Raw genomic sequence first — 222774 nt, forward strand, 5'->3', positions numbered from 1 at the left:
TTCGTGAATGCGTGGCACAAAGTGATGAGCCTCGACCGCTTCGACCGCGAGTGAACTGAGCGCGACTCCGGGCCGGACTGCTTTTTTTTCGTCTTCTCGACTTTTTCTTTCGAGTCGCTGCGCTCATCCACGTATCGGTGGTAGAACGAATGCCGCCTCCCGGATTTGAACCGGGGACAGCTCGATCTTCAGTCGAGTGCTCTCCCAGTCTGAGCTAAGGCGGCCCGTCTCGACGGATGCCGACCGAACGAAAAAGGATTTCGAAAGCCCGGTCAGTGAACGAAGAGGTCGGCCACGTCGAATTCGGTCCCACACTCGGTGCAGACGTAGCCGAGTCCGTCCTGGGTCCGCACGTGACCGCCGCATTCGGGACAGTTCGAGCCGGATATCATCGTCTTTCGCTTTGCGATGACGGGTCAAACCCCTTTCGCCGGTCGGACACGCCCCAAACGGGTTTTGCGCTCCAGTCACAACGGAGGCCATGACGACTGGCCAGCTGCTGGCGGCGCTTTTCGGGTTTGCGGTGCTGGTGTTCACGGCGGGGTTCGTCGTCGTCTTCCTTCTCAGTTGACCGACGAAGTCGCAGAATCCAGTGGGCTCGGGCGGATTCGAACCACCGACCTCGGCCTTGTAAAGGCCGCGTCATAACCACCTAGACCACGAGCCCCGTCGGAGGGACCACCGCGTGTCGAATAACCTTTTCTCTCCGACGGAACGTTTAGGCTCCCGCTCGTCCATGCTCCCCTGTGAACCGTGGCCGAGTTCTCAACGTCCTGCTTGCGCTGGCCGTCGTCGCGCTGGTGCTGACGACGGCCGTCGCCACCGGCGTCGTGCCGCCGCCAGCGACGCTGTTCGACACCGGCGAGTACGACCGTGCCGAGGTCACGGTCACGAACAACTGCTCACAGGTACTGGGAACGGTTGAAGTTCGCATCGCCGACAGCCGCCAGCAGAAGGTCGTCGGGCTCTCCGAAACCCCCGCCCTCCAGAACGGCTCCGGAATGCTCTTTCCCTACGACGAATCGGGAGAACACACCTACGTGATGCGCGGGATGGACTACCCGCTCGACATCGTGTTCGTCGGTGCCGACGGGCGCATCAACGCCATCGAGAGCGCCCCCACACCCGGCCCGAACGAGGACGGCAACGACATCCGGCGCACGGGGACCGGCAAGTACGTCCTCGAAGTCCCCCGTGGGTGGATGGAGCGCCACGGCATCCACGTCGGCCATCGGGTCGCCATCGATCGCTCGGGGTGAGCGGTCGCGAACGGCCCGATTCGGCCGTATGCGGTACTTTCACATGGTGAGGAAGCCTTTTAGGTGCGTACCCGTTTTATTCGTTCAATGAGTATTTCTCTTGAAGATGAAGACCCTTTCGAGGATCAACGGGAAGGGACCGACAACGCCATGCGGCGACTGTTTGCCGAATACGGCCGCGAGAACGCCTTCTCCTTTACCGTCGGCACGCTGACGAGTCTGGTCGCGCGGATGCTCGACTTGCTTCCTCCATTGCTGCTCGGCATCGCCATCGACTCCATCTTCCGGAGCGACAGTCCGTTCAATCTCGGACTCGTCCCCGCGGCGTGGATCCCCGAGACGACGATGGGGCAGTTCTGGCTGGTCATCGGACTTATCTGTGTATCGTTTTTCGGCGGGGCGATCTTCCACTACGGCCGTAACTGGGGCTGGAACGCCTTCTCGCAAAACGTCCAGCACCAGGTCCGCACCGACACCTACGACAAGATGCAGCGCCTGAACATGGACTTCTTCGCCGACAAGCAAACCGGCGAAATGATGTCGGTGCTCTCGAACGACGTCAACAGGCTCGAACAGTTTCTGAACGGCGGGATGAACTCGCTGTTTCGCCTCGGGGCGATGGTCGTCGGCATCGCCACTGTCATGCTGCTCACCAACTGGCAACTCGCGCTCATCGCGCTGATTCCCGTTCCTCTCGTCGGGGCCTTCACCTACTGGTTCGTCAAGATCATCCAGCCGAAATACGCCGAGGTGCGCTCGTCGGTCGGCGAGATGAACTCCCGACTGGAGAACAACCTCGGGGGGATTCAGGTCATCAAATCGACCAACACCGAGGACTACGAATCCGGCCGCGTTGACGACGTCTCGCAGGCCTACTACGACGCCCAGTGGGGCGCAATCAGAGTCCGTATCAAGTTCTTCCCGACTCTGCAGGTCATCTCGGGCATCGGTTTCGTCGCCACGTTCCTCGTCGGCGGTCTCTGGGTGCTCAACGGCCCACCCGGTCCGTTCACGAGCAGCCTCTCCGTGGGGCTGTTCACCACGTTCATCCTCTATACACAGCGATTCATCTGGCCGATGGCGCAGTTCGGACAGATCATCAACATGTACCAGCGCGCCCGTGCCTCCGCCGAGCGCATCTTCGGGCTGATGGACGAGCCGAGCCGGCTCGCACAGGACCCCGACGCCGAGGCCCTCTCCGTTTCTGCGGGGCGCGTCGAGTACGACGACGTGAACTTCGGCTACGACGACGAGCACACGGTCAAGGACGTCTCCTTCGACGTGCCGGGCGGGGAGACGGTCGCGCTCGTCGGTCCCACTGGAGCGGGGAAATCGACAGTATTGAAGCTCCTGCTCCGGATGTACGACGTCGACGACGGCGAGATCCGTATCGACGGCCAGGCCATCGGTGACGTGACGCTGTCGAGCCTGCGCCAGTCCATCGGCTACGTGAGTCAGGATTCATACCTGTTCTACGGCACCGTCAAGGAGAACATCGCCTACGGCACGTTCGATGCGACCGACGAGGAGATCGTCGAGGCGGCCAAGGCCGCCGAAGCCCACGAGTTCATTCGAAACCTCCCCGAGGGCTACGACACGATGGCCGGTGAGCGCGGTGTCAAGCTTTCAGGAGGGCAGCGCCAGCGCATCACCATCGCGCGGGCCATCCTCAAAGACCCCGCGATCCTCGTGCTTGACGAGGCGACTTCCGACGTGGACACCGAGACCGAGATGCTCATCCAGCGTAGCCTCGACCGGCTGACCGAAGAGCGCACCACCTTCTCCATCGCCCACCGGCTCTCGACGATCAAGGACGCAGACCAGATCGTCGTGCTCGAAGACGGTCGAGTGAAAGAACACGGCACCCACGACGAACTGCTCGAACTGGGTGACCTGTACGCGAACCTCTGGGCCGTCCAGGCCGGCGAGATCGACGAACTCCCCGAGGAGTTCATCGAGCGCGCGACTCAGCGACAGGCCCAGACCGAAGCCGGAACGAGCGACTAGAGCGACTGTTCGTCGTCGCTGTCGGGTTCGGTCGAGGTCCCCCTATCGGAGTAGCCCTCGCGGCCGACCGCCTCGTCGCCGACGGTGTTCAAGATCATCGTTTCGAGTTCCTCCGCGTCCTGGTAGGTCTGGCCCTCTTCCTGAAGCGGTGCGAGCACCTCTTCGAGCGTCGCGCTACCGTCGGGAAGCCCGAGTTCGGCGTCGCCGTGCTCGGCGACGAGCGTGTCGTGGTCGATGGGGTAGTCGAACGATTCCATTCGGTCGCCGAAATCGCCGAACTCGACGCCGTGCTGTCGCGTCTCGTCTCCGTTAGCCATGCGTCAGCCTGCGCGGAGCACGCCCAAATCAGTTGTGCCTGCTTTAAGCCGCCATCACTCCACATCGGAGTATGCATCTCACCGAGGCGACGTGGACCGACGCCGACGACCTCGATACGGACCTCGCACTCCTTCCCGTGGGCAGCACCGAACAGCACGGCCCGCACGCCCCGCTCGGCACCGACCACCTCACTGCCGGAGCGGTCGCGGCGAGCGCGGCCGAGGTCCGTGAGGAAAACGGACGAGAAATCGTGGTTGCGCCCGCAATCCCCGTGGGTATCGCCGAGGAACACCGCGGGTTTTCGGGAACGCTCTGGGTCTCGCCGGATATCTTTCGGGGGTACGTCCGCGACGTACTCACGAGCCTCGCGTCGCATGGTTGGAACAGGATCGTGCTCGTCAACGGGCATGGGGGTAACGTCGGCGCGCTGCGGGAGGTCTGTGCGGACGTAACCCGCCACGAGGATGCATACACTGTGCCGTTCACGTGGTTCGACGCCATCGGTGCAACAGGGATGGGCCACGGGGGGCCGGTCGAGACCGCCCTCCTCAGGGCCATCGATCCGGACCTTGTCCGTGACGACCGCATCGAGGAAGCCAGAGCGGGCGCGAGCGACGGCTGGGGCGAGTGGGTGTCGGGGACGAACCTCGCGTTCGACTCGGCGGAGTTCACCGATAGCGGCGCGGTGGGCGACCCGAGCGAGGGCACCGAAGAGCGCGGTGAAGAGTTGCTGGAGCAAGCGACGGCGGCGCTCGTGACGCTCCTCGACGCCGTCGAAGAGCGCGACCTTTCCTGATTCCGTACACCGACTACTCGGCGGCTTCCTCGCTCCCGTCGGCCGCATCGGCGCTCGCTCCGGCCTCGTCGTTCTCCTCGCTTTCTCCCGCCGCGTGGAGATCGTCGAGCGCCCCGCGGAGTTCGGGGACCGTGCTCGCAAGCTCGCTGGCGTGCTCGTGGGCCGCCTCGACGTCGCCCATCACCTCTTCGAGCGCCGCGATGCGTGCGCCGAACTCGTCGTCGTCCGCAAAGACGTCGGCGCGCTCGCCCATCATGTACGATTTCTTCGCGTCGCGGAGATGGCCGGCCGCGTCGCCGGTGTCGAGCGCCGAGCGCAGCGAATTGAGGACGCCGAGCGTGTTCTCGGCCTCGACGGTCCAGATGGTTTCGCCGTCGGGCAGCGCCCCTTCGGCCGCATCGAGGTGTTCGTCCACGTCGGCCCGGATGTCGTCTGCGGCCTCGTCGAAGAGGTCGTCCTCGTCGAACGTCGCTTGGCTCATGGCTGGTATTGTGCCGCACGGGGTTTAAAAGCGCGCCCGAAAGCGAAAGTGAAAACCGCCGAAACGGTCGCGCGAGCAGTGAATGGGACCGTCAGGCGGCCGGGCGACCGTCCGTCGCGGACGAGTCGTCCCTCGTCTCGCGCACACGACGGCGACGCTCGGGAACGAGGTCGAGTGATTCGTCGGTGTCGCCGAGGACGAACAGCGCGTAGTAGCGGAAGTACGTCAGGACCGGGACCTGCACGAGCGCGGTGAGAACGATCGCCAGAGCGGCGAAGACGAGCGCGCCGACGGCCAACAGCGCGATGGCGACGGGCGAAAGGCTTGCCATCCCGCCGCCGGCGACGACGGTCAGCGCGCCGAGTGCCCCGAAGGGGATGGCGAGTCCGACGAGCGCGAGCGCCGTGAGGACCCCGACGGCCACACCGACCGCGATGCTGAGAATCAGTTCGAGCACGACGTACGCGAGGTACTCCTTCCACTGGCCGCGCAGCGTCGGCCAGAGCCGCCGCCACGCCGACAGCACACCACGGTCCTCGAGGAGCATTATCGGGACGGCGAACACCGTCGTGAAGCCGTAGGCGAGCGCGGCCACGAGGGCGACCAGCAGGGCGAACGGAACGAGCAACGCGAGCGCGATGGCCGCGCCGCCGATTCTCGTGTCCGGACCGACGAAGACGACCGCGACCGCGGCAACCGGGACCGCCACGAGTGCGGCCGTCAGCAGCCAGAGACCGACGCGGAAGCCGAGCAGTCTGAGACCCTTCTGCCAGTACCGTCCAAAATGTCGTCTGATGCTGACCGTCTCCTCGCGCAGCGCGGCGACGAGGACGAACTCCATCACCGATCCGATCGCGGCGAACGCGAGCGCGAGAACGAGGACGAGCGCCACGAGTCCGAGAACCACCGGCAGGAACTGCCCGATAGCCGCGCCGTCGGCCGGTCCGGTGACGGGACTCGTGATTGGCCCGACGTCGGGACCGATAGGCTGGTTCACCGGGGCGTCGAACTCGAACCCGCCCTGAAAGCCCGATCCGAGGCTCGCGCCGCCAACGAAGAAGACGACCAGCGCGAGTTTGAGCCATCGACGGAGCGAGAACGGGAAGAGAAACGCCCGCGTCGCCTCGTATGCATCACCGATGTTCTCGACCGCGTAAAGTGACATACTATTAATGGGTATGAAGAGTATATCAGCCTACCGCTGCTACTAACTGATAGCTGATATTTATCGCCTCAGCGAAATCCTCATTTCACGTCGCCAGGATAAACAAGACGAAATGGAAGAGCAACGAGCAGTCGCGGCGTTCGTTGAAGAGTACGAACTGAACGGCGAGCCGGCGTTTCGAATTCTCGATCTAGCTGCCGAAGTCGGTGAAATCGCCGCGGATGCTACCGACTCAACCGATTACGGTGCGAAACCGGACGAACTCGACGTCGAAACGGACGAGATCGGCGACGCCCTGTTTTCGCTGCTCGCGGTTGCCGACGCACTTGATGTCGATGCTGGCGATGCTCTCGACGAAGCGCTCGAAAAATACGAGGCACGAATCACGGAAACGGGAAGTGCTGGGTCCGGTAGCTAACGCACTCTCACCCTTTCTCGACCGACTCGACTTCCATCAGCGGGTAACCGTCGTCCATCGCCATCCGTGCGGTGACGGTGCGCCCTTCGCGCACGACGACGATTTTCACGGTCATGAATCGGCCGGTGAGTTCGGTGTAGTCGCCGTCGGCGGCCGCGGCGAGCGCGTCGTCGTCCATCTCGACGGTGACGGACTCGCAGTGGGGTTGATTCTCGATAGCCGCTTCCATCGCATGGGCCAGACTGTCCGCGCTGTCGGGGCTGACTGGCGTGCCGGCGAACTGGTGGTACAGCGAGCCGAACTTGATACCCACCTCGAAACACGCGATTTCGGCCCCCGTTGGCTCTGTATCATTGCTCTTGGAATCACTCATGAGCACGATTTTGGAGTGGTCGAACAAATGCGCTGGCAATCGAGCAGGTACAGCTGTTCGCCGATGAAATTCGACTCATGATGTACTATCTCGGTGACGACGGCTGACTCAAACGAGAGACCGCAACCACCCCGCCCACGCACCTCTCCAACCGATTCGCTCCGCTCACTCCGTTCGCGTCGCTCATCCCTCGCGCGAGTCACGCGCTCCGCGCGTTCCCGCGCGCCACCGCGTTCGATTTGGGGTGGTGCTTCGAGGAACGAGGGCGACGGACGACAGCGGGCCTGTCGCGGTCTCTCACGGAATCCATTTAGGTGCGGATGGTCCAGTTCCCCTATGGATTACGAAGCCAGCCTTGACCGGGCGATGGACTCGGTTCCCGACCTCGACACGGGCGATTCGCGCCTCGACGTCCCCGATGCACAGGCCCAGAAGGACGGCGCGTTCACCCGCTTGACCAATCTCGGCAGCGTCGCCGACGCGCTCTCGCGCGACCCCGAGCACCTCCACCGGGTCATCCAGCGCGAACTCGGCACCAACGGCCAGTTCACTGGCGACCGCGCGCGCTACAACGGCTCGTTTTCGGGGTCGGACTTCGACGCGGCCATCGACAGTTACAGCGAGGAGTTCGTCATCTGCTCGGAGTGCGGACTCCCGGATACCCGACTGGAGATGGAGGGACGAACCCAGATGCTGCGCTGTGAGGCCTGTGGCGCGTTCCGCCCCGTCGAGAAGAACACCGGCTCCCAAGAGACCAAACAGCGCCCCGACGTCGAGGAGGGCCGCACCTACGAGGTGAAGATCACGGGCACGGGTCGCAAGGGCGACGGCGTGGCCGAGCAGGGCAAGTACACCATTTTCGTGCCCGGCGCACAGGAGGGCGACGTCGTGAACATCTACATCGAGAACATCAGCGGGACGCTGGCGTTCGCCCGACTGGCCTAAGAAAACCGCACGGTACTTACCGATCCCTTCCCGATTTCCACTCGAATGGCGGGGAGGCCACAGGAGCCGACGGTACTACTCACCGGCGCGTCCGGGCGCGTCGGTCGCGCGATCGTTGGCCGGCTCGGCGATGCCTACGACTGGCGACTGGTCGACCGCGAACCGCCGACCCCCGACTCAGAGCATATCTATCTCGTCGCGGACATCACCGACGAGGAGGCGATGGTCGAGGCGATGGCCGACGTCGACGTCGTGGTCCATCTCGCCGGCGACCCCCGGCCCGAAGCGCCGTGGGACAGCGTGCTCGAAAACAACATCGACGGCACCCACTCCGTGCTCGAAGCGGCCGCGAGCGCCGGCGTCGAGAAGTTCGTCTTCGCCTCCTCGAACCACGCCGTCGGTGGGTACGAGACCGACGAGCGAACGCCTGACCTCTACCGCTCGAACGACGACTTCCGCCTCGACGGCAGCGAACTCCCGCGTCCGAGCAACCTCTACGGCGTGAGCAAGGCCGCCGCCGAGACCCTCTGTCGGTACTATCACGACGAGTACGGGATGAGCGTCGTCTGTCTTCGTATCGGCAACCTCACGAAAAATCACCCGCCCGAAGGCTACGAGCGCGGACAGGCGATGTGGCTCTCCTACCGGGACTGTGCGCACCTCTTCGAGCGCGCCATCGAGGCCGAGTACGACTACGAGATCGTCTACGGCATCTCGGACAACGACCGGAAATACTACTCGCTGGAGCGCGCCCGCGAGGTGCTCGGCTACAACCCGCAGGACAACTCCGCAGAGTACTAGACCGCGAAATCAACTGGGTGTGACGGCGTTACTCGGCACACGGCGGGAAGCCGACCGGCTGGAGGAACAGCCGCTTGCTATCGGGAGCCAGTTCGTCCCAGTCGACGCGCCCTCGTTCGACGATGTGCTCGGGATCGAGCGCCGAATCACTGAGCACGGTGTAGGCGGTGAGTTCCGGGAGACGGAGTTCCGGTCCTGCGTGGGCCTCCTCGGTGCCGGCGTCCTCGGCGGGAGCGGCACAGAGGTCGGGCAGCGGCTCGGCCGCGGGACCGCTCACCTCGCCGACGACGATGCGCATGACCATCCCGAAATATTCGTGGGGCGCACAGTTCATCTCGTAGACGCCCGGTTTCTCGAAGGTGTACAGCCAGTAGCCGCCCGCCGGCAGCATCGGCCCCGAAAACGGCGGCACCAGTTGTGGGACCCGTCGTTGGAACCCGAACTGTGGGTGATAGGCCACCACGTTGTGATGGGGCGTCGCCATCGTGAACTTCACCGTCTCGCCCGGTTCGACGAACAGGCCAGTGGGTTCGAAGTAGAACTCCGGAATCGGGACGTCCTCGTGCGGGCGAATCAGTGCCTGCACTTCGTGGTCGGGTTCGACGGGCGGGGCGACCCGCGCCGTCTGCGAGGAAAAGCCATAGACGGGGTGGACCTCGTGACCCGAGATGAGCGGGTTGTCGAGGGCGAGGCGTTCGGCCGGAATCGGCCCGTCCCCGCCGCCCCCATCGTTGCCGTGTGCGCGGCCGAGGCCGCTGAACGCCGCGATGCCAGCACCCATCCCGAGTGCCCGGAGGACGCCGCGCCTGCCGAGGGCGTGTTCGGTGTCGGTTCCGCCGCCGACCGCTTTGGTGGTTGTGGACATAATCCAAGGGAACGATTGCCATTATAGATATTAACTGTTTCTACGAACGGACTTCTCGGTACGTCTACCCAGCCAAAAGTGGATGCCGTGAGGGAATCAAGACGCCTCGAACAGTCCGTCGACGTCGCGCTCGCGCGCTGCTCGCCGGTCGGTGTGTTCGGCGAGGCGCTGGTGGACGATAGCGCGATTCCCGCCGCGCGCGAAGTCCATCACGAGCGTGACGAACGGACTCGTCTCTCGGTCGGCGTCGAGGTCGGCGCGGGCGTATTCGACCGCGCGCTCGACCATCGCTTCGTCGTACTCGCCCGTTTCGGCGAACACCGCGGCGGCGACTGCGCTCGCGTCGAAATCGAGGTCGGCGAGTCCGAGCGCGCGCCCCTCGTGGGTGAGTCGAGGAGGTGGTGCGCGCTCGATGCGCTCGGGGTCCGCTCGGAGCGCGGCGAGAGACGTTCGCACCGAAGCGATGTCGACGCCGCGATAGGGGGAAGGAAGCGGTGTGAGGTACTCGCGGGCGCTCTCGGCAAGACCAGTAGCGCCGACCCAGTTGCGATTCTGTGCGTGGTGGACCGCCGCGGTGAACTGGATAAGTCCGTGGAGGAATCGTTCGTCGTTGCCCGCGAGGTCGAGCCAGCGCTCTTCCCATGCGTCGTGGGCGGCGTGGTAGTTGCCGGCGTTGTAGATGGCGATGCCGGCACGGAGATGTGCTCTCATGGGGGTCCGATTCGACGGCCGGGCGACTCAGGCGATGTCCTCGCGGTCGGCGAGGTGGTCTTCGAGCAGCGCGACGTTGCGCTTGTTCGCCTTCCAGACGGCGTCGACGAGCGTGCCGAGCACCGGCACGCCCCCGGCGATTGTATCGAGGGCGACGTTCAGCATCATCTTGAGTGTCGTCTTGGGAGGGACACTGAGCCGGGCGGCCTCGGCGACGATGTACAGCGACAGCACCGCGCCGGCGGCGTCGCCCGAGACCGGGGCGATGCTGAGCAGTGGATCGAGACCGACGCGGTAGTTGATGATGGGGATCTCGACTGCCTCGTCGAGCAGTCGTGCCATCCTTCTGGTTCGCTTGAGGGCCGCCTGCTCGCGGCGCGTCAGCGACTCCATGTCGAGGTCGTCGGTCATACTTGAGGGGTGGGTCCCTGTACGGATAGGTGCGTTGCAAGCCATTGCGGGCGACCCCGGCAGAGGGTGATCGGGGGAACGGCTATGGGCCGGCGGACGGGACTGGAAGCATGGCCCGCGAACACTTCGAGGACGTCGAGGTCGGCGAGACACGAACGTTCGGCGAGCGCGAAGTAACACGCGAGGAGATCCTGGAGTTCGCCGAGCGCTACGACCCACAGCCGTTCCACACTGACGAGACGGCCGCCGCCGACTCCCTTTTCGGGGGACTCATCGCCAGCGGCTGGCACACCGCCGCGATGACGATGGAACTGCTCGTCACGAACGTCTTCACCGACTTGGCGGCCACGGGCGCACTCGGCGTCGACGAACTGCGCTGGCCCAGTCCCGTGCGTCCCGGCGACACCCTGACCGTGCACACCGAAGTCATCGACACCGAGCCGTGGAACGAGGAGTTGGGGCTCGTGAGGAGTCGGACCACGACGCTCGTCGACGGGGACGAGGTCATGTCGATGGTCGGGCTGGTACTCTACGAGCGCCGCGAGCGCTAGGAGCCGAGGACGAACAGTCCGACGCCGGCGAGGACGAACCCACCCGGTACCGCGAGCACGGTCGTCGGAATCGAGCAGATGCTCGCGCCGCCGTCGCGGCTGTAGACGACCGCTCCATCCGCGAGTTCGACGAACTGTACCTGACTCAGTCCACCGATCGCTTCGCCCGTCCGCGTACACGTCGCGGCCGGTTCGAGCACGGCCACGGCGGCGATGGCGACGACACCGAGCGCGACGACGACGATGCCGATTCCGGTTTTGGCGTCCATACATCGACACTGCATGGCACGGAAATAAATACCACGGGCCACGGTGGTTGCGAGCGCCGGATGAACACTGATAAGCGCCGCCGTCGAAACGTCTGCATGACCGACCACGACCGCGAATACACGCTCACCGTTCGTCCGAACGCCACCCTTCACGTCGCGTACAGCACCGACGGGGGCCGGCTGGAGGGTGCCTTCCTCGCCGTCGAGTACGGCCGCGAGGGGCTGGACGGTGAGGAAGGTTCGGCGGAGGGCATCGAGTGGCGCGGCTACGAGGTCGCGCTCGCCCGCGACGGCGAGAACGTCCTCGGTAGCGACATCGAACGAGCACTCGACCGCGGCGTCGACCGCGTGCTCGACGGCGAGCAGTCGCTGGTCGATAGGGACCGACTCCAGCGCGCCGCGAGCGTGGCGGGCGACTACGGTCATCGGGCGAAAGCGGGCCTACACAAGCTCCGGGAACGACGTTCCGGCGAGGGAATGGACGTCGAGACGCCTGAGACGGTACAGGTACCCGGACCGGGCGGTGCGACCATCGACGTCTCGCTGTCGGCGACCGAGGCGGCGTTCGATCTCTACGAGGACGACGGCGCAAACTGGCGCTGGCGACTCGTCGGCGACGACGGCGACACGCTCGCGGTCAGCCCTGCGGGTTACGACTCGCGCGAAGCGGCCGAAGAGACCATCACCCACCTCAAGGCGAACGTGCTCGGCGCGGACATCGAGACCTGATTTTCCTTCAACCGGGTTCGGGCGCGCGTAGTGCCAGCACGACTCCCACGACGGCGACGCCGCCGGCGACGAGGAAGGCCGGAGCGTAGCCCGCACTGTCGATGATCGCGCCGCCGGCGATGGGGGCGGCGAACGCGCCGAACAGTCCGATGCTCGTCAGCAGCGAGACGGCCGTGGTCCGCACGGTCGGGGGAACGATCTCGGCGATATAGGAAAAGAGCAGGCCGGTGACGAGCTGGATGGCGAAGCCGACGACGACCAGCGCCGCGACGACGAGTTCGAGCCGCGAGACGAGCGCGAAGGCGACGACGGCGGGCGTGGCGACGGCGAACGACGCGACCGCGACGGGGCGGCGTTTCCCGTCGAAGAGCCGTTCGGAGACCGCGCCGCTGGCCGAGCGGGCGACGGCTCCGATGGTCGGAAAGAGTGCGGTGAGCAGGCCGCTGGCCGCTAGCGAGATGCCGAACCCGTCGACGAGGTAGCTCGGCAGCCACGTGTTGACGAACAGGTAGAGCGAGTAGGCGAGAAAGCAGAGCACACAGACCGTCCAGACGCCGCTGTCGGTGAACAGGTCGAGCAGTCCCGTGCGGTCGGGCGCGTCCGTCTCGACGCCGGGGACGTGCTCTCGGGTCGCGAGCAGGAACACGACGACGCCGGCGACGCCGATGGCGGCGTAGGTGGGAAGGATCGCGGGCCAGCCGGCGACGCTCTCGACGAGCGGGCTGCCGAACTGACCGAGCGCGAAGCCAACGGGGGCGCTCGCGGTGAACACGCCGACGGCGGTCGCCCGGTACTCGGGCGCGACGGCGCTGCCGACGCTGTTCGCGCCGGCGTTCCAGAAGATGACGTAGGAGAGACCCCCGAGCACGCGCGAGGCGAGCAGCCAGAGAAAGGCCCCCGCGGTGGCCGCATACCAGCCCCAGACGCCGGCGACGACGAGCGCGAGCGTGCCGAAGACGACCGCTCGGCGCACCGAAAACCGGTCGAGCGCGATGCCGACGGGAACGCTGGTGACGACCGCCGTCGCGTACATGACGCTGACGAGCCAACCCGCCGCGCTCGCGCCGAGACCGAGCGACTCCTGGATGACCGGGAGCACGCTCGCCGGAGCGATCTCGTAGGCCGCGGCGGCCATCGAGAGCAGGAAAAAGCCGACGAGTAGCCCTGCGGTCTCGCGTCGGGTCCCGCTGTTCGTGTTCGCTTCGTCGTTCACGGGTTCTGTGCTCGATTCTCGGGGCTGTGTCAAACCGTTTGCCGTTTCACGTGGGACGGAAATCGGGGAGGCGACGCGGTGTGGAACCGCTCTGCTTGCCGTTTGTGCGCTGTCAAAGTCCTGGCGGAGTCCTGCGCGAACGCAGTGAGCCGCAGGGCACGCCAAGACGCGAACGAAATGAGTGAGCGTCCTGGCGGAGATTTGAACTCCGGTCACCGGCTCCGCAGGCCAGTAGGATAGTCCACTACCCAACCAGGACTCACTCTCCGATAGCCGCCATCCAGTTAAACCCGTTACGATTCCGGCCCCGCAGCGAGAGCCACTCCCGCGGGCCACAAGAGCCATAGTTCCGCCGGTCGGGGTGGTGATATGAAACGTCGCACGCTGCTCACGGCGGCCGCGCTCGCACTCACCGGCTGTCTCGGCGGTTCCGGCGACGAGGCGAGCACGGACGGGACGGCCACGCCGGCCGAACCCACCGGCGAACCGAGCGCGACGCGCGGGGCGACGACCACGGCGGCCACACGGACGTCGACGGCCCGCACGGAACCGCGACCGGGGACCGAACCGAAACCGACGGGAACGGCCGCACCGACCGCCACGGAGCGCACGGACCGTGGGACCGAGACGACCGCCGGGACCGACACGACTGGGGTTGCGGGCGTCACGAGCCAGTCGTTCTCCGTCGAGAGCACGTCCGCCTCGCCGGGCAACGAGGCGAGCGTGCGCTTCGCCGATGGTGGCTCGCGCGTCGTCGTCACGGGCACCATCACCGGCTCTGACGGCTGTCAGACGGCGGTGCTCGATGGGATCACGATGACCGACTCCGGGCTGGAAGCGACCGTCGCCACCGAGACCGATGCGGACGCGGGCGCGGCCTGCTCGCAGGCGCTCGTCGGTATCGAGTACCGCCTCTCCATGACGCTCGAAACGCCACCGGAATCGGTGACGGTGGTCCATCGTGATGCGTCCGGTCGGACGGCGGTCACGACCGCCGAGCGCGGCGGCTGAAGTCTATCTACGGGTGTGCGACCACGATCAGAAATCGCGGAAAACCGACCGATGGCGGACGACTGCTCGGCGACGACAACGCTTAAGCGGACTCCGCGTGTGAATTCGGTCAATGGGTGCGATAGCGGACATCTACGCGGACCTCGATGCCGAGGTCCCCGAGACGGAGTTCCGCGAGGCCGTCGAGCAGAAAGTCGAGGAGATGGGCGGTCTCGCCGACGAGGAGACCGCCGCGATGCTCATCGCCCACGAACTCTCGGACGGCGAGATCGAGGGCGTCGCGGACGTCGAGGCGGGCATGGAGGAGGCGAAGTTCGCCGCGAAAGTCACCAGCATCGGCGAACTTCGGACCTTCGAGCGCGACGGCGAGGACGAGGACGGGAAGGTGGTCAACGTCGAGGTGGCTGACGAAACAGGAAGGGTTCGAGTCGCCTTCTGGGACGAGCGCGCCGAGGGAGCCGTCGAGGAACTCGAAGTCGGCGACGTGCTCAAGATCGCCGGTCGCCCGCGCGAGGGGTACAACGGTATCGAGGTCAGCGCCGACCGGGCCGAACCGGCTGACGTCGACATCGAGGTGGACCTCGACGGCGCGGACACCATCGAAGCGCTCACGCTCGGCGAGTCAGACGTCACGCTCACAGGGATGGTCCTCGACACCGATACCATCAGGACCTTCGAGCGCGACGACGGCTCGGAAGGGAAGGTGGCGAACCTCACGCTCGGCGACGAAACCGGACGAGTGCGGGTGACGCTCTGGGACGACCAAACGGAGCGCGTTGAGGAACTCGATCCGGACACGACCGTCGAACTCGTCGACGGCTACGTGCGCGAGCGCGACGGCGACCTCGAAGTCCACCTGAGCGCGCGCAGCACGCTCGAAGCGGTCGACGCCGACGTCGAGTACGTCCCCGAGACGACGCCCATCGAAAATCTAGCAATCGATACGACGACCGACATCGGCGGCGTCGTCCGCTCGGCGGACCCGAAGCGCACCTTCGACCGCGACGACGGCTCGGAGGGACAGGTCAGGAACGTCCGCCTGCAGGACGACACGGGCGACATCCGCGTGGCGCTCTGGGGCGAGAAAGCCGATCGGGAGATCGCCCCCGGCGACGAGATCCAGTTCACGGACGTCGAGATCCAAGACGGCTGGCGCGACGACCTCGAAGCCTCCGCGGGTTGGCGCGCGAGCGTGTTCGCCATCGACGGCGGAGCCACGACGACGGACGGAAGCGACGGCGATTCGGCGGAGGGATTGGCTGCGTTCGCCGGCGACGGAGCCACGGACGAAACCGACGACACGAACGCCGAATCCGACGCCGAAAGCGGGGCGGACGCGGCGGCCGGGACCGACACCGAGGCGGCGAGCGGGGGGTCGACGGAGTTCACCGGGACGGTCGTCCAGGCCGGCGACCCGGTCGTGCTCGACAACGGCAGCGAGACGATGCGCGTCGAGACGAGTATGGATGTTCATCTCGGCCAGGAACTCACCGCTCGCGGGCCGGTCTCCGAGGGACGACTCGACGCCGAGGACCTGTTCTGACCCGAGGGTACGGAAACGCTTAAGAGCGAAACAGACCCCCGTATGGCCATGAGTGTCGAGCTCCCGTTCGCCCCGGTCGACGCCATCATCCGGCGGCACGCGGGCTCGTTGCGCGTGAGTAGCGAGGCGACCGAGGAACTCGCACGCCGGATCCAACAGCGTGGCGCACGGCTCGCCAGCGAGGCCGCGACGCGGGCGACCGACGAGGACCGGAAGACGCTGCGCGTCGCGGATTTCGACGGCAGTCGATCACCGGACCCGGAGCTTCCGGTCGCGCCCGTCGACCGCATCGCTAGGCTCGACATCGACGAGCGCTATCGCGTCTCGATGGACGCCCGGGTCGCGCTCGCGGGCATCCTCGAACGGTATGCGGGGCACGTCGCGGCGGCCGCGGCTGTCCTCGCCCGTCATGCCGGTCGGCGGACGATCACGCTCGCGGACGTCGAGACCTACTTCGAACTCGAACCGTACTACGAGGAGGCGTCGTGACTCGAATCGACGGTCGCGTGAGTGTCGTGGGGGCGTTCGGATGAGGTTCGGCTATTCGAGCGACTGTCTCGATCACGACCCCGGCCCGCGCCATCCCGAGAGCCCCGACCGCCTGCGCGCCATCCGTCAGGCCCTCTCCCATCGCCACGGCGTCGAGTACGTCGAGGCCGACGCGGTCACCGCCGAACAGGCTCGTACCGTCCACGACGACGACTACATCGAGGAGATCCGCGAGTTCTGTGCCGACGGCGGCGGCCAGTGGGACCCCGACACGGTGGCCGTCGAGGCCACGTGGAACGCGGCGCTCAAAAGCGCCGGACAGGCCGTCTGGAGCGCCCACGAAGCGCTCGACGGTGCCGGCGGACGCGGGACGCCCTTTGCCATCGGACGACCGCCCGGCCACCACGCGGTCGCCGACGACGCGATGGGCTTTTGCTTTCTCAACAACGCCGCCATCGCCGCTCAGTCCGCGCTTGACGCGGGTGCCGAACGGGTCGCTATTCTCGACTGGGACGTCCACCACGGCAACGGCACCCAGGACATCTTCGCCGAGCGCGGCGACGTGTTCTACTGTTCGATCCACGAGCGCGGGCTGTATCCGGGTACCGGCGAGGCGAGCGAGACCGGCACGGGCGACGGCGAGGGGACGACGGCGAACCTGGCTTTCCCGGCCGGCGGCGACGACGCGGCCTATCTCGCGGCCGTCGACGACGCCTTCGCGCCGCTGCTCGCCGACTTCGACCCCGATCTCCTGTTGGTGAGCGCGGGTTTCGACGCCCACGAACACGACCCCATCTCGCGCATGAAAGTCTCGACGGAGGGGTACGGCGTGCTGACCGCCCGCGTTCGCGCGCTCGCCGGGCGCTGCGGGGCGGGACTCGGGTTCGTCCTCGAAGGCGGCTACGGTCTCGAAACCCTCTCGGAGAGCATCAAGAAAGTGAACGAAGTCTTCGACGGCTACGACCCCGTCGAACCCAACGGCGGGGTTGACGACCGGATGCGGTCGGTCATCGACGACGTGCGGACGGCTCATGGTCTCGACGGAACGTAATCAACAGCATCGACAACAACAGCAGCCACCGAGGAGTACGCTGATCGGGACTTCGACGGTCGTTTCGAACTGGTCGGCGAGCGATTCGACATCGACGTTACAGCAGTTTTGCCCTGCCATCGCGTTCGAACGAACGCGCTTCGATCGCTTAAAAAGTTCAGTTTCTCGATGAAAACGAGGTTTCCGAATGAACCGGGCGCGAGGATTCAGGTGTCGGCGTCACGGAGGGATGGTATGGACGAACCCCAGCCCGAACGCGCCGTCGCCGAGTCGTCGGAGCGCGCCGAAGAACCGACGGAGTGGCTGGCCGTCTGGCACGGTCTCCACCGGGCGCTGAGCGGAAAGTGGGCGATGCACGTCCTTCGTCTGCTCTTCGACGGACCGCGAGGATTCAACGAGATGCGCCGCGAACTCGACGGACCGACGGCCAAGACGCTCTCCGAGCGTCTGACCGAACTCCGCTGTCACGGTCTCGTCGAGCGTCACGTCGAGGCGACGTCGCCGCCCATGACGCGGTACGAACTCACCCCTGCCGGACGGCGGTTCGTCGCGGTGCTTCGGGAACTGGAGACGGCAGTCGATCTCGTCGAATGTGGCTGCGATACATCCTGTGAGATAGTCACTGTGGACGCCGAACGAACGGCGGCCGTCACCGAGGAGTGCTGATCACTCGTCGGACGCCGAGAACGCTCGATGCGCATCAGTGACGAATCGAGGCAGAAACAGCGTGATCACGGACTGGGTGCGAAGTAGTCGGCGAGTTCGTCGCCGAACTCCTCGGTGAGCGCGGCCACCTCGTCGGCCGTGAGGACCGAGTACCCGTCTTCGAGTGCGCGCTCGACGTCGACGCCGAGTGCCACGCCGTCGAGACCGTCGTCGAGGAGTGCGTATGCGGTGCGGAACGCGCGGTCGCGCTCGACGACGTAGCGCTCGCCGTCGACGAACGGTCCGTAGCAATCGGCGTTTTCGTAGGTCTCGTAGAAGCGCTCGGCGTGCTCGCGCGTGCTCACCGGCGGCCCGACGTGGCGCTCGACCCTTGGAAGATCGGCGACGGCGAGTTCGTAGAACAGCACGCCCGTCTCCCGGGCGAACGCCCGCGAGCGAAGCACCTCGAAACCGTGCTCGTCGAGGGCGGTGCGAACACCCGTGAGCGACTTTTCGAGTTGGGGGTAGAGCTGGTCGTCGACGATGGCCGGTGCGTCGAAGCGGACGGCGACCGGCGTCGTGGCGCGGCGGTCGATCTCCCGGCGCACGTCCGCGGCCGACAGCGGTGTCGGCGCGTCGCTCTCGAAGTGGTCCTCAGCGGGGTCGGCGAGCAATCGGCGTGCGTGATGCTGGAAGCGCGCAAGGCTCGTGGGCGAGAGCACCGCCGCGACGTTGCGCTCGGGATCGGTGGGGTCGACCATCACGAGCGGGTCGTCGAACGTTCGGCTGCCGTGTCTCTCCGGGTCGAAGCGAACGGGTGGCTGCCAGTCGGCGGCCGCCCCGACGAGACTTCGAAAGTCACCGTGTTCGAGGGTCAGGAGTTCGGTGAGGTAGCCCGAAAAGCCCCTCGTCCGGAGGTCGCTGCCGTAGACGTCGATGGCCGAGAGAAAGCGTTTCGTGAGTCTGACCTCCGTCACGAGCGCGTCGTCGAGCCGGGTTTCGAGATAGCGGGTGTGGAAGGGCGTGCGATCGACCGCCGAGCGGATGGCGGTCGCGCTCGAAACGCGATAGCAGGGCACGATATCGACGCCGAATCCGTCGAACTCGCCAGTGACGTAGGGGTGTTCGGCGTACTCTTCGTGGCCGTCGGGAAGCACGGCGTGGCCGACGGCGAGACCGTGGCGTTCGAGGTTCTCGCGCGGGAGGTCCGGGGGAAATCGTACGAACAGGTCGATGTCGCGGTCGCCGGGCAGCCACGTGCCGCGGGCAGTCGAGCCGACGTGACGGGTGTCGGCCTCGGCGGAGAGGTCCTCGATGGCCGCTGTGGCGCGCTCGCGGAGGCTGGCGGTCGCGGCGTCGAGGCGGGTACGTTCCGCCGCGGTGGGCGTCACGCGCTCACGGACCTCCGCGAGGAGCGTATCGAGGGCGTCGGTCATGTCGGCTCTCCCGCGTCGCCGGGCGAAAGCGTGTCGGTCGAAAACGAAACGGCTATGAACGAACTGCCACTCCGTCGAGATAGAGCCGCCGTAGCTCAGTTGGTAGAGCACCTGGTTGTTACCCAGGTTGTCCCAGGTTCGAGCCCTGGCGGCGGCGTCGAATTTCTACGAATTTCCTGATCCGTGAGGAATCGTCTCACGACGGGTGCATCACCCGATCCTCGCCAACAGACGCACTTTTATGCCATCACCGACGACTGTGCCCGTGGTCGGGCCCTTAGCTCAGTGGTGAGAGCGCTCGGCTCATAACCGAGTGGTCGTTGGTTCGAATCCGACAGGGCCCATCTCCCGTCTTCCGCCGCGATTCGTGACTCGATAGCCATGAGCGGTTCACAAACGAGTTCCAGTATCCGTTTCAAAAAAAAAAACGAGTTATTCAGTTCCGTCGCGTTGCGAGTAGTGCGACCGCAAGCAGCGCAACGACCGCGACCGCGAGACCGAAGCCGGGACCGGACGAACTGCTGTCGCCGCTCCCGTTCTCGCCGCCGCTCCCGTTGCCGCTGGCAGCCGCCGTCTGGCCGTCACCGCCGGCCTCGGTGGCTGCTGCGTCGGTCGCCTCGCCACTGCTTTCGGTAGCAGCGTCGGTCCCCCCGCCGGTTCCGGCGCTGTCGGTCGAGACCTGTGCGATGTCGACGATGCGCCGACCGTCCTGCGTGAGCGGCGGGTCCTGCTGCCCGTCCGAGGAGACGAAGTCGAACTCGTCGTTACCGTTGCTGTCGGCGTGGACGACCGCCGTCAGCGACTTCGAGTCGTTGAGCGGTTCGTCGAGTTGGATGCGGATGTTGTCCGACGTGCCAGCGCTGAGCGGGTAGGAGGTGCCGATGATCTGATCCGTCTCGTTGCCCGAGCGGGTGCTGTCGTAGATGGCGACGAATCCCGCCTGGGGGAGCGTCGCGGACTGGACGACGACGCTCTCGCCGCTGCCGTTCTGGTCGTCGAACGTGACGCCCGTGCTGCCCGTTGCGGTGGCTCCATCACCGGTGCTCGTTTCGCTGCCGGCGTCGGTCGTCCCGGTCGGCGATTGCTGTGCGTGGTGGGAATCGGTGGCGGCGAGTGCGCCGCCCATGCCGGCACCCACGACCAGCAGCGCCGAGACGAGGGCGACGGCGACTGAACTCCGTTGCATTGCTGAATCGGCCTACAAATCCACGCAACATAAAAGTAGAGATATGCGTTCGCGGGCCGCACGTTTATTCCGTCGGCCACGTAGGGTGGGTATGAGCGACCTCAGCCTCGATTCGGCCCAACTGGAGCGCTACTCCCGACACATCATCATGGACGGGGTCGGTCCCGCGGGCCAGCGGTCGCTGCTCGACGCGCGCGTGCTCGTCGTCGGCGCGGGCGGTCTCGGCGCGCCGGCCATCCAGTATCTCGCCGCCGCCGGCGTCGGTCGGCTGGGAATCGTCGACGACGACGTGGTCGAACGTTCTAATCTCCAGCGACAGGTCGTCCACGGGGATAGTGACGTCGGCGCGAAGAAAGTCGACAGCGCCGCCGAATTCGTCGCCCAACTGAACCCCGACGTGACGACCGAAACGTACGATCAACGACTGACCCCCGAAAACGCCACGGCGCTCGTTGCCGAGTACGACTTCGTCGTCGACGGCTCGGACAACTTCCGCACGCGCTACCTCGTCAACGACGCCTGCACGCTCGCCGGGGTTCCCTTCTCGCATGGGGCCATCTACCGTTTCGAGGGACAGGTAACGACCTTCGACGGGAACTCACCGTGCTACCGCTGTCTGTTCCCCGAGGCTCCCCCCGAGGGAACGGTCCCCGACTGTGCGACGACGGGCGTGCTCGGCGTGCTCCCCGGTGTCGTCGGCTCGATACAGGCGACCGAAACGGTAAAATATCTCATGGGTGTCGGCGAGAGTCTAACCGGTCGGCTACTCTCCTACGATGCACTCGCCATGAGCTTCGAGGAACTCCCCATCAAACCGAACCCCGACTGCCCGATCTGTGGCGAGGATGGTATCGGATCGATGGACGACGTCGAGTACGCCGGTTCGTGTGCGGTCGCCGATTAGAGCTTCGCTGTCAGCGCCGACAGCGAGCGGGCGGCGTCAGTTGGTGGCCGCTCGAAGGCGTCGGGATGAATCACGCCAGCGAGATGTTCGAGCGAGTCGACCAGCCGGGTTCCGGGGCGGTTGACGTACTGGTGGCCGTCGATGGCGTACGCCCGGCCCTCCTGCACGGCAGTCAGCTCGTCCCAACCCGGTCGGGCGGTCAGGTCGGCGAGGTTCTCCGTAGTCTGGTCGAGGTCGAACCCACAGGGCGCGACGACCAGTATCTCGGGGTCGTACTCGCGAATCGCTTCCCATTCGACCGGACGCGAGGCCGCGCCGTGGTCGGCGATTCCATAGGAACCGCCGGCCATCTCCACCATCTCGGGGATCCAGTGGCCGGCGACCATCACGGGACTGGTCCAGTCGAGCACCGCCACGCGCGGGCGCTCGTCGGCCGTTTTAGCCGTTCGCTCGACCGCCCGGACGCGCGCTTCAAGGTCGGCGACGAGTGCCGCCGCCCGTTCTTCGGTTCCCGTCGCCGTGCCGATGCGATGGATGTCCTCGAACACGTCCTCGATGGAGTGGGGGTCGGTCGTGAGCACCTCGCAGTCGAGACCCAACTCGTCAACCGCCTTGCGGACGGCCACCGCATCGACCGCACAGACCTCACAGATGCCCTGCGAGACCACGAGGTCGGGGTCGAGGCGCGCGAGCGTGTCGAGTTCGATGGCGTAGACCCCGCCGGAGTCCTCGGCGTCGAGCACCTGCTCGTCGATCTCCCCGCTCGACGCCGTTGGATCGACCCGCGAGCGGTTGACGGCAGGTTTGTCGGCCACCCACGATGGATAGTCACACTCGTGGGAGACACCGACCGGTTCGATGTCGAGCGCGGCGACGATCTCGGTCGCCGACGGAAGCAGGGAAACGACGCGCATAGCGGTGGGAGGCGGGCGACGACCATAGCCCTTCGTGAACGGTTTCACCGCGCGAAACCAGTGGTCGGTATGGAATCGACGACGAGTGGGACCTTCCGGGTGCTCGAAAGCCCGCGCGACCCGGCGGAGCTACTGCTGCTCGATACGAGCACACAGGACCCGACCTACGTCACGACCGCGGGCTACGAGGATGACCTCGGGCGCGAAGTCAGTAACATCGAGCCGGGCAATCGCATTGCTGCGCGCCTCTCGTGGACGGACGGGATGCCGCGCTTCGTTGAAATCGAGGTCGAAACCCGGACCACGATCGCGTTCGCCGACGACGCGACCGGCATTTTCGAGGTGGCGCAGGAGACGTGGCAGGAAGCCGAACGCGAGGGGCAGGCGATGAACTCGCGGACCACGCGAAACACCGACAACGAGGCGAACGGGGTGGTCTACACGTTCGCCAAACAGGCGGGCCAGCGCGATCTCTACGAGGAGTTTCAGGACGGAATTACCCCTTTGGAACCGCTCATCGACCGGCTGGCCGAGAGTGCGGAGCCTCCTTTCGCGGTGTTCGTCCTCCGACCACGCGAGGAGCCGTTCGTCCTCGTGGCGCTCGCCACGGAGCGGGACGGCCAGTTCGCCACGACGATGCGCGAGACCTACGAGGGCCTCTGACGGACCGTTTATACGATGGGGCGCACAAACGCCGGCAGAATGCTCGACGAGGCAGACCGCAAGGACCTGGAGAACGTTCGGCTGCGACTGCGCGTGCTGAGCGGCATGCACAAACTCGACGCCATCGAGAACGCCGACGACCTCTCCGAGCGCGACGCGGGCGAAGCCGAGGGCAAGAGCGTCGCCTACGGAAAGGCCGCCGACCACATCGCGGCGCTGCTCGACGGCGAATACGGACAGGAAAGCGTCACCGAACTCGTCGCCGACCTTCCAGAAGAGTGGAGCATGAACCTGCTGCGGTATGCCGCCTACAGCGAGCGCACCGACGACTAGTCGGAGGTGACGGCGACTTCGCCCTCTGGCTGCTCGGTCTCGGCACTGACTGCCTCGCGGGCCTCGCGCTCCTCTTCTTCTTTCTTGTTCTTGATCTTCTTCATCCGGAAGATCTCCTCGCGCTCCTGCTCTTCGAGTTTCTGCTCGATGTACTCCTGTGACTCCTTGAGTTCGGGCAGGAGCTTGAATTCGAGCGCGTTGACCCGCCGTTTCGTCGTCTCGATCTCGTTCAACATCTTCTTCATCGCCGTCTCGACTTCGGCGGCGAGGACGATGGAGTCGATGAGGTCCTCGTAGGCGTCGGCGGCCTCGTCGATGTGGGCGCTCGTCCCCAAAATACCGTAGCCGCGCTCGTCGAGACCCTTCTTCACCTTCGAGGACTCGATCTGGGGCACGACCACGCCCATGATGTTCTTCGACTGGATGGTGATTTCGGGGTGCTCTTTGAGCGCCGCCGCTGCACCGCGCACCGCGAGGTCGCCCTCCATCGCGCGCGCCATGTCGATGGTCTCCTGAGCCTGCTCGTAGTCCTCACCGAGGCCCGAACGGACGTCTTGAGCCTGATCGAGGATGTCCATGAACTCCATGATGAGACCGTCGCGTTTCTGCTCCAAGGTGTCGTGGCCGCGCTCGGAGAGGTCGATGCGGTCCTCGATGGCCATCAGCTCCTTGCGCGTGGGTTTGACGTCGTTTGCCATTGGAAGAATTACTCGACCGAGGTCCTTAAGCTTCGGCCTCGGACTCGACTGCGCTCTCGTCCTCTTCGCTCGTCGATTCCTCGTCCGCCTCGCCAGTGTCCTCGCGGTAGTACTGCTCGATGAGGTCCTCGTCGATGCGGTTGAGCGACGACTTCGGCAGCGTCGAGAGTAGATCCCAGCCGATGTCGAGGGTCTCCTCGATGTCGCGGTTGTTGTCGTAGCCCTGATCGACGAACTCGCTCTCGAACCGGTCGGCCAGATCGAGATAGCGGTTGTCCTGTTCGGACAGCGCCTCGCGACCGACGATGTTCACCAGATCGCGCAGGTCTTCACCCTCCGCGTACGCCGCGTAGAGCTGGTCGGAGACGTCGCCGTGATCTTCCCGAGTGAGGCCCTCGCCGATACCGTCGTCCATGAGTCGAGAGAGGCTCGGCAGGACGTTGACCGGCGGCTGGATGCCCTGCGAGTTGAGATTCCGGTCCATCATGATCTGCCCCTCGGTAATATATCCTGTGAGGTCGGGAATCGGGTGCGTGTCGTCGTCGCCGGGCATCGTCAGGATCGGGATCTGCGTGACCGACCCCTCGCGGCCCTTGATGCGGCCCGCACGCTCGTAGAGCTGGGCGAGGTCGGTGTACATGTAGCCCGGATAGCCACGCCGACCGGGCACCTCCTCGCGGGCGGCACCGATCTGGCGCAGCGCCTCGCAGTAGTTCGTCATGTCCGTCAGAATGACGAGCACGTGATAGCCCTTCTCGAAGGCGAGGTATTCGGCCGTGGTGAGCGCGAGCCGTGGCGTGATCTGACGCTCGACGGCGGGGTCGTCGGCGAGGTTCGAGAAGACGACCGAGCGTTCGAGCGCGCCCGTGCGCTCGAAGTCAGCGAGGAACTCGTTGGACTCCTCGGCGGTGATACCCATCGCACAGAACACCACGGCGAACTCCGCGTCGTCCTCGTCGCCGTCGGTGTCCGTGTCGGTGTCGTCGCCAGCCTCGTCTTCGATCTCCTCTGGCACCGTCGCTTGGCGGGCGATCTGGAGCGCGAGGTCGTTGTGTGGCAGGCCGGATGCCGAGAAGATGGGGAGCTTCTGGCCTCGAACGAGAGTATTCATCCCGTCGATGGCCGACACGCCGGTCTGAATGAACTCCTCGGGGTACTCTCTTGCGGTGGGATTGATGGCCGAGCCGATGATGTCCTCTCGCTCCTCGGGGACGATCTCGGGACCGTCGTCGATGGGACGACCCGAGCCGTCCAACACTCTGCCGAGGAGGTCCTCGGTGACGGGCATCTTCATCGTCTCGCCGAGGAACCGAACGGAGGCGTCACGATTGATGCTGCCGGTGCCCTCGAAGACCTGGATCGAAGCGAACTCCTCGCTCGATTCGAGCACCTGTCCGCGTTTCTGTTCGCCGTCCGGTAGCTCGATCTCGACGATCTCGTCGTAGCCCACCGGCTCGTCGATCTCGACGAACACGAGTGGCCCACTGATCTCCTCGATGGTTTGGTATTCTTTCATCTGTGGTAGTCTCAGTATTTCTCCCGGAGCTGGCTCTCGATGCTCGACTCGATGTCGTCGATGAACTCCTCGTACTCTTCGGTCGTGCCGATGCGGTTCAGCCGCGGTGCGGCGTCGATGGCCGTGATCTCCTCGACAGGTACCCCAGCGTCGAGCGCCGCGAACGCCTCGTCGTTGTAGGTCCTGATCGCCTGCATGATGAGGTAGGTCTTCTCCGGCGCGGAGTAGGCGTCGGTGTCGTCGAGCGCGTTCTGCTGGAGGAACGCCTCGCGCAGGTAGCGCGCGATGTCCAACGTGAGGCGCTGGTCGTCCGGCAGCGCGTCTTCACCGACTAGCTGGACGATTTCTTGGAGCTCCGACTCCTCGTCGAGCGTGTCGATGGCCCACTGGCGCACCTCGGGCCAGTCCTCGGCGACGTTCTCGACGAACCACGGGTCGAGCTGGTCGCGGTAGAGCGAGTACGACTCGTTCCAGTCGATCGCCGGGAAGTGCCGGCGCTCGGCGAGATCCGCGTCGAGCGCCCAGAACGTCTTTACGATGCGCAGCGTGTTCTGGGTGACGGGTTCGGAGAAGTCGCCGCCCGGCGGGGAAACCGCGCCGACCGCCGAGATCGATCCTTCGGTCCCGTTGATGTTCTGGAAGTAGCCCGCGCGCTCGTAGAACTCCGAGAGGCGCGCCGCGAGGTAGGCCGGATACCCCTCCTCGCCGGGCATCTCTTCCAGGCGCGAACTGATCTCGCGCATCGCCTCGGCCCATCTCGACGTCGAGTCGGCCATCAGCGCCACGTCGTAGCCCATGTCGCGGTAGTATTCGGCGATCGTGATGCCCGTGTAGACACACGATTCGCGCGCCGCGACCGGCATGTTGGAGGTATTGGCGATGAGACACGTCCGAGACATGAGCGGCTTGCCCGTGTTCGGGTCTTCGAGGTCCGGGAAGTCGTCGATGACCTCCGTCATCTCGTTGCCGCGTTCGCCACAGCCGATGTAGATGACGATGTCTGCGTCGGCGAACTTCGCGAGGCTCTGCTGAGTGACGGTCTTCCCCGAACCGAACGGCCCCGGAATCGCGGCCGTCCCGCCCTTGGCGAGCGGGAACAGGCCATCCTGAATCCGCTGTCCGGTGATCAGCGGCGTGGTCGGCGTCTCCTTGTCGACCGTGGGGCGGGCCTCGCGCACCGGCCACTCCTGGTGCATCGTGACCTCCTCGCCCGAATCGAGTTCGACGACCGTCTCCTCGACGGTGAACGAACCTTCCTCAATTTCGACCACTTCGCCACCGTCGTAGTCCGGCGGCACGAGCACTTTGTGCTCGATGCTCTCGGTCTCCGGTACTGTTCCGACGACGTCACCGGCTTCGAGGTCGTCGCCCTCCTCGACTGTCGGCGTGAACTCCCACGTCTCGTCCATGTCGATGCCCGGTGCGTCGACACCACGGTCGAGGAACGCGCCCATCCGGTCTTCGAGCACGTCGAGCGGGCGCTGAACCCCGTCGTAGATCGAGTACAACATCCCGGGACCCAGATCGACCGAGAGGGGTTCGCCGGTGTTCGTGACGGGTTCGCCCGGCGCGATGTTCGAGGTCTCCTCGTAGACCTGGATCGTGGTTCGGTTGCCCTCGATCTCGATGACCTCGCCCATCAGCCCCTCCTCGCCGACGTAGACCACGTCGTTCATCCGAGCGCCGAGGTCCGTCGCCACCACCACGGGACCGCTCACGCTCGCAATCGTGCCGTCCTCGTTCGCCTGTGTATCGGTTGCCTGACTCATAAATTAGTTCTCGTCCATCAAGTCGATGCCGATGGCGCGTTTGATCTGCCCGCGCAGTCCGCCGCTGCCGGCCCCCTCGCCGCCGAGAGTCACCAGCGTGGGCTCGATACTCGTCTCGGCGTCCTGTCTGACACCCCGCGAGAGGTGTTCCATATCGTCGTCGGCCATCACGACGATGCCGATCTCCTCGTCATCGAAGACGCGCTCGACGGCCGCGTCGAGTTCGTCTTCTTTCTCGTCGTCGGGAACGTTCTCGAAGGCTCTGACGCCCGCGAGCCGAAAGCCCGTCGTGAACTCCGGGCTGCCGACGACGGCGATCTCCTGACTCATGGGCTGATACTGTGAACGCCACCCGTTTCGACCTGTCGGTTCATACCATCACCAGCTCCTCCTCGATGGTCTCGGGGTCCAGTCTGGCCTCCTTGCCGCGCGCGATGGCGCGAACGTTGTCGACCTCACGCATCTTCGCCAGCACGTAGGCGAACACCGGACAGACCGAGAGGGGATAGCGATTCGAGAGGCTCCGCGAGTATTCGAGCAGCGCGGCGTCGAGCGCGCGCTCGACACCCCGCAGACTCTCGGCCGATTCGAGTTCGCTCAGCGCCGCATCCAGGTCGTCACCGTAGGGACTCTCGCGCAGGCGCGCAACGAGTTCGTCGGTGTTCGAGACCAGTCCGCGGATCTCGTCTTCCTCGAACAGCCGTCCACCCGCGATGTAGTATTCGGCGGGGTCGACGTCCGCACCGCTGCGCGAGAGCCGCAGCGCGTTCTCGACGTTGCGGAAGTCGATCTCTGCTTCGAGGAAGTCGATGTACAGCTGTGTGGGGCGGTTCGGCTCCGCGGGAAGTCCCTCGATGAGCGCCTCGTAGAAGGCACGGTCGGTGGCGTTTTCGAGGGGCACGAGCACCGCTTGCTCCTCGTAATCACCGTAGGCTGCCGCGAGCGGCTCCCCGAAGAGCGTGTCCGCGAGGATGTCGACGACCGCCTCGATCGACTCCGCGCCGAGCAGGCGATCGATGCGCGCGTCCGAGAACTCGCCGGCGCGGATGAGGTCGGTCTCGACCGCCTCGCGCTCGGCGTCGGAGTACAGTCCTCGGATGACGGTCTTGATGTTCCACGCGTCGAACTGGCGGAGATAGCGCGCGATGTAGTCGTACAGCGGTCCCTCGGCGAACCGGAGCAGGTCGTCGAAGTGGTTCGCGAGGTTGCGGTGGAGGGCGTTCTCGATGAGGTCCACACCGGAGTACCGCGCACCGAGGGCGTTCATCGCCTCCTCGTACTCCGATTCCTCCATGAACCGGGCGATCTCGCCCGGCCCCATTCGGATCAACTTGCGATAATCGTCCTCGTCGAACAACTTCGCCCGGCGCGAACGGACGCGCGCGGTGACGTACTCGTAGTTCGAACTCGATGCGTTCGTTCGCGTGCTCATTGGTCGAACAGTCGGTCACTGACCGCTTTCAACTCCTCGTCCCAGACCGCATCGAACACCGAGTCGAAGGTGTTGTTCACCCGCACGCGCGAGGCCTCGTTCTCGGCGACGATGCCGCCGAGACACTCGACCGAACCGGCGTGGGAAAAGTCCTCGTAGTCGTCGAGGATCGACTCGATGAGGTCGGCGTCGTCGGCGCGGCCATACACCTCGATCGAACCGCCGTCGAACTCCCGCGCGGCATCGTCGAGCAGTTCGCGAGTCAGCGCCTCGCGCCGGTCGCCGGAGATGTCCGCCACCGCCGACTCGGCGCGCTCGCGGACCGCGGCGAGGCTGTCGCGGCGCGCTTCGAGGCGCTTTTGCTTTGCTTCGAGTTTCGCACTGGAGAGCTTCTGCTCGCGCTCCTGTTCGATGCGCGTTTCGAGGTCGCGCTCGCGCTCGGCGAGGATGTCGTCGGCGTCGGCTTGCGCCTCGGCGCGGATCTCCTCGACGCGCTCGTCGGTCTCGCGCTCGATGCGCTCGGCGCGCTCTCGGGCGTCGTCTTTGATGTCTTCGGCGACCGTATCGAGACTCATTGGTTGGAAGGCGTTACTGCAAGAACAGCGTGACCAGCGTGAGGAGCACGATCGTCTCCGGCAGCACTGTCATGACGAGTGCGATACCGAACGAGATCGAGTCCTCGGCGAGCGCGCCGATCGCGGCCGCACCGATACCGCGCTCGGCGTAGCCCGCGCCGAAGCCGGCCAGCCCGACTCCGAGCGCCGCCAGCCCGGTCCCGGTGATCGCCGGGCCGCCACCTTGTTGAAGCAGTACCATCGCGTCGATGAACGCAGCCGTGAGTTCGAGTCCTATCATGGGTTTTCCGTTGCGTGTTCGCTTGCTTCCGAACAGTGCCTACTCCCGCTACTGGATTCATAAAGCTTCCCAAAAAATTCCAGCAACCGTGGATGGACAGCCTCATAAGGCCACACAGCGCACATCGAAGGATGGAGTGACACCCCGCGAAACGGGGAGGGAGTTCAGTTCTCGCCGGTGTGCTTTCGTTCGCGGCCGAAGGGCGTGTAGCGCTCGCCGCCGCCCTCGTAGAACTTGTTCAGGAACTCGACGTATTCGAGGCGGATGGCCTGCAGGCCGGCGCTGGTGATACCGAGTGCGAGCACGACCACGTGCCCGAAGACGAGCACTAGAACCCCACCGATGACGCCGCCGATGCCCATGTGGACTAGCCCGGGGAACATCAGTTCGGCGTTGGGACCGACCGTCGCCACGTAGTCCGGGCCGTGGTCGATGAGGAAGTGGAACTCCTGTGCGCCCGCGGGGCCCTCGCTGTAGGCCCCGAAAAAGAGCAGGTTGACGACGAAGGCCATCCCGGCCTTCGCCAGCAACACCGCCGCCAGACGGGTATAGGAGAGCACGTTTACGAGTACCTGCAGGCTTTCGAGCGCGCCCGAGACGATGCCCGGCAGCACGCCGAAGTGGCCCACCTCGCTGACGATGAACATGAGCACGCCGAGCAGGAATCCACCCACCAGCCCCACGAGACCGACCGTCGCCGAGAAGCCGGTGAAACCGAGCGCGAACGGTTCGCCGTTGAACACCGTAAAGAGGAACTCGGGCTTGGCGCTGGCGGCCGATTCGCTGAAGATCCAGATCCAGATGCCGAGCATGCGGATGAGCCACGACCCCGGTTCGAGCACCGCGGTGCGCAGACCGTCCTTCTGGAACTCCTCGACGAAGCCAATGATGTAGGCGACGGTCATGTGGAGCAGGCCGACGAGCAGGCTCACGACGAGCCAGAGCTGTGCCCACTCGATGCCGGCCGGCGACAGGCCCTTCTCGATCGGCGGGTGGCCACCCCAGACGACCTCGCCAAGCACGTGCAGGCCGAAGATCTCGCCGTAGAGAACCCCAAAGAGCATCGTGAACCCGCCCGCCCAGAGCGCGATCGCACCGAGGCTGCGGACGGCGTCGCTGTCGAAGCGTGTGTAGACGAGAAAGCCGATGGCGGTGTAGAGGATGCCGTATCCCAGATCACCGATCATGAACCCGAAGAAGGCCGGGAAGGTGAGGAACAGTACGACCGACGGGTCGAGTTCGGAGTACTTCGGTCGGTCGATGAGGTTGACGAGCATCTCGAACGGTCTCACCGGGTCGGGGTTCTCCTGGACGACCGGCGGCTCGCTGCCGGACATCGGCCGGTCCGCCTCGGTGCCGCCGTCGGTTTCGACCGCGACCCCGCCGTCGGCGGCCGTCTCCGGTTCGCCCCGCCCGCCCTCGTCGGCGTCGGTCGGTTCGCGGTCGACGAGGCGGCCGTCGCTGTCGTAGGATGCGCGTTCGAGTTCCTCGACCTCGCAGTGTTCGCCGACACTCGTTTCGAGTGCCTCGGCGAGGTCGACGAACTTCTCGGTGGGGATCCAGCCCTCGGCGACGAAGGCGTTCTGCGTGGTCGCAAACGAGAGCGGTGCCTCGCGCTTTTCGACCTCGATGGCGAGTTGCTCTTCGGCCGCCAACAGGAAGTCGGCGTGCTCTTCGCGGAGCGCGTCGATGTCGTCCTCGACGCTCTCGATCTCCCCGTCGAGGTCGGCGCGGCGCGCTTCGAGTTGTGAGACGTACTCCGTCGGTGCACCCTCGCCGTCGGGCACCTCGATGGCCGCGAACTCCGCGCCGACGAGCACGTCTTCGAGCACGTCCTGTTCGCCCTCGGCCGGCTCGGCGAACACCGCGATGGCGTCGCCCTCGGCGAACAGTTCGTAGCGGGCGACGTCGTCGGCGGCGTCGAGCGCGTCGCGGACGGCGCTCTCGTCGCCCTCGCCGACGCGCGTTTCGAGGTTCTCGTAGCCGGTGAGGAGGTCGAGGTCGATGCCGAGCGCCTCGATGGGGGCCATCGCGCCGATGCGCTCGTCGACCGTGCGACGCTCCTCGCGGAACTCCTCGCGGCGGTCGTCGAGCGTGTTGACCTCTCCACGGATCGATTCGAGCCGATCGTCGACGTCGACCGATCCTACCTGTGCCTCGCGGTCGGGATCCACGTCGAGGATCGACTGGAGCGAGCGGACCGTGACGAGGCGTTCGGCGGCCCCGTCAGCGCCGGCGATCGGGTCGCCGGGGTCGAATCCCTCCCACTCGCCGTCGTAGTCGGTCACGTGAACCAGTCGGAGATCGTGGATCGTCTCGATGACGTCGTCGAGCACGCGGTTCGCGCCGGTGACCGACACCCGGCTCATCCGTTCGGGCCTAAGCATGAACTCTCTCGACGAAGCGCTCGACGACGTACTCGACGGTTTCGTCGCGGCGCTCTCTGGCCTGTGCTTCGAGTTGCTCGCGTTCGTCCTCGCCCGCGGCGAGGATCTCCTCGCGCTCTCGTTCGATCTCCGCGCGGGCCTCCTCGAAGCGCTCCTGTTCGAGTTCGTCGGCCTCCGCGCGGGCCTGTTCGCGGATCTCTTCGGCCTCCTCGCGGGCCTCGGCGATGCGCTCTTCGCGCTCGGCTTTGGCCCGTTCGAGAATCTCTTCGGCCTCCCGCTCGGCACCCTGGATTCGGTCGAGGACCTCTGGTCTCGCCATTCTTCCGCGAGGGTTGTGTGAGCGGCTATTTGGTAGTTGCGAATGTCTCCGGTCATTGTGGTCCTGCTGTGCTGGTGCTGTGGGGCTATGCTGGTGCTTGTACTGACCGTGGCGCGTGCTCGTGCTCGTGTGCGAACGAAGTCTTGAGCATCGAGCGCGCACCGGCCCGAGGGATGAGCGACGCGAACGAAGTGAGCGGAGCGAATCGGTTGGGGAGGAATGTGGCTGTCGCGGGGCGGTGGTGGGCTGACAGGTATTGAACCGCGAGTGAATGAAATGAGCGAGCGGAAGTTTTTGGTCCAGATTTTTGCGAGGAGTGGTGGCCGACCGCAGGAAGGCCACCCGACGAGTAAAAAGGTGGGAGTTTATCCTACGGGCGGTCGGAGTGGGGGGCAATGGGTGTCCTCGAAAACAAGGCGCGGGCGCGAGTGTTCTACAAGTACCTCTCGAAAGTCTACGACGAGATCAACCCCTTCGTCTGGAACGAGACGATGCGGGCCGAGGCGCTCTCGCTGTTCGACATCGGCGAGGATGACCGCGTGCTCGATGTGGGCTGTGGCACAGGATTCGGGACCGAGGGCTTGCTCGAACACACCGAGCGCGTGCACGGCATCGACCAGAGCGCCCACCAGCTCGAACAGGCCTACGCGAAGTTCGGTAGGAGCGGTCCCGTCAAGTTCTACCGCGGCGACGCCGAGCGGTTGCCCTTCGCCGACGATGTCTTCGATGCGGTCTGGTCGTCCGGCTCCATCGAGTACTGGCCCGACCCCGTGGCGACGCTGCGGGAGTTTCGCCGAGTGGTGAAGCCGGGCGGCAACGTGCTGGTCGTGGGTCCCGACGCGCCGAAATCCACCCTCTTCGGCCGGCTCGCCGACGCGATAATGCTGTTCTACGACGAAGCGGAGGCCGACCGGATGTTCGACGCGGCGGACCTCGACGTGGTCGAACACCGCATCCAGCAGGCCAAGCCCGGCAGTCCACGAGCCATCACGACGCTCGCGCGCGCTCCCGAATAACTAACTGGCTACGCCCGCGCCGTCGATACTGGCTCTCCTTCGGCGTAGATCTTCACGGTTACGCGTGAGCCGGCGCTCGGCTGTGGCGAGTTCGTCGTGCTGGCGATGGTTAGCGAGGCCGTTTCACCGGCCGTCCAGCGGTCGTCGCTTTTCGCGTTGAACGGACCGCTGGGTGGGCCTCTGAAACCCGCTACCCCCGTTGCGGGAACGTCCGGCTGCTTTTCGAGTGGTTCGCCATCGATGGAGATTCTCACCGTGAGTTCGCCCACGTCGAGGGGGTCACCGCTGTGATGTGTGAGGTTGATCTCGTTCCCGGTGCGCTCGGCGGTGATGGCGGCCTCCGGCGCGTTTCCCCCATTATCGACACCGATGGCGAACGCACCGACCACCGCGGCGAGCACCACGGTGACGGCGACGAGCAGGACGACGCCGACCACCGGGGAGACTGCGCGGCGGGACACACAGCGGGTGGCCCTCTCTTGCTATTTCAACGTTCGTCTGTCGGGCGGGTGGTGCGTGTCGTCCGGTTCGTGGTCGGCGAGAACCCCGTCTCGATGCCGACGCGTCCTTCGTCCGTTTGTGCGACGACGGTGGCGGACTCGTGTGGGGCGACCGTCCAGAGGCGGCCGTCCGTGCCGGTGCGTCCGACGGTGCGGTTGGCGACGGTGATGCGTCCATCGACCGGTTCACCCGCACGGTTCGTGAGCGCGAGTTCGAGCGGGCCAGTAGGGTAGGTGCGGTTGACGGTCAAGCGGAGGTTGCCGGCGGTTTCGTGTAACGGCTCGGCCGTGGGCGTCCCCGAGAGACGCTTTCGTTGCTGTTCGGCGAACACCTCGCCCGAGCGGCGGTCGAGATGGGTCGTCAGTCGGCCGTGGCCGTAAAACAGCGTGAAGCGATAGATGCCCGCCCGGCGGTCGCCGCTCGAATCGGTCGTTGCCGAGTTATTCCACGTCCACGGATACCGCTCGGCCACGCGGTCGAGCGCGGCGGTGATGTCGGTCAGCTTGCCCGCCGCGGTGTCGTTGCGCTCGGTCGGCAGGTACGCCTCGCGGTAGTAACGCCCCTCGTCGACCGTCGCCAACACGACGCCCTCATCGGTGGTCTCGACGTACAGTTCGAGCGTTTCGAGCCGTTCGTCGGGGGCCGTGCCGACGCCCTCGAGGTCGGGCGCCGTCGATGCGTCGAGCGGGATCGTGTTCTCCCCGCGCAGCGTCGCGGCGATGCGACCCCGCACCGGACCACGCAGCGTACCGAGTTCGACGCGGCGGTTGCGCGCCCAACTCGTCGCTGGCTGGTCGTCGATGGTCGAGCCGGGAATCGCGCGTGCGCGCTCGGTCACGCGGTCGGCGGCCGCACCGAGCCGTCCGGCCGCCGTGTCGATCCGTGCGAGTTCGACGACGAACTCCCGTCCCGCGATCGTCCCGTTGTTGTACTCTCCCACGGCGGTCGCCTGACGCCGCTGCAGGCCGTCGATGCGGCCCTCGATGCGGGTGGCGCTCCGCCGAAGCATGGCACGGCGCGTGGCCGTCGAGTCGATCGTGGCGAAGCGCTCGTCGAGGACGAGCTGGCGGTGTTGGCCCTCCAGACGACGAGTATCGAGCGCGAGCGCGCCGGAGACGTCGAGGGTCGCCCGTCGGTAGGAAGCTGTCTCGAGCGCGTCCGGCCCGACCGTCAGATACTCGCTCGTGTTCGTCGCCGGCGTCGCCGGCCGGGCGTGCTGGCGGTCGCCGACTCCCGGAACCGCGACGGCCCCTCCGGCGAGCAGACAACAGCACAGTACCACGGCGAGCGCACGACGCATTGACGAGAGAGAACGAACGGGCGCTATTAAAACCATGCCGCCAGCGGATGGCGAACAGGTCAAGGATGAAAACTGTTTTCGCGTCGGACCGAAGACAGACCGTATGCGCTTTCGGGCGGTGCTCGTCGTTCTCATCCTCGTGGCCGTCGTCGCCACACCGGTGGTTGGGCAGGTCACACCGGACCCAGCGCGGCTCACGCCGGCGGTACGGGCGGAGACCGGTCAGCCGAGCAGTGTGACCAACACGACCATCGCCATCCACCCGCAGCCGAACGGCGACGCACGAGTTCGCGTGTCGGCGGCGTTCGTCCTCGACGATGCGAACGATTCGTCGGCGTTCCGGGCGCTCGGTCGGGAGTTCGAGGAGGGCAACGCCGGCTTCTCGGTCGGTGCGTTCCGGCAGGCAGCCAACGAGTCGAGCGTCGTCACCGGTCGGTCGATGAACGTGACGAACGTGACGCGAAACGCGACGATCGTCGGCGAGAACGCGAGCGGAGCCGACACCGGACGCCTCACCCTCGGGTTCAAGTGGACGAACTTCGCCCGAACGAACGGCGACCGGCTGGTCGTCGGCGACGCGTTCAACACCACCCGCGGGACGTGGCTGCCGGGTCTGACGGCGAATCAGACCCTGGTCCTCGAATCGCCGTCGGGATACACCGTCACCCGCTCGCCGGTCGGCTTCACCAACGGTACGCTCGCGTGGGAGGGACCGACGACGTTCGAACCGGGGTCGCCGACGGTCGTCTTCACCGACCGGGACGGCCCGAATCCGACCCCCGACACCGGCGGCGGGCCGCTGGCGTCGCTCCCGCCGCTCGCGCTCGGGGTCGCCGCCGTCGCGCTCACCGCCGTCGTCGGGGCCTACGCGCTCGCCCGACGCGACGGAGATGAGGCGGGAACCGACGGGCGACCCGTCGATGAGCCGACGAACGAACCCTCGTCCCTGGCCTCGGAGCCGTCACCGACGGAGACGGAACTGCTCTCGGACGAGGAGCGTGTCGAGCAGCTGCTCGAAGGTAACGGCGGTCGAATGAAACAGGCCGCCATCGTGAGCGAGACCGGCTGGTCGAACGCGAAGGTCTCCCAGTTGCTCTCGGCGATGGCCGACGAGGGCCGCGTCGAGAAGCTCCGCATCGGGCGCGAGAACCTCATCAGTCTTCCCGGCGATGGAGACGGCGACTAGCGCCCTTTCGGAACCGTTAACATCCGCGCGATGAGTGGGTTTTTCATGAAGGTCCTCATCGCGGTGGCGGAGGTGGCAGAAGTCGAGGACGACTTCGAGATCGATGGGTTGGCCATCGACGACCGCTATCTGAACTACGATCTCAACGAGTGGGACGACTACGCCGTCGAGGCGGGCGTCCAGATTCAAGAAGCCGGCGACGACGTGGAGGTCGTCTCCGTCACCATCGGACCCGAACGCGCCGACGAGACGATCCGGATGGCGCTCGCCAAGGGCGTCGACCGTTCAATCCGGGTCTGGGACGACGAGTTAGAGAGCGTCGACTACCTCGACAGCGAGACCAAAGCCGACGTGCTCGCGGCGGTCGTCGAGGAAGAACAGCCGGACCTCGTGCTCACGGGCGTCCAGTCCGACGATACGGCGTTCGGCGCGACCGGCGTGAGCCTCGCCGACGAGATCGGCTTCGAGTGGGCCGCCGTCGTCAACCATCTGGAGTACGAACCGGGAAGCGAGACCGCATCGGTCCACCGCGAACTCGAAGGCGGCGTCGAGGAACTCACTGACGTCGAACTCCCTGCCGTGCTCACCATCCAGACGGGCATCAACGAGCCACGCTATGCCAGCCTGCGGGGGATCCGACAGGCCCAGTCCAAGGAGATCGCGCCCAAGACGCTCGACGAGTTGGGTCTCGACGCGAGCGTGACCGAGAGCGCGGTGACGCTCACCCAGCTCTACGAACCGGAGACCGAAAGCGACGCCACGCTGTTCGAGGGTGGTCCCGACGAGGAGGCCAGCCAACTCGCCGACCTCCTGCGGGACAAGGGGGTGGTCGAGGGATGACGGTGCTCGCCATCGCCGAACACCGCCGCGGCGACCTCCGCGACGCGAGTTTCGAACTGATCACCGCGGGCCGTGACCTCGCCGATTCGATCGGTGGCGACCTCCACGTCGCCGTCATCGGCGGCGAGGTCGGGGCGTTCGCCGACGAACTCGATCGGGAGGGCGTCGACGCGATCCACACGGTCGCGGAGGGCGAGGAGTTCAACCACGACGTCTACACGCAAGCTGTCGAGGCGCTCTACGACGAGGTCGCGCCCGACGTCCTCCTCATGCCGAACACGGTCAACGGCCTCGACTACGCGCCAGCCGTCGCCAACGGTCTGTCGCTGCCGCTCGTGACCGACGCCATCGACGTCGACTACGGCGATACCCTCGACGTCACCCGCGAGATGTACGGCTCGAAGGTCGAGACGGTCGTGGAAGTCGACGCCGACCGGGTGGCCATCAGTATCCGACCCGGTGAGTGGCCGCCCGCCGAGGGGACGGGCGACGCCGACGTGCGGGAGTTCGACGTCGACATCGACGAGTCGGCCGTGCGCTCGACGGTAACGGGCTTTCAGGAAGTCGGCGGCGGCGATGTCGACATCACCGACGCCGAGGTCCTGGTGAGCGTCGGCCGCGGCATCGAAGAAGAAGAGAACATCGCGCTGGTCGAGGAGTTGGCCGACACGCTCGGCGCGACGCTGTCGTCGTCGCGGCCGATCGTCGACAACGGCTGGCTGCCGAAGAACCGACAGGTCGGCCAGTCAGGGAAGGTCGTCACGCCCGAAGTGTACATCGCCATCGGGATCTCGGGCGCTGTCCAGCACGTCGCCGGGATGAAAGGCGCGGAGACCATCGTCGCCATCAACACCGATTCGAGCGCACCGATCTACGATCTCGCCGACTACGGCATCGTCGACGACCTCTTCGAGGTGGTCCCCGCGCTCATCGAGGCGTTCGGCGGCGACCCGCCCGACGTCTGAAAACGCCGCTCCCGGGCGTTTCTGGCCGCGCTATCCGCCCTGCATCCGCACGAACCGCACGCCGCCGTGGGTTTCCCTGTCGAATCCGCCATCGGCCCGCCGGCGAGCGCGGACGAGCGTCTGGCGGCCATCACCGATGGGGGCGACGATTGCCCCGCCGGGACGGACCTGTTCGACGATCGCCTCGGGGATTTCGGCCGCTGCACACGTGAGATAGGCCCCGTCGTAGGGGGCGTGTGCGGCCCAGCCGTCGTGGCCGTCGCCGACGCGGATGGCGACGTCGTAGCCCAGTTTCGAGAGGCGCTCGCGGGCGCTCGCGGCGAGCGATTCGTGATACTCGACGCTTCTCACTTCGCCCGCGATCGCGGCCGTGACGGCGGCGTGATAGCCACAGCCGGTCCCGATTTCGAGGATCGAATCCGCAGTACTGGGCGCGAGCAGGTCGGTCATCATCGCCACCATGTGCGGTGCGCTGATGGTCTGGTTTTCGCCGATCGGCAGCGGGCGGTCGTCGTAGGCGTTTTTCGAGCGACTCTCGGGCACGAACTCGTGGCGTGGAACGGCCAAGAGCGCCTCGCGCGTCGCATCGCGCTCGATGCGACCCTGTTCGTCGAGGCGGGCGACGAGCCGCTCGCGCGCTACCTCGTGGTCCATCACCAGACCGACCACGCCGAACTCGACTCGTCGTCGGCGTAGACACGGTTGACGTCCTTGGCGAAGGCCATGTCGCCCTCGTGGTCGAGGCGGTCGAACCCGTAGCCCTCGGCGTCCGCGCGGAGGTGGATGCCCTTCACAGTGAAATTCTCGTCGGCGAGGTCCTCTCGCTCCCCGACGGTGAACTCGTAGTCACCCGGCACGCGGAGTTCGATGCCGCGCGTCTCGTCGCCCCCTCCAGAAGGATTGAGCGTCACGTCGACGGCGACGTTGCCGACGACGCGCGTCCAGACGGTTTCGATGTCCTCGACGGTGGCCTCGTCGGTGCGTCCGCCCTGGACTTCGAGGCTCGTGATGCGCACGGTCAAGAGCGCCTCGGGCGTATCGAGGACGAACTCCTCGCCGACCGCGAGTCGCTCCTCGCGAGGGATCTCGGTCGTCGTCGAGAACGATTCGCCGTCCTGCGAGACGATGACGTCGCGCTGTTCGGTGTCGGGTGATTCGAGGCGCGTCTTGTGGACGTGGCCACACTCGCCACAGCGGACGGTCGCCTGGCCGCCGGATTTCAGCAGTTCGTGGACAACGGGTGTGTCGGGTGAACACGCCGGGCAGGTAGTGCCGACGCGCTCGGTGGCTTCGCTCATGGATGGTCTATCGCCCCAACGAATAAAAGCCCGTGGCGTTCGCTACGCCCCGTTCGCTTCCGGAAGTGCTAGTTCCTCCCCGTCGGCATACACCGTTGGGTCGCGGAGGATGCCGTCGAGATGGAGCGGTGCTTGCGTGTCGCCGCCGATGCCGTGGTCGTCGCCGATGGCGATGTGCACTGTGCCAGCAGCCTTCTCGTCCAGCAGCACCGACCCCACTAGTTGAGAGATGGCAGCGTTCGTCCCGATGCCGAGTTCGGCGAGATTGTAGGCGTCGTCGCCGACTTCCTCCGCGCCGCGCTCGACCTGTTTGCGGATTCTTTCGTCCTCGATGTCGGTCACGAACCCGCCCTCGACGGTGAACTCGATGGGCGTATCGACCAATCCGTGGGGCATCATCGTGCCATCGACGACGTAGGTCCCGTTCGCGTTCTCGGGGCTGACGAACACCTCCCCGGCAGGGAGATTCGACATCGCGCCCGCCTCGTGGACGATGCCCGTGTCGGCGAGCCACTCGTGTTCGCCCGGCTCGAACGTGATGTCCGTCCCCGCGGGCGAGGTTACGCGAACCTCGCTGGCGTCGGCGACCGCATCGAGTACCGTCTCACAGCTCTGCTCGATGGCACGGTAGTCGGTATCGAGGCCGGTGGTGAACACCGATTCGGTGATGCCGGGCAGGGTTGCCACGCGCGCGCCGGCCTCGTTGGCTCCCGAGCGGGCGCGCGTGTGACTCAAACTCTTGGTGGTGGGACAGAACACGACGTCCGCCCCGCGCATGGCCGCGGCGACGGGTGCCGGCGGTTCGGTGCCGTGCTGGTCCCCCGGCGGGTACTGCAGCAAAACCACCTCGTCGGTCACCGCACGCGCGGCGTCGTACAGCGCGCGCCCGATGGGAAGGCGCTCGTCGTCGGTGACCACGGCGCAGGATTCCTCGGCCCCGAGCGCGAGACACTGATTGATTGCCGTTTCGGCGGCGCTGTCGAGCGTCGCGTCGGTCGATTGGCTCATGCGTCATCGATGAGGTAGCGGTGTGTGAGGCTTTCGGCCAGTTCCGACCGTCGTCGAGCCGCCGTGGTCGATTTCACCCGGAAAACGGGCGACAGTAGAAACGATTATCCCGGTCGGTCGAGGAGTTCGAGACATGCTCAGCGTCGGCGTCAACGGCTACGGCACCATCGGCAAGCGCGTCGCGGACGCGGTCGTCGCCCAGCCGGACATGGAACTCGTGGGCGTAGCGAAGACACGACCGAACTTCGAGGCCGAACGCGCCGTCGAAAAGGGTTATCCGCTCTACGCCGCCATCGAGGAGCGCGCCGGAAAGTTCGAGGAAGCCGGCATCGACCTCGCGGGACTGGTCGAGGAACTCGTCGAGGCGGCGGACGTGATGGTCGACGCCACGCCCTCGGGTATCGGCGCGGAGAACAAGTCCCTCTACGACGAGTACGACACGCCTGCGCTCTACCAGGGCGGCGAGGATGCCGATCTGGTGGACACGAGCTTCAACGCCCGCTCGAACTTCGCCGACGCCGTGGGGACCGACCACGTGCGCGTCGTCTCGTGCAACACCACAGGGTTATCGCGGCTGGTCGCCCCGCTCGAAGAGGAATACGGCATCGAAAAGGTGCGCGCGACGCTCGTCCGGCGCGGTGGCGACCCCGCACAGAGTTCGCGGGGGCCCATCAACGACATCCTGCCCGACCCGCGCACGCTGCCCTCCCACCACGGTCCCGACGTCCAGACCATCTTCCCGGACCTCGCTATCGATACCTTAGGACTCAAGGTGCCCGCGACGCTGATGCACACCCACTCGATCAACGTCACGCTGACTGGGGACGCCACCGCCGACGACGTACGGGAGTTGCTCGAAAGCCAGTCGAGAACGTTCGTAATTTCTGAGGGGATGGGCATCGACGGCGCAGGGAAGCTGAAGGAGTTCGCGCTCGATGCCGGCCGACCAAGGGGCGACCTCTGGGAGAACTGTATCTGGGGCGAGTCGGTTTCGGTCGAGGGCGACGACCTCTATCTCTTTCAGGCCATCCACCAGGAATCCGACGTCGTGCCCGAGAACGTCGACGCGGTCCGTGCGGTGGCGGGCACGGCCGACGCCGACGAGAGCATCCGAACCACGAACGACGCGCTCGACATGGGTCTCTGAGCGGGCCTGTCGAACCCCCTGCTACACTTTCGCCGGCGAGGGCCGCGGCGAGGTTCGCATCGATCGATATCGAAGTCGGATGAGTGCGCCAACCGCGCTGACGCGAACCCTTTTGTCCCGTGCGCGCCTACCGATAGCCATGCAACCGGGCGACCGCGACGACCGCGACCCCTTCGACGACATCTTCAGCGAGATCGAGCGGATGATGGACGGTATGATGGGTGGCAACGTCGACGTTCGAACCGACACCGTGGGCACCGACGCCCACGTCGACGTCCAGGAGGACGGCGACCTCGTGCGCGTCATCGCCGACCTGCCGGGCGTCCCGAAGGAAGCCATCGACCTCACCTGCGACGGCCGGCGCGTCACCATCGAGGCCGCGAGCGACCGTCACGAGTTCGACGAGCGCGTCTCGCTGCCGGTTCGCGTCGACGAACGGTCGGCGAACGCCACCTACAACAACGGTATCCTGGAAGTCACCTTCGAGCGCGCCGACACCTCCGCCGACATCGATCTCTAACACGTACCTTTTTACTTCGGGGGTTCGCGCACTCGCTTCGCTCGTACGCTCAACCCCTCGCAAAAATCTACGCTAAAAACCTCCCGCTCACTCGCGCTCCGCGCTCGTTCACGGCGAACCGCGCTCGCTGCACTCGCGCGGACAGGACTGCTCCCCGCGACCGCCACGCACAGCACCGCCGAAGCCCTCAATCGCTCGTTTCACTCGCTTTTTCGCCCTTCATCCACCAGGACCACACCGCTGCTAGCCGGTGCACCGCTACCCGTGGGTGTACCCGCGGTCGGGGAGTGTCTCACCGTCGAGGGTGACGCCCGACTCGACGACCGTTCCGATGCGCGCGATGGCCACGGGCGACTCCTCACGAACCGCTTCGAGGGTGGTCTCGGGAACGGTGAACAGCAACTCGAAGTCCTCGCCGAAGAACACGCCCAGCTCGCGGCTCTCCTCTGGGTCGGCGGCGATCGCCTCGACCGACCCGTCGACGGGTAGCGATCCACTGACACACATTCCGCAGCCGCTCGCCTCGGCCAACTGGTGTAGCGAACGCGCGAGACCGTCGCTTACGTCCATCATCGCACCTGCGTGGGGGCCGATTGCCCGCCCGGCCGCGATTCGAGGGTCGAACCGAAATAGTTCGTTCGCGCGCGCGATGTCGCCCGCCTCGAACAACTCCAGCGCTGCCGCGCTCCGCCCGAGCGTGCCGGTCACACAGACGGCCTCGCCCACCTGCGCCCCCGACCGAAGTACTGGACCGTCGGCTCGCCCGAGCACCGTCGTCGCCGTGGTGAACTCGTCGTGTGTGTCGAGGTCGCCGCCGACGTACTCCGCATCGACCGATTCGCAGACGTCGCTCGCACCCGCGACGAACGCCGTCAATTCGTGTTCGTCGAGTTCGGGGGCGGCGTAGACCGCGACCGCCGCACGGGCCGCCCCGCCCATCGCCGCCACGTCCGACAGCGAGGCCGCGACCGCCCGCCAGCCCGCGGTGTATCGGGTGGTGCCCGCCGGAAAGTCGGTCGTCGCGTGGAGCATGTCGGTCGTGAGCAGCCACTCGTCGAGGACCGCACAGTCGTCGCCCGCCCCCGTGACGCGCCCCGAGAGCAGTTCGAGCGCCGCCCGTTCGTCCATGCCCCTCTCACAAAGCGGCGGGGCAAAACCCGTCCGGTTCGTCCGAGTGCGTGCCGTGAGCGGGTTTCGGAGGGTTCATGCCACGGTCGGTCCTTCGGCGAATATGATACGCGGCGGCAACCTCAGAGCGACGCTCGTCGGTTTCGCGGGCGCGCTCTTCGCGCTCGCCGTCCTCTCGTGGCTCGTCGGCATCGAGGAGATCCTCGACGCGCTGTCGATGGCCAACCCGCCCGTCGTGCTCGTCGTGATCGGGGTCGCGGCCTGCTGGCTCACGGCGTGGGGCCTCTCGCTGCGCACGGTACTGGGCGTGCTCGGTGCGCCCATCACGATACCGGCGGCCGTGCTCGTCTTCGCGGGCGCGACCTTCGCCAACAACGTCACGCCGTTCGGGCAGGCCGGCGGCGAACCGGTGAGCGCGCTGCTGGTCTCGCGGGCCTCCGACAGCGAGTACGAAACAGGACTCGCGGCCATCGCCAGCGTCGACGCGCTGAACTTCGTCCCCTCCATCGTGCTCGCGCTCATCGGACTCGGCTACTTCGCCACCACCATCACCTTCGGCGAGAACCTCGAACTCGTCTCGTTCGTGGTCGTCGGCTTCGCGGTCGCCGTGGTGCTCGCGGTCTACTTCGGCTGGACGAACCGCTATCGCGTCGAGCGGGCCGCCGTCGACGTGCTGACGCCGCTCGCCAGACGGATCGGCGCGGTCGTGCCGCGACTCTCCCCGCCGACCCACGAGTCGCTCGAACGCCGCATCGAGGGCTTCTTCACGGCCGTCGAGCGCGTCGGCACCAATCCCCGAGAACTGCTGCTCGCGCTCGGTTTCTCGGCGGCCGGCTGGGTCGGTCTCGCGACCTCTCTCTGGCTCTCGCTCTTTGCGCTCGGCTACACCGTCCCGGCGGCGGTCGTGCTCGTGGCCATTCCGGCGGGGGCGATGGCCGGCGTCACGCCCCTTCCCGGTGGTCTGGGTGGCGTCGAACTAGTCCTCGGCGCGCTCGTCACCGCGACCTCGGGCGTGCCGCTGGCGACCGTGACCGCCGCCGTCCTCATCCACCGCGGCGCGACCTACGTACTGCCCACCGTCGTCGGCGGCGGCACGGCGGCCGTGCTTGCCGACCGCTGACCGGACGACTCCCGCCGGTCACCACCGAACCCGACGGTGGCGGCTCCCGATACGAGTGGACAACGACGCGCTTAAACCGCGCGCCGAGCGTTTTGGGAGTATGGCAACGCTCTACGACGTTCCGGCGAACGCGCTCATCGAGGCCGTCGCCGCGGAACTTCCCGCAGCAGTCGAACGGCCCGAGTGGGCGAGATACGTGAAGACCGGCACGGGCCGCGAACTCCCGCCCGAACAGGACGACTTCTGGCAGACCCGCGCCGCGAGCCTCCTGCGGCGTGTGGCCATCGACGGCGAGATCGGCGTCGACCGGCTCACGACCGCGTACGGTGGCTCGAAGGGTGGCTCGAACAGATATCAGGTCGCCCCGCCGAAATCCACCGAGGGGAGCGGCAAGATCATCCGTACCGCGCTCCAGCAGCTCGAAGAGGAAGGACTGGTCGAGACCGCCGAGGGCGAGGGTCGCCGCATCACGCCCGAGGGCCGGAGCCTGCTCGACGAGACCGCCGGCGAGGTGCTCGCCGACCTCGACCGCCCGGACCTCGAACGCTACGCCTGATTCGGTTCTTTTCGCGGCGCTCAGCGCTCGCGCACCACGACGAACTCCGCGAGGTCGCGGAGGTAGTCGGCCGCTTGCTCGTCGGCCACGGCGACCGAATCGAGTGCCGACAGCGCCGCGTCGGCCGTCCGCCGGGCGCGCTCGGTGCCTTCGTCGGGTTCGAGGTCGGTGATCTCGACCAGCGACGGGCGCTCCATCGCGCTGTCCTGTCCGGTGGGCTTGCCGAGTTCGTCGGCGTCGGCGGTCGCGTCGAGCACGTCGTCGCGTATCTGAAAGGCGACTCCGACGCCCTCGGCGTACTCGCCGAACGCCTCCACAGTGTGGTCGTCGGCCTCGGCCGCCACCGCCCCCAGTTCCGCCGCTGCTCGAAAGAGCGCGCCCGTCTTCCGGCGTGCGAGGTCCATGTACTCGTCTTCGGTGGTGGGATGGGCGACGAGTTCCGTGGCTTCGCCTTCACCGAGTTCGACCAGCGCCTCCGCGACGACCTCCATCGCGCGCTCGTCGGTCGCGAACAGCGCGAACGCCTCGCCGAGCAATCCATCCGACGTGATGAGCGCCGGGCCGTACCCGAAGGATGCCCACGCGCTGTCGGTACCCCGGCGGACGGGTGAGTCGTCGATGATGTCGTCGACCACCAGCGAAGCGGTGTGAACGAGTTCGATGCCGACGGCGAAATCGACCGCGCTCTCGGGGTCGCCGCCGGCGGCCTCGCAGGCCAACATCGTGACCGTCGGGCGGACGCGCTTGCCGCCCGAGAGCGCGGCGTGGGCGATCCGTGCGCCGAGCGTGTCGGGTTCGACCACCTCACAGACCGCTTCGAGGCGCTCTTCGACCAGCGCCCGCCGGCGTTCGAGATCGTCCATCGTGCACCCTTCGGGTGGCATCTGAAAGTAGGTGACGGTTACCCGTTTTCGGCGTTCGTGCGGGCCGAGGCGCTCGAAGCCCGTGCCTTTCTCAGGACTTTTGTAGCTCAGACGCCAACTAACGTCAATGATTACCGATGCATCGACCGGTTCCGAGAGCGAGTGGTGTCACGAGGCGCTCGACGGCACCTCCCGAACGTTCGCCATCACCGTCGACCTGCTTGACGAACCGATGGCGACACAGATCTGTGTGAGCTACCTGCTCTGCCGGGTCGCCGACACTATCGAGGACGCCGGCCACATCCCGCCGGAAACACAGAGCACGCTGCTTCGCACCTACGACCGCGCGCTCGACCCCGACGACGACCTCGATATCGCGGCGTTCGAGCGAGCCGTCGACCCGTGGCTCCCCGACGAGGGCGGCGAGGACTGGCGCGTGGTCGCTAACGCCTCCCGCGTGGTCCGCGCGTTCGAGGCGCTCGCACCCGACGCGCGCGCGGCGGTGCTCGACCCCATCCGCGAACTCGTCTCTGGGATGGCGCTGTTCGTCGAGCGCCACGCCGACACCGATGGCCTTCGTATCGAGACGGTCGAGGAACTCGAAGAGTACTGCTGGTACGCCGCCGGCACGGTCGGCACGCTCGTGACGAACCTGCTCGCCCGCGACGCCGCGCCCGAACGGGTCCGCGAACTCCGCGAACACGACCGTGCCTTCTCGCTGCTGCTCCAACTGGTGAACGTCGCCAAAGACGTCAGCGACGACTACCGCGAGGAGAACAACGTCTACCTCCCCGCGACGTGGCTCCGCGAGGCGGGTGTCGACCCCGAGAGAGTCTGTGATTCGGACAACACGGCGGCGGTCGCGGGCGTCATCCGACGGGTCGCCGGGCGGGCACGAAACTACGCCGGCGACGCCCGCCGGTATCTCGACGCCGCACCCGAAACGAACGGCAACACGCTCGCGGCGTGGGCGGTACCCTACCTGCTCGCGCTCGGCACGCTGCGCGAACTCGACGCGAACGCCGAGGACGTGCTTCGGGAGGGTGGGGTGAAGATCTCGCGCGCGGAGGTGCTCGCCGTCGTCAGCCGGTTCGCGGGCGACGAGCGACCCTCGCTCGAAGCGCTGGGAACGACCATCGCCAGCCAGCCGTATCACGCAGCGAGTAAGCCCTGAACGGCCGGGGACGCGAACACGACTGCAGGCACGTGATTCAAGGCGGCGCGAAGCGAGAATGCAGGTATGGAGCCTGCGGCGGTGCGCGAGGACATGGTCGACGGTCTCGAACACGAGAGCAAGGGCGTCGTCGAGAGCGGCGCGCTCAGCGTGGCGATGCGGAACGTGCCGCGCCACGAGTTCCTCGCCGAGGAGCGTGCGGCCTACGCCGACCGGACCACCGAACACGCGAACACGCGCGTGCTCGCGCCGAGCACCGTGGCACGCCTGTTCGAGGCACTCGCGCCCGCGCCTGGCGACAGCGTGCTCGTCGTCGGCGCTGGCGTCGGCTACACGGCCGCGGTGGCCGCCGAGATCACGGGGCAGGAGCACGTCCACGCGGTCGATATCGCCCGGCGTCTCGTAGTCGATGCACGGACGAACCTCGCGCGGGCGGGCTACGGCGGCGTGCTCGTCGACAGGCGCGACGGGGCACACGGCCTTCCGGAGTACGCACCGTTCGACCGGGTGCTCCTCGAAGCCGCCGTGGTGCGACCGCCGCACGCGCTCGTCGAGCAGCTCGCCCCTGGCGGACGGCTCGTCGCGCCCGTGGGGAACCACGAGCAGTCGCTCGTCGCCGTCGACGAAGGGGGCGGGCGCGAGCGGTTCGGCCCGGTGCGGTTCGCGCCGCTACTCGTCGAGGGCGAACAGTCCGATGCCGTCGAGCGCAACAGGACCGTACGGGAAGACCGCGAGCGCACACGAGCGAGCGCTCAGCGGCGCAACGGCTGGGAACACGACTGGATCGACTGGGATTCCACGTAGCCGCTCGCCGGCAACGAGGCCCGTGGCGGCCGTTACCGTGTCATGACACCGACTACCATTCGCGCACACTCCCCGGTCTCAACGCCGCCAGAGGAATTCTTACAAAGAAAACGAAAGTGCATTTATCTCGATTCGAGACGAAATGCTGTCTATGGAAACTGAAAAATACGTAAGTGTAACTAACTGGCCAGAAGCGGTATTTTACAAATGCCTAATGACCAGACGATGCCACGCGACGGAGTACGCAACGATAGCGATAGCACAGAGGAGAGTTTCGCACCGAGCCGACGATCGTACCTGAAGGCCGCCGGCGCGGCCGCCGTGTCGGTACCGCTGCTCTCCGGGGAGGGGGCGGCGGCGACCGAGCGCCACGGGATCAGCTTCGACAACGTCGTGGATATGGTCGAGGCCGGCGCGGACCCGAACGGCAACGAGGCGTGTGACGGCGCGCTCCAGTCGGCCGCGGGCAGCAACACACTACTCAAGTTCCCGTCGGGAACGTACAAATTCACCGAGAAGAACGTCATTAGCGGCGGGAACGTCGGTATTCTCGGCGAGGGCGACGTCACCTTCACCGTTCCCAGCGACTTCGACGACAAGCTGCTGGCCATCAACGGTGGAACGGGCGCACTGGTCGAGAACATCACCATCGACCAGAGCGGCGCGACCCCGAACATCCAGGTCGCCCCCGACGACGGACTCGAAGTTCACGACGTCACCATCACCGGCCAGAGCCTCGAATCGAGCGACAGCGCCGAGGACGCGTTCACGCCGATGGTGCGTTCCTCCGGTGGCGAGGGGACGGTCTCGAACCTCGTCGCGCACAACGAGGGCCGGATGGGTGCCTACGCCCGCACCGGTGTCTGGATCGGCCAGGAACACGCAGGGACCGTCACGCTGCGTAACTGCAACGTCGAGGGATTCTCGAACAACGGCGTCTACGCCAGCCGCACCCCCGGCGTAGTGAAGGTCGAGGGCGGCACCTACAAGAACAACGACCTCTCGCAGGTCCGCATCGGTAGCTCGGGCAGCTACGTCGACGGCGCGACCATCGAGACCGACGTCTCCGACAGCCGCTCGCCGAACCCCGAGGACATGCTCAACGGCTCGGGCATCCGCCTCGAAAGCGACCGCGGCGGCTCCGGTGCCGTCGTCCGCAACTGTGACATCCGCGTCGGTCCGAACGTCAACGCCGACGGCGGGATCCAGATATTCGGCAACTACGGCGAGTTCACCATCGAAGACACGCGCGTCGAGTACAACCCGCAGGGCTACTCGATCCGCGCGAAGTCGGGCGGTTCCGGTGGCGCCACGCTCCGAAACGTGAGCGTCACCGGCGACGCGACCGACTGGGTCGGCGTCCTCATCGAGGACCGTCCCGGAACGACCGTCGAAGGCTGCTGCATCCAGCAGACCGGCAGTGGCCGGACGGGTCTCGCGCTCGACAACTGTGACGGCAGCACGGTCACGAACTGCACCATCAACGCGAGCGCACAGGCGGTCCGCATCAACGGCGGCGGCGTGAGCGTCAGCGGGATCGAAAAGAGCGGCACCTGCCCCGCCCCGAGCCTCGGTTCGTCGAGCTACAGTGGCTCGTCCGATGACTCGTCGACGGACGAATCGTCGTCGGACGACACTGAGAGCTCGTCGGACGATTCCGACGACTCGTCGGAGGACTCGTCGAGTGATTCCTCGGACGAGGAATCGACCGAATCGAGTGACAGTTCTAGCGACGAGTCCGATTCGTCGGACGATTCCGACGACTCGTCGGAGGACTCGTCGAGTGATTCCTCGGAAGACGATTCGAGCGACTCCTCGAAGGACGACGGTGCAGGCTCCGACGAGGAACTGAGCGGCGACATCGATGAGTCCGAGGTTCCCGAACCCTCCGACAGCGCGAACTTCGTCGTCACCGACACCGACTCGTCGGGCGGACGCATCCCCTACGAGGTCCAGACGAGCGGCGACATCGAGAAGGCCGGAACCGGCGACGCGACACAGGACTCGAACGACGAGATCTCCGGCAAGACCGCCTCGGGCGGCGTCAACGAGTGGCGTGACGCCTACGAGTACGAGGGCGAGATCGTCGCACTCGAAATCGAGGACCGCGCGACCATCAAGCTCGACGGCGACGAGAAGACCATCACCGTGATGGGCGACGACGACAGCGGTACCGACTACTCGCTCGAAGTCACCGGCACGCTCGAACACGCCGACGACTCGACCGATCCGATCGCCGACGACGGCAGCTCGGTCTCGGGCGGCGTCGGCAGCTTCCGCGACGAGTACACGTACACCGGCAGCCTGCTGCAGGCGTCGATCGAGGACTCGGTCTCGATCACCACCGACCCCGAGACGCTCGAGGGGTAACGACACTCCGCGGGGTCGTCCCGTTCTTGCGCGCTATCGATTCGAGGCATTCGAGCGGTCGCCCTCCGTTGGTCGACCACCACGTCGCCCTGAAAAGCACTCCTTCTCCGCTGGCGCTACGGACGTACGACGCTATCGGCCGTGATTCGACCCATCGACGAGTAGAGAGTCACATCTTGTAGCCGAGGTCTTCGAGCCGGTCGGCCACCACGTCGCTGTCCATGTTCATGTCCGCCGGCTCCGTTTCGTCGCCGCGCTCGGGTTCGTGCTCGGGTTCCTCGGCGACGACCTCCCGGCGCGAGCCGTTGGTGTGGGTGAGCCACGGCACCGAGAGCAGTTCGTCGGTGTAGATGCCCGGCGGGTGGCCGTACTCGCGGAAGGGAATCGGGAACGATCGCTCGCCGATCATCTGGCCGTGATCGGCAGTGACGACCGTCTTGCCGCCGAGCGTTTCGAGGAGGTCCTCGACGTGCGGGAGCACCGCATCGAGGTTCTCGACGAACGCGCGCCGGAGCGCCGTATCGGAGAGATCGAGTCTCCCGCTATTGACGGCGTCCCACGCTCGCAGGTCGTTGAGTTCGGGGTGTTCGCGGCCGGTCGGGCCGATGGCCGGGAAGTGTGGCTGGAGGAAGTGGACGAACAGGCGCTTGTCGGGGTACTCCTCGGCGGCGCGTTTCGCGTGCTCGGCGGCCGTCTCGGGACGGACCGTGTTGAACTCGTCGTCCCAGCCGTCGCGCCAAACGTTGATTTCGGCGTGGAAGGTCGCGTCGACGTCGCCACGGTTACGATTCCAGTAGAGCATCGGCGTCGCGGCCACGTACACCGTGTCGTGCATCTCGCGGCCGTCGAAGTTGGCCTTGAAGAACTCGCTGGTCATCGACCCGCGCGAGCGCCGGCGTTCGAGGGTCCCGGGCAGATCCGACCGCGCCGCGAAGGCGTCATACCGGCAGGCATCGAGGATGAGGAGGTTGTCCCAGTCGGCCGCCATGACGTCGACGCCGTCCGGGTTGTACGTCCGGCGGTGGAGCCGGGTGTGGTAGAGTCGATTCAGTTCGCGGACGAAGAGTTTCGGTTCGGCGAGTGCGCGCCGCAGCTGCCGCAGATCGTACATTGTGTGGTCCGTCCGTTCGAGAACACATAAACCACCGGTATTCGCCGCTCGCGTCGGTCTGCGATTCGGTCCTGCCTGCTTCTCGCTGACGAGTTAGCGTCGACAGAAAGCGCCCGAGGCGGGATTTGAACCCGCGTCATCACCGTGACAGGGTGATATGATGGGCCACTACACCACCCGGGCAACACTCCCTCGTATTCCGGATACACCCTTAAGGGTTTTCAAACGCTGCCGACTCCGGGGCCCAAAACGCTATATCCCGTGGCCGCCTCGATGTGGGTGAGCGCGAAAGCACCGGCCGCGTCGCCGACGAACGCGAACGGTTCGTCGGCAGCAACGCTTAAGTTTCCCCGTCGAATAGGATCTGTAGTCTCTCGTGATAGCAACTTCTCCCCCGGATAGGTACACATGGTAGAGGTCAGCCAGCACACGCTCGTTCCCGAGCACACGCTCGTCGAGGACGACGACGAAATCGACGCGCTGCTCGCGGAGTACGACATCAGTCGCACCGACCTCCCGAAGATAAAGCGTACGGACCCGGCGCTGCCCGACGAGGCGGCAACCGGCGACGTCGTCCGCATCGAACGGGACTCACGAACGACCGACCGCGCGGTGGTCTACCGACTCGTCATCGAATAATGAACAGGGAAACAAGACGCTCGATATCGAGGGAGTACTTCTCCCGTGAACGGCTCGCAGAACACCACTTCAGTTCGTTCAACGCCTTTCTCAACGGCGGCATGCAGCAGGTCGTCGACGAGAAGGAGACCATCGACACGGACATCGGCGACAAAGAAGGCGAGGAGCCGGTCTTCGTCGAACTCGGCGATGTGCGGGTGGTCACACCCCGCGTCCGCGAGGCCGACGGGAGCGAAGAACGGCTCAACCCCCAGGAGGCACGACTCAGGAACATCACGTACGCCGCGCCCGTCTTCATGGAGATGGCGGTCGTCGTCGGCGGCGAGGAAGAAGAAGAGCGCGTCGTCGATACCACGGAAACCCAGATCGGGCGCATGCCGATCATGGTCGGCTCGGACAAGTGTAACATCGCCGACGCCTCCGACGAAGAGCTCATCGAACTCGGCGAGGACCCCGCCGACCCCGGTGGCTACTTCATCGTGAACGGCTCCGAGCGCGTGCTGATGACCAGCGAGGACCTCGCACCCAACAAGATTCTCGCTGAGTACGACTCGAAGTACGGCGACGAGATCCAGGTCGCCAAGACGTTCAGCCAGCGCCGTGGCTACCGCGCGCTGGTGCTCTGTGAGCGCAATCGTGAGGGGCTGCTCGAAGTGTCCTTCCCGAGCGTCTCGGGATCGATCGACTTCGTGACTCTTGTGCGCGCGCTCGGTCTCGAATCCGACGAGGAGATCGTTCACCGGGTCTCGGATGACCCCGAAGTCGTGAAGTTCATGCTCGAAAACCTCGAAACGGCGGAGGTCCAGACCGAGGAAGCGGCCATCGAGACCCTCGGCGAGCGCGTCGCCTCGGGCCAGGGCAAGAACTACCAGTTGAAGCGGGCGAACTACGTCATCGATCGATACCTCCTGCCCCATCTCCATGAGGAGGGCGTCGACGACGAGGACGTGCGCATCAACAAGGCCTTCTACCTCTGTCGGATGGCCGAAGCCTGCTTCGAACTCGCTCTCGACAGGCGAGAAGCCGACGACAAGGACCACTACGCGAACAAGCGCCTCAAAGTGTCGGGCGACCTGATGACCGACCTGTTCCGCACGGCGCTGAACAAACTCGCGCGCGACGTGAAATACCAGCTCGAACGGGCGAACATGCGCAATCGGCAGTTGTCGGTCAACACGGTCGTTCGTTCCGACGTGCTGACCGAGCGGCTCGAACATCCGATCGCGACCGGCAACTGGGTCGGTGGCCGTTCTGGAGTGTCGCAGCTCGTGGACCGGACCGACTACATGGGCGTGCTCTCGCACCTCCGACGGCTGCGTAGCCCGCTCTCGCGGAGCCAGCCACACTTCGAAGCGCGGGACCTGCACGCCACCCAGTGGGGGCGCATCTGTCCCTCCGAGACGCCGGAAGGGCCGAACTGTGGGCTCGTGAAGAACTTCGCGCAGGCGATGGAGCTGTCGCAGGACGTCGAGGACGAACGGGAACTCAAACGCGAACTGTCGTCGATGGGGGTCGAGGGGATTCCCGGCATCGAGGGCGTCACACCGAGCGCAGATTGATATGAGCAGCCAAAGCCACGCACGCGACGCGAAAGTCTACGTCAATGGTAGTTTGGTCGGCACGCACGCCGACCCCGAACAGCTCGCCACCCAAGTCCGCGAGGCGCGCCGGCGCGGCGACGTCGCGGGAACGGTGAACGTCTCGGTCAAGGACGGTACCAACGAGATAATCATCAACGCCGACGCGGGACGGGCGCGCAGACCGCTCATCATCGTCGAGAACGGCGAGCCGCTCATCACCGAATCGGAGGTCGAGTCGCTCGTCGACGGGGAGACCGAGTTCGAGGACCTCGTCGAGCGGGGGTACATCGAGTTCATCGACGCCGAGGAGGAAGAGGACATCCTCGTGGGTGTCGACGAAGAGGACCTCACGGACAATCACACCCACCTCGAAATCGATCCCCAACTCATCTTCGGCATCGGTGCGGGGATGATCCCGTACCCAGAGCACAACGCCTCGCCCCGGATCACGATGGGTGCGGGGATGATCAAGCAGTCGCTCGGGTTGCCTTCGGCGAACTACCGCATCCGCCCGGACACGCGCCAGCATCTACTGCACTACCCGCAGCTGTCGATGGTCAAGACCCAGACCACCGAACAGATCGGCTACGACGACCGGCCGGCCGCCCAGAACTTCGTCGTTGCCGTCATGAGCTACGAGGGGTTCAACATCGAGGACGCGCTCGTGCTCAACGAGGGGTCGGTCGACCGCGCGCTCGCGCGCTCACACTTCTTCCGCACCTACGAGGGCGAGGAGCGTCGGTATCCGGGCGGACAGGAGGATAGGTTTGAAATCCCCGACGACGATGTGCGCGGTGCACATGGCGAGGAGGCCTACAGCCATCTCGACGAGGATGGACTCGTAAACCCCGAAACACAGGTCGGCGAGAGCGCCGTGTTGCTCGGGAAGACCAGCCCTCCACGATTCCTCGAAGAGCCCAACGACATGGGCGGACTCTCCCCACAGAAGCGCCGCGAGACGAGTGTCACGATGCGCTCGGGCGAGTCGGGCATCGTGGACACGGTGACGCTGATGCAGGGCGAGGACGGCTCGAAGCTCTCGAAGGTCTCGGTCCGGGACCAGCGGATTCCCGAACTCGGCGACAAGTTCGCCTCCCGGCACGGTCAGAAGGGCGTGGTGGGCCACATTGCGCCCCAAGAGGACATGCCATTCACCGAGGAGGGCGTCGTGCCCGACCTCGTCATCAACCCGCACGCACTGCCCTCGCGGATGACCGTCGGTCACGTTCTGGAGATGCTCGGCGGCAAGGTCGGTTCCTTGGAGGGCCGCCGGGTCGACGGGACGGCCTTCACCGGCGAGGACGAAGAGGAACTCCGCTCGTCGCTCGAAGAGCACGGCTTCGATTCGAGCGGCAAGGAGATCATGTACTCGGGCGTCACGGGCGAGAAGATCGACGCGGAGATCTTCATGGGGACCATTTTCTATCAGAAACTCTATCACATGGTCTCGAACAAGATCCACGCCCGTTCCCGGGGACCGGTGCAGGTCCTCACTCGTCAGCCCACCGAAGGGCGCGCCCGCGAGGGTGGCCTGCGGGTCGGCGAGATGGAACGGGATGTTTTAATCGGGCACGGTGCGGCGATGGCGCTCAAAGAGCGCCTGCTCGACGAATCGGATCGAGAGTTCATCTACGTCTGCGGGAACTGCGGGATGAGCGCGGTCGAGAACGTCGAGCAACGCCGGGTGTACTGTCCAAACTGCGGCGAGGAGACCGACATCCACGAGATCGAGATGAGCTACGCCTTCAAGCTCCTGCTCGACGAGATGAAAGCTCTGGGCATCGCCCCGCGGCTCGAACTGCTGGATGCGGTCTAGCTGTACTACCACTACTACCAACAACACATGAGCACCAACGCAACCCCCAAAGAGATCGGCGCGATCGACTTCGGGCTGATGAACCCGGAGGAGTACCGCGACATGAGCGCGACGAAGATCATCACCGCCGACACCTACGACGACGACGGCTACCCCATCGACATGGGGCTGATGGACCCGCGTCTGGGTGTGATCGACCCCGGACTGGAGTGCAAGACCTGCGGCCAACACTCGGGGTCGTGTAATGGCCACTTCGGCCACATCGAACTCGCCGCGCCCGTCATCCACGTCGGCTTCACAAAGCTCATCCGGCGGCTCCTGCGAGGGACCTGTCGCGAGTGTTCGCATCTGCTGCTCGACGAGCACGAGCGCGACGAGTTCGCCGAGCGCCTCCAGCGGGCGCGCGATCTCGACAACGACGTCAACGACGTGACGAAGGCTGCCATCCGGCAGGCCAGAAAGACCGACCGCTGTCCGTTCTGTGGCGCAGAGCAGTACGACGTCCAACACGAGAAGCCGACGACCTACTACGAGGTCCAGGACGTGCTCGCCGCCGAGTATCCCCAGCTCATCGCCGAGGCGATGCAGCCCGACGAGGAGGAAGACCGGCCGGCGACCTCGCCACAGGAACTCGCCGACACGACCGACATCGAGCTGTCGCGGATCAACGAGATTCTGGGTGGGGAGTTCCGCCCGCGCGAGGAGAGCCGGAAGGCCATCGAACGCGCGCTCGATGTGGATCTCTCCGAGGAGGACCTCAACAAACTGATGCCGAGCGATATTCGGGATTGGTTCGAGGACATCCCCGACGAGGACGTCGAGGTACTGGGCATCAACTCGGAGCGCTCGCGGCCGGAATGGATGATTCTGACTGTGCTTCCGGTGCCGCCGGTGACGGCACGACCCTCCATCACGCTGGACAACGGTCAGCGGAGCGAGGACGACCTGACGCACAAACTGGTCGACATCATCCGCATCAACCAGCGGTTCATGGAGAACCGTGAGGCGGGTGCCCCGCAGTTGATCATCGAGGACCTCTGGGAACTGCTCCAGTACCACGTGACGACCTTTATGGACAACGAGATATCGGGCACGCCGCCGGCGCGTCACCGCTCCGGCCGGCCTCTCAAAACGCTCTCCCAGCGGCTGAAGGGCAAGGAGGGCCGGTTCCGTGGGAGCCTCTCGGGCAAGCGCGTGAACTTCTCGGCCCGCACAGTGATCTCGCCGGACCCCACTCTGAGTCTGAACGAGGTCGGCGTTCCCGAACGGGTCGCAAGCGAGATGACCCAGACGATGAACGTCAACGAGCAGAACCTCGAAGAGGCGCGCCAGTACGTCCGGAACGGTGCCGAGACGCACCCGGGCGCGAACCGCGTCATCCGGCCCGACGGGAAGGTGATGAAGATCCTCGACCAGGCCAAAGACGAGCTCGCCGAGCGCATCGAGCCGGGCTGGCAGGTCCAGCGCCATCTCTCCGATGGGGACATCGTGATCTTCAACCGCCAGCCGTCGCTCCACCGAATGAGTATCATGGCCCACGAGGTGGTCGTGATGCCGTACAAGACGTTCCGGCTCAACACCGTGGTCTGTCCGCCCTATAATGCTGACTTCGACGGCGACGAGATGAACATGCACGCCCTCCAGAACGAGGAGGCGCGTGCGGAGGCGCGGGTCCTGATGCGGGTCCAAGAGCAGATCCTGAGCCCCCGGTTCGGCGAGAACATCATCGGCGCGATCCAGGACCACGTTTCGGGTACCTATCTCCTGACTCACGACGACTCCACGACGGGCGGCATCCCGCGGTTCAACGAGACGCAGGCGCTCGACTTGCTGCGTGCGACGGGCGTCGATACGTTGCCCGAGGACGACGGCGAGGACGAGCAGGGGAGACCGTACTGGAGCGGTCGGACCATCTTTTCCGAACTGCTGCCGAGTGCGCTGACCCTCGAATTCACGAGTTCGACCGGCGACACGGTCGTCATCGAGGACGGCGAACTCGTCGAGGGCACGGTCGACGAAGACGCCGTCGGGGCGTTCGGCGGCGAGATCGTCGACACCATCGTCAAGCAGTACGGTGAGACGCGCGCTCGCGTGTTCATCAACGAGGTCGCCTCGCTGGCGATGCGCGCGATCATGCACTTCGGTTTCTCCATCGGCATCGACGACGAGTCGATCCCCGACGCCGCCGAGGCACAGATCGGCGAGAGTATGGACAACGCTTACGAGCGCGTCGAGGAACTCATCGCCACCTACGAGAACGGCGACCTCGAAAGCCTGCCCGGCAGAACCGTCGACGAGACCCTCGAAATGAAGATCATGCAGACGCTCGGGAAGGCCCGCGACGCGGCGGGCGACATCGCCGACGAGCACTTCGACGAGGACAACCCGGCGGTCATCATGGCCGAGTCGGGCGCGCGTGGCTCGATGCTCAATCTCACGCAGATGGCCGCCTGTGTGGGTCAGCAGGCCGTTCGTGGTGAACGCATCAACCGTGGCTACGAGGACCGCACGCTGAGTCACTACGAGCCGAACGACCTCTCGGCGGAGGCTCACGGTTTCGTCGAGGACTCCTACCGGAGCGGGCTCACTCCTAGAGAATTCTTCTTCCACGCGATGGGTGGCCGCGAGGGGCTGGTCGATACCGCAGTGCGAACCTCGAAGTCGGGCTATCTCCAGCGCCGACTCATCAACGCGCTCTCCGAACTCGAAACGCAGTACGACGGCACAGTCAGAGACACCTCGGACAACATCGTCCAGTTCGAGTTCGGCGAGGACAACACGAGTCCGGTGAAGGTCTCGTCGAGCGACGACAACGAGATCGACGTCGATGCGATCGCCGACAGCGTGCTCGCCGCGGAGTTCGAGGACGACGGCGCGTCGTTCGTCGACCGGGCAACGAACCTTTCGGAGAGCGCCGACGACCGCATGGACCGCGACCAGCCGAGTGCGCCCATCGACGTTCCGGAGGTGGGCGATGACTGAGATCGATAGTGAAATAGAGAGCACCGTCGAGGCGACCGACCTCCCGAAGCGACTCAAAGAGGAGGTCTACGAGAGCATCGAGGCGCGCGACGTCACCGACGAGCAGGCGGTCTCGATCGCCGAAGCCGTCGAATCGCGCTATCTCGACACGCGCGTCGAGCCGCTCGATCCCGTCGGTACCGTCTCCGCACAGTCGATCGGCGAGCCGGGAACGCAGATGACGATGAACACGTTCCACTACGCGGGTGTCGCCGAGATCGACGTCACGCAGGGGCTGCCCAGGCTCATCGAACTCGTCGACGCCCGGAAGACGCCCGATACGCCGATGATGACGGTGTATCTCGACGACGAGTACGCAGACGAACGGGAGATGGCTCACGAGGTCGTTTGGAACATCGAATCGACGCGCATCCTGGCGCTCGGCGACGTCTCGACGAACGTCGCGGACATGCTCGTGCAGGTGAACCTGAACGAGCAGACCCTCGACGAGCGGATGCTGTCGGCCGAGACGGTCGCCGAGATCATCGAGGACTCGCTGGGCGTGGAAGTCACGCAATCGGGGACCACCGTCGAGTTCGGTCCCGAACAGCCGAGTTACCGAAGATTACTCCAGTTGGTCGAGGAACTCCGCGAGATCGTCTTCAAAGGTCTCGAAGAGGTCTCGCGGGTCGTCATCAGGAAGGAAGAACTCGAAAACGGCGAGGAGTTCATCCTCTACACCGAGGGGTCGGCCTTCGGCGACGTCCTCGACATCGAGGGCGTCGACGCCTCGCGGACGACCTGCAACAACATCCACGAAGTGTATCGGAACCTGGGTGTGGAGGCCGCCCGCGAGACCATCATCGACGAGACGATGAACACCCTCGAAGAGCAGGGACTGGGCGACGTGAACATCAGACATCTGATGCTTGTGGCGGACATCATGACCGCCGAGGGGACCATCGAGTCCATCGGTCGCCACGGCATTTCGGGCAACAAGGATTCGGTGCTCGCGCGCGCGGCCTTCGAGGTCACCGTCAATCACCTGCTCGACGCCGCGGTCCACGGCGAGGTCGACGACCTCAACGGCGTGACCGAGAACGTCATCGTCGGCAAACCCATCAAACTCGGCACCGGTGACGTGAACCTGCGGATGGGCGGTGCGACCACCGACGACTCCGGTCGCGCGGACTGAGCGCGTTTCGACTGCGAACACCTCACTCATCATGCGTGTCACGCTTTCGGATACCGCACTCCGCCACATCGCCCTGTTCGAGGATGTGACGGGTGCGAACGCCGTCGACTGTCTCGTCGGCGACGGGCGCGTCTGCTTTCTGGTGGCCGCCGGCGAGATGGGCGACGCCATCGGTCCCGACGGGACGACCGTCGCACAGGTCGAAGAGCGACTCGACAAGCGCGTTTCGCTCGTCGAGCACGCCGACACGCCCGAGTTGTTCGTCGCCAACGCCCTCGCACCCGCGGTGGTGCACAACGTGACCATCAGCGAGAACGCTTCGACCGTGGCCTACGCCGAGGTCGATCGGGCCGACACCGGCGTCGCCATCGGACGAAACGGGGAGACCATCGAGACCGCTCGCCGGCTGGCGGAGCGTCATTTCGACATCGACGACATCGAACTGGCCTGAATCGAACGGTCTCGATCTTCGTTTGAAACCTGCTGTCGGCGTCGTGTTCGATGCTACCGCAACGCTGCGAAAGCCGACGACAATGAGAAACCGCCACCGTACTGCACGGCCCACATTCCTCCCCAACCGATTCGCTCACTTGCTGCGCTCGTTCGCTCGTCCCTCGCGCGTTCTCCGGCCTGCGGCCGGATTCATCGCGCACCACCACCGTTGTGACGAACGACAGACGTGATTCGGAAGGCGTCCATTCTCAGAGCAGCCCGAAACGGGAGGCATAAGTATGCCCATCGGATAAACAGGGCATATGGCCAACGGCAAGTACGCAGCGCGGAAACTCAAAAAGGACCGCCAGAACCATCGGTGGTCCGACTCGAAGTACGCCCGTCGCGCCCGCGGGCTGAAGGAGAAGACCGACGCGCTCGAAGGCGCGCCACAGGGCCGGGGCATCGTCCTCGAAAAAGTGGGCATCGAAGCCAAACAGCCCAACTCGGCGATCCGCAAGTGCGTCCGGGTCCAGCTCATCAAGAACGGCAAGCAGGTCACCGCCTTCTGTCCCGGTGACGGCGCGATCTCGTTCATCGACGAGCACGACGAGGTCACCATCGCCGGCATCGGCGGCGCGAAGGGTCGTGCGATGGGCGACCTCTCGGCGGTGAACTACAAGGTCGAGAAGGTCAACGGTGTGTCGCTCATCGAATTGGTCAGAGGGAACGCGGAGAAACCCGTCCGATGAGCGAATCGGAAGCTCCCGAACCCGACCAGCCCGCCGGCGGCGAGGAAGCCACCGGTGCGAAGCTGTTCGAGCGCTGGGACGTGACCGGGATCGAGTACGCCGACCCATCCACCGAGCGCTACATCACCGTCACTCCGGTCGAGCACACGATGGGTCGCCACGCGGGCAAGCAGTTCCAGAAGAGCGAGGTCTCCATCGTCGAGCGGCTCATCAACCGGCTGATGCAGACCGACGAGAACACGGGCAAGAAACAGCAGGCCACGCGCATCGTCCGCAACGCCTTCGACCTCGTCGCCGAGCGCACCGACGAGAACCCGGTGCAGGTGCTCGTCACCGCCGTCGAGAACGCCGCCCCGCGCGAGGAGACCGTCCGGCTGAAGTACGGCGGGATTTCGGTCCCGCAGGCCGTCGACGTGGCTCCTCAGCGCCGGGTCGACCAAGCGCTGATGTTCCTCGCCAAGGGCACCCACGCTGCCTCGTTCAAGTCGCCCACGGACGCCCACGAGGCGCTCGCCGACCAGCTCACGGGTGCGGCGAACTACGACGTCCAGACGTACGCCATCAACCAGAAAGAGGAAAAAGAGCGCGTCGCGGCCGCCGCGCGCTGACCGTTCGGACTCTTCGTTTTCGTTTTATTCCGTTCCATCGCGCTCGACGGCCTCCGAATCAGCAGTGACGACTATTATATAAATCGCCGTGTATAGCGGGGGGAACAGTCACAGGCATGGGTACAGTTGGTACGGGTGTCATGGACGGTGTCGTAGCGCGGGGCGTCGACGCGACGCAGGGACCACCACGCGGACGTCTCGTCGGGGTCGGCGTGCGTGGCGAGCCACCGATGGCGGTGGCGGATCGAGGTCGACACCGTTCGGACGAGCGCACTCGACGGTACACGACAGGAATGATACACAATGTACGATAAGAAAGTCTTGGCGAAGGGGACGGCGGTCTCGTTCGGCGTCGTCGCGCTCGTGGCGATGCTCATCGTGAGCAGCGGTATGGCCTTTGCCGCACCGCTCAGCGGCATCGGTGGGTTCACCATCAACGCCGACGAACTCCGGGGCGACGACCTGTACCTCTATCCGGGCGTGAGCGACACGAGCGAGCGCGAGGGCATCCCGGTGGCGACCGCGGAGTTCTCCGCGGTCGAGATCGACGGTCTCGAACTCACGAAGTCCTTCGAGGACATCCCGGCCATCGGCGGCAACGCGCGGGTCGTGATCACGAGCACGGATACGGTGACGGCCGACTCGCTACTAGTGAAACAGAGCAAGCTCACGGCCGACAGTTCGACGTTCAACGGGCTGCTGATCGACGAGGAGAACGCCGATCGGCCGAGCGACCAGTTCAAGCAGGTCGCTCCCTCGACGGCCGAGCAGCGCACCGAGGGTGTCGACGCGGGCCAGCCGCCGAAGACCCTCGACCTCTCGAACGCCTCGAACCCGGGCATCGTCCTGCAGAACGCGTCGATTCAGGCCCACTACCAGGCCGTGAACGAGATCTCGATTCCGGGCATCACGCTCGCCACCGAGTACGACGCCAACGGTGACGGCGACTACACCGACGACGGCGACGTCACGTTGAGCTAACGACGGTCGATACGTTTTTCCACCACGACACACAGAATGGTCGAAATGACACGCTCCGGGTCGTCGGGCGACGGGACGGTTGGCAAGCGACGCGCCCGATTCGATCGCTGGCGCAGCGGCCGGCCGTTCGCCGGCGGCGCGCTGTTGGTGCTGGCCTCGCTCGTTATCGCGTGGATCCCCATCAACATCGCGCCCGACACCATCCTGATCGGCGAGACGCTCTCGCCCATCGGGCTGTTGTTCGCCGCGCTGGTCTTTCTGTGTGGCATCTTCGCGCTCACGCGACCCGGCAACGCGGACATCTTCGGGATCTTCGGCGTGCTGTTCTCGATATTCTCGCTGTACGGCGCGCTGGGCGGGCTCGGAATCGGCCTCGTGCTCGGCATCATTGGCGGCGTCCTCTGTTATGCGTGGCGCGACGAGGACGACGGCGAGGGTGGCTCGGGCGGCCGCGAAACAACCGAGAGCGACTTCGATTTCGCCAGCGAGGACGATTCCGAAGAGGACGACTCGGGCGGGCTGTTCGGCACGCGCTCGCGCGCACAGCGTACGGTGAGCGTCGACGGAGGCGATGCAGGCGAACGAACCGCGTCGGTCGCTCTCTTGCTCGTTTCGGTGGTGGTCCTCAGCGTGTTCGCCCATCCGCTGATGGCCGCAGCGGCCCGCGACTTTCCCGAACAGGAGAGCATCGACGGGACCGTCGTCGTCGCCGAGGAGTTCTCGGGCAGCGGGTTCAACCACGAGAACGTCACGACCGACAGCTCGAACCGTGAGAGCGTCCCGGCGGGTCAGTTCTCGTTCGAGAGCGACGTGAACATAGAGGGGATGACGGTGTACAAGAACTTCCGTGGCGGCCCGGATGGGGCCTCGCATCTCACCATCAAGGGGTCGTCGGCGTCGGCTCCCGATGGTCTGTCACTGACGGCCTCGGAGGCGTACTTCGGCCGGCTGGGTATCGGCAAGGACCCGGTGGTCATCCCGGCGGCGCGAAAGAAGTGGTCGACGTGTCCCGGCGAGGATTTCCTGTTCTCGGTCGGTGATCTCGGACCGCTGCCCGGCCCGCCCATCGATTCGAGCAAGGTGGTGACGAACACGCATCAACTGTCCGCATCGACGATCACCATCGAGGACCTCGAACTCACGATGCAGGGCGGGACGAAGTCGACGAGCGTCTCGGGAACGCCCGAGTGTACCAAGAACCCGGTCGAACCGGTGCTCGACCTGTTCACCGCAAACGCGCTCGCGCTGCTGACCGACGAGGGTGTCGTCAGCCCGAACGTGACGACAAACAACGTCACGGTCGGCGAGTTCGCGGCCCCCGCCACGGTCGAACGCAACGAGACCTACGACGTGAACGCGACCGTGACGAACGCGGGCTACATCGAGGACGAGACGACCGTCACGTACCGCCGCGCCGGCGAGACGCTGGCCCGGCAGAACGTCACGCTCGATCCCGACAACGAGACGACCGTCTCGTTCGAGGACCTCGGTACGGAGGACCTGAGCGCGGGCGAGTACGAACACGCCATCACGGCCGGCGAGAACGACGCCACCGGCACGCTCACGATAACCGAATCGAACACCACGGCCAACGCGACGAACACCACGGCCAACGCGACGACCGCGTCCACCAACGCGACGAACGCCACCGGTCCGACGAACGCCTCGACCGACGCGACGAACGCCTCCGCCAACACCACGAACGAATCGGCCGACGGGGCCGATACGAACGAGACGGACACGCCGACCGCCGACGCCACCGAGACGACGTCGACGGGCGAGCAGACGACCACGGCATCGGCCGAAACGGCGGCCGAGGCGTCGTCCGACGAAACCGCGTCGGCGACCACGACGGCTGCAACCCCGTCGCCGACGGCGACCGAATCGCCGAGCACGACCACGGAAACCGCTACCGCCGAAGCGTCGGGGGCCGAGACCACGACGACTTCCGAACCGACGACCACGACCGCTCCGCAGACCACCACGAACGGTTCGTCGCTCCTCGGAACCGTGGTGAGCGCCGTTTCGGGTCGAGAATGAGCACCGAACGACTGGGGCTGTCGGTCCATCGGGCACGGTTCGGCGAGTGGCGGGCATCGCGACCGTTTCTTGGCGGTGCGTTGCTGGCGCTCGGCGGCGTCATCGTCGCACTCGTGCTGATATTCTCCGCGGGCATCACGTTCGCACGGGCCAACCCGTCGGCGCTCGCGCTCGTCGCGGCCGTGTCGACCTTTCTCTGTGGCGTCTTCGCGCTCTCCCGGCCCACGCTTTCGGGAGTGCTCGGCGTCGCCGGCGTCGTCTCGGTTGTCGTCTCGCTGGTCGGCACGCCGTTCGGGGCCGTCCTCGGCGTGGTGTGCTCGATTCTCGGCGGCAACCTCTGCTATGCGTGGCAACCCGGAACGGATGGCTAGTACCGTTCGACAGCGAAATCACATCTGCCGCGGTTCGAAAAGCCGGGATAGGAATCGAATCAGCTCGTGCAACGGTGTTCGGTCGTTCGTCCGACAGTATAAATCCTCACGCCCCAGAGCACGACCGATGCCAGCGCCGGGTACGTCCCGTCCTCGGTCGCCTGTCCGTCGGGTGGAGCGATGAGCGACGATGACGACGGCTTCGTTTTCGGCGACGACGATGACGGATCGCTGTTCGGCTCGGTGGATAGCCTCGAACGTGGTTCCGAGCGGCGTTTCGGGACGGACGACTCCGATTCCGCCGCTGCCGGCCGGTCAGTCTTCGAGGGAACCACTGCAATGGTCGCGGCGGTCGTGGTGGTCGTCGTACTGGTCGCCGTCGGGACGGTGGCTTATCCGCTCGTACTGGACGCGCTCGATACCGGCGGAGCGACCGACGGGCGTGCGCCGAGCGACGGCGATTCGGCCGGCGTTTCGACGCCGGCGACGCCGACCGAACCGCCGGTGACGAAGATCGTGATGACTGTCACCGAGTCGGCGGCCGCTCCAGAATCCGGCCAGGCGACGACTTCGGGGACGACGCGGTCAGAGCGAACGGCGAGTTCGAATGCCGAACCCACTCCTACCGAACGACCGACCGCCTCGGCCGAGGAGTTCCCGGCCGGCGAATCGGCCGACGGGACCGACACGGCCGATGGCGCGTAGCGCGTCGGTCGTCAGTCGGCGGCGTAGCCGGTTCGAAGGACGTACTCGCGGGTCGCGTCGACGAGTGCTTTCCGGTACTGGCTCTCGTCGGGATCGGCGACGAGTTCCCGAAAGCGGTGTTTGAACGCCGCGAGGTCGGTTCCCGGAGCGTCGTCGGCGGCGGCGTGGGCGAGGTCGTAGAGGCGGTGGTCGCTCCCGATGCAGTCGTGGCGTTCGAGAAGGGCGAGCGCGAAGGCCGCGTTGACGGCCGTGATTTCGGGGTCCGACGCGGGCGTCAGCCGCGTCCAGCGCGGTGGGTCCACCGGCCTGTCGGCGAGCGCGCCGGCGAGGCTCGATTCGAGAAAGGCGATCAGTCTCGTCGCCGGTCCGACCCGCAGCGTGATGTCGTCGGCGTAGATGTCCTTCATGTGGTTCGCTATCTGATGACAGTGAACGAGTTGCCGGCGCTCGACCGAGTGACCCGCGAGCGCGAGCGAGAGCGCCTCCTCGGTCGACTGGATGTGTGAGGGATGGGATTGCTCGTACCGGCGCATGTGTGAATACTCGTGCAGCGCGAGCGAACGCGCCATCGCGCTGGTCGCGGCCTGTCGGGAGATGTTCAGCACGTGGCGGTCGTCGTAGTGGGCGCTCCACGTCCGCGAGTCGGGATCCGTGCGGACGTGGACGTGAACCGGGAGCGCGAGGTCGTGTTCGGTCTCGAAGAGGTCCCGTGCCCCGAGGAACGGTTCGGTCGGGCCGGGCGAATGCACGCGAACATCCATGTGTTCGTTTAACAGGGGCGGGAGGGTATGATTCTTGTGCCGGCACGACTCCGGTCGACGACTGGTCCGTGTCGCTGCTGTCCGCTCCGGCGAAACAGCACCCTTTTGACCCTCCTTCCGGTACGAATTGCCATAATGGGCCGACGTAAGAAGATCGTTCAGGAATGCGAGCGGCTGATGGACAATCCGGAGAACATCCGGAACATCGCCATCGCCGCACATATCGACCACGGCAAGACCACCCTCACCGACAACCTGCTCGCGGGCGCGGGCATGATCTCCTCGGACCTCGCCGGCGAGCAGTTGGCGATGGACACCGAAGAGGACGAGCAGGAACGCGGTATCACCATCGACGCGGCGAACGTCTCGATGACCCACGAGTATCAGGACACCAACCACCTCATCAACCTCATCGACACGCCGGGTCACGTGGACTTCGGTGGCGACGTCACGCGGGCGATGCGGGCGGTCGACGGCGCGCTGGTGGTCGTCGATGCGGTCGAGGGGACGATGCCCCAGACCGAGACCGTGGTACGGCAGGCGCTGCGAGAAGGTGTCAAACCTGCGCTGTTCATCAACAAGGTCGATCGCCTGATCAACGAACTCCAAGAGGGGCCCGAGGAGATGCAGGAGCGCCTGCAAACCGTGATCGGCGACGTCAACGAACTCATCCGCGGGATGGCCGAGGACAAGTACGAAAACGAGGGTTGGAAGGTCTCCGTACAGGACGGCACTGTGGCCTTCGGGTCGGCGCTCTACAACTGGGCGACCAGCCTGCCCCAGATGCAGGAGACGGGCATCGACTTCGCCGACATCATCGAGTACAACCGGAACGACAACATCGACGAACTCCGCGAGCACTCGCCGCTCTCGAACGTCGTCCTCGACATGGTCGCCGAACACTTCCCGAACCCCGTCAAGGCCCAGCCCGAGCGGGTGCCCACCGTCTGGCGTGGCGACGACACCACCGAACTCGCCGAGGGGATGCGCCTCGTCGACGACGAGGGTGATGTCGTCTTCATGGTGACCGACATCGGTATCGATCCCCACGCCGGCGAGATCGCCACCGGACGCCTGTTTTCCGGGACTCTCGAACGCGGACAGGACCTCTACGTCTCGGGGACTGCGGGGCAAAACCGCATCCAGTCGGTGGGTATCTTCATGGGTGGCGAGCGCGAGGAGGTCGAGCGCGTTCCCGCGGGGAACATCGCCGCCGTCACCGGGCTTCGGGACGCGATCGCCGGTTCCACAGTGTCGTCGGTCGAGATGACGCCGTTCGAGTCCATCGAGCACATCTCCGAACCGGTCATCACGAAATCCGTCGAGGCACAGAACATGGACGACCTGCCGAAGCTCATCAAGACCCTCCAGCAGGTCTCGAAAGAAGACCCCACGATTCGAGTGGAGATCAACGAGGACACCGGCGAGCACCTGATCTCGGGACAGGGCGAACTCCACCTCGAAGTCATCACCCAGCGCATCGAGCGCAATCAGGGCATCCCCGTGACGACTGGTGAACCGATCGTCGTCTTCCGCGAGGCCGTCCAGGAACCCTCCGAGACGGTCGAAGGCCAGTCGCCGAACCGTCACAACCGCTTTTACCTGACCGTTGAACCGCTCCCGGAGGACGTCGTCGAGACGCTCAAACGCGGCGAAGCGTCGATGGACATGCCCGAAACCGAACGCCGCGAGGCGCTTCAGGAAGCCGGCATGGACAAGGACACCTCCCAGAACGTCGAGACTATCCACGGCACCAACATCCTCATCGACGACACGAAGGGCATCCAGCACCTCAACGAGACGATGGAACTCGTCGTCGAGGGCTGGGAAGAGGCGCTCGACGACGGTCCCCTCGCCGCCGAACCCGTTCAGGGGACCATCATCCGTCTCGAAGACGCCCGCCTGCACGAGGACGCCATCCACCGCGGTCCGGCGCAGGTCATCCCGGCGGTCCGACAGGCCGTCCACGGCGCGCTCATCGACGGCCGTATCTCGATGCTCGAACCGATCCAGAACGTGCGTATCGACGTTCCCTCCGAACACATGGGTCCCGCTTCCGGCGAGATCCAGGGCCGCCGTGGCCGCGTCGACGACATGTATCAAGAGGGCGATCTGATGGTCGTCGAGGGCGTCGCGCCGGTCGACGAGATGATCGGCTTTGCTTCCGACATCCGCTCGGCCACCGAGGGCCGTGCCTCGTGGAACACCGAGAACGCCGGCTTCCAGGTGATGGCCGACAACCTCCAGCCCGACACGATCATGGAGATCCGCGAGCGCAAGGGCATGAAGCTCGAACTGCCCGCGAGCGTCGATTACTTCTAAAACCTCCACTTTTTTACTCGTCGGGTGCGCTCGCTTTGCTCGCGCACCACTCCTCGCAAAAACCTGGACTAAAAACTTCCGCTCGCAAACCACGCGAGCGGTGAACCGCGCTCACTTCGCTCGCGCGGACAATTCCTACCACAACCCGCACAGCACCGCAGAAGCCCTCACTCCCGATGGTCGTTCGCCCTTCATCCGCCAGGTTCCGCAAACCACTCACCACCGCCGCTACCGCGGCCGCACCGCAGCCGCGGTGGCGACTCAAAACGGCAGATAGCGGTCGTAGAGATCGTCTATCTGGTGGTTGATGTCGTCGCCGTCCTGTGACCCCCACGGGTTGCGCGAGAAGTAGTACATGCTGGCGAGGATCACGCCGATGGTGACGGCGAACCGCGGCACGGCGGCGCTGAGGACGAACGCCGAGAGACCGGCTATCAGCCCGGAAACGAGGACGTCCACGATCTGGTGGGCGACGGACATGCGGTCGGTAGCGCCGGCACGGGCCTAAACGGTTCGGACGCGAGCGAAATGTGGGTGTTTATCACCGCCGCTGTGTGACCCTTGGGCATGTATCGAGCAGAGGGGCGAACGGAGGTGGGTCGATGAGCGACCCATCGGCGTCGCTCTCGACCTATACTGTTCGACTCGAACTCGTCGACGAACCCGGCGAGTTGCTCCGCGCGCTCGACCCGATCGCCGACAACGGCGGCAACCTCCTCTCGATCTTCCACGAGCGCGGCTCGCTCACTCCCAGAGGCCACATCCCCGTCGAGGTCGATCTGGAGGCGACGCCCGAGCGCTTCGAAACCATCGTCGCGGCCCTGCGCGAGGCGGGCGTGAACGTCATCCGGGCCGGCGCGGAGCGCTACGGCGAGGAACTCACGGTCATCCTCGTCGGCGATCTCGTCGAGACCGACCTCTCGGATACCCTCTCGCGCGTCGAGTGTGCGAGTGCCTCCGTGGCCGACGTCGCGCTCTCGGCACCCGATGGGACCGACGAGCCGTCGAGCGCGCGACTCCGACTGGCGACCGAGACCGGCCAGCGCGAGCGCGCGCTCGACACCGTTCGGACGGTTGCCGACGAGAAGGACCTCCACCTCGTCGAACCGCTGGCGGGAGGTGACCGATGAACCTCGCCGTCGTCGGTTGCGGTGCGGTCGGGCGCGCGGTCTGTGAACTCGCCGGAAGCTACGGCCATCGCGTGACCGCGCTCGCCGACTCGACGAGCGCGGTCGTGGCTGCGGATGACATCGACGTCGAGGCTGCTCTCGACCGGAAATCAGAGGATGGAACCGTCGGCTCGGGCGACCCAGACGAGGTACTCGCCAGCGACTACGACGTGCTCGTCGAGGCCACGCCGACGACGCTCGGCGACGCCGAACCCGGTTTCAGTCACGTGAAACGCGCGCTCGCCCGCGACGCCCACGTCGTGCTGGCGAACAAGGGCCCGGTCGCCGAGCGCTACGGCGACCTTCGTGCCGCAGAGCGCGATAGTGCTGGTACTGTGCTGTTCGAGGCGACCGTCGGCGGGGCGATTCCGGTGCTCTCGACGGTCGCCGACCTCGGTGCCGAGGACGTGACGGCGGTCCGTGGCGTTCTGAACGGGACGGCGAACTTCATCCTCTCGCGGATGAGCGCCGAGGGCCTCGATTACGAGCACGTGCTCGCTGAGGCGCAGGATTTGGGAGTCGCCGAAGCCGACCCGGCCTTCGACGTCGAGGGCACCGACGCCGCGCTCAAGTGCGTCATCCTCGCGAACGTGCTCGGCGACGGCGACGTGACTCTCGCCGACGCGCAGGTCGAGGGGATCACCCGACTCACGCCGAGCGCGCTCGACTTGGCGAGTGAGGACGGTCGCACGGTGCGCCTCGTCGGCGAAGTCACCGACGGTGACCCTCCGACTGTGCGCGTCGGCCCGCGACTCGTCCCCGAGCACGGCACGCTCGCGGTGACGGGCACCCAGAACATCGTCCAGTTGGAGACGCGCCACGCCGGGCAGTTGAACCTCAGCGGGCGCGGTGCGGGTGGGCGGGCGACGGCGTCGGCGGTGCTCGCGGACGTCGGTCGACTCTCCTGAGCCGAGGCCGAAACCGTCGGCATTCGGGTCGAATCGGCCGTGTTCGCCCGATTCGCTGCGTGCAGTATCGTAATCGTTTTAACCGAAACCACAGTAACCATCCGACATAGCGCCACTGCGCGTGAGACACCAATGGCAGACAAACCACACCAGAACTTGGCCGTCATCGGCCACGTCGACCACGGAAAGAGCACGCTCGTCGGACGACTCCTCTACGAGACGGGGAACGTTCCCGAGCACGTCATCGAACAGCACAAAGAGGAAGCCGAAGAACAGGGCAAGGGTGGCTTCGAGTTCGCCTACGTGATGGACAACCTCGCCGAGGAGCGAGAGCGCGGTGTCACCATCGACATCGCCCACCAAGAGTTCGACACGGACGAATACTACTTCACCATCGTCGACACCCCTGGTCACCGCGACTTCGTGAAGAACATGATCACGGGCGCGAGCCAGGCCGACAACGCCGTGCTCGTCGTCGCCGCCGACGACGGCGTCCAGCCCCAGACACAGGAGCACGTCTTCCTCGCTCGAACCCTCGGGATCAACGAACTCATCGTCGCGGTCAACAAGATGGACCTGGTCGACTACCAGGAGAGCCGCTACGAGGAGGCCGTCGAGGAGGTCAAGGGTCTGCTCGGGCAGGTCAACTTCGACACTGACGACGCGAGCTTCATCCCCGTCTCGGCGTTCGAGGGCGACAACATCGCCGAGGAAAGCGAGAACACCGACTGGTACGACGAGGAAACGGTACTGGAGGCACTCAACGACCTCCCCGAGCCGCAACCGCCGACGGACGCCCCTCTGCGACTGCCGATTCAGGACGTCTACACCATCTCGGGCATCGGTACTGTGCCGGTCGGCCGTGTCGAAACCGGCGTTCTCGCGACCGGCGACAACGTCTCCTTCCAGCCCAGCGACGTGGGCGGCGAGGTCAAGACCGTCGAGATGCACCACGAGGAGGTTCCCCAGGCCGAACCGGGCGACAACGTCGGCTTCAACGTCCGCGGCATCGGCAAGGACGACATCCGCCGCGGTGACGTCTGTGGACCGGCCGACGACCCGCCGACGGTCGCCGAGACCTTCCAGGCACAGGTCGTCGTGATGCAGCACCCGAGCGTCATCACGTCGGGTTACACACCGGTGTTCCACGCCCACACGACGCAGGTCGCCTGCACGATCGAGTCGATCGACTCGAAGATCGACCCGGCCAGCGGCGAGGTCGACGAGGAGAACCCCGACTTCATCCAGTCGGGTGACGCTGCCGTCGTCACCGTGCGCCCGCAGAAACCGCTCAGCATCGAGCCGTCGAGCGAGATCCCCGAACTCGGGAGCTTCGCCATCCGCGACATGGGTCAGACCATCGCTGCCGGCAAAGTGCTCTCGGTCGACGAAGCATAATGCAGCAAGCGCGCGTCCGCCTCGCCGGCACCAGCCCCGAGGACTTGGACGACATCTGCGACGATGTCCGCGAGATCGCCACCAAGACCGGTGTCAATCTCAGCGGGCCGATCCCGCTGCCGACGAAGGAACTCGAAGTTCCGTCCCGAAAATCGCCCGACGGCGAGGGGACCGCGACGTGGGAGCACTGGGAGATGCGCGTCCACAAGCGGCTCATCGACCTCGACGCCGACGAGCGCGCGCTCCGCCAGCTCATGCGCATCCAGGTGCCAAACGACGTCAGTATCGAGATCGTCCTCGAAGACTGAGCGGCTCGATTTTCACCCCTAACGCTTTCAATCGTGAGCGACGAGTCGGTGTATGGGTCGTCTCGCCGGTAGCCCGACCGTCCAGACGCTTGCGGTGATGGCGGTCGTCTTTCTCGCCCAGCAGGTGGTCGGACTGGTCGGCGCGATGGGGTTTTTCTTCGTGCTCGGGCCAAGCGTGCCGCTCCGGCCGTGGGCGCTCGTGACGAGCGTTTACGCGCACGGTAGCCTCGCCCACCTTTTGGGGAACGCTACGATGCTCGTCCTCGTGGGGTTGATCGTCGAATCGTTTACCTCGAACGTTCGCTATCACGCCTTCTTCGTTGCGACCGGTGTGCTCGCCGGGCTTGCTCAGGTCACGCTGGTGCCGGGAAGCCGGGTGCTCGGCGCGAGCGGTGCGATCTTCGCCTTTCTGGGCTATCTCGTCGCCGCCAACCCGGTGTCGAGTTCGATGCTCGACGGGCTTCGACTGAGCCGGCGCGCCCAGTTGGCGATATTCGCCGTGCTCGCGGTCGCGGTCACGGCGTTGACTGGTGCGCCGGGCGTGGCGCTCGTGGCACACTTCACCGGGTTCTTGCTGGGATTGCTCGCCGGTCGTCTCGGCGTCTTAGCGACCGGACGGCGGCGCGGACAAACACAACATACAAGCGGGCCGCCCGGGTAGAGTCAATGTGGGCTCGTAGATCAGTGGCAGATCGTCTCCTTCGCAAGGAGAAGGCCTCGGGTTCGAATCCCGACGAGTCCATCCTACTTTTTGTGCGGCTTCGCTCGTCTTCGACTCGCTCAGCCGAGCAAAAACGTAGTGAAAAACCGCACCGCTCGCCCGCCGCCACTCCAAACCGCGAAAAATAATATTCCGGACGACACAGTATCGATATGGTGTCTGCAGAGCTGGTATTTCTCGCAGCGACGGCGGTCCAAATCGTCTTCACGCTGCCCGTGCTCTTCGACAGAGGATCGACCGTGCCGCGCGAGACAAGCGTGCCGACGGCGTTCGTCTGGTTCGTCTACGCGGCCACCTACGTCACGATCTCGTTCCCGTTGGCGGCGGTTGCGAGCGCGCTCGGCGGTGCGCTGTGGGTGGTCGTCGCCCTCTTTCGTGGTCGCCCGTCGAAACAGGACCTCGACTACGCCATCGACGATCTGTTTTCGGAATGAGCCGGTCGAGAGACCGTCGGGGATTTAGGCCGCTTCGACCTATCGACCCCATGCCGCGTCCGAAATCCTCCTTCGATCGCCTGCGCCCCTTCCAGTTCCGCCAGCCGGACGAGGTGCTCGACCCCGACACGATGTACACGGTGTACGAGATCGCCCGCCTCCTCCAGGGACTCGACCCCGACACCGAACTCGACGTCGAGACCGAGTCCATTTTGCTCGACTGGGCGATTCCGTGGCTGGTGAAGAACTCCGATGCGCTCTGTTTCGGCGACCCCGCAAGCGACGACGAACCCGGTCACTACGGGCTGCTCGACTGAGCGATCACCGACGCGACGGCTGCTCGCCGTACGATTCGGCGAGCACGTCGAGCGCGTCGTGGCGTTCGGTCGTGTGCGGGGCGGTCAGCGGCGAGACGCTGACGCGACCCTCGAAGACTGCCCGGCGGTCGCTTCCCTCTGGATCGGGGATCTCGCCGTCGGCCATGCGCCCCCAGATGCGGTCTCTGAGCGTGAGTCCCTCCTCGCCAGCCACGGCGGTCATCTCGTAGACTTTGGAGGGATGGGTGATCTCCATACCGGCGCGTTCGTCCCCGTTGACCTCCGGAACCGGTGCGTTGACGTTCAGGTAATCCGCTTGCTCGAAGATGCCGTCGCCGAGCGCGTTCCCGACGAGGTGGGTCGTCGCGCGGACGGCCTCGTCGTACTCGCCTTCGCGGGCGGCGTACTCCCGGAAGTCGACGTCGCCACCCGGGATGTAGAGCGAGACGGCGATCGCCGGCACGTCGAAGAAGGTCGCCTCGACGGCGGCGCTGATGGTGCCCGAGCGCCCGAGAACGTATTCGCCGAGGTTCGCGCCCTGATTGCAGCCAGAGACCACGAGGTCGACGTCCTCACAGAGCGAGCCGAGACCTGCAACCACGCAGTCGGCGGGCGTGCCCCGGACGGCGTGGCCGCGGTCGTGCTCCTCGACGACGACGCGGCTGGAGAGCGTGCGCCCGACGGCGCTCTGGTCCTCGGCGGGTGCGACGACCGTGACCTCGTGGTCGGCGAGCGCATCGGCGAGCACCCCGATTCCCGTGCTCTCGATGCCGTCGTCGTTCGTCAGCAGGATGTGCATACCACGTGTGCGGTGGGCGCTCGCAAAAGCACACCGCTAAGGGCCATCGGCGGGCGAGTCGGGCGAAAGCCTCAGACGGGAATTCGGTCGACGACCGTCTCGTCGTCGACGACGAGATTGTACGATCCCTCGTCGTCGTTCCAGAGCACGAGCACGTTCTCGAATTCGAGGAGTGCGCCGTAGTCGGCGTCCGAAAGCGCCCGATTGAGCGCCGTCTCGCGGGTGAGCACCGCGTAGTGGTCGACCGCCTCGCTGCCGTCGCTGATCTTGAAGAGGGGATTACCATCCGACAGCGAGTGACTGAGTTTCGCGGCGATGCAGTCGACGCGACTGGAGACGTGGCGCTCGCTCTCGGCCATCTTCGCCACCCGGTTCGGGTCGGGTGTGAACTCGATGCGCCGTTTTCCGTCCGTGCGAAGAACCGAGTACGAATACTGGACGTCGACGTTGACGAATGCACTCCCCTCATCGGCGGCCGCGGCGAGGCGGCGCTGGAAGGGCGGCACGTCGAGGTCGCCCTGCACGTCGAACGACCAGCCCCTGTCGGTCGGGACGTGGCCGGGCCAGAGGCGGACGGTCGGTGCGTACGCCGTCGCCGGGCCATCGTCACAGAGCGCGCGCTCGATCTTCCGAAGACCGATCGACGTCTCGCGGTCGGCTGGCGCGACGGCGACGAGCGAGCCGTCGGGCGCAAGCACATCGAGATAGCGCTCCGTGACCCCGACCGGGTCGTCGAGTTCGCTCAGCACGTTCGCCAGCATCACGAGGTCGTATTCGCCGTCGAAACCGAACGCCTCGGCGCTCGTGCGATGAACGGTCGGATGGAAATTCTTTCCAGTAGTATCGAGCAGCGCTTCAAGCACGTCCGCGGCGTCGCTCGGTTCGACCGCATGATACTCACAGAGCGCCTCGTCGGGGAGGAAGTCGGCGAGACCGAGCGCCGGTCCGCCGACGCCAGCGCCCACGTCGAGCACCCGGAGGTGATGGTCGAGCAGGCCGTCACGCGCGAGGTCGGCGAGAACATACTGGATGGTCGCGTAGTAATCGGGAAGGTGGTAGATGGCGTAGGCGAGCGCCGTCTCGCGGTCGTAGTGTACCGACTCGCCGGCGAAATACGATTCCTTGACTTCTCGAATCCGCTCGCGGAGGCGCTCGCCCGACTCGCCCGTCGGCCAGCCGGCCCCGTACTCGTCGACGAGCAGGTCTTCGAGCGCTCTGGCGTGCGGTTCGGGCAGTACTGCGACGCCAGCGAAATCGGTTGTGATTGGCTCCCCGGAGGCGGGCACGAAGGTGCCGTCGTCGCGTTCGACGAGCGCGAGCTCGGGGGCCGACTCGCGGAGCACCTCGCGGACGACGGCGGGATGAGGACGACCGGAAACGTACTCGTGGATCTCCTCGGGATCGATGGGTCGCACCTCTCGGAGGTAGTTCGCGTTCGCGCGGACCGCCGCGCGCTGGTCGTCGTTCATCGCTTCTCGCGCGCCTCACGGTACAGCTCCTCGATTCCTGCCCCGTCGGCATCGGCGATGCGTGCGGCGGCCTCGGCGACCGCCCCCGCACCGTCGAAGCGCTCTTGAATCTCGCCGTAGACTGCCGGCGACCCCGAGAGGACCTGCCCAGCGAGTTCGTCGAGCGGGCCGGAAATCGGGGTGTGAAACTCCTCACGGACGTCTTCGGCGGCGAGCGCGTAGGCGAGCACGGCCGCGTGCGCGCCGGCCTGGACCGTCTCCATCGCCCGATCGTGCTCTGCGGCGCTGGTCTCGAAGAGCGTGTTTTCGGCGGCGAGCGCCGCTCGGATTTCGTCGGTCGCCGGGCCGGCGGCGTCGGCGACCACCGCGATGCGGCCGGGGGCGTTTTCGGGCGCGAAGAGCGGGTGGAGGCTCAGTCGCTCGCGGTCGGGGGCGTGGGTTCCCATTGCAGCGAGCGGTTCGGCCATGCTCCCGGTGACGTCGACCACGGCGCGCTCGGCCCGCGGCGCGTGCTCGGCGATGGCGTCTTCGGCGGCGGACATCGGCACGGCGAAACAGACGGTATCGAACCGCTCGTCGGTATCGAGCGCCGTCGATTTCGCGTCGAGCCGTTCGGCGACCGCCGCGGCTTGCTCGGGGTCGGTGTCGGTGACGGCGATTTCGGTCGTTCCGGCGAGCGCGCGGGCGAACCACTCGCCCATCGTGCCAGCGCCGACGACGAGAAGAGTCATTGAGTGTGTGTTTCGGCGGCGGGCAAAAGCCCCTTCGAGTGGTCCCGACTACTCGACGCGGAGGCGTTTCGGGTAGTCGGTGAGGTTCTCGTAGCCATCCTCCGTGACGAGCACGAAGTCCTCGACGCGCACGCCGCCGACGTCCGGATGGTAGAGACCGGGTTCGATGGTGATGACGTTGCCCGCTTCGAGTTCGCCACCCTCGAAACTCAGGCTCGGCATCTCGTGGACCGCGAGCCCGACGCCGTGACCGGTTCCGTGGATGAAACCCGTCTCGGTCTCGGGGTCGTCCTTGAGTGTCGGCTCGCCGGCATCCTCGTAGACGTCACAGACCGCGTCGTGGACCGCCTCGCCCGTCGCGCCCGGCTCCACCACGTCGAGCGCCGCCTCCAGCGCCTCCTCCGAGAGGTCGTACCACTGCTCCACTCTCTCGCTCGGCTCACCCTTGACGAACGTCCGCGTCATGTCGGCGTGATACCCTGTACTAGTGCTCTGCGGAAAGATGTCGACGATGATAGGTTCGTCGGCGGGGAGGGGACCGCTGCCGTCGTTGTGCGGGTCGGCGGCGTCGGCACCGCCGGCGACGATGGTCTCGCCGGAGGTGTAGCCGTGCTGGAGCAGCGTCGTCTCGACGGCGGTCTTGACGCGCTCGGACGTGAACGGCTCGCCGTCGGTGACGAGCCGGCCGTCCTCGATGTCGGCCCCGTGGATGGCGTTCTCGGCGGCGACCATCGCGCGCTCGTTGACCCGTTGGGCTTCCCGCATCTTCTCGATTTCCTCGTCGGTCTTGACCGCACGGATGTCGACGAGGACGCCGTCTTCCTCGGCGGTCACGTCGACATCCTGCTCGCGGAGTCCGTCGGCGGTCCCGACCGGGAACCGCTCCGGGACGAGCAGCGAGTCGACGTCGTGGTCGTCGAGAAAGCGTCCGAGCATCTCGGTACCTGCCTCGCGCCCGCCGGCGTCGTCAGCGTAGTCGGCGTGCCGAGAGACGGTCGCGGCGCGGCTCTCGGTCTTCGCGCGGCCGTATTCGAGCGCCGACACCAGAAGGTGGGTGTCGCCGTCGTAGAGCGTGACGAAGGGGTCGGGTGCGACGAACCCGGAAAGGTAGCGCTGGTCGGGGTCGTCGGAATCGGCATCGAGTAGATAGCCGTCGGCATCGTACTCGGCGAGTTCCGCGTCGAGCGCGGCGAGGTCCGGATCCATGGCGAAATTTCGACGGTGGCGACCAAAACGATGGCGTCTCGCGGTCGGGAGCGTTATGAGGCCGCCACCGCAGCCCTCCGTATGGATTTCCTCCCTATCGGCGACTACGGCGTCGTCGGCAACCTCGAAACCTGTGCGCTCGTCGGACGCGACGGGACGGTCGACTGGTGGTGTCTCCCCCACGTCGAGTCGTCGAGCGTCTTCGCCGGCATCCTCGACCCGGACGTGGGCGGGCAGTTCACGATTCAGCCCACCGGCGAGTTCGAGAGTGATCAGGAGTACATTGAGCGGACGAACGTGCTCGAAACGGCTTTCACGACCGAATCGGGCACGGCGACTGTCACCGACTTCATGCCGGTCGTCGGCGAGCAACAGACCCTCGACATCGCCGAGAATACCCTCTATCGGCGCGTCGAGTGCGAATCGGGGTCCGTGGAGATCGAGACGACCTTCGCGCCACGCTTCGACTACGCACGCGCCGAGACGACCGTCGAGACGGTCGATGGCGGCGTTCTCGCACACGGCAACGGCGAGGAGCTGTTCTGTCAGAGTGAGGCCACATTCGACATCGAGGACGGGACGGCGACCGGAACGGCCGATCTCGACGAGGGCGACGTTGTCTGGATCATCTGTCAGTACGGCGAGCGCGAGCGCCTTGACCGCAGGGAAGCAGAGGCGATGCGAGAGGCAACCGTCGAGTTCTGGAAGGGTTGGGTCCATCACTGTACGGATTCGGAGCGCTGTCTGTTCTACGGGCCGTGGCACGACCTCGTGATTCGCGCGGAACTCGTACTCAAGATGTTGATGCGCCGCGAGACCAGCGCCATCGCCGCCGCGCCGACGACCTCGCTGCCCGAGGAAATCGGTGGCGAGCGCAACTGGGACTATCGGTTCAACTGGATTCGGGATGCGGCGTTCACCGTGCAGGCGCTCCACGAACTCGGCCACGCCGCGGAGGTCGAGGACTTCTTCGAGGAGTGTCTCGACCGCATCGTCGATGGCGAGTCGGGCCGCGTCGAACAGCCCTTCTACGGGGTCGACGGCGAGGATCTCCCCGACGAGGAGGAACTCGACCACCTCGCCGGCTATCGCCACTCCTCGCCGGTGCGCATCGGCAACGCGGCTGGCGACCAGCGCCAGCTCGACGTCTACGGCGAACTCGTCTTGGCGATTCACGAGACCACCCAGTACGGCGAGACCCTGACCGAGGAGAACTGGGACGTACTCAGGGACGTCATCGACCACGTTTGCGAGGTCTGGGACGAACCGGGCTACGGCATCTGGGAGGACCGGGCCGACCCGAAACAGTTCGTCTACTCGAAGGTGATGTGCTGGGCCGCCATCGACCGGGCGCTGACGATGGCCGCGGCGACCGACTACGAGGCCCCGACCGACGAGTGGGAATCCGTCCGCGGCGACATCGAGGAGCGCGTACTCGACGAGGGCTTCGACGAGGAGATGAACAGCTTCACGCGTTCGTTCGAGACCGACAACGTCGACGCCTCGCTGCTTCGCCTCCCTGTCGTCGGCTTCCTCGAACCGGACGACGACCGCATCGTGGGCACCATCGAGGCGGTCCAAGATCACCTCGCAACCGAGGACGGGCTTGTCTATCGCTACGACACCGACGACGGACTCGACGGCGAGGAGAACCCGTTCGTCCTCTGCTCGTTCTGGTTGGTGGATGCGCTCGCGCTTGCCGGTCGCCGCGAGGAGGCCCGTAACCTCTACGAGGACGTGCTCGAACACGCGACTTCGCTCGGTCTGTTCGCCGAGCAGATCGACGAGGAGACCGGCGAGCAGCGAGGCAATTTCCCGCAGGCGTTCAGCCATCTCGGCCTCATCAACAGCGCCATCTACGTCAGCGAGGGCGCAGACCCCCGGACTCCGACCCCCATCGGCGTCGATGCGCCCGACAGCACCAGCTGAGGCGAGCATTCGAAGCCGGATAGCTGGTGTTTCCCTGGCGGTTGCCGTGGCGCGCGCTCGCGCTCGTGTGTGAGGAACGGCGAGCACTGAGCGCGAACACCGTGCGAATCGGCTGGGGAGGTATGTGGGCGGTGCGGTACTGAAGAAGAATCGTCCGCGCGAACGGAGTGAGCGCGGTTCACTGCGAACGAGCGTGCAGCGCGAATGAGCAGGAGTTTTTAGTCCAGGTTTTTGCGAGGAGTGGTGCACGCTCCGCGCGCACCCGACGAGTAAAAAAGTGGGAGTCCGGCAGTCTGATAGCCCCACCGTCCGAGAGGCGGGTATGAACGCCGACATCGGGGCTTCGCGCGTGAGCGGCACGGTCCGAGCACCGCCGTCGAAGAGCTACACCCATCGGGCGATCCTGGCGGCGGGCTACGGTGACGGCACCACGCGGATCGAGCGGCCGCTCGTCTCCGCCGACACGCGTGCGACGGCGCGGGCTGTCGCAGCGTTCGGCGGGCGTGTCGAGGGCCTCGCGGACGACAGCGAGCGCGTCGAGATCGAGGGATTCGGCCGTCCTCACACACCGGGAGACGTCGTCGACTGTGCCAACAGCGGAACGACGATGCGCCTCGTCACGGCGACGGCGGCGCTCGCCGAGGGGTTGACGGTGCTCACCGGCGACGGATCGCTGCGCTCGCGCCCGCACGGGCCGCTGCTCGCTGCGATCGAGGGTCTGGGCGGACGCGCCGAGAGCACGCGTGCGAACGGGCAGGCCCCGCTCGTGATCGGCGGACCGGTGGACGGGGGGCGGGTTTCGATGCCCGGCGACGTCTCCTCGCAGTTCGTGACCGCGCTCTTGATGGCCGGCGCGCGCTCGGAAGATGGAATCGAGATCGACCTCGAAACCGAACTGAAATCCGCGCCGTACGTCGACATCACTCGGGAGTTGCTCGCCGATTTCGGCGTCGAGACCGAGGTTAAGGAGAGTGGTTTCGCGGTCGGGGGTGGGCAAGCCTACGATGCGGACGGCCAGTATCGCGTGCCGGGCGATTTCTCCTCAATGTCGTATCTGCTCGCCGCGGGCGCGCTCGCGGCCGACGGCGAACTCTCCGTGGAGGGTGCGCGGCCGAGTGCGCAGGGCGACAGTGCCATCGTCGGAATCCTCGAACGGATGGGCGCGGACATCGCGTGGAACCGTGAGGACGGTACGATCTCGATCGCGCGCACGGGTTTGCAAGGTATCGAGATCGACGTCGGCGACACGCCCGACCTCCTGCCGACGCTCGCCGTTCTCGGGGCCGCGGCCACCGGCGAGACGCGGCTCGTGAACGCCGAGCACGTGCGCTACAAGGAGACCGACCGCGTGAGCGCGATGGCCGACGAACTCGAAGCGATGGGCGCGAGCGTCACCGAACGGGAGGATTCACTCACGATACACGGCGACCGGTCGAGTCTCCGGGGCGCACGCATCGACGGTTGGGGTGACCACCGCATCGTGATGGCGCTCGCGGTCGCCGGACTGATCGCCGAGGGGACGACCACCATCGTCGGCGCGGAACACGTCGACGTCTCCTTTCCGGGATTTTTCGACGTGCTCGACGAGGCCGGTGCCGACGTGAGCCTCGACTGACCCACGGGCGTTGCGGCGATTGCAACCTTCAAATCCGTGCGTCCCGACGACCGTCCATGAACGGCAACGAGTTCGGCCGGCTCTTCCGGATCACGACCTTCGGCGAGAGCCACGGCGAGGCGATGGGTGTCACGGTCTCGGGCTGTCCCGCGGGACTCGAACTCGACGAAACGGACATCCAGCACGACCTCGACCGACGAAAACCCGGCCAGTCACGGATCACGACCAGTCGCGGCGAACCGGATAGTGTGGCCATCAAAAGCGGCACGCAGGACGGGTTCACTACTGGGACGCCGATCGGGATGGTCATCCAGAACAAGGACGCGCGTTCGGGCAAGTACGAGCCGTTCATCACCGCCCCCCGCCCATCGCATGGGGACTTCACCTACTCGGCGAAGTTCGGCACCAGAAACTGGGGCGGCGGCGGGCGCTCGTCGGCCCGCGAGACCGCAAACTGGGTCGCCGCCGGCGCGATAGCGAAGAAGATACTCCGAAGCGAGGACGTCGAAATCCGTGCTCACGTCAACCAGATCGGCGACATCGAGGCTCCAGACGTGAGTTTTGAGGCAATGGGCGAACACGTCGAAGAGAACGAAGTCCGGTGTGCCCATCCTGCAACCGCCGAGAAGATGCGCGAGAGGATCGACGAGTATCAAGAAGCGGGTGACTCCATCGGCGGTGCCATCGAGTTCGAGATTCAGGGTGCGCCCCGCGGGCTGGGTGCGCCCCGGTTCGACTCGGTGCCGGCGCGACTCGGGCAGGCCATGCTGAGTGTGCCCGCCGCGACCGGCTTCGAGTTCGGTTTGGGGAAAGAAGCCCGGCGCTATCGCGGTAGCGAGCGCAACGAGGACTGGAAATTCGAGGAAAGCGAGGCCCAACGGGCCTCGGAAACGTCGAGCAGGGAGCAAAGCGACCCGCGAGACAGAGGCGACCCGATTCCCGTCGGCAACGACCACGGCGGCCTCCAAGGGGGAATCACGACCGGGCAGCCGATCCGCGGCGAGGTCACTCTCCACGCACCGACCTCGATCCCGCAAAAACAGACCACCGTCGACTGGGAGACCGGCGAGGAGAAGGAGGCACAGGTCATCGGCCGTCACGACCCCGTGCTCCCGCCGCGCGGCGTGCCCGTCGTCGAGGCGATGGCCGCGCTCACGATGGTCGACTTTCTCCTTCTGGGTGGGTGCGTCAACCCCGACCGGATGGACGGGCAGGTCGGCGAGTACGACACCTATTACCACCCGTCGAGTCCCGAAAACGACCCCGACGCGCCGACGAGTGCGGAACCGACCGAGGACTGACGGCCGCCCGCCTGCGTCTCTTGTTCACATGTTAATGTGGGCCTTTATCACGTCGTCCCGTGAGGGACGGGTATGACGCGCAACGCACTGATGTCGGCCATCGGTCTGCTGGCGCTCGGGGCGCTCGTGGCCACGATACTCGGAACGTATCGGATCCTCTCGTACATCGCCGCCCTCCTCATCGTCGGCGTCGTCGCCAGTTCGTCCATCGAGCGTGGGGAGAGCGAGTTCGACATCGCCCCCTACGGCGGGTTGGTGGCGCTACTGGGAGGGACTTTCTTCGTCGGCCTGACGGCCATCTGGTTGCTCTGGACGCCCGGCCAGACGGAGTACACCTACCTGTTCGGGATCCCGAAGGCGACGCTCGCCTATCTCCTCTTCATCTGGCTCGTTCCCCTCCTGGGAGCCATCCTCTACTCGCTTCGCTTCCCGGCCATCGGGGGCGACGACATCGTCGACGGCATCATGCAGCGGGCGCGCTCGGCACAGGAGGGACGACGACTCCCGCTCGTGCCCCAGCGAACCCAGCGGGAGGGTGACGACTGAATGATTCCCCTGCAAGCGATCCCGGTCGCCGACGACCCGTTCGTGCTCCTCTTTGGCTCGATCTATCTGCTCATCGTCCTCGCCATCGGTGCGTGGGGCTACATGCGCACGAGTTCGACGAAGGACTTCCTCATCACCGGGAAGTCGATCGGCACGTGGGTGCTCGCGCTGACGGCCTTTTCGGTGATCCAGTCGGGCTTCGGTTTCGTCGGCGGCCCGGAACTCATCTACGCCTACGGGACGACCTCCTTCTGGATCTTCCTCACTGCCCCGCTGGGGTTCGTCGTCACGTGGGTCGTCCTCGCAAAGCGAATGCGGGTTCTCGCCGACATCCGCGACGTGCTCACGCTCGCCGACGGGATGTACGTCCGCTACGAGAGCGCGTGGGTTCGTGGGCTGACGGCGGTCGCGGTGGTCATCGGCGTCATCGCCTATCTCGCTACCAATCTCGCCGCGCTCCAGTACGTGATGCGCGCCATCTTCGGAATCCCCGTGATCTTCGGGCTGTTCGGCGGTGCGCTCATCCTCCTGCTGTACAGCATGCTCGGCGGGATGATCGCTGGCGTCTGGACGGATTTCGTGCAGGCCATCACGATGATCGTCGGTGCGGTCATCGTCTTCTTCTTCGCCATCTCCTTCGGCGGCGGCATCGCCAACATCTCCAGCAACCTCGCCAGCGCCGACCCCGCGCTCGTCTCTCCGTTCGGTACTCTGGGGGTCGAGACGGCGCTCGCCGCCCCCATCCTCGGCGGACTCGGCTGGTGGATCATGTTCTCCATCGGGGCGGCCGGCCAGCCACACCTCATCACGAAGTTCTACATGAGTCGCAACCTCAAAATCCTCCGCTGGGGCGCGCCCATCGCCGCCATCTCGTACGCGGTATCGAGCCTGCTCGCGCTCTCGACGGGACTCTCGCTGCGGTCGATGGTCGAGGCCGGTGAAGTGTCCGCCCCGTCGAGCGCCTCGATCGCCGGGCCGGTGTTCGTCCTCGAATATACTCCGGGGGTGGTCGCCGGGCTGATCCTCGCCGCGCTGCTGGCGGCCATCATGTCCACCAGCGATTCGTTCCTCAATATCGGCGCGGCCGCCATCTCGCGGGACATCCCGCGCGCGTTCGGGCGGACCATCGACGACGACCGCACCGAACTCCGGGTCACGCAGGCCGCGCTCGCGGGGCTGACGGTGCTGTCCACGCTCGTGGTCTTCTTCTCCGACGAACTGGTCGGCATTTTGGGCACCATCGGCTGGGGCTTTTTCGCCGCCGCCATCTTCCCCATCGCCGCGCTCGGCATGAACTGGAAGGGCGCGACCAAGGAGGGAGCCATCGCCGCAGTGGTCGTCGGGATGGGCATCAACATCGTCTTCAGCGCCGTCCCGCGTATCGCCGAGACCGCCGGGGCCGCGTTCGGCGGCGCGCTCAGCGGCTTCTACGGCGGCCTCTTCGGCGGGCTTCCCGTCGGAGCCACGGCGCTGCTGGCGGCCATCGTCGCGTTCGTCGGCGTCTCGCTCGTGACTCAGTCGAACGCGCGCGTGCCCGAGGACATCGCCGCCCTCATGGACCGATGACCGAGGACCCCACCGACCCCATCACGGCGCGGTTCACCGAGTGGTTTCGCAAGCGGCCCACGTCGCTCGAATTCTGGGAACTGGCCGTCGGCGAGCATAGTTTGGGATGCTGTTTCGCCGGCGAATCGTTCAGTTCGTTGCTGCTGCGGGCGGACATGGGCGAATCGACCCGAGATGCGCTCGACGACTGTGCGACGATCGACGAGTGCGTCGCGCTCGACGACCGAAATTTCACCGTGCCGCTGTCGTCGGTGACGGCGCTTCGACTGCGCGAGGGAACCAGAACCCGACGCGCGCAGTTGACCGTCGCGTGGAATGAGGGGGCCACGGGCGACACGTCGTGGACCCTCTCAAACACCGCCCGTGGAGCACCACAGACCGACCTCGTTCGCACGCTCGCCGACCGCAATGGGCTGGCCGATGCGGACGTCGGCATCGACTCGCCCCGACTCGCCTTCCTCTGAGACGAACGGTTTTGAATACCCTCGACCAACAGAAGCTATGACATGGACACTCATGCTCGATGACGAAAGCTACGAAACCGCTCGCGAGCGCTTCGCGTGGGATTTTCCGGACGACTACAACCTCGCGACGGATCTCGTGGGAAAACACGACTCCAAGGACCCGGCGCTGTATCAAGCATACCCGGACGGTCGCCGTGAGACGTACACGTTTGGCGACCTCGACGCGCTCTCGGATAGGCTGGCGAACGGGCTTGCCGAGCGCGGCATCGAACGCGGGGACCGAGTGGCGGTCGTGCTGCCACAGCGTCCCGCAAACCTGCTCACGCATCTGGCGTGCTGGAAACTCGGCGCGATCTCGCTCCCTCTCTCCGTGCTGTTCGGGACCGATTCCCTGCGTTACCGTCTCGACGACAGCGGCGCGCGGGTCGTCGTCACCGACCCCGCCGTCACCGAAACGGCGCTGGCGGTGGCCCCCGACTGTGATTCGCTCGAACACGTCGTCGAGGCGACGCCAGGTGGGGTCGAGGAAGCAGACGAATCGACCGACGGCGCGCTCGCGTTCGTCGACCTGCTCGGGGATGAAGGATTCCCCGTCGCCGCCACCGATGCCGACACGCCGGCGGTCATCCTCTACACGAGCGGTTCGACCGGCCCGCCGAAGGGCGTGCTTCATTCTCATGGGGTCTGGGTCGGCCACTGTCCGGCGTTTTCGATGTACTTCGAGGGGGACCTCGACGGGGTCTACTGGACGCCCGCCGACTGGGCGTGGATCGGTGCGCTCGGCGACCTCGTTTTCCCGGCGCTGCACTACGGCCAGCCGGTACTCGGCTATCCGATGGAAGGGTTCGACCCCGAGAAAGCGTTCTCGCTGATGGCCGAGTTCGACGTCACGGGGGCGTTCGTCCCGCCGACGGCGATTCGCATGCTGATGGGCGTCGACAACCCCTCGAACTACGACCTCGCGCTCGAAGCGGTCTGTTCGGGTGGCGAACCCCTCACTCCCGAAATCATCGAGTGGGCCGACACGGAACTCGCGGGCGTCGTGGTCAACGAACTCTACGGCCAGACGGAGGCGAACCTGCTCGTGACCAACAGACAAGAGTGGTTTCCGGCCCGAGCGGGCAGCATGGGGAAACCGGTCCCGGGCCACGAGGTGGCCGTCGTCGACCCCGCGACCGGCGAGAAACGCCCGACCGGCGAGGTGGGTGAAATCGCCGTCGAGCGCGACGGCGACCCCGTAGTGTTCCGCGAATACTGGAACGAACCCGAAAAGACCGCCGCGGCCACGGTCGGTGACTGGCATTTGACAGGGGACCTCGGGAGCAAGGACGAAGAGGGCTACCTCTGGTTCAAATCGCGCGACGACGACGTCATCATCACGAGCGGCTACCGCGTCGGACCGGGCGAGGTCGAGCGGGCGATTCTCGACCACGAGGGTGTCGAGCAGGTCGGTGTCGTCGGCGTGCCCGACGAGACCCGCGGCGAGCGCATCAAGGCGTTCGTCCAACCCGTGGGAGATGGCTCGGACACGCTACGCGAGGAGATTCGAGACCTCGTGCGCGAACGACTGGCGAAATACGAGTATCCCAGAGAGATCGAGTTCGTCGATAGCCTCCCACAGACCACTACCGGGAAAATACAGCGCCGGAAGCTCCGCGAGCGGGACAACGAGTAGACTACCAGTAGGGATTCGAGAGCCATCGCCGCGACCGTGCACCGATGGCACTCATCGCCACGACGACGAGGGCCACCAGCGCCAGTACGGCCGCTGTCGCCAGTACGGTGACCGCGGTCGGTGCGAGGACGTTCAGCGCGAGCACGGCGAGGCTCCCGATGCCCGCGACGAAGGCGAGACCGACGACGAGCGTGGCGAACGGCTGTGAAAGCCGCATTCAGGCACTCCGTGGTCGGTGGCCGTGGTCGCTGCCCATGCGGGCGGAGGTGACGAGGTGCATCTTCGTGGGACGGTCGACATCGCCGGCGTGCATAAGTAGCGTGGTCGGACGCGCGAGCCACGGCGTTCAAGAGCACCGCCCACCGAGTGCGGCCATGACAACAGTCGCCGTCCTCTGCAATGGGCCACACGAGGGCGTGCTGGCCGATCTCGCGGCGTCGACGCCGCTCGCCGGGAGCGAGACCGCCGACCTCTACGCCGCGATGTGTGCCGACGTGTTCCGCGCGGTCGAGACGAGCGCGAGCGACCTGCTCGTCAACTACCGCCCGAACGAGTCGGACGACGCCGAAGCGAACCTTCGCGCGCTCGCCGAAGCAGCCCTCGAACACCCCGACGCGGTGCGCTACGAGAAGCAGGTCGGCTCGACGCCCGCCGCCCGCGTCGGCAACACGATGACTCACCTGCTCGAAAGCGAGGAGGCGAGTTCAGCGATGGTCGTCGAACCAACCGCGCCGTTCCTCACCCGGGGTGACATCGACGGGCTGGCGATGAAGCTCCGCCGGAGCGACGTCGTGCTCGGACCCGCCTCGGAAGGCCGAGTCTATGCCGCCGGCTTCTCATCACCCATCGATTTCACCGATGCCTACACGCCGCCGGCAGTCGAGACGCTCACCGCCCGCGCGAACGACGCCGGTCTCGACGTCGATTACGGCCCGACGATTTCGATTATCGAGACCCACGCGGACCTCGTCGGGGCGCTCTCACTCGTCCGCGCGCGCCGCCGGGCCGGCCGCGACGTACCTCGCCACACCGCCGCGTGTTTCGACGAATTCGGGTTGGCACTCGTCGAAGAGGACGGCGACCTCGACGTGTCGAGAGCGGACACCGACAGCCCTTAGACGCCTGCCGGGGTAGTCGTGGCTGCGGTGGGGTGGCAGAGTGGACGATTGCGCCTGTCTTGAAAACAGGTGGCCTATGGCCTCATGGGTTCGAATCCCATCCCCACCGCGTTTTCGGTGAACGCACACGACTGGCGTAGCGAGGAGTGCCGTGACCGAAAAATGCGACCCGCTGGATTCGAATCAGGGAGTGGAGCGAACACGGTGAGCGAAACGACTGTGGTTCGAATCCTCCCCTGTATTTGCCCGTGACCACGCACGACGAGCAGCAACGCTTTTGCGGCGACCGACCAGTTCTGAACCATGGCCGACTGGCCCCACGACCCCGACGGCGAGGAGGGAAGCGAAGGGATGCGCAAGTACGGACAGGCAGTCATCGCCAAGAAAGTCGACGAGGAGGGAGACTTCCCGCTCGACGTGTCTGCGTTCGTCGACGAGCACGGCGACGACCCGATTCGCCTGAATCACGAACGGGTCGTGAGCCTCGACGAAATCTTCGCTGGCGTCGAGAACGACGAGATCGCCGACATCCAGTCGATGCACCGGCAGGTCGGCGCGGCGATGCGCGAGAACGGTCTCTGGGAGTACGACACCAACGCCGAGGGTCCCGGTAGCGAGGCCTGATTCATCGGTCGGCGCGGACGAAAGCACCTAAGCGCCGTCGGCTGGATGGACGTGCATGACCGGCGGTACCGACTCCACGCGCCCGTCCGCCGGCCTGTTCTCGCTGCGGCAGGTCCTCGCTATCGGCTGGGTGACGCTCACCACGGTCGTCTTTTTCAATGTCCTGATCAAGCTCGTCGATCGCCAGTTGTTCGGCACGAACACTCGGATCCCGAAGTTCTGGCCGCTCAGCAAGTTCACCCTCCGCATCGAGCGACTCCCCATGCCGGAGGCCCCGCTGCTCGCTGCCATGGCGCTCGCGGTCTTCGTCGTGGCGACCGTCTACCTGCTCCGCACCGACCGCACCTCCGTCGTTCCGGTCGTCATCGCCGGCGTCGCTCTCCTCGTGCTCACGACGCTCACCCACGGCGTCGGACCGGGCCTGCTCAGGCCGCTCTCGGCACCCGGGAGCTACGAGCGAGCGGCCATCGGCATCGCCGATCCCGGGGGGTACTACGAGGCCGCCGTCACGGTGACCGACCCCGTCCGGTTCCTCGAAACGTTCGAACAGCGTCAGCTGAGTCTGCCGCTGCACGCACGCACCCACCCGCCGGGCGCGGTGTTCACTTTCTATCTCTTCGAGGTACTGCTTCCCTCCTCGCTCGCCGTCTCGCTCGCCGTCGGGGGTCTCTCGCTCGCGCTCGCGGCGGTCCTTCTCTTCGGCGTGCTCGAAACGTACTATCCCCGGGATGTCGCTCAGTTCACGACGTTTCTGTTCGTGCTTTTGCCCGCGATTCAGATCTACGCGCTGACGACGCTCGACATCGTGATCACGGTCGTGATGCTCGGGGCGATCTACTGCTTCACGCGCGAATCGCAACTCGTCGCGGCACTCGGTACGCTCGCCTGCGTGTTCGTCGCTTCGACACAGACGTTCGTCTTCGTCTTCATCGTTCCTGTGCTCGCCGCGCTCGCGGCCATCCGCCCCGCGAAACGCCGTCCGCTCGTGGTCGTCCTCGTCGGGCTGGTCGGTGCGTACGTCCTGCTCGCGGTCGTCTTCGGCTTCGACTATCTGGATTCGTTCGCCATCGCCTCCCAGCAGCAAAACCCCGAAGGCTTTCTCCTCTTCGCCGAGCCGCTGCGCTATCTCTACACGCGCATCGAGGACGTCGCCGAGATCGTCCTCTTTTTCACGCCGTATCTGGGCCTGCTCGCGTTCGCCGGCGCGCGTGTTCTCTGGCGAAGCGCACGCGGCCTCAGCACACACGACCGCGAGCCGCTCGTGCTGTTCGGCGCTGCGGTCGTCTCCATTCTGGGCCTGTTCGCCGGCGGCGTCTATCACACCGGCGAGACCGCTCGCGGCGCGCTCTTCGTCTATCCGTTTTTGCTGATTCCGGTCGCCGCCGCGCTCCGGGCCGCCGACGCTACCGCGCGTCGGAAGGCGTTGCTGGCGGCAGCGGTGTTCGGGCAGGCATTGTTGATGCAACTCGTCGGCGATTACTGGTGGTAAGACCCATCTTTTGCTGCACTCAGTCGCGCTACGTGCTCCTTCGCTGGCAAAATCTGGACCAAAAGCCGTCGTCACCTCCTTTGGAGGTTCCTCGGCCCGCTCGCTCACTCACTCCGTTCGCTCGCGGTTCGATAACTACCCGCTACCACACCGCGACAGCCACACACCTCCCCAACCGATTCGCTATCGCTCACACACGAGCGCGAGCGCGCGCCAACAGCAGGTAGTATGTCATGGCTTGACCACCGCAGCCCGGACCAATATCAGGCTTCGGTACTCGAACCCGTCAGGAGCTTGTGCGCGCTGAACACGACGAATCCGAGCACGGCGGCGTACCAGAGCGTGCCGACGCGGATGACCATCGTCGCGCCCACTGCAATGGGTTCGGTGATACCGAACGTCAGGAGGACGCCGGCCATGCTCGCCTCCGCCGCGCCCAGTCCTCCAGGAAGCATGCTCACCGCGCCGACGACCGACCCGAGCGCGAAGACGAACACGCCCACGAGGAGGGAGGTCTCGACACCGAACCCTCGGAGGGTAAGCCAGAGCGCGACGCCCTCGAGACCCCACGCAACGACCCCGAGGAGTGTGGCCACCGAAAGGGGGCGGAGCCGGAAGAGTCGGTAGGTGCTCTCGTAGAGCGTTTCGAGCGCCTCTGCATACTCACCGATTATGGGAACTGATTCGGCCCACGCGAGCAGGCGCAGACAGCCCGCCCGCCACTGGAGCAGCCCGATCCCGAGCGCGAAGACGACGGCGACCCCGACGAGAACCGCGGGCGAGCGCCCGTAGGCCACCACGCCGAGCGCGGCCAGTAGCGACAGCGAGAGCAGGTCGGTGATGCGTTCGGCTCCAACCACGGAGGTCGTCCGGCTCGCTGGCACACCCGCCTCGTCGCGCAGCAGCCACGCCTTCCAGACCTCGCCCGCCTTGCCGGGCGTGACGACCATCATCAGACCGCTGAAGAAGACCGTGAGGCTCGTCTTCAGGGGAACACGAATATCGAGTTCGCGCAGGTAGAACTCCCACTTGGCGAAGCGAAAGCCGTAGCCCACGGTCGTGAGCGCGATGACCGCGCCGAACGCCCACAGCTCGAAGCGCGCAAACGCCTCGATGACCTGCCCGGCGTCGGCGAGGACGAACAGCGCCGCGAACACTACCACTGTCAACACCGCCGTCACCCAGACGCCGTGCTCACTCACCAGCCGCCGGATGCGCCCCGTCCGGCCGTCGGACGCCTCTGCCTGCTCGCCGTCGCGGTACTCGCTCATCGTAGCTCCCCGAGTGCTCGCCGGGCCTGCTGGACCTTTGTGGCGACGTGCCCCGAGAGATAGCGCCCGCGCCCGCGCGGCGTCGTCGTCCGTTCACGAATAGCGTCTCGAAGCGACCCTTCGAACTCCGTCGCCGCGCGCCCGACCTCCATCGGAAAATGTGCGTCGCTTCCTCCTGTAATGGCCAGTCCGTGATGGGCGGCGAACGCACGCGCCTGCCGGTTGAACAGCGGGCGTACACACCGGGAGTTCGTCGCCTCGATGCCGTCGACCGCCGCCGCGAGTTCGGGAAAGTTCCGGTCGTAGAACTGCCGCATCGTGTCGAACGGATGGGAGAGCACCGCAATTCCCCCTTGGTCGTGGATGTCGTCGATCACGGTGAGGGGGTCCGTCTTCGGCGGGGCCTCCTCGACGTCGATACCGAGCAGGTGACCTTGCGTGGTCGTCACCTCGACGCCCGAGACCACGTCCAACTCGGGAGGCGCGTGCTCGCGGACGCGCGCGACGTTGTCGAGCGTGTCGTGGTCGGTCACGACGATACCATCTAGCCCGGTGTTCGCCGCGGCCGCAGCGACTTTCTTCGGGGGAGTGGCAGAACACGGCGAAGCGTCGGTGTGCACCTGCAAATCGTAGCGCATCAGCCGAACACCCCGACCACCCACGCGCGCGGGCGGCCGTAGAGGACGACGACCGCGATGAGTCCCCAAAAGAGGAAGTTGACGAGGAGCTGTCGGTCCACCAGCAGCGCGCCGGGCGACGCACCACCTTTCGTGGTGTAGACGAGGTGGTGATAGCGAAAGACGCCGAAGAAGGCGAAGGGCAGCGTGAGCATCATCGCTAGTTTCGCGCCCGTGAACGTGTAGATGGAGTAGGACATCAGCAGCGTCGAGATGACGACCCCCAACAGCTGGTCGAGCGTCTCGGGGGTATACTCGGCGAGCGTCGCACGTGTCTCGCCGGGCACCTCGCTTGCGGCGAACTCGTGGCGGCGCTTGCCGAGCGCCAGCAGGAGGGCCGCGAGGAACGTACAGACGACGAGCCACGGGCTGAGCGCGACGCCGATGGCGACCACGCCCGCCACCGCCCGCAGCACGAACCCGATGGCGATGAGCAGCACGTCGACCAGCACGACGTCCTTGAGATACAGCGAGTACGCCGCGTTCTGGACGAGATAGGTGGCGATGACCGCCACAAATAGCGGGCCGAGCGCGTACGAGAGCGCGAAGCCCGAGACGAGCAGTCCGATGGCGAACGCGCCCGCTGCCTGCACGCTCACCTGCCCACTGGCGATGGGGCGATTGCGTTTTTCGGGATGTTTGCGGTCCTCCTCGACGTCGCTGATGTCGTTGAAGATGTATGTCGCGCCGGCGACCGCACAGAACGCCGCCACGGCGATGGAGACTCGACCCCACGCCATCGGGTCGAACAGCTGTTTCGAGAAGACGATGGCGATGAGGATCACGCCCTGTTTGTACCACTGCCACGGACGGATCTCGTAGGCGAGACCGGCGGCCGTGCGCACGAACCCGGCCTGCTGTGTCTGCGCCTCACCCATTACTCGTCATCGCGGGCCGCGAAGCATAAACCTGACCGATTGATACGCACCGTTCCGGACGGTTTCAGGCGTGAGAATCACTCACGGGCGGTCGTATCGTATCGGTAGATAGTTGAAACGCCCCCCTCTACGACGAGCCAATGCAAGCACACGCACACGACGACGAACGACTCACCGAACCCGGCTCGCTGCTCGTCACCGGTGGCACGGGCTTTCTGGGCCTGCACACCTGCGAGTACTTCAAAGAGCGCGGCTGGGACGTGACCGCGTTCGACCTCAAGCCGTTCAAACCCGAAGACGAGATCGAGGGCGTCGACTTCGTCGAGGGCGACGTGCGCGACGAGGAGGCGGTGAGCGCGGCCATCGCGGAGTCAGGGGCCGACGCCATCGTCCACACCGCCGCCGCGCTCCCGCTTTGGGACGACCAGCGCATCCGCGAGACCACCATCGACGGCACGCGCAACGTGCTCTGGGCCGCCAAGGACTCCGATGTGGAGCGCGTCGTCTACGTCTCCTCGACGGCCGTCTACGGCACGCACGACACTCATCCCATCACCGAGGAATCGCCGCTCGACGGCGTGGGAGCCTACGGCGAGGCGAAGATCGAAGCCGAGAAAATCTGTGACGACTTCCGTCGGATGGGCCTCTGTGTGCCCATTCTGCGCCCGAAGACGTTCATCGGGCCGAAGCGCCTCGGCGTCTTTCAGGTACTCTTCGACTGGATCGAATCCGGCGCGAACGTCCCGATGGTCGGCTGGGGCAACAACCAGTACCAGCTGATGCACGTCTACGACCTCGTGCGCGCGATGGAGTTCATGTTCGCAGAGGACGAAGACGACGTGAACACCACGTTCAATGTCGGAGCCGAGGAGTTCGGCACGATGAAGGAGGACTTCCAGGCACCGATCGATTATGCAGGGACCGGCAAGCGCACCGTCGGAACGCCCACGCCGCTGACGGTCACCGCGCTGCGTGTGCTCGAAAAACTCAATCTCTCGCCGCTGTACCCGTGGGTCTACGAGACCGCCCACGAGGACTCCTACGTGTCCGTCGAGAAACTGAAATCGCTCGGCTGGGACCCCAAGTACTCGAACAAGGAGGCGCTCGTCGAGACCTACGAGTGGTATCTCGAAAACTACGACGAACCCGAAAGCGAGGGCACAGGACTCGACCACCGCGTCGCGTGGGATCAAGGTGCACTCGCGCTCGTCAAGGGCGTCTTCAAGCTCATCTGAGCGCCGTCGGTCGCCGTAGACAACCAAAGCGCGGATACCGCGCCGCCGCCAACCCTCACCAACCGTGACGAACACGCAGATAACGCTCGTGCAGATCGACAACTACGGCCCGTGGACGGTCACCCCGGAGCCACGGCGCGAGGTCGACCTCCAGACCCTCCAGTCGCGGCTGTACGCCGACCTCTCACAACTGTTCGGCAACCGCGACGGCTACGTCTTCTTCTCGCGGTTCGACAACATGGTCGCCGTCACGAACGGCATCGACACCGATACTCACGCGATGGTTCAGGAGTCGGTCGGCAATCGCTATCCGGTGACGGTGAGCCTCTCGGTCGGTACGGCCCCAGCGCCCACGGAGGCCATCGAGACCGCGAGCGAACAGTTACAGGCCGCCGGCAGCGCACAGGCCAGTGACAGGCGCGAAATCCTGCGCGGCGAGCCGATCGCCGAGTCGAAACGGACCGACGAGGACGTCCAGATCGCCCACTTCGACGTCAACGACGCCACGGGGAAGTACACCGACAGGCTGAACGAGTTCGATACGTTCATCAACATCGAACAGAGCTACGCCGAGTTGATGCGCTACCTGCGCGAGACGCATGACTCGCTGTCCTTCTTCGTCGGCGGCGACAACATCATTGCCGTCTGTCCGATGCTCGACGGGGACGCCTACCACGACGCCATCACCCACGTCAGCGAGGCGGTCGGCGTCGAACTCAAGGTCGGCGTGGGACGAGCGGGCGACGCCCAGTCGGCGGGAATGGCGGCGAAACACGCCCTCGAAACCTGCCGGTACGACGGCCGTGACGTCGTTTTCGGGGAGCAGTAAGCGGGCAGCGGTCTTAACCCTACTGGAGGTAGTTTTTAGCCCGTGCGAGCGGAACGGATGGGTATGAGTAGTGCTGTCACTGTTCGTGAGGTGATGACCCGCGAGTTCCTCGGCGTGAGCGAGGGCGACGACCTGCTGGAGACGGTCGAACTGTTGCTCGACGAGGACGCCGACTGTGCGGTCGTACTTCGTGGACGCGACCCGGTCGGATCGCTGAACGAACGCGACGCCCTCTCGGTGCTCGTCGGTGAGACCGTCCCGAACACGGCGACCGTCGGGGACGTGATGAGCGATGGCGTGGTGCGCATCGCTTCCGACGCCTCGCTCGCGGCGGCCGCGGGGGCGATGGCCCGCGAGGACGCCGACTGGCTGCTCGCCGTCGCGGACGAACCCGTGGGGGTCGTCTCGGCGTACGACATCGTCGCCGCATCGACGATAGCGCCCACGACCGACGACGGGGCGTTTCCGAAGGTCACGGCCGATTCGACGGCCTACGACACGCAGGGTATCTGCGAGACCTGTGGAACGCTCGCGCGTGACCTCGTGAACGTGAACGGACAGTTAGTCTGTGCGAACTGCCGAGAGGCCTGAAAACCGAGTGTGGAGGGCGTGACTAGGGACAAGACTTATGTCCTCATCTGCGAACAATACTGTTGACATGGCACGCAATCGCAAGCGACGTGAGTTCCTCGTCGGCGTCGGAGCGGCCGGCATCGCCGGTCTCGCCGGCTGTATCGGCGGTGGTGGCGACAACGAAAGCGGTGGTGGCGGCGGCAGCGGTGGTGGGGGCGGTGGCACCGGCACCGAGGGCGGGAGCGGCGGCGGTGGCGGCAACGGCGGTGGTAGTGGGGGCAGCGGTGGTGGAGGTGGCGGTGGCGACCGCGCCATCAAAGTCGGCGTGCTCCAACCGACGACCGGCGACCTCGCATCGGTCGGCAAGCCGATCCAGCAGGCCGCGCTGTTGCCGGCCAAGCAGCTACAGAACGCCGATATCCCGTTCACGATCGAGACACAGACCGAGGACACCCAGACGGACTCACAGGCCGGCATCAGCGCCGCCCAAGCGCTCGTCGACGCGGGCTTTCCCGCCATCACCGGTGCGGCGTCCTCGGAGACGACGATCCAAGTGGCCAAGAACGTCACCATCCCGAATCAGGTCGTGCTGACCTCGCCGGCGAGCACCTCGCCGGACATCACGAACCTCCAGGACAACGGCTACGTCTATCGGACGCCGCCGAGCGACGCCCTCCAGGGGAAGGTGCTCGCACAGGTCGCCAGCCAGCGCGTCGACGCCTCGGCGGTGTCGGTGATGTACGTCAACAACTCCTATGGGCAGGCGCTCGCCGACAGTTTCGTCCAGGCCTTTGGTGGGGAGGTGCCCGCACAGGTCTCCTTCGAGAAGGCCCAGTCATCCTACACCTCGAAGCTTCAGGAGGCGATGTCGTCGAGTCCCGATGGCCTGCTGGTCATCGGCTACCCCGAGAGCGGCAACCAGCTGTTCCGGGACTTCTACTCGAACTACAGCCGCGACACCACGATCATGGTGACTGACGGACTGCGCGATCCGGCGCTGCCGGGCAATGTCGGCCAATCGATGACGAACGTCGTCGGGACGGCACCCATCGCCGCCGGGCCGGCCCAACAGTTCTTCACGAAATCGTTCACGGACGAATACGGCGGCGAACCCGGTGTGTTCACCTCACAGGCCTACGACGCGACCGCGGTCCAGATCCTCGCCAACGCCGCCGCCGGCGAGAACAAGGGCTCGGCGGTCCAAGAGAACATGGACAAAGTCGCCAACCCCGGCGGGACGACGGTCACGCCCAAAAACCTCGCCGAGGGCATCAAAATGGCCGCCAACGGCGACGACATCAACTACCAAGGCGCGTCAAGCAGCGTCAACTTCGACGAGAACGGCGACATGAAGTCGGTCGGCTACGAGATCTTCAGCTATACCGAAAGCGGCGACATCGAACAGCAAGACACCGTTGAGTTCGAGGCCGACGGCGGCAGCGGTGGCGGTGGCGGCGGAAACAACAGTAGTGCGGGCACGACGAGCGCGTAATCACCCAGTCTTTTTCAGCCGCCGAGGAACTCTCGGCGGACCTCTTCGTCGCCGAGCAACGCCTCGCCAGTGTCAGTGAAGCGGTTCTGGCCCTGGACGAGCACGTAACCACGGTCACAGCGTTCGAGCGCCTCCATCGCGTTCTGTTCGACCATCAGGATGGCCGTGCCGGCGTCGTTGATGGCGTCGATGCGGTCGAACATCTCGTCGACGAGATCCGGCGCGAGACCCGCCGAGGGTTCGTCGAGCAACAGCAGTTCGGGGTCGAGCATCAGCGCCCGACCCATCGCCAGCATCTGGCGCTGTCCGCCCGACAGCGTGCCCGCGCGCTGTGACTGGCGCTCGTCGAGGATGGGAAAGCGCTCGAAGACGCTTTCGAGACGGTCCTCGGGCACCGAATCGAGGATGTACGCCCCCATCTCCAGGTTCTCGCGCACCGAGAGGCCGGCGAAGACGTTCTCGTTTTGGGGCACGTAGCTCACACCCCGGTGGATGACCTCCTCCGGGGCGAGTCCACTGATGTCCTCGCCGTCGAAGGCGATAGCCCCATCCATGTAGGTCGCCAGCCCGAAGACGGCCTTCATCACCGTCGATTTGCCCGCGCCGTTCGGCCCGACGATGGTGACGTACTCCCCGGCTCCGACCGCGAGATCCACTGCGGAGAGGATCTGCAGGTCGCCGTAGCCCGCATCGAGGTCCGCGACCGAGAGCAACCCCTCGGCGGTCGTCTCCTCGGGGCTAGCGTCGTCGGTGACCGCGCGGTCGTCACTCATACGTTCGCCCCGAGGTAGGCGTCGATGACCTGCTCGTTTTCGCGGATCGCAGCGGGCGTGTCGTCGGCGAGGACTCGACCCTGATGCATGACGATGACGCGCTCGCAGTTTTCCATGATGACGTCCATATCGTGTTCGACCAACAGGAAGGTGTAGCCCTGCTCGCGGAGTTGGTGCACCCGTTCGAGGAGTTTGCGTTCGAGCGTGGGATTCACCCCGGCGAGCGGCTCGTCCAGCAAGACGACTTCGGGGTCGGTCAAGAGCGCTCGCGCCATCTCCAGGAGTTTGCGCTGGCCACCCGAGAGGTTGCCCGCGCGCTCCTCGGCGAGGTGGTCGATCTCGAAGAATTCGAGCGTCTCCCACGCCCGCTCGCACAGTTCGCGCTCCTGTGTCTCGACCGAGCGGCGCGCGCCCGGCAGCACCGACCGCCAGAGTGACTCGCCCTGCTGGCCTTTGGGCGCGAGCATCATGTTCTCGATCACCGTCATGTCCTGTAGCTCGCGGGCGATCTGGAACGTGCGAACGAGTCCGCGACCCGCTATCTCGTGCGGGCGCAGACCCGTAATCTCCTCGTTGTAGAGATGCACCGAGCCACCCGTGGGGCGATGCACACCGGTGATGCAGTTGAACGTGGTCGATTTGCCCGCGCCGTTCGGGCCGATCAATCCCGTCAGCGAGCCTTCCTCGATGGCGAAACTGGCCCCATCGACCGCCGTCAGCCCGCCGAACTCCATCCGGAGGTCGTTGACGCGCAGCGGCCGGCCGGCCGGCGTCTCGCGAGCGGCGCGCTCGACGTCGGATTCGTCGTCCGGGTCGACCTCGGGGATGTTCTCAGGGCTCTCACCCCCGATAGCCGCGCGCGTGTCGGGCGCGTCGGTGCTCTCACTCATCCGTCGCCTCCCGATCGCCGGCCCGGCCATCGCGTGCGAGCGAGACGGCCGCGGCGGTCTCCGTGCGGTGGCCGAGCAGCCCCTCGGGCCGGTTCTGGACGAGATAGACCAACACCACCCCGACGAGCACGAACCGGAGGCTGGCGATGTCGGCGAGCGTGTAGGCGAGCAGCGGGCCGAAATCGAGCGATCCGAGCGCGGCGAGAGCATCTGTGATGGTGTTCGGCGCGCTGCCGAGGTCTACGGTCTGTTGGACGAGTCGCCGGACGAACGTCGGTCCCTCGAAGAGCAGTCCCGCAAAGAGCGCGCCACCGATGACGCTGCCGGTGTTCGACCCCGAGCCGCCGATGATGAGCGCGATGAAGATGTAGAAGGTGATGATCGGCAAGAACAGGGCAGGATTGACCAGCGCCTGACTGCCCTGCCAGAGGATCCCTCCTAAGCCCATCAGTGCACAGCCGAGCATGAACGTCTTAATTTTGAAACGATTCGTGTTCTTCCCCAGCGAACTCGCCACGAGTTCGTCTTCGCGAATGGCCTTGAGGACTCTGCCGAACGGCGAGTTACCGACGCGCGTGAGCAGGAGGTAGAAGAGGCCGACGAAGACCACGAGCACGATCGTGTAGGTCCAGTCGACGACGACCGGCTCGCCGAGTCCCAGAGTGCCGAAAAAGCCGAAGACGCCCTCGCCGAGGGCTGTCTTGCCGGCGGCGGGACTCGATGGAGTAGTGTAATACAGCGCCATCACGGGGTTGGTCGGCGTCTGGATGCCCTGCGAGGCACCGGTGCCCATCTCCAGACCGCCGATCGAGAAGGTCTGGAAGGTGGTGGAGTTGTACGTCAGTCGGATGATCTCGGAGAGGCCGAGCGTGACGATGGCCAGATAATCGGCCTTGAGCCGGAGTGCGGGCAGCGCCGCGAGCGCGCCGACCAGTGCCGAGGCGACCATCCCGCCGATGACGCCCGCCCAGAGCGGGAGACCGAGTCCGGGCACACCGCCGGCGGCGGGGCTGACGGGCGCGGTGAGCATCGCCATCGTGTAGACACCGACGGCCATGAACCCCGCGACGCCGATGTTGAGCAGACCCGCGTAGCCCCACTGGAGATTCAGAGCGAGCGCGAGCAGCGCGTAGACGGCCGCGAAGAAGGTGACGCGCTGGAGAGTACTCGCAAGCCCCGCGATATCGAGTCCGAGCGCCATGCCCAACACCGTGAAGCCGACGTACAGCCCGAACAGCACGCCGAGGATCAGGACGGCGTCGTTGTCGGGCAGGCGGGCCGCGAACCGCTCGGTGGCGCTACTCATCGGCCAGCAACCCCCCTAGTTTCCACGGCCGGCCACGGGACACGTGACGGGCGTTCATGCGGTCGTCACCCCGCCGAACAGCCCCGACGGCTTGACCAAGAGCATGAAGATCATCACGAGGAAGGCCGCGACGGTGGTGAAATCGGAGGGGATCCAGACCAATGAGACAGTGCTCGCGAGCCCGATGAGCAACCCGCCGAACATCGCGCCGTAGACCGAACCGATCCCACCGAGGATGACCGCCGCGAAGATGAGGAGGAGGAGCACCCAGCCGAAGTCGAAGGCGATAGTCCCCGTTTCGAGCGTGATGAGATAGCCCGCCGCGCCGGTGAGGCCGCCGCCGATGACCCACGTGGCGCGGACGACGCGTTCTGTGGGGATGCCGGTGACGCGCGCGAGGTCGCGGTTGTCGGCCATCGCGCGCATCGCCGTCCCGAGTTTCGTGTACTGGAGGACGACGTGGACCCCGATCAGGAGTCCGATCGCACAGACCGCGAGCGTCGCCTCGTGGGCGTTGATCTGGATGCCGACGCCCGGAACGGTGACGCTTGGAAGCGACCCGCCGGTGATTCCCGGCCTGCTCGTGCCGAAGACGAACGCGATGAGGTAGCGGAGCGCGAGCGCGACGCCGACGCTGGCGATGAGCAACGAGATGCCATCCTGGTCGCGCATCGGCCGATAGACGATGCGGTCGACGAGCAAGGTGAGAAGGATCGTGAAGACTACCGCGACGACGAGACCTACGACGACCGCCAGCGGCGTCGAGACGACGCTCACGCCGACCGTGCCGGCATCCGCGTTTCCGCTGACGCCGAGCAGGAGGAGGTCGCCCACCGAGAGCGTCCCGAAGCCCGCGATGACGTAGGTGGTCGCCCAGCCGGCGAACGCCCCACTGGAGATGTAATCGCCGTGTGCGAAGTTCGCGAAGCCGAGAATGGCGTAGGTCATCGAGAGACCTACCCCCGCGAGCCCGATTACGAGGCCGAGGATGAGGCCGTCCTTGAGGAAGATGGCCAGACTGAGCACCGACAGCGATCCCTCTACTATCTTCGAGACCAGATCGACCGCCAGCAGGGCGCAGACCACCACGACGAGAAGCGTGAGGGGTTGTTCGGCGACGAGACTCCGGCCACGAGAGTAGGTTTCAGCAATACCCATGATATGAGTCCACATGAATCGGTGGGGGAGACGATAATAAGTGTTGCTCCCCTCGTCGGCCGAATCGGGACCCGCGGAGGGAAAGGGATTTGCCGGCGGCCGGAGGAGTGCGGGCAATGATACGAACCCTCGACGACCTCGACTGCGAGGGCGTCGCCGTCGGGGTGCGCATCGACATAAACAGCCCCCTTTCGGAATCGGGATTGGCCGACGACGCCCGCCTGCGCGCCCACGTCGAGACGCTCTCGGAACTGCTCGAACGCGGCGGGCGCGTGGCGCTACTCGCCCATCAGGGCCGTCCCGGCGACGACGACTTCTCGACGCTTTCGGCCCACGCCGACCGCCTCGACGAACTCCTCTCCGCTCCCGTCGACTACTGCGACGCCACCTTCTCGACGGCTGCCAGAGAGCGTGTCGCGGAACTCGCGGCTGGCGAGGCCGTGCTGCTCGAAAACACCCGCTTCTACGCCGAGGAGTACATGGAGTTCGACCCCGAGCGCGCGGCCGACACCCATCTCGTCCGTGGTCTCGAACCCGCACTCGACGTCTACGTCAACGACGCCTTCGCCGCCGCCCATCGCTCACAGCCCTCGCTCGTCGGCTTTCCACAGCGACTGCCGGGCTACGCCGGCCGGGTGATGGAGCGCGAACTCGACGTCTTGGGAGCTATCGAAGACACGCCCCGGCCCCGCGTCTACCTGCTAGGGGGTGCGAAGGTCGGTGACTCGATCGGCGTCGCGCGCAGCGTCATCGAACGCGACCTCGCCGACGTGGTGTTGACGGCGGGACTGGTTGGGAACGTCTGTCTGCTCGCGAGCGGCGCGGAACTGGGCACTGCGAGCGCCGAGTTCGTCTACGACCAGGGCTACTGGGACGAGATCGACCGCGCTGGCGAACTGCTCGATACAGCCGACGAACTCCGCGTTCCGAAGGACGTCGCCATCGAACGCGACGGCGAGCGCCACGAGATCCCGGTGAGTGACCTGCCCCAGGAGACCGAATCGCCGGCGATGGACGTCGGGAGCGAGACCATCGAGAGCTACGCCGACGTCATCGACTCCGCCGGCACGGTCATCCTGAACGGGCCAGCGGGTGTCTTCGAAGAGGAGATCTTCGCCCGCGGGACACACGACCTCTACTCGACGGCCAGCGAGGCCGCATACAGCATCGTCGGTGGCGGCGACACGGCGGCGGCGATACGTCAGTTGGAAATCGAGGGGTTCGACCACGTCAGCACGGGCGGTGGCGCGTCGCTCGCGCTGCTCGCCGGCGACTCGCTTCCGGCGGTCGAAGCCCTCGGCGAGTGACCATCGAAGCACCCGACACCGCGGTCGCGGGTGCGGTCGCGGACCTCTGGGTGGAACTGGCGCACGAACAGCGTGCGTTCGGCTCGCATCTCCGTGCCGACGCCAACCGGGCGACCATCCGCGAGGCGATCGTCCGCGACATCATCGCCGGCGGGCTGCTGGTCGCCCGCGAGAACAGTGAGATAGTGGGGTTCGTCATGTTCGGACCCGAATCCGAGCGCTTCGAACAGGACGTCTCCCGGGGTGTGGTTCGCAACATCGTCGTTCGGCCCGAACACCGCAACGCCGGCATCGGCGCGGACCTGCTCGCGGCCGCCGAGGCGGAACTCGCCGCAGCGGGCTTCGACGTCGTCTCGCTGTCGGCGCTCTTCGAGAACCGGGCGGCGCGGCGCTTTTATGCTCGACAGGGCTACGAGCCACACCGCATCGACCTCGAAAAGCGACTCGAAAGCGACACCGACAAACCCGAGCACGGGTAAGCGAACCTGCGCCAGGGGAGCTTGGGTGGTGCAAGCACTCGATTTGTAATCGAGAATTCGTGGGTTCAAATCCCACCCCTGGCTCTGTTCGGTCGACGGGACGACGATGTTCCGAAGTCGGGACCATAACCGGCGATGGCTGCAAGACTGTTGTACCTTCCCACCGTTGTGACGACGATGACGACCATCTCGACCGGCGACCCCACACCAGTGACCGTCGTGAGCGGCGCGCTCGGTGCGGGCAAGACGACGCTGCTCAATCGCCTGCTCGCCGATCCTGGCGACCGCGAAATCGCGGTCATCGTCAACGATATGGGCAAGGTCAACGTCGACGCTGACCTCCTCGCCCGGTCTTCTGGCGACGACCCGAACATCGTCGACCTCTCGAACGGCTGTATCTGCTGTCGTCTCCAGGATGACCTCCTCACCGAGGCCGCGCGACTCGCCGAGACGCGCACGTTCGACGCCCTGGTGGTCGAATCGTCGGGCATCAGCGAACCGGTGCCGGTCGCGCGGACGTTCCTCGAAGGCTCTAGCGAAAGCGACGTCGACCCGACCGACCACTACCGTCTCGACACGATGGTGACGGTGCTCGATTCGTATGGATTCTGGAAGGAATTCGATGCCGGTGCGTCGCTCCCTGCGGGGGCCGAATCCGACACCGATCGCCCGCTCGCGGACGTTCTGGTGAAGGGCATCGAGTTCTGCGACGTTCTCCTCTGCAACAAATGCGACATGGTCCCCGACGAGCGACTCGACGAGATCGAGGCGGCGCTCCGCACGCTCCAATCCCGAGCCGAGATCGTCCGCACGACGCGCGCCGACATCGATCCCGAACTCGTGCTCGATACGGAGAAGTTCGATTTCGACGCGGTGACGCGTTCGGCCGGCTGGAAACGGGCGCTCGCGGACGAGGGCCACGATCACGACCGACCGGCGGCCGCCGCACACGGCGTCTCGTCGTTCGTCTATACTTCGGAACACCCCTTCCATCCCGAACGGCTCGATGAATGGCTCGACTCGTGGACCGTGTCGGTGATCCGGGCGAAAGGCGTCTTCCGACTCGCCGGGCGCGAGGACGTGATGGGGCTGAATCGGGCCGGGCCGTCGGTGCAGGCCGGACCCATCGGACGGTGGGGCGAGGAGGACGACCGCCGAACCCGACTCGTGTTCATCGGCACCGACATGGACGAAGAAAACATCACTACCTGTCTCGACAACTGTCTGCTCACCGACGACGAATCGAACACCACGTTCGACGACCCGTTCCCGACGGCCTGAGCTACGGCGACACCTGCTCGCGGAGGTCGTCCCACGACTCGTGAAAGCCGTAGTTCGATTCCGCGGCCTCCTCTTTCCGGACGACCTCCTGGTAGGTGTCGTCGTATTCGAGGAGCTTCCCCCAGCCGTCCATGTTGTAGCTACAGTAGATGCACATGGCTGTCGTTACCACGAGTAGCCAACCGCGACGCATAACGTTTGTGCGACCACGGATACCGCGAGCGGTTGCTGGACGTCACCGTCTCGTGAAGGCCAAAAAATCGGTGGGTCGGTTGGCGAGCCGCTAGGGTTCGAGCAGGACCTTCGTGACGCCTTCCTCGCGGTTGTCGAAGCGCTCGTACATCTCGGGAGCCTCGTCGAGACCCACACGGTGGGACACTAGGAAGCTCGGGTCGGCGCGGCCCTCGATGATGAGGTCGCGCAGCTGGCGGTTGTACGATTTGACGTCACACTGGCCAGTACCCAATTTCTGGCCCTTCTCGAACAGCAGGCCGAAGTCGATGCCCAGTCGCCCTTCGGCGGACATCTCGTCGGGTGCGCCGGGGTCGTCCGGGACGTAGAGTCCGACGATGCCGAGCTGGCCGGTCGGGCGAACAGTGCGAATGAGGTTGTTGAGCACGTTCGCGGGGTTCTCGCGGGCCGGATCGTAGGCGTCGTCGGCCTCCTTGTCCGGGTCGATCGCCTGGTAGCCGACCGCATCCACGCCCTTGTCGACGCCGCCCCCATGAATGTCCTTGATCTGCTCGACAGGATTGCCCTCCTCGAAGTTGATGGGCGTGGCGTCGCAGTACTCGCGCGCGAGATCGAGTCGACTCGGCACACGATCGACGGAGTAGATCTCGGATGCGCCCTGGATCTTCGCGCTGTAGGCAGCCATCAGCCCCACTGGTCCCGCGCCGTAGATGGCGACCGACTCGCCGGGCTGGAGGTCGGCCAGCCGCGTGCCGTGCCACCCGGTCGGGAAGATGTCGGCCAGCAGCGCGAACGAGTCCTCGTTGCTGCCGCCCTCGGGGAGTTTGAGCGCGTTGAAGTCCGCGTACGGTACACGGAGCTTCTCGGCCTGCCCGCCTTTGTAGGGTCCCATCGCGACATAGCCGTAGGCCCCGCCGGCGAAGCCGGGATTGACGTTGGTACAGAACCCTGTCTTGTTGTTCTCGCAGTTCTCACAGAACCCACAGGCGACGTTGAACGGAAGGACGATGCGGTCGCCCTCTTCGAGCGTGCTGACGCCCTCGCCGACCTCCTCGACGATGCCCATGTTCTCGTGGCCGAAGACGATACCCTCCTCGGCGGCCGTCCGCCCCTCGTACATGTGGAGGTCCGACCCACAGATGCACGACGTCGTGATGTCGATCACCACGTCGTTCGGGTGTTCGATTTCGGGTTCGTCGACGTCCTCGACCGCCACTTCGTGTTCGCCCTGATAGACGACTGCTCTCATTGACATTGTGTTGCCCCGAATCGAATACAGTCGAGAACCTCTTAGTCATTTTTCATCATATATGATAGTTTCCGCGAGCGCCGCCGAACCCAAAGGTTCCTTCGGTAGCGGGGCCATAGCGGGTTCGTGAGCGAGAGCAACCGACAGTTCGTGCTGGCGAAACGCCCCGAGGGCAAACCCGACCGCGACACCTTCGAACTCGAAGAAGTCGAGCGACCGGAGCCGAAGCATGGGGAGGTGCTCGTCCGCACGCTCTCCCTCTCCGTGGACCCGTACATGCGCGGACGGATGCGTGACCGCGAGTCCTACGCCGACCCGTGGGACGTGGGCGAGCCGATGGCGGGCCACGTCGTCGGCGAAGTCGTCGACTCCGAACACGAAAACTGGCAAGCGGGCGAGTTCGTCTTCGGAAACGGCTACTGGAGCGAGTACGCCGCTCTCGACGGCGACGATCTCACAGCCATCGAACCGAGCGAGAACGCTCCGCTCGAATCGTATCTCGGCGTGTTGGGGATGCCCGGCCGCACCGCCTACTTCGGCACGCGCGAGGTGCTCGAACCGACGCCGGGCGACACGGTCGTCGTCTCGGGCGCGGCGGGCGCGGTCGGCTCGACGGTGGGCCAACTGGCGTCCTTCGCCGGTGCGCGCGTCGTCGGCTTCGCGGGAAGCGACGAGAAGATCGCATATCTCGAAGACGAGTTGGGCTTCGACGCCGGCATCAACTACAAGGAGACCGACGACTATCGAAAAGCGCTCGACGAGGCGGCCCCCGAGGGTGTCGATGGCTACTTCGATAACGTGGGCGGTCCCATCTCGGATGCTGTCTTCACCCGGCTCAACGTCGACGCACGGGTCGCGGTCTGTGGCCAGATCGCCACCTACAACGACGAGGACGTCTCGACCGGGCCCCGAAAACTCCCGCTGCTCATCGCCTCGCGCGCCCGCGTCGAGGGACTGCTCGTCGGTGATTACGTGGCGCGTTTCGAGCAGGCCAACGCACGCCTCCATGAGTGGGTGGAAGAGGGCGACCTCGCCCACCGCGAGACCGTGGTCGAGGGCTTCGAGAACGCACCCGACGCCTTCCTCGGTCTGTTCGATGGTGACAACATCGGCAAGCAGGTCGTGAAGGTCGCCGAGCCGAGCGAGTAGCCCGCCTGCTTTCGTCCGCAAACGACGGGCCTACCCCGGTCGGTCGCCAACCTCGGGTGATGGTATCCGCTGACGGCACGATCATGCCGGCCGACGACGTTCCTTCTGACACGACGGCGCTGTTCACGATCCGCGAGCGCAATGATGGAACGACCCACGAGGCCGTCCTCATCGACACCGACGACGGCATCGAGGCGTGGCTGAACCACTGTATGCATTTCACGCACATCGGTCTCGACAAGGGATCGGGAGCCGAATACCGGGATGGTGAAATCGTCTGTACGAACCATGGCGCGATGTTCGCAGCCGACACCGGCTACTGCACCTTCGGGCCGTGCGAGGGTGCGCGCCTCGATGCGGTCTCCATCGCGGTCGAGAACGGCTCCGTGAAACTCGCTGACGAGCGCTACGAGTTTGTCGCCACCGGGCCAAAGGACGACGAAACGGATCTCACCTCGACATCGAACGTCGAGTTCTGAGCGCTCGTCTTCCTGGGTGTTTAGAGGCTATCGGTCGCGCGCGACCGTCTCGTTCGGGTTCGTTTGCGTGTCCGCCGAAAGCACGATGCCCGGATAGAGCGTGGTGTGGATGCCCGTCTTCGCCCCGTCGCCGACGACGACGCCGTACTTCCGCCTGCCTGTGGAGACGCGCTCACCCTTCACGGTTTGATTCACCGGTTCGTCGTCGTGGCGGAGGTTGGCGACGGTCGTCCCGGCCCCGAAGTTCACGTTCCTCCCCAGAACGCTGTCGCCGACGTACGAGAGGTGGGGAACGTGCGTCCCGGCCATGACGACACTGTTTTTGATTTCGACGCCGTTGCCGACTCGCACCTCTTCGCCGAGCAGGGTCGCCCCGCGGACGTAGGCGTTCGGGCCGACGTGTGCGCCCGACCGGATCAGAACGGGGCCTTCGACGACCACGCCCGGTTCGACGTGTGCGCCCTCCTCGACCACGACCGGTCCCCGAAGTTCGGCGCGCTCTGCGACCTCGCCCTCCACACGCCCGTCGAGGTCGGCGAGTTTCCACTCGTTGGCCTCCAGGAGTTCCCACGGCCGGCCGACGCCCATCCAGCGGTCGAGTTCCGTGTAGGAGACGTCGTACTCGGCGAACACTCGATCGAGCACGTCCGTGAGTTCGTACTCGCCGCGCTCGCTCTGCTCGACGTCGAGCCACTCGCGGGCTTCGCCCGGCAGGACGCAGGCCCCGGCGCTCACGAGGTTCGTTTCGGGGTCGTCTGGCTTTTCGGTGACCCCTACCACTCGCTCGCCGTCAGTGTCGAGCACGCCGTAGTTGGAGGGATTGTCGGCGCGATAAGCGGTGATGCCCGGTGCGCTCTCGAACAGTTCCTCGATGCTCGCCGGGTCGTAGAGGTCGTCGCCGTAGAGCACGGCGAAGTCGTCGTCGAGGTGGTCGTGCGCAGCGCGAACGGCGTGAGCCGTCCCCAACTGTTCGTCCTGCGTGGCGTATTTGACTGAAACACCGCGATACTCCTCGCCGAAATACTCGCGAACGGCGTCGGCCTCGTAGCCGACGACGAAAATCAGTTCGTCCGTGCCGGCCGCGATGGCCGCATCCGCAGTGTGGGCACAGAGCGGGCGGTCCGCCACGGGCAACATCGGTTTGGGGGTGTGGGCGGTCAGCGGGCGCATCCGTGTGCCTTCGCCGGCCGCGAGGAGCACTGTCTGCATACCGGGCCGACTCGCCGGCGTGAAATAGGCCTACCGTTCGCGCCCCGGACTACCACCGCGTGAGCGCGGCCGTTCCATGAGAATGCGAGAGCACACCGAGGAAGGTTCCGACACCGCTGAAGGCGGCGAGCGCGCCGACGAAGAAGACCCACTGCATGCCCACCTGTGCCATCAACACGCCGCCGAGCAGCGGCGCGGCGATGGAACCGGGCCGCCAGACGAGTTCACGGATGCCGAAACTGCTCGCCACGCCGCCGTCGTCGGTGCCCTCGTCGGCGAACAACGCCATGCTCGCGGGTTCACGGATGCTGTCGGCGATTCCCAACAGCCCGTTCAGTATCACCAGCGGCACGAACGCCGGCGAGAGTTGTCCGAGGAACGGTATCGCCGACGGAATCGAGAGAAATTCACCGATTGTCGGCGCGAACGGCACGGCGAGCGCCACCATCCCATAAAACCCGCCACCGGCGAAGACGAACAGCGCCCGACCGAAGCGGTCCGAGAGCTGGCCGGTGTAGGGCTGACAGACCATGTTGGTGAACTTCTCGGCGGTGATGACCACGGCGACGGCGACGGCCCCGTAGGCAAGTCCGCCGCGGGCGGCCGCAACACCAGCGTAGATGGGCACCCACGTCCGCACGAGCGTGACGGCGACGGCGTACTGCGCCCGGAAGCTCGATACCGTCAGCAGCCGGCGGTTGAGCGCCAGATCGGTGAACGGAACGCCCCCGACGGTGGTTCCGTCGGGCGAAACGAACAGCCAGACGAAGAGTGTGGCGAGCGCGAGCAGGCCGGCGACGACGGCGAACACCGCGCCGAAGCCGGCAGTCGAATAGAGCGCGCCAGCGCCGAGGCTGCCGACGATGCCGGCGGCGAAGCGCGCGGCGTTGGCCTTCCCGATGTGGTTCGCGCGCGTGCCCTGCGCGGCGAGTTCGCCGACCAGCGAGAGGGACATCAGGCTCGTCGCCGTGACAGTAATGCCCTGTGCGGCGCGGGCGAGGACGAATCCCATACTCGACGCGACGAAGGTGAAAGCGACGTACACCGCGAGACCGATCGCACAGCCGACCAGCAGGACGCCACGCTTGTCGTAGCGGTCGCCGGCCCACGCCAGCGGCACGACCGCGGCGGTCTGGGCGAGGGTGAACGCCGTCGTGAACAGGCCGATAACCAGTCCGGAGGGGTCGTAGAGGTCGATATACTCCGGGAGGAGAGTGATGAGCGTGATGAAGCCGAAGCCGCCCGCAAAGCGGGTGAGATACAGCGAGTAGAACTGGCGGTCCTGTCGGTCCACCCCCGAACGGGGTGGTGAGGCATGAAGCCGGTTTCGATACGACCATCATTTCGACGACCGACAAGCGTTTTTCGCCGGCTCTCCTCCACTACTCTGTGACCGAACTGCGGGGACCGCTCGTCGAGGTGGGCGAGACGACGTCGGTGAGTACCCAGTACGGCGAGCGTGACCTCGCGGAACTCACGCTCAGGCCGGACGACGGACGGGCCGCCCCCGTGACGCTCACGCTGTGGGGCAAGTGGACCGAAACAGTAGACTACGCCAAAGCGGGCATGGAACTGCTCGCCGTCGGCGTCGAAAAAGAGGAGTATCGGGGCGAGATCCAGTATTCGACGACCGGCGATTCCAGGATCGTCGTCGAACCCGACTACCTCGTGAACGTCACCGACGTGCGCTCGTGGGTCCAGTGCCCCCGGATGCACTACCTCAACACGCTCTCGGGCGTCCCCCTGAACTATCCCGTGGTCAAGGGAACGATCGTCCACGAGGTGTTTTCGGACCTGCTCCGCGGCGGCGATGTCGAGGTGGCGATCGACGAGCGCGTCGCCGAGGCGGGTCTCGACCTCGGACTCCTCGAACGCGACGCCGACGAGGTTAGGGAAGACGTCGCCGACCACGCCCGCGCCATCGACGGCTGGCTCCGGCAGGGAACCCTCGACGGTGGGGACGAGTGGCGCTCGGAGCGAACGCTGATTTCCGAACGCTACGGACTGAAAGGCCGAGCCGACGCCGTGCGCCGCGGCTCTCCGGTGGAACTCAAAACGGGCAAGAACACGAATAGCGAACCACGGTTTCAGGACAAGGTGCAAGTCGCCTGTTATGCACTCCTGCTCGACGAGATGGGCGAGCCACCCGACACCGGGACGCTGATCTACACGAAAAACGCCGCCCTCGACAGAAACGAAACGGATGGTGACCTCTCGCCGGCGAAGGACTTCTCGCTCTCGGACGGACTGATCGGGTACGTCCTCAGACAGCGCAACGAACTCGCCGCGATGGGCGTCGAGAGAACCGTGCCGACGGGCTACGAGGCCAACGCGACCTGCAACTACTGTTTCGAACAGGACACCTGCATGGTGGTTTCGGGCCGGCTCGATCAGGAATCGAAAGCCGGGCAGATCGGCGACCCGCTCCCCGCCGAGGAGCGCGACTATTTCGAGCGATTTTACCGCGCTATCGAGGACGAGCGCCGGGCGGTCCACCGCGAGTACGCGAAACTCTGGACCCAGAGCGCCGACGAACGCGCCGCCGCCGACCGGGCACTCGTCGACCTCGAGCCAGTGGGAGAGAACGAGGCCGATGGGAAGTGGGAACTCCGCGCGCGCTGTGACGATCCCGTCTCGAAGATCCGCGAGGGCGACGTGGTGCTCGCGAGCGACGGTCATCCCGTGCGGGGGACCGCCGAGATGGCTCGCGTGATCGAAATGGGTGAGGAAATCGTCGTCACGACCGATGAACCGGTTGAACTCCGCCGGCTCGACGTCTATCCCTCCGAGATGGGCGTCGACGGGATGCTCACGGCGCTGCACGACGCGGTGCTCGCCGGTGACCCCACCCAGAAGGACGTACTCTTCGGCCGCCGTGAGCCGGAGTTTCGCGACGTCGACGAGGTGTTCATCAACAACAACTCCGCCCAGGATCGGGCCGTGCGCATGGCGGTCGGGGCCGACGACTGCGCGCTGATCCACGGGCCGCCCGGCACCGGCAAGACCTACACGATTGCCCGGGCGATCCGGGCGCTGGTCGATCGCGGCGAGCGCGTGCTCCTCTCGGCGTTCACCAATCGTGCGGTCGACAACGCGCTCGAAGCGCTCGAAGCACAGGGATTCACGGATTTCGTCCGCGTCGGCACCGAGCACGGCGTGCGCGAGGACATGCGGGACTATCGACTCGAAACACGCGGCGACCCCGACGAACGGGCGCGCGAACTCCGCGAGGCTCCAGTCGTGGCGGCGACGACGGCGAGTTGTGGCTCGCGCGTGCTGCGCGCGGCCGACTTCGACGTGGCGCTCGTCGACGAGGCTGGCCAACTCACCGAACCGGCGACGCTCGCCGCGCTCGCGCGCGCAGAGCGGTTCGTCCTGGTCGGCGACCACCAGCAGCTCCCGCCGGTGGTGCAGTCGGCCGACACCGCGAAAGCGAGCGAGGCGAGTTCCGAGAGCACAGCCACGGCGCGCTCGGACGGCGGGCAGGCCGAGGCTCGGGAATCGACCGAGCCATCGCCCGGACGGGACGTGGCGGACCTCTCGCGGTCGCTGTTCGAACGGCTGGTCGACGAGCGGCCGGACGCGTCGGTGTTGCTCGACACCCAGTACCGGATGGCCCAGCGGATCCAGGCCTACTCCTCGCAGGAGTTCTACGGCGGCGCGCTCCGGCCGGCCAGCCCGGACATCGCCGCCCAGCACGTCACCGACCTTCCGGCCGTGGGTGCCGACGCGCTCCCCGAACCCCTCAGGCAACGGGTCGCGTTCGTCGATCCCGATGGCCAAGCGCAAGGCAATACGAACCTGGCTGAAGTCGAGGCTGTCGCGGACCTCGTCGAAAACTCCGTCGCGGCGGGCGTTCCACGCGAGGACATTGGGGTCATCGCCCCGTTCAGGGCGCAGGCAGCGGCCATCCGCCGGGCGGTGCCCAACGTCGCCGTCGACACCGTCGACCGCTTCCAGGGGTCGGCCAAGGAGGTCATCATCGTCTCGTTCGTCGCCACCGGGAATTTGGATTCGCCAATCTTCGAGGACCACCGGCGAGTGAACGTCGCGCTCACGCGCGCGAAGAAGGCGCTCGTGCTCGTCGGCGACGAGCGCGCACTCGCCTCGGACGAGCGCTACGCCCGGATGGTCGAGTGGGCGAAATAGGACTATTGCGTCCGCTCGACGGCCGTTCCCCCGGAGCCGACCGCGACGACTGCCTCACTACCGATGGCGATTCCCCGTAGATCGGCGTCCGTGGGTGCGTCGACCGCTTTCCATCCTCCATCCGTGCGCTCGTACACCGCCCCGCCGCCACCGGCCGCGAACCCCGCTCCGTCGACGAGTGCGAGCGCCGCGAGCGCGCCGTCGCTCGGTTGGAGTCGCGTCCACACCGCGCCGTCGTAACGAAACAGCGAGCCGTCGTCGGCCGTGACCACTACCATCGAGTCGCTCGCAGCAACGTCGGTGAAGGCGGCGTTGGCGTCCTCGATACCGATTTCCTCGTAGCTCTCGCCGCCGTTCGTGGTTTCGTAGACCGACTGGTTGGTGTCACAGAGGTGGCCGCGGTCGCCGTCGACGAACGCGATCGAGGAAATGCTCGACCCGCTGCCGGGCTTCTCGATCTCGTCCCACGAGACCGTGCCGTCCTCGTAGGTCCCTCGGAGGAGTTCCCCGGAGCCGTTGACGAGATGCACCCGTTCGTCGCCGCTGTCGCCCGTCACGGCGACGTCCTCCCACGTGCTGGTCTGGTCTCTCGGTGCGGAGTGGTCGGTGAGTTTACCGTCCGTATAGCGCCCGAGCACGCCGCTGTCGCCGGCGAACCAGATGGCTTCACCGTCGTCGGTCGCGTCCACGCCACGCAGCGTGTTCGCATTCGCCGTCGGCCCGTCTTCGAGCGCTATCTTCCACATTCCACTGCCGCGGGCGAGCACGACGCCGTTCTCGCCGACCGCGTACGCACCGTTTCCGGTGGAAACCACATCGAGAAGCGGTTCTTCGGTCGGCGTGTCGGCCTCATCCCAGCTTGGCTCGCCGGTGGGGTCGGTATCGGTTTCGTCGCCACCGCTGGCATCGGTGTCGCGTCGCGTGTCAGATTCGATCTCGTCGATGGTGGCTGCCGTACCCATACCACCGGATTCCACGTCCGTGGTATCGGATCCCGTTGCAGCGGCGTCGGTCGCGGAAGCGCCGTTGTCGGTCGAATCGGCGTCACTGGGACGGCCGGTCTCGCGTTTGCTTTCCTCGCCCCGCTCCGATGGGACTTCGTCGATCCCCACGGCGGTGTCGTCGGGTTCGGCGGTTCGGCTTCCGCGGTTCTCGACGGTGGACTCGGGTTCCGTCTCGTCCTCGTCGATCCCGGTACGGCTGGAACCCCCTCCGAAATCACGGTTGGCGGTCGAATCGTCGCGGCCGACGGCTCCGCTGCCACCCGATTCGTATCCAGTAGTGTCGGCGGTGTCGTCCCCGACGACCGAGGGGACGTTCTCGCCCTCTCCGGTGAGATACAGGAATATCGGCGGGAGGATGTAGACCGCGATCGCCAGCAGGATGAACCACCGATTGCCGGTGAAACTGGCCCACAGTCCGAAGGCGGTGAGCGCCGCCGCACTCGCCGCGTGAACGCCCGAGCGCGCGTACTGGCGGTAGTATGCGAAAAAGCCGCGAGACCCACCGTTCGTGGACGATTCTGCCATCGCCACACGGTGGGCCGGTGACACCCATTAGCCTTCGGCTTGAGAGTGAAACGCCCGGCGAGCAACGCTTTTGGGCCGCGCCGCCGCCCATCAACCATGCGCGTGACTTTCCTCGGAACCGGTGCGGCGATGCCGAGCGGCCGGCGTGCCCAGAGCGGGCTCCTGCTCGAAAGCGCGGCAGACACTGCCGCGGAATCAGCGAGCGGGCAGTCCGCCCGCGAGCAAGCCGATGGCGACAGTCTCCTCGTCGACTGCGGCAGCGGCGTGCTCAACGCACTCGCGCGCACCGACGTGGGCTACGAGGGCGTTTCGACAGTCCTCCTGAGCCATCACCATCTCGACCACGTGGCCGACCTCCTTCCCTTGATGAAGGCCCGGTGGCTTGCCGGCGCGGAGCATCTGGAGATCGTCGGCCCGCAGGGAACCAAGGCCCTGCTTGACGGCCTGCTCGACGTCCACGAGTACATGGACGGCCGCATCGACCTGCGGGTGCGCGAGATCGGCGAAGAGTCGTTTGCGGTCGCCGGGTTCGATGTCGAAGGAAAGGAAACCCGCCACTCGATGGACTGTCTTGCCTATCGGTTCGCACACGACGACGGACCGGCGTTCACCTTCAGCGCCGACAGCGAGGCCTTCGAAGGGCTGGCGACCTTCGCCGACGGTTCAGCCGTACTGGCCCACGACTGTTCGTTTCCCGACGAGGTCGACGTCTCGAACCACCCGACACCGAGCCAACTGGGCGAAACGCTCGCCGAATCCGGTGTCGAAATCGGGCGGGTCTATCTCACTCATCTCTACCCTCACACCGAGGGCCGCCACGAGGAGATGCTCGAATCCATTGGCGAGCACTACGCGGGGGACGTCCGGTTTGCGCGCGACGGACTGACGGTCGAAATCGAGTAGCTCGCGGCTACTCCAGTCGATATCGAAGGAGCGCCGCGACCCCACCGAGCGAGTTCAACTGGTCGCCCGGTGCGAACTCGCTCGAAAAAACAGTAACAGAGCCGCCCTGCTGTTCGACGCGCTCGATGATTTCGTTTACGTCGACGCCCCACTCGCCGTCGCCGGCGCGTTCGGCGCGCAGGCGCTCGTCGAGTATCAGCAACTCCTCTACGGCCCCGAACTCGGTGGCCTCGGCGACTTCTTCGATGCCATAGGTAGCCTCCGCGCCCTGTGCGATGCGGGCCGTGAGGTCGTCGATTTTCTCTGCTTCCTCGGCGATACGGGTCTCGGCCTGGACCTCCTCGACCGCACCGCGTTTGAGGACCTCGTGAACGCCGCGGTCACCGATGGCGCTCGTGTCGACGGTGGCTCCGAGTTTTTCGAGCACGTCGGGTGCGTTCCGCTCGATGTACTTCCTGGCGTCCTCTTTCGTGAACCCCGGCCCGGCCAAGAGGATGGCATCGACGTCGAGATGCGAGAGCGCGCTCGCGAGCTCGGCGAAGAGTTCGGAACGCTCGCGGGCGTACTCGCCCTTGCCGGTGGGACCAGTGAATGAAGCGTACTCCTCGGCTCCGTACTGGGCAACGGTGTGGATGGATGCCGCACCTTCTTCGACGGTGGCGATGGCCACGTCGGCGTTCTCGGTCGCCTCGACGGCTTCTTCTATTCGTTCGCGCTGGTCGGGTTGCCAGATCTTCTCGATGTCGACCTCCTCTCGCTCCTCGACGTTGAGGGTGTGGTGGTGGCCGACTTGGTCCTCGCGCGAGGCCGATTCGATGGTGCCCGACACGCGGAGGCGGTTGGCGAACTTGTGGAACTCGCTGTCTTCGACCGAGAGCGTCACCGACATCGGCTCGCGCTCGCCGCCCGTATCGCGCATGCGGTCGTCGTCGCGCTGGATGCGCCGGCTGGTCTCGCCCGAGACGAGGTCGCCCGGTTCGAGCACGTAGGAGAGATGCCAGAGATCGTCGAGACTCTCGGGGACGAGCGTCCAGCGCTCGCGCTCGCCGTCGAGGCGCGTGCGGCCGTTGATGTGCATACTCGGACTGCGTGGTCCGGGAGTAAGTGCGCTGTCGTTGTGGCCTACTCGATCACTCGGCTCCCGCCGGGCGGCAGGAACTCCGCGATGAGGTCCGGACTCGCCACCTTCCGGACGAACGAAGTGTCCCGAAAGTGCTCGCGGAACTCGCGGTAGAGCCGCTTGGCCGCATCGTTTTGGGCGTACTGACCGGGTTCTACAGTTATCGCCGTCTCGGTGCGGTCGGTGATGGCCGCGGGCGGCCCGCCGATGACTCGCGTCTCCGGTTCGCAGGTGATTCCCACGGCGACGCCGACAGGCGTATCCCGGAAGTAGGTGCGGTCGCCGCGGATGGCGAACCCGCCCTTTTCGAGGTACTCGCCGCTCTCGGGCGTCTTCGAGACCTGGTCGGGGTCGGCCATGTAGGCGTCGCCGGCGAAGCGCCCGCTCTTCCAGACGGTCGAGTACGAGACGGCGAACTGAGCGGCTTCCTCCAGACTACGGTCGGGAATATCCACCTCGCGGGTCGGCTCGCTCGGTCCCGTGGCTTTGAGCACCGTGACCGGCCCGCCCTGCACCTGCGTGTGGAAGAAGCGGTCGCCACGGTCGAGATACTTCTTCACGAGGTCCTCGTTCTGGTCGGCGTTGCGCCCGCCGAGCACGAGAAAGCCGTCGGTCGTGTGGAACCATCTGAACCGCTCGTACCACTGCTCGTTTTTGCGAACGGGAATCGACCGCCGCGAGAGCCAGTCGATGTCCTCGCTCTCCTCGTCGGAATCGTCCTCGACATCGCCGGCCTCCCACTGTTCGCGCCGGCGTTCGATTTCTTCCAACTCGGCACGGGTCTCGGCGACGGCCTCCTCCGCGCCTTCCTTCTTTTCGACGACGCGCTTTGCCTCCCGATACAGCCGGTCGGCGTTCTGCTCGACACCCTCCTGCGGGTCGAGTTCCACGTCGCGGTCGTCGATTTCCATCGTGACGGTGCCCTCGCTCGGCTCGACGCCCGTGACGGCCTCGGCGGCCGGGATGCCGCGCTCGCTGCCCTCGGCGAACCGTTCGTCGATGGCCTCCCAGCCGATGCCCTCCGCGCGGGCGTTCCGCACCGTCGAAAGGACCTCGTCGACGAGTTCGTAGTTCGCGTACAGCGACTCGGCCTTCGCGCGCTCGCGGTCGGACTGTGCGTCGAAGTCCTCGATGGCACCCTCCTGCTGGTCGATGATGCGCTTTTGGCGTTCGATATCGTCCTCGAAATCCGGCCGGTCGCGCCCGCCGCTCTCCTCGTCCTCGGTGGTGTCGAGTTCGACGAAGTACGCATCGAGCGCCGCGGTGAACGAGTCGAATTCTTCACTGTCCAGTCCGGCGCGCTCTTCGAGCGCAAATGGGGTGACGTCGACCGGTTCGCCGTCGTCGCGGTAGATACGCGGGTCGAAATCGCCGCTCGATAGCTGTTCGGCGAGTCGCTCGAGCGCATCGTAGAGTGCCTCGAACTCCTGCTCGCCGGCCTCTTCGATGGCCAACTCCTTTTCGACGCCCGCGCGGGTACAGAGTTCTTCGCCATACAAACCGCCGAAGTTGAGTTGGGTGGCGAGCGTGCGCACGAGGTCGGTGTTCGACTCCTCCATCCGCGCGACGAACCCCTCGTACTCGACCGCGAGCGGGTCGAACCGGGAGGAGGGGAACTCGTACTGTGCGCCCGGGGCCACGGTCCGAGACTGAAGTCGGACGGTGTTCAGACAGTCGACCACCTCACCGGTCGCGTCGAGCACGGCAATGTTACCCTCGCCGAACAGTTCGGCGACGACCTGTGTGTTCCGATCCTCGCGCTCGAACTCGAAGGTGAGGATCCTGTCGAAACCGAACTGCGAGACACCGGCGAAATCCGCACCCGAGAGACGATTCCTGAGCATCTTCGCAAAGCCCGGCGGACGACCCGGCGCGTCGGGGACGTGCTCGGGCGAGACGACGTGTGCGCGCTTGGTCTCGCCGACCTCGATCATGAGTTCGACCCGTCCGCGCTCGAAATCCCTGAGTTTCAATCGAAGGAGATCGTCGCCGTAGAGGTAGGCCTTGTCGAGTTTCGCCCCCGCGTAGCTCCCGAGTTCGGTGACGAGCGCCGCGAGGTCCACACTCGTCAACTCGCGTTTCGGATTCATGGCTTCCCTGCGCACGGGCGCGAAAAAGGGGTGTCGTTACGCCCGTTCGGCGACCCGCTCGCCGGCGTCGAGACCGCTCCGGAGCGCGAGATGGATGCGCCCCTCGCCCGCGACCCAATCGCCGGCGAAGAAGAGGTTCTCTTCCCCGGCGCGGTCGAGGCGTTCAGTATCGACGCCGCCGTCGGGCTGGGCGAGCCGCCAGCCCTTGCTATCGACCCAGTCCGGGTCGGCGAGGCGCTCGTCGTCGAGCAGGTCCGCGACCATCTCGGCGGCTGCACCCGCGATTTCCTCTGTGGATTCGCCGTAGCGTTCGGCCGACCAGTCGGGAGCCATCTGCGCTATCAGGAGTGACTCGTCGTCCGGCACGTGGCCCGGTTTGCATCCCTCCCGGGAGAGCCAGCCGACGTCGTGCTCCCCATCAGTATTCACGAGCGCGTAGTACGGCCGGTCGAGTGCAAAGGGATAGTGCAGAACCGCGGAGACGGTCGTCCGGAACGGCACCGACTCGATGCTCTCGACGAGTTCCTCCCGAAGGTCGCTCTCCCACGCCGCGCTCGCCAGTAAGTTCGCCGTCTGCGGGGCGGGCGGCGTGAGCACCACCGAATCGAAGGTCCCGAGACCGTCGCCAGCCGCGTTTTCGAGTCGCCAACCGTCCGCCCGTTCGATGTGTCCGATACGCGTGTCCGTCTCGACGGTCCCGTCGCTCCGCTCGAACAGTCGCTTCGGCAACTGGTCGATGCCCGCGCGGTAGGTCCACTTCCGCTCGTCGGTGTCCCGGCCCTCGCTGACTGTCCCACTGCCGTCGAACGTCCAGACCGGCGCGTCGATGTCGATCGGTCCCTCCCCGTTGAGGTCGGTGAGGAGATCGCCGACGCCCGCCTCGTCCTTGCAGTAGTTCGCGCCGTAGTCGTACCGACAGCCGTGATTGCGGCGAGTCGCGGTCCGGCCGCCGACGCGCGATGCCTTCTCGAAAACGGTGACGGTCGCCGTGCCGTCGAGCGCGCACGCCGCCCCCGCACCGGCCACGCCCGCGCCGACGATGGCGACTCGCTCCTCGCTGCCGTGCGTCGAACGTCGGTCGTCCATCGAGCGGGCTACGCGCTCCGAACGGTAAACACGACCGCCTGCTCGATAGTACAGAACGTCGACGAAAGGGGGCACGCACCCCCGAACCGGCTCCGCACCCCACGGGCGGGTCCGTCTGTGGCATCACCTGCAGTCGTCCCCGCCACAACGCGCTCACCCCATCCACATAAATCAACTGGCCGAAACGTCTGTGTGTGCGGCTTACACACCTGTTTTCGGCAACCTGAATGAACTGGGATACCGTTTACAGTCGTTTGCTCACGTATGGACCGTCCTGATGATAACCCCGATTCCGATAGTATTCGCGGGCACCGATACCACTGATGACGCTCAGTTTGTCGAACCCGGCGTCGTCAGCCATCGTCTCGGCATGACGAAGCAGTTTCTCGCCGTAGCCCTTGTGCTGCCAGTCGGCGCTTTCGTTCCCGACCTCGACCATCGGCCCGTACACGTGGATTTCGCGGACGATGGCCGCGTTTTCGAGTTCCCGGCGCACGGGGTCGTTCGGGAAGCGCAGCCGACAGAAGCCGACGAGCAGGTCGCGGTCGGGGTCCTCGTAGCTGATGAACTTCTCGGTGCCACCGCCCGATTTGTAGGTGAGTACGTCGCGTTCGACGTTTTTCGGCGGGTGTTCGTTCATCCCGACCTCACGACACCGGATACAGTCGCACGTCCAGCCGTGTTCGTCCATGCGCTGGCGGGCGAGCTGTCTGAGGTTGGACTTCCAGACGCCCGCGTCGATGAAGTCCGCCGGGATGTCCCGTTGTACCCGCTGCAGGCGGACGTACTTCGGGATCATCGACTTGATCTCGGCGACCAACTCGGCCGCGCTCTCGTTGTCGAGCGGCTCGAACTCCTCTCTTCGCCACATGTCGTAGGTCGCGGTGCCGCGCACGATGAGCATCGGATAGATCTTCAGATAGTCGGGTCGCCACTCCGACTCCTCGAACAAGCGTCTGAAATCCTCGATACACATCTCCCGGCTCATTCCGGGTTGGCCGGGCATCATGTGAAAGCCGACCTTGAATCCCGCATCACGGAGCCGCCGGTTCGCGTCTACGGAGGCCTGCGTGCCGTGGCCCCGGTGCATCGCGCGGTTGATCTCGTCGTAGGTGGTCTGGACGCCGACTTCGACTTTCGTCCCGCCAAGCGAGAGCATCCGGTCGATCTGTTCGGGGTCACACCAGTCGGGTTTGGTCTCGAAGGTCGTCCCGATGTTGCGAACCCGCGCCGTCTCGTTGTCCGCGATGATGTCCTCCAGGTACCGAAAGTCGTACTCGTCGGGGTCCTGTGCGAAGCTCTCGCTCTCGGAGGGCGTCGGCTCGGCATCGGGGTCGAACTCGTTCAGCGCCTGCAACGCCCGCTTGACGAACCACTCCTGATAGTCGTGGCTGCGGGCGGTCATGGTTCCGCCCATCAGGATGAGTTCGACTTTGTCCACTGGATGACCGATCTCGCGCAACTGATTGAGGCGAAGCGTGACCTGCCCGTAGGGATCGTAGTCGTTCTGGACGCCGCGCGCGGCGGCCGGCTCGTGGCCCGTATAGGACTGGGCGGACGAGAACTCCGAGCCGGGTCCGCCGGGACAGTAGAGACACTGCCCGTGGGGACACATGTGCGGGCTGGTCATGATCGCCACTGGTGACACCCCGGAAGCCGTGCGGACGGGCTTGCGCCGGAGCACTTTCTCCAACTCCTCGCGGCGGCCCTCCGGCGCGCGGTCCAGGATCTCGGAGTTCTTGGGCACTTTCGGCGCGGAGTGGGTCGAGCAGGCCTCCAGTTTCGCCGCCTCGACCTCGCCCCGCTCGATTTCATCATTGAGAATCCGCTCTATCAGCGCCTCGCAGGTGCGCTCGAATTCCTCGGTCTCGGTCGGCGGAATCTCGGTACTCATCGCAGTCGGTGAAAACCAGTCGTGTCGCGCGAATAAGGCTGTTGTTCGTTCGTCGGACGGCTCAGGCCTGCTCGGCGACGACTTCGATGGTTGCCTCGCGCACGGTTTCGCGCTCGCCGACGAGGAACTCCAATCTGTCGCCCGCTGCACCCACCGAGACGGCCGCCTCGGGCGCGCGCTCGGCGACGTCCTCGGCCACGGCGTCGATGTCGAGGTCGCCACCGTGGCGGACGAGCAGTTCGTCCTCGCCGAGACCGAGTAGTACGGAGGCGTCCTCGCGGTCATCGCTTCGCGCTGCGGTGGCGTCCTCGCACGTCCTCCGGAAGAGTTCGTCACAGAGCAGGTCGGTCGGCGGGAAGTCGTAGCGATGGGTGAACGCGTCCGTATCGAGCACGTTCACGACCGTGCCATCGATCTCGTGCCGTTCGAGGTGGGCCTGTGCGGTCCCGATGGCCGTATCGAGTTTCTCGCGGAACTGGGTCGCAAGCCGGGCAGCCAGCGACTGGCGGCCGTCGAACAGCAGGTCCGCGACGAGTTCGCGCTTGTCCTCGTAGGCCTGGTAGTTCGCCACGAGCGCGACCGACTCACGGAGGTCACGTGTGCGCTCTGTGTCGTAGCCCGCCTCGGCGGCGAGGTCGGCGTACGCCTCGGGACTGTCCTCCCAGAAACTCACCGCCGGGAGGTGCTCGATCTCGCTCCGCACGTCGGGGTCGACGTGGACGGCGACGTTTGCCGCGAGCGCACCCGCCGTCGTTCTGGTCGTGTCGACGAACGCCTCGACGTCCCCGGTCCCTTCGTCGTCGATGACGGCCCGGTCGGCGTCGTAAAGCGCGAGGAGTCCGAGACCATCTGCCGAGGCCTGCGTCCCGCCGACGCCACAGAAGACGAACAGGGGGAACTTCTCGTCGTGGCGCTCGTTGGCGTCGAGCATGGTGGTTATGTCCCGGGTCGCCGAGTCCATGTCGTAGACGCCCTCGCCGAGCGGGCGGCGGTCGAAGTAGTGGTACTCGGCGTCGCTCTGGGCGTGTTCGTCGCGCACGAGGGGCAGCGTCGCCCGCTCGATGGCGCTTGCGGCGACGTAGCCGTCGGCGCTGGCGTCGTGGCGGACGATGACGGGCCGCGAATCGAGCACGGCGCGGCGGATCAGCCCCGCGAGGTCGCGGACGTCGTCGAGACGGTCGGCCACCGCGCTATCGTCGGCGAGCGGTTCGACTTCCTCGGGTCGGGCTCGTTCGGCGAGTGCCGTCTCCATCCGATCCTCGACGGCGTCGCGTTCCTCGTCGTTCAATACTGTGAGTCCCGACGCCTCGATCTGGAGGTCGTCGCGGTGGCGCTCGACGCGCCCCTCGATGGCGACGACTGCACCCTGCTCGACGTCGGGGTACGCACGGACGCCGGCCTCCTCGAAGGCCGCACAGTCCACGGATCCGGACTCGTCGCGGAGTTCGAAGACGGTCGGGCCGCCGGTCTGGCGCACCGAGGCGACCCTGCCCTCGACGCGCACCGGGTCGCCGACGCGCGATTCGAGGGCCTCGACGGCGACGCGCTCGCGGTCGGCGTCGGGTTCCGGCTCTGATTCGGATTCCGGTTCGGCGAGCGCCGCACCGTCGCGCTCGTTGGCTCCGTCGGTTCCGTTGGTTTCATCGCGTTCGTCGGTGTCGGCTGTCGTGTCGGCGCTTGCACTCCCGTCGGTGCGGGGCCGGTCGGTCGTTATTTCGCTCGTGTCGGTCGCCGGACGCCCGGCGACCGCGTGCTCATTTGGGTCGGCGGCCTCCGCTTCGTCGGGGAGTTCGTCGCCTTCGGGCGTGTCGACGAGGCTGCCCCGAAATTCGCGGTCGGCCTGTCGGATCGACCACGTGAGGTCGACGTTGCCGTTGTCGTGAACGTCGGTGACTTGGACGTACACCGTGTCGCCGGCGTCCCAATCGAGACTTTCGAGCCGGCTGTCGAGTTCGCTTCGGTGGAGCAGACCGGTGACGCTGTCGCCGATGTCGATGAAGACACCGAACTCGGCGAAGCCGTCGACCGAACCGCGGTAGAAGCGACCGGGCGTGAGTTGGTTGGCGTGCGAGCCTTCGAATTCGAAGACGACGTCCTCCTCGTGGCTCTCGCAGATGAAGCCGTCCGTGGAGGTGCCGCAGATGATACAGCTACCCATTAGCGGAACCTACGGCCGGGGACTAAAACGGTTGTCGAAACGCGACGCGTACACGACGCCGAATCGAAACCGCGCCGCCGTCGAGTCGGGATTCGCCGTGGAGGCGTTGGCTGCTCTGCGAGTCCGAACTCCGTCACTCGAAAACCGCACTCTCTGCTTCGAGCGCCTCGATGTCGTCCGCGACTTTTCTGACCTGCTCGGGAAAGAGCGCGACCTGCACCTCGTTGCCTTCGTCGTCTTCGAAGACGCATTTCACGCGCTTGTCGCCGAATTCGCGGGCCTCGGCACTCGTCACGTCGAACAGTTTCGCCTCCGCCGACTTGTTCGCCGGGCCGACGTTCTTGAGCGCGCCGTCTTTCAGTTCGACCATGAACTCGTCGAGTCGAAGGTTGAGCACACCGGCGCGAGGAGCACTGGAGAGTTAACTGTTGGTCCCCGCGAGCGCGCCGGCCGAACGGTCGTCGACGTGCCACGCCAAACGGTTATGGACGTACCACGCCATTCCGGACCATGAGCGACGCACGCGAGGGACGGCGCGAGGAGATCGAGGCGATACTCGACCGCAAACCCGGAACGAGCGAGACGCGCGACGAGACCGAGCGCTATACGGCCGTCGGGGCCGCGAGCCGCGCGACCTTCGGGAACTGGCTGACGCCCATCGAGGAGCATTTCGTGCTCCATCGTAACCCGATTCCCGACGGCGACGCCGACTCGTGGACGATAACGCTCGTCGACGACGGGGAAACCGAACTATCGCTCGCCGAACTCATCGAGGAGCTTCCGACCGTAGCGGTCGCCCACACGATGGAATGTGCTGGCAACGGGCGCGGCCAGCACGACCCCGAGACCGGAAACGTCCAGTGGGACTGCGAGGCCGCCGGCACCGCCCTCTGGACCGGCACGCCAGTGAGTTCGGTGCTGCGGGCGGCCGGCGTCGATGTCGATACTGACGAGGACCGGTGGCTCACCGCCATCGGTGCCGACAGCACCGACGAGGAGGCGTTCGCGCGGTCGATTCCCCTCTCGAAGGCGCTCGACGACTGCGTGCTCGCCCACGGCATGAACGGCCAGCCCCTCCCCGACGAACACGGCCATCCCGTTCGACTGGTCGTGCCGGGCTGGTACGGCGTCAACAGCGTCAAATGGCTGTCCGAACTCCGCGTGATGGATGGTATGGTTCGTGAGGGGTCGCTCGACAGGCCCGGTAGCCACGCGCGCTGGCAGCAAGACGAGTACCGCATCCACGCCGCCGGCGAGGAGCCAGCAGAGAACGAAACTGTCGAGACGACCGGGACGTGGGCACAGCTCGAAGCGGGCGGGACAGCGCCCTACACCTTCGACGAGACCGTGATGTCGCTCGTCGGTCGGCCGACGGGTGAGGACGCCCGCACGCAAGGGACCATCGAGGTCAGGGGCGTCGCGTGGGCGGGCGACGAGCGCGTCGAACGGGTCGAACTGTCGACGGACGACGGAGATTCGTGGCACGACGCGGAGCTGTTCGGTCCCGATTATCGGGGTGCGTGGCGGCTCTTTCGGTACGACTGGGAGGCCGACCCCGGCGAGCACCGGCTCCTCTCGCGGGCGAGCGACGAACGCGGGCGCACCCAACCCGAGACCATCGGTACGCCCGAGGAGAGCTTCGACGCGCTTGACGACGGTCGGTATCCGTGGAACGAGGGCGGCTACGCGGCGAACGCCTTCCGGCCGAACGGCGTCACCGTCGAGGTCACCGACTGACTACGCGACGAGGGCGGTGGCGGCCGCGACGCCGCGGAAGGCGTAGCCGAAGACGAACAGCCCGGGGATGGCCGCCGCGAGCGCCGCGCGCCCGAGACCGATCCCGTGAACTTCGCTCGTGCCGACGACGAGCAGCGTCCATCCATAGAGCGCGCAAGCGACTCTGAGCGCGGGAACCGGCAGCCCGGCGAGCACGCACGGCGCGCTCGCGTAGGCGATGACCTGCACTGTTTCGCTGACGCCGGCGCGCTCGCTGGCCACGGGAACGAGCGCAAGCGTCTGGATGGCCGCCGCCAGATGGAGCGCGAGCGGCGCGACGAAGCCGACGGCGATGAGGAGTGCGAGGAGCGCCGAGGCGACCGGTCGGCCGCCGAGTACCGGGTACGCGCCGGGCACGAGCGCGAACCGGGCCGCCTCCTCGATGGCGACCACGGTCATCACGAACGCCAGCCCGGGCGCTTGGTCGCCCGGTGCGACCCCCGTGGCGAAAAACCGGCGCGGGCGCACCAAGGCTTCGAACCACGCGCGCGCGAGCGCTACCGGCCCCCTGTCGCGCCCGCCGGTCGGGTTCTCGACCCACTGCGTCACGGCTATCAGTCGTGTCCTGTGGCGTATCCCGGTTTCGATGCCCCGACGAAACGGCTGCGTATTTACGTCGCCGTCACGACTACTCGACCGTGAGCGAGCAGCCCGTCCCAACACCCGATTCCTCCGACGGCCGATACACGCGAGCGGCCTCGTCGCAACGAGTGATGCCATGCGCAACCGTCGGGTGAACCGAGATGGTCACCATCGACCAGCCCTCGCTGCTGACAGCCGCCTACGCCGCGGGCGTGTTGATGTTCTTCGCACCGTGTAGCGTCGGCCTGCTCCCCGCATATCTGACCTACTACTTCACTCACGACGCCGAAACTGACGGCGGAACTGCCACCGCGACGAGCACCAGTTCGGGGGGTTTCGCGCGGCAGCTGCTGCTCGCAAACGGCGTCCTGCTCTTTCTCGCCGGGGCGATCCCCCTGTTCTATATGGCGACGGCGGGGATCCGTCTGCTGTTGCCTGGCTATGACCTCGTCGTCCCGCTCGCAAAACTCGGCACGGGAAGCTACCTCCCGCCCGTGGCGGCGGTGTTCGTCGGCACGGGACTGTCGGTCGCCGCCACCGGCCGGCGCGGGGCGCGGGGGCTTCGCGTCGGCGGTATCGCCACCCTCGGTATCGTTCTGCTCTACCTACTCGTCGGCGGCGTCGTGCTCGTCGTCGGCGAGTGGATACGACCGTACCTCGCCTCGCTCGAACTGCTCGTCGGCCCGTTGCTGGTGGCGCTCGGCATCGCCTACTACTCCGGTATCTCGCCGCTGCGCGCCATCGAACTCCCCGAGCGCGGCGAAGTCTCGGATTCGGAGTTCTTCACGTTCGGCTTGCTCTACGGCGTCGGCAGCCTCGCCTGTAATCTCCCGGTGTTTCTGGGCGTTGTGCTCTCGTCGTTTTTCACCGGCACGTTCCTCTCGGGACTGGCGGTCTTCGCCGCCTTCGCCGCCGGGATGGGCACGCTGATGATCGGGCTGAGCGTCGTCGCGGGTCTCACCGAAGGATCGCTCTCGCTCGGGCGCTACGCCGCGCCGATTCAAACGATTGGGAGCGCCGCGTTCGTTCTCATCGGGCTGTACGTGACGTGGTTCACGCTGCGCTCGTTCGGTTATCTATGACCGAACGAGCCGTCGAGCATCGCTCACCGACACCGTCCGTGAAAAAACGATGTGTACTCCCAAATCGTGCACTACTGTCCCACGGTACCGTTCGTATCCGCGAATCTCAGGGGATAGTACTGGTTCGGTATTGTCTCATTCTCACCATACTATAGCAAGCTTTATCGGACTCAGTCGGGTATGGTCGAGCAACGAGCGAACGAAGGCGTCGGTCGGACGGCGGTACTGAACGACCGAGCACTCGACCCAACGATGACCACAGACCACGAGCGACACGCGAACCGGCGACGTGACGGCTCAGGGGGAACCAGCGACCGACCCACGATGGGGTGGTACTCGTGAGCGGAAGCGACTCGTTCGACCCGACCGACGAATCCGCACGTCACATCGGCCGCGGGATGTTCGAAGAGGAGATGGGTCCCGGCTCGTCGATGGCCCACCTCTATCGTGGCGAGGTCCACCGGATGAAGTTCTGGCGCGAGCGCCTCGACCGCACCACCAACTGGGCGGTCACCGTCATGGCGGCCATCCTGACGTGGACCTTCACGGGCGGCCATCCCCACTACATCCTCCTCGTGGGGCTGGTGATGCTCACCGTCTTCCTCGTCGTCGAGGCCCGCCGATACCGGGGCTACGACCTCTGGCGCTCGCGCGTGCGCCTGCTGCAGGAGAACGTGTTTGCGAACGCGCTCGACCCCTCGCGGGAGATCGGCGACCCCCACTGGCGGCGCGAACTCAGCGAGGACTACCGCAAACCGAGAATCAAGATCTCCTTCGAGGAGGCGCTCGCCCACCGGCTGCGGCGCATCTATCTGCCCCTGATGGCCGTGCTGCTCGTCGCGTGGTTCGTCCGCATCACCGCGTTCATGCCGGGGACCGACTGGCCGGCGAGCGCCGCCATCGGGGCCGTCCCCGGACTCCTCGTCAGCGCGATCGTCGCCGTCGTTTTCGCCTGTGCGGCGGCGATCGCCTTCCGCCCGCGAACGTGGAAGGCGAACGGCGAACTCCGACTCACCGACGTCGACGTCTGGGGCGACGCCGAACAGTAATCGAAGACCGAACGCCGCGGCCACCGTCCGACAGTATATACCGGTTCACGACGACGCTCCCACATGACCTTCGTCGTCATCGGCGGCGATGCCGCCGGCATGTCCGCGGCGAGCAAGGCGAAACGCGATGCGCCCGACACCGAGGTGGTCGTCTTCGAGGCCGGCGAGTGGGTCTCGTATGGGGCCTGTGGCCTGCCCTACTACATCAAGGGCGAGATCCAGTCGCTCGACGACCTCGTCTCGGTCACGCCCGAGGAGTTCCGCGAGCAGCGAGACATCGACCTCCGGACGGGCCACGAGGTCGTCGCCATCGACCCGGATGGAAAAACCGTCACGGCTCGTGGGGAGAGCGAGGTCGTCCAAGAGTACGATCAACTGTTGATCTCGACCGGTGCTGCGGCCGTTGAGCCGCCGATCGACGGGCTCGACAGGGACGGTGTCTATACACTCGGTTCGATGGCCGACGGCAAGGACCTCCGCGAGTACGTCTCGCGGGCGCGTACCGAGGGCGATCTCCAGCAGCCGGACAGCGGTCCCGCGTGTGAGTTCCTCGAAACCTGCAACGGTCCCGTGGGGGTCGTCGGCGGCGGCTACATCGGCATCGAGATGGCCGAGGCGCTCGCCGCCAACGACTTCGAGGTGCATCTCTTCCAGCGCGGTGATCGGCTGCTGAAATCGTTCAGCGAGGCGACGAGCGAGGCCGTTCTCGACCATCTCCGTGAACAGGACGTGGCGGTGAACCTCGGTGCCGAAGTCGCGGAACTCGCCGGCGGCGACCGGGTCGAGGCGGTCGTCACCGACGCGGGACGGACGCCCGTCGAGATGGTGCTCGTCGGAACCGGCGTCAGTCCACGGACGGACCTCGCCGAAGGGGCAGGAATCGAACTGGGCGAGACGGGAGCCATCGCGGCCGACGAGTATCGAGAGACCAGTATTTCGGACGTCTACGCGGCCGGCGACTGTGCGGAGGCCGATCACGTCGTCACCGGCGACCCTGTGCACGTGCCGCTCGCGCTGACGGCCAACCGACACGGCCGGGCGGTCGGCCAGACGATTGCAGGGAACCCGACGAAAGGCGGCCCCGTCGCGGGCACGGCGGCGGTCAAGGCGTTCGACGTCGAGGCCGCTCGTACCGGTATTCTCGACCACGAGACGGCCCGCGACGCCGGCTTCGACCCCGTTACCGGAACCATCGACGCGAAATCGCGTGCCGGCTACTATCCCGAGGGCGGCACCGTGAGAGTGACGATCACGGCCGACCGCGAATCCGGGCGCGTGCTGGGCGGGAGCCTCGTCTCCGAGTACGGCGAGGGGGCCGTCCACCGGAGTCACGCGCTCGTGGGCGCGGTCACGGAGGGCGTCACGCTCGCCGAACTCTCGAACTACGACCTCGCGTACGCACCGCCGTTCAACACGACGTGGGATCCGGTGCTGACGGCCGCGAAGGTGCTTGATGGCGACCGATAACCGAGATCGATCACGCCGCCCCTCGTGTGTCGGTACCACCAAACACTTATTCGCAGCCCAACAGTAGCGTGTCGGATGAGCACCGACGAGCCGAGCGACACGGGGACCGCACACGGCCACGAACACCACGACGTCGAGGGACCGGGCTATCCGACGCCGGCGGCGATGCGGACCGAGTCCGGCCGGGAGAAAACGGCGTTCGTCATGGCACCGCGGGTCGGGATGGACAGTGACAAAGCGGATTTCGTCGGTGTCGTCGATGTCGACCCCGACTCGGAGACGTACAGCGAAATCGTCGACACGCTGGAGATGCCGAACCGGGGCGACGAACTCCACCACTTCGGCTGGAACAGCTGTTCGTCGTCGTGTCACACCGAAGGACTCCAGCGCGACCACCTGATCGTTCCCGGCCAGCGCTCCTCGCGTATCCACGTTCTCGACGCATCCGACCCACGGAACCCCGAAATCGAGCGCGTCATCGAACCCGAGGAGGTCTTCGAGTACGACCTCTCGGCACCCCACACCGTCCATTGCGTGCCGGGCGGAAAGATCGTCATCAGCATGCTCGGGAACGCCGACGGCGAACTCCCTGGAGGATTCCTCCAACTCGACCAGGAGGACTTCTCCATCGACGGCCACTGGGAAGCCGACCGCGGTGACGTCGAGATGCAGTACGACTACTGGTATCAGCCTCGCCACGGCGTGATGCTCTCGACGGAGTGGGCCGCCCCGAAGACCTACTACCCCGGCTTCGACTTCGACGACGTCGAGGCGGGCAACTACGGCGACAGCATCCACATCTGGGACTGGGAGTCCAGAGAGCATCGGGAGACGCTGACGTTCGGCGAGGAGGGACTAATCCCGCTGGAGATCCGCATGCTCCACAACCCCGAGGCGACCGAGGGATATGTGGGAGCGGCGCTCTCGTCCAATATCATCCGTTTTTGGGAGCGAAACGACGGGGCGTGGGACTGGGAGAAAGTCATTGACATCGAGGAGCGCGAGCACCCCGACTGGGAGATGCCCGTGCCGGGACTCGTCACAGACACCCTCATCTCGCTCGACGACCAGTACCTGTTCTTCTCGAACTGGCTGCACGGCGACTGCCGGATGTACGACATCAGCGACACGGGCAACCCGCGGCTCGTGGACCAGATCTGGGCCGGCGGTAACTTCGGCGACCGACAGGAGGTACAAGGAACGGAGATCCGCGGCGCGCCACAGATGCTCCAACTCAGCCGCGACGGCCGCCGACTCTACTGGACGACCTCGCTGTTCTCGTCGTGGGACAACCAGTTCTACCCCGACATCGCCGAGGAAGGCTCGCTGATGATGAAGGCCGACGTCTACCCCGAGAAGGGGCGGATGGAACTCGACGAGGACTTTCTAGTCGACTTCGGCGACGCACCCGGCGGGCCGGCGCGCGCCCACGAGATCCGCTGGCCGGGCGGCGACTGCACGAGCGACGTCTGGCAGTAGATGGCCCACGAGGTGATGCTCGACTGGCGCGATGGCCCGGACCGAACTATCGAGGTCGATGGCGACGAGACTGTCGTCGAGGCCGCCGAACGGGTCGGGATGAACCTCCCCTACGGCTGTCTGTACGGGGTTTGTGGAACCTGTACGGCCCGCCTGCTCGCGGGCAAACTCGTCCACACCGAGCGCCCGCGTGCGCTGAAACCTCGCCACAGCGAGGCGGGCTATGTCCTGCTCTGTGTGGCGAAACCCCGGTCTGACTGTCGCGTGGAGGTCGGGGCGACGGTGCAGGCCGACCTCGTCTCGAACCCCTGGAAGTGAGGTGGGAAGGGACGATTACCCTGTTCTCGTGAGCAGTCGCTCCCGGATCACGAGCAGACACGGCAACACCGTCATGCACGCGACGAACGCGTAGACGATGCTCAGTCCCGTGACGATGCCGAAGCGCTGGAGCGGCGGGGAGAGCGCCAGCGCGAGCACCCCGAAGCCGGCCGCCGTCGTCACCGCACTGCCCAGCAGCGCGCCGCCGGTACCCGTGAGCGTGGCCGACAGTGCGTCCGCGAGCGAGTCGTGGCGGGCGCGCTCGTCGACGAACCGCTCGCCGACGTGGATGCTGTAGTCCACGCCCAGCCCGATTGCCAGACTCGTGATCACGACCGTCTCGCTATTAAAGGGGATGTCGAGGGCGGCCATCGTCCCGAGCAGCCACGCGAGCGCGAGCAGGACGGGCACGATGGTCACCACGCCTAGTCCCGGCGCCCGGCTTCGCCACCAGTACAGCCCGACGAGCAGCGCGAGGATGACCCCGAGCGTGATGGCGAAGCCCTCGACGAGCGTCTCGAACAGCGCGCTCTGGACGACCGCGGTGGTGACCGGCCCGCCAGTCGCGATGGCCGTCACCGGCGCGTTCGCTTCGACCGTCGCGGCGACTCCTCGCACGTCCTCCGCGACCGACTGGGACGAGGCGTTGCCCTGCACGCCGACCGTGAGCCGGGCGGACTCGTACGAGCCGTCGTCTGCCCGGTAGAGCACCGAGGATGCCTGCTCGGGAGCGGCGTCGAACAGCAGGTCGTAGACCGCCGCGACGTCCCTGTCGGGAAGCCCGTCGCCATCGATGTCGCGCGCCTCGACCGCATCGGCGACCGTCCCGTTCTCGGCGGCGACGCTCCGGAGGACGGATGCCGGACTCTCGATGGCGGCCCGTCCGTCCCCGCCGACGACGATTGTTCCGCTCCCGTTGGCGTCCCGAGTCACGTCGTCGGCCGCGGTGAGCAGCGCCGGCGCGGTCATGTTCCCCTCTATCAGAATCTGTCCCTCCGAATCCTGTCCGCGCTGGCGGAAGTTGTCGCTCAGGTAGTCGAGGTCATCGCTCACGTCGTAGTCGCCCGGGGCGAGCGGTCCCGGCAGCGAGTCCATCCACGCCGGCGCGTCTTGGGGCAGGAAGTCGGCCTGATTGAACTCCGTGTCGATGCCGGTCGCGCCGTACGCGCCCCCGGCGGCGAGCACCACCGCGACGACGATGACGACGATGGGCGCTCGCCGGGCGAGCCGGGCGGCCCCCGAGAGAGCGCCGTTCAGCCAGCCCGCATCGACGCCGACGGCGCTCCTCTTCCGGGTGTGGCCACGGCGGTCGAGGAGGCGTTCGAGTTCGAGTTTGAGCGCCGGCACGAGCGCCGCGAACACGACGAAGATGGCGACGATGCCGACGCCGCTCAGAATCGCGAAATCCTGTATCGACTCTAGCGGGCTGACGTAGTTCGAGAAGAAGCCGACGGCCGTCGAGAACGCGGCGGTGGCCAGCGCGAGGACGACGCCGGCGAGTCCGAGGCGCATCGCGGTTGTGGGATCGCGCCGACCCGTGGACTCACGGTCGGTGTCGAGGGACCCCTCACGCGCCTCGCGGTAGCGCATGACGACGTGCAGCGAGTAGTCGATGCTCAGGCCGATGAGCAGGAATGGCACGGCGATGAGCGTCGAGTTCGACGGGATTCCGAGCCAGCCCTGAACGCCGGCGTACCAGACGAGCACGATCCCGACCCCGAAGAGGCTCACGAGAACGTCGAGGAGGTCGCGGTAGGCAATGGAAAGAACGACGAGCAGGAGGACGAGCGCGACCGGTGTGATGACGATGAAACTGTCGCCGATGGCCTGTGAGGACTCCTCGTCGATGATGCCCTGCCCGAAGACGAACCCGTCGGTGAAACGGTTCTCGACCAGCGAATCGATGGCCACCTGCGCGTCGTTGACCTCCTCGTCGGTCGTTCCCGACCCGCTCGGACTTTTCTGGAAGACGAGGGTGGTTCGCGCGTCGGCCTGCGTCGTTCCCGGCTCGTACTCCGATGGCAGGAACTCGGCGGGGTCGCTGCCCGGCACGGACGCCTCCGGGTCGAGGATGCGGCTCAGATACGTCTCGACTTGCTCGTCCGACCGCGATTCGAGGGCGGCGATCTGCTGGTCGAGCGTCGGTGCTGCCGGTTGGCTCTGTCCTGGGGCCGACGTGTCGTTCGCCCCCGTCGCACGGGAGTCGGAACCCGAGTCGTCGGCGCGCTCGCTCTGCTGGTGGGCGTATGCGACGTTCGCCACCACGTTCTCGATGCCGATGGCTCCCGTTCCTTCACGGAGCGTCGCGTTGATCGACTCGTTCTCGTGGAGTGCTTTCTGTAGGCGGAGGCTCTTTAGGAGCGACTGTCGCGTGAGGACGTTTCCTCCTTCGTTCCTGACGACGACCTGCGCGACCACCGCGTCGTCGGTCTCGTAGGTCGCGTCGATCTGGTCGAGTGCGGCTTGTTCCGGGGAATCGATGCCGGCATCGCCGATGCCCGCCTCCCCGGTGGTGCCGACGACCGCGCCCGCGCCGACGGCGGCGGAGACGACGAGCAACAGCGCGATTATCAGCCGGCTCCGCGAGACGAGGGAATCCGCGTACCGAGAGGAGAGGTCGCGTTTCATCGGCTATCGCCTTCTCGAACCGGCGCGGCGACGAATGCACGGCGACTGACTGCTGGCGGGGAACCGTTCATGAACCCCTCTCCGATGGCGGGTGATAAAGAGCGATGGAGGGTTCCCAGAACGTGAGACAACCGGGCGTCGGCCGAGTCACGACTGGAGGACGAACGTTGGCGAGTACGCGGGTCTACGTTCGGTAGAGACCGATAATCATGACGCCGAACCCGGCACAGATGATCACGCTTTCGAGAACCATGCCGAGAGTCACCGAAGCGCCGCCGAGGTGGTGGAACGCGCCAACGAGAACCGTTCCGAGGGTGATGACCGCCAGCCCCACCGCGAAATACTGGAGTCCCGACATCCGGGTCCGACGGTAGGCTCGGTACGCCATCAGAGAGACGATACCGCCGAGGACGAGCGCGAGGACTTTGACGACGACCAGCAGCGCGACGAGCGCCTCCATCACGACTCCTCCCGCATCGCCGACCAGAACGTGGCCAGCCGGTCCTCCGCGTCGGTCTCCGGGCGAGTCACTCTCATGGTGAACTCACCGGTGTCGTCGATGCCGATGGCGATCTCGGAGAAATCCCGTTCGTAGAGCGTGACGTTCGGCCCGTCGCGCCGGACCTCCGTGTACTCCCGGACGAGCCTCGATTCGCGGAGCAGTTCGAGCTTTCGATAGACGGTCGAACTGGACAGTCCACACTCCTCGTGGAGTTCGCTCGCGGATTTCGGGCTGTCCAGCAGCGCGAGTATCGCCCGGCAGTTGTCGTCGTCGAGCGACGCCAACACCGCCGGAAGCGGGGGATCATCGGGTTCGTCGGACGACCATCGAGCCATGTCGGTAGCGGAGTCCGTCGAACCGGTGTTCGACGGTATCAGTGATAGTCGGTTCGAACCGATGCGCTGCTCGTTCATCTCCTGCTCTACGTGATATTTTCGGTGGCGGGAGTATATGGCTCCCGGTCGTTCCCCGATATTGGGAATGGCAAGACCGGCGTTGCCGTGCGGTCTGTCGTCGCTCACCTGGTACTCCCACGCTCTGGGACACCTCCAGCGACGTTTATAGCCCGAGCACGAACGTCCCGGTGATGACACGCCGACCCATTGATCGAGCCACGGCGGGTGGTTTCGAGCGCACGACCGGAATCGACACGGTACGGGCGGGCGAACGCACGAGAACGAACCCGTCGGCGAGCACGGGGGTTCGTCGATGACGAGCGTGCTCGACGTCGTCATGACCGTCCATACGATGTTCGCCGCGCTCTGGACGGGCGGCACGCTCGTGGTCGCCGGTGCCGTCATCCCGGCGGCGCGCAGCGAGGCGCTCGACAGGGACGGACTGACCCTCATCGCACGACGATTCGGGTATCTGACGGCCGCCTCGGTTCTGCTACTGCTGTTCAGCGGCGGGCATCTCGCCGGGACGCTCTACACGGCCGAAACGCTCCAATCGACCGGGCGCGGACATCTCGTGCTGGCGATGGTCGGTCTCTGGCTCGTCCTCGCGGTCGTGCTCTTCGTCGGCTTCCGCCGACTGACTGGTGACGAATCGAAATCGGCGGTGGCGGCAGCGACGAGCGCGCGACCGTGGTTTCTCGGCGCGAGCGCCGTCTCGATCGCGCTGCTCGTCGTCGCCGGTCTCCTGTGAACTGACGAGAATATCACCCCGCGTTCGGGGAGTTATTCCCCTCGGAGCGCGTCGGACGTTCGACACTGACGGCGAGAGACACTCTGCTCCGGTGGCGACTCCGACTTTCGGTACGGTTTGCGGACGAACTTGTGGTGTCGCTACTGTCGAACGTGTCGTGAACCGATCCCTGGATTGCTATCGTGATTTGGAGTTTATCGGATCCCTTCGAACGTCTCCTCACGGATTGTGTCGGCGACCCGCTCGGCATCGGTCGTCGGCATCGCACTCGGGTACTTCCGGGTGAAGTACCCGAGCAGGTTCTCGACGTCGCGCGTGAGGAACTCGGTCGCATTCGCGTGGTCGACCGGGACGGCCTGGGGCCAGTCGAAGATCGTCACGCCGTCGTCCGCGACGAAGACGTTGTATTCGCTCATGTCGGCGTGGACGTAGCCCGCCTCGAAGGCGGCCGCGACTTCCTTGAGCACGAGGTCACAGACACCGGGCACCTGCTCGGCGTCGAGTTTCGCCGCCGAGAGCTCGACACCGGCGAGTTTCTCCATCACGACCGCGTGGCGGTTCTGGTCTACCGGTCGCGGGACCGAAACCTCTGGATAGAGCGTTTCGAGCGCGTCGTATTCGCGCTCGGCGGCTTTGCGGGCGGTGTACATCCACGAGACGTGGTCGTGGTCGGCGGTGTACTCGCGCTCTTTCATCACCTCGCGGAAGTTCGTGTAGCCCTCGCGGTGGAATTTGAGCGCGAAGGGCGTGTACGAAGAGACCTCGTAGACGTCACTCTCCTTGCCGACGCCAAGCGGCGCGCCCATCCCCTCGATGGTGCCGCGCTCGGCGAAGGTGTGCAGCGCGAGCGCGTCGTAGCCCTCGAAGGTCAGTTTGTAGCCCTCGTACTGGATCGTCCGGCGTTCGAGCAGCCCCCGGTCGGCACAGCGATCCAAACGATAGTCGACGTTCTCGGGTGTGAGGTCGGAGAAATCGGGGAGTTTCCCTCGATTCACCCACTCGCTGAAGCGCATCCCCTGCTCGACGCCCGAGAGGAGATAGAAGTCCTCGGGGTCGAGGGCGGCCATCTCGCTTGCGACGTTGCGCACCATCGCCCGCGCTACGCTCGCCCCGGATAAAAGCGCCGCGCGACCCGTCGATAAATCGAATGCTGCGATAGAGAGTTGCCTCCACAACGGCTTTGGTCCGGTGGTCGCTTCACCTCTCATGGCCGATATCGAGGAGAGGGAGTGGCGGCTCATCCGCGAAGACACCAGAACCGGGCCGCTGAACATGGCACTCGACGAGATCGCCGCCGAGACCGCCGCCGAGGGTGGACCCCGGACCCTGCGCGTCTATCGCTGGGAGCCGGCGACGCTTTCGCTGGGCTATCATCAGGACCCGGCGACCGTGGATTGGGACTTTTGCGAGCGCGAGGGCATCTCGGTGACGCGCCGACCGACCGGCGGCGGCGGCATCTATCACGACTCGTGGGGCGACGTCTCGTATTCGATCGTCGCGCCGGCCGAGGAGCTGCCCGGCGACCTGATGGAGACCTACGAACTGCTCTGTGAACCCCTCTTCGACGGGTTCGATAGCCTCGGGGTTCCCGTGTCGTTCGCGAGCGAAGAACTTCCAGCCATCCACGACCCCGCGTGCTATCTGCGCGCGCTGCATCCGGCCCACGACGTCGTGGCGGATGACGGTCGGAAGATCAGCGGCAACGCCCAGTACCGCCGTCGTGACAGCGTCATCCAGCACGGCTCGATACTGTTCGCCGACGCGACCGACCACCACCTCGCGTGTTTCGCCGACCCACCCTCGACGGAGCGCTTCCGCGAGCGGGTGACGAACGTGCGCGAACGGACGGACGTGAGCCGCGGGCAAGCCGTCGCGGCCTTCGAGGATGCACTTGCCGATTGGGCCGATGCCGAGGAGGGTACGTGGACCGACGACGAACTCGACCGAGCGCGCGAGCGTGCCCGCGAGAAGTTCACGAGCGACGACTGGAACCGGCGTCGGGAGGACCCGACCGCACCGTGAGATGTGACCCACTCCCGAGTCGGCCACGACCCTTCGATGGCCCTATGAGTGCCGCCGGCGATTTCGACCCATGCACGTCGGAGCACACGTCTCGGTCGCCGGCGGCGTCGACAACGCTATCGAGCGCCAGACCGAGGTCGGCGGGAACTGCGGACAGATATTCACGGCCTCGCCACAGGTCTGGGCCGGTCCCGATATCGCGGACGACGAGGCCACCCGCTTTCGCGACTCGGACCTCGGCCCGTGGGTCATCCACGCCTCCTATCTGGTGAACCTCGCCACGCCCAAAGACGACCTTCGCGAGAAGTCGATCGCAAGCCTGCAAGCCGAATGCGACGCCGCCGCACGACTGGGCATCGAGTTCGTGAACGTCCACCTCGGCGCACACACCGGTGCAGGTGTCGAGAACGGGCTCGACAACGCCGCGAGCGCCATCGACGACCTCGACGTTCCCTCGGGGGTCACCCTCTTGATCGAGAGCGACGCCGGCAGCGGAACTAAACTGGGCGACGAGTTCGCCCATCTCGCGGCCGTTTGCGACCGCAGCCACACGGACATCGGGTTCTGTCTCGACACCGCCCACACCTTCGCCGCAGGCTACGACCTCTCGTCACCCGATGCGGTCGCAGAGACCGTCGCCGCCTTCGACGATACGGTCGGTCTCGGCGATCTCCACTGTTTGCACCTCAACGACTCGAAACACGCCTGCGGGACGAACAAGGACGAACACGCCCACGTCGGCGAGGGCGAAATCGGCGTCGACGGAATGCGCGCCATCATCAACGACGATGCGTTTCGTGACCTCCCGTTCGTCCTCGAAACGCCCACCGAAAACGGAAACGGGTTCGCGTGGAACATCGACCGCGTTCGGGAACTCCGGGCCGCGTCGTCGACTTCTCAGTAGCCACCGTCGTCCTCGTCGCCACCGCCACCGCCGCCCTCTTGCTCGTCCCCTCCGCCTTCTCCTCCTTCACCGTCTTCACCGCCGCCACCGCCACCGTCTTCTCCACCTCCACCGCCTCCATCCCCATCCTCACCGCCCCCGTTGCCTCCCTCACCACCCTCTCCGCCGAGACCGATGTCGGTACAGCCGGCGAGCACGACCGCGAGCGCGCCAGCCGACAGCGAGAGCGTTCGTCGTCGAGTCAATCGTTTTTCTCCGTTTTGATCGGCCATGCGTCCCGCCGATGGCCGATGGGGAGTTAACTGTTCTCGTGGGGCACTACACCACGTCGCCGCGAACGCTCGCGCCCTCCTGACGGTCGCGGTACGCCCTGACCTCGCTCGCAGCCCGTTCGGCGTCGTCTCCTTCCATGCCGACCATTTCGAGCGCCCCGGCCAGCGTCGGAAAGACGAACTCGCCCTCCCTGAGTTTCCCGAAGGCGTCCTCCGAACGTTGGCCGTCGAGCCAGAGACAGACCCCGCGCGGGTCGAGCAGCTCCTCGTAGGTGTCCCGACTCATCGCGCCCTTGAGGCGCTGGGTCACGTTGTCCTCGAAACTCGCGTTGCAGACTTCGAGGTGGATGGGTTCGTTCTCGCCGACGAGATGGGCCGCGAGACACTTCTCGGGGGCGGCGTAGCCGTTGGAACTCGCGCGGATGTGGTCTGGGTACTGGTCGGCCCACTCGGCGCTCACGGTCTTCCCGATCCCCTCGACGCCGTGTGATTCGCGAAAGTCCGCCTCACGCTCGTCGTCACCGCCGAAGAGCAGGTCCTTCGTGAGATAGACGTCGAGGCGCTCGACGGGGTCGAGACCGAGCGCGAGGTCGCCGTAGACCCACACCTCGCGCACCGGGACGGCCATCGGCTCGCTCTCGACGGTCTCGACGAGGCGCTCGATGCGCGAAACGGCTTCCGTGCGGGTGAATCCGGTCATTGTCGGGGGAAGTCGCCCACGACGAAAAAGCGACTCGCCCCAGCAGTTATTGTGCGGGCGGCGAATGGGATACCATGACACGCGAGGCCATCGACTACGGGGCGTTCGAGGCAGGTCGCGACGTGAACTACTGGGACCTCGACCGCACGCTCCAGTTCGAGGCGCGGCGGACCTACCCGGACGAGGAGTTCGCGTGGGCCGAGTCACGGCTGGCGGAGTTCGGTGCGGTGGTGGGGTCGACGGTCGCCGACAACGCCGACCGTATCGACAGGCACGGACCCGAACTCCACAGCTACGACAAGGAAGGTGAGATCAAAAACGAGGTCGAATATCATCCCACCCAGCACGACAACGAACGCATCGCGTACGAGGAATTCGGCCTGACCCACGACGCCTTCCACGCGCCACCGGGCCGCGATGAACCGATGGGACTGACCCACACCCTGACCCAGCAGACGCTGCTTTCGTACGTGGACATGGGCTTCGTCTGTCCGGTCTCGATGACGACCGGCGTCGCGCTCGTGCTCGACAAGTTCGACGATTCGCTCGACGAGTATTTCGAGGGCCTCACCAGCCGCGACATCGACGAGCACATCGAGGGCGCGATGTTCCTCACCGAAAAGCAGGGTGGGAGCGACGTCGGCACCAACGAGACCATCGCGGAAAAGGCGAACGACGGCACCTACCGACTGACGGGTGAGAAGTGGTTTTGCTCCAATATCGATGCCGAGGGCGCGCTCGCGCTCGCGCGCCGCCCCGACGCACCCGAGGGAACGGCGGGTCTGTCGCTGTTTCTGGTGCCACACACGAAATCGAACGGCGAGGTCAACGACGCGCTTTTTCGCCGATTGAAGGACAAACTCGGGACGATTTCGGTGCCCACGGGCGAAATCGAGTTCCGCGGTGCGGAGGCGTATCTCGTCGGCGAACCCGAGAACGGCTTCCGACAGATGACGGAGATGCTGAACTTCGAGCGGCTTTCCAACGCCACCGGCGCTGTGGGCATCATGGGGCGCGCTCTTCTAGAGTCGAAAATCAGAGCCGCGAACCGCGAGGCGTTCGGCGAACCCATCCAGGACAAACCGCTGATGCGCCGCGACTTGGTGGATATGAGTGTCGATTACGAAGCCGCCGCGGCGTTCACCTTCGAGTGTGCGCGCCTGCTCGACCGCTATCGGCGCAAAGAAAGTGGAGAGGCGTTCAAACTCCTGCGCGCGCTCGTCCCGATCGCGAAGCAGGTGACCGCGCGGATGTCAGTCGAGGCCGCCTCGTATGCCTGTGAAATCCTCGGCGGCAACGGGTACGTCAGGGAACACGTCACGCCACGCCTGCTCCGCGACGCCCAGGTACTCCCCATCTGGGAGGGGACCTCGAACGTCCTCAGTCTCGATTTACTGCGGGCGCTGGAGCGTGAGAACGCCCACGAGGCGCTGCTGCCGGCGATTCGAGAGAACATCGACACGGCCAACCATCCGGCGCTCGAAGAGTGTGTCGAGACGGTCGAAGACGAGTTCGAAGGCTTGCAGGAGGCACTCGCCCACCTCGCAGGCACCGACATGGAGGATGCCCAGTTGCAGGCGAAGGAACTCGCCGAGTATGTCTTCGACGTCTACACGGCGGCGTTGCTGCTCGCCGAGGCCCAGAGTGAACTCAACCGTGGCGACGCCCGAAAGGCGCTGGTCGCCGAGCGCTTCGTCGAGACGCGCCTGCGGGAGTCCGAGGCGCGCGGCATCACGGATGGAAATCGTTTCGCCGTCGAACACTTCGACGCGATCGTCCGCTACGGCCCCGCCGCCCCCGAATCGCTTCCGGCTGACGACTGACCGGCAATACGGCTACTCGAAGTAGTCCTTGTAGGCTTCGAGGGTCCCCTCGACGTCCTCGTCGGTGTGGGCGTCGCTCACGAACTGCGATTCGAGCTGGTTGGCGGTCAGCAGGATGCCTTCCTCTCTCATCGCCGGGCGAAAGAGCCTGTCCCAGCGGTCGGTCTCGGCGTTCTCGACGTCCGCGCCCGTCTTCGGACAGCGCTCGAACCGCTCACAGTCGGGCGTCTGGCGACAGCCCGCTTTACAGGACTCGCTAACGGCGGTTCCGCCGGCGCGCGTGAACACGAGTTTGAACATGCTGTCGGTGCCCAAAACCGTGTAGCCCGGCGCGCGCTCGGCCACGATGTCCGCAATCCCGCTCCTGAGTCGCTCCCCAAGACGGTTCACGTGGTCGTAGACGTCGTTCTCGGCGGCGTAGCGCAGGGTTTCGAGCCCAGCGGCCATCGCGACCGGGTGGCCCGAGTAGGTGCCCGACTGGAAGACGTCGCCGGCGGGCGTGAACGATTCGAGGATTTCGGCCGGGCCACCGACCGCAGCCGCCGGGAACCCCCCTCCAATAATTTTGGCGAACGTCGTCAGATCGGGTGTGATGTCGAACTTGCCCTGTGCGCACTGGAGTCCCCCCACTCGAAAGCCGGTCATCACTTCGTCGAAAATCAGGAGTGCGCCGGACTCATCACAGAGGTCGCGCAGGTGCTCGTGGTACCCCTCCATAGGGAGCACGCTCGCCGTGTTCCCCAGGAGTGGTTCGGTCAGCACCGCCGCAATGTCCTCGCCGTGGGTCTCGAAGACCTCTTCGATGGCTTCGGTGTCGTTGAACGGCACGGGGATGGTGTGCTCGGCGAACGACTGGGGGATGCCGGGCGAGGAAGGCCGCGGGTTCTCGGCGTCGCCCGCGACGAGCGTCGATTCCTGTGCGCCGTGGTAGCCGCCCTGCATGACGACGATCTTCTCGCGGCCGGTGTAGCCGCGCGCGAGACGGACGGCCGAGACCGTCGCTTCGGTGCCAGAGTTGACGAACCGGAGCATCTCGACGCTCGGGACGTGGCGGGCGACGAACTCGGCCAGCTCGACCTCGATCTCGGTCGGTGCACCGTACATCGGGCCGTCGCTCATCGTCGACTGGATCGCCGCCCGGACCGACTCGGGCAGGTCATGACCCAAGAGGAGGGGTCCGTAGCCCATCACGTAGTCGATGTAGCGGTTGCCGTCGGCGTCGATGACGTGACCGCCGTCGCCGCGCTCGACGAACGCCGGGTAGGGCTGGGTCGCCCGCACCGACGAGTTGACGCCACCGGGGAGCACCGAGAGCGCGCGGTCGTAGAGGTCGCGCGAGGCTTCGTGGTTCATGGCTCGAATTCGACCGGCGGGCTGAAAGTCGTTACTGAGCGCCGGTCGCGGTTCGGTCGGCGGCCGCAGGGCGACTGCAGCGCGGTAGCGGTTCCTCGGAGGATGAAGGGCGAGGTGCGCGAGCGAAGCGAGCAGCGAACGAAGTGAGCGCGTGCCGAGGGCTTCGGCGATGCAGAGGCGGTGCGCGGGCGTAGCTAGCCTGTGCGAGTGGAACGAGCGCGATTCACTGCTCGCGCGGTTTGCAAGCGGGGGTCGTCGTGGTCGACCCTCCGCAGCAAAAGGTTCGGGTTTCAGGCGGATGACGCCGCACGTTCGCGGATCAGTTCGCGCAGAGCATCGGGGTCGTCGATGGTGGCGATCTCCTCGCGTTCGATGAGCGCGGTGTCGGCGACGGCGTCGCGGCGCGCCTCGTCGACGACGTAGACCGAGCGCGTCCGCGTGACCGTCCCGAGCGAGGACATGATGCGGGCGCGCTTTTCGGCCGTCGGGGTGAACGCCGAGTGCCCGGTCAGGACGTTCTCGTCGTCGCCGTCGTCCTCGCTCACGGTTTTGAACGGGGCGCGTGTCGTCGGGTGAACGTCGAAGCCGACTCTCGTGAGCACCGCGACGACGGCGTCGTCAGCCGCGTTATCGGTCGCGTCGTCGGCCGCGCTGTCGGTCGCGTCGTCCGTGAGGGTCTCGGCACCGCCGAGCACGTCGACGGGGTTGGCAAGCGGCGCGTCGAGGAGGTCTTCCATGCGCGCGGCGACCTCGACGGAGGCGTTCATTCCGTCCTCGTATTTCGATACCGTTCGCCGCGAGACGCCGAGTTCGGTGGCGAGCCGGCCGAGGCTCCACTCGCGCTCTTCGCGCTCGTCGGCGAGCACGTCGCCGTCGATGTTGACGTAGAGACCGCCCGGCGCGGCGTATATCATCGGCGGCACGCTCTCGACGAAGAGGTCGAGAGCGGTGTCGGGACTCAGGACCGGCACGCCGTGCCGGAGGTACATCACGCCGGGTTTGAGTTCCTCGTCGCGGGTGCGCAGGCCGATGACCAGCGGCGTGGCATCCAGATGGGTGCCGAGCCGTCGCATCTCGATGCCGGTCCGTGAATCGAAGGCGTCGATGTTGCCCAAAATCTTGACCAGTAATACAGTCTCGTCGCGGCGAGCGGCCACGTCGAAACTCTTCGGGCGGACCGCACAGCGCTCGCTGACGAGAAAGCCCGCGTCTTCGAGCATGGCCGTTACGTTGCCGACGAACGCGGACCGGGACATATCAGTACGTAAGTAGCCCACCGTATATAGTGATTGTGCCGGCGGTAGGACGCTCCGTCGGGCGGTTCGTGTCACCTGTGGCGGAAGGGTTAAATACAAAGTTCGATGCGGAACGCGGTTGTCGCTCGGGACCGGAGGGAACCCGTGACGCTCATCGGTCTCGACGATACCGACTCGCGCGAGCGGGGGATGTGTACGACGTATCTCGCCGTGCGGATCGCCGAGCGGGTGCGCGCGGCCGGCGGAGCGGTCGAGCGGTTGGTGCTCGCCCGACTGAATCCCGCCATCGAGCACAAAACCCGAGGAAACGCCGCGCTCTGTGTCCACACCGACCTCGCGGCCGACGATTCGTTCGCCATCGCCCACGAGGCGGTCGATGCGCTCGCCGCGACCGACGACCCGCGAACCCATCCCGGAATCGTGGTCGCGCCGGGCGACAAAGCACCTGTGTCGGTCGTCGGGTTCTCGCGCCGGGCGGTCCGCGAGCGTCTCTCGCTCGACGAAGCGGAGGGGTGCATCGAATCCGCTGGTTATCGCCACTCCGGCTGGGGAAATTCGCGGGGCGTCATCGGCGCGCTCGCGGCGGTCGGGGCGTGGGGAGCGTTCGACGACCCGACCTACGAGCACATCAGTTATCGGGAAGCACAGAGACGGGGAACGCCGCGCGAGGTCGATTTCGATTCCCTCGTGGCGGCCGCCGACTGGGGCTATCCGGCGGCGTGGGACACGGTCGACCGCGGCGAGGGCGCGATGGTCTGTGTGCCGCACGCGCCCGGTCCGATTTTACACGGGGTTCGCGGCGACGACCCCCGAACTGTGAAAGCGGTCGCCGAGCGCATCGAGAGCGAACCGGTCGAACGAGTAGGACTATTCGTGACCAATCAAGGGACCGACGCGCACCTACGCGATGGCACGATCGGGACCTGCACCGACGGGCACGCCTACCGCCTCGATGGCCGGGTGTCGAATCCGCCCGCAACGCGCCGGGGCGGCCACGTCTTCTTCGAACTCGAAAGGAATAGAACACTTCGATGTGCGGCCTTCGAACCCACGAAACGCTTCCGCGAGCGGGTGCGCTCCCTGCGAGCGGGCGACGCACTCACCGTCTGTGGCGAGGTGTCGGACGGAACTCTCAAACTCGAAAAGTTCGCCGTCCGTGACCTCGTGACGACCGAGCGCGTGGTTCCCTCCTGTCCCGACTGCGGGTGCTCGATGGAGAGTGCGGGCCGCGGGCAGGGCTATCGCTGTCGGGACTGCGAGACGAGCGCGCCGGGGAAAGTCGAGCGCCCGGTCGAGCGCGACCTCGAAATCGGCTGGTACGAGGTGCCGCCGTGTGCGCGCCGACACATCGCCAAACCGCTCGTCCGGGGTGGGTTCGACGCGCCGACCCATCCCGAGCGGTGATAGCGTCGATCGGCGGCCGCGGGTTCAAGCGCCTGCGCCGCGAGAACTCGATATGGGGATTCGACGCGGGTTCGTCACACAGGTCGGGATGGAGTACCACGAGGCGTTCGGGCGTGCCGACGAGTTCGGTCTCGATTTCGTCGAACTGATGCTGGACGGGGCACACGAACGCTCTCGCCTCGATCCTGAGGTAGTGAGCGAGAGCGCCGACGCGAACGGTGTCGATCTCGCGGTGCATCTCCCCTTCGCCCTCGATATCGCCTCGCCGTTCGAACACGTCCGCGAGGGCGCGCTGCGGGAGCTACTGGCGGCGATCGAAACGGCCGCCGATTGCGGTGCGGAGAAGGGGGTCGTCCACGCGAGCACGTCGGCGTTCGAACCCGCGTGGGACCACGACGGCCTCCGCGAGCACCTCATCGATTCAGTGCGCGAACTCGACAGCTTTGCGGGCGAGCACGACTTCGAGGTCTGTGTCGAGAACGTCCCCGGCGAGTTCTTTCCCGCCGAGCGGTTCCCGAACCTGTTCGACGCGACCGGGGCGAGCATGACCCTCGACACCGGTCACGCGCGGATGAACGGGATGGATTCGAACGAGATGGCCGACTTCCTCGACGCGCACGGCGAGCGAGTTACCCACCTCCACCTGAACGACACCCGGCGGGCCGCCGACGAACACCTGCCCTTCGGCGCTGGCACGCTCGATTTCGAGACGATCCTCGAACCCCTCCGGGAAGACTGGACCGGCACGCTCTCCATCGAGGCGTTCACGCTCGATTGGGGCTATATCGAGACGAGCGTCGAGCGACTGGACGCGCTCCTTTGAATGGTGTGTTCTCGGCGGCGTCGCCGAGGACCGCTCTATGAATTCACGACCTGTTCGTATCTCCGCAACAGGTATATCACGACAGTCCGCGTCGGGCCGGCGACCCCGTGGCGTTCGTCGCGGGTCGACCCGAATCGGTGCGGGCGGTATCGACGAAGCGCGCTTCGACGGTCACGTTGTGCCCGGTGGCCCGCGTCAACCGACGGTCGAGGGCCGCGGCGAACCGTGGATGGGTGGTGCCCGCCGGCCGGTCGAGCGTCACGGAGACGTCGATGGGACCGCCGGCGACGAGACCCACCTCGTCGAAGGCGATGGTCGTCTCGCTCGGCCCGGTCGACGTGTCCCGCAGTTCGAGCGCCGCGTAGGCCTCTTGATCCATCATTCCGTCGACCTCGGTCTCGACCTGCCGTTCGAACTGTGCGGACTGGTAGGTGAGGTAGGTGACGCCAGCGAGAAAGGCCGAGAGCACGACGAGCGCGAGCACGAGCACGCGGACGCGCTGGCGGAGTCGCTCGCGCACCGTATCGAGTTCGACGCCCGCCTGCGGTCGGTAGCCGATGGCCCAGAGCACGACCAGCGCGGCGAGGTTGATCGAGAGCACGTTTACGAGGACCAGCACCCCCGAACCGAGGCTCACGAGCGGCCGGCCCCACGCGATGCCGAGTCCCACGGTCGCGGCGGGTGGAATGAGCGCGACCGCGATCATCACGCCGACGAGCGCCGCGCCGGCCCCGGTTGCGAGGCTGATGGCTCCGGCGACGCCCGCGCCGAGCGCGACAGCTAACGACAGAAAGTCGGGTGCGAGACGGCTCTGGACCTCCGGGATCGTCGTGATGTCGGTCCCCGGTGGGACCAGCCCGACGAACCGCACGGCCGCCGCGAAGACCGCCGCGCTCGCGACGGCAAGCCCGAGACCGAGCACCTGCAGAGCGACGCCGCGGGCGGTCAACCCGCGGTCGTCGACGACCGTTCCCGTGGCGGCGGCCATCGCCGGTCCGATGAGCGGGGCGATGACCATCGACCCCACGACGACGGCCGCCGAGTTCTGGAGCAGGCCGACGACGGCGACGGCCGAACTCACCACCGTCATCGCCACGTACGACCAGCGCTCGGAGCGTTCGGGCGCGAGGTCCGCGGCCGCCGTCCGGAGTTCGTCGCGCGCGATGCGTCCTCGACGTGCCTCCCGGTCGTCACGACCCTCGACGGCGAGACGCTCGGAGACGACGGTCTTGGCGTCGAGCACGACCGTCCAGGCGTCCTCGCCGACGCCGCACTCGCGGAGGCGGTCGAGCAGCGGTTCGACGTCGTCCTGGGCGAGCGGGAACGCCACCACCGCCGCGTAGCGGTCGCTGTCGCCGGCGTCGTCGGTGACGACGTAGTCGACGTCCTCCGCGTCGAGAACCTCGAGGATCGCGCTTCGTTCGTCGGTCGGGACGGACAGCTCGACGAATCGCATACGCCCTCCTCAGTGCAGGGATTCATAAACGCTCGCCATCAGGGGGTGAGGCCGGCGCTACTCGCTGAGGCTTCGCCCGGCAGCCAGCGACCGCTCGGCCACGCCGGCCAGCGAGAGCCACGTGTTCTGGCCCGCCCGGAGCGCCACGAGGTCGGATGCCTCGATGTCGATTCGTACTGTCTTTCCATCGCGTGACAGCGCTGCCGCGGTGCGCTCGCCCTCGATGTCGCCGATTTCGGGTTCGAGGCTCCGCTCGACCGTCGCAGCGGCGCTCGCGGTGTCGTACTCTAGTGAAAACGAACTCTCGTGGCGCACTACTCGACGGGTATCTCTTTGACGTCGCGGCTGCGCTCCTTCAGCAGCACCCGATGACCGCAGTACGGACAGCGCACCCCACCATAATCGTCGAGTTCGACGTCGCGCTTACACCGCGAGCACTTGTAGCTCATTCGTCCTCGCTGCCCTCGTCGGCGAGCGCCGCTCGGATCGAGCGCTCGACGGTGCGCCCGCCGGGCGTCGCGGGGCGATAGGCCCCGCCGGCGAAGGCGTACCCACAGTTGCCACACTCCCAGATGCCCGTGTCGGTCCGCTCGACGCGGCTCTCCTCGCACTCGGGACAAGCGTGGTCGTCTTCCATGTCGGCTTCGATCTCGGCGACCCGTCGCCGTGCGACGCGACCGTAGCGCGCGCCGAAGCGACCGGCGCTCCCGACTTTCTCAGTACCCATAGTGAGCCACGCTACGACGGTGAGTGAGTAAAACCCTTCGTGTTGGACTCAGTCCCGAACCCCCTCCTCGGCGAGCGCACGGTTCAGGTCCTCGCGGACCCGCTCGCCCTGCGCACGGTCGGCGGCGGTCGTCACGACCCGCACCTCCTGGACGCTCGACCCGTCACGCACCAGCAGTCTGACGTTCCCTCTCCCGTCGGCGCGGGTCGCCTTCGCCCGGACCCCAGTTCTAGAACCGCGCCCCCCGGACTCGATGGGCCCCGGAATCACCTTCTTGACGTGGGGATGGTCGGTCGCGATCGCCACCACCGTCTTGCCCGTGCGCCCGCCCACGAGCGTCGAGTGACTCCCACCGAGCTTTTTCCGTGGTGGGATCTCGACCACCTTCAGTGGTGATTCCTCACTCCGGGAGAGCACCGTCTCGACGGCGTCCTCACCCGGATTTGCGATCCGCCGGAGGTCGTAGTGGAGCTGTGCGCGCAGCGTCCTGAGAACCTCGCGCTCGCCGGTCGCGTACACCTCCTCGGGTCGTTTGCGGTGTACCTCGTCGGCGACTCGTCCAGCGAAGTTCCGGCGCTCGCGCTTCTCGTTCTCGCCCTCTTCGGGTATGGTGGTCACCGTCCACGTCCCGACGCGCTCACCCTCAAACAGTCCTGTCACGCTCGCGCGCTCGCGGCCCAGTTCACAGACGACGGTATCGACGTTCGGGTTGTGACAGACCAGACAGAAGTCGCCGGCCCGGTCGAGCCGCGACCCACACCGCCGACACTCCATGTCACGATTCGCGCACGCCGGCGGATAAGCCGGTCGCTTCAGCCCAGTTCGACCGGGTCGCTCTTCAGGTACTCCCGAAGGAGCACGGTCGCGTACGACCCTTTCGGCAGCCGGAAGTCGAGGGTGAGCGGGTCGTCCTCGATGGACAGTTCGGTCGTGAGCAGTATCGCCCGCCGGGTGCCAGTCGAGTGGAATTCACCAGGGAGATCGAACATCGAAGGATCGATACCCTCCTCGTCGAGGATCGCCCGCTCGATGTCGCCCGGCTGGCCGTCGGCGAGTGCTGTTTCGGTGCCCACGAGCGGCGCGGTGACGAACGCCCGTCCCCGTTCTGCGTGACGATTCACCGTCGCCACCTGGTTCTCACTCACTCGCTGGCTCCTGTCGGGGTCCGGGAGGGCGAGTCCGTTGGGAGCCTCGCTGTCGGCGAAACAGACCACGTCGCCGGCGATCGCCCGGTGAAACGGAAGACCGTTATCGAGACGTGCGGAGAGGATTCGGTTGAACACGTAGGATTGGGCGGCGTTGACGAACAGTCGCTGGAGGTTCGACGGGACGGTTTCGAGCGCCGCACGGAAGTCACTCGAACTCTCGCCACCGTTCTCGACCAGTCGGTGGAGCATCGAGCGCTCGAAGCCCAACTGCTTGGGATAGCCATCGAGCGCCGCCGCCCAGTCCGCCGTGCCTGCCGCCGCGGCCTCGCGATCGACGAACGCGCGTGCCTCGCGGGTCGCGTCGGGTTCGCTCTCGTGTGGGCGGCCGACATAAGCCAATACGGCATCGCGCCAGTCGCCACGGACGACGGCGAGCCCGACCTCGTGGGTCACCGGTCGATAGGAACCGAAGCGCTGCTGGCCGAAGTAGTTCGGCACGCCCACGATATCGCCATCGCCGCTCGCGTCCCCACCGTTGCCGCCGAACGACCGGAGAGCGGCGGTTATCCCCTCTACTGGCTCGGTGTCGGCATCACGGACGACGATCCCGAAGGCGTTGCCCGCGAGGTCGCCGAACCGTAGCCCGCGACCGGCGCGCCCGACCGGGTCGATGGTCGCTCCCCGCAGCTCGACGTTATCGAGGGCGTCGCTTTCGGCGCGCACGGAGAACAGTTGGGTGCTGACGGCGCGCTTGTCCTTCGTGCCTGCCCAGTCGATGCGCTCGCGGCTCATCTCCAACCGACCGGAGAGCGTGCTCACGAAGTCGTTCGTGTCCCAGTTTTCGAGCGTTGCCCGAAAGACGAGGTGGGGGTAGGCGTCCGTGTCGACATCGAGCGGTTCGAACCCCTGTGTTTCGAGTTCGCACACCCGGAAATCCGATGGGCGGGCGCGGAGCCGTCCCCCGGTGCCGTCGCTCTCGCTAATATACCAGTCGATGCCGACCGCCCGTTCGCTGGGTTGCGCTTCGCGCATCACCGATCCTCGTCTATCGTCTGCCCGCTTTCGGGACTGCTACTCACAGTGCCGCCGCGACGTCGTCCAATACGTCCGTGTCGACGAACGCGACCACGTGGTCGCCGACCTGCACGACCGTGCCGCCGCGGGGCGTCTTGAGTGAGCCGTCACGGACGACCGCACCGATGACGAACCCATCCGGGAGGTCGTGTGCCACGTCGGCGATGGACTCGCCAGCGAGCACGCTGTCGCTCTGTACTGTGATTTCGAGCACTTCGGCGCTGTCGCGTTCGAGCGTCGCGGCCTCGTCGGCGTAGTCCTGCGTCGCGCGCGTCGTCTCGCTGGCGACGACCGCCCGCGGTTCGATGGTTACATCGACGCCCGCGGCCTCGAACAGGTCGACGTACTCCGATTCGTTCACGATGGCGGCCGTGTGGGCGACGCCGAGGTTTTTGGCCAACAGCGCCAGCACGTAGTTCGTCTCGTCGTCAAGCGTCCCGACGAGCAGGTCGGCCTCGTCGATGTCCGCCTCGGTGAGGAAGCCGGCGGTCGTCACGTCGCCCTCGACGACCGTCGTTCCCGGGAGCCTCTCGGCAAGCGCCTCGGCGCGGTCGGGGTCGTGTTCGATCAATCGGGGAGCGTACCCGCGCTCTTCGAGGATTTCCGCGATGTGGGTGCCAACCGCACCGCCACCGACGATTACGACGTCGTCCTCGGGGTCGAGCGTCGCCTCGGGCGCGAGCCGTCGCGCGAACCGCCTGATGCTGGAGGGACTGCCGATGACGACCACCCGGTCTTCCGGTTCGAAGACCGTCTCGCCGCTCGGGATGAGTACGTTGCCGTCGCGGATGACGCCGGCGAACGTCAGCGACGGGAACTCGTCGGCCTCGGCGACGCTCTTGCCGACGAGTTCGCTCTCCTCGCCGAGTTCGAACTCCGCCATCTCGACCCCGCCGTCGGCGAACGTGCTGACCGCGAGCGCGCCGGGCAGCGCCACCGTTCGAACGAGCGCCGCGGCGGTCAGCCGGTCGACCGAAAGCATGCGCTCGATGCCGAGCGCGGCGTCGTAGGTCTGCCACGTCTCGTAGAGGTCGGCCGACTTCGCTCGCGCGATGGTGTAGGCGTCGGCGATGTTCCTGACCGCGCCACAGACCATGACGTTGACCGCGTCGTCGTCGGTGCTGGCGATGACGACCTCGGCCTCGCGGATGCCCGCCGCCTCCAAGATCTCGAGCGAGCGCCCGTCGCCCTCGATGGCTGTCACCCCCAGTGTGGATTCGAGTTCGGCGACGCGCTCGCCGTCCGTGTCGACGACCGCGATCTCGTGGCTCCCGGCGAGGTCCGCGGCGATGTACGTACCGACGTCGCCCGCCCCGACGATGACTACCCGCATCGGCGAATCCTCCTCATGGCCGCGTTCCGACGGGTATCAGTAAGTGCGTTGTGGTCGCCCGAGAATCTAATTTCTCGGTAGAGACCTTTGGACAGAAGTCCGAATTGGAGGCGGTGGCGCGCGGTGAATCCGGCCTCCGGCCGGAGAGCGCGCGGGGTCTGCACGAACGAAGTCGTTCGAGAGAGAAGCTCTCCTGTGATGCCGAAACGGCTTCGTCGTCTCGTAGCACAGAAAAAGTGTGTTCTAGTACAGCGACAGATCGCCGGTGATGCGGTCGATGCTCTCGTCGGAGCCGGGCCCGACCGCCAGCGCCGTCACCGTGCCGGGGTCGAGTTGCGTGTGACCGGCATCGCGGATGATGGCGTGGGGGAGACCCTCGCGCTCGGCGCGATCGGCGAGTTCGAACAGTGTTCGCTCGCTGTCGCCCTTGAGAACGACCTTCTTCTGACCCGACCCCTTCCACTCGGTCCGTGCGCGCGAACCGGTGTCCTCGTAGGCCGACAACGAGGCGTGGGCGACCTGTGCGGCGAGTTTGCCCTTTCCCATCCCGATGTCGGTGCGCGCGACGATGGCCTGTTTCATGGCCGAAGACAGGCTGGTGTGGATATATGGCTGGCTACTCGGGGTTCACACTAGAGGTTTCGTCTGACAGCACTCGACGGCTAGACGGTTGTGGTTCGACTCACTCGTCTTCCAGTCCGAACTCCTCGGCAAGCTCCTCGATCATCCGCTCCTGCGAGATGTTACCCTTTACGTCCGTTTCCGCCGCGAGCGATTGGAGTTCGCGGTAGGACAGCTCCTCCAACTCCTCGCGCGTCTCCGGCCTGTCGGTGTCCGTCTCGGATTCGCCGTCGGTCGAGTGCTCGTTCGCTTCGGCGCTCTCGTCCGTGTCCTCCTCGGTGTCGGTGTCGTCGGTGTCGCCCGTGGACTCGCCTTCATTACTACTAGATTCGTCCGCCGAGTCGTTCTCGCCGGTGCCAAGCGTCGCATCGACCCTCCGGCCGAGTATCGCGCCGACCTCGCCGCCGGCGGCCGCGCCGAACCCGCCGAGTATCGCTTCGAGCGGGAGTTGCTTGAGTAGCTCCCACAACTCCACCTGCTGGAGCACGTTTTCGATGTCGATGTCTTCGAGTAGCTGTTCCGTGTCGATGTTGTCGGCGAGAGAACTATCACTCATGCTGTGGTTGGGGTTTCGTGGGTCGTCGTGCTGTCTCCGTTCGTCGCTGTCGGCTCCGTTCCGGTCATCTCAGGCCGTCTCCTCGGTGTCGGAATCGTTCGAAAGGACTCCGGAAATCGTCTTCCCGAGCCGTCGACCGGCCATCTCTCCGATTCGCTGGCCGACCGACCGCGTCGACGATTCGTCGCTTTCGTCCTCGTCTCCGGAGAGCTCGTCGAAGGCGTCCGTCGTCGCCTGCGTGAGGCGGTCCGAGTCCGGCACCGCATCCGAGACACGGCTCCCGATACCGGACGACTCGTCCTGGTCGTTCTCCCCATCCTGTTCGTCGGTCGATTCGCCTTCTCGGTCCTCGTCGTCCCGTTCCTCGTCGCTTTCGCCGTCTTCACCGAGCAATCCCAGAATTCCGTCCAGGACGCTGTTCACCGCGCCGAAAAGCACGCTGGATGGCGACGGGAACGATGGCAACGACGGAAGCGACGGAAGCGATGGCAGTGACGGCAGCGATGGGAGTCGTTCCTTGATGCGCTGCCATCGCTCCGCGGTCGATTCCGGCAGTGAGGGGAGGAGACCGTCCGACTCCTCGTTGCCGAGGCCTCCACGGAGCCAGCGGACCGGAGCCGTCAGCACCCCCCAGAGACGACTCGCGGCGCTTTTCACCCAGCCGACCGGGGTCGAGAGCACGTTTGCGATCCGGGTTCCGATGCGGCGTGCCCACTTGAACGGCTTTTTGAGCTGGTTCCAGAGCCACTTGAGCGGCGAGGTGATGTAGCTCAGCAGGTTCAAGACGGTGTTGAGCAGGCGGTTGAGCAGCGACGACAGCGGACTCAACAGGTTCGCAACCGCCGACAACAGGTTCCCGAGGAGCTTTCCCGGTCCGGTGATCGCTCGCACGTCGAGGACGACCTCGTGAAGGTCGACTTCGAGCCCGAGGAGGTCCAAAAACAGCCCTTCGAGGTCGAGGTACAGCACCGTCGCGCCGCGTGACGTGCCGTGGCTCGCGGATTCATCCTCGTCGACCTCGCCCTCGGCCTCCTTCGGTCCCCGGCGACCGTCCTCCTCTTCGTCTTCCTCCGTGACATCGAGGGTGAGCGTGGTCTCCTCGTCACCACCATCGATTTCGAGCGCTCGATCGCTCTTTTCGTTGTCGGCCTCGACTGTGACCGTGTACTGCCCCTCAACCAACTCGAAAGCGGCCTGCCCGCCGGCGTCGGTTTCGGCCTCCGACGGACGGGTCCGAAACCCTTCGATGAGACCCATGTCCTCGCTTTCTACCGTGATGGACGCCCCCGAAACGGGGTCGCCGTCCTCGTCCTGAACGGTGACCGTCAGCTCGTAGCTCTCCTCGTCCGGGACTATCGTGAGTGTGGTCTCCTCGTCGCTCTCGACGCTGAGTTGGTCCTCGGCGCTCCCGTCGTCGGTATCGACGGCAACGATATAGTCGCCGTCGTCGACGAGGAACTTCGCCTCGCCGTTGGCTCCGGTCGCCTGCTGTTCGTCGGCTTCCGTGTCCTCGTCCTTGCCTTCGACCGAAACGGTGGCACCCTGAACGCCCTCCCCGCTCTCGTCCTCGACGATAACCGTTAGCTCACGTGTCTCTTCGGGTTCGCCCGTTTCCGATCCCGCCGACTCGTCGCCGCTCTCGGTCTCGTCGTTTTCGTTCCCGTTGCTTTCGTCGGACGACTCCCCGCTTCCGTCGGACTCGCCGTCCTGTTCTGTCCCTTCGGACTCCTCATCTTCTCTCTCTCCGTCGTCGCTTTCACCGCCGTCGGCGAGTATCCTGTTCGTGCGTGGCCTTCCCCCGTCGAAAAGCGTCCTATCGTCTCCACTACCGGGACTCATGAGTAGTATCTTGCTCAGCCCTCGCTTAAATAGCTGAACCTTGCTAACTCAGCCACCCACCTTACAGAGAACGACGATCGGACTGACTGTGGTCGACGACGGACGAAAAACGGACGATGAACGCCGGCGATACTACGCGCTTCGCTCTTCGAGTTCGCCACTGATCTCTTCGGCCGCCGACTGGAGCTCCTCGTCGGACATCTCGGTTGGGTCCGGTGAGTTCCCGCTCGATTCCTCGTTCTCGTCGTCGGATTCTTCCTCGGCCGATTCCTCGCCGTCCGCACCGCTGGATTCTTCTTTCATCCGTCGGATCTGTTCGTCGAGTTGCCGGCCGAGCGCCTCGCCGAGCAACCGGCCGACCTGCTCGCCGAGTTCGCGCCCGACGGATTCGAAATCCGCGTCGCCGTCGCCGCCGAGACCGTCGAGCAACCCCTCGCCGAGTCCGCTCCGGAGGCTCTCGACGAACGCCGACGACCCGCTCTCGTCCGACCCTTCGCTCGCCCCATCTCCGTTCTCGGCCGACGCCGATTCTGCGTCACTCATGGGAGCACGGTTGCGGTCGCGGTACTTATAGGTGCGGCCGGCAAGCGCACCGGGTCATCGACGGGTCACCGGCCGCCGTCGCCACTTTCCACTCGGTTCTCGCCGTTCGCCTCGCCCTCGTCGAGTGCGCGCTGGCGCTGGACGCGGTCCCACTCCTCGAAGATGCCGTACTCGGTCATCGTCGCCATGCCGGCCAGCGCCGCCCGGAGTTTCAGTCCCACCAGTGGAATGTCGGCGACTGAGATGATCGCGTCGGCCTCGATGACCGCCCCGTCCCGCAGGATGACGTCGATGAGATCGACGATGACGTCGTCATCCGCCCGTCTGGGTTCCATCCTCACCCCCGATTTCCGGGACGAACGAGTACGGCGGCCACGGACCCGTAAACCGTATTTCGGTCCCCGCTTCGGCGGCCACCTCGTCGAGCATCTCGCCCATCGCCTCCTCGCGGTCGTCGGGCGCGAGCACGGTGAATCTGGCCTGTGTCGCCATGCCGTCGTCCTCGTTCGATTCGTCGTCGAGCGTCGTGCGCTCGCCGAGTTCGTTCACCTCGCGGGCGAACTCGGCCAGTCGGTCGCCGAGTGCCGTTGCACGCTCGTTGCGGCGCTCGCGGCGCAGTTCGCGGAGTCGCTGGTCGTACTGCTTTTCGAGCATGAACGCCGTTCCCGACCCCGCCGCCTCGATCTCCTCGTCGAGTTCGGCGAGCCGGCCGTCGCTGGCTGTGAGGTCCTCCTCCAGGGCGTCCTCGTCGCGCCGGAGTTCGACGCGATACTCCCAGTGACCCGAGAGGCTATCGAGGTACTCCGAAAGCGTCTCGTGCTCGTCGTCGACCCACTCGTGCACGCGGTCGTCGCTACCGGTGAGAACGGTGTCGAACTGGAAGGGAATCGGCGTGTCGAACGCCTCGCCCGCCGCGTCGACGACGCCCTGATGCTGGAGCACCCACCTCCTGAGTTCGTCCATGTCGGCGGTGTCGTACAGCGATTCGCAGTCGTGGACGACGATACCGATCTCCCCGACCGCGAGCAGCCTGACGGGTTCGTCGTCGACACCCGTCTCCTCGAAGCTCGATTCCTCGTCGAGGGACACGGCACAGTAGAGATAGCGCCCCTCGTCGAAGTCGGTCTCGGACATTACTCGATGACACCTCCCTGGCCTTGCCGGGGTTCGTCGGCGCGCTCGACGAGATCTCGGACCAATCCATCGAGTTCACCCCGGAGGTCGTCGACCGAACTCTCGATGCCTTCGTCCCGTTTGATGCCCTCGATCTCCTCTTCGAGCGCGGCGAGCTGCGAGCCGAGGCGTTCGATCTCCGCGTCGGTGAGTTCGCCCGACTCCATCCGCCGGATGGCCTCGCGCTCCATCGCGTCCACCAGCAGTTCGACGACGGTGACGACGAGCGTCATCAGCCCGTCGCGCGCCTCGTCGCCGTCGACGTCAATCGTCGTCATCGTCCTCCGACTCCGCGTCGGCGTCCTCGCTATCCTGTTCGTCCTCGTCCGAATCGTCGGCGGTTCCGGTGTGTCCCGCACGCGCGCCGGCGTTCGGTCGCGCGCCGATTTCGGGGGCTGACTGGCGGTCGGTGTCCGACTGTTCGCCGTCGTCGAGTTCCTCCTCGCTCTCTTCGTTCCCCCCTTCGACGGTGACCGTGTCGTCGTCTTCGAGTTCGCTCCGGTCCGAGGCCTGCTCGACGCGGCGCATGTCGGTCCCCTCGGGGAATTCGAGTCCATATTCGGCGGCCGTCTCGAAGGAGGCGATTGCCGCCCGAAGTTGCACGCCGAGGAGTTCGGTATCGCCGATCGAGACCACGATGTCGGCGTTGATGACGACCCCTTTGTCGAGCAGCATCTCGACGACGTCCGCGAGACTGTCGGACTGTCTGGTCGGGCCACCGCTACTCATCGCTCTCACCTCCATTCTCGTCCTTTCGCTCGTCGAAGCGCCGTCCGTAGATGCGGAAATGGCCCGGCGCGCTCGAATGTTGCGTGCTCTGAGGTACCGTCGAGAAGTTCGCCGACGACCAGCCACCCGAGTTCCAGCCCGACACCATCGTCGAGTAGGCCGTCGGGCTTCGCGAGGAGGGCTGGCCGGTCCCGCCGCCGGTCTTCTCCTCGACTTTCTCCTGTGCCGTATCGCGCGCTTCCTTCAGTTGGTCGCGGGCGTCGAGGGCGCTCTCGCGGAACTCCTCGACCGCATCGCTGAGCTGGGACTGGATGGCGGCCTGTTTGGCCTCCCCCTGTTCGAGGAGCGTCTCGCCGATTGAGTCGTCGCTCTCCGAGTCGTCATCCGACGACCCGAACAGATCGGATTCGTTGCCGTCGGTGTCCTCCTCGTCGGTCACGTCGTCGGTGGCGTTTTCGAGTTCGTCCTTGTTCTGCATGAACGCCCGCACGTCGACGGCGTCCCAGAGTTCGCTGAACTCGACGAGCGACGCCAGCCGCGTGAGGTCTACCGCCCGCTCCGGGTCGGCGTTCGCGATCGCCTCGGGGACGTCCTCGCCCTCGATGGCGCTCGGCAGTTCGCTCAGATCGACCGCATCGGGCAGTTCCGACACCTCGATGGTCCCGAGCAACTCCTCGGTCTCCTCGATGACGTCGACGAGGTCGTCGACGTCCTCTTTGACCTCCTCGTAGCTCTCCTCGCCACTCAACACGCCGAGCAGCGATTCGATGTCGGCTTCGGCGCGACCGAGCAACCCCGCCAGATCGGCGTCGCCCGTCTCCTCGCTTCCCCCGTCCTCGCCACCGCTTTCCGCTTCGGTCTCGGATTCACCACTCGAACCTTCGAGCGCCGAATCGAGCTTTTCGGCGGCCTCGGCCATCCGTTCGCTATCGTCGTCGCTCATCGCCGCTCCCCGCGCAGGCGCACGTCCAGAACCCCGTTGTTGAACGATGCGTCCTCGACCGCGAGACCCTCGTGAGGCAGCGACACGCGCTCGATGACGCCCTCGTCGTCGGCGACCACGAGTCTCTCGCCGTCGACGCCCGCCGAGAGTTCGCGCGGGTCGACGTCGGGCAGGTCGACGGTGACGGTACAGCCCGCCTCGGTGGGATTGACCGTCGTTGCGTGGTCGGTGTCGGCCGCCGGCGAGCGCTCGTCGGTGGTCGTGGTCTCGGCCTGCGGGCCGATGCCGACGCTGAGACCGTAATCGAAGCGCGTGTCGCCGCTTTGTGCGCTCGCGCTCTTCGACCGGCGTGACTGATCGCGCTCGTCCATCTCGGCGAGGGTCTCGAACAGTCCCGTGAGCACCGTGCGAACGAATCCGCTGTCCTTTTGATCGTCTGTCATTGTCCTTTGACCTCCACTCTGTTGTCGAGCGTCTCGCGCGCCTCGCGTGCCACGTCGAGTTGGGTCTCCAACTCCTCCCGGCGGCGCTCGTATTCCTCGGCCGAGCGGTCGCCGATCTCGTACAGTAGTCGATTCTCCTTGATCTCGTCGCGGATCCCCTCGACGTCGTACAGCTCCTCGATGGCCATCGAGTGGATGACGTTGCCGATGGTGATGATCGGCCGCAGCAGGATGTCGTCGACGAGGAACATTACTGTTGGGTCCCGATCTCGATGTCCACGAAGTTGTAGGGCGGCCACGGCCCGGTGTACTGGACCGTGAGGACATCGCCGTAGTCGTCGGTGATGGCGTCGATCGCCTCGTCGAATCTCGTTCTCTCGTCGCGGTCGACGAGATACGAGTGGTTCATCACGAGTCGGTCGCTGAACAGGTCGTTTTCCTCCTCGCCGACGCTCGCCGCCGCGAGGTGCTCGCTCGCCGCCGCCCGGATCTCCGCTGCGTCCACCGTGGCGTCCTCGTCGGCGACGAGTTTGACGCCGAACTCGGCGAGATCGTCGACCTCGCGCAGCGACTTCGTGAACGCGCGCCGCCCACCCCGAAGAACGTTCTTCAGGGTGCGGGCGTTCTTGAACACCGAGCCGAATTGCATCGGGACGACCGTGCGCCCCCCGCCGTCGAGCAACACCGTTTGCAACACGTCGTCGTGTGCGCGGGCGTTCTCGTCCGAGAGGTCCGGGTCCATCGTGTCGATGTCGCTGACGACCGCCGCGAGCGGCCCGTGGCTCACGGTGTAGACCCGTTCGGCCCCGGCGACGCCATCGACGTCGAGTTCGAACTCGTCGTTCTCGACGACACCGTAGGCGTAGAGGTTCTCGCTCATGATGAGAGTGTGTGCGTACCGCGCACCATGCGCCCGGTTCGACGGTCGCGCTAATAGGCGTGTCGCCGGCACGTGCAAGACCACCGATGCCTGCCTCTGCTGGCCCAAAGGATATTATAGTGGCCGGGGTTTGAGAAATCACGATGAGTGCACGACCATCGAGCGACAGTCTGGCGGAAGTGCTCGACCGTATCCTCGACAAGGGAATCGTCATCGACATCTGGGCGCGGGTGTCGGTCGTCGGTATCGAGATCCTCACCGTGGAGGCCCGCATCGTCGTCGCCTCGGTCGATACGTTCCTCCACTACGGCAAGGAGATATCGAAGTTGGAGATGGCGTCCGAATCGGGCGACCTCCAGGAACTGAAGGACCTCGATCTGGGCACCTCGCCGATGACCCAGCCCGAACCCGACGAGCCGGAAGTCCGCATCGAAGAGGAACAAGAGGCCGAGCAGTAAGACGCCGCGGCGGGGCACCGGGCGGCAATTTATATATCGAACCCGAAACAAGTAGTACACGATGGACCTCGACCCGAGCGAGCACACGATAGACGAACTGCGCGACGAACTCGACGGAATGGACGACCCCGAGGCGCTCGAAGCGCTGCGCGAGGCCGAAGCCGACGGCGAGAACAGGGAAGGAGCGAAGGAGGCCATCGACGAGCGTCTCGAAAGCGTCTCGGACGACGGAGACGAGGGCGATGGAAACGAAAGCAGCGAGAGCGGAGACGGCGAGAGTAGCGAGACCGAGGGCCGCGAGGACGCGCCCGAAAGCGACGGCACGGGCGTCGGCATCATCGAGATCCGCAATCACGTCCGCAACGCCGCCAGCGACCTCATCGGCCGCCCGCTCGACGGCATCGTCGAGATCGAGCGCGACGATGAAGGCTGGCGCGCGCTCACCGAGATCGTCGAGCGCAGTTCGGTGCCCGACACCCAGGACATCATCGGGCGCTACGCGCTCGATATCGACGACGACGGCCGGATAACGGGCTATCGCCGGCTCGACCGCTACCGCCGCGGCGACACCAGACGCGACGAGGAGCCACAGGTTCCGCGCTGACGGCCTTTTTCCGCTTCCATTCGCAAAATTCTACCCGGAGAGCGACCCGTAGCGGTCGTTCGACATCTGGGAGCCCGAGTTCGACGTGGATGCTCAGTCCTCGGTGGCAGCGTCATCGCCGTTCTCGACGTCGCGTACGGACTGCGGGTTGGTTCCGACGTCCTCGCCGAGTGATACTGATTGTGTGAGTGGCTCGCCCCGGACGAGTTCCGGAATCGGAATGCGGAGCGCTTCGAGCATCACGACGAACACGATTGGCAGGAGGAAGAATCCATACCAGCCAAAGAGGGTCGGACCGAGGATGTAGGCGAACATGAGTACCAGCATGTCGAGCTGTCTTCCAGTGATATACGGCTGGATGAACGTCTGGGGCAGGATGTCGAGAAGGAGGAAATACACCGCCAACGCCCCGCCGACGAACGGGAGACCGCTCCCCGCCTGCATCGCCTGAAAGCCGAGATACGCGACGACCGGGAGGTAGACGACCTTGCCAACGACGAGCGGGATGAGACTGGCGACACCAGTGAGAACGGCCAGCACGAGCGCCATCGGAACCGCCAGTCCCTGGGGCGCAAGGAGATTCGTCGCCCAGTAGGCGAGCGCCGCGATGGCGGACATGACGGCGACGAACAGGAGATTGCCGAAAAATACCGATTCGAGGTCGGTATCGACCGCCGCGACGTAGGCGTGCGCGGTGGTGTCCCGGCCGCCGACCAGTTCCCGGAACCCCTCGGCGATGGCGTCGTCGCTTCGCAACAGGAAATACGAGAGCGTAATCGAGAGCGCCACCATGACGAGCGTCCCGAAGACGGCTCCGAGTATCTGTCCACCCACACTGAGAGCGGTCTGTAGCGTTTGCTGGGGCTGGTCGACGAACTGGCCCGGATTCTGGATGAGGGTCGTCAGCGTGTTGCGCTGTGCGGCCGGAAGCGAACTGAGGTCGAGGGGGCCGAACGCGACCGCGGAGCCGCCGCCGACTGCCTGTTGAACCTGCTGGAAGAGGTGAAAGCCAACGTAGCCCACGAGTAGGAGAATCGGAACGACGACCACCAGCACGGTGATGCCCGCCACGAGTCCATCACGGTCGACGTGATGGGCCAGTCGCCGGTAGATGGGACGGGTGGCGTAGTAGCCGAAGATCCCGAGAACCAGTATCTCGACGAACGAGTAGGCGAGAAACGCTGCGGCGAGAGCGAGCACCAACACGAACGCCCACCAGCCGACGCGCGCGCGGTCGGTCGGCGGACCGAAACCTACATCAGACATATCATCGACCGGGGCGGCCGGCGGGAAACGGTTGTGCTTGTGACCGCCAGCCCCAGACGGAAAGCGTTAGGCCGCTCCCGGCATCCTCTCGCTGTATGATACTCTCCGATGGGGACATCCGCCGGCGGCTCGACGAGGGCGACCTCCTCATTGAGCCACTCGCCGACCCCGATCTCCAGATCCAGCCCGCGAGCGTCGATCTCAGGTTGGGCCGCGAATTCCTCGAATTCCAGCGGACGAACATTCCGTGTATTCACCCCGATTCCGAAAACGAGGTCGACGAGTACGTTACTGAAACCGTGGTCGATGAGGGCGGGGAGTTCATCCTCCATCCCGGTGATTTCGTGCTCGGGACGACCGTCGAACGGGTCGACGTGCCCGACGACCTCATCGCGCGTGTCGAGGGCCGCTCCTCGCTCGGACGGCTGGCGGTCGTCATCCACGCCACTGCGGGCATCGTTGATCCCGGCTATCGCGGGCAGGTCACCCTCGAACTCTCGAATCTCGGCACTGCGCCCGTCGCCCTCTCTCCAGGAATGAGGATCTCACAGGTCATCTTCACCGAACTCAAAAACGCCGCCGAAGTGTCCTACGGAACCGAGCGCGGCTCGAAGTATCAGGATCAGCGCGGACCGCAAGCCTCGAAGATCGGCAGCGACGACGAGTTCGGGGGGAGTCAGCGACCCGATAGGAAGAGCAACGACCGGCGAGCGAGCGGTGAGGACGACGAGCGATGAAGTTCGTCGAGGAGATCGTCGTCGACGAGTTCCTGCCCACCTTCCGCTCGCTGCTGGCCGAGCGCCTGCGCGAGCACGACCTCACCCAGAGCGAGGTCGCGGATATCCTCGGGATCAGCCAGTCGGCGGTCTCCAAATACGCCCACGGCGAGGTCGCGCGCAACGACAGAGTGCTCGGCGACGAGCGCGTCGCCGGTCTCGCCGAAGACCTCGCTGAGGGCCTCGCCAACGACGAACTCACGAGCGTCGGCGCGCTCGTCGAGATCGAGATCCTGATCCGTCGGCTCGAACGCGACGACCTGCTCGCCGAGTTGCACGCCGCGGCGGTGCCCGGACTCACGGAGTACGAGGGCTTCGACGTCCACGACCCCGACAGCAGCCTCCGGGCGGCCGAACGCGCCCGCTCGTCGGTTCGGCGGGGTGTCGGCACGCTCGAAACCACGAGCGGCTTTGTGGGACTTATCCCGAACGTCGGCTCGAATCTCGTCGAGTGCGTGCCCGGCCCGGCGGGAATCGACGACGTGGCGGGCGTACCCGGTCGCATCTTCGACGTGAAGGGTCGTACTACCGTGCCGGGCGACCCCGAATTCGGCGTGTCGGGCCACGTCGCGGGCGTGTTGCTCGCCGCGCGCGAAGCCGGCAGCGACGCCCGCGCCGCGCTCAACCTCCGCTACGACCCCGCGCTCGTCGAACGCCTCGAAGAAATCGGATTTCATACTGTGGAGTTCGACGGCGAACGCGACCCTGCCGACGCCATCGCCGCCGTCGACGCCGCCGGGGCGGACGCGCTCTACCACACCGGGGGATTCGGCGTCGAGGCCAACGTCTATCTGCTCGCGTCGAGCGCCGCCGACGCCGCCGCCCGCGTGCGCGACCTCGTATGACCGATTCAGGAGCGAGCGAGGCACAGGCGTTCTACGGCCGCTGGGTACGCCTCTACGACGCTATCGCCACCCTTCCCGGAGTCGGGTCGTGGCGCGAACGCGCCGTCGGCAGTCTAGACCTCTCGCCCGGGGACCGGGTGGTGGAGATGGGCTGTGGCACGGGCGCGAACCTGCCCTACCTGCGCGAGGCGGTCGGTGCGGAGGGAACGGTCGTCGGCGTCGATTTCACGCGCGGGATGCTCGATCGCGCTCGTGAGCGCGTGGCGGCCGAGGGCTGGGAGAACGTCCATCTCGTTCACGGCGACGCTACTGCACCGCCGGTCGAGCGCGTCGACGCACTCTTCGCCAGTTTCGTCGTCGGCATGCTCGAAACACCTGCAATCGTCGTCGAGGATTGGCTCGCGCTCGTCCGTTCCGGTGGACGAATCGCGCTGCTCGACGCCGCCCGCAGCACCCGTGCGAGCGCGAAACCGCTCGACGCCGCCTTCCGATTGTTCGTCGCTGCGAGCGCGCCGCCGACCACGCAGTTGCGGTACTCGAATCCGCCGTGGCGATCGCTCGACAGGCGCGTCGCTGCCGCGCGCCGCCCGCTCGAAGCCCATACGACCGAGTACGGTACCGAAGAGTTCGCGCTCGGGTTCGTCCGGCTCGCGAGCGGGCGCGTACCCTGACGACCACGGCGCGCTCACCGTACTGAGTCGGGCTCGTCGACCGGGACGAACCGAACGAACCGGGCGAGCCAGCACCAACAGAGCGCGAGGAGGCAGGCACCGACCGCATCCGCGAGTGCGTCGGCGACGCTCGCCGTCCGATACGAAAGCGGCCACTGGAGGAGTTCGACGGCGATGCCGAAGCCGATGGCCACACCCACCGCGAGCGCCAGCCGGCTGCGACCGTCTTCGATCGAGGCGTACGCGAGTGCCGCCGTCAGTGCCGCGTAGGCGACCGCGTGGGTCCACTTGTCCGCTCCGACGAGACCGAACGGGCCGAGAGTACGCGCCCCGCCGCCCGTCTCGACGACCGAGGCGACGAGCACGACGCCGGCGACCAGTACCGCGAGCGCGTAGCGCACACGACGGGCGGCGAGCGGGACGCCGGGTTCCATGTTCCCGATGTCTGCGAGCGCGCGGAAAAGCGGTGCGGTAGACGGGGCGGCGCTGCGGGTCGCCGGCGAGCGCAATCCAAAGGCGTATAACGGATCTACCCACAGAAATCAACGGATGGAGTACGGTCTCGTCGCGCTGTGGTGGCTGGCGTTCGTCGGTCTCGCGCTGTTCGGCCTGCCGGTCGCCGCGCGGCTGTTCGCCTCGCTGCCGGGTCGCGGTGCGGGCTTTTCGTTCGCCCTTTCGTTGGCGGTCGTGACGCTCGTCGCCTTCTGGGTCGGCTTCCTCGCGCTCGGCTGGGTCGCCCTCTTCGCCGGGCTGGCGGCGCTCGCGATCTGTGCGGTGCTCGCGGTCCGCTCGGGCGTCGCCATCGACCGCCGGGCGGCCGTCGAGGCCACGGTAGTGTTCACGTTCGTTTATTTGTTCGTGGTCGCGCTGCGCGCGGTCGAACCGGGCATCACGCCGGGCGGCGAGAAATTCCTCGATTTCGGGCTGGTGGCGTCGCTGTACCGGGCGGGGAGCCTCCCGCCGGAGGACTTCTGGTTCGCTGGCGAATCGATCATCTACTACTATGGAGGACACCTCACGGTCGCGCTGCTGGCACGTCTCACCGACACCGTGCCGTGGACGGCGTTCAACCTCGGGATGGCCGGTCTCTACGGCACGCTCGCCGCCGGCGCGTACGAACTCGCTGGCGCGGTCGCGGTCGGCCGACGGAAACTCCGCGCGACCCACGAGGGCCACACGCGAACGCTCGCGGGCGCGACGGCGGTCTTTTTCACTATGTTTGCGAGCAACCCCTCGACGGCGATTCGACTGCTCGTCAGACGCCTCCCGACAGTGGTGCGCGACGAGGCCGCCGATGCGTTCGCGGCCTCACACTCCCAGTTACCCGACTATCAGGTGCTCAGGCCGATTCCCGAGGGCTATCAGTACAAGGTCGCCGGCCGCATCATCCCGAAGACCTACGACCCGTTCCCCCTGTTCGGGGCCATCAGGGGGGACATCCGGCCGTATTTTCTGAGTACGCCCTTCCTGCTCTGTGCGGTCGGGCTGTGCTACGCCTACTACCGCACACCCGCCGAATCGATCCGTCGCCGCCGTGCGCTCGTCTTCGGTGCCGTTCCAGTCGTCGGCGGGTTCATGGCGCTGGTCAACACGTGGAGCCTGGCCATCGTCCTCGGGGTGGCGTGGCTCACGCTGACGTTCGCTCCCACCAGTCTGCGATCGCTCGTTCCCGCTCGGCTCGCCACCCCCATCGAGAACGCGGTGGGCCGCCCCGCGACCGACACGCCGCGAGGGGCACTCGCCCGCGTGGCCGGTGCGGCCGGTCTCGCCGGCGTCGTTGGCGTGCTCGCGGCGCTCGTCGCGCTGCCGTTCGTTCTCGGGCCGGTGCGTGCAGGGCCGAGCACACCGTTGATCGTCCTCGACGCCGCCGCGCGCAGTTCGGTCGGCTCGCTGCTACTGATTCACGGGGCCTTTCTCGCCGTCTTCGTCGCCCTCCTCCTCGGCCGTGTTCGCCGCCGCTGGTCGGCGGCCGTCGCCGTCGCCGGCGCGCTCTGGTTCGTCGCGGTCGTCGCGTTCACCCCCGCTGCGCTCGCGCCGCTCGCGCTGTTCGTGATCCCGCTCGCGCTCGGCTGGTATCTCCTCGCTACCGACCGCGCGGGCTTCGGCACCCTCCTCGTCGTCGCGGGCTTCGGACTGCTGACGCTCGCCGAACTCGTCTATCTCGCCGAAGGTGGCGAGGGGCGGTTCAACACGGTGGTGAAGACCTACATGCCGACGTGGATCCTGTGGGCGAGCGCTGCGGGCGTGTTCCTCCCGGCGCTCGTTCGCGGCCGGAGTCCGTGGACGTGGACGCGCCGCCAGCAGGTCGGGAGCGTGCTCGCCGCGCTCCTCGTGCTCTCGACGGCCGCCTTCGGCGGCGTCGCCGTCCAACGCCACTTCGCCCACCCCGGCGTCGAGGAACCGACGCTTGATGGACTGGCAGCCGCCGAGGAGAACGTTCCGGGGCAGGTCGCGGGCATCCGCTGGCTCGACGCCCGTCCGGGCCGGCCGACCATCGTCTCCGCACCCGGTCGGTACGTCTATCGGTGGAGCGCGAGTCCGGCCGCCAGCCTCACCGGCGTTCCGACGGTGGCTGGCGTCTCCCACGAAGCGCAGTATCGCGGTCAGGGGACGTATCTCGACCGGGTGTACGCCGTGAACACCATCTATCTCGGCGGGGCCGAGCGCCGTGCCGCGCTGCTCGAAACGTACGGCGTCGAGTACGTCTACGTGGGACCGACCGAGCGCCTCCGGTACGGTGATTTCGCGCCGTTTTCCGAACTTCGAGGGGTACGGGTCGCGTTCCGGGAGGACAACGTGACGATATACGAAATCGACCGAGAACGATTGGGTGCCGTGGAAAACGAAACGGGATGACCTCAGATCGCGTCGGTCTGCGTCCACGGCAGCTGTCGCGCGCCGACCCAGCGGACCAGTAGCGACGAGAGGTATCCCAACAGTCCGATGGATATCATGCCGACGATGATGGTCGCGTAGTCGCCCGCGATGTACGACGACCACGTGAGATAGCCGAGTCCCGACCCGGCGATCATCTCCGCGGCGACGAGGTTGACCCACGCCAGTCCCATCCCGTTGATCATCCCCGCGTGAATCGACGGGAGCGCACCCGGATAGACGACGTGTCGAAACGTCTGGAGCCGGGAGGTCCCGAGGCTCTCGGCCGCCCGCGGGTACTCCTCGTCGATGTCTCGAACGCCCTGGACTGCGTTGAGCAGGATGGGGAAGAAGGCCCCGAGGAAGGTGATGAAGAGGATGCCCGTATCGACCGGATAGTCGACGAGACCGACCGAGAGGATCGGGAAGACGAGCGCGACGACCGGGATCCACGCGACCGGCGGAACAGGTCTGAGGGTTTCGAGTGCCGGGAACGTGAAGTCAGCGAACACGCGATTCGAGCCGATGAGCAGCCCCACCGGAACGGCGAGCACGGCCGCGACGGCGAACGAGACGTAGATGCGGGCGGTGCTCACGAGCGCCGCCGTCCAAAAGGAGGACTCCGCGAGCGCCTCGGCGAACGTCGCGCCGACGTCGAGCGGCGACGGCAGGTTCGGGATCAACCCGAGGACCGTCGTCGCGAGCGCCCAGAGCAAGAAGACGACCACGACCGAGACGAATCGTCGTCCCCACTGGGCCGGGTCGAACCCCGAGACGCGCTCTGCGACCGCCATCACTGGGCCTCTGCCTGTTCGAGCGCGCGCTCGGCCTCGGCGTGGATGAGGTCGAGCGCACGACGTTTCACGCGCGTGAACTCGTCGGTGGTGACCATGTCGAGCGTGCGCGGGCGCTCCAGATCGACGTCGAGCACTTCCTTGACCTGGCCGGGGCGAGCGCTCATCACGACGACCCTGTCGGCGAGGAAGATGGCCTCCTCGACGTCGTGGGTGATGAAGAGGACTGTTCTGTCCTCGTCGCCCCAGACGTCGAGCAGGTTCTCCTGCATCAACTCCTTGGTCATCGCGTCCAGCCCACTGAACGGCTCGTCCATCAGCATGATGTCCGGGTCGTTCGCCAGTAGGCGGGCGAGTTCGGCGCGCTGTTGCATCCCGCCGGATAGCTCGTGGGGATAGGAGTTTTCGAACCCGTCGAGTCCCATCTCGTCGATGAGCGACGCCACGCGCTCGTCGTCGACGGCGTTTCGCATCTCGGGACCGAAGCGGACGTTCTCGGCGATGGTCTTCCACGGAAAGAGTCGATTCGACTGGAAGACCACTCCCCGCGAGGGGTCCGGCTCTGTGACGCGCTCGCCGTCGACACGGACCTCACCTTCGGTCGGCTGGAGATAGCCCGCCACACACTCCATGACGGTGCTCTTCCCACAGCCCGATGGCCCGAGCACGGTGACGAACTCGCCGGCCCCGATGTCGAGGCTCATCTCCTCGACGGCGACGACGCTGTCGCCGTCCGGGTCGTAGATCTTGGTCAGGTCGTCGATGTCGACCGCGCCGGTGGCCGACCCCGTGCCGGTCGTCGGCTGCTGGACGTCGGCCGCGCTCCGTTGGGTGGTTTCTGTGCGCTGTGCGCCGCCGTCGGCTTCGATGTCGTCGTTGCTGTCGTTCATGGGTATCTGGTCAGTTGGTTTCGCGTCGGTTCCACGCCGTTGCCCGGTTGCCGAGTCGCGTGACGAGCGCCGAGGAGGCGTACCCCAGAATGCCGATGGCGATCATCCCGACGAGCACGTCGTCGGTCGCGAGCAGTCGGTAGGCCTGATAGATGGAGTAGCCAAGCCCGAAGTTGCCGGCGATGATCTCGGCGGCGACGACCGTGATCCAGCCCAGCCCGATGCCGAGCGAGACGCCGGTGAGGATCGACGGTAGCGTCGCCGGGAAGATGACCTCGCGGAACACCTGCCTGCCTTCGGCACCGAGACTTTTCGCCGCGCGGACGTACTCGGTCTCGACGGTGTTGACGCCCTCGATGGTGTTGACGAGGATCGGGAAGAACGCGCCGATGAACACGACGAACACCACGGCGAAGCTGAGCTGGATGCTCAGAATCGTCACCGAGGGCAACAGCAGGATGCTGATGGGCACCCACGCGACCGGCGGAATCGGACGAAAGAGTTCGAGCGCCGGGAAGGTGAACTCCCTGAACCGCTGGCTCGTCCCGATGGCGAGGCCGAGCGGGATGGCGAGTGCGGTCGCCACGCCGACGCCGACGGCCACCCGGAAGGTGGAGTAGGCGGCGTGGAGGTAGATGGTGCCGCCGCTGGCGATCGGCTCGCCGGCGAGATACGTGGCGAACAGCGCCAGCGTCTCGACCGGTCCCGAGAGGAACTCGAAGCCGAGCACGCCGAAATTGACGAGCGCCCACCACACCAGCAGAAAGCCCACCATCGAGGCGGCCTGTCGCACCCGCCGGGGAATCCGGTCGAGACCGACGAGTCCGTCCTCGAAGCGCTCGGCGACCGTTCGCGTGCTCATCCCCAGCCTCCCACGCGGGCGCTCGCGTTGCTGGCGTTCCCGCCGCCGAAGCGCTTGGGACCGGTTTCGACACCGAGTTCATCGGCGGCCTGTTTCGTGAGGGCGGCCTTGTATCGGTCCTTGGACGGAATCGCGCCGATCGCGCCCTGCTCTTTGAGGAACTGCGGGCCGGTTCGTTTCAGCAGCTGATTGGCCTGCTTCACCGTCGTGAAGTCGGTGACCAGTTCGAGCCGGTTCACGCCGTTGCCGAGCTTGAGGGTGCGATAGAGCGAGGCTCTGAGCGTCGCACGGTCGTACGTGCTCAGGTCGCCCTCTTGGGCCACGAGGTCGAGCGTTCGCTCGGGCTGGGTGGCCATGATGCGTTTGGCTTCGAGTTCGGCCTTCAGCCAGCCGACGGCGGCCGCGCGGTCGTTTTCGATGAGCGAGTCGGGCATGATGATGCCAGCCGCATCCACCGTATCGAACTCCGCACCGGTGACGAGATAGCGCGCCTCGTCCTCCTGGAAGACCGCGCGCGCCATGTTCGGTTCCCAGCCGAAGCCGACCGGAAGGGAGCCCTGCCGGATCTCGGCGAGGATGTTCCCGATACCGTTGTCGACCAGTCGCGGGCTGACGCCCGTCTGTTCGACGACGTTCAAGTAGAAGCGATGGGTGCAACTACCCGTCGTGACCGCGACGTCCTTGCCGCCCATCCCTGCCGCTTTCGTGATGGGCGAGTTCTTCGGGACGACGGCGAGGTTACACTGCTGGCCCTCCGAGAAGCCGGCCGTGGCGACCGCACTCACTGGCGTCTTGTCGTTCGCTATCGCGGTGATCGTCGGCATGTCGCCGGTGTAGCCCACCTGATTCTTGCCGGCGATGAGCCGCGTTCCCACGATGGAACCCTGTAGCGCCGAATCCCACTGCTTGACCGAGTAGCCTTTCGGGAGATGCTTCTCGGCCAATCCGCCGTTCTTGATGACCAGCGCCGACCACGCCTCCGCGTAGTAGGGCTGGTAGCCGATGGTCAGTTCGCGGCCCGCGGAAGCTGCACTGCCGAGACAGCCCGCAAGTAGCCCCGTCGTCCCGATGGCCGCTCCCTGAAGGAACCGCCGACGAGAACTGGCCGTCGATGCCTCTGCCGGTCGTCGATAGTGTTGTTCGTTCATGTGTTGATCGGTGCCGTTCACGCCCCAATACATCGCCAACGGTATGCTGGCTCGCTTTTGACCGGGAACCGCCACATCCGGTTTCTAAGTTACCTGTGAGATATTATTGGGATGGGTTTAAATAACATTGTTGCTTTCGTCCGCAAGCGACAACAGCCGCGACGGCCGCGATTCAGTCCAGCTCGCCCGTCCGAATCGTCTGTTCCGCCGCTTCGAGCGCTTCCTCACGGTCGAACTCGTCGATGGCTCGCTCGCGGTCGGCGGCCGAACGGTCGGCCAACGCGCGGGCGTGGGCGGCGATGTTCGGGATCGCACGGACGAGGTTGTCGACGACGGGCACGGCGGCGACCTGCGGCGAGCGCGAGAGCGGGTTGAGGTCGACGACCACTTCCACTTTCCCCATCTCGTCGAGCGCTTCGGCACGGTCGCCGTCCTCCAGGGGGACGAGCACGACGTCGGCGGCATGAATACCGTCGGCAGCGACTTTCGCGCGCTCGCTTGCGAGACCGGGAATCCGTGCGTCCGCATGCTCTCCTTCGACCTCCGTAGCCCCGTGTGCGCGGAGGTGGTCGGCGATGGCGGCGACGCGCTCGTCGGTGCGATTGAAGAGGTTCACCTCGATGGTCGCCCCCGTCGCGTCGGCGAGGGCGACGATCCCGTCGGGCACCAGCGCCGCGGCGTTGCCGTTGACCGAGATGACGGGTTGTTCCGCACGAAGGAGATGGGCGGCGGCGGCGCGCTCGGCGCGCTCGGCGCTCGGGATGGTTCGCTCGCCGAGCAGGTAGTCGAAGGCCTCGCCGCGCCCCTCGGCGATGAGTCCCTGCTTGTGAGTGAGGCCGGCATCGACACCGGCTTCGATGCGATGGCGGGTGCGGAGCGAGTCGCTGCGGGGATGCTCGTCGGGCACCTCGGTCGTCATGGCCACACTGCGCGGCCGCTCGGCAAAAGCCTTACACCAGTCGTGCGCCCGCACGATCGATGTCGCAGACCGCCGGGTCGTAGCCCGCGTCGGTCAATCCGTCGCCGAGGGCGACCACCGTCTCGCCGAGCATCGCCATCGCCGCCTCGCCATCGACGTCGAGAACCGCGTCGATGGCGCGCTCCACCGGCGGGGTGAGCAGATCCGCTCCCTCGGCGAACGCCCGCGAACACGCGAACAGTCGAGGAAGGGTCGGCTCGTCGAGCAGATCCGTGAGCGCCCGCTCGCCGGCCCGTGTGAGTTCGTCGACGTCGCCGCCGATGATCTCGCCCGTCGAGCGCCCGCCGAAGGAGACGTACTCGATTCGTGTGGGTGGGGCGGTAATCCCGTCGAGGGTACCGTGTCCGGATGCGCCCGGTTCGCGCCTGAGGGGGACCCCGCCGCGGGCCTGTGCGACCACGTCCCCGAGACCGGTGCCCGCTGCGACCTCCGCCGCGTGGGCAGTCGTGACGAGTTCGTTTTCCGTCCGGCCGAGGCCGAACGCCTGATTCGCGGCGAGCGCCGCGCCGAGCGCCGCCCCGCCCGAGACGCCGAAGCCGGCGCTCACCGGCAGTTCGGACTCGATTTCGACCGCCGCGTGCACGCCGAGTTCGTCGAGTGTGCGCGCCACCGCGTCCATCGCGACCGTCTCGCCGTCGAGGACGACCGTCGTCTCGGGGGCAGCCGCGAGGTCGACGGTCACACCATCCGAGAGCGCGATACCCGCACCCCGTGATCCAGCCTTTCGAGGGTTTTCGGCCGGATGGACGCTGAACAGCCCCGTGACGTGACCGGGAACGAACGCCCGTGGCTGGGTGTCCCCGCTCCGTCGGTGTGTTGGGGCCGCCATATCGGGGGTCTGGGCGACCGGCGGCATAAACCCGTCAGATTCCGACGCCGGCGACTGCCTGCGACAGGGTTTTGCCCCGGTCGCTGCCATCCTCGCATCCATTCGTATGAGTGACGACACGCCCGACGAGGCAGTGATACGCGAATCGACCGGCCACGCCGAATCGGGTGCACCCACGGCCGGCTGGGCGACCGGCGATCGATTCTCCTCCGAGGAGGTCTTCCAGCGCATCGTCGCCAGCGCCGACGAGGAAGTCTCCACTGGAACCCGCGAACTGCTGTTCAGCGGGCTGGCGGCCGGCTTCGCCATCGTGCTCACCTTCCTCGCTCACGCCGTCGTGAGCGCCGCATTCCCGAACAACGCACTGGTCGGCTCGCTGCTCTATCCCATCGGCTTCATGTACATCATCCTCGGGCGCTATCAGCTCTACACCGAGAACACCCTGCCGCCCGTAGCGCTCCTGTTGACACGGCTCGCGAGCTTGCCGCTGGTGGCCCGCGTCTGGACGGTCGTCCTCGTCGGCAACGTCCTCGGGGCGGCCCTCGGCGCGTTCGTCCTCGCCAACACGCACGTGCTCTCGCCGGCGGCGATGGCTGCGGGGGTGGAGTTCACGAAATCGGGTCTCGACACCGCGTGGTGGGACGTCTTCTACAAGGCGCTGTTCGCTGGGTGGCTCGTCGCTGGCGTCGTCTGGCTCGACCACGCGGTTCGGGATTCGGTCACGCGCCTGCTGCTCATCTACGTCGTCTTCTACACCATCTCGGTGACCGAACTCTACCACGTCGTCACGAGCGCCGCCGACGCGCTCTTTTACGTGTTCGTCGGCGAGGGTGCGCTCCTCGCCGTGGCCTACGAGTTCTGGCTCCCGGTACTGCTCGGTAACACCATCGGTGGCGTCGTGCTGGTCGCGCTCGTCAACTACGGACAGGCCGAACGCCAACGCTTCCCCGAGATCCGCGAGCTATCGACCCGGGAGTGGCTGTTCAGCTGGCGCGGCGGCCGCGAGCGCGCCCCGATCGACGTCGAGGATACCGGATCGGAGGGCAGCTGAGGCTTCAGAGCAACTCGACGACGGTTATCACGGCATACCCGGCACCGAGCGCGAGCGCGAGCGACCCGATCCACGCGAGCACCGTGTTGAGCATCTTACGCTTGCTGACGCCCGCCCCACCGGCCGCGAAACCGCTGCCGACCACCGCGCTGACGATAATCTCGTTGAAGGATACGGGAATGCCGAACACCACGGCGACCTGCGCGATGGCGAACGAGGGGATGAGTGCGGCGATCGACCGCCGCGGGCCGAGCGAGGAGTAGTCCTGCGCGATGGCCTTGATCATCCGTGGCGCGCCCATCCACGACCCTGCGAGCAGGCCGAATCCACCGAACGCGAGCAGCGCGAACAGCGATATCGTGATCGGCAGCGAGGTCCCGTTGACCGCCGCGAGCAGCGGTCCCACGGCCAAGCCGACCTGACTCCCGCCGGCCGAAAACGCTACCAGCGCGCCGAGTGCGAGCAGGAAGTGTTGCTCGGCACCTTCGACGCCCGATCCGAGGTCCCAGACGAGCGCGCCCGCGACCAGCAAAGCGATCGCGAGCGAGACGACGATCTGCCCGATCGTCGGCGAGACCGGGAGGCCCGCCGTTGTGGCCACGGCGATGGACGCACCCGATCCCGAACCGAGCAGCGTGAAAGGGATGTTGGCGACGATGAGGCCGACGAGCGCCCCGAGGACCGGGATGGTGTAGCGCTCGGGAACCGCCTCGTGACGGAGCACGCGCGCGGTGACGTAGGCGATGCCGCCGCCGACGAACGGCGTGAGCACCCACAGCGTGCCGATCTCGGTGTATTTCGCCCACACCGGACTGCCGCCGAGTCCGAGCCCGACGCCGACGACCGCGCCCGTCACGGTGAACGCCGTCGCGATCGGATACCCAGTAAAAATACCGACCGCGACCAACCCGGCCGCGAGCAGCAGTAACACCGTCGCGGCGGTCGGCGAGAGCGTGAGACCGCCCACCAATCCCGTCCCCACAGCGTCGGCGACGTTCGCGCCTTGGAGGATCGCTCCGAGGAGTCCGAGGATCCCAACGAGAAAGCCTGCGCGCATCACCGAGATGGCCCGCGCGCCCACCGCGGGTGCGAAGGGGGTCGACCCCGACGAGCCAGCGCCGATGGTCCACGCCATGAACAGGCTGGCGAACACCGCCACGGCGAGTATTACCACTGTGCCGAGTGCCGCCATCAGTCGGCTCCTCGACCGCGCCGGGAACCATCCATACCGACCGCGCGCCGTTCGGTTGTATCGGTCATCGACAACGGCAACGACCGCCGCGGACAAACGTCCGTGGCCGGCGACCGCATGGTGTCGTCGTGTTCGCCGTCGAGGCTCACGAGAGCGCTCACTACGGACTCAGTCGCTGACGATCACGCGGGAACAACACTGCCTCGCGGATGTTCGGGAGGTCGAGCATCGTCATCACGAGGCGCTCGCCGCCGATGGCCCAGCCGGCGTGCGGTGGCATCCCGTATCGGAACATCTTCGTGTAGTACTCGAAGGCCTCGGGGTCCAGTCCCTGGGCCTCGAACCCCTCGACGAGGTGGTCGTATCGGTGTTCACGCTGACCCCCCGAGACGAGTTCCATGTCGGGGGCCATCAGGTCGAATCCCGTCGAAAGCTCCGCATCGTCGTCGTAGTCCTTGATGTAGAACGGCTTGATCTCGCTCGGCCAGTCGGTGACGAAGTAGTGGCCGCCCACGTCGTTTCCAAGAGCTTTCTCGCCTTCGGTGGGCAAATCGTCGCCCCACACCAGTTGCGTATCGAGTTCGCCGGTGGCGTTGATGCGCTCGATAGCTTCTTCGTACGTGAGCCGCGGGAACGATTCCTCGGGAACGTCGAAATCCTCGTAGCCCAGAGTTTCCAACGCCTCGGCGCAGTTTGCGGCGACGCCCTCGTAGGCCGCTTTGACGACCTGCTCGCAGGCGTCCATCGCCTCCTCGTGGTCGATGAACGCGCTCTCGAAGTCGATCGAGGTCGCCTCGTTCAGGTGCCGGGGCGTGTTGTGCTCCTCGGCGCGGAAGATCGGACCGACCTCGAAGACGCGTTCGAGCCCGCTGCCGACCATCAGCTGCTTGAAGAGCTGTGGCGACTGGTTCATGAACGCCTCCCGGCCGAAGTAGGTGATCGGGAACAATTCAGTCCCGCCCTCGGTGCCCGTGGCGACGATCTTCGGCGTCGTGATCTCCGTACAGTCCAACCCGCGGAACGCCTCGCGCGCGCTCCGGAGGACCTCGGCACGGATCTCGAAGACCGCCTTGGCTTCCTCGCGGCGCAAATCGAGCGTGCGGTTGTCGAGTCTCGTGGGCAGTTCGGCGTCGACCTTCCCCGAGGGGTCGAGCGGGAGTTCGGGGTCAGCGGGCGCGAGCACCTCCACAGTATCGGGCACGATTTCGACACCGGTTGGCGCGCGCTCCTCCTCTTCGACCGCACCGGTGACCGATACGACGCTCTCGCGCGGCACTTCGGTGCCGGTTTCGACGAGGTCGTCGTCCATCGCGTCCTTCTCGAATTTGACCTGAATCTTCCCAGTCCTGTCGCGGACGATGAGGAAGGCGATGCCACCCAGATCGCGGATCTCGTGTGCCCAGCCGGCGACCCGAACCTCTTCGCCCGGCTCGGCTCTCGCAGTAGTCGTTCGGTCGTTCATGTACGGGGATGCGCAGCGGCGGTCTTAAACGCCGTCGTTTCTCCCGCTCAGTCGATGGTGAGCGGTCCGTCCCCGCCACCGTCCGCGCCCTCGTCCCATTCGAGTTCGAACTCGACGCTCATCTCGGTGCTCCCATTAGTTTCGCGTTCGGCCTTGACCTCGAAAGTCGGTCGTGCGGGCGGGGCGAGCGTCACGCGCTGGTCGCCGGCTTCGAGCGCGATCTCCTCGCCGGCGTCGAGTCTGTCCGCCACCGTCCGCAGGTAGGCCGCAACGTCGGCGCGGTCCATCGATCGCTCGGTCTCGAAGAGTACCTCCTCGGGCATGGCATCAGTATCGCGCCGCGCGTATAGAAAGGGTTCGCATCCGCCGGACGTATCGCCTCGCTTCCAATTTCTACGGGGCGTCCGTCGCGCCGCGAACGGTCTCCCGCACGGCATCGACGCCAACATCGTGAACGAGATCGCCGACGACGATCGTATCGGCGTGTGCGCCCATTTCGCGTGCGGAGTCGTAGTCGTGGATGCCACCACCATAAAAGAGGGTCGCGTCGTCGAGCGCATCGCCCGCCGCGGCCACGATGTCCGGGTCGCCGAACGTGCCGGAGTATTCGATGTAGACGATGTCTTGCCCGAACATCCGCTCGGCGATTTCGGCGTAGGCCGCGACGTCCGTGGCATCGAGGTCGCAGTCTGCTTGGGTGTATTCGGCCACCGAGGAGTCGGGGTTGAGAACGATGTACGCCTCGGTGTGGGTGCGTGCCCAGTCGATGTCGTGGTCCGAGCGAACCCACTCCTTGTGCGCACCGGTCATCCACGCGATGTCGCCGGCGTTGAACACGATGGGCACGAGATAGCCGTCGAGGCTGGCGGCGTGGACCACGGTCCCGGGGTGGCTTGGTTCGATGTACAGCGGGACGTCCTCTTTCGCACAGGCGTCGACGACCGCCTGCATCTTCTCCTCGGTCATCCCGGTCGTCCCGCCGACCTCGATGGCGTCCGTTCCCGTGCGACAGACGTCCTCGTAGCTCTCGCCATCGACGAGTGACTTGTCGGGGTCGATCTTCACGATGTGGTCCCACTCGGTCCACGGCGCACTCATAGGATTGCAGACCCGAGCGCCGCCTAAACGTCTTCCGTAATCGGTCGGTTCCCGTCAGTCGGCCTTCGCTTGCCACGTCCGGACGTTCTCGGCGCTCACACCTTGTACGGCGTCGGCCACCGAATCGGCCTCGCTCTCCCGGAGGTCGTCGAGGCTCTCGATGCCGACCGCCGCCAGTTTCTCGACGGTCTTCTCGCCGACCCCATCGAGATCCACGAGATCGCCGACCGACTGGCGAGCCTGGTACTCGTGGTAGTTGCAGATCGGACAGCCGAGCTCCCAGGGCTCGTCGCCGTTCTGTACTACCAGTTCGGGCAGGTCGTGCTCGTCGCAGAACTCGTCGGTGACCTCGATCTCACCGCGCCGCGGGAGGGGGAGCGAATACTCGCAGTCGGGATAGCGCGTGCAGCCGACGAGCCGCGAGCCGGTCCTGAGGGTTTTGATGGCGAGTTCGCCGTCGTGCTCCGAACCGCATTCGGGACATTCCCCAATAATTCGGTCGGCCTCGGCGTCGGCCTCCTCGGCGGCACAGAGCGGACAGCCATGAACGAACGTGCTCCGGCCGTCGAGCATCTTCACTTTCCGGAGATCGTGTTCGTCGCAGGTCTCGTCGAGGATCAGCGGCTCGCCCGCCGAGGGAAGGGGGAGCGTGAACTCGCAGTCGGGATAGCCGTCACAGCCAACAAAAGAAGACCCGTGACGGCTCTTTCGCACGAGCAGGTCCGCGCCGCAGTCGGGACACGGTCCGAGGGTTTTGTCGGCCTTGAGTGATTTGCGGAGATGTTCGCCGACCGCCTCGCGTGAGTCGTGGAGCGCGTCGAACACAGTCGAGAGCATCTCCCGCGATTCCTGGGTAACGTCCTCCAGGCCTGTCTCGCCGTCGGCGATGGCGGCCATGTCGGTTTCGAGCTGGCTCGTCATCTCCTCGCTCACCACGCGGTCGGCGTACTGCTCGGCCGCCTCGACGACCGCTTCGGCGAGCTTCGTGGGGCGGGGCGGGTCGCTCTCGATGTAGCCCCGGTCGTAGAGCTTTTCGATGGTGTTGTGTCGAGTGGCTTTCGTGCCGATGCCCATCTGCTCCATGCGCTCGATGAGTCTGGATTGGCCGCGCCGGCGCGGTGGCTGGGTCTCCTTCTCCTCCGAACGCACGTCCTGGATGGGCAACTCCTCACCTTCTTCGAGCTCCGGCACGTGGTTCTCGGAGGTGTTGAAATACGGATAGACGGCGTGATAGCCCGGTTCGACGAGTCGCTTGCCGTTGGCCTTCAGGTGGTGCTCGCCGACGGTGGCCGTTACCTTGAGATGCTCCCACTCGGCGGGGTCGGCGACGGTGGCGAAGAAGCGCCTGACGACCAGTTCGTAGATCTCGCGTTCGTCGTCGCCGAGTTCGGACGCCGACGGGAGTTCGCCCGTGGGGTGGATCGGCGGGTGGTCGGTCGTCTCCTCGTCGCCCTCGGTGGGGACGATCTCCTCGATGTCCAGCAGAGCCTCCGCATCGTCGCCGAACTCGCGGTGGCTCGTGAGCTCTTTCAGCAGTTCCTCGATGTCGAGGTCGTCGGGGTACACAGTATTATCGGTTCGCGGATAGGTGACGTAGCCCGCGGTGTAGAGTTCCTCGGCGAGGCTCATCGCCCGCTGAGCCGAGTAGCCGAGCGAACTCGCCGCGCGGATGTACTGGGTGGTGTTGAACGGATGGGGTGGGTCGTCGGTCCGGGTGCGACGACTGACGTCTTGGACCGTCGCCGCGCTCGCCGCGCCGAGGGCGTCGTACACCCGTTCTGCGACTGATTCGTCCCAGAGACGGTCGGTGCCGCGCCCTTCCTCGCGGTCGAAATACTGGACCTCGAAGGCGGTCTCGTCCTTGAGGAGGTCGCAGAACAGCTCCCAGTACGTCTCGGGATCGAATTTCTGGATCTTCCGCTCGCGGTCGACGATGAGTTTGAGGGTCGGCGACTGGACACGGCCGACGCTGATGAAGTCGTTGCCGCGCTGTTTGGCCGTCAGCGAGAGGAATCGTGTCAGCGCCGCGCCCCACACGAGGTCGATCTCCTGTCTGGCCTCGCCGGCCGCCGCGAGATCGTAATCGAGGTCGTCGAGATTATTGAACGCCTCGCGCACCTCGCGCTCGGCGAACGAGGAAAACCGTGCGCGCTTGATCGGTGCGTCGGAGACCTCGCGGACGATGTCGGCGGCCTCCTTACCGATCAGTTCACCCTCGCGGTCGTAGTCGGTGGCGATGATGACGCCGTCGGCATCCCTCGCGAGCAGCCTGAGCGTGCGGACGATGTTCTCGCGGCTCTCGTGGGGTTCGACCACGACGTCGGCGTCGAGCAGTTCGACGGGTTCGACGTCGCGCCAGTTCGCGTATTCGGGCGGGAAGTCGTTCTCGACGACGTGGCCCGAGAGGCCGACGCAGCGCCGCCCGCCCCACTTGTAGACGTTGACACCGTTGCGTCGCTCGACGTCGGCGCTGCCCTCGCTCAGGATTGCGGCGATGTTGCTCGCGGCGGTCTCCTTTTCGGTTATCAGTAGTTCCATCGGACACCACCCATCATTGGCGGCGATACGCCGATACGGCTTCTAAACCTTTCGCAGACGCGAGCGGTTCAGCCGAGGTCGAACTCCTCCGCGGCGGTCGCCATGTCCTTGTCGCCGCGCCCGCTCAGGTTCACCAGGATCGAGTCGTGATCGTCGGCGATTTCCCGTGTGAGCGCGAGCGCGTGAGCGGTTTCGAGTGCCGGGATGATGCCTTCGGTCTCGCTCAGTTCACGGAAGGCCGCGAGCGCATCCTCGTCGGGCACCGCGCGGTACTCACACCGCCCGACCGCGCGGAACATCGCGTGTTCGGGACCGACACCGGGATAATCGAGCCCGGCCGAAATCGAGTGGACCTCGATCTCGTCGTCGAGTACTCGTGTACGCATCCCGTGGAGCGCGCCGTCGGTGCCCGCCGCGAGCGGTGCGGCGTGACGGGTCGAATCACCGCCCTCGCCGCCACCCTCCGCGCCGTAGAACTGCACGGGATCGTCGCGGAAGGCGTCGAACAGTCCCATCGCGTTCGACCCGCCGCCGACGCAGGCGACCGCCGCATCCGGCAGGCTGCCCGTTCGCTCGCGGAACTGGTCGCGTGCCTCGCGGCCGATGACCGACTGGAACTCCCGCACCATCCGCGGGAATGGGTCCGGGCCGACGACCGACCCCACGAGATAGTGAGTGTCGTCGACGTTCGCGGCGAAATCCTCCAGCGCGGCGTCGACCGCGTCCGCGAGGCCCGCCCCGCCCCGGGTCACCTCGTTGACCTCCGCGCCCATCAGCCGCATCCTGAAGACGTTCATCCGCTGGCGCGCGATGTCCTTTTCGCCCATGTAGATCTCGGTGTCCATGTCGAACAGCGCGCCGACCATCGCGGTCGCGGTGCCGTGCTGGCCCGCGCCGGTCTCGGCGATGAGTCGGGACTTGCCCGCCCGCTCGGCGAGCAGCGCCTGGCCGACGGCGTTGTTGATCTTGTGCGCCCCACCGTGCAGGAGGTCCTCGCGCTTGAGGTAGATCTCGGCCCCGTAGCGCTCCGAGAGGCGCTCGGCGTGGAAGAGCGGCGTTGGTCGCCCCGCGAAGTTTTCGAGGATCGAGTGGAACTCCGCGCGGAAGTCGTCGGTCGTGGCGATTTCGTCGAACGCATCGGCGAGTTCCTGGAGCGGATCCACGAGCGGGTCGGGCACGTGGCGGCCCCCGTAGCCCTCGAACTCGCCGACGTGCTCCGCGTCATCGTTGCTCATCGTATCTCGACAGTACACAGTAGCGCACAAATGTGTACCGGCCTTCGGCGGCCGCCACTCGACCGTCAGCCGTCGAGTTCCACTCGAAGTGTCTGGTTCACCGTGCCGGGGTCGGCGCTCCCACCCGTGGACTGCATGACCTGCCCTACCAAGAAATTGAGTGCGCCGTCCTCGCCGGCGTGATAGTCCTCGACCGCTTCGGGGTTCTCCTCGATGGCCGCCGCGACGGCGCTCTCGATTTCGTCCTCATCCGTGGTTCCGAGTCCCTCGCGCTCGACCACTTCGTCCGGCGACAGCCCCTCGTCGAGCATCGCCCGCAACACGACCTCCTCCGCGTTCTTCTCGGTGATCTCGTCAGTCTCGGCGAGTTCGATGAGATGGTGGAATTCGTCGCGTCGCCCCTCGACGTCGGCGATAGCCATGTCGCGGTAGTTGAGTTCACCCAGTAAGGTGTCGGCGACCCACGACGCCGCCACGTCGGGATCGAAGCGGTCGGCCACCTGCTCGTAGAAGTCCGCGACCTCGCGGGTGGAGGTGAGTTTTCGGGCCGCGGCGGGTGTGAGGCTGTACTCCTCGGCGAAGCGCTCGCGGCGGGCGTCGGGGAGTTCGGGGATTTCCACCTCTTCGGCCCAGTCGCTGACACGGAGCACGGGGAGGTCGGCCTCGGCGAAATATCGGTAATCCTTCTCGTCCTCCTTCGAGCGCATCGAGACGGTCACACCCCGGGATTCGTCCCAGTGGCGAGTCTCCTGTTCGATGGTCCTCTCGCGCTGGAGGGCGTTTTTCTGTCGCGTCACCTCGTAGGCGAGCGCCTGCTCGGCCCCCTTGTGACTGGAGATGTTCTTCACTTCGGTGCGGTTGGCCGCCGCGAGCGCGTCCGGCCCGATCGCGCCGTCGGCGTCGACTTCCGACTCGGGGACGAGCGAGATGTTCGCGTCGATGCGCAGTGACCCATCCCGACTGCTGTCGAAGATGCCGAGGTAGTCGAGTACCTCCTCCAGTTTGGCGAGGAAGGCACGGACCTCGTCGGGACTCCTGAAGTCGGGTTCGGTGACGATCTCCATCAGCGGGACGCCCGCGCGGTTGTAGTCGACTCTGGTGTATTCGGCGCTGTCGATGCCGCCACCCCCGCCAGCGTGCTGGAGGCTGCCGGGGTCCTCCTCCAAATGTGCGCGCTCGATGGCGATGGTGCGTTCGTCGTTTTCGACCGTGACCGTGAGTTCGCCGTCCTGACAGAGCGGCGAGTCGTACTGGGTGATCTGAAAGTTTTTCGGGAGATCGGGATAGTAGTAGTTCTTCCGGTGGAAGTGGCTTTCCTCGGGCACGTCGGCGTCGATGGCTGCCGCGAGTTTGAGCGCGCCCTCGACGGCCGCCTCGTTCAGGGTGGGGAGCGCGCCCGGCAGGCCGAGACAGGTCGGACACGTATGAGAATTCGGTTCACTGTCCTCGAAATCCGTGCTACAGCTACAGAACACCTTGGTCTCGGTCTCGAGCTGGACGTGGACCTCCAGCCCGATGACGACGCTGTGTTCGCTGGCACTGGCGGCGTGGGTGCTCATTGTCGCCTCTATCCGGCCGCGCCCGCTAAAACATGACGCCATCGCCGCCCGCGAAACCCCATCCCATAAACATCAATTTGTATATATTTGTCTGACGCACGTTTATGCCCACGGAACGCCGCCATCGGCCATGAGCGGCAACCGCGTCGAGCAACTCGAATCGCGCGTCGAAGAACTCGAAGCCTCCATCTCCGGCCTCACTGACGAACTGATGCAGACGAAATCACGCCTCGCCGACCTCGAAGACGAGGCAGGCGACGAGTACATTGAGGCCGGCGTCGGCTCCGTCACCGAGAACGGGAACGACGAATCGACCGCAAACGAAGAAGCTAACCCCGCCGAGGACGATTCTGTGGACAACGATTCATCGGAGGCCGACGACATCATCGTCGCGTAGGCCGCCCACGAGCACCCCATGCACATCAAAACGCTCGTCCTAGAGAACTTCAAGAGTTTCGGCCGGAAGACACGAATCCCGTTCTACGAGGATTTCACCACTGTGAGCGGGCCGAACGGCTCCGGCAAGTCGAACATCATCGACGCCGTACTCTTCTGTCTGGGTCTCGCCCGCACCCGCGGGATTCGTGCCAGAAAACTCACCGACCTCATCTACAACCCCGGCCACGAGGAGGGTGGGGAGTCGGGTGGCGGCGTTCGGGAAGCGAGCGTCGAGGTGGTGCTCGACAACGCCGAACGGACGCTCGCACGCGCGGAGGTCGAGAGCGCCGCCGGCTCCGAGGACGTCGGTGACGTCGACGAGATCACCATCAAGCGCCGCGTCAAACAGACCGAGGACAACTACTACTCGTACTACTATCTGAACGGTCGCTCGGTCAATCTCTCGGACATCCAGGATCTGCTCGCACAGGCCGGCGTCACGCCCGAGGGGTACAACGTCGTGATGCAGGGCGACGTCACGGGGATCATCAACATGACCGCCGGCGAGCGCCGGGAGATCATCGACGAGATCGCCGGCGTGGCGGCCTTCGACGCGAAAAAAGAGGACGCCTTCGAGGAGTTGGCAGTCGTCGAGGAGCGCATCGACGAGGCCGAACTTCGCATCGGGGAGAAAGAGGAACGCTTGGAGCAGTTGGCGGACGAACGCGAGACGGCACTCGAATACCAGTCGCTGCGCGAGGACAAGGAGGAGTACGAGACCTATCGGAAAGCCGCCGAACTGGAGAAAAAACGGGCCAGCCTCGACTCGACGGATGAGAAAATCGACGAGCGCGAAGGCGAGCTCGAAGACCTCCAGCGCGAACTCGACGAACGGCAGGGCAAGGTATCGCGGCTCGAACAGGAGCTAGAGGAACTCAACGACGAAATCGAGCGCAAGGGCGAGGACGAACAGCTCGCCATCAAGCGCGAGATCGAGGAGATAAAGGGCGAGAAAAGCAGGCTCGAAGATCGAATCGAGAGCACCGAAGAGCGCATCGGGAACGCCGAAAGCGAGCGTCGGCAGGCGTTCGTCGAACTCGACAAGAAACAGGAGGAGGTCGACGACCTCGAAGGCGAGATCCGGAGCGTGAAAGTCGAGAAGTCCTCCATTACGGCCGACATCGAGGACAAGGAGAGCGAGTTAGCAGACGTCGAGACGGAAATCGAGGAGAGCGACACCGCCTACGACGAGGTGAAAGCCGACCTCGCGGAGCGCCGCGAGGCGCTCGAAGCCGAAAAGAGCGCGAAAAACGAAAAACAGCGCGAGCAGGACAGACTGTTGGACGCGGCCCGGCGGCGCTCGACCGAACAGGACGAAAAGGAAGGTGACCTCGACGACACTCGCGAGCGAATCCCCGAGATCGAGGCCGGAATCGACGATCTGGAAGACGAGTTGAGGAAAGCCGAACAGAACGAGGCGAACATCGAGGGCGTCGTCTCGGATCTCACCGACGAAAAACGGGAGCGAGGTGAGGACCTCGACGAGATCGAGGAGGAACTCCGTGCCGCCAAGGACGAGTACGCAAGTCTCGAAGCCAAGACCGACGACAGCGGTTCCTCCTATGGAAGAGCGGTCTCCACGGTTCTCAACGCCGACCTCGATGGCATTCACGGCACGATCGCGCAGTTGGGTGGCGTCCCGAACGAGTACGCGACGGCGTGTGAGACGGCCGCCGGCGGGCGGCTCGCCCACGTCGTGGTCTCGGACGACGGCGTGGGCCAGCAGGCCATCGAGTACCTGAAATCCAGGAACGCGGGTCGGGCGACCTTCCTGCCGATGACGAAGATGCAGCGGCGGTCGGTACCGAGCCGACCCAACAAGCCGGGAGTCGTGGATTTCGCGTACAACCTCGTGGACTTTCCCGACGAGTACGCGGGCGTCTTCTCCTACGTGCTCGGCAGTACCTTAGTCGTCGAGGACATGGAGACCGCCCGCGAGTTGATGGGCGACTACCGACTCGTGACGCTCGACGGCGAACTCGTCGAGAAGAGCGGCGCCATGACCGGTGGGTCGCGTAGCGGGTCGCGCTACTCATTCGAGTCGAGCGCGGGCCAGCTAGAGCGCGTCGCCGACCGCATCACCGACCTCGAAGAGCGCCGCCGCGACGTTCAAGAAGAGGTTCGGGACGTCGAGAGCCGGCTTGACGACGCGCGCGAGCGCCGGTCGGCGGCCGCAGAGCAGGTCCGCGACATCGAAAACGACATCGAACAGAAAGAACGCGAGCGCGAAGCGGTCGAATCGCGTATCGACGACTTCGAAGACGACATCGAGGAAATCGAGGCGGCCCGCGAGGAGGTCGACGCGGAGATGCAGAGTCTGGAGGCCGATATCGCCGACCACGACGAGGCAATCGCGGCCATCGAAGGCGACATCGAGGAGTTGGAGTCCGAACTCGAAGACTCGGACATTCCGGAACTCACGAGCGAAGCCGACGAAATCGAGGGGACAATCGACGATCTCGAAGACCGCCTCGACGACCTCGATGGCCAGTTGAACGAACTGCAACTGCAAAAGCAGTACGCCGAGGAGTCGATCGACGACCTCCACGAGAAGATCGAAAGCGCCCAGAACCGCAAGGCCGAGGGCGAAGAGCGCATCGACGACCTCGAAGGGAAGATCGACGAACAGGACGACGAACTCGCCGAGAAGGAAGCCGCCGTCGCCGACCTCGAAGACGAACTCGCCGAACTGAAAGACGAGCGTGCGGAGTTGAAGGGCGAGCTCGCCGACGCGAAGGAAGCCCGCGACGCACAGCGCGAGTCGGTCAACGAAGTCGAGAGCAAACTGGAGAACCTCCGCGAACGCCGCGAGCGACTGGACTGGGAGATCGACGAACTCGAATCGGTCGTCGGCGAGTACGACCCCGACGAGATTCCCGACCACGAGGAGGTTGAGCGGGAGATCTCGCGCCTGGAGGAGGAGATGGCGGAGTTGGAGCCGGTCAACATGCTCGCCATCGAGGAGTACGACACCGTCGAGGCGGACCTCGACGACCTCACCGACAAGAAAGCCACCCTCACCGACGAGCGCGACGGCATCGAGGAGCGCATCGACTCCTACGAGGCCCAGAAGAGGGAGACGTTCATGGATTCATATGAGGCCATCAACGAGCAGTTCGAGGACATCTTCGAGCGGCTCTCGGCGGGGTCGGGGACCCTGCATTTGAAAGACGAAGACGATCCCTTCGAGGGCGGGCTGACGATGAAGGCCCAGCCGGGCGACAAGCCGATCCAACGGCTCGACGCGATGAGCGGTGGCGAGAAGTCGCTGACGGCGCTCGCCTTTATCTTCGCCATCCAGCGCCACAACCCCGCACCGTTTTATGCGCTCGACGAGGTCGACGCCTTTCTGGATGCAGCGAACGCCGAGCGGGTTGGCGAGTTGGTCGACGAACTCGCCAGCGAGGCACAGTTCATCGTCGTCTCGCACCGCTCGGCGATGCTCGAACGCTCCGAGCGCGCCATCGGCGTGACGATGCAGGGCGACAACGTCTCGGCAGTGACTGGTATCGACCTCGCACAGGAGATGCCCGCCGATGACTGAGGCGGCGGGCGGCGCTGTGGAGGGTGAAGACGAAGAGGTCGAGCCGGTCGAATTACTCGTGAGGCTCGCCGAGGAGGGCGAGATCGAGCCGTGGGACATCGACGTCGTCGAGGTCACGGATGCCTTCCTCGAACGCCTTGACGCCGCCGATCTCCGCACCTCGGGCCGGGCGCTCTTCTATGCGAGCGTGCTCCTCAGGATGAAGAGCGAAGCGCTGCTCGAACCCGCGGAGGAGCCCGAACCCGAAATCAAACCGTGGGAAGGGGGTTACGAACAACCGCCCGAGGAGTTCGGGCCGGATCCGGTGGCCGCGCTCGAAGACGAGATGGATCGCCGGCTCGATCGGAAGGGCGCGCGCGGCACGCCGGAGACGTTGGACGAACTCGTGCGCGAACTCCGTGAGGCCGAGCGCGACTCGTGGTGGAAGGAATCCAGAACCTACGACACCAGCGGCTCACCGAAGGGATTCCAGCGCGGCACCCAGACCCTCGACTACCGCTCGGGCGACGACGTCCGGGTGGACGACGAACCCACCGAGGCCGACGTGACGGGGACTGCGCACGGCGAGGACATCGAAACGACCATCGCCGACGTCCAGCGCGTGCTCCGCAAGCAGTACGACGCCGGGCGCGAGGAAGTGCTCTACGCCGAGATCGACACGGCGGGCGGGTCGCGCGTCGAGACGTTTCTCGCCATCCTCTTCCTCTCACACCGGGGCCACGTCCGCCTCCAGCAGGACGAACTGTTCGATGACCTCTGGGTGCAGAACCCGAGCGCCGACTCCGGCTCGACCGAGGCGATCGCGGACTGAGTGCGGCGTACTCGTCGTCCAACCCACTATGTGCTGCTCGAATCCCCACACACTACCGGCAAAAGACTCATGTCACTTCGTGACATACGTTGACGTGGATCATGACACCCGAACGCATCAGGGAGCGACTCGACGAGACCGACGGCCGAGTCGATATCGAGGCGTTCGTCCGGGCGCTCGAATACGTCCGCGACGACGGCCGACGGTGAGACGATAGCCCGCGGCATCCGCAGGGAGTTAACCGTGAGTCGGCGTCGGTACTGGCGGGTTCGTGAGCCGTGTGAAAAATTCGGTTCGTGATCCGGTTCAGACGTCGTCGGTCTCGCGGTCGTCGTGGGGACCCTCCTCGATCTCCTCGACGACCTTGTCACAGAACGCATCGAGGTCGTCGGGGTTGCGACTGGTCACCAGTCCCTCGTCGACGACGACCTCCTCGTCGACCCACTCGCCGCCCGCGTTGCGGACGTCGGTTTCGAGACTGTGGTAGGAGGTCACTTTCCGGCCGTCGACGACGTCGGCCTCGACCAGTGTCCACGGGCCGTGACAGATGACACAGAGCGGTTTCTCGGTGGCGAAGAAATCGTGGATGAACTCGACCGCATCGTCGTTCCCTCGGAGGGTGTCCGCGCCGACGGTCCCACCAGGAATCACCAAGCCATCGTAGTCCTCGACGGAGACCTCCGAAAACGACTTCTCGACCTCGTAGCTTTCGGCCGGTTCGAGGTCGTCGTTCACCGTCTGGACCTCGCCGGTCTCGGTGCCGATGACCTCGACGCTGGCCCCGGCCTCGGCCACGGCGTCGCGTGGTTCGGTGAACTCGGCTTCCTCGCTGCCGCGCGGTGCGAGGACGATACCGACCGTCTTGCCGTCGAGTGCGTCGCTCATCGTCGGAAGAACGGTCGCCGTCTCCCTATGCTATGGGCTTGCGCTCGCAACGCACTCAGTCGAGATACTCACCCGCGAGCAGCGCGACGCGCTCTCTGGTCTCCGCGGGAATCGTCTCACTCGCGGTGTTGATGGTCCCTTCGAGTGCGTGTGCGCAGTCACAGTCGCGCTCTTCGGGCATCGACTCGATGGCGTTTTCGATGCTCGCGTTGATGCGTTCCTCGTTCGCGGCGGCGTTGTCGAGCACTTCCTCCAGACTCACCTCGCTGTCTTCCTTCCAGACGTCGTAGTCGGTGACGCCGGCGACGGTCGCATAACACAGTTCGGCCTCACGGGCGAGCTTCGCCTCCGGGACGGTGGTCATCCCGACGACGTCCCAGCCCTGTGCGCGGTAGAACTCGCTTTCGGCTCGGGTGGAGTACTGAGGGCCCTCGATGCAGACGTAGGTTCCGCCCCGCTCGACGCCCGCGCCCGCTTGCGCCGTTCCGGAAATTTCGCCGGTCTCCTCGGCTGCTACGGCGAGGTGGTCGGTCATGTGCGGACAGTACGGCTCGGCGAAGCCCATGTGGACGACCATCCCGTCGCCGAAAAAGGTGTACTCGCGGTGGCGCGTCCGGTCGAACAGCCGGTCGGGGATCACGAGCGTCCGCGGCGGGAGGTCCTCGCGGAGGCTCCCCACGGCGTTGGTCGCGAGGATGCGCTCGACGCCGAGGTCCTTCAGGGCGTAGATGTTCGCCCGGTAGGGCACGTCGGTCGGCGAGTGCTCGTGATTCGGGCCGTGTCGCGGGAGGAAGGCGACTTCTCGTCCGTCGACTTCGCCGACCGTGATGGGACCGCTCGGCGTGCCGAAGGGCGTCCCGACCTCCTTTTCGTCCTCCCCGTCGAGGTCGAGTGCCTCGTAGATGCCACTGCCGCCGATGAGACCGATCATCGCTCGTCTCCCGTTTCCAGCAGCCGCCACTCCTCGCCCTCGCGCGCGACGATACCGCGGCGCTCCATTTCGGCGAGCACCTCGGTCATTCTGTTGGGTTGGGCGATCTCCATCTCGATGCGGTCGATGCCGTGGTGTTCGGCGAGCCGGTGGCGGATCTCGTCGATATCCACGCTTGTATCGGGTTCCAGGACGCCGCTCACGAGGTCGGTCATGTCCTCGATGAAGTTCCACGGGTAGACCACCCACGTCCAGCTGTCGAGGTGTTCTCCCACATAATCGGGTTCGAACTCGCTGGTGCCCAACAACTGGACGGTCGCGGTGCGGACGTCGCTCGGGTCGCGGTCGGTCACGTACTCGTGGGCGCGCTCGATGGATCCTCCAGTATCGGCGATGTCGTCGATGATGAGAACGTCCTTGCCCGCGACCGACCCCTCGGGCATCGGATAACGGATCTCGGGCTCGCCGCTTTTGGCAGCGGTTCCCACGTAGTGTTCCATCTTCAGGCTGGTGAGGTCGTCGAGTCCCAGAAAGTCACAGAGACAGCGCCCGGCGAACCAGCCGCCGCGCGCGAGCGCGACGACGACCTCGGGTTCGAAATCAGTAGTCCTGACCTGATCGGCGACCGCCCGGCAGCGGCCGTAGATGTACTCCCAGTTGGTGACGGTGCAGGTGAAGTCCTCGCGCTCTGGCATGGCTCGATTGGAAGACGGGGCCACCCATTAAGTCGTTGTGCTCTGCGTTCGCGGTCCGTGTTAGCACCTGTCGCCATCCTTGGCGGTTCGGAACCTTCTTTATCGACGTTCGTGATTGTGCACCCAATGGCTGTACTCTGGCTGGACGAGGTCGGCAAGGACGACATCGACGCCGTCGGCGGCAAGGGGGCGTCGCTGGGCGAACTCGCCGGTGCTGGCCTGCCAGTCCCGCCGGCGTTCGTCGTCACCGCCGGTACCTACCGCTCGTTCATCGAGGAGACCGGCATCGACGAGGCGCTGTTCGAGGCCGTCGACGTCGATGCCGACGATTCGAGCGCGCTCGCCGCCGCCGAGGCCGAGGCCGAAGACCTCATTCTGGGGACGGAGATGCCCACAGAACTGCGCGAGGAGATCCTCGAAACCTACGGAAACCTCGACGACGGCGAGGCGTTCGTCGCGGTGCGCTCGTCGGCGACCGCCGAAGACCTGCCCGACGCCTCCTTTGCGGGCCAACAGGAGACCTTTCTGAATATCACAGGAGAGAACCTCGTCCAGCGCGTCAAGGAGTGCTGGGCCTCGCTGTTCACCCAGCGAGCGATCTACTACCGCGAACAGCAGGGCTTCGCCCACCGGGACGTCGATATCGCGGTCGTCGTCCAGCGGATGGTCGACGCCGAGAAATCGGGCGTGATGTTCACCTCCCATCCCTCGACTGGCGCGCCCGAACTCATCGTCGAGGCCGCGTGGGGACTCGGCGAGGCCGTCGTCGCGGGCGAGGTCTCGCCCGACAACTACGTCGTCGACCGCGAAGACCGCGACCTCGATTCCGTTACCGTCGCCGACAAGAAGACGATGTGCGTCAAGGACCCCGAGACGGGCGAGACGACGATGGTCGACGTCCCGAGCGAGAAACGCGAGGCGCAGGTGCTCGACGAGGACGAACTCGGGAGTTTGGTCGACATCGGCGAGCAAGTCGAGAGCCACTACGGCGAGCCCCAGGACGTGGAATGGGCGATCATCGACGGCGAGGTCTACATGCTCCAGTCGCGACCCATCACGACCATCGCCGACGACGAGTCGGCGGAGGCGAGTGTCGCCAACGGCGGCGACGCATCCGGATCGAGCGACGACGTGCTGCTCACGGGCCTCGGCGCGAGTCCGGGCATCGCCAGCGGCGCGGTGGCCGTCGTCGACCAGTTGGATCAGTTGGACAAAGTCGGTGAGGGCGACATCATCGTGACCGAGATGACCACGCCCGACATGGTACCGGCGATGAAGCGCGCGAGCGGCATCGTCACTGACGAGGGTGGGATGACCTCCCACGCGGCCATCGTCTCCCGCGAACTCGGCGTCCCGGCCGTGGTCGGCTCCCAGAGCGCGACGAGCACGCTCTCCGACGGGCGGCGCATCACCATCGACGGCGATAAAGGGACGATCCGCGAGGGCGAGGTGGGCGACGGCGAGCGCGACGCCGTCGAGGAAGTCCGCCCGCAATCCCCGGTGAAGCCGATGACCGCGACCGAGGTGAAGGTCAACGTCTCGATTCCGGAGGCCGCAGAGCGGGCCGCCGCGACCGGCGCGGACGGCGTGGGTCTGCTCCGGATGGAGCACATGATCCTCTCGACGAACAAGACCCCTGAAAAATATATCGACGACCACGGCGAGGAGGCCTATATCGAGGAGATCGTCGAGGGGATTCGAGGGGTCGCCGAGGAGTTCTACCCCCGACCGGTGCGCGTGCGCACGCTCGACGCCCCCACCGACGAATTTCGCCAGTTGGAGGGTGGGGAGAGCGAACCCGACGAGCACAACCCCATGTTGGGCTATCGCGGCATCCGGCGCAGCCTCGACAGACCGGACGTCTTCGTCCACGAACTCGAAGCCTTCCGCCAGCTCTACGGGATGGGTTACGACAACGTCGAAGTCATGTTCCCGCTCGTCAACGACGTCGAGGACGTGATTCAGGCACGGAATCTCATGGAGGAGGCCGGTATTGACCCCGACAAGCGCTCGTGGGGCGTGATGATCGAGACGCCCGCCTCGGCGCTCTGTATCGAGGCGATGGCCGATGCGGGCATCGACTTCGCTTCGTTTGGGACGAACGACCTCACCCAGTACACCCTCGCCGTGGACAGAAACAACGGACAGGTCGCCGACCGCTTCGACGAACTCCATCCCGCAATCCTCGAACTCATCGGCCAGACGATCCAGACCTGCCGCGAGAACGACGTCGCGACCAGCATCTGCGGGCAGGCCGGCTCGAAACCACAGATGGTGCAGTTCCTCGTCAACGAGGGCGTCTCCTCGATCTCGGCGAACATCGACGCCGTCCGCGACGTTCAACACGAGGTCAAGCGCGTCGAGCAGAAACTCGTCCTCGACACCGTTCGGTAACACTCGGTTTCCATCGTTCGCTCTCACGCTCGCGTTGCGAGCGGATACACAACGGCTAAACCCGTGAGTTTCCAGCAGCAAGTATGCAGCGGGCCACCCCGCAGGATTTCTCCCGTGTCCTCTCCTCGATGTGTACGGAGCCACATCCCGTGGCGCGTACGGCCGCCGAACGCTTTCTGGCGACCAATCCCGGCGACCCCGCCACCTACGAGACGGTCGCCGACATCGAGCGCGAGGTCGTCGCAACCCTCGGCGAACTCGTCGACCTGTCGGAACCGGCAGGCTACGTCACCAGCGGCGGCAGCGAGGCGAACATCCAGGCGCTGCGCATCGCGCGCAACCGCGCCGACACGAGCGAACCGAACGTGGTCGCGCCCGCAAGCGTCCACTTCAGTTTCCGGAAGGCCGCCGGCGTGCTCGGTCTCGAACTCCGCACCGCGCCGCTCGACGATCACCGGGCCAATACGACGGCGATGGCCGAACTGATCGACGACGATACTATCGCCGTGGTCGGCGTCGCCGGCAGTACCGAATATGGGAGGGTGGACCCGATCCCGACGATCGCGGCGCTGGCCGACGAGGCGGGAGCGCTCTGTCACGTCGATGCGGCGTGGGGCGGCTTTCAACTGCCTTTCACCGACCACGAGTGGAACTTCGCCGACGCGCGGGTCGACACGATGACTATCGACCCGCACAAACTGGGGCGGGCAGTCGTGCCGGCTGGCGGGTTGCTCGCCCGATCCGACGAACTGCTCGACGCGCTCGCCGTCGCAACCCCGTATCTCGAATCGCGCTCGCAGGCGACGCTGACGGGCACACGCAGCGGGGCGGGCGTGGCCGGCGCTCGCGCGGCACTCGATGCCCTGTGGCCCGATGGCTATCGCGAACAGGCCGCCTCGATCCAGGCGAACGCCGACTGGCTCGCCGCCGAACTCAAAGCGCGTGGCTATCCCGTGGTCGACCCCGAACTGCCGTTGGTTGCCGCCGAAATTCCTGAAGAGACGTTCGAGGCACTCAGAGGGATTGGCTGGCGGATTTCACGCACGGCGAGCGACGAACTCCGCGTGGTCTGCATGCCCCACGTCACCCGCGAAACCCTCGCATCGTTCCTCGCCGATCTCGACGAGTACGATAACACTTAGAAGGCGGACGCGCGCACGGGCGGTAGTGACGCTTCTCCCGACGGCTGCGTCGGTCCCGACCGGCGGTATCGTGGCCCTCCCGCTCCAGTTCGGTGGTCTCGAAGCCGCCGTCGAGACCGCAACCGGTCCCCTCGGACTCCTCATCATCGCGGCGTACTCGTTTCTCATCGCCATCGTGCTCCCGCTGCCGAGCGAGATCGTCCTCGCCGCGCCGCTGAACCTCGGGTTGCCCGAAATCGGCGACCTCGCGCTTATCGTGCTCGTCAGCGGGGTCGGGAAAGCCGCCGGGAGCGTCGTCGCCTTCCGACTCGGCCACGAGGCCAAACGCCAGTCGGGGCCCGTCCTCGACCGGCTTCGGGATTCGCGCTTCGACATCGTCGAGTGGTCCGAGAGACGAACCGTGCAACTCGCCCGGGAGTACGGCTACATCGGGCTTGCGATCGCGTTGACGGTGCCGTTTTTCCCCGATACGCTCTCCATCTATGCGTTCACCGTTCTCGAAGAGAACTACACGAAGTTCGCCGCCGCCACTTTCGTCGGCAGTGCCGGTCGATTGATACTCGTCGCTGGCGTGCTCGCGCCGTTTTTCGCCGGAGTCGGTCTCTGAGTGCACCACAACCGCTATCGACGCGAAAGCGGCGGGCTTTAGGGTTCCATGCCGATAGCGAGCATATGAGCCACGAGGAGTTCCCCACCGAGAACCCGGCGGTCGTCACCTGCGGGCTGCCGTACGCCAACGGCGACCTACACGTGGGCCACCTCCGGACCTACGTCGGCGGCGACGCCTTCACGCGCGCGCTTCGCAAACTCGGCCAGCGGACGGCGTTCGTCTCGGGATCGGACATGCACGGCACGCCCGTCGCGGTCAATGCGTGGGAGGAGGGCGTCACGCCCGAAGAGTTCGCGCTGCGCCATCACGAGAAGTACGAGGAGACGTTCCCGAAGTTCGACATCGAGTTCGACCACTACGGCCACACGGCCGAGGATACCAATGTGGAACTCACCCAGCGGTTCGTCCGCGAACTCGACGAGAAGGGGTACGTCTACGAGCGCGAGATCGAGGTCGCGTGGGACCCCGAGGAGGGCCAAGCGCTGCCCGACAGATACGTCGAGGGGACCTGTCCGTACTGCGGCGAGCACGCCCGCGGCGACGAGTGTGACGAGGGCTGTGGCCGCCACCTCGAACCGGGCGAGATCGAGGACCCGACCAGCGTGATCACGGGCAACCCCGCCGAGTACCGCACCCGCGAACACAAGTTCCTGCGCCTCTCGGAGTTTCAGGACTACTTGGGCGAGTTCATCGACCGGATGGAGGGGACCGCGAACGCGAAGAACCAGCCCCGCGAGTGGATCGAGGGCGAACTCCAGGACTGGTGTATCACGCGGGACATGGACTGGGGCATCGACTATCCCGGCGCGGAGGACCTCGTGCTCTACGTGTGGGTCGACGCACCCATCGAGTACGTATCGAGCACGAAACAGTACACAGAGCGCGTCGGGAGTGAGACGTTCGATTGGGAGCAAGCGTGGCAGGAGTCGGGTGAACTCGTCCACGTCATCGGGCGGGACATCATCCAGCATCATACCGTGTTCTGGCCCGCAATGCTCCGGGGGGTCGAGTATCAGGAACCCCGGTCGGTGATGGCAAGCGGGTTCGTCAACCTCGACGGCAAGGGTTTCTCGACCAGTCGCAATCGCGCCGTCTGGGTCGACGACTATCTCGACGAGGGCTTCGACCCGGACCTCTATCGCTACTACATCACGACTGGCACGGGCTTCCAGCAGGACATCGACTTCTCGTGGGAGAAGTTCGCCGAGCGGGTCAACGGCGAACTCGTCGGCACTCTGGGGAACTTCCTCTATCGCTCGCTGCTCTTTGCCCACCGCAACTACGGGGGAACGCCCGAGGGCGAGGTGAGCGAGGAGGTCCGCGAGCGCATCGAAGGAGCGATGGACGAGTTTCGGGAGGGTGTCAACGACTACTCCGTGCGGGCGGTCGGGCAGTCGGCAGTGAAACTCGCGGGGTTCGGCAACGAGTACATCCAGCGTCACGAACCGTGGAACGCCGAGGACCCCGAGCGCGCGGCGGTCATCCGCGACTGTGTGCAGCTCTCGAAGGCCGTCGCGGTGCTCGCAGAACCCATCATGCCGGGCATGGCCGAACGACTCTGGGACCAACTCGACGAGAAGGGATCGGTCCACGAGACCGCACTCGACGGGGCGCTCGATGCCCCACCCACGGAATTCGACGCGCCCGACGAACCGTTCGAGCACATTGACGAGGAGCGCGTCGCGGAACTGAACGAGAAACTGGAGGCGCAGATCGCCGCCGCTGGCGAGAGTGAAGCGACCGATGCGGACGGCTCCGAGGATGCCCGGACCGATTCCGAAGCGCTCGCCGACGAGCGCATCGGTTTCGAAGCGTTTCAGGACCTCGACGTCCGGGTCGGCGAGGTCGTCTCTGCGGAGGGCATCGACGGCGCGGACGACCTCGCGCGACTAGAGGTCGATCTCGGGCTGGAGACGCGCCAGATCGTCGCCGGCATCAAACAGCTCCACGACCTCGACGGCCTGGCGGGCGAGCGGGTGGTCGTGTTGGCGAACATCGAGCGGACAGAATTATTCGGCGTCGAAAGTAATGGTATGGTGCTCGCGGCCGGCGACGAGGCCGACCTGTTGACCACTCACAGCGACAGTCCGCCGGGAACGAAGATCCGCTGAGCGGGCGGCAGCCATTTCAGGCTGGATGCCCGTGAGAGGGTATGGCGGACGAATGGAAGTACGCCGTCGAGGACTTCGAAGACGACGGTGACGACGCAAGCGAGGGGCGTGCGACGGACGTCTTCGGCGAGGGTGGTCCGGGCGACCTCGAACCCGGATCGCCCTCGTTCGAGAACACGCTGTTCGTGCTGGTCGGCGTCGCCATCGCACTGTTCGTCCTCCTCGGCGTCTGACATACACCCAACAGTTAATCCCGTCCCGCGCTAACGAACGACCATGACGCTGGCACTCGGCGGTTCGCCGCTGATCATCTCGCTCCCGGTCCTCCAGATGGCCGACATCCTCCTGGAGCAGCTGCCGCTGGTGCTCGTGATCGCCGGTCTCGGATTGATGGGCGCCGAGGCGCTCGCGCCCGGTGCACACTTCGTCGTCTTGGGGGTTGCGCTGCTGTTCGCCGGGTTGGTCGGACTGGCGCTCGGGGCCTTCCTCGGCCCGGTCGTGCTCGCGGTCGTGCTCGCGGTGCTCGTCCTCGCCAGCGGCGCGGGGGCCTTTTACGGCTATCGTGAACTCGATCTCTATGGGGGGAAGGGAGCCGGCAAGACGAGCGATTCGGCCGCACTCCGTGGCAAGACGGGCCACACAACCGAGCGTGTGACTCGCACGGGTGGGGAGGTAAAACTCGACGAGGGGGGATTCAACCCCTACTACGCCGCCCGTGCGCTCGATGGCGAAATCCCCGCGGGCGAACCCGTGATGGTGACCGACCCCGGCGGGGGCAACGTCGTCACCGTCGAAGCGCTTTCGACCGTGGAAGACGACATCGACCGCGCGCTCGCTCGCGGGCGCGATGTCGACGACCCGGAGCGCGAAACCGCCTGACGAAACCGCTCGACCGAACCCTTATGTTCCCAACCTCCTAAGTCAAAATAGATGACACTCGTTCCGCTACAGGTGTTCACGCTCGCCCCGGCCATCGTGGTGTTGTTGGTGTTGGCGCTCGCCATCATCACCGTCTATAGCGCCATCGAGATCGTCAACGCCTACGAGAAGCGTGCGCTCACCGTGTTGGGTGACTACCGGAAGTTGCTCGAACCCGGCATCAACTTCGTGCCGCCGTTCGTCAACAAGACGTATCCGTTCGACATGCGCACCCAGACCCTCGACGTCCCCCGTCAGGAGGCCATCACGCGGGACAACTCGCCCGTGACCGCCGACGCGGTGGTCTACATTAAGGTGATGGACGCGAAGAAGGCCTTCCTCGAAGTGGACGACTACAAGCGTGCGGTCTCGAACCTCGCTCAGACCACTCTCCGGGCAGTCTTGGGCGACATGGACCTCGACGACACGCTGAGCAAGCGCTCGGAGATCAACGGCCGCATCCGCAAGGAACTCGACGAACCCACCGACGAGTGGGGCGTCCGCGTCGAATCGGTCGAGGTGCGCGAGGTGAACCCGTCACCCGACGTCCAGCAGGCGATGGAACAGCAGACCTCCGCCGAGCGCCGCCGGCGTGCGATGATCCTCGAAGCGCAGGGTGAACGCCGGAGCGCCGTCGAGAGCGCCGAGGGTGAGAAACAGTCGAACATCATCCGCGCACAGGGTGAAAAGCAGAGCCAGATCCTCGAAGCGCAGGGTGATTCGGTCTCCACAGTCCTCAGAGCGAAATCCGCCGAATCGATGGGTGAGCGCGCGGTCATCGAGCGCGGGATGGAGACCCTCCAGTCGATGGGCGAGAGCGAGTCCACGACGTTCGTGTTGCCCCAAGAGCTCACCTCGATGCTCGGGCGCTACGGGAAACATCTCACCGGGAGCGACGTCACCGAGAGCAACGACGACCTCCAGAGCCTCGACTTCGACGCCGAGACCCGCGAACTCATCGGTCTCGACAACATCGACGAGATCCTCGGCAACATCGACGAGGAGGCCGAACTCGACGTCGAGGAGATGGAACAGGAGGCCGAAGCCATCAAGACCGGTCAGGCCACCGGCGATATCCAGGACCCGGACGACGTCATCGCCGAGATGGACGACTCCGACGAGACGGAGGGCGACAAATCGATGGAGGGACCGTCGGTCACTGACGACGAAGAAGGCGAACTCGAACCCGAGACGAACTGAACGGCGGGCCGAAGGGGTTTTACCTGCGTTTCTCTCACGTGGTGGCAATGGCCGACCGTGAGGTCGACGAGGGGAAACGGGCGACGCTCCGGCGAGTCGCCGCGCTCGGAGCGGTCGGGCCGTTCACCCGCCTCGCCGAGGACGACAACGACGCCCGCGGGACCATCGCGGGCTATCTCGCGGCGACGCCGGGTGCACACTTCTCGAAGATCCGTGACGATCTCGACCTCGCCACCGGTGAAACCCAACACCACCTCAAGCGACTCGAACGGGGCGGCACGGTCGAGAGCCACCGCGACGGCGACTATCGACGCTACTTCCCGGCCCGCGAGTTCGACGGGTTCGAACGCCGTGCGCTCGGCTTCCTCCGCCGCGAGACGCCCCGCGGAATGGTCATCGCACTCCTCCGGGACGGCGACGCGACAGCGAGCGACCTCGCCGCCGAGTTGGGGGTGGCGCGGCCGACGGTGAGCAAACACGCCGCCGACCTCGACGCGGCGGGCCTGCTCTCCCGCGAGGACGGATACGCGCTCGTGCGGCCCGAACGACTGTTGACACTGCTGGTGGGCTATGCCGATTCCTTCGACGCCGCCACCGTCGAATTCGCCCGCGAGGCCGACCGGTTCATCAGTATCGAGTCGTGACTACCGGGTGACTTTCCACGTCGTGCTGGAGGAGTAGCCCCACTTCTCGACCGAGAGCGCCCCCTCGGAGTCCTGAATCGCGTTCATGTTCGTGCCGACTTCCTTCGGCGACAACCCGAGCGCCTCGCCGATGAGTCGTGATTTGAAGTACGTCTGTGTGCTGGCGTGCTCGTGGAGGTAGTCGAGGATGCGGTGCTGTTTGTCGCTGAGTGCGGGCATCGATGCGGTGCGTGCGGCCATATACGATCCAACAGGAGCGCCACACATAGCGGGTTTGGTGCGATGGGGTAATTCGGGCACTGTCGGTCGGTTTTGCGCGCGCTCACGATCGTCAGCCGTCCGCAGCCGTCGGGCAGCGCCGGTTCGCATCGGCGAGTAGTACGGATGGGTACGCCGCGCCGGAAGCGGGCGGTAGGTCTTTATTTCTCGACCACAGTAACCGGGATGGAGGACTACGCGATGGAAATCTCTGATAAACTGCTGTGTCTGTTCAACGCCGAAGTCACCGAATCCGAGGACACCTACACCGTCGAGGTGCCGCGTCGCGAGATCGAGACCGGTTCGATCGAGGCCGGCGAGACCTACCGCGTGGCGCTCGTCTCGCGCGAACCGACCGAGGAATCGAGTGACTCGCGCTCGTCGCGGCCGAGCACGCCCTCCTCGGAACCCCAACCCCCGGTGGACATCGGCGAGATGCGCTACGTCGAGGTCGAGGACATCGGCAAGCAGGGCGACGGCATCGCCCGCGTCGAGCGCGGCTACGTCATCATCGTGCCCGGCGCGGAGATCGGCGAGCGCGTCAAGGTCGAAGTCACCGAAGTGAAATCGAACTTCGCGGTCGGCGAAATCATCGATTGAACCCCCACGTTTTTACTGCGGGGGGTCGCGCTCGCTCCGCTCGCTTGACTCCCGCTTGCAAAAACCTGGACTAAAAACACCTGCTCGTAAACCGCGCGAGCAGTGAACCGTGCTCACTCCGTTCGCACGGATGCCGCACTTGCCGCAACCGTCCCGCCATCGCACAGCACCGCAGAAGCCCTCGCGCCTTCGGCGCTCGCCCTTCATCCTCCAAGGAGCAGCACCGCCACAGCGACCGCACTGCCACCGCCCCGCCGCTGGCGCGCCGGCAGCTACTCGTCAATTGGCGTTCCGTCCGGTCGCTTCGCGCCCTCGGAATCGTGGACGACGACCTCGCCAGCCTCGAAATTCGCCGGTTCGTAGCGTTCGCCGACGGCGATGGCCTCTTCGAGCTCCCGGATCGCGCGCTCCTTGAGCGCGCCGGCCAGTTCTTCGGCGTGCTCGCGGTCGATGTCGCGCCCGAGACCTTCGCACTCGTGGGCGCGCACGTCACCCACCCGGTCGACCGCCGCGCCCATCGGCTGGCTCGACCCGTCGAGCGCGACGCTGAACGGGTAGGTGCGACAGATGAGCGGCCGGTCCTCGTGGACGGTACACGCCCCAGTCCCATCCTCTTCGGCGTAGAAGGTGCAGTCGCCACAGCCATCCGTTTCGAGCGCCCACTCGAAGGTCTCACCCTCCACCCCATCCTCTCCCTCGCTCAATCCATAGGGCATCGGCCGGGCGACGTCTCGCCAGTCGTACTCGCTCCCAGCCTGTAACTCGCGCACTTCGTCGGGAAACACCGTCGCGGTGTGTTCTTCGGTCCCTTCCGCACCCTCTGCCGCCTTGCAGCAGGCTCCACAGCGCGTACACTCGAAGCCGATTGCCTCGATGGCGTCGGCCAACTCGCCGGTGTCGAGATCGCGCGCACGGGCGAGTTCGTCCTCGAAGCTCACACCCCTCGTCCGTGCTCGCCGCGCAAAAGACCGTCGTCAGCTGCTCGCGCGCTCGCCGTCCCACTCGATCCGCCCCTCGACGGCGAGCTTGTCGAGATGCGCCTCGACGGTGCGCTCGGCCAACTCACGAACCCCCGAGAGGTCCTTCCCGTAGGCCGCGTCGGTCACCGCCGCGACCGTCCGCGCACCCTCGTTCACCGCCTGCACCACCGCCCGCTCGCGGCGCAGTCGGTGGGCGATCAACCGTTCGAGCACCGCGCATGGTTCCTCGATGACGGGTCCATGCCCCGGATACAGTCGGCTCGGGTTACGGGCGTGGAGTCGCCGGAGCGCGGTGAGATAGCCGCGCATGTCACCATCTCGACCGCCGACGACGACGCTACCCGCTGCGACCGCGAGGTCGCCGACCAGCAACTCGTTGTCGAGGGCGAGCGCGACGTGGTCGGGCGCGTGGCCCGGCGTCGTGAGCACTTCGACGAGTCCGGCGTCGGTTTCGATGCGGGTACCCGGACCGAATACCCGGTCGGGAGAGACACCCGTCGTCCGCTCGAAGCGCTCCTCGTAGCCGGCGCGCGCCCAGACGGTCGCGCGGTCGGCATACGCTTCGACGCCGCCCACGTGGTCGGGATGGGTGTGGGTCACGAGCAAGTGCTCGACGCCGTCGCATGCCTCGTCGAGTGCAGCCGTTTCGGCCGCCGGGTCGACGAGCAGCGCGCGCTCGCTACCGAGGACGTAACAGTTGGTCTCGCCACCGGGGGCGGCCGTCTCGACGGGAATAGGGATGCGCGTCGGGTTCACGGCCAGCGAACGTGCTCGCGGGCCAAAAGTGGAGTTACTGGTTCAGGAAGTAGACCTGCTTTCTGGCGTCGCGGAAGCTGTAGCGCGACCCCACGAGGTCGTCCTCCTCCAATCTGTTGAGCGCGTAGCGCACAGTTCTATCTGGCAGTAGCGACTCGTCGGCAAGCTGACCCTGCGAGAGCGGTGTCTCCGATTCGAGCACCTTGGCGACGAGCTTCGCGCTCGGGGGGAGTTCGCGCAGGCGGTCGCGGAACTCGGTCTCGGTGAGCGGGTCGTCGGGCTGTGAGCGGTCCGTGGTGGCACTCATGCCCACTGCTGGTCGGTACGCCGTGGTAAAACTTGCCCATGTATGTGAATGAATACTATTGCCGCATAAGTGAATACCCTGTTCCTTATATTCAGTGGCACAACTGCTTTCCCGTGGCCGGTCGAACGTGCCACATGGATTCGATACCCGAACAGTTCCACGACCTCTTCGAACGCGAGACGTTCGCCCACTTCGCCACGATGATGCCCGACGGTACGCCACAGGTGACGCCGGTCTGGGTCGACTACGATGTCGAGGCGAATCGCGTGCTCGTCAACACCGCTCGCGGCCGACGAAAGGAGAAGAACGTCGGTCGGAACCCGAAGGTGAGTCTCTCGATGGTCGATCCCGACGATCCCTATCGGTTCGTCTCGGTTCGTGGTGAGGTCGACGAACTCACCGAGGAGGGCGCAGTCGAGCACATCAACGAACTCGCCCGCCGATACATGGGCGTCGAGGAGTATCCCGGTCTCGACGACGAAGAGGGTGCACGGGTCCAGATCTGTATCCGGCCCGAGGCGGTCGCCACCGGGCAGGGGTAGCACCCGATATCCGTACGGTTTTATTCCTCGGCGGAAAACGACCGGTAGCGTGAAGGGACAGGAGTGGTATCAGACCGCCGAAGTCGCAGAGGACTACGACTCGAAGCGGTTCTCCGATGGCGGGCGGCTCATCGACGACCGCGAGAAAGAGGCCGTGCTCTCGGCAGTCGGTCCCGTCGAGGGCAAACACGTCCTCGAAATCGCCTGCGGCACGGGGAGGTTCACCACGATGCTCGCCCAGCGCGGCGCGGACATCGTGGGACTGGACATCTCGCCGGCAATGCTTCAGGAGGGTCGAAAGAAGGCCCACGCGGCGGGCGTCGCCGACCATCTGGAGTTCATGCGCGGCGACGCCGCCCGCCTGCCCTTCCCCGACGACCACTTCGAAACGGTAATCGCGATGCGGTTTTTCCATCTCGCGGATACGCCGGCCTCGTTTCTCGCCGAGATGCGCCGCGTCGCGCGCGATCAAGTGATCTTCGACACGTTCCGACGGTTCAGCACCCGCAGCATCTACAACTGGCTGCTCCCGATGGGGTCGCGGCTGTACGCCCGTGTCGAGGTCGAACAACTGCTCGACGGCGCTGGGCTTCGGCTGGCCGGCGAGGAACACGACTTCTTCTTCCCGTACGGACTCTACCGCCAACTGCCCGACGCGATGGCCAACCGCGTGCGCGAACTCGACGAGGCCGTCATGGCGTCGCCGGTCGGCGAACACGTGGCGTCGGTGTCGTACTGGAACACGCAGCTCAAGCGCTGAACCGCTCGCACAGCCGCCCGAAGCGGGGCGCGCCGACGAAGCGGGTGTTTTTATACCGCGCCGCTGTACCAATCCGATATGCAGCTCTCGGTGGTCGTGCCGACACTCAACGGCCGCACCCAACTCGCGGCGTGTCTCGACGCGCTCGCGGCGGCCCCCGAGAGCGAGGTCGTGGTGGTGAACGGTCCCTCTGCGGACGGCACCACGGGGATGGTCGGCGAGCGCACGGACGTCGACGTGCTCGTCGAGGTCGCCGACCGCAACCTCAACGTGGCGCGCAACGCCGGTATCGAGCACGCGAGCGGCGAGCACGTCGCGTTCGTCGGCTACGATCGAACCATCGAACCGGGCTGGACGGACGCGCTCGCGGCGGGGTTCGACGCCGGTGGCGTCGGTGGTCGCGCACACACCATCGCCGAGGGACATCCGCCGCGCGAGGGCCAGAACGTGGGAGCCGTCACCGGGCCGACGCGCCGGGGCGAGGTGGCGAGCACGCCTGAATCCCGGACCATCGCCGGGCACGAAGTGACGTACTTCGACGGCTCGAACGTGGCGTTCACTCGCGCGGCGCTCACCGAGGCCGACGGGTTCGACGAGTACCTCCAGACCGGCGGTGCGCGCGATCTCGCCCATCGTCTCGCGGCCCGCGAGTACGGCGTCCACTGGGCCGATGGAATGGCCGTCGGCGACGCGCTCGAAGCCGAGACGGAACCGTCGGCCCCGCGAGCGCTCTCCGATGGGGGACGGGCCGAACGCGACTGGTACTGGAAGTACCGTGCGCTCGCCTACCGCCTCGTCAAGAACTACGGCGTCCGACCGACGACCGCTCGCCGACTGCTCTCGCACGCGAGTCGGGACGCGCTCTCGGGGTTCACGGGCGTCGTCCGCGGCGAGGCGACCCCCACGAACTGGGTCGGGAACGGGCGGGACGTGTTTTTGGGTACCGTTCGTGGCAACGGGTCGGGACTGACCGCACGGTGGCGCTCGCGCGGACGCCGGAACCCGAACGGGCTCTCCTCGCGATCGGACCGTGCGGTCGCGGTCTACGACTGGCGATAACTCGGTTCTCAAAAACGTCCGACGCCCGCCGTCGTGTGTCACACTCCCCGTTCGCGTCCGGCGCTTTCTCGTCCCCGAGTAGCAATTTTTATATAGAACCGCAAACGACCCACTGATGAGGATTTCAAATCATGGCACAGCGACAGCGCATGGGTGGACAGCCGATGTTCATCCTCAGCGATGACTCCGAGCGCACGCGCGGACAGGACGCACAGAGTTCAAACATCACGGCCGGCAAGGCGGTATCGGAGGCCGTCCGGACGACCCTCGGCCCGCGAGGGATGGACAAGATGCTCGTCTCGGATGCCGGCGACGTCGTCATCACCAACGACGGCGCGACCATCCTCGGCGAAATGGACATCGAGCATCCCGCCGCTCAGATGATCGTCGAGGTCGCCGAGACACAGGAGGACGAGGTCGGCGACGGCACGACCACGGCCGCGGTACTGGCCGGCCAGCTGCTCGCCAAGGCCGAAAGCCTCCTCGACGACGATGTCCATCCGACGACCATCGTCGAGGGCTATCACGAGGCCGCGCAACTGGCCCACGAGGCCGTCGACGGACTCGTGCTCGACGACGACGTCGACGACGAACTGCTCCGCGGCGTCGCCAAAACCTCGATGACCGGCAAGGGTACCGGCGACGTCGGTGCCGAAGCGCTCGCCGACACTGTCGTACAGGGAATTCGACAGGTCGAGGGCGACGGCGTGGCACGCGAGGACATCACCGTCCGAACGCAGACGGGCGCGAGTTCGAGCGCCACCGAACTCGTCGAGGGTGTCATCAGCGAGGAGGAACCGGTCCGCGAGGATATGCCCAATAGTGTCGAGGACGCCTCGATCGCGGTGCTCGACGTCGAGTTCGACATCCGCGAGTCGAACGTCGACGCCGAGTACGACGTCCAGAGCGTCGATCAGCTGAACGCCGCCATCGACGCCGAGGAGAACCAGTTCAAGCAGTACGCCGAGCAACTCGCCGACCTCGACGTGGACGTGGCGTTCGTCACCGAGAGCATCGACGACCGCGCGGCCGCCTACCTCGCCGAGGAGGGAATTCTGGCCTTCGAGAGCGTCGACGACGACGAAGCGAAAGCCATCACGCAGGCCACCGGTGCAAGTCGCGTCGGGGCCATCGCCGACCTCGAAGACGGCGACCTGGGTAGCGCCGAGCGCGTCAGCGTCGAGTCCTTCGCCGACGACGATCTGGTCTTCGTCGAGGGCGGCGCGGCCGCCGAATCCGTGACGGTGTTCGCCCGCGGCGGCACCGAGCACGTCACCGACGAACTCGAACGCGCGCTCCACGACGGACTCGACGTCGTGACCGCCGCGCTCGACGCCGGCGGAGTGGTCCCCGGCGGCGGTGCGAGCGAGATCGCCATCGCCGCGCACATCCGCGACCGGGCGGCGAGCATCGAGGGCCGCCGTCAGTTGGCGGTCGAGGCCTTCGCCGACGCCATCGACGTGCTCCCGCGCACGCTCGCCGAGAACACCGGCATGGACTCGATCGACGCTCTCGTCGAACTGCGGAGCCGCCACGACAGCGATGGGCGGGCCGGCATCATCAGCGAGGGTCAGACCGGGACTGTTTCCGACCCCGTCGAGGCCGGCGTGTTCGATCCTGTTGCTGTGAAACACGAGGCCATCGAGAGCGCCACCGAGGCCGCGACGATGATCGCCCGCATCGACGACGTCATCTCCGCGGACAACTGATCCGATCCACCGTTTTTTGCTCCAAGCGACGATCAGCGCGTCGCACGTCCGTCGCCGGTCGTTCTCAGATCGTCGGCAGTCGCCAGTCGTATCGCAGCGCCAGCAGGCGAAGGCCGAGCACGGCGACCGCACAGCCGAGCGCCGCCCGACCGGACGCGACGCCCGCCCGCACCGCGAGCCAGAACATGGCCCCGCCGAGCACCGCCGGCGTCGCGTAGAAGTCCTCGTGGAGCACGCTCGGCACCCGTCCGAGCAGCACGTCGGCGATGCTGCCGCCGCCGACGCCGGTGAGCGTCGCGAGGACCACGACGCCGAATGGCGAGAGCCCTGCTTGAACGCCGACGAGCGCGCCGGTGGCCGCGAACGCCGCGAGACCGACGGCATCGGGGAGCTGGACCGCCGCGTGATTCTTGAGGCGTCCGCCGAGCAGCCATGCGAGTACGAGTGCGAGCGCGACACCGGCAAGGGCGATGGCGACGTCGCCGGTCGTCCGCAGCGCGACCGGGACGCGACCGACGAGCGTGTCGCGGAGAATACCGCCGCCGAGCGCCGTGAGCACCCCGAGAACGGCGATGCCGAACAAGTCGAGGTCGGCGTCGGCACCCTTGAGCGAACCGGCGACCGCGAACGCCACGAGGCCGATCGCGTTCATCGCGCCGAAGGCGTCGACCATCAGACGTCCGTCAGCACGACCGGGTCGCCCACCCCGACGCCGAACGCCCGCTCGCCACGGCCACGATTCACGGCGAGTTCGACGTTCTCGTGGCTCCCGACGGTGACGAGCCGTTCTTCCGGTTCGGCGTGGGCGTACGAGCGTTCGACCGGCACCCGTTCGTCGTTTATCGCTATCGAGTCGCCGAAGGAGCCGTCGAGCACCTCGCCGGGAACGTTCGTGATGACGTTGCCGAACCCGTCGACGACGAGCACCTCGCCAGCGGTCTCGTCTTCTCGGTAATCGGGGTCGGGAAAACGAAGCTCTTCGATGGCCTCGATTGGTGTACAGCGGTCGAGGTCCTCGATATGTTCACTGTCAGCCTCGTGGACGGCCGCGGCCGCCGGCGCGAATACATCCCGTCCGTGAAAGGTCGAACTCGCGGCATCACCATCGTCGATTTCGAACACCTCGATGTCGTCGCCGTCGGCGAGTTGGCGGGCAACGGGCACGAGCACGCCGTTGTCCGGCCCGACGAGGGCGTGCTCACCAGCGCGCACGACGATCGCCGCGCGGTCGGTGCCGACGCCGGGGTCGACCACGACGAGGTGGACGGCGGGCGGGAAATAGGGGAGGAGTTCTCGCAGCCAGAACGCCGCCGTGCGGACGTCCTGTCGGGGAAAGTCGTGGCTGACGTCGACCAGTCGGGCATCCGTGTTCGAGAGGAGCACTCCCTTCATCGCCGCCGGGTAGGGCGCACCGAAGTCTGAACTCAGCGTGAGCATGCTATTCGGGGTCGGCGGTATCGGAGCGGTGTGGACGGTCGTCGGCCGCCCCATCGGTATCGCTCACCCGCTGGAGGCGCTCGATGCCGTTGATTTCTTCGACGATCTCGACGACGGCACTCGGGAGGAGTTCCTCCCAGCCTTCGTCGGCGATCATTCGTTCTCTGATCTCGGTTCCTTCGAGCTTTTCGCGTTCGAACATCGGCGACTGGCGCACTTCGACGCCAGCCTCCGAAAACAGCTGAATCACGAGGGGGTTGTTCGAGTAGGCGATGTCGAACGCCGGCGACATGCTGCGGACGTGGGAGACCCAGACGGCGTTCCTGTCGAGGTCTTCGATGGGAACGGGATAGATGACCAGTTCGGCGTCTTCGAGCGCCTTGGTGATCATCATGATGCGCTCGCCGGCGGTGAACGGGTTGTGGCGGGTGTGTGAGTCGTCGGCGCTGCCGATGCCGAGGACGAGTTCGTCGACTTCGCCGACGATGCGTTCAACCATGTGGTGGTGGCCGTCGTGGTAGGGCTGGAAGCGACCGATGTAAAACCCCCGCGTCATGTCCTCACTCCCGCCCCGCACATATATAAAACCGGCCGGTCGGACACGAACGACTGATCGCAGCGCAGGAGGTCTCGTACGGCCGATTTCGATGCCATGTGGCCGACGTGGGAGGGGAGAAAGTATATCAGTGGACGTGCCCTTCTCTCTACTGTTAGAGACAGTCATATGAGCAACGACACCGACACCGACGACGCGTTCCCAACCGAGTCCGGCGTCGACTCGGACTCGGAACCGGGAGCCGAGACGAACGTGCCGTCTGGGGAGACACTCGGCAGCGACGTCGCCGAAGAGACCATCATCGAAGGGGAGGAAGACGACCTGCTCGGGGGACTCGACATCGAATCGACCGACGACATCGAGATCCCCGACCGACTCGTCGATCAGGTCATCGGGCAGGACCACGCCCGCGACGTGGTGATGAAGGCGGCCAAGCAGCGTCGCCACGTCATGATGATCGGCACACCAGGAACCGGGAAGTCGATGCTGGCCAAGGCGATGAGCCAGTTGCTTCCCAAAGAAGACCTCCAAGACGTGTTGGTCTATCACAACCCCGACGACGGCAACGCGCCGAAGGTCCGCACCGTCCCGGGGGGAAAGGGTAAACAGATCATCGAGGCCCACAAGGAGGAGGCCCAAAAGCGCAACCAGATGCGCCAGTTCCTGATGTGGATCATCATCGCCATCGTGCTCGGCTACTCGCTGCTGATCGCCGGGCAGGTACTACTCGGCATTCTGGCTGCGGGGGTCATCTACATCGCGTTCAAATACAGCTCGCGCAGCACGGACGCGATGATCCCGAACCTCCTCATCGACTCCTCAGACACCCAGACCGCCCCGTTCAAGGACGCGACGGGTGCCCACGCCGGCGCACTGCTCGGCGACGTCCGCCACGACCCGTTCCAGTCGGGTGGGATGGAGACACCGAGCCACGACCGCGTCGAGTCGGGGGCGATCCACGAGGCGAACAAGGGCGTGCTGTTCCTCGACGAGATCAACACCCTCGACGTGCGCTCCCAGCAGAAACTGATGACCGCGATTCAGGAAGGGGAGTTCTCCATCACCGGTCAGTCCGAGCGTTCGTCCGGTGCGATGGTCCAGACCGAACCCGTGCCCACCGACTTCATCATGATCGCGGCCGGGAATCTGGATGCGATGGAGAACATGCACCCGGCACTCCGCTCGCGCATCAAAGGCTACGGCTACGAGGTGTACATGGACGACACCATCGAGGACGAACCGGAGATGCGCCGCAAATACGCCCGCTTCGTCGCCCAGGAAGTCGACAAGGACGGTCGGCTGCCCCACTTCACACGGGACGCCGTCAAGGAGGTCATGCTCGAAGCCCAGCGCCGTGCCGGACGGAAGGGCCACCTCACCCTCAAAATGCGTGACCTCGGGGGACTCGTCCGCGTGGCGGGCGACATCGCCCGCGCCGAGGACGCCGAGTTCACCACCCGCGACCACGTCCTGCAGGCCAAGCGCCGCTCGCGCTCGATCGAACAGCAGCTCGCCGATACGTTCATCGAGCGCCGCAAGGACTACGAGATGACCGTCGCGCAGGGCGACGTCGTCGGCCGCATCAACGGACTCGCCGTGATGGGCGAGGACTCGGGGATCGTTCTCCCTGTGATGGCTGAGGTCACGCCCTCGCAGGGTCCCGGTGGCGTGATCGCCACCGGCCAACTCAAGGAGATGGCCGAGGAGGCCGTCCAGAACGTGTCGGCGATCATCAAGAAGTTCTCCGACGAGAACATCTCCGAGAAGGACATCCACATCCAGTTCGTCCAAACCGGCCAGAGCGGTGTCGACGGCGACTCGGCCTCCATCACGGTGGCCGCCGCCGTCATCAGCGCGCTGGAGGACGTTCCCGTGGACCAGAACCTCGCGATGACCGGCTCGCTGTCGGTCCGGGGTGACGTGCTGCCCGTGGGTGGCGTGACCCACAAGATCGAGGCCGCAGCCAAAGCCGGTCTCGAACGGGTCATCATCCCGGCAGCCAACGAACAGGACGTGATGATCGAAGACGAGTACAAAGACCAGATCAAGGTCATCCCCGTTTCCCACATCAGCGAGGTGCTCGAAGTCGCCCTTGCCGGCGAGGGCGAGAAGGACGGGCTGGTCGACCGCCTGAAATCCATCACCGGGCAGGCACTCGACCGACAGGTCGGCCAGCAGGGCACCGGCAGTCCGAGTCCCCAATAGTGGCCCGATGGGCGGTCTTCGCGGGGTTGACCGCCCTCGTGCTCACACTCTTGCTCGCGCTCGCGCGCCTCTCACAATCGACCGTGAGCGACGGTGCGGTCCCGGGGGACGACACCCGAAGCGAAGCGCCCACCGCCGACCCACCACGCCCGGACCGCACCGCGACCGAACCGTCGGACTCGGCGTCGCTTTCCACGGGGCTATTGCTCGCAAACGTCGCGCTCTCACAGGGGCTGTTCTTACTGATTCTTCTCGGCGGCGCGTGGTACGCTCGGGTCCCGCTCGCGGCGCTCGGCGCGCCGCCGGCGACCAATCGAATAGAGGAACTCGCAATCGGCGTCGCGCTCGGCACCGGCCTGTATCTCGTCAACGAGTTCGGCTCGCGTGCCGTCGAGGCGGTCGGCATCGAGACGCCCACCGCGCTGCGCGAATCGCTCGCGCCCGACTCGACGGCGGGCTGGGTGGTGCTGTTGGCGCTGGTGCTCCCGATCATCGCCGTCTTCGAGGAGTTCCTCTTCCGGGCGGCGCTCGTGGGCGCGTTCTCGGCGGGGTTTTCGTTCTCGCCGTGGCTGCTCGCAGTTCTCTCCTCGATAGCCTTCGCGCTCGGGCACGGTGCGCAGGGTGCGCTCGGCATGGTCGTTACTGGCGGTTTGGGCTTCGTGCTCGCGGGCGCGTTCGTCGTGACGGGGAGCCTGCTCGTCGTGGTGGTCGCCCACTACCTCGTCAACGCGCTCGAATTCGCCGTCAACGAAGGTTCGATGGCCGATTAGCCCTCGAACGGCGCGACGACATCGGCGTCGATCAACTCACGAATCGCGTCCTCGTCGTAGCCCGCCTCGCGGAGTAGGTCGCGGGTGTGTTCGCCAAGGCGGGGCGGATGCTGGCGGATCGTCGTCGGCGTGTTCGAGAAATGCATCGGACTGCCGGGCATCGAGACGGTGCCGGCGGTCGGGTGGTCGATTTCGCGACGCATTCCGCGCGCCGCGACCTGCTCGTCGGCGAAGACGTCGGCCATGTTGTGGACGTCGCTCGCGGGTACGTCGTGCTCGTCGAAGAGGGCGAGCAACTCGTCGGTTCCGTATTCCGCGAGTTCGTCGGCCAGTAACGTGTCGAGCGCCTCGCGGTTGGCCACTCGATCTTCGTTGGTCGCGAAGCGCGCGTCGTCGGTGAGGTCCTCGCGGTCGAGCGCCGTACAGAAGTTCGGCCAGAGGTTCTCGGAGGCGACTGCGATCACGATATATCCGTCGCGCGTCTCGAAGGCCTGATACGGCGCTATCGTCGGGTGTTTGCTGCCCATTCGCGTGGGCGGGTCGCCGGTGGCGAAGTAGTTCGAGGCCATGTACGTCATCCAGGCCACCTGCCCGTCGAACAGGCTAATGTCGATTTTTTGTCCATTCGTCCCACTCAGTTCGCGTTCGAGCAGCGCCGCCAGAATTCCCTGTGTGGCGTACATCCCCGCACCGATGTCGGCGATGGCGACGCCGACCCGAACGGGGGTTCTTCCTTCCTCGCCAGTGATGCTCATCAACCCGCCCTCGGCCTGCATGATGATGTCGTAGGCCGGGCGATGGCTGTCGGGCCCCCACTCGCCGTAGCCCGAGATCGAACAGTAGACCAGTTCCGGGTTCTCTTCGCGGAGGTCGTCGTAGCCGAGGTTCCACTCTTCCATCTTCCCGACCCGAAAGTTCTCGACGAGCACGTCGGCCTCGCGGGCGAGTTCGCGGAACACCTCGCGGCCTTCCTCCGAGGCGAGGTTCAGCGCGATCGAGCGCTTGTTCCGGTTGATGCTCATGTAGTAGGCGCTTTCCTCGGAATCGCCGTAGCTCGGGGGTTTCCAGCCACGGGTCTGATCGCCGGTGCTGGGGCGCTCGATTTTGATGATCTCCGCGCCGAGGTCGCCCAACTGCATCGTACAGAACGGACCGGCGAGCACGCGCGAGGCGTCCAAAACTGTGAGACCGTCGAGCGGCCCGCGCTCACCGTCGGCCGTGCGCGCTTCGCCGGTCATCGGCCCTCCATGAACGCGCTCGCCTGTGGCTCGTCGGGGTCGGTGCGCACCTCGACCAACACCGGTTCGTCGCGCTTGACGGCCTCGGCCACACGCTCTTCGAGCTCCACGACGCCGTCGGCTCGGAGCGCGGTCATGCCCATCCCCTCGGCGATCGTCAGGAAGTCGAGCGCAGCCGACGGCCAGCCGTAGGCCCCTGATTCGAGCCCGTAGCTGCGCTCGGCCTCCTCGCTGATGATGGCGTAGTCGTCGTTGTTGAACACGACCGTCGTGACGGGGAGATCGTCGGCGACGGCGGTGTGGAGTTCGTGAACCGCCATCATCAGGCCGCCATCACCGCAGAGCGCCAGCACCGGTTTCTCGGGATTGGCCAACTGCGCGCCGATGGCGGCGGGCAATCCGGTTCCCATCGTCGCCCACGAGCCCGGATTCACGTATCGGCGCGGGCCGTAGGCGTCGAAGACGTTGAGCGCCCACACCCGGAAGCCGCCCGCGTCGGCGCTCACGACCGTCTCGTCGGGAATCGCGCGGCGAACCGCCCGGAGACAGGCCACGGAGGTCGGCGGCTCGCGCTCGGCATCGAGCAGGCCGGCGATGCGCTCGTCGTAGGCGTCCCTGACCGCCGCGACTTCCGCAGCGCCGTCCCAGCCATCGCCCGCGGCGTCGCCGAGCCGCCCCTCCAACTCGTCGAGCGTCGCGCGCGCGTCGGCGACGATGCCCACGGTGGGCGTGTAGCCGGTGCCGATGTCGTTCGCGTCGAGCGTGACGTGGACGAGTTCGTCGGGCAGCGGTGCCGAGAAGTGGCTCGTGGCGACCGCGTCGAGGTCCGAGCCGACGACGAGCGCGGCGTCCGCAGCAGCTAGCGTGTCTTCGAGTTCCGGACTGGCGCTTCCCGAGAGCGTCCCGAGCCAGAGCGGGTGCTCACCGCCGATGACGCCCTTTCCCTTGTAGGTCGTCACGACCGGCGCGCGCAGGCGCTCGGCGATCGATTCGAGCTCCGCGGCGGCTCCCGAGGCCCTGACGCCGCCGCCGGCGACGATGACCGGTTTGCTCGCCCCGTCGAGCACGTCCGCTGCGCCGGCGACGCCGTCGGGCCGTTCGGTCGAGGGTGTTTCGACGTTGGCCGGCGACGCGACCGCTACGTCCTGTGCGAGGAAATTTTTGGGGATGCCGATTCGCACCGGCCCTTTCGGCGGGGTCGTGGCGATCGTGAGCGCGCGGTCGAGTTCGGCGGCGGTCGCCTCGGGCGTCTCGACCAGGATGTTCTCCTTGACGACGGTGTCGTAGGTATCGGGCGGCGTCTCGTGGATGGCGTCGCCGCCGCGGAGGTCGGGTTCGGTCTCGATGGCGATGTGCAGGAGGGGCGTGCAGTCGTTTTTCGCGTTCTTCAGCCCGTTCATCGCGTTCATGTCGCCCGGACCGGGAACGACGATGGTCGCCGCTGGCCGGCCGCTCGTCTCGGCGTAGCCCCACGCCTCCTGACTGACGGCGGTCTCGTGGCGCGCGACGACGTAGCGGACGTCCTCGGCGCGGTCGATGCCGTCGTTCAGCGGGAGCGACTGCTTGCCGGGGATGCCGAAGACGGTGTCGATACCGTGCTCGCGCAGGCGCTCGACGACGGCGGTGCTGACGTGCATGATAAATCCATCGTGTGTGGGGATAAAAAGCGTCCCTTAGCGAACCGAATCGGATCGATCGCCGTGCACCGCGCGATGAGGCGTAACGTGCGGGCCGTGCTCGCCCGGTTCGACGGTCGCCGCGACGCCGAAGACGTCCCGGAGAAGTCCTTCGGAGACGACTTTCGACGGTGGTCCGCGGGCGTAGATTTCGCCGTCGTCGAGCGCGAGCATGTGTTCTGCGTGCCGGGCGGCCTGGTCGATGTCGTGGAGGACGAGCACGACCGTGACCTCATTCTCGACGTTCAGCGTCTCGACGATCTCCATCACTTCGAGTTGGTGGTGGAGATCGAGGAAGGTCGTGGGTTCGTCGAGCAGCAGTACCTCCGTGTCCTGGGCGAGCGCCATCGCGATCCACGCGAGCTGTTTCTGACCGCCGCTGAGGCTGCCGAGGTCGCGGTCGCGGAGGTGGTCGACGCCGGCCAGCGAGAGCGCGCGCTCGACGGCCGCCTCGTCGGCGTCGGTCGGCGATTCGAACGCGCCCCGGTGGGGATAGCGACCGTGCATAGCGAGGCTTTCGACGGTGAGGCTCGCCGGGAGGTCGCTCTCTTGGGCGAGCAAGCCGAGTTTGCGGGCGAGCTCCTTCGTCCCGAGCGACTGTATCTCCCGCCCGTCGAGTCTGACGACGCCGGATTCGGGAGCGAGCTGGTTGGCGAGGCCCTGGAGCAGCGTGCTCTTTCCCGACCCGTTCGGCCCGACGAGCGCCGTCACGCGGTTTTCGGGGATCGACACCGACTCGCCGTCGATTACCGGTCGATCCTCGGAGTAGCCGAGCACGAGTTCTTCGGCGACGAGAGCACTTGGAGAGTCGTCCCGAACGCCGCCGGGTGGCTCCAACACCGACTCGCTCGTGACGACCGCTCCGCCGTCGGGCGCGACGTCGTCGGTGTCGACCATCAACCGTCACCACCCGTCGGCAGTCCGTCGTCGGAACCCGTGTGGACCATATTCTCCGACGGCAAGGCACGTCGCTCCCTCATGGCTGTTTAGGTGGGCCTAAATCACATAAACGTTTCCGTCGCCGGAGGTTTAGAGTTCGCCGATGGAGCCTCGCTTGCGCATGAGGTAGAGGAAGTAGGGACCGCCGACGAGACCGGTGACGATGCCGACCGGTACCTGGACGGGGCTGAGCGCGAGGCGCGCGCCGACGTCGGCGGCGACGACCAGCGCCGGACCGGCGAACACACAGCCGACGACGAGTCGTCTGTAGTCACTGCCGACGATGGTGCGGACGATGTGGGGGACGATGAGTCCGACGAAGCCGACGATGCCCGCGACGGCGACGCTCGCGGCCGCCGCGAGGATGCCGACGCCGGCCAGTGCGAACCGAACCCGCTCGACGCTCATCCCGAGCGCCTTGGCCGTCTGCTCGCCGAGCAACAACACGTTGAGCTGACGGGCGGCGGCCAGCGCCAGCCCGACCGCAATCACCGTCCACGGGAGGATCACCCTGACCTGTGCCCAGTCGGTACCGGTGAGTGAGCCGGTCGTCCACGCCAGCGCCTCCTGGACGACGCCGAGGTCGTCGGCGAAGAGGAACAGTCCCTGCTGGAGCGAGCGAAACACCATGTCGACGATGACGCCGGCGAGCACCAGCCGTACGGGCGAGGTTCCACCCTGCCACGCGATGAGGTAGACGACGAGGAACGCGACCGCACCGCCGACGGCGGCCAGCAGCGGGACGAACGCGCTGAGTTCCGAGAAGACGACGAGCGTGAGCAGGATGGCGAGACCAGCGCCGGAACTCACGCCCAGAATGAAGGGGCTCGCGAGTTCGTTTCTGGTGATGGCCTGAAAGATGGCCCCCGAGACCGCGAGGTTCATGCCGACGAACGCGCCGACTAGCACCCGCGGCAGGCGAATGTTCCAGACGACGAGGCTTTTCCTCCCCATCTCGGGCACCTCGCCGCCGAGCAGGAACGCCGACAGCGCGTTCGGGTCGAAGATCACCGCGGGGTCGAAGACGGCGGCCCACGCCTGCCCGATGGTCATCGAGTACGACCCGAAGCTCACCTGTACGAGACCGGCGACGACGACGATGGCGACGCTGCCGAGACAGAGCGCGACCAGCGGACCGTCGACCCAGTCGAGCAGCCGCTCCCGGCGGGATGCGGGAGCGGCGGTCGATGCGTCGTCCGCCATCGCTACGTCCCCACCCCTGACGACTTCCGCTCGATCTCGCGGGCGCGTGCGAGGATCCGCTCGTCGTCGATGTGGTCGAGCAGCCGGTCGTGGCCGTCCACGGCGCGCCGCTCGCGCTCGGCCGCCGGGAGGAACTCCGCGAGCCGACGGTCGATCGCCGCCTCGCGGCGGGCCGCTCGCCGCTCGCCGCTCCAGTCGTCGGGAGCGTGTTCGTCGAACCACTCGCGCCACCGCTCGCGCTCGCGCCACTCGCCGGTGAGTTCGCCCTCCCGGCGCAGCCAGTCGTACTGCTCAGCGAGCGCGTCGGGGTAGTCGCGTTCGCGCCGTGCGTCGGCGATGAGGGCGTGCGCAGTGCGAGCGCCGCGGCCGGCCGCGATGATGGCCTGTCTGTCCGACGCCACCGACGGCGAGGCGACGTAGAGACCGTTTATGGAGGTTCTGCCGTCCTCGGTGGCGGACGACCGGTCGAACCGCTCGTTCCCGTCGTCTTCGAACATCGCGTCGTCGAGGGGTGAGAGATACTCGCCACCGTAGCGCGTGGCCGCGACGACCCGCTCGGCCGTGACTCGGCGACCGTCCTGCGTTTCGAGCACGAATCCACCGTCCCCGCGTTCGACCGCTTCGACGAGGGTGGGGACGATCCCGCAACCGGCACGCGCTGCGTGGTCGTGCAGCAGTTCGTAGAACGTCTCGACGTCGATCCCGGCGGGGAATCCGGGGTAGTTTTCGAGGTGGGCACACCGCCGGAGCGAGGAGCGCCCGCGGTCGAAGATCACCGTCTCGAAACCGTATCGCGCGGTGAACACGCCGGCCGAACAGCCGGCCGGCCCGCCACCGACGATGGCCACGTCGACGTCGGTGCCGGTCATCGCCGGAACGACCCGTTGACGACGTCGGCGACGCGCTCCCGGTCGAACAGTTGCTCGTCGGCCGGGAGTTCGGGGTACGGTCCCTTCGTGTACCGCGGCCACTCGCCGAACTGGTCGGGATAGAGCTGTTTCGCGGTCATCTCCAACTGGAAGAGGTTCAGTATCGGTCCCTGATAGCGCGCCCCCTGAGCGTACACGCGGTCGTTCTCGACGGCCGAGAGCCGCTTTCCGACCGGGTCCTCCCGCAACCGCCGGCGAACCCTCCGCATATCGGTTTCCGGATGCATGCCGCCGAGTCCGAAGAGGACGTCCGGGTCGGCCTCCAGCAGCCCCTCGACGTCGACCGTATCCCCCGACGCGACGTCGCCGCCGAACGCCTCTGCCGGGCCGAGCGGTCGGGTGTGCGCCGTCAGGAAACCCGGTGTGGTCACCTTGTAGACGTATATCTCGTCGAGGTCGCGCGGCAGCGCCATCGTCGCCGTCGGTCGTCGGCCGGACGGCGGCAGGCCGTCGGCGATCGTCTCGCGTAGCCGGGTGTGGACGGACGCGAGCGCCTCGTAACGTGCGTTCTCGCCGAACACCTGTGCGACCTTCTCGAACATCTCCCACAGCCCGTAGTACCGGTACTCGTCGGCCCACTCGTCGGGCGGCGTCGCGTGTCTGTCGCTGTAGTAGTTCCCGAACCACGGACCGACGTTCGTCCGGATCTCGTCGAGGTCGTCGGTCGTCCAGCCGTGGAGCGAGGCGACGCCCGCCGGGTCGGCGAGATGCACGTCGTTGTCGAGTTCGTAGAGCTGTTCCTTGCTCGGGTTCCACGAGGAGTAGAGACCGCTCCAGTCGACCGAGACGCCGTCGAGGCGGGGCGTGAACTGGTTCCACAGCGCGTCGTAGTACTCCGGCGAGTGCATCGCCGTCACGTCGGTACCCCGCCCGAGCGCGAACGCCATGCCGGCCAGATGCGTCAGGCGCGTGAAGATGCGCTTCGGGACGCCATCGAACGTGACCTCGCCCATCGGAGCCATCGACACGCTGTACGAACCACCGGCACCACCGGGTGTCGTGCTGTCGGTCGCCGAATCTGTGGCTCGGGTGCCGGAGTCGGTCGAACCGTTCGTCCCGTTCGCGCTCCTGTCGGATCGGCCGGTACAGCCGGCGAGCAACCCACCGAGTACGAGCGCACCACCGGCTCCGAGCGACGCCCTGCGCGAAAGCGACAGTCCCTTCGCCTCCGGTCCCTCGGTCATCGCTGGACCCTCCCGGCGACGACGTCCGCCACTCGCTGGCGGTCGAACAGTTCCCGCGAAACGCCGTAGAGCTGCTTCGCCGCACGTTCGGCGAGCACGAGGTTCGTGATCGGGCCCTGATACAGCGGGCCGCCACGGTAGACGTCGTCGTTCTCGACGGCCGTGAGGCTGCCTGCGACGTCGTGCTCTCTCAGAAATCGAACCACTGTGTTCTGGAACTCTTCTGCGGTCTGGTCCTCGTGGCCGCGCAGGAGCAACACTTCGGGATCGATTTCGAGCAGCGTCTCGTAATCGAGGTGCGCTCTGGAGCCGTGGAAATCCTCGACGTCGGTTTCGGCGAGCGCATCTCGGACACCGAGGTCGCGCCACTGCTTGAAGCTGGTTCCCTCGTCGATGAGATACGGACTGAACTGCTCGGGTTGGTTACCTTCGGCCCAGAGGATGGCGGCCGCCGGACGCTCGCCCTTCGGTGGGGCGACCTCGGAGAGCCGCGACTGGAACCCGTCGTGAAGTTTCGAGAACGCTTCGTAGCGCTGCTCGCGTTCGAACACTTCCGCGAGTTTTCCGAACGCCTCGTACAGCGAGTAGTACCGATAGTCCTCGTGCCACGCGTAGCCCCGCGAAAAGCCGGTGTTACCGAGAAACGGCGCGACGTTTTCGGCGATTTCGTCGATATCCGCCCGTTTCCAGCCTTTGGCCCGGTTGAGCAGGAAGTTCGGGTCCTGGATGTGGACATCGCCGTCGAGTTGGTAATACGTCTCCTTGCTCACGCCGCCACCGTCGCCGAACAGGCGAGTCATCCCCGAGGTATCCACCGAGACGCCGGGGATTCCGTCGTAATACTGGGTGTGGTAGCGTTCGGGCAGCCAAAGCGCCTTCGGCGGTTCGATACCGAGAGCGACCCCCATGTCGGCCCAGCTGCCGTTGTTCGCCACCCACGTCCGCGGGACGCCGTCGAACTCGATCTCTCCTACCGGAGCCATCGAGACGCTGTACGAACGGCCGGTGTCGGATCCACTCGCCGTCGAATCGGTCTCGGCGGTCGCCGTGGCAGTCGTTTCGCTGCTGTTCCCGCCGGATGCGTCCTCGCCACCGGCACAGCCGGCGAGCAGTGTCCCGGTCGCCGTCCCGGCCAGAAAGCGTCGTCGTCGCATATGTTTTAGGCTCGCCGAAACAATGGTAAAGGCTTCCGATTTCGGCCCGCCTAAAGCGGAGGCCGGCTACGCGGTCCCGTCGATGATACGGGCGACCTTCCCGCGGTCGAACAGTTGCTCGCCGGCCGGAATCTTCGGATACGGCTCGCCGCTCGCGTAGTCGGGCCACTCGCCGAACTGGTCGGGATAGAGCTGTTTCGCGGTCATCTCCAACTGGAAGAGGTTCATGATCGGTCCCTGATAGCGCATGCCGCCGGGATAGAGGCGGTCGTCCCGGACGGCGGTGAGCTTTCTCCCGGCCGGCGTGTTCGTGATTCGGTTTCGCACGTCGCTCAGGTCGTGTTGGGAGGAAACGCTCCAGAGGTGGAAGATCACGTCGGGATCGGCTTCGAGCATCGTCTCGTAGCCGACTTCGCCCCAGAGACTCGACCACTCTTTTTCGGCGAAGGCGTCCCGCGCCCCGAGCGGTCGGGTGTCGGCCAGCCAGTAGCCGGGTCGGTTGAGATGGTAGGTGTAGAAGGCGCTGTTGTCCGCGTTGAGCGTGACGCGGACGGCGGTCGGTCGCTCCGCCTTCGACGGGAGGTTCGATCGAATCGTCGAGCGCACGCCGTCGTGAATACTTTTGAGTTTCCGGTAACGCTCCTGCTCTCGAAGCACCCGTGCGACCTTCCCGAACAGGTCCCAGAGCGAGTAGTACCGGTAGTTATCCCGGTAGGGCTTCGGCGGGTCGTCGTGCGTGCCGCTGTAGAAGTTCCCGAACCACGGGCCGACGTTCCCGGCGATCTCGTCGATGTCCGACGCGCCCCAGTTCTGCTGTGTCGAGACGTACGCCGGGTCGAGGAAGTGCACATGACTATCGAGTTCGTAGAGGCGTTCCTTGCTCAGACCGTCGGCAAGCGGATCGGAAAGCGCAGACCAATTCGGCGAGACGCCGTTCAGCCGTGCGGTGTACGCACTCATCACCTCGCCAGCGAGTTCGGGGCTGTAGATCGTGTTCACGGCGTCGCCGTGGCCGAGCGCGACCGCCATGTCCGCGTACTGCGGGAAGCCGACGAACAGGGATCGCGGGACTTCTTCGAACGCGACGGTCCCCATCGGGGCCGCTTCGACCGCGTGCGAATTGGCACGGTTCGTCGCGTTCGCGCGCCCCGAGGCGGTGTCGTTCGTCTCGGAGTCGTTTTCACCGCCCGTGCACCCCGCGAACGACCCACCGGCGAGCAGTCCGCCGATCTCGAGCACCCGACGCCGCGTCGAACCCGCAGCCGTTAACTCCGACATGTGTTTTAGGCTGGCCGAAAAAAGTTTATGGGTTTCGGTCGGAGAGTCGACGAACCTCGCCGAGCTGACCTCGCCGACGACCGTCATCGGACTGGATTTCCGGGGACGACCGTCCCACTCGTTCCGACACGACAAACTGATTTTTCTATTTCTCGAAAATCTGTTTTCACGAAGGCAAGGTTTAAGTGACGTGTGGCCGTACTGATGACTGTAATGAGCTTCCAGCAATCCGAGTCAGACCTCCGTCAGGAGTTCGGCACCGTCGAGGAATCGCCGGCGCTCCGCGTCGAAGCGGAGCGCGCAGAACAGGTCGTCGACGCGCTGAACGCCGACCTCGCCGCGTCGTACGTGCTCTACCACCAGCTCAAAAAGCACCACTGGAACGGCGAGGGCGCGGAGTTCCTCGAACTCCACCGCTACCTCCAAGAGGCCTACGAGGACGTCGAACACCACGCCGACGTCATCGCCGAGCGCGCACAGGCTCTCGGCGGCGTCCCGGTCGCCGGTCCGACGAACCTCGCCGACCATAGTTATGTCGAGTTCGAGGGCGAGGACGTCTACGACGTGCGCACCTCACTGCGCAACGACATGCAGATGTTCGGCGATATCGTCGAACACTTCCGCGACCACATCGAGCTGACCAACGGTCTCGGCGACTACGCCTCCGAGGAGGTGCTTCGAAAGGCCATCACTGACTACGAGGAACACGCCCACCACCTCGAACACTACCTCGAAGACGACACGCTGGTGCTCGACGAAGCGACGCACTGAGACCGAGAACCCGTTTTTTAGCGTTCGAGCGACACGGTCGTATCCGTCGAGATCCAGCCGTCGGCGTTGTCCGCTTCGATGAAGACGCTTCGCTCGGGGGAGGTCGTATGTATCGAGACGCGCCCGTCGGAGGCTGTGGGTTCGTCGTCGGCGCTCGTTTGCGGGGAAGGAACCGCCATACCGAATGTTAGGTGGACCTAATTCTATAAGCGTTTTGGTCGGCCTAATTCGTCAGTCCCCGGCGCGCGCGGGCCGGTAGCCCCGGCTGATGGCCTTCCACTCCCCGCTCGAAAAGCGATAGTAGTTGACGGCGGCGGGGACGGCCATCAGCGTCACGATGGCGAGGACCAACCCACCGAGCCCGAGTTGCGTCGTCGCGCCCGCGTAGGCCAGCGGCAGTGCGACGACGTAGCCGAGCACCTGCCCATAAAATGGCCAGCGCGTGTCGCCGCTCGCTCTGAGCGGGCCGGTCGCCGTCCGCGAGAGGCCCTTGAAGACGATGCCGACACAGGTGGCGTGGATGAGCACCACGGCGACCGGCAGCGCCGGATTCGAGGGGTCGCCGACGAACACACCCGCGATCGGGTCGGCGAAGACCGCGACGAGTATCGCCGAGACGAGATAGACGGCGACGCCGAAGCGGATGACCTCACGGCCGTACGCCTCGGCAGTCCCCTCGTCGCCCGTGCCGAGCTGTTGGCCGACGAGACTGGAGGAGGCGAGACCGAAGCCCCAGCCGGGCGTGTTGAGCAGGTCGCGCACGCGCTGGGCGACGACGAACGCCGCGACGACCGCCGTCCCGAAAACGTCGACGATGGCCAACAGGGGAAATTCGCCGAGTCGCCACACGAGGTTCTTGCCGATCATGGGAGTTCCGATGCGCACCAGCCGGCCGATGGTTTCTCGGTCGAGATAGGTCCCAAACGGGTCGACGGTGACGGGGAACGCGCCGATCAGCGGGACCGAACCGGTCGTGAATCCGGTCAGAAAGGTCGCGGTGACGGCGACGTTTGCGAGTACGGTCCCGACCGCCGCGCCAGCGACGCCGTAGTCCAGAGCGAAGATCAGGACGGCGTTGACCGCGATGTTCAGCACGGCCCCGCCCGCCCGGACGACCATCGGCGTCCACGCGTCGTCGGTGCCGACGAGCGTGCGGCTTCCGACGAGATTCAATCCGGCGAAGGGAATCCCGAAACCGACGATTTCGAGGTAGCTTGCGCCGAGAGCAATCACCTGTGGATCGTCGCTGAGCACGCCGACGAGCGCGCTCGGAGCGGTGTAA

General features: G+C 66.0%; 227 protein-coding genes and 9 tRNA genes (2 of these 236 running past the window's edge). 114 read left to right on the forward strand and 122 right to left on the reverse strand.

Annotated features, from left to right (window positions below):
- A protein-coding gene (gene katG, locus ACP97_RS12920; RefSeq protein WP_049998209.1) for a catalase/peroxidase HPI crosses the window boundary here: on the forward strand, window positions 1-54 show its final stretch. The gene continues 2091 nt to the left of window position 1, outside the view; only the last 54 of its 2145 coding nucleotides appear in the window; its start codon lies beyond the left edge, outside the window; its stop codon occupies window positions 52-54.
- A 96-nt stretch (window positions 55-150) separates the two neighbouring features.
- On the opposite strand, the gene ACP97_RS12925 is transcribed toward katG, so the two are convergent.
- Together ACP97_RS12925 and ACP97_RS12930 are read right to left on the reverse strand one after the other, a co-directional pair.
- Window positions 151-224, reverse strand: a tRNA-Phe gene (locus ACP97_RS12925).
- Window positions 225-593: 369 nt separating this feature from the next.
- Window positions 594-667 (reverse strand) — tRNA-Val (locus ACP97_RS12930).
- 79 nt (window positions 668-746) lie between these two features.
- Here ACP97_RS12930 and ACP97_RS12935 point away from each other — a divergent pair.
- Together ACP97_RS12935 and ACP97_RS12940 are read left to right on the forward strand one after the other, a co-directional pair.
- Window positions 747-1259 (forward strand): DUF192 domain-containing protein, encoded by a 513-nt coding sequence (locus ACP97_RS12935; protein ID WP_049998210.1) that lies wholly within the window; start codon window positions 747-749, stop codon window positions 1257-1259.
- Window positions 1260-1346: 87 nt separating this feature from the next.
- The gene (locus tag ACP97_RS12940; protein ID WP_049998211.1) at window positions 1347-3266 is read left to right on the forward strand and encodes an ABC transporter ATP-binding protein; all 1920 of its coding nucleotides are present in this window, start codon (window positions 1347-1349) and stop codon (window positions 3264-3266) included.
- On the opposite strand, the gene ACP97_RS12945 is transcribed toward ACP97_RS12940, so the two are convergent.
- Window positions 3263-3583, reverse strand: coding sequence for a DUF5789 family protein (locus ACP97_RS12945; RefSeq protein WP_049998212.1), 321 nt, complete (start codon window positions 3581-3583; stop codon window positions 3263-3265). The genes ACP97_RS12940 and ACP97_RS12945 overlap by 4 nt on opposite strands.
- A 71-nt stretch (window positions 3584-3654) precedes the next feature.
- On the opposite strand from ACP97_RS12945, the gene ACP97_RS12950 reads away from it, so the two are divergent.
- Entirely contained in the window at window positions 3655-4380 is a 726-nt protein-coding gene (locus tag ACP97_RS12950) for a creatininase family protein (protein ID WP_049998213.1), read from the forward strand.
- Window positions 4381-4393: 13 nt separating this feature from the next.
- Here ACP97_RS12950 and ACP97_RS12955 read toward each other — a convergent pair whose 3' ends face one another.
- Both ACP97_RS12955 and ACP97_RS12960 read right to left on the reverse strand, forming a co-directional pair.
- Window positions 4394-4861: a DUF5790 family protein gene (locus ACP97_RS12955; protein ID WP_049998214.1), complete on the reverse strand. Its 468-nt coding sequence runs from the start codon at window positions 4859-4861 to the stop codon at window positions 4394-4396.
- Window positions 4862-4952: 91 nt separating this feature from the next.
- Complete coding sequence (locus ACP97_RS12960; RefSeq protein WP_049998215.1) at window positions 4953-6026, reverse strand: DUF7544 domain-containing protein; 1074 nt, start codon at window positions 6024-6026, stop codon at window positions 4953-4955.
- Window positions 6027-6138: 112 nt separating this feature from the next.
- Between ACP97_RS12960 and ACP97_RS12965 the strand changes: the two genes are divergently transcribed.
- The gene (locus ACP97_RS12965) at window positions 6139-6444 is read left to right on the forward strand and encodes a MazG nucleotide pyrophosphohydrolase domain-containing protein (RefSeq protein WP_049998216.1); all 306 of its coding nucleotides are present in this window, start codon (window positions 6139-6141) and stop codon (window positions 6442-6444) included.
- A gap of 7 nt (window positions 6445-6451) precedes the next feature.
- On the opposite strand, the gene ACP97_RS12970 is transcribed toward ACP97_RS12965, so the two are convergent.
- Entirely contained in the window at window positions 6452-6817 is a 366-nt protein-coding gene (locus ACP97_RS12970) for a dihydroneopterin aldolase family protein (RefSeq protein WP_049998217.1), read from the reverse strand.
- A 336-nt stretch (window positions 6818-7153) separates the two neighbouring features.
- On the opposite strand from ACP97_RS12970, the gene ACP97_RS12975 reads away from it, so the two are divergent.
- Window positions 7154-7762, forward strand: a complete 609-nt coding sequence (locus tag ACP97_RS12975; RefSeq protein ID WP_049998218.1) for a translation initiation factor IF-2 subunit beta — start codon at window positions 7154-7156, stop codon at window positions 7760-7762.
- A gap of 45 nt (window positions 7763-7807) precedes the next feature.
- A complete protein-coding gene (azf, locus tag ACP97_RS12980) occupies window positions 7808-8563 on the forward strand; it encodes an NAD-dependent glucose-6-phosphate dehydrogenase Azf (protein ID WP_049998219.1) in 756 nt (251 codons plus the stop codon).
- A gap of 28 nt (window positions 8564-8591) precedes the next feature.
- On the opposite strand, the gene ACP97_RS12985 is transcribed toward azf, so the two are convergent.
- From ACP97_RS12985 to ACP97_RS12995, 3 genes are all read right to left on the reverse strand, one after another.
- Complete coding sequence (locus ACP97_RS12985; RefSeq protein WP_049998220.1) at window positions 8592-9428, reverse strand: cupredoxin domain-containing protein; 837 nt, start codon at window positions 9426-9428, stop codon at window positions 8592-8594.
- A 96-nt stretch (window positions 9429-9524) separates the two neighbouring features.
- Entirely contained in the window at window positions 9525-10139 is a 615-nt protein-coding gene (locus ACP97_RS12990; protein ID WP_049998221.1) for a DUF309 domain-containing protein, read from the reverse strand.
- Window positions 10140-10166: 27 nt separating this feature from the next.
- Complete coding sequence (locus ACP97_RS12995; RefSeq protein WP_049998222.1) at window positions 10167-10550, reverse strand: DUF4112 domain-containing protein; 384 nt, start codon at window positions 10548-10550, stop codon at window positions 10167-10169.
- Window positions 10551-10660: 110 nt separating this feature from the next.
- On the opposite strand from ACP97_RS12995, the gene ACP97_RS13000 reads away from it, so the two are divergent.
- A complete protein-coding gene (locus ACP97_RS13000) occupies window positions 10661-11101 on the forward strand; it encodes a MaoC family dehydratase (RefSeq protein ID WP_049998223.1) in 441 nt (146 codons plus the stop codon).
- Here the strand turns inward: ACP97_RS13000 and ACP97_RS13005 are convergent.
- Complete coding sequence (locus ACP97_RS13005; protein ID WP_049998224.1) at window positions 11098-11370, reverse strand: hypothetical protein; 273 nt, start codon at window positions 11368-11370, stop codon at window positions 11098-11100. The two genes, ACP97_RS13000 and ACP97_RS13005, sit on opposite strands and share 4 nt — an antisense overlap.
- Window positions 11371-11466: 96 nt before the next feature.
- On the opposite strand from ACP97_RS13005, the gene ACP97_RS13010 reads away from it, so the two are divergent.
- Window positions 11467-12099, forward strand: coding sequence for a YegP family protein (locus ACP97_RS13010; RefSeq protein ID WP_049998225.1), 633 nt, complete (start codon window positions 11467-11469; stop codon window positions 12097-12099).
- A gap of 7 nt (window positions 12100-12106) precedes the next feature.
- Here ACP97_RS13010 and ACP97_RS13015 read toward each other — a convergent pair whose 3' ends face one another.
- The gene (locus tag ACP97_RS13015) at window positions 12107-13312 is read right to left on the reverse strand and encodes an MFS transporter (protein WP_049998226.1); all 1206 of its coding nucleotides are present in this window, start codon (window positions 13310-13312) and stop codon (window positions 12107-12109) included.
- 186 nt (window positions 13313-13498) lie between these two features.
- Window positions 13499-13571: transfer RNA gene (locus ACP97_RS13020), tRNA-Arg, on the reverse strand.
- Between the two features lie 110 nt (window positions 13572-13681).
- On the opposite strand from ACP97_RS13020, the gene ACP97_RS13025 reads away from it, so the two are divergent.
- From ACP97_RS13025 to ACP97_RS13045, 5 genes are all read left to right on the forward strand, one after another.
- Window positions 13682-14323 carry a hypothetical protein gene (locus tag ACP97_RS13025; protein WP_049998227.1) on the forward strand — a complete coding sequence of 214 codons (642 nt, stop codon included), beginning with the start codon at window positions 13682-13684 and terminating at the stop codon, window positions 14321-14323.
- A 112-nt stretch (window positions 14324-14435) separates the two neighbouring features.
- The gene (locus tag ACP97_RS13030; protein ID WP_049998228.1) at window positions 14436-15866 is read left to right on the forward strand and encodes a single-stranded DNA binding protein; all 1431 of its coding nucleotides are present in this window, start codon (window positions 14436-14438) and stop codon (window positions 15864-15866) included.
- Window positions 15867-15914: 48 nt separating this feature from the next.
- Window positions 15915-16355, forward strand: a complete 441-nt coding sequence (locus tag ACP97_RS13035; RefSeq protein ID WP_049998229.1) for a histone — start codon at window positions 15915-15917, stop codon at window positions 16353-16355.
- A 40-nt stretch (window positions 16356-16395) separates the two neighbouring features.
- Window positions 16396-17406, forward strand: a complete 1011-nt coding sequence (locus ACP97_RS13040) for a histone deacetylase family protein (protein ID WP_049998230.1) — start codon at window positions 16396-16398, stop codon at window positions 17404-17406.
- Window positions 17407-17640: 234 nt separating this feature from the next.
- The gene (locus ACP97_RS13045) at window positions 17641-18072 is read left to right on the forward strand and encodes a winged helix-turn-helix transcriptional regulator (RefSeq protein ID WP_049998231.1); all 432 of its coding nucleotides are present in this window, start codon (window positions 17641-17643) and stop codon (window positions 18070-18072) included.
- Window positions 18073-18137: 65 nt separating this feature from the next.
- On the opposite strand, the gene cca is transcribed toward ACP97_RS13045, so the two are convergent.
- Window positions 18138-19487, reverse strand: coding sequence for a CCA tRNA nucleotidyltransferase (cca, locus tag ACP97_RS13050; protein ID WP_049998513.1), 1350 nt, complete (start codon window positions 19485-19487; stop codon window positions 18138-18140).
- Between the two features lie 84 nt (window positions 19488-19571).
- On the opposite strand from cca, the gene ACP97_RS13055 reads away from it, so the two are divergent.
- A tRNA-Asn gene (locus tag ACP97_RS13055) sits at window positions 19572-19644 on the forward strand.
- A 114-nt stretch (window positions 19645-19758) separates the two neighbouring features.
- Window positions 19759-19831, forward strand: a tRNA-Ile gene (locus ACP97_RS13060).
- A gap of 92 nt (window positions 19832-19923) precedes the next feature.
- Here ACP97_RS13060 and ACP97_RS13065 read toward each other — a convergent pair.
- Window positions 19924-20673: a DUF7282 domain-containing protein gene (locus ACP97_RS13065; protein ID WP_049998232.1), complete on the reverse strand. Its 750-nt coding sequence runs from the start codon at window positions 20671-20673 to the stop codon at window positions 19924-19926.
- Between the two features lie 91 nt (window positions 20674-20764).
- Between ACP97_RS13065 and ubaA the strand changes: the two genes are divergently transcribed.
- Window positions 20765-21577: an SAMP-activating enzyme E1 gene (gene ubaA, locus ACP97_RS13070; protein ID WP_049998233.1), complete on the forward strand. Its 813-nt coding sequence runs from the start codon at window positions 20765-20767 to the stop codon at window positions 21575-21577.
- Here the strand turns inward: ubaA and ACP97_RS13075 are convergent.
- Complete coding sequence (locus ACP97_RS13075; protein ID WP_049998234.1) at window positions 21574-22491, reverse strand: cobalamin-binding protein; 918 nt, start codon at window positions 22489-22491, stop codon at window positions 21574-21576. The genes ubaA and ACP97_RS13075 overlap by 4 nt on opposite strands.
- A gap of 69 nt (window positions 22492-22560) precedes the next feature.
- Between ACP97_RS13075 and ACP97_RS13080 the strand changes: the two genes are divergently transcribed.
- Both ACP97_RS13080 and ACP97_RS13085 read left to right on the forward strand, forming a co-directional pair.
- Window positions 22561-23154, forward strand: coding sequence for a DUF6663 family protein (locus tag ACP97_RS13080; RefSeq protein WP_049998235.1), 594 nt, complete (start codon window positions 22561-22563; stop codon window positions 23152-23154).
- A gap of 39 nt (window positions 23155-23193) precedes the next feature.
- Window positions 23194-23487: a hypothetical protein gene (locus tag ACP97_RS13085; RefSeq protein ID WP_049998236.1), complete on the forward strand. Its 294-nt coding sequence runs from the start codon at window positions 23194-23196 to the stop codon at window positions 23485-23487.
- Here ACP97_RS13085 and ACP97_RS13090 read toward each other — a convergent pair.
- From ACP97_RS13090 to ahaH, 9 genes are all read right to left on the reverse strand, one after another.
- Complete coding sequence (locus ACP97_RS13090; RefSeq protein ID WP_049998237.1) at window positions 23484-24185, reverse strand: V-type ATP synthase subunit D; 702 nt, start codon at window positions 24183-24185, stop codon at window positions 23484-23486. The genes ACP97_RS13085 and ACP97_RS13090 overlap by 4 nt on opposite strands.
- 25 nt (window positions 24186-24210) lie before the next feature.
- Window positions 24211-25701, reverse strand: coding sequence for a V-type ATP synthase subunit B (locus tag ACP97_RS13095; RefSeq protein ID WP_049998238.1), 1491 nt, complete (start codon window positions 25699-25701; stop codon window positions 24211-24213).
- 11 nt (window positions 25702-25712) lie between these two features.
- Window positions 25713-27470 (reverse strand): ATP synthase subunit A, encoded by a 1758-nt coding sequence (locus tag ACP97_RS13100; RefSeq protein ID WP_049998239.1) that lies wholly within the window; start codon window positions 27468-27470, stop codon window positions 25713-25715.
- 3 nt (window positions 27471-27473) lie between these two features.
- The gene (locus tag ACP97_RS13105) at window positions 27474-27800 is read right to left on the reverse strand and encodes a V-type ATP synthase subunit F (protein ID WP_049998240.1); all 327 of its coding nucleotides are present in this window, start codon (window positions 27798-27800) and stop codon (window positions 27474-27476) included.
- 40 nt (window positions 27801-27840) lie between these two features.
- The gene (locus ACP97_RS13110) at window positions 27841-28902 is read right to left on the reverse strand and encodes a V-type ATP synthase subunit C (protein WP_049998241.1); all 1062 of its coding nucleotides are present in this window, start codon (window positions 28900-28902) and stop codon (window positions 27841-27843) included.
- Window positions 28899-29477 (reverse strand): V-type ATP synthase subunit E, encoded by a 579-nt coding sequence (locus ACP97_RS13115; RefSeq protein WP_049998242.1) that lies wholly within the window; start codon window positions 29475-29477, stop codon window positions 28899-28901. Before ACP97_RS13115 ends, ACP97_RS13110 begins: the two co-directional genes overlap by 4 nt.
- 13 nt (window positions 29478-29490) lie before the next feature.
- A complete protein-coding gene (locus ACP97_RS13120; protein ID WP_049998243.1) occupies window positions 29491-29757 on the reverse strand; it encodes an ATP synthase subunit K in 267 nt (88 codons plus the stop codon).
- A 164-nt stretch (window positions 29758-29921) separates the two neighbouring features.
- Complete coding sequence (locus ACP97_RS13125; protein WP_237561164.1) at window positions 29922-32144, reverse strand: V-type ATP synthase subunit I; 2223 nt, start codon at window positions 32142-32144, stop codon at window positions 29922-29924.
- A complete protein-coding gene (ahaH, locus tag ACP97_RS13130) occupies window positions 32137-32463 on the reverse strand; it encodes an ATP synthase archaeal subunit H (RefSeq protein WP_049998245.1) in 327 nt (108 codons plus the stop codon). Before ahaH ends, ACP97_RS13125 begins: the two co-directional genes overlap by 8 nt.
- A 395-nt stretch (window positions 32464-32858) precedes the next feature.
- On the opposite strand from ahaH, the gene ACP97_RS13135 reads away from it, so the two are divergent.
- Window positions 32859-33479 (forward strand): methyltransferase domain-containing protein, encoded by a 621-nt coding sequence (locus ACP97_RS13135; protein WP_049998246.1) that lies wholly within the window; start codon window positions 32859-32861, stop codon window positions 33477-33479.
- 8 nt (window positions 33480-33487) lie between these two features.
- Here the strand turns inward: ACP97_RS13135 and ACP97_RS13140 are convergent, their stop codons facing one another.
- Entirely contained in the window at window positions 33488-33940 is a 453-nt protein-coding gene (locus ACP97_RS13140; RefSeq protein ID WP_049998247.1) for a type IV pilin, read from the reverse strand.
- Window positions 33941-33966: 26 nt separating this feature from the next.
- Entirely contained in the window at window positions 33967-35280 is a 1314-nt protein-coding gene (locus ACP97_RS13145) for a DUF7096 domain-containing protein (protein ID WP_049998248.1), read from the reverse strand.
- Between the two features lie 103 nt (window positions 35281-35383).
- On the opposite strand from ACP97_RS13145, the gene ACP97_RS13150 reads away from it, so the two are divergent.
- Genes ACP97_RS13150 through ACP97_RS13160 form a run of 3 tightly spaced genes read left to right on the forward strand, consistent with a single transcriptional unit; the run spans window position 35384 to window position 38271 of the window.
- On the forward strand, window positions 35384-36466 hold the full coding sequence (locus ACP97_RS13150) for a helix-turn-helix transcriptional regulator (protein WP_049998514.1): 1083 nt from the start codon (window positions 35384-35386) through the stop codon (window positions 36464-36466).
- 45 nt (window positions 36467-36511) lie between these two features.
- Complete coding sequence (locus ACP97_RS13155; RefSeq protein WP_049998249.1) at window positions 36512-37306, forward strand: electron transfer flavoprotein subunit beta/FixA family protein; 795 nt, start codon at window positions 36512-36514, stop codon at window positions 37304-37306.
- Window positions 37303-38271 (forward strand): electron transfer flavoprotein subunit alpha/FixB family protein, encoded by a 969-nt coding sequence (locus tag ACP97_RS13160; protein WP_049998250.1) that lies wholly within the window; start codon window positions 37303-37305, stop codon window positions 38269-38271. Before ACP97_RS13155 ends, ACP97_RS13160 begins: the two co-directional genes overlap by 4 nt.
- A gap of 30 nt (window positions 38272-38301) precedes the next feature.
- Here the strand turns inward: ACP97_RS13160 and ACP97_RS13165 are convergent, their stop codons facing one another.
- The 3 genes from ACP97_RS13165 to ACP97_RS13175 are packed head-to-tail and all read right to left on the reverse strand — an operon-like array spanning window position 38302 to window position 40577.
- Window positions 38302-38925: a protein-L-isoaspartate(D-aspartate) O-methyltransferase gene (locus ACP97_RS13165; RefSeq protein ID WP_049998251.1), complete on the reverse strand. Its 624-nt coding sequence runs from the start codon at window positions 38923-38925 to the stop codon at window positions 38302-38304.
- Window positions 38925-39569, reverse strand: coding sequence for an HVO_0476 family zinc finger protein (locus ACP97_RS13170; RefSeq protein ID WP_049998252.1), 645 nt, complete (start codon window positions 39567-39569; stop codon window positions 38925-38927). Before ACP97_RS13170 ends, ACP97_RS13165 begins: the two co-directional genes overlap by 1 nt.
- Window positions 39570-39611: 42 nt before the next feature.
- The gene (locus tag ACP97_RS13175) at window positions 39612-40577 is read right to left on the reverse strand and encodes an aminopeptidase (protein ID WP_049998253.1); all 966 of its coding nucleotides are present in this window, start codon (window positions 40575-40577) and stop codon (window positions 39612-39614) included.
- A 133-nt stretch (window positions 40578-40710) separates the two neighbouring features.
- Here ACP97_RS13175 and ACP97_RS13180 point away from each other — a divergent pair, with 133 nt between their 5' ends.
- Window positions 40711-41724, forward strand: a complete 1014-nt coding sequence (locus ACP97_RS13180) for a type II glyceraldehyde-3-phosphate dehydrogenase (protein WP_049998254.1) — start codon at window positions 40711-40713, stop codon at window positions 41722-41724.
- Window positions 41725-41863: 139 nt separating this feature from the next.
- A complete protein-coding gene (locus tag ACP97_RS13185) occupies window positions 41864-42244 on the forward strand; it encodes an Hsp20/alpha crystallin family protein (RefSeq protein ID WP_049998255.1) in 381 nt (126 codons plus the stop codon).
- Window positions 42245-42502: 258 nt separating this feature from the next.
- Here ACP97_RS13185 and thiL read toward each other — a convergent pair whose 3' ends face one another.
- Window positions 42503-43372 (reverse strand): thiamine-phosphate kinase, encoded by an 870-nt coding sequence (gene thiL, locus ACP97_RS13190; RefSeq protein ID WP_049998256.1) that lies wholly within the window; start codon window positions 43370-43372, stop codon window positions 42503-42505.
- Between the two features lie 103 nt (window positions 43373-43475).
- Here thiL and ACP97_RS13195 point away from each other — a divergent pair, with 103 nt between their 5' ends.
- Together ACP97_RS13195 and ACP97_RS13200 are read left to right on the forward strand one after the other, a co-directional pair.
- Window positions 43476-44492 carry a lysylphosphatidylglycerol synthase transmembrane domain-containing protein gene (locus tag ACP97_RS13195; protein ID WP_049998257.1) on the forward strand — a complete coding sequence of 339 codons (1017 nt, stop codon included), beginning with the start codon at window positions 43476-43478 and terminating at the stop codon, window positions 44490-44492.
- A 100-nt stretch (window positions 44493-44592) separates the two neighbouring features.
- A complete protein-coding gene (locus ACP97_RS13200) occupies window positions 44593-45048 on the forward strand; it encodes a 30S ribosomal protein S19e (protein ID WP_049998258.1) in 456 nt (151 codons plus the stop codon).
- Between the two features lie 20 nt (window positions 45049-45068).
- Here the strand turns inward: ACP97_RS13200 and ACP97_RS13205 are convergent, their stop codons facing one another.
- A complete protein-coding gene (locus tag ACP97_RS13205) occupies window positions 45069-45911 on the reverse strand; it encodes a polyprenyl synthetase family protein (protein WP_049998259.1) in 843 nt (280 codons plus the stop codon).
- Window positions 45912-46038: 127 nt separating this feature from the next.
- Between ACP97_RS13205 and ACP97_RS13210 the strand changes: the two genes are divergently transcribed.
- The 3 genes from ACP97_RS13210 (at window position 46039) to ACP97_RS13220 (ending at window position 50259) form a co-directional block, all read left to right on the forward strand.
- Entirely contained in the window at window positions 46039-47085 is a 1047-nt protein-coding gene (locus ACP97_RS13210; RefSeq protein WP_049998260.1) for a phytoene/squalene synthase family protein, read from the forward strand.
- Window positions 47086-47151: 66 nt separating this feature from the next.
- On the forward strand, window positions 47152-47889 hold the full coding sequence (locus tag ACP97_RS13215) for a protein-L-isoaspartate O-methyltransferase family protein (protein WP_049998261.1): 738 nt from the start codon (window positions 47152-47154) through the stop codon (window positions 47887-47889).
- A gap of 225 nt (window positions 47890-48114) precedes the next feature.
- Complete coding sequence (locus ACP97_RS13220) at window positions 48115-50259, forward strand: right-handed parallel beta-helix repeat-containing protein (protein ID WP_049998262.1); 2145 nt, start codon at window positions 48115-48117, stop codon at window positions 50257-50259.
- Between the two features lie 169 nt (window positions 50260-50428).
- On the opposite strand, the gene ACP97_RS13225 is transcribed toward ACP97_RS13220, so the two are convergent.
- Both ACP97_RS13225 and ACP97_RS13230 read right to left on the reverse strand, forming a co-directional pair.
- Window positions 50429-51370 (reverse strand): alkaline phosphatase family protein, encoded by a 942-nt coding sequence (locus ACP97_RS13225; RefSeq protein WP_049998263.1) that lies wholly within the window; start codon window positions 51368-51370, stop codon window positions 50429-50431.
- 110 nt (window positions 51371-51480) lie between these two features.
- Window positions 51481-51553, reverse strand: a tRNA-Asp gene (locus ACP97_RS13230).
- A 225-nt stretch (window positions 51554-51778) separates the two neighbouring features.
- On the opposite strand from ACP97_RS13230, the gene ACP97_RS13235 reads away from it, so the two are divergent.
- The 12 genes from ACP97_RS13235 to ACP97_RS13290 all read left to right on the forward strand — a co-directional run bounded on the left by ACP97_RS13235 (window position 51779) and on the right by ACP97_RS13290 (window position 65450).
- Window positions 51779-52009: a DNA-directed RNA polymerase subunit H gene (locus ACP97_RS13235; protein ID WP_049998264.1), complete on the forward strand. Its 231-nt coding sequence runs from the start codon at window positions 51779-51781 to the stop codon at window positions 52007-52009.
- Complete coding sequence (locus ACP97_RS13240) at window positions 52009-53568, forward strand: DNA-directed RNA polymerase subunit B'' (protein WP_049998265.1); 1560 nt, start codon at window positions 52009-52011, stop codon at window positions 53566-53568. Before ACP97_RS13235 ends, ACP97_RS13240 begins: the two co-directional genes overlap by 1 nt.
- A gap of 1 nt (window position 53569) precedes the next feature.
- Window positions 53570-55405: a DNA-directed RNA polymerase subunit B gene (gene rpoB, locus ACP97_RS13245; protein ID WP_049998266.1), complete on the forward strand. Its 1836-nt coding sequence runs from the start codon at window positions 53570-53572 to the stop codon at window positions 55403-55405.
- 27 nt (window positions 55406-55432) lie between these two features.
- Complete coding sequence (locus tag ACP97_RS13250; protein ID WP_049998267.1) at window positions 55433-58387, forward strand: DNA-directed RNA polymerase subunit A'; 2955 nt, start codon at window positions 55433-55435, stop codon at window positions 58385-58387.
- Window positions 58380-59561 carry a DNA-directed RNA polymerase subunit A'' gene (gene rpoA2 / locus ACP97_RS13255; protein ID WP_049998268.1) on the forward strand — a complete coding sequence of 394 codons (1182 nt, stop codon included), beginning with the start codon at window positions 58380-58382 and terminating at the stop codon, window positions 59559-59561. Before ACP97_RS13250 ends, rpoA2 begins: the two co-directional genes overlap by 8 nt.
- 31 nt (window positions 59562-59592) lie before the next feature.
- Entirely contained in the window at window positions 59593-60012 is a 420-nt protein-coding gene (locus tag ACP97_RS13260; protein ID WP_049998515.1) for a NusA-like transcription termination signal-binding factor, read from the forward strand.
- A gap of 304 nt (window positions 60013-60316) precedes the next feature.
- Complete coding sequence (locus ACP97_RS13265; protein WP_049998269.1) at window positions 60317-60745, forward strand: 30S ribosomal protein S12; 429 nt, start codon at window positions 60317-60319, stop codon at window positions 60743-60745.
- Entirely contained in the window at window positions 60742-61353 is a 612-nt protein-coding gene (locus ACP97_RS13270; RefSeq protein WP_049998270.1) for a 30S ribosomal protein S7, read from the forward strand. The genes ACP97_RS13265 and ACP97_RS13270 overlap by 4 nt, the downstream gene beginning before the upstream one ends.
- Before the next feature lie 303 nt (window positions 61354-61656).
- A complete protein-coding gene (locus ACP97_RS20190) occupies window positions 61657-62334 on the forward strand; it encodes a DUF6230 family protein (protein WP_049998271.1) in 678 nt (225 codons plus the stop codon).
- 45 nt (window positions 62335-62379) lie between these two features.
- Window positions 62380-64374, forward strand: a complete 1995-nt coding sequence (locus tag ACP97_RS13280; RefSeq protein ID WP_049998516.1) for a DUF6114 domain-containing protein — start codon at window positions 62380-62382, stop codon at window positions 64372-64374.
- Window positions 64371-64745 carry a DUF6114 domain-containing protein gene (locus ACP97_RS13285; protein WP_049998272.1) on the forward strand — a complete coding sequence of 125 codons (375 nt, stop codon included), beginning with the start codon at window positions 64371-64373 and terminating at the stop codon, window positions 64743-64745. The genes ACP97_RS13280 and ACP97_RS13285 overlap by 4 nt, the downstream gene beginning before the upstream one ends.
- A 180-nt stretch (window positions 64746-64925) precedes the next feature.
- Window positions 64926-65450 (forward strand): hypothetical protein, encoded by a 525-nt coding sequence (locus ACP97_RS13290; protein WP_049998273.1) that lies wholly within the window; start codon window positions 64926-64928, stop codon window positions 65448-65450.
- A gap of 11 nt (window positions 65451-65461) precedes the next feature.
- Here ACP97_RS13290 and ACP97_RS13295 read toward each other — a convergent pair whose 3' ends face one another.
- The gene (locus ACP97_RS13295; protein ID WP_049998274.1) at window positions 65462-66211 is read right to left on the reverse strand and encodes a DUF5781 family protein; all 750 of its coding nucleotides are present in this window, start codon (window positions 66209-66211) and stop codon (window positions 65462-65464) included.
- 135 nt (window positions 66212-66346) lie between these two features.
- Between ACP97_RS13295 and ACP97_RS13300 the strand changes: the two genes are divergently transcribed.
- The gene (locus ACP97_RS13300) at window positions 66347-68533 is read left to right on the forward strand and encodes an elongation factor EF-2 (protein ID WP_049998275.1); all 2187 of its coding nucleotides are present in this window, start codon (window positions 66347-66349) and stop codon (window positions 68531-68533) included.
- 261 nt (window positions 68534-68794) lie between these two features.
- Here the strand turns inward: ACP97_RS13300 and ACP97_RS13305 are convergent, their stop codons facing one another.
- Window positions 68795-69013, reverse strand: coding sequence for a hypothetical protein (locus ACP97_RS13305; protein ID WP_049998276.1), 219 nt, complete (start codon window positions 69011-69013; stop codon window positions 68795-68797).
- Window positions 69014-69135: 122 nt separating this feature from the next.
- Between ACP97_RS13305 and ACP97_RS13310 the strand changes: the two genes are divergently transcribed.
- From ACP97_RS13310 to ACP97_RS13345, 8 genes are all read left to right on the forward strand, one after another.
- Window positions 69136-69663 (forward strand): amino acid-binding protein, encoded by a 528-nt coding sequence (locus tag ACP97_RS13310; protein WP_049998277.1) that lies wholly within the window; start codon window positions 69136-69138, stop codon window positions 69661-69663.
- The gene (locus ACP97_RS13315; protein WP_049998278.1) at window positions 69660-70610 is read left to right on the forward strand and encodes a homoserine dehydrogenase; all 951 of its coding nucleotides are present in this window, start codon (window positions 69660-69662) and stop codon (window positions 70608-70610) included. The genes ACP97_RS13310 and ACP97_RS13315 overlap by 4 nt, the downstream gene beginning before the upstream one ends.
- Before the next feature lie 132 nt (window positions 70611-70742).
- Window positions 70743-72008: a translation elongation factor EF-1 subunit alpha gene (gene tuf / locus ACP97_RS13320; protein ID WP_049998279.1), complete on the forward strand. Its 1266-nt coding sequence runs from the start codon at window positions 70743-70745 to the stop codon at window positions 72006-72008.
- Window positions 72005-72316 carry a 30S ribosomal protein S10 gene (gene rpsJ / locus ACP97_RS13325; protein WP_202593623.1) on the forward strand — a complete coding sequence of 104 codons (312 nt, stop codon included), beginning with the start codon at window positions 72005-72007 and terminating at the stop codon, window positions 72314-72316. The genes tuf and rpsJ overlap by 4 nt, the downstream gene beginning before the upstream one ends.
- A 52-nt stretch (window positions 72317-72368) precedes the next feature.
- Entirely contained in the window at window positions 72369-72977 is a 609-nt protein-coding gene (locus tag ACP97_RS13330) for a rhomboid family intramembrane serine protease (protein ID WP_049998281.1), read from the forward strand.
- 9 nt (window positions 72978-72986) lie between these two features.
- Window positions 72987-73058 (forward strand) — tRNA-Ala (locus tag ACP97_RS13335).
- A gap of 131 nt (window positions 73059-73189) precedes the next feature.
- Window positions 73190-73471, forward strand: coding sequence for a hypothetical protein (locus tag ACP97_RS13340; protein ID WP_049998282.1), 282 nt, complete (start codon window positions 73190-73192; stop codon window positions 73469-73471).
- 50 nt (window positions 73472-73521) lie between these two features.
- Window positions 73522-73788 carry a DUF5827 family protein gene (locus ACP97_RS13345; protein ID WP_049998283.1) on the forward strand — a complete coding sequence of 89 codons (267 nt, stop codon included), beginning with the start codon at window positions 73522-73524 and terminating at the stop codon, window positions 73786-73788.
- A gap of 4 nt (window positions 73789-73792) precedes the next feature.
- On the opposite strand, the gene surE is transcribed toward ACP97_RS13345, so the two are convergent.
- The 4 genes from surE to ACP97_RS13365 form a co-directional block, all read right to left on the reverse strand.
- Window positions 73793-74587, reverse strand: a complete 795-nt coding sequence (gene surE, locus ACP97_RS13350; RefSeq protein WP_049998284.1) for a 5'/3'-nucleotidase SurE — start codon at window positions 74585-74587, stop codon at window positions 73793-73795.
- A 71-nt stretch (window positions 74588-74658) separates the two neighbouring features.
- Window positions 74659-76056 (reverse strand): small ribosomal subunit Rsm22 family protein, encoded by a 1398-nt coding sequence (locus tag ACP97_RS13355; RefSeq protein WP_049998285.1) that lies wholly within the window; start codon window positions 76054-76056, stop codon window positions 74659-74661.
- Window positions 76053-76787, reverse strand: coding sequence for a prephenate dehydrogenase/arogenate dehydrogenase family protein (locus ACP97_RS13360; RefSeq protein WP_049998286.1), 735 nt, complete (start codon window positions 76785-76787; stop codon window positions 76053-76055). The genes ACP97_RS13355 and ACP97_RS13360 overlap by 4 nt, the downstream gene beginning before the upstream one ends.
- Before the next feature lie 48 nt (window positions 76788-76835).
- Complete coding sequence (locus tag ACP97_RS13365; RefSeq protein ID WP_049998287.1) at window positions 76836-77993, reverse strand: M24 family metallopeptidase; 1158 nt, start codon at window positions 77991-77993, stop codon at window positions 76836-76838.
- Between the two features lie 81 nt (window positions 77994-78074).
- On the opposite strand from ACP97_RS13365, the gene ACP97_RS13370 reads away from it, so the two are divergent.
- From ACP97_RS13370 to ACP97_RS13400, 7 genes are all read left to right on the forward strand, one after another.
- Window positions 78075-79922 carry a glycoside hydrolase family 15 protein gene (locus ACP97_RS13370; protein ID WP_049998288.1) on the forward strand — a complete coding sequence of 616 codons (1848 nt, stop codon included), beginning with the start codon at window positions 78075-78077 and terminating at the stop codon, window positions 79920-79922.
- A 322-nt stretch (window positions 79923-80244) separates the two neighbouring features.
- On the forward strand, window positions 80245-81537 hold the full coding sequence (aroA, locus tag ACP97_RS13375) for a 3-phosphoshikimate 1-carboxyvinyltransferase (protein WP_049998289.1): 1293 nt from the start codon (window positions 80245-80247) through the stop codon (window positions 81535-81537).
- A 56-nt stretch (window positions 81538-81593) separates the two neighbouring features.
- Entirely contained in the window at window positions 81594-82838 is a 1245-nt protein-coding gene (aroC, locus tag ACP97_RS13380) for a chorismate synthase (RefSeq protein ID WP_049998290.1), read from the forward strand.
- 72 nt (window positions 82839-82910) lie between these two features.
- On the forward strand, window positions 82911-83384 hold the full coding sequence (locus ACP97_RS13385) for a hypothetical protein (protein ID WP_237561165.1): 474 nt from the start codon (window positions 82911-82913) through the stop codon (window positions 83382-83384).
- Window positions 83385-84950, forward strand: a complete 1566-nt coding sequence (locus ACP97_RS13390; RefSeq protein ID WP_049998291.1) for a sodium:solute symporter family transporter — start codon at window positions 83385-83387, stop codon at window positions 84948-84950.
- Window positions 84947-85414: a hypothetical protein gene (locus tag ACP97_RS13395; RefSeq protein WP_049998292.1), complete on the forward strand. Its 468-nt coding sequence runs from the start codon at window positions 84947-84949 to the stop codon at window positions 85412-85414. Before ACP97_RS13390 ends, ACP97_RS13395 begins: the two co-directional genes overlap by 4 nt.
- Before the next feature lie 37 nt (window positions 85415-85451).
- Window positions 85452-87089 carry an AMP-binding protein gene (locus tag ACP97_RS13400; RefSeq protein WP_049998293.1) on the forward strand — a complete coding sequence of 546 codons (1638 nt, stop codon included), beginning with the start codon at window positions 85452-85454 and terminating at the stop codon, window positions 87087-87089.
- A gap of 1 nt (window position 87090) precedes the next feature.
- On the opposite strand, the gene ACP97_RS13405 is transcribed toward ACP97_RS13400, so the two are convergent.
- The gene (locus ACP97_RS13405; protein WP_049998294.1) at window positions 87091-87306 is read right to left on the reverse strand and encodes a hypothetical protein; all 216 of its coding nucleotides are present in this window, start codon (window positions 87304-87306) and stop codon (window positions 87091-87093) included.
- A 157-nt stretch (window positions 87307-87463) separates the two neighbouring features.
- Between ACP97_RS13405 and ACP97_RS13410 the strand changes: the two genes are divergently transcribed.
- The 4 genes from ACP97_RS13410 (at window position 87464) to ACP97_RS13425 (ending at window position 90320) form a co-directional block, all read left to right on the forward strand.
- A complete protein-coding gene (locus ACP97_RS13410; RefSeq protein WP_049998295.1) occupies window positions 87464-88207 on the forward strand; it encodes a DUF2064 domain-containing protein in 744 nt (247 codons plus the stop codon).
- A gap of 26 nt (window positions 88208-88233) precedes the next feature.
- Window positions 88234-88316 (forward strand) — tRNA-Ser (locus ACP97_RS13415).
- A 194-nt stretch (window positions 88317-88510) separates the two neighbouring features.
- Window positions 88511-88831, forward strand: a complete 321-nt coding sequence (locus ACP97_RS13420) for a DUF5785 family protein (RefSeq protein ID WP_049998296.1) — start codon at window positions 88511-88513, stop codon at window positions 88829-88831.
- Window positions 88832-88886: 55 nt separating this feature from the next.
- Window positions 88887-90320: a hypothetical protein gene (locus ACP97_RS13425; protein WP_049998297.1), complete on the forward strand. Its 1434-nt coding sequence runs from the start codon at window positions 88887-88889 to the stop codon at window positions 90318-90320.
- A gap of 263 nt (window positions 90321-90583) precedes the next feature.
- Here ACP97_RS13425 and ACP97_RS13430 read toward each other — a convergent pair whose 3' ends face one another.
- The 3 genes from ACP97_RS13430 to ACP97_RS13440 are packed head-to-tail and all read right to left on the reverse strand — an operon-like array spanning window position 90584 to window position 93146.
- Window positions 90584-91591, reverse strand: a complete 1008-nt coding sequence (locus ACP97_RS13430; protein WP_049998298.1) for a lysylphosphatidylglycerol synthase transmembrane domain-containing protein — start codon at window positions 91589-91591, stop codon at window positions 90584-90586.
- Window positions 91588-92229 (reverse strand): PHP domain-containing protein, encoded by a 642-nt coding sequence (locus tag ACP97_RS13435; RefSeq protein ID WP_049998299.1) that lies wholly within the window; start codon window positions 92227-92229, stop codon window positions 91588-91590. The genes ACP97_RS13430 and ACP97_RS13435 overlap by 4 nt, the downstream gene beginning before the upstream one ends.
- Window positions 92229-93146, reverse strand: coding sequence for a decaprenyl-phosphate phosphoribosyltransferase (locus tag ACP97_RS13440; RefSeq protein WP_049998300.1), 918 nt, complete (start codon window positions 93144-93146; stop codon window positions 92229-92231). The genes ACP97_RS13435 and ACP97_RS13440 overlap by 1 nt, the downstream gene beginning before the upstream one ends.
- 140 nt (window positions 93147-93286) lie before the next feature.
- On the opposite strand from ACP97_RS13440, the gene ACP97_RS13445 reads away from it, so the two are divergent.
- The 4 genes from ACP97_RS13445 to ACP97_RS13460 all read left to right on the forward strand — a co-directional run bounded on the left by ACP97_RS13445 (window position 93287) and on the right by ACP97_RS13460 (window position 97275).
- Window positions 93287-94381, forward strand: a complete 1095-nt coding sequence (locus ACP97_RS13445) for an NAD-dependent epimerase/dehydratase family protein (protein WP_049998301.1) — start codon at window positions 93287-93289, stop codon at window positions 94379-94381.
- Between the two features lie 64 nt (window positions 94382-94445).
- Window positions 94446-95210 carry a GTP cyclohydrolase III gene (locus tag ACP97_RS13450; RefSeq protein ID WP_049998302.1) on the forward strand — a complete coding sequence of 255 codons (765 nt, stop codon included), beginning with the start codon at window positions 94446-94448 and terminating at the stop codon, window positions 95208-95210.
- A 63-nt stretch (window positions 95211-95273) separates the two neighbouring features.
- The gene (locus ACP97_RS13455) at window positions 95274-95801 is read left to right on the forward strand and encodes a CBS domain-containing protein (protein WP_049998303.1); all 528 of its coding nucleotides are present in this window, start codon (window positions 95274-95276) and stop codon (window positions 95799-95801) included.
- A 67-nt stretch (window positions 95802-95868) separates the two neighbouring features.
- Complete coding sequence (locus tag ACP97_RS13460) at window positions 95869-97275, forward strand: ABC transporter substrate-binding protein (protein ID WP_202593612.1); 1407 nt, start codon at window positions 95869-95871, stop codon at window positions 97273-97275.
- 14 nt (window positions 97276-97289) lie between these two features.
- On the opposite strand, the gene ACP97_RS13465 is transcribed toward ACP97_RS13460, so the two are convergent.
- The 4 genes from ACP97_RS13465 to ACP97_RS13480 are packed head-to-tail and all read right to left on the reverse strand — an operon-like array spanning window position 97290 to window position 101402.
- On the reverse strand, window positions 97290-98048 hold the full coding sequence (locus tag ACP97_RS13465; protein WP_049998305.1) for an ABC transporter ATP-binding protein: 759 nt from the start codon (window positions 98046-98048) through the stop codon (window positions 97290-97292).
- Window positions 98045-98938, reverse strand: coding sequence for an ABC transporter ATP-binding protein (locus ACP97_RS13470; RefSeq protein ID WP_049998518.1), 894 nt, complete (start codon window positions 98936-98938; stop codon window positions 98045-98047). The genes ACP97_RS13465 and ACP97_RS13470 overlap by 4 nt, the downstream gene beginning before the upstream one ends.
- Window positions 98931-100244 carry a branched-chain amino acid ABC transporter permease gene (locus ACP97_RS13475; RefSeq protein ID WP_049998306.1) on the reverse strand — a complete coding sequence of 438 codons (1314 nt, stop codon included), beginning with the start codon at window positions 100242-100244 and terminating at the stop codon, window positions 98931-98933. Before ACP97_RS13475 ends, ACP97_RS13470 begins: the two co-directional genes overlap by 8 nt.
- 54 nt (window positions 100245-100298) lie before the next feature.
- The gene (locus ACP97_RS13480; RefSeq protein WP_049998307.1) at window positions 100299-101402 is read right to left on the reverse strand and encodes a branched-chain amino acid ABC transporter permease; all 1104 of its coding nucleotides are present in this window, start codon (window positions 101400-101402) and stop codon (window positions 100299-100301) included.
- Between the two features lie 116 nt (window positions 101403-101518).
- On the opposite strand from ACP97_RS13480, the gene ACP97_RS13485 reads away from it, so the two are divergent.
- From ACP97_RS13485 to ACP97_RS13500, 4 genes are all read left to right on the forward strand, one after another.
- Window positions 101519-102709: a phosphoglycerate kinase gene (locus ACP97_RS13485; protein ID WP_049998308.1), complete on the forward strand. Its 1191-nt coding sequence runs from the start codon at window positions 101519-101521 to the stop codon at window positions 102707-102709.
- Window positions 102706-103188, forward strand: a complete 483-nt coding sequence (locus tag ACP97_RS13490; RefSeq protein WP_049998309.1) for a GNAT family N-acetyltransferase — start codon at window positions 102706-102708, stop codon at window positions 103186-103188. The genes ACP97_RS13485 and ACP97_RS13490 overlap by 4 nt, the downstream gene beginning before the upstream one ends.
- A gap of 10 nt (window positions 103189-103198) precedes the next feature.
- A tRNA-Thr gene (locus ACP97_RS13495) sits at window positions 103199-103272 on the forward strand.
- Window positions 103273-103365: 93 nt separating this feature from the next.
- Window positions 103366-104469: a CobW family GTP-binding protein gene (locus ACP97_RS13500; protein WP_049998310.1), complete on the forward strand. Its 1104-nt coding sequence runs from the start codon at window positions 103366-103368 to the stop codon at window positions 104467-104469.
- Between the two features lies 1 nt (window position 104470).
- Here ACP97_RS13500 and ACP97_RS20485 read toward each other — a convergent pair whose 3' ends face one another.
- Together ACP97_RS20485 and ACP97_RS13505 are read right to left on the reverse strand one after the other, a co-directional pair.
- A complete protein-coding gene (locus ACP97_RS20485) occupies window positions 104471-104641 on the reverse strand; it encodes a hypothetical protein (RefSeq protein WP_154020006.1) in 171 nt (56 codons plus the stop codon).
- Between the two features lie 111 nt (window positions 104642-104752).
- Window positions 104753-105910 (reverse strand): glutathione-independent formaldehyde dehydrogenase, encoded by a 1158-nt coding sequence (locus tag ACP97_RS13505; RefSeq protein ID WP_049998311.1) that lies wholly within the window; start codon window positions 105908-105910, stop codon window positions 104753-104755.
- A 126-nt stretch (window positions 105911-106036) separates the two neighbouring features.
- Between ACP97_RS13505 and ACP97_RS13510 the strand changes: the two genes are divergently transcribed.
- Window positions 106037-107059, forward strand: a complete 1023-nt coding sequence (locus ACP97_RS13510; protein WP_049998312.1) for an NADP-dependent oxidoreductase — start codon at window positions 106037-106039, stop codon at window positions 107057-107059.
- Window positions 107060-107118: 59 nt separating this feature from the next.
- The gene (locus tag ACP97_RS13515; RefSeq protein ID WP_049998313.1) at window positions 107119-107538 is read left to right on the forward strand and encodes a Rieske (2Fe-2S) protein; all 420 of its coding nucleotides are present in this window, start codon (window positions 107119-107121) and stop codon (window positions 107536-107538) included.
- A 27-nt stretch (window positions 107539-107565) separates the two neighbouring features.
- Here ACP97_RS13515 and glmU read toward each other — a convergent pair whose 3' ends face one another.
- The gene (gene glmU / locus ACP97_RS13520; protein WP_049998314.1) at window positions 107566-108747 is read right to left on the reverse strand and encodes a bifunctional sugar-1-phosphate nucleotidylyltransferase/acetyltransferase; all 1182 of its coding nucleotides are present in this window, start codon (window positions 108745-108747) and stop codon (window positions 107566-107568) included.
- 49 nt (window positions 108748-108796) lie between these two features.
- Window positions 108797-110041, reverse strand: a complete 1245-nt coding sequence (locus ACP97_RS13525; protein ID WP_049998315.1) for an MFS transporter — start codon at window positions 110039-110041, stop codon at window positions 108797-108799.
- 95 nt (window positions 110042-110136) lie between these two features.
- Between ACP97_RS13525 and ACP97_RS13530 the strand changes: the two genes are divergently transcribed.
- Window positions 110137-112896 carry an AAA domain-containing protein gene (locus ACP97_RS13530; protein ID WP_049998316.1) on the forward strand — a complete coding sequence of 920 codons (2760 nt, stop codon included), beginning with the start codon at window positions 110137-110139 and terminating at the stop codon, window positions 112894-112896.
- A gap of 2 nt (window positions 112897-112898) precedes the next feature.
- On the opposite strand, the gene ACP97_RS13535 is transcribed toward ACP97_RS13530, so the two are convergent.
- The gene (locus ACP97_RS13535; RefSeq protein WP_049998317.1) at window positions 112899-114425 is read right to left on the reverse strand and encodes a WD40/YVTN/BNR-like repeat-containing protein; all 1527 of its coding nucleotides are present in this window, start codon (window positions 114423-114425) and stop codon (window positions 112899-112901) included.
- A gap of 96 nt (window positions 114426-114521) precedes the next feature.
- On the opposite strand from ACP97_RS13535, the gene ACP97_RS13540 reads away from it, so the two are divergent.
- Window positions 114522-115328, forward strand: coding sequence for an MBL fold metallo-hydrolase (locus ACP97_RS13540; protein WP_049998318.1), 807 nt, complete (start codon window positions 114522-114524; stop codon window positions 115326-115328).
- A gap of 7 nt (window positions 115329-115335) precedes the next feature.
- Here ACP97_RS13540 and ACP97_RS13545 read toward each other — a convergent pair whose 3' ends face one another.
- The 6 genes from ACP97_RS13545 to ACP97_RS13570 all read right to left on the reverse strand — a co-directional run bounded on the left by ACP97_RS13545 (window position 115336) and on the right by ACP97_RS13570 (window position 124073).
- Entirely contained in the window at window positions 115336-116406 is a 1071-nt protein-coding gene (locus tag ACP97_RS13545; RefSeq protein WP_049998319.1) for an mRNA surveillance protein pelota, read from the reverse strand.
- A gap of 44 nt (window positions 116407-116450) precedes the next feature.
- A complete protein-coding gene (rqcH, locus tag ACP97_RS13550; protein ID WP_049998320.1) occupies window positions 116451-118538 on the reverse strand; it encodes a ribosome rescue protein RqcH in 2088 nt (695 codons plus the stop codon).
- A gap of 36 nt (window positions 118539-118574) precedes the next feature.
- Complete coding sequence (locus ACP97_RS13555) at window positions 118575-119624, reverse strand: NAD(P)/FAD-dependent oxidoreductase (RefSeq protein ID WP_049998321.1); 1050 nt, start codon at window positions 119622-119624, stop codon at window positions 118575-118577.
- Window positions 119625-119868: 244 nt separating this feature from the next.
- Window positions 119869-121518, reverse strand: coding sequence for a tRNA uridine(34) 5-carboxymethylaminomethyl modification radical SAM/GNAT enzyme Elp3 (locus tag ACP97_RS13560; protein WP_049998322.1), 1650 nt, complete (start codon window positions 121516-121518; stop codon window positions 119869-119871).
- A 61-nt stretch (window positions 121519-121579) separates the two neighbouring features.
- The gene (locus ACP97_RS13565; protein WP_049998323.1) at window positions 121580-123676 is read right to left on the reverse strand and encodes an OB-fold nucleic acid binding domain-containing protein; all 2097 of its coding nucleotides are present in this window, start codon (window positions 123674-123676) and stop codon (window positions 121580-121582) included.
- A gap of 133 nt (window positions 123677-123809) precedes the next feature.
- Window positions 123810-124073, reverse strand: a complete 264-nt coding sequence (locus ACP97_RS13570; protein WP_049998324.1) for a hypothetical protein — start codon at window positions 124071-124073, stop codon at window positions 123810-123812.
- Window positions 124074-124186: 113 nt separating this feature from the next.
- On the opposite strand from ACP97_RS13570, the gene ACP97_RS13575 reads away from it, so the two are divergent.
- Window positions 124187-125413, forward strand: a complete 1227-nt coding sequence (locus tag ACP97_RS13575) for a sulfite oxidase (protein WP_049998325.1) — start codon at window positions 124187-124189, stop codon at window positions 125411-125413.
- Here ACP97_RS13575 and ACP97_RS13580 read toward each other — a convergent pair whose 3' ends face one another.
- Complete coding sequence (locus ACP97_RS13580) at window positions 125414-126001, reverse strand: YIP1 family protein (protein WP_049998326.1); 588 nt, start codon at window positions 125999-126001, stop codon at window positions 125414-125416.
- A gap of 194 nt (window positions 126002-126195) precedes the next feature.
- On the opposite strand from ACP97_RS13580, the gene ACP97_RS13585 reads away from it, so the two are divergent.
- The 6 genes from ACP97_RS13585 to ACP97_RS13605 all read left to right on the forward strand — a co-directional run bounded on the left by ACP97_RS13585 (window position 126196) and on the right by ACP97_RS13605 (window position 131429).
- Complete coding sequence (locus ACP97_RS13585; protein WP_049998327.1) at window positions 126196-127116, forward strand: integral membrane transporter; 921 nt, start codon at window positions 126196-126198, stop codon at window positions 127114-127116.
- A gap of 180 nt (window positions 127117-127296) precedes the next feature.
- A complete protein-coding gene (locus ACP97_RS19950; protein ID WP_154020007.1) occupies window positions 127297-127458 on the forward strand; it encodes a hypothetical protein in 162 nt (53 codons plus the stop codon).
- Window positions 127455-128165: a DUF2270 domain-containing protein gene (locus ACP97_RS13590; protein ID WP_049998519.1), complete on the forward strand. Its 711-nt coding sequence runs from the start codon at window positions 127455-127457 to the stop codon at window positions 128163-128165. The genes ACP97_RS19950 and ACP97_RS13590 overlap by 4 nt, the downstream gene beginning before the upstream one ends.
- A 63-nt stretch (window positions 128166-128228) precedes the next feature.
- The gene (locus ACP97_RS13595) at window positions 128229-129632 is read left to right on the forward strand and encodes an FAD-dependent oxidoreductase (protein WP_049998328.1); all 1404 of its coding nucleotides are present in this window, start codon (window positions 128229-128231) and stop codon (window positions 129630-129632) included.
- Between the two features lie 75 nt (window positions 129633-129707).
- On the forward strand, window positions 129708-131111 hold the full coding sequence (locus tag ACP97_RS13600; RefSeq protein WP_049998329.1) for a selenium-binding protein SBP56-related protein: 1404 nt from the start codon (window positions 129708-129710) through the stop codon (window positions 131109-131111).
- The gene (locus ACP97_RS13605; protein ID WP_049998330.1) at window positions 131112-131429 is read left to right on the forward strand and encodes a 2Fe-2S iron-sulfur cluster-binding protein; all 318 of its coding nucleotides are present in this window, start codon (window positions 131112-131114) and stop codon (window positions 131427-131429) included. It abuts the gene before it with no gap.
- Window positions 131430-131444: 15 nt separating this feature from the next.
- Here the strand turns inward: ACP97_RS13605 and ACP97_RS13610 are convergent, their stop codons facing one another.
- From ACP97_RS13610 to ACP97_RS13620, 3 genes are all read right to left on the reverse strand, one after another.
- Complete coding sequence (locus tag ACP97_RS13610; protein ID WP_049998331.1) at window positions 131445-134057, reverse strand: efflux RND transporter permease subunit; 2613 nt, start codon at window positions 134055-134057, stop codon at window positions 131445-131447.
- A 184-nt stretch (window positions 134058-134241) separates the two neighbouring features.
- Window positions 134242-134517 (reverse strand): DUF7521 family protein, encoded by a 276-nt coding sequence (locus ACP97_RS13615; protein ID WP_049998332.1) that lies wholly within the window; start codon window positions 134515-134517, stop codon window positions 134242-134244.
- The gene (locus tag ACP97_RS13620; protein WP_237561166.1) at window positions 134517-134894 is read right to left on the reverse strand and encodes a winged helix-turn-helix domain-containing protein; all 378 of its coding nucleotides are present in this window, start codon (window positions 134892-134894) and stop codon (window positions 134517-134519) included. The genes ACP97_RS13615 and ACP97_RS13620 overlap by 1 nt, the downstream gene beginning before the upstream one ends.
- Before the next feature lie 251 nt (window positions 134895-135145).
- Between ACP97_RS13620 and ACP97_RS21065 the strand changes: the two genes are divergently transcribed.
- Window positions 135146-135271 (forward strand): hypothetical protein, encoded by a 126-nt coding sequence (locus tag ACP97_RS21065; protein ID WP_272913451.1) that lies wholly within the window; start codon window positions 135146-135148, stop codon window positions 135269-135271.
- Window positions 135268-135705: a hypothetical protein gene (locus ACP97_RS13625; RefSeq protein ID WP_049998334.1), complete on the forward strand. Its 438-nt coding sequence runs from the start codon at window positions 135268-135270 to the stop codon at window positions 135703-135705. The genes ACP97_RS21065 and ACP97_RS13625 overlap by 4 nt, the downstream gene beginning before the upstream one ends.
- 194 nt (window positions 135706-135899) lie before the next feature.
- Here ACP97_RS13625 and ACP97_RS13630 read toward each other — a convergent pair whose 3' ends face one another.
- Entirely contained in the window at window positions 135900-136796 is an 897-nt protein-coding gene (locus ACP97_RS13630; RefSeq protein ID WP_049998335.1) for a serine/threonine-protein kinase RIO2, read from the reverse strand.
- Between the two features lie 115 nt (window positions 136797-136911).
- Here ACP97_RS13630 and ACP97_RS13635 point away from each other — a divergent pair, with 115 nt between their 5' ends.
- Together ACP97_RS13635 and ACP97_RS13640 are read left to right on the forward strand one after the other, a co-directional pair.
- Window positions 136912-137727, forward strand: coding sequence for a lipoate--protein ligase family protein (locus tag ACP97_RS13635; protein WP_049998336.1), 816 nt, complete (start codon window positions 136912-136914; stop codon window positions 137725-137727).
- Between the two features lie 70 nt (window positions 137728-137797).
- Window positions 137798-138631, forward strand: a complete 834-nt coding sequence (locus tag ACP97_RS13640; RefSeq protein WP_049998337.1) for a deoxyribonuclease IV — start codon at window positions 137798-137800, stop codon at window positions 138629-138631.
- Here ACP97_RS13640 and ACP97_RS13645 read toward each other — a convergent pair.
- Window positions 138625-138903 carry a hypothetical protein gene (locus ACP97_RS13645; RefSeq protein ID WP_049998338.1) on the reverse strand — a complete coding sequence of 93 codons (279 nt, stop codon included), beginning with the start codon at window positions 138901-138903 and terminating at the stop codon, window positions 138625-138627. The genes ACP97_RS13640 and ACP97_RS13645 overlap by 7 nt on opposite strands.
- A 46-nt stretch (window positions 138904-138949) precedes the next feature.
- Window positions 138950-139603, reverse strand: coding sequence for a DUF7095 family protein (locus ACP97_RS13650; RefSeq protein WP_049998339.1), 654 nt, complete (start codon window positions 139601-139603; stop codon window positions 138950-138952).
- Between the two features lie 74 nt (window positions 139604-139677).
- On the opposite strand from ACP97_RS13650, the gene ACP97_RS13655 reads away from it, so the two are divergent.
- Entirely contained in the window at window positions 139678-141426 is a 1749-nt protein-coding gene (locus ACP97_RS13655) for an acyl-CoA dehydrogenase family protein (protein ID WP_049998340.1), read from the forward strand.
- A 12-nt stretch (window positions 141427-141438) separates the two neighbouring features.
- On the opposite strand, the gene hemL is transcribed toward ACP97_RS13655, so the two are convergent.
- Both hemL and ACP97_RS13665 read right to left on the reverse strand, forming a co-directional pair.
- Entirely contained in the window at window positions 141439-142779 is a 1341-nt protein-coding gene (hemL, locus tag ACP97_RS13660) for a glutamate-1-semialdehyde 2,1-aminomutase (protein ID WP_049998341.1), read from the reverse strand.
- Between the two features lie 290 nt (window positions 142780-143069).
- On the reverse strand, window positions 143070-144035 hold the full coding sequence (locus tag ACP97_RS13665) for a transcriptional regulator (RefSeq protein ID WP_049998342.1): 966 nt from the start codon (window positions 144033-144035) through the stop codon (window positions 143070-143072).
- A 144-nt stretch (window positions 144036-144179) separates the two neighbouring features.
- Between ACP97_RS13665 and ACP97_RS13670 the strand changes: the two genes are divergently transcribed.
- Both ACP97_RS13670 and ACP97_RS13675 read left to right on the forward strand, forming a co-directional pair.
- Complete coding sequence (locus ACP97_RS13670) at window positions 144180-145439, forward strand: tRNA(Ile)(2)-agmatinylcytidine synthase (protein WP_049998343.1); 1260 nt, start codon at window positions 144180-144182, stop codon at window positions 145437-145439.
- A gap of 52 nt (window positions 145440-145491) precedes the next feature.
- Complete coding sequence (locus ACP97_RS13675; protein ID WP_049998344.1) at window positions 145492-146262, forward strand: sugar phosphate isomerase/epimerase family protein; 771 nt, start codon at window positions 145492-145494, stop codon at window positions 146260-146262.
- 76 nt (window positions 146263-146338) lie between these two features.
- On the opposite strand, the gene ACP97_RS13680 is transcribed toward ACP97_RS13675, so the two are convergent.
- From ACP97_RS13680 to ACP97_RS13770, 19 genes are all read right to left on the reverse strand, one after another.
- Window positions 146339-147718, reverse strand: coding sequence for a TIGR00341 family protein (locus ACP97_RS13680; protein WP_049998345.1), 1380 nt, complete (start codon window positions 147716-147718; stop codon window positions 146339-146341).
- 57 nt (window positions 147719-147775) lie between these two features.
- The gene (locus ACP97_RS13685) at window positions 147776-148033 is read right to left on the reverse strand and encodes a KEOPS complex subunit Pcc1 (RefSeq protein ID WP_049998346.1); all 258 of its coding nucleotides are present in this window, start codon (window positions 148031-148033) and stop codon (window positions 147776-147778) included.
- Entirely contained in the window at window positions 148033-148167 is a 135-nt protein-coding gene (locus ACP97_RS13690) for a DNA-directed RNA polymerase subunit P (RefSeq protein WP_049998347.1), read from the reverse strand. Before ACP97_RS13690 ends, ACP97_RS13685 begins: the two co-directional genes overlap by 1 nt.
- Window positions 148164-148445, reverse strand: coding sequence for a 50S ribosomal protein L37ae (locus ACP97_RS13695; protein WP_049998348.1), 282 nt, complete (start codon window positions 148443-148445; stop codon window positions 148164-148166). The genes ACP97_RS13690 and ACP97_RS13695 overlap by 4 nt, the downstream gene beginning before the upstream one ends.
- A gap of 48 nt (window positions 148446-148493) precedes the next feature.
- A complete protein-coding gene (locus ACP97_RS13700) occupies window positions 148494-149219 on the reverse strand; it encodes a DUF2103 domain-containing protein (protein ID WP_049998349.1) in 726 nt (241 codons plus the stop codon).
- Between the two features lie 38 nt (window positions 149220-149257).
- The gene (truD, locus tag ACP97_RS13705) at window positions 149258-150625 is read right to left on the reverse strand and encodes a tRNA pseudouridine(13) synthase TruD (RefSeq protein ID WP_049998350.1); all 1368 of its coding nucleotides are present in this window, start codon (window positions 150623-150625) and stop codon (window positions 149258-149260) included.
- A 43-nt stretch (window positions 150626-150668) separates the two neighbouring features.
- A complete protein-coding gene (gene trkA, locus ACP97_RS13710; protein WP_049998351.1) occupies window positions 150669-152000 on the reverse strand; it encodes a Trk system potassium transporter TrkA in 1332 nt (443 codons plus the stop codon).
- 243 nt (window positions 152001-152243) lie between these two features.
- Window positions 152244-152582 carry a peptidyl-tRNA hydrolase Pth2 gene (gene pth2 / locus ACP97_RS13715; protein ID WP_049998352.1) on the reverse strand — a complete coding sequence of 113 codons (339 nt, stop codon included), beginning with the start codon at window positions 152580-152582 and terminating at the stop codon, window positions 152244-152246.
- Between the two features lie 100 nt (window positions 152583-152682).
- Window positions 152683-153177: a hypothetical protein gene (locus ACP97_RS13720; RefSeq protein WP_049998353.1), complete on the reverse strand. Its 495-nt coding sequence runs from the start codon at window positions 153175-153177 to the stop codon at window positions 152683-152685.
- Between the two features lie 69 nt (window positions 153178-153246).
- Window positions 153247-155016: a carboxypeptidase regulatory-like domain-containing protein gene (locus tag ACP97_RS13725; protein WP_049998354.1), complete on the reverse strand. Its 1770-nt coding sequence runs from the start codon at window positions 155014-155016 to the stop codon at window positions 153247-153249.
- Window positions 155017-155148: 132 nt separating this feature from the next.
- The gene (locus tag ACP97_RS13730) at window positions 155149-155559 is read right to left on the reverse strand and encodes a hypothetical protein (RefSeq protein ID WP_049998355.1); all 411 of its coding nucleotides are present in this window, start codon (window positions 155557-155559) and stop codon (window positions 155149-155151) included.
- A 65-nt stretch (window positions 155560-155624) separates the two neighbouring features.
- Window positions 155625-155894 carry a gas vesicle protein GvpM gene (gene gvpM, locus ACP97_RS13735; protein WP_049998356.1) on the reverse strand — a complete coding sequence of 90 codons (270 nt, stop codon included), beginning with the start codon at window positions 155892-155894 and terminating at the stop codon, window positions 155625-155627.
- Window positions 155872-156693: a gas vesicle protein GvpL gene (gene gvpL, locus ACP97_RS13740; protein ID WP_049998357.1), complete on the reverse strand. Its 822-nt coding sequence runs from the start codon at window positions 156691-156693 to the stop codon at window positions 155872-155874. Before gvpL ends, gvpM begins: the two co-directional genes overlap by 23 nt.
- Window positions 156693-157010: a gas vesicle protein GvpK gene (gvpK, locus tag ACP97_RS13745; protein WP_049998358.1), complete on the reverse strand. Its 318-nt coding sequence runs from the start codon at window positions 157008-157010 to the stop codon at window positions 156693-156695. Before gvpK ends, gvpL begins: the two co-directional genes overlap by 1 nt.
- On the reverse strand, window positions 156997-157461 hold the full coding sequence (gene gvpJ / locus ACP97_RS13750) for a gas vesicle protein GvpJ (protein WP_049998359.1): 465 nt from the start codon (window positions 157459-157461) through the stop codon (window positions 156997-156999). Before gvpJ ends, gvpK begins: the two co-directional genes overlap by 14 nt.
- Window positions 157454-158404 (reverse strand): hypothetical protein, encoded by a 951-nt coding sequence (locus ACP97_RS13755; protein WP_049998360.1) that lies wholly within the window; start codon window positions 158402-158404, stop codon window positions 157454-157456. Before ACP97_RS13755 ends, gvpJ begins: the two co-directional genes overlap by 8 nt.
- Window positions 158401-158847: a gas vesicle protein GvpH gene (gene gvpH, locus ACP97_RS13760; RefSeq protein ID WP_049998361.1), complete on the reverse strand. Its 447-nt coding sequence runs from the start codon at window positions 158845-158847 to the stop codon at window positions 158401-158403. Before gvpH ends, ACP97_RS13755 begins: the two co-directional genes overlap by 4 nt.
- Window positions 158844-159098 carry a gas vesicle protein GvpG gene (gvpG, locus tag ACP97_RS13765; protein ID WP_049998362.1) on the reverse strand — a complete coding sequence of 85 codons (255 nt, stop codon included), beginning with the start codon at window positions 159096-159098 and terminating at the stop codon, window positions 158844-158846. The genes gvpH and gvpG overlap by 4 nt, the downstream gene beginning before the upstream one ends.
- The gene (locus ACP97_RS13770; RefSeq protein ID WP_049998363.1) at window positions 159098-159727 is read right to left on the reverse strand and encodes a GvpL/GvpF family gas vesicle protein; all 630 of its coding nucleotides are present in this window, start codon (window positions 159725-159727) and stop codon (window positions 159098-159100) included. Before ACP97_RS13770 ends, gvpG begins: the two co-directional genes overlap by 1 nt.
- A 143-nt stretch (window positions 159728-159870) precedes the next feature.
- Here ACP97_RS13770 and gvpA point away from each other — a divergent pair, with 143 nt between their 5' ends.
- Complete coding sequence (gene gvpA, locus ACP97_RS13775) at window positions 159871-160185, forward strand: gas vesicle protein GvpA (protein WP_049998364.1); 315 nt, start codon at window positions 159871-159873, stop codon at window positions 160183-160185.
- Window positions 160186-160246: 61 nt separating this feature from the next.
- Window positions 160247-160789 (forward strand): gas vesicle protein GvpO, encoded by a 543-nt coding sequence (locus ACP97_RS13780; protein ID WP_049998365.1) that lies wholly within the window; start codon window positions 160247-160249, stop codon window positions 160787-160789.
- A gap of 93 nt (window positions 160790-160882) precedes the next feature.
- Here the strand turns inward: ACP97_RS13780 and ACP97_RS13785 are convergent, their stop codons facing one another.
- On the reverse strand, window positions 160883-162055 hold the full coding sequence (locus ACP97_RS13785; protein WP_049998366.1) for an AI-2E family transporter: 1173 nt from the start codon (window positions 162053-162055) through the stop codon (window positions 160883-160885).
- A 95-nt stretch (window positions 162056-162150) separates the two neighbouring features.
- Here ACP97_RS13785 and dcd point away from each other — a divergent pair, with 95 nt between their 5' ends.
- The 3 genes from dcd to ACP97_RS13800 are packed head-to-tail and all read left to right on the forward strand — an operon-like array spanning window position 162151 to window position 164347.
- Window positions 162151-162792, forward strand: coding sequence for a dCTP deaminase (gene dcd, locus ACP97_RS13790; protein ID WP_049998367.1), 642 nt, complete (start codon window positions 162151-162153; stop codon window positions 162790-162792).
- Window positions 162789-163676, forward strand: a complete 888-nt coding sequence (locus ACP97_RS13795) for a thiamine-phosphate synthase family protein (protein ID WP_049998368.1) — start codon at window positions 162789-162791, stop codon at window positions 163674-163676. The genes dcd and ACP97_RS13795 overlap by 4 nt, the downstream gene beginning before the upstream one ends.
- Window positions 163673-164347 carry a class I SAM-dependent methyltransferase gene (locus ACP97_RS13800; RefSeq protein WP_049998369.1) on the forward strand — a complete coding sequence of 225 codons (675 nt, stop codon included), beginning with the start codon at window positions 163673-163675 and terminating at the stop codon, window positions 164345-164347. The genes ACP97_RS13795 and ACP97_RS13800 overlap by 4 nt, the downstream gene beginning before the upstream one ends.
- 14 nt (window positions 164348-164361) lie before the next feature.
- Here ACP97_RS13800 and ACP97_RS13805 read toward each other — a convergent pair whose 3' ends face one another.
- Entirely contained in the window at window positions 164362-164781 is a 420-nt protein-coding gene (locus ACP97_RS13805; RefSeq protein WP_049998370.1) for a VanZ family protein, read from the reverse strand.
- Window positions 164782-164788: 7 nt separating this feature from the next.
- On the opposite strand from ACP97_RS13805, the gene ACP97_RS13810 reads away from it, so the two are divergent.
- Entirely contained in the window at window positions 164789-167203 is a 2415-nt protein-coding gene (locus ACP97_RS13810; protein ID WP_237561167.1) for a DUF2298 domain-containing protein, read from the forward strand.
- A gap of 2 nt (window positions 167204-167205) precedes the next feature.
- Here ACP97_RS13810 and ACP97_RS13815 read toward each other — a convergent pair whose 3' ends face one another.
- From ACP97_RS13815 to ACP97_RS13840, 6 genes are all read right to left on the reverse strand, one after another.
- The gene (locus tag ACP97_RS13815) at window positions 167206-168015 is read right to left on the reverse strand and encodes an ABC transporter permease (RefSeq protein ID WP_049998372.1); all 810 of its coding nucleotides are present in this window, start codon (window positions 168013-168015) and stop codon (window positions 167206-167208) included.
- Window positions 168015-168905, reverse strand: a complete 891-nt coding sequence (locus ACP97_RS13820) for an ABC transporter ATP-binding protein (RefSeq protein WP_049998373.1) — start codon at window positions 168903-168905, stop codon at window positions 168015-168017. The genes ACP97_RS13815 and ACP97_RS13820 overlap by 1 nt, the downstream gene beginning before the upstream one ends.
- Before the next feature lie 10 nt (window positions 168906-168915).
- The gene (locus ACP97_RS13825; RefSeq protein WP_049998374.1) at window positions 168916-169767 is read right to left on the reverse strand and encodes an ABC transporter permease; all 852 of its coding nucleotides are present in this window, start codon (window positions 169765-169767) and stop codon (window positions 168916-168918) included.
- The gene (locus ACP97_RS13830) at window positions 169764-170915 is read right to left on the reverse strand and encodes an ABC transporter substrate-binding protein (RefSeq protein ID WP_049998520.1); all 1152 of its coding nucleotides are present in this window, start codon (window positions 170913-170915) and stop codon (window positions 169764-169766) included. Before ACP97_RS13830 ends, ACP97_RS13825 begins: the two co-directional genes overlap by 4 nt.
- Window positions 170916-171087: 172 nt before the next feature.
- Window positions 171088-171834, reverse strand: coding sequence for a phosphopantothenate/pantothenate synthetase (locus ACP97_RS13835; protein ID WP_049998375.1), 747 nt, complete (start codon window positions 171832-171834; stop codon window positions 171088-171090).
- 31 nt (window positions 171835-171865) lie between these two features.
- Window positions 171866-172723: a pantoate kinase gene (locus ACP97_RS13840; RefSeq protein ID WP_049998376.1), complete on the reverse strand. Its 858-nt coding sequence runs from the start codon at window positions 172721-172723 to the stop codon at window positions 171866-171868.
- Between the two features lie 106 nt (window positions 172724-172829).
- Between ACP97_RS13840 and ACP97_RS13845 the strand changes: the two genes are divergently transcribed.
- Window positions 172830-173774, forward strand: a complete 945-nt coding sequence (locus ACP97_RS13845; RefSeq protein ID WP_049998377.1) for a formate/nitrite transporter family protein — start codon at window positions 172830-172832, stop codon at window positions 173772-173774.
- 4 nt (window positions 173775-173778) lie between these two features.
- Here the strand turns inward: ACP97_RS13845 and ACP97_RS13850 are convergent, their stop codons facing one another.
- From ACP97_RS13850 to gatB, 8 genes are all read right to left on the reverse strand, one after another.
- Window positions 173779-174966 (reverse strand): inorganic phosphate transporter, encoded by a 1188-nt coding sequence (locus ACP97_RS13850; RefSeq protein WP_049998378.1) that lies wholly within the window; start codon window positions 174964-174966, stop codon window positions 173779-173781.
- Entirely contained in the window at window positions 174966-175127 is a 162-nt protein-coding gene (locus ACP97_RS19955; protein ID WP_154020008.1) for a hypothetical protein, read from the reverse strand. Before ACP97_RS19955 ends, ACP97_RS13850 begins: the two co-directional genes overlap by 1 nt.
- Window positions 175127-176428, reverse strand: coding sequence for an aspartate--tRNA(Asn) ligase (gene aspS / locus ACP97_RS13855; protein ID WP_049998379.1), 1302 nt, complete (start codon window positions 176426-176428; stop codon window positions 175127-175129). The genes ACP97_RS19955 and aspS overlap by 1 nt, the downstream gene beginning before the upstream one ends.
- Window positions 176429-176475: 47 nt before the next feature.
- Window positions 176476-176751: an amphi-Trp domain-containing protein gene (locus ACP97_RS13860; protein WP_049998380.1), complete on the reverse strand. Its 276-nt coding sequence runs from the start codon at window positions 176749-176751 to the stop codon at window positions 176476-176478.
- Window positions 176752-176821: 70 nt separating this feature from the next.
- Window positions 176822-177526 carry a phosphoglycerol geranylgeranyltransferase gene (locus ACP97_RS13865; protein WP_049998381.1) on the reverse strand — a complete coding sequence of 235 codons (705 nt, stop codon included), beginning with the start codon at window positions 177524-177526 and terminating at the stop codon, window positions 176822-176824.
- 54 nt (window positions 177527-177580) lie between these two features.
- Window positions 177581-180064, reverse strand: a complete 2484-nt coding sequence (locus tag ACP97_RS13870) for a DNA topoisomerase I (RefSeq protein ID WP_049998382.1) — start codon at window positions 180062-180064, stop codon at window positions 177581-177583.
- A gap of 68 nt (window positions 180065-180132) precedes the next feature.
- Complete coding sequence (trpB, locus tag ACP97_RS13875; RefSeq protein ID WP_049998383.1) at window positions 180133-181299, reverse strand: tryptophan synthase subunit beta; 1167 nt, start codon at window positions 181297-181299, stop codon at window positions 180133-180135.
- 65 nt (window positions 181300-181364) lie between these two features.
- The gene (gene gatB, locus ACP97_RS13880) at window positions 181365-182858 is read right to left on the reverse strand and encodes an Asp-tRNA(Asn)/Glu-tRNA(Gln) amidotransferase subunit GatB (protein WP_049998384.1); all 1494 of its coding nucleotides are present in this window, start codon (window positions 182856-182858) and stop codon (window positions 181365-181367) included.
- A gap of 130 nt (window positions 182859-182988) precedes the next feature.
- Between gatB and ACP97_RS13885 the strand changes: the two genes are divergently transcribed.
- From ACP97_RS13885 to ACP97_RS13895, 3 genes are read left to right on the forward strand one after another with little or no spacing between them, the layout of a single operon-like run.
- Window positions 182989-183255, forward strand: coding sequence for a DUF7518 family protein (locus ACP97_RS13885; RefSeq protein WP_049998385.1), 267 nt, complete (start codon window positions 182989-182991; stop codon window positions 183253-183255).
- 18 nt (window positions 183256-183273) lie between these two features.
- Complete coding sequence (gene smc / locus ACP97_RS13890) at window positions 183274-186840, forward strand: chromosome segregation protein SMC (protein ID WP_049998386.1); 3567 nt, start codon at window positions 183274-183276, stop codon at window positions 186838-186840.
- Window positions 186833-187651 (forward strand): segregation/condensation protein A, encoded by an 819-nt coding sequence (locus ACP97_RS13895; RefSeq protein WP_049998387.1) that lies wholly within the window; start codon window positions 186833-186835, stop codon window positions 187649-187651. Before smc ends, ACP97_RS13895 begins: the two co-directional genes overlap by 8 nt.
- Window positions 187652-187957: 306 nt before the next feature.
- On the opposite strand, the gene ACP97_RS13900 is transcribed toward ACP97_RS13895, so the two are convergent.
- The 3 genes from ACP97_RS13900 to ACP97_RS13910 are packed head-to-tail and all read right to left on the reverse strand — an operon-like array spanning window position 187958 to window position 190162.
- Window positions 187958-188536, reverse strand: coding sequence for a type 1 glutamine amidotransferase domain-containing protein (locus ACP97_RS13900; protein ID WP_049998388.1), 579 nt, complete (start codon window positions 188534-188536; stop codon window positions 187958-187960).
- A gap of 55 nt (window positions 188537-188591) precedes the next feature.
- Window positions 188592-189467, reverse strand: coding sequence for an S-methyl-5'-thioadenosine phosphorylase (gene mtnP / locus ACP97_RS13905; protein WP_049998389.1), 876 nt, complete (start codon window positions 189465-189467; stop codon window positions 188592-188594).
- Window positions 189464-190162 (reverse strand): phosphoribosyltransferase, encoded by a 699-nt coding sequence (locus tag ACP97_RS13910; protein ID WP_049998390.1) that lies wholly within the window; start codon window positions 190160-190162, stop codon window positions 189464-189466. Before ACP97_RS13910 ends, mtnP begins: the two co-directional genes overlap by 4 nt.
- A 126-nt stretch (window positions 190163-190288) precedes the next feature.
- On the opposite strand from ACP97_RS13910, the gene ppsA reads away from it, so the two are divergent.
- The 8 genes from ppsA to ACP97_RS13950 all read left to right on the forward strand — a co-directional run bounded on the left by ppsA (window position 190289) and on the right by ACP97_RS13950 (window position 199181).
- On the forward strand, window positions 190289-192556 hold the full coding sequence (gene ppsA, locus ACP97_RS13915; protein ID WP_049998391.1) for a pyruvate, water dikinase: 2268 nt from the start codon (window positions 190289-190291) through the stop codon (window positions 192554-192556).
- Between the two features lie 83 nt (window positions 192557-192639).
- Window positions 192640-193698, forward strand: coding sequence for a tyrosine decarboxylase MfnA (gene mfnA / locus ACP97_RS13920; RefSeq protein ID WP_049998392.1), 1059 nt, complete (start codon window positions 192640-192642; stop codon window positions 193696-193698).
- A gap of 25 nt (window positions 193699-193723) precedes the next feature.
- Window positions 193724-194305, forward strand: a complete 582-nt coding sequence (locus ACP97_RS13925; protein WP_049998393.1) for a YqaA family protein — start codon at window positions 193724-193726, stop codon at window positions 194303-194305.
- Window positions 194306-194370: 65 nt separating this feature from the next.
- The gene (metG, locus tag ACP97_RS13930) at window positions 194371-196419 is read left to right on the forward strand and encodes a methionine--tRNA ligase (RefSeq protein WP_049998394.1); all 2049 of its coding nucleotides are present in this window, start codon (window positions 194371-194373) and stop codon (window positions 196417-196419) included.
- Window positions 196420-196460: 41 nt separating this feature from the next.
- Window positions 196461-196652 (forward strand): DUF7312 domain-containing protein, encoded by a 192-nt coding sequence (locus ACP97_RS13935; RefSeq protein ID WP_049998395.1) that lies wholly within the window; start codon window positions 196461-196463, stop codon window positions 196650-196652.
- A 43-nt stretch (window positions 196653-196695) separates the two neighbouring features.
- Window positions 196696-197298: an NfeD family protein gene (locus tag ACP97_RS13940; RefSeq protein ID WP_202593613.1), complete on the forward strand. Its 603-nt coding sequence runs from the start codon at window positions 196696-196698 to the stop codon at window positions 197296-197298.
- A 51-nt stretch (window positions 197299-197349) separates the two neighbouring features.
- Window positions 197350-198537: an SPFH domain-containing protein gene (locus ACP97_RS13945; protein ID WP_049998396.1), complete on the forward strand. Its 1188-nt coding sequence runs from the start codon at window positions 197350-197352 to the stop codon at window positions 198535-198537.
- A 47-nt stretch (window positions 198538-198584) separates the two neighbouring features.
- Complete coding sequence (locus ACP97_RS13950; RefSeq protein ID WP_049998397.1) at window positions 198585-199181, forward strand: winged helix-turn-helix transcriptional regulator; 597 nt, start codon at window positions 198585-198587, stop codon at window positions 199179-199181.
- Here ACP97_RS13950 and ACP97_RS13955 read toward each other — a convergent pair whose 3' ends face one another.
- Window positions 199182-199421: a DUF7123 family protein gene (locus ACP97_RS13955; RefSeq protein WP_049998398.1), complete on the reverse strand. Its 240-nt coding sequence runs from the start codon at window positions 199419-199421 to the stop codon at window positions 199182-199184.
- A gap of 219 nt (window positions 199422-199640) precedes the next feature.
- On the opposite strand from ACP97_RS13955, the gene ACP97_RS13960 reads away from it, so the two are divergent.
- A complete protein-coding gene (locus ACP97_RS13960; RefSeq protein ID WP_049998522.1) occupies window positions 199641-200039 on the forward strand; it encodes a TRAM domain-containing protein in 399 nt (132 codons plus the stop codon).
- Window positions 200040-200311: 272 nt separating this feature from the next.
- Here the strand turns inward: ACP97_RS13960 and ACP97_RS13965 are convergent, their stop codons facing one another.
- From ACP97_RS13965 to ACP97_RS13975, 3 genes are read right to left on the reverse strand one after another with little or no spacing between them, the layout of a single operon-like run.
- Window positions 200312-200977: a YkgJ family cysteine cluster protein gene (locus tag ACP97_RS13965; RefSeq protein ID WP_049998399.1), complete on the reverse strand. Its 666-nt coding sequence runs from the start codon at window positions 200975-200977 to the stop codon at window positions 200312-200314.
- A 36-nt stretch (window positions 200978-201013) separates the two neighbouring features.
- Window positions 201014-201775: an MBL fold metallo-hydrolase gene (locus ACP97_RS13970; RefSeq protein ID WP_079977630.1), complete on the reverse strand. Its 762-nt coding sequence runs from the start codon at window positions 201773-201775 to the stop codon at window positions 201014-201016.
- Between the two features lie 34 nt (window positions 201776-201809).
- Window positions 201810-202082, reverse strand: coding sequence for a MarR family transcriptional regulator (locus tag ACP97_RS13975; RefSeq protein ID WP_049998401.1), 273 nt, complete (start codon window positions 202080-202082; stop codon window positions 201810-201812).
- 134 nt (window positions 202083-202216) lie between these two features.
- On the opposite strand from ACP97_RS13975, the gene ACP97_RS13980 reads away from it, so the two are divergent.
- The 4 genes from ACP97_RS13980 (at window position 202217) to thsA (ending at window position 206152) form a co-directional block, all read left to right on the forward strand.
- Window positions 202217-202624, forward strand: a complete 408-nt coding sequence (locus ACP97_RS13980; RefSeq protein WP_049998402.1) for a pyridoxamine 5'-phosphate oxidase family protein — start codon at window positions 202217-202219, stop codon at window positions 202622-202624.
- 49 nt (window positions 202625-202673) lie between these two features.
- Window positions 202674-203384, forward strand: coding sequence for a class I SAM-dependent methyltransferase (locus tag ACP97_RS13985; RefSeq protein WP_049998403.1), 711 nt, complete (start codon window positions 202674-202676; stop codon window positions 203382-203384).
- A gap of 78 nt (window positions 203385-203462) precedes the next feature.
- Window positions 203463-204443: a glycosyltransferase gene (locus ACP97_RS13990; RefSeq protein ID WP_049998404.1), complete on the forward strand. Its 981-nt coding sequence runs from the start codon at window positions 203463-203465 to the stop codon at window positions 204441-204443.
- 149 nt (window positions 204444-204592) lie between these two features.
- Window positions 204593-206152: a thermosome subunit alpha gene (gene thsA, locus ACP97_RS13995; protein ID WP_202593624.1), complete on the forward strand. Its 1560-nt coding sequence runs from the start codon at window positions 204593-204595 to the stop codon at window positions 206150-206152.
- 64 nt (window positions 206153-206216) lie between these two features.
- Here the strand turns inward: thsA and ACP97_RS14000 are convergent, their stop codons facing one another.
- The 3 genes from ACP97_RS14000 to ACP97_RS14010 are packed head-to-tail and all read right to left on the reverse strand — an operon-like array spanning window position 206217 to window position 208145.
- Window positions 206217-206825 (reverse strand): trimeric intracellular cation channel family protein, encoded by a 609-nt coding sequence (locus ACP97_RS14000; RefSeq protein WP_049998405.1) that lies wholly within the window; start codon window positions 206823-206825, stop codon window positions 206217-206219.
- Entirely contained in the window at window positions 206825-207589 is a 765-nt protein-coding gene (locus ACP97_RS14005) for an SAM hydrolase/SAM-dependent halogenase family protein (protein ID WP_049998406.1), read from the reverse strand. The genes ACP97_RS14000 and ACP97_RS14005 overlap by 1 nt, the downstream gene beginning before the upstream one ends.
- Before the next feature lies 1 nt (window position 207590).
- The gene (locus ACP97_RS14010; RefSeq protein WP_049998407.1) at window positions 207591-208145 is read right to left on the reverse strand and encodes a nicotinamide-nucleotide adenylyltransferase; all 555 of its coding nucleotides are present in this window, start codon (window positions 208143-208145) and stop codon (window positions 207591-207593) included.
- A gap of 168 nt (window positions 208146-208313) precedes the next feature.
- Here ACP97_RS14010 and lonB point away from each other — a divergent pair, with 168 nt between their 5' ends.
- Together lonB and ACP97_RS14020 are read left to right on the forward strand one after the other, a co-directional pair.
- Window positions 208314-210350, forward strand: coding sequence for an ATP-dependent protease LonB (gene lonB, locus ACP97_RS14015; protein ID WP_049998408.1), 2037 nt, complete (start codon window positions 208314-208316; stop codon window positions 210348-210350).
- Window positions 210350-211120, forward strand: a complete 771-nt coding sequence (locus ACP97_RS14020; RefSeq protein ID WP_049998409.1) for a CPBP family intramembrane glutamic endopeptidase — start codon at window positions 210350-210352, stop codon at window positions 211118-211120. The genes lonB and ACP97_RS14020 overlap by 1 nt, the downstream gene beginning before the upstream one ends.
- Here ACP97_RS14020 and ACP97_RS14025 read toward each other — a convergent pair.
- The 8 genes from ACP97_RS14025 to ACP97_RS14060 form a co-directional block, all read right to left on the reverse strand.
- Window positions 211117-212358: a CaiB/BaiF CoA transferase family protein gene (locus ACP97_RS14025; protein ID WP_049998410.1), complete on the reverse strand. Its 1242-nt coding sequence runs from the start codon at window positions 212356-212358 to the stop codon at window positions 211117-211119. The two genes, ACP97_RS14020 and ACP97_RS14025, sit on opposite strands and share 4 nt — an antisense overlap.
- Complete coding sequence (locus tag ACP97_RS14030) at window positions 212355-213995, reverse strand: thiamine pyrophosphate-binding protein (RefSeq protein WP_049998411.1); 1641 nt, start codon at window positions 213993-213995, stop codon at window positions 212355-212357. The genes ACP97_RS14025 and ACP97_RS14030 overlap by 4 nt, the downstream gene beginning before the upstream one ends.
- Before the next feature lie 36 nt (window positions 213996-214031).
- Window positions 214032-214931, reverse strand: a complete 900-nt coding sequence (locus tag ACP97_RS14035) for an ABC transporter ATP-binding protein (RefSeq protein WP_079977631.1) — start codon at window positions 214929-214931, stop codon at window positions 214032-214034.
- Between the two features lie 132 nt (window positions 214932-215063).
- Window positions 215064-216176, reverse strand: a complete 1113-nt coding sequence (locus ACP97_RS14040; protein WP_049998413.1) for a FecCD family ABC transporter permease — start codon at window positions 216174-216176, stop codon at window positions 215064-215066.
- A 2-nt stretch (window positions 216177-216178) separates the two neighbouring features.
- Window positions 216179-217045: an NAD(P)/FAD-dependent oxidoreductase gene (locus ACP97_RS14045; protein ID WP_049998414.1), complete on the reverse strand. Its 867-nt coding sequence runs from the start codon at window positions 217043-217045 to the stop codon at window positions 216179-216181.
- On the reverse strand, window positions 217042-218289 hold the full coding sequence (locus tag ACP97_RS14050; RefSeq protein WP_049998415.1) for an ABC transporter substrate-binding protein: 1248 nt from the start codon (window positions 218287-218289) through the stop codon (window positions 217042-217044). The genes ACP97_RS14045 and ACP97_RS14050 overlap by 4 nt, the downstream gene beginning before the upstream one ends.
- Window positions 218286-219443, reverse strand: coding sequence for an ABC transporter substrate-binding protein (locus tag ACP97_RS14055; RefSeq protein WP_049998416.1), 1158 nt, complete (start codon window positions 219441-219443; stop codon window positions 218286-218288). The genes ACP97_RS14050 and ACP97_RS14055 overlap by 4 nt, the downstream gene beginning before the upstream one ends.
- A 66-nt stretch (window positions 219444-219509) precedes the next feature.
- Entirely contained in the window at window positions 219510-220721 is a 1212-nt protein-coding gene (locus ACP97_RS14060; RefSeq protein WP_049998524.1) for an ABC transporter substrate-binding protein, read from the reverse strand.
- Window positions 220722-220934: 213 nt separating this feature from the next.
- Here ACP97_RS14060 and dpsA point away from each other — a divergent pair, with 213 nt between their 5' ends.
- On the forward strand, window positions 220935-221492 hold the full coding sequence (gene dpsA, locus ACP97_RS14065; protein WP_049998417.1) for a DNA starvation/stationary phase protection protein DpsA: 558 nt from the start codon (window positions 220935-220937) through the stop codon (window positions 221490-221492).
- Between the two features lie 17 nt (window positions 221493-221509).
- Here dpsA and ACP97_RS20490 read toward each other — a convergent pair whose 3' ends face one another.
- Window positions 221510-221671 (reverse strand): hypothetical protein, encoded by a 162-nt coding sequence (locus ACP97_RS20490; RefSeq protein ID WP_202593614.1) that lies wholly within the window; start codon window positions 221669-221671, stop codon window positions 221510-221512.
- Window positions 221672-221723: 52 nt separating this feature from the next.
- A protein-coding gene (locus ACP97_RS14070) for an MATE family efflux transporter (protein ID WP_049998525.1) crosses the window boundary here: on the reverse strand, window positions 221724-222774 show its 3' portion. 380 nt of this gene lie beyond the right edge of the window; 1051 of the gene's 1431 nt are visible here — the last part of the coding sequence; its start codon lies off the right edge, out of view; it ends in the stop codon at window positions 221724-221726.

It is taken from the genome of Halococcus sediminicola, from assembly GCF_000755245.1.
Taxonomy (GTDB): domain Archaea; phylum Halobacteriota; class Halobacteria; order Halobacteriales; family Halococcaceae; genus Halococcus; species Halococcus sediminicola.

Coding starts and splice junctions, on each gene's coding strand:
- aroC (WP_049998290.1), top strand. CDS start 81,594: ATGAACGGCAACGAGTTCGGCCGGCTCTTCCGGATCACGACCTTCGGC.
- ACP97_RS13025 (WP_049998227.1), top strand. CDS start 13,682: ATGAAACGTCGCACGCTGCTCACGGCGGCCGCGCTCGCACTCACCGGC.
- ACP97_RS13365 (WP_049998287.1), bottom strand. CDS start 77,993: ATGGATCCGGACCTCGCCGCGCTCGACGCGGAACTCGCCGAGTACGAT.
- ACP97_RS13175 (WP_049998253.1), bottom strand. CDS start 40,577: ATGAGCCAATCGACCGACGCGACGCTCGACAGCGCCGCCGAAACGGCA.
- thiL (WP_049998256.1), bottom strand. CDS start 43,372: ATGGACGAACGGGCGGCGCTCGAACTGCTCTCGGGGCGCGTCACGGGG.
- ACP97_RS13270 (WP_049998270.1), top strand. CDS start 60,742: ATGAGCGAATCGGAAGCTCCCGAACCCGACCAGCCCGCCGGCGGCGAG.
- ACP97_RS13600 (WP_049998329.1), top strand. CDS start 129,708: ATGAGCACCGACGAGCCGAGCGACACGGGGACCGCACACGGCCACGAA.
- ACP97_RS13500 (WP_049998310.1), top strand. CDS start 103,366: ATGACGACCATCTCGACCGGCGACCCCACACCAGTGACCGTCGTGAGC.
- ACP97_RS13950 (WP_049998397.1), top strand. CDS start 198,585: ATGGCCGACCGTGAGGTCGACGAGGGGAAACGGGCGACGCTCCGGCGA.
- ACP97_RS14000 (WP_049998405.1), bottom strand. CDS start 206,825: ATGGTCGACGCCTTCGGCGCGATGAACGCGATCGGCCTCGTGGCGTTC.
- ACP97_RS12960 (WP_049998215.1), bottom strand. CDS start 6,026: ATGTCACTTTACGCGGTCGAGAACATCGGTGATGCATACGAGGCGACG.
- ACP97_RS13390 (WP_049998291.1), top strand. CDS start 83,385: ATGATTCCCCTGCAAGCGATCCCGGTCGCCGACGACCCGTTCGTGCTC.
- ACP97_RS12990 (WP_049998221.1), bottom strand. CDS start 10,139: ATGAGAGCACATCTCCGTGCCGGCATCGCCATCTACAACGCCGGCAAC.
- ACP97_RS14040 (WP_049998413.1), bottom strand. CDS start 216,176: ATGGCGGACGACGCATCGACCGCCGCTCCCGCATCCCGCCGGGAGCGG.
- ACP97_RS13640 (WP_049998337.1), top strand. CDS start 137,798: ATGCACGTCGGAGCACACGTCTCGGTCGCCGGCGGCGTCGACAACGCT.
- ACP97_RS14005 (WP_049998406.1), bottom strand. CDS start 207,589: ATGCTCACGCTGAGTTCAGACTTCGGTGCGCCCTACCCGGCGGCGATG.
- ACP97_RS13420 (WP_049998296.1), top strand. CDS start 88,511: ATGGCCGACTGGCCCCACGACCCCGACGGCGAGGAGGGAAGCGAAGGG.
- ACP97_RS12995 (WP_049998222.1), bottom strand. CDS start 10,550: ATGACCGACGACCTCGACATGGAGTCGCTGACGCGCCGCGAGCAGGCG.
- mfnA (WP_049998392.1), top strand. CDS start 192,640: ATGCAGCGGGCCACCCCGCAGGATTTCTCCCGTGTCCTCTCCTCGATG.
- gvpK (WP_049998358.1), bottom strand. CDS start 157,010: ATGACGACGATTGACGTCGACGGCGACGAGGCGCGCGACGGGCTGATG.
- ACP97_RS13845 (WP_049998377.1), top strand. CDS start 172,830: ATGAGTGACGACACGCCCGACGAGGCAGTGATACGCGAATCGACCGGC.
- ACP97_RS13370 (WP_049998288.1), top strand. CDS start 78,075: ATGGATTTCCTCCCTATCGGCGACTACGGCGTCGTCGGCAACCTCGAA.
- ACP97_RS13205 (WP_049998259.1), bottom strand. CDS start 45,911: ATGGACGATCTCGAACGCCGGCGGGCGCTGGTCGAAGAGCGCCTCGAA.
- ACP97_RS13910 (WP_049998390.1), bottom strand. CDS start 190,162: ATGCCAGAGCGCGAGGACTTCACCTGCACCGTCACCAACTGGGAGTAC.
- ACP97_RS13110 (WP_049998241.1), bottom strand. CDS start 28,902: ATGAGCACGCGAACGAACGCATCGAGTTCGAACTACGAGTACGTCACC.
- ACP97_RS13975 (WP_049998401.1), bottom strand. CDS start 202,082: ATGAGTGCCACCACGGACCGCTCACAGCCCGACGACCCGCTCACCGAG.
- ACP97_RS13545 (WP_049998319.1), bottom strand. CDS start 116,406: ATGCACATCAACGGCCGCACGCGCCTCGACGGCGAGCGCGAGCGCTGG.
- ahaH (WP_049998245.1), bottom strand. CDS start 32,463: ATGGCGAGACCAGAGGTCCTCGACCGAATCCAGGGTGCCGAGCGGGAG.
- ACP97_RS13865 (WP_049998381.1), bottom strand. CDS start 177,526: ATGAGTGCGCCGTGGACCGAGTGGGACCACATCGTGAAGATCGACCCC.
- ACP97_RS13470 (WP_049998518.1), bottom strand. CDS start 98,938: ATGAGTGAGAGCACCGACGCGCCCGACACGCGCGCGGCTATCGGGGGT.
- ACP97_RS13405 (WP_049998294.1), bottom strand. CDS start 87,306: ATGCGGCTTTCACAGCCGTTCGCCACGCTCGTCGTCGGTCTCGCCTTC.
- ACP97_RS13195 (WP_049998257.1), top strand. CDS start 43,476: ATGATACGCGGCGGCAACCTCAGAGCGACGCTCGTCGGTTTCGCGGGC.
- ACP97_RS13695 (WP_049998348.1), bottom strand. CDS start 148,445: ATGGGTACTGAGAAAGTCGGGAGCGCCGGTCGCTTCGGCGCGCGCTAC.
- gvpG (WP_049998362.1), bottom strand. CDS start 159,098: ATGTTCCTCGTCGACGACATCCTGCTGCGGCCGATCATCACCATCGGC.
- gvpL (WP_049998357.1), bottom strand. CDS start 156,693: ATGTCCGAGACCGACTTCGACGAGGGGCGCTATCTCTACTGTGCCGTG.
- ACP97_RS13935 (WP_049998395.1), top strand. CDS start 196,461: ATGGCGGACGAATGGAAGTACGCCGTCGAGGACTTCGAAGACGACGGT.
- ACP97_RS13210 (WP_049998260.1), top strand. CDS start 46,039: ATGATTACCGATGCATCGACCGGTTCCGAGAGCGAGTGGTGTCACGAG.
- ACP97_RS13035 (WP_049998229.1), top strand. CDS start 15,915: ATGAGTGTCGAGCTCCCGTTCGCCCCGGTCGACGCCATCATCCGGCGG.
- ACP97_RS13955 (WP_049998398.1), bottom strand. CDS start 199,421: ATGGCCGCACGCACCGCATCGATGCCCGCACTCAGCGACAAACAGCAC.
- hemL (WP_049998341.1), bottom strand. CDS start 142,779: ATGAACCACGAAGCCTCGCGCGACCTCTACGACCGCGCGCTCTCGGTG.
- ACP97_RS13805 (WP_049998370.1), bottom strand. CDS start 164,781: ATGGAACCCGGCGTCCCGCTCGCCGCCCGTCGTGTGCGCTACGCGCTC.
- ACP97_RS13145 (WP_049998248.1), bottom strand. CDS start 35,280: ATGCGTCGTGCGCTCGCCGTGGTACTGTGCTGTTGTCTGCTCGCCGGA.
- ACP97_RS13440 (WP_049998300.1), bottom strand. CDS start 93,146: ATGGGTGAGGCGCAGACACAGCAGGCCGGGTTCGTGCGCACGGCCGCC.
- ACP97_RS13620 (WP_237561166.1), bottom strand. CDS start 134,894: ATGGCTCGATGGTCGTCCGACGAACCCGATGATCCCCCGCTTCCGGCG.
- ACP97_RS14045 (WP_049998414.1), bottom strand. CDS start 217,045: ATGACCGGCACCGACGTCGACGTGGCCATCGTCGGTGGCGGGCCGGCC.
- ACP97_RS13095 (WP_049998238.1), bottom strand. CDS start 25,701: ATGAAAGAATACCAAACCATCGAGGAGATCAGTGGGCCACTCGTGTTC.
- ACP97_RS13240 (WP_049998265.1), top strand. CDS start 52,009: ATGAACAGGGAAACAAGACGCTCGATATCGAGGGAGTACTTCTCCCGT.
- ACP97_RS13150 (WP_049998514.1), top strand. CDS start 35,384: ATGCGCTTTCGGGCGGTGCTCGTCGTTCTCATCCTCGTGGCCGTCGTC.
- ACP97_RS13690 (WP_049998347.1), bottom strand. CDS start 148,167: ATGAGCTACAAGTGCTCGCGGTGTAAGCGCGACGTCGAACTCGACGAT.
- cca (WP_049998513.1), bottom strand. CDS start 19,487: ATGACCGACGCCCTCGATACGCTCCTCGCGGAGGTCCGTGAGCGCGTG.
- ACP97_RS13125 (WP_237561164.1), bottom strand. CDS start 32,144: ATGCTTAGGCCCGAACGGATGAGCCGGGTGTCGGTCACCGGCGCGAAC.
- dpsA (WP_049998417.1), top strand. CDS start 220,935: ATGAGCTTCCAGCAATCCGAGTCAGACCTCCGTCAGGAGTTCGGCACC.
- ACP97_RS13215 (WP_049998261.1), top strand. CDS start 47,152: ATGGAGCCTGCGGCGGTGCGCGAGGACATGGTCGACGGTCTCGAACAC.
- ubaA (WP_049998233.1), top strand. CDS start 20,765: ATGAGCGACCTCAGCCTCGATTCGGCCCAACTGGAGCGCTACTCCCGA.
- ACP97_RS21065 (WP_272913451.1), top strand. CDS start 135,146: ATGACACGCCGACCCATTGATCGAGCCACGGCGGGTGGTTTCGAGCGC.
- ACP97_RS13135 (WP_049998246.1), top strand. CDS start 32,859: ATGGGTGTCCTCGAAAACAAGGCGCGGGCGCGAGTGTTCTACAAGTAC.
- ACP97_RS13400 (WP_049998293.1), top strand. CDS start 85,452: ATGACATGGACACTCATGCTCGATGACGAAAGCTACGAAACCGCTCGC.
- ACP97_RS13085 (WP_049998236.1), top strand. CDS start 23,194: ATGCTCGACGAGGCAGACCGCAAGGACCTGGAGAACGTTCGGCTGCGA.
- ACP97_RS13800 (WP_049998369.1), top strand. CDS start 163,673: ATGACCGATTCAGGAGCGAGCGAGGCACAGGCGTTCTACGGCCGCTGG.
- ACP97_RS13435 (WP_049998299.1), bottom strand. CDS start 92,229: ATGCGCTACGATTTGCAGGTGCACACCGACGCTTCGCCGTGTTCTGCC.
- ACP97_RS13080 (WP_049998235.1), top strand. CDS start 22,561: ATGGAATCGACGACGAGTGGGACCTTCCGGGTGCTCGAAAGCCCGCGC.
- surE (WP_049998284.1), bottom strand. CDS start 74,587: ATGCACATCCTGCTGACGAACGACGACGGCATCGAGAGCACGGGAATC.
- ACP97_RS13625 (WP_049998334.1), top strand. CDS start 135,268: ATGACGAGCGTGCTCGACGTCGTCATGACCGTCCATACGATGTTCGCC.
- ACP97_RS13820 (WP_049998373.1), bottom strand. CDS start 168,905: ATGAACGACAGCAACGACGACATCGAAGCCGACGGCGGCGCACAGCGC.
- ACP97_RS13160 (WP_049998250.1), top strand. CDS start 37,303: ATGACGGTGCTCGCCATCGCCGAACACCGCCGCGGCGACCTCCGCGAC.
- ACP97_RS13185 (WP_049998255.1), top strand. CDS start 41,864: ATGCAACCGGGCGACCGCGACGACCGCGACCCCTTCGACGACATCTTC.
- ACP97_RS13770 (WP_049998363.1), bottom strand. CDS start 159,727: ATGAGCGAGAACCTCTACGCCTACGGTGTCGTCGAGAACGACGAGTTC.
- ppsA (WP_049998391.1), top strand. CDS start 190,289: ATGGCTGTACTCTGGCTGGACGAGGTCGGCAAGGACGACATCGACGCC.
- ACP97_RS13295 (WP_049998274.1), bottom strand. CDS start 66,211: ATGGATGTTCGCGTGCATTCGCCCGGCCCGACCGAACCGTTCCTCGGG.
- ACP97_RS13850 (WP_049998378.1), bottom strand. CDS start 174,966: ATGGCGGCACTCGGCACAGTGGTAATACTCGCCGTGGCGGTGTTCGCC.
- ACP97_RS13885 (WP_049998385.1), top strand. CDS start 182,989: ATGAGCGGCAACCGCGTCGAGCAACTCGAATCGCGCGTCGAAGAACTC.
- gvpH (WP_049998361.1), bottom strand. CDS start 158,847: ATGACAGACGATCAAAAGGACAGCGGATTCGTTCGCACGGTGCTCACG.
- aspS (WP_049998379.1), bottom strand. CDS start 176,428: ATGAACGACCGAACGACTACTGCGAGAGCCGAGCCGGGCGAAGAGGTT.
- ACP97_RS13945 (WP_049998396.1), top strand. CDS start 197,350: ATGACACTCGTTCCGCTACAGGTGTTCACGCTCGCCCCGGCCATCGTG.
- ACP97_RS14025 (WP_049998410.1), bottom strand. CDS start 212,358: ATGACCGGCGAAGCGCGCACGGCCGACGGTGAGCGCGGGCCGCTCGAC.
- ACP97_RS12940 (WP_049998211.1), top strand. CDS start 1,347: ATGAGTATTTCTCTTGAAGATGAAGACCCTTTCGAGGATCAACGGGAA.
- ACP97_RS13065 (WP_049998232.1), bottom strand. CDS start 20,673: ATGCAACGGAGTTCAGTCGCCGTCGCCCTCGTCTCGGCGCTGCTGGTC.
- ACP97_RS13475 (WP_049998306.1), bottom strand. CDS start 100,244: ATGAGTAGCGCCACCGAGCGGTTCGCGGCCCGCCTGCCCGACAACGAC.
- ACP97_RS12950 (WP_049998213.1), top strand. CDS start 3,655: ATGCATCTCACCGAGGCGACGTGGACCGACGCCGACGACCTCGATACG.
- ACP97_RS13605 (WP_049998330.1), top strand. CDS start 131,112: ATGGCCCACGAGGTGATGCTCGACTGGCGCGATGGCCCGGACCGAACT.
- ACP97_RS13505 (WP_049998311.1), bottom strand. CDS start 105,910: ATGAGAGCAGTCGTCTATCAGGGCGAACACGAAGTGGCGGTCGAGGAC.
- gvpA (WP_049998364.1), top strand. CDS start 159,871: ATGAGTGCACGACCATCGAGCGACAGTCTGGCGGAAGTGCTCGACCGT.
- ACP97_RS13630 (WP_049998335.1), bottom strand. CDS start 136,796: ATGGTGCGCAACGTCGCAAGCGAGATGGCCGCCCTCGACCCCGAGGAC.
- ACP97_RS13305 (WP_049998276.1), bottom strand. CDS start 69,013: ATGTCCGTCGCCCACCAGATCGTGGACGTCCTCGTTTCCGGGCTGATA.
- ACP97_RS14010 (WP_049998407.1), bottom strand. CDS start 208,145: ATGACGCGGGGGTTTTACATCGGTCGCTTCCAGCCCTACCACGACGGC.
- ACP97_RS13895 (WP_049998387.1), top strand. CDS start 186,833: ATGACTGAGGCGGCGGGCGGCGCTGTGGAGGGTGAAGACGAAGAGGTC.
- ACP97_RS13345 (WP_049998283.1), top strand. CDS start 73,522: ATGCCGCGTCCGAAATCCTCCTTCGATCGCCTGCGCCCCTTCCAGTTC.
- ACP97_RS20190 (WP_049998271.1), top strand. CDS start 61,657: ATGTACGATAAGAAAGTCTTGGCGAAGGGGACGGCGGTCTCGTTCGGC.
- ACP97_RS13005 (WP_049998224.1), bottom strand. CDS start 11,370: ATGGACGCCAAAACCGGAATCGGCATCGTCGTCGTCGCGCTCGGTGTC.
- ACP97_RS13655 (WP_049998340.1), top strand. CDS start 139,678: ATGACACGCGAGGCCATCGACTACGGGGCGTTCGAGGCAGGTCGCGAC.
- ACP97_RS13555 (WP_049998321.1), bottom strand. CDS start 119,624: ATGGACGACCGACGTTCGACGCACGGCAGCGAGGAGCGAGTCGCCATC.
- ACP97_RS20490 (WP_202593614.1), bottom strand. CDS start 221,671: ATGGCGGTTCCTTCCCCGCAAACGAGCGCCGACGACGAACCCACAGCC.
- ACP97_RS13040 (WP_049998230.1), top strand. CDS start 16,396: ATGAGGTTCGGCTATTCGAGCGACTGTCTCGATCACGACCCCGGCCCG.
- ACP97_RS14060 (WP_049998524.1), bottom strand. CDS start 220,721: ATGTCGGAGTTAACGGCTGCGGGTTCGACGCGGCGTCGGGTGCTCGAG.
- ACP97_RS13385 (WP_237561165.1), top strand. CDS start 82,911: ATGACGCGCAACGCACTGATGTCGGCCATCGGTCTGCTGGCGCTCGGG.
- mtnP (WP_049998389.1), bottom strand. CDS start 189,467: ATGATCGGTCTCATCGGCGGCAGTGGCATCTACGAGGCACTCGACCTC.
- ACP97_RS13675 (WP_049998344.1), top strand. CDS start 145,492: ATGGGGATTCGACGCGGGTTCGTCACACAGGTCGGGATGGAGTACCAC.
- ACP97_RS13265 (WP_049998269.1), top strand. CDS start 60,317: ATGGCCAACGGCAAGTACGCAGCGCGGAAACTCAAAAAGGACCGCCAG.
- ACP97_RS13825 (WP_049998374.1), bottom strand. CDS start 169,767: ATGAGCACGCGAACGGTCGCCGAGCGCTTCGAGGACGGACTCGTCGGT.
- ACP97_RS13090 (WP_049998237.1), bottom strand. CDS start 24,185: ATGGCAAACGACGTCAAACCCACGCGCAAGGAGCTGATGGCCATCGAG.
- ACP97_RS13565 (WP_049998323.1), bottom strand. CDS start 123,676: ATGGGTAGCTGTATCATCTGCGGCACCTCCACGGACGGCTTCATCTGC.
- ACP97_RS12975 (WP_049998218.1), top strand. CDS start 7,154: ATGGATTACGAAGCCAGCCTTGACCGGGCGATGGACTCGGTTCCCGAC.
- ACP97_RS12985 (WP_049998220.1), bottom strand. CDS start 9,428: ATGTCCACAACCACCAAAGCGGTCGGCGGCGGAACCGACACCGAACAC.
- ACP97_RS13410 (WP_049998295.1), top strand. CDS start 87,464: ATGACAACAGTCGCCGTCCTCTGCAATGGGCCACACGAGGGCGTGCTG.
- ACP97_RS13595 (WP_049998328.1), top strand. CDS start 128,229: ATGACCTTCGTCGTCATCGGCGGCGATGCCGCCGGCATGTCCGCGGCG.
- ACP97_RS13355 (WP_049998285.1), bottom strand. CDS start 76,056: ATGAACGACGACCAGCGCGCGGCGGTCCGCGCGAACGCGAACTACCTC.
- ACP97_RS13000 (WP_049998223.1), top strand. CDS start 10,661: ATGGCCCGCGAACACTTCGAGGACGTCGAGGTCGGCGAGACACGAACG.
- ACP97_RS13860 (WP_049998380.1), bottom strand. CDS start 176,751: ATGCCCGAGGAGGTACTCTTCGAGACCGAGCGATCGATGGACCGCGCC.
- ACP97_RS12945 (WP_049998212.1), bottom strand. CDS start 3,583: ATGGCTAACGGAGACGAGACGCGACAGCACGGCGTCGAGTTCGGCGAT.
- gvpM (WP_049998356.1), bottom strand. CDS start 155,894: ATGGAACCCAGACGGGCGGATGACGACGTCATCGTCGATCTCATCGAC.
- ACP97_RS14035 (WP_079977631.1), bottom strand. CDS start 214,931: ATGGTCGACACCGACGACGTCGCGCCCGACGGCGGAGCGGTCGTCACG.
- smc (WP_049998386.1), top strand. CDS start 183,274: ATGCACATCAAAACGCTCGTCCTAGAGAACTTCAAGAGTTTCGGCCGG.
- ACP97_RS13785 (WP_049998366.1), bottom strand. CDS start 162,055: ATGTCTGATGTAGGTTTCGGTCCGCCGACCGACCGCGCGCGCGTCGGC.
- ACP97_RS13575 (WP_049998325.1), top strand. CDS start 124,187: ATGAGCGACGCACGCGAGGGACGGCGCGAGGAGATCGAGGCGATACTC.
- ACP97_RS13115 (WP_049998242.1), bottom strand. CDS start 29,477: ATGAGTCTCGATACGGTCGCCGAAGACATCAAAGACGACGCCCGAGAG.
- ACP97_RS13680 (WP_049998345.1), bottom strand. CDS start 147,718: ATGCGATTCGTCGAGCTGTCCGTCCCGACCGACGAACGAAGCGCGATC.
- rpoB (WP_049998266.1), top strand. CDS start 53,570: ATGAGCAGCCAAAGCCACGCACGCGACGCGAAAGTCTACGTCAATGGT.
- ACP97_RS13730 (WP_049998355.1), bottom strand. CDS start 155,559: ATGAGTGACGCAGAATCGGCGTCGGCCGAGAACGGAGATGGGGCGAGC.
- pth2 (WP_049998352.1), bottom strand. CDS start 152,582: ATGAAACAGGCCATCGTCGCGCGCACCGACATCGGGATGGGAAAGGGC.
- ACP97_RS13360 (WP_049998286.1), bottom strand. CDS start 76,787: ATGACTCTTCTCGTCGTCGGCGCTGGCACGATGGGCGAGTGGTTCGCC.
- ACP97_RS13260 (WP_049998515.1), top strand. CDS start 59,593: ATGCGTGTCACGCTTTCGGATACCGCACTCCGCCACATCGCCCTGTTC.
- ACP97_RS13395 (WP_049998292.1), top strand. CDS start 84,947: ATGACCGAGGACCCCACCGACCCCATCACGGCGCGGTTCACCGAGTGG.
- ACP97_RS13610 (WP_049998331.1), bottom strand. CDS start 134,057: ATGAAACGCGACCTCTCCTCTCGGTACGCGGATTCCCTCGTCTCGCGG.
- ACP97_RS13700 (WP_049998349.1), bottom strand. CDS start 149,219: ATGGAGTGTCGGCGGTGTGGGTCGCGGCTCGACCGGGCCGGCGACTTC.
- rpoA2 (WP_049998268.1), top strand. CDS start 58,380: ATGACTGAGATCGATAGTGAAATAGAGAGCACCGTCGAGGCGACCGAC.
- ACP97_RS13460 (WP_202593612.1), top strand. CDS start 95,869: ATGGCACGCAATCGCAAGCGACGTGAGTTCCTCGTCGGCGTCGGAGCG.
- ACP97_RS13030 (WP_049998228.1), top strand. CDS start 14,436: ATGGGTGCGATAGCGGACATCTACGCGGACCTCGATGCCGAGGTCCCC.
- ACP97_RS13250 (WP_049998267.1), top strand. CDS start 55,433: ATGAGCACCAACGCAACCCCCAAAGAGATCGGCGCGATCGACTTCGGG.
- rqcH (WP_049998320.1), bottom strand. CDS start 118,538: ATGAATCCGAAACGCGAGTTGACGAGTGTGGACCTCGCGGCGCTCGTC.
- ACP97_RS13220 (WP_049998262.1), top strand. CDS start 48,115: ATGCCACGCGACGGAGTACGCAACGATAGCGATAGCACAGAGGAGAGT.
- ACP97_RS13180 (WP_049998254.1), top strand. CDS start 40,711: ATGCTCAGCGTCGGCGTCAACGGCTACGGCACCATCGGCAAGCGCGTC.
- ACP97_RS13170 (WP_049998252.1), bottom strand. CDS start 39,569: ATGAGCGAAGCCACCGAGCGCGTCGGCACTACCTGCCCGGCGTGTTCA.
- ACP97_RS12955 (WP_049998214.1), bottom strand. CDS start 4,861: ATGAGCCAAGCGACGTTCGACGAGGACGACCTCTTCGACGAGGCCGCA.
- ACP97_RS13720 (WP_049998353.1), bottom strand. CDS start 153,177: ATGAGTGATAGTTCTCTCGCCGACAACATCGACACGGAACAGCTACTC.
- ACP97_RS13485 (WP_049998308.1), top strand. CDS start 101,519: ATGATACGAACCCTCGACGACCTCGACTGCGAGGGCGTCGCCGTCGGG.
- ACP97_RS19950 (WP_154020007.1), top strand. CDS start 127,297: ATGGTCGAGCAACGAGCGAACGAAGGCGTCGGTCGGACGGCGGTACTG.
- ACP97_RS13045 (WP_049998231.1), top strand. CDS start 17,641: ATGGACGAACCCCAGCCCGAACGCGCCGTCGCCGAGTCGTCGGAGCGC.
- ACP97_RS13280 (WP_049998516.1), top strand. CDS start 62,380: ATGACACGCTCCGGGTCGTCGGGCGACGGGACGGTTGGCAAGCGACGC.
- ACP97_RS13200 (WP_049998258.1), top strand. CDS start 44,593: ATGGCAACGCTCTACGACGTTCCGGCGAACGCGCTCATCGAGGCCGTC.
- ACP97_RS13900 (WP_049998388.1), bottom strand. CDS start 188,536: ATGAGCGACGCACTCGACGGCAAGACGGTCGGTATCGTCCTCGCACCG.
- ACP97_RS12965 (WP_049998216.1), top strand. CDS start 6,139: ATGGAAGAGCAACGAGCAGTCGCGGCGTTCGTTGAAGAGTACGAACTG.
- aroA (WP_049998289.1), top strand. CDS start 80,245: ATGAACGCCGACATCGGGGCTTCGCGCGTGAGCGGCACGGTCCGAGCA.
- ACP97_RS13810 (WP_237561167.1), top strand. CDS start 164,789: ATGTCTGCGAGCGCGCGGAAAAGCGGTGCGGTAGACGGGGCGGCGCTG.
- truD (WP_049998350.1), bottom strand. CDS start 150,625: ATGCGCGAAGCGCAACCCAGCGAACGGGCGGTCGGCATCGACTGGTAT.
- ACP97_RS14050 (WP_049998415.1), bottom strand. CDS start 218,289: ATGACCGAGGGACCGGAGGCGAAGGGACTGTCGCTTTCGCGCAGGGCG.
- ACP97_RS14030 (WP_049998411.1), bottom strand. CDS start 213,995: ATGCACGTCAGCACCGCCGTCGTCGAGCGCCTGCGCGAGCACGGTATC.
- ACP97_RS13465 (WP_049998305.1), bottom strand. CDS start 98,048: ATGAGTGACGACCGCGCGGTCACCGACGACGCTAGCCCCGAGGAGACG.
- ACP97_RS13635 (WP_049998336.1), top strand. CDS start 136,912: ATGGCCGATATCGAGGAGAGGGAGTGGCGGCTCATCCGCGAAGACACC.
- tuf (WP_049998279.1), top strand. CDS start 70,743: ATGGCAGACAAACCACACCAGAACTTGGCCGTCATCGGCCACGTCGAC.
- ACP97_RS13780 (WP_049998365.1), top strand. CDS start 160,247: ATGGACCTCGACCCGAGCGAGCACACGATAGACGAACTGCGCGACGAA.
- ACP97_RS13425 (WP_049998297.1), top strand. CDS start 88,887: ATGACCGGCGGTACCGACTCCACGCGCCCGTCCGCCGGCCTGTTCTCG.
- ACP97_RS13585 (WP_049998327.1), top strand. CDS start 126,196: ATGGTCACCATCGACCAGCCCTCGCTGCTGACAGCCGCCTACGCCGCG.
- metG (WP_049998394.1), top strand. CDS start 194,371: ATGAGCCACGAGGAGTTCCCCACCGAGAACCCGGCGGTCGTCACCTGC.
- ACP97_RS13840 (WP_049998376.1), bottom strand. CDS start 172,723: ATGGCGGCCCCAACACACCGACGGAGCGGGGACACCCAGCCACGGGCG.
- ACP97_RS13290 (WP_049998273.1), top strand. CDS start 64,926: ATGAGCGACGATGACGACGGCTTCGTTTTCGGCGACGACGATGACGGA.
- ACP97_RS13430 (WP_049998298.1), bottom strand. CDS start 91,591: ATGAGCGAGTACCGCGACGGCGAGCAGGCAGAGGCGTCCGACGGCCGG.
- ACP97_RS13010 (WP_049998225.1), top strand. CDS start 11,467: ATGACCGACCACGACCGCGAATACACGCTCACCGTTCGTCCGAACGCC.
- ACP97_RS13980 (WP_049998402.1), top strand. CDS start 202,217: ATGGATTCGATACCCGAACAGTTCCACGACCTCTTCGAACGCGAGACG.
- ACP97_RS13540 (WP_049998318.1), top strand. CDS start 114,522: ATGCGCGTGACTTTCCTCGGAACCGGTGCGGCGATGCCGAGCGGCCGG.
- ACP97_RS13120 (WP_049998243.1), bottom strand. CDS start 29,757: ATGATAGGACTCGAACTCACGGCTGCGTTCATCGACGCGATGGTACTG.
- ACP97_RS13615 (WP_049998332.1), bottom strand. CDS start 134,517: ATGGAGGCGCTCGTCGCGCTGCTGGTCGTCGTCAAAGTCCTCGCGCTC.
- ACP97_RS13100 (WP_049998239.1), bottom strand. CDS start 27,470: ATGAGTCAGGCAACCGATACACAGGCGAACGAGGACGGCACGATTGCG.
- ACP97_RS13990 (WP_049998404.1), top strand. CDS start 203,463: ATGCAGCTCTCGGTGGTCGTGCCGACACTCAACGGCCGCACCCAACTC.
- azf (WP_049998219.1), top strand. CDS start 7,808: ATGGCGGGGAGGCCACAGGAGCCGACGGTACTACTCACCGGCGCGTCC.
- ACP97_RS13455 (WP_049998303.1), top strand. CDS start 95,274: ATGAGTAGTGCTGTCACTGTTCGTGAGGTGATGACCCGCGAGTTCCTC.
- ACP97_RS13830 (WP_049998520.1), bottom strand. CDS start 170,915: ATGAACGAACAACACTATCGACGACCGGCAGAGGCATCGACGGCCAGT.
- lonB (WP_049998408.1), top strand. CDS start 208,314: ATGAGCAACGACACCGACACCGACGACGCGTTCCCAACCGAGTCCGGC.
- ACP97_RS13105 (WP_049998240.1), bottom strand. CDS start 27,800: ATGAGTCAGGAGATCGCCGTCGTCGGCAGCCCGGAGTTCACGACGGGC.
- dcd (WP_049998367.1), top strand. CDS start 162,151: ATGATACTCTCCGATGGGGACATCCGCCGGCGGCTCGACGAGGGCGAC.
- ACP97_RS13165 (WP_049998251.1), bottom strand. CDS start 38,925: ATGGACCACGAGGTAGCGCGCGAGCGGCTCGTCGCCCGCCTCGACGAA.
- ACP97_RS13535 (WP_049998317.1), bottom strand. CDS start 114,425: ATGGCAGAATCGTCCACGAACGGTGGGTCTCGCGGCTTTTTCGCATAC.
- ACP97_RS13445 (WP_049998301.1), top strand. CDS start 93,287: ATGCAAGCACACGCACACGACGACGAACGACTCACCGAACCCGGCTCG.
- gatB (WP_049998384.1), bottom strand. CDS start 182,858: ATGAGCACCCACGCCGCCAGTGCCAGCGAACACAGCGTCGTCATCGGG.
- ACP97_RS13300 (WP_049998275.1), top strand. CDS start 66,347: ATGGGCCGACGTAAGAAGATCGTTCAGGAATGCGAGCGGCTGATGGAC.
- ACP97_RS13330 (WP_049998281.1), top strand. CDS start 72,369: ATGGGTCGTCTCGCCGGTAGCCCGACCGTCCAGACGCTTGCGGTGATG.
- ACP97_RS13515 (WP_049998313.1), top strand. CDS start 107,119: ATGGTATCCGCTGACGGCACGATCATGCCGGCCGACGACGTTCCTTCT.
- ACP97_RS12970 (WP_049998217.1), bottom strand. CDS start 6,817: ATGAGTGATTCCAAGAGCAATGATACAGAGCCAACGGGGGCCGAAATC.
- ACP97_RS13310 (WP_049998277.1), top strand. CDS start 69,136: ATGAGCGACCCATCGGCGTCGCTCTCGACCTATACTGTTCGACTCGAA.
- ACP97_RS13725 (WP_049998354.1), bottom strand. CDS start 155,016: ATGAGTCCCGGTAGTGGAGACGATAGGACGCTTTTCGACGGGGGAAGG.
- ACP97_RS13235 (WP_049998264.1), top strand. CDS start 51,779: ATGGTAGAGGTCAGCCAGCACACGCTCGTTCCCGAGCACACGCTCGTC.
- ACP97_RS13315 (WP_049998278.1), top strand. CDS start 69,660: ATGAACCTCGCCGTCGTCGGTTGCGGTGCGGTCGGGCGCGCGGTCTGT.
- ACP97_RS13665 (WP_049998342.1), bottom strand. CDS start 144,035: ATGTCCCGGTCCGCGTTCGTCGGCAACGTAACGGCCATGCTCGAAGAC.
- ACP97_RS13870 (WP_049998382.1), bottom strand. CDS start 180,064: ATGGAACTACTGATAACCGAAAAGGAGACCGCCGCGAGCAACATCGCC.
- gvpJ (WP_049998359.1), bottom strand. CDS start 157,461: ATGAGTAGCGGTGGCCCGACCAGACAGTCCGACAGTCTCGCGGACGTC.
- ACP97_RS13285 (WP_049998272.1), top strand. CDS start 64,371: ATGAGCACCGAACGACTGGGGCTGTCGGTCCATCGGGCACGGTTCGGC.
- ACP97_RS13480 (WP_049998307.1), bottom strand. CDS start 101,402: ATGGGTATTGCTGAAACCTACTCTCGTGGCCGGAGTCTCGTCGCCGAA.
- trpB (WP_049998383.1), bottom strand. CDS start 181,299: ATGAGCAACGATGACGCGGAGCACGTCGGCGAGTTCGAGGGCTACGGG.
- thsA (WP_202593624.1), top strand. CDS start 204,593: ATGGGTGGACAGCCGATGTTCATCCTCAGCGATGACTCCGAGCGCACG.
- ACP97_RS13155 (WP_049998249.1), top strand. CDS start 36,512: ATGAAGGTCCTCATCGCGGTGGCGGAGGTGGCAGAAGTCGAGGACGAC.
- ACP97_RS13960 (WP_049998522.1), top strand. CDS start 199,641: ATGGAAATCTCTGATAAACTGCTGTGTCTGTTCAACGCCGAAGTCACC.
- ACP97_RS13650 (WP_049998339.1), bottom strand. CDS start 139,603: ATGACCGGATTCACCCGCACGGAAGCCGTTTCGCGCATCGAGCGCCTC.
- ACP97_RS14055 (WP_049998416.1), bottom strand. CDS start 219,443: ATGCGACGACGACGCTTTCTGGCCGGGACGGCGACCGGGACACTGCTC.
- ACP97_RS13755 (WP_049998360.1), bottom strand. CDS start 158,404: ATGAGCGACGACGATAGCGAACGGATGGCCGAGGCCGCCGAAAAGCTC.
- ACP97_RS13225 (WP_049998263.1), bottom strand. CDS start 51,370: ATGTACGATCTGCGGCAGCTGCGGCGCGCACTCGCCGAACCGAAACTC.
- ACP97_RS13815 (WP_049998372.1), bottom strand. CDS start 168,015: ATGGCGGTCGCAGAGCGCGTCTCGGGGTTCGACCCGGCCCAGTGGGGA.
- trkA (WP_049998351.1), bottom strand. CDS start 152,000: ATGCGGGTAGTCATCGTCGGGGCGGGCGACGTCGGTACGTACATCGCC.
- ACP97_RS13560 (WP_049998322.1), bottom strand. CDS start 121,518: ATGAGTACCGAGATTCCGCCGACCGAGACCGAGGAATTCGAGCGCACC.
- ACP97_RS13795 (WP_049998368.1), top strand. CDS start 162,789: ATGAAGTTCGTCGAGGAGATCGTCGTCGACGAGTTCCTGCCCACCTTC.
- ACP97_RS13835 (WP_049998375.1), bottom strand. CDS start 171,834: ATGACGACCGAGGTGCCCGACGAGCATCCCCGCAGCGACTCGCTCCGC.
- ACP97_RS13645 (WP_049998338.1), bottom strand. CDS start 138,903: ATGGCCGATCAAAACGGAGAAAAACGATTGACTCGACGACGAACGCTC.
- ACP97_RS13940 (WP_202593613.1), top strand. CDS start 196,696: ATGACGCTGGCACTCGGCGGTTCGCCGCTGATCATCTCGCTCCCGGTC.
- ACP97_RS13075 (WP_049998234.1), bottom strand. CDS start 22,491: ATGCGCGTCGTTTCCCTGCTTCCGTCGGCGACCGAGATCGTCGCCGCG.
- glmU (WP_049998314.1), bottom strand. CDS start 108,747: ATGCAGACAGTGCTCCTCGCGGCCGGCGAAGGCACACGGATGCGCCCG.
- ACP97_RS13340 (WP_049998282.1), top strand. CDS start 73,190: ATGGTGTCTGCAGAGCTGGTATTTCTCGCAGCGACGGCGGTCCAAATC.